General features: G+C 55.1%; 199 protein-coding genes, 5 tRNA genes, 1 other RNA gene, 7 pseudogenes, 1 CRISPR repeat array and 1 other annotated feature (1 of these 214 cut by a window edge). Of the genes and pseudogenes, 118 read left to right on the top strand and 94 right to left on the bottom strand.

Going from position 1 to position 230,686, the window contains the following annotated elements:
- From cysJ to CSE01S_RS12235, 12 genes are all read left to right on the top strand, one after another.
- A protein-coding gene (gene cysJ, locus CSE01S_RS12290) for an NADPH-dependent assimilatory sulfite reductase flavoprotein subunit (protein WP_042288768.1) crosses the window boundary here: on the top strand, positions 1 to 1,724 show its 3' portion. The gene continues 76 nt to the left of window position 1, outside the view; only the last 1,724 of its 1,800 coding nucleotides appear in the window; its start codon lies off the left edge, out of view; its stop codon occupies positions 1,722 to 1,724.
- Positions 1,724 to 3,436: an assimilatory sulfite reductase (NADPH) hemoprotein subunit gene (cysI, locus tag CSE01S_RS12285; RefSeq protein ID WP_042288765.1), complete on the top strand. Its 1,713-nt coding sequence runs from the start codon at positions 1,724 to 1,726 to the stop codon at positions 3,434 to 3,436. The genes cysJ and cysI overlap by 1 nt, the downstream gene beginning before the upstream one ends.
- 99 nt (positions 3,437 to 3,535) lie before the next feature.
- The gene (cysH, locus tag CSE01S_RS12280; RefSeq protein WP_042288763.1) at positions 3,536 to 4,270 is read left to right on the top strand and encodes a phosphoadenosine phosphosulfate reductase; all 735 of its coding nucleotides are present in this window, start codon (positions 3,536 to 3,538) and stop codon (positions 4,268 to 4,270) included.
- Between the two features lie 280 nt (positions 4,271 to 4,550).
- Positions 4,551 to 7,214 carry a CRISPR-associated helicase/endonuclease Cas3 gene (locus CSE01S_RS12275; protein WP_042288760.1) on the top strand — a complete coding sequence of 888 codons (2,664 nt, stop codon included), beginning with the start codon at positions 4,551 to 4,553 and terminating at the stop codon, positions 7,212 to 7,214.
- Positions 7,215 to 7,224: 10 nt separating this feature from the next.
- Positions 7,225 to 8,781 (top strand): type I-E CRISPR-associated protein Cse1/CasA, encoded by a 1,557-nt coding sequence (gene casA / locus CSE01S_RS12270; RefSeq protein WP_042288758.1) that lies wholly within the window; start codon positions 7,225 to 7,227, stop codon positions 8,779 to 8,781.
- Positions 8,778 to 9,338: a type I-E CRISPR-associated protein Cse2/CasB gene (gene casB, locus CSE01S_RS12265; protein WP_042288753.1), complete on the top strand. Its 561-nt coding sequence runs from the start codon at positions 8,778 to 8,780 to the stop codon at positions 9,336 to 9,338. The genes casA and casB overlap by 4 nt, the downstream gene beginning before the upstream one ends.
- A 3-nt stretch (positions 9,339 to 9,341) precedes the next feature.
- Positions 9,342 to 10,400 carry a type I-E CRISPR-associated protein Cas7/Cse4/CasC gene (gene cas7e, locus CSE01S_RS12260; protein ID WP_042288751.1) on the top strand — a complete coding sequence of 353 codons (1,059 nt, stop codon included), beginning with the start codon at positions 9,342 to 9,344 and terminating at the stop codon, positions 10,398 to 10,400.
- Between the two features lie 9 nt (positions 10,401 to 10,409).
- On the top strand, positions 10,410 to 11,156 hold the full coding sequence (gene cas5e / locus CSE01S_RS12255) for a type I-E CRISPR-associated protein Cas5/CasD (protein WP_042288749.1): 747 nt from the start codon (positions 10,410 to 10,412) through the stop codon (positions 11,154 to 11,156).
- A complete protein-coding gene (gene cas6e, locus CSE01S_RS12250; RefSeq protein WP_042288744.1) occupies positions 11,138 to 11,788 on the top strand; it encodes a type I-E CRISPR-associated protein Cas6/Cse3/CasE in 651 nt (216 codons plus the stop codon). Before cas5e ends, cas6e begins: the two co-directional genes overlap by 19 nt.
- The gene (gene cas1e, locus CSE01S_RS12245) at positions 11,785 to 12,702 is read left to right on the top strand and encodes a type I-E CRISPR-associated endonuclease Cas1e (RefSeq protein WP_042288741.1); all 918 of its coding nucleotides are present in this window, start codon (positions 11,785 to 11,787) and stop codon (positions 12,700 to 12,702) included. The genes cas6e and cas1e overlap by 4 nt, the downstream gene beginning before the upstream one ends.
- A gap of 3 nt (positions 12,703 to 12,705) precedes the next feature.
- The gene (gene cas2e, locus CSE01S_RS12240) at positions 12,706 to 12,990 is read left to right on the top strand and encodes a type I-E CRISPR-associated endoribonuclease Cas2e (protein WP_042288738.1); all 285 of its coding nucleotides are present in this window, start codon (positions 12,706 to 12,708) and stop codon (positions 12,988 to 12,990) included.
- A 105-nt stretch (positions 12,991 to 13,095) separates the two neighbouring features.
- Positions 13,096 to 14,528: a CRISPR direct-repeat array (repeat unit 29 nt; unit sequence GTGTTCCCCGCGTCAGCGGGGATAAACCG).
- Between the two features lie 1,076 nt (positions 14,529 to 15,604).
- Complete coding sequence (locus CSE01S_RS12235; RefSeq protein WP_084589012.1) at positions 15,605 to 18,217, top strand: autotransporter outer membrane beta-barrel domain-containing protein; 2,613 nt, start codon at positions 15,605 to 15,607, stop codon at positions 18,215 to 18,217.
- A gap of 52 nt (positions 18,218 to 18,269) precedes the next feature.
- Here CSE01S_RS12235 and CSE01S_RS23100 read toward each other — a convergent pair whose 3' ends face one another.
- Complete coding sequence (locus CSE01S_RS23100) at positions 18,270 to 18,905, bottom strand: helix-turn-helix transcriptional regulator (protein WP_060569388.1); 636 nt, start codon at positions 18,903 to 18,905, stop codon at positions 18,270 to 18,272.
- Between the two features lie 500 nt (positions 18,906 to 19,405).
- On the opposite strand from CSE01S_RS23100, the gene CSE01S_RS12225 reads away from it, so the two are divergent.
- Positions 19,406 to 20,038: a helix-turn-helix transcriptional regulator gene (locus CSE01S_RS12225; RefSeq protein WP_084589011.1), complete on the top strand. Its 633-nt coding sequence runs from the start codon at positions 19,406 to 19,408 to the stop codon at positions 20,036 to 20,038.
- Positions 20,039 to 20,244: 206 nt separating this feature from the next.
- The gene (locus CSE01S_RS12220) at positions 20,245 to 20,526 is read left to right on the top strand and encodes a DUF5339 domain-containing protein (RefSeq protein ID WP_042288726.1); all 282 of its coding nucleotides are present in this window, start codon (positions 20,245 to 20,247) and stop codon (positions 20,524 to 20,526) included.
- A gap of 379 nt (positions 20,527 to 20,905) precedes the next feature.
- Here CSE01S_RS12220 and CSE01S_RS12215 read toward each other — a convergent pair whose 3' ends face one another.
- Positions 20,906 to 21,943, bottom strand: coding sequence for an aminopeptidase (locus CSE01S_RS12215; protein ID WP_042288723.1), 1,038 nt, complete (start codon positions 21,941 to 21,943; stop codon positions 20,906 to 20,908).
- A gap of 278 nt (positions 21,944 to 22,221) precedes the next feature.
- Between CSE01S_RS12215 and cysD the strand changes: the two genes are divergently transcribed.
- The 10 genes from cysD (at position 22,222) to CSE01S_RS12165 (ending at position 29,652) form a co-directional block, all read left to right on the top strand.
- Positions 22,222 to 23,130 (top strand): sulfate adenylyltransferase subunit CysD, encoded by a 909-nt coding sequence (cysD, locus tag CSE01S_RS12210; RefSeq protein WP_042288720.1) that lies wholly within the window; start codon positions 22,222 to 22,224, stop codon positions 23,128 to 23,130.
- A gap of 9 nt (positions 23,131 to 23,139) precedes the next feature.
- Entirely contained in the window at positions 23,140 to 24,567 is a 1,428-nt protein-coding gene (cysN, locus tag CSE01S_RS12205) for a sulfate adenylyltransferase subunit CysN (RefSeq protein ID WP_042288716.1), read from the top strand.
- A complete protein-coding gene (cysC, locus tag CSE01S_RS12200; protein ID WP_042288712.1) occupies positions 24,567 to 25,172 on the top strand; it encodes an adenylyl-sulfate kinase in 606 nt (201 codons plus the stop codon). The genes cysN and cysC overlap by 1 nt, the downstream gene beginning before the upstream one ends.
- Positions 25,173 to 25,218: 46 nt before the next feature.
- Positions 25,219 to 25,542, top strand: a complete 324-nt coding sequence (locus CSE01S_RS12195; protein WP_042288710.1) for a DUF3561 family protein — start codon at positions 25,219 to 25,221, stop codon at positions 25,540 to 25,542.
- A gap of 182 nt (positions 25,543 to 25,724) precedes the next feature.
- A complete protein-coding gene (gene ftsB / locus CSE01S_RS12190) occupies positions 25,725 to 26,036 on the top strand; it encodes a cell division protein FtsB (protein ID WP_042288707.1) in 312 nt (103 codons plus the stop codon).
- Positions 26,037 to 26,054: 18 nt separating this feature from the next.
- Entirely contained in the window at positions 26,055 to 26,765 is a 711-nt protein-coding gene (ispD, locus tag CSE01S_RS12185; protein WP_042288703.1) for a 2-C-methyl-D-erythritol 4-phosphate cytidylyltransferase, read from the top strand.
- Positions 26,765 to 27,244, top strand: coding sequence for a 2-C-methyl-D-erythritol 2,4-cyclodiphosphate synthase (gene ispF / locus CSE01S_RS12180; protein WP_042288702.1), 480 nt, complete (start codon positions 26,765 to 26,767; stop codon positions 27,242 to 27,244). Before ispD ends, ispF begins: the two co-directional genes overlap by 1 nt.
- Entirely contained in the window at positions 27,241 to 28,290 is a 1,050-nt protein-coding gene (gene truD, locus CSE01S_RS12175) for a tRNA pseudouridine(13) synthase TruD (protein WP_042288699.1), read from the top strand. Before ispF ends, truD begins: the two co-directional genes overlap by 4 nt.
- Complete coding sequence (gene surE / locus CSE01S_RS12170) at positions 28,271 to 29,032, top strand: 5'/3'-nucleotidase SurE (RefSeq protein ID WP_042288698.1); 762 nt, start codon at positions 28,271 to 28,273, stop codon at positions 29,030 to 29,032. Before truD ends, surE begins: the two co-directional genes overlap by 20 nt.
- Positions 29,026 to 29,652 (top strand): protein-L-isoaspartate(D-aspartate) O-methyltransferase, encoded by a 627-nt coding sequence (locus CSE01S_RS12165; protein WP_042288697.1) that lies wholly within the window; start codon positions 29,026 to 29,028, stop codon positions 29,650 to 29,652. The genes surE and CSE01S_RS12165 overlap by 7 nt, the downstream gene beginning before the upstream one ends.
- A 46-nt stretch (positions 29,653 to 29,698) precedes the next feature.
- Here CSE01S_RS12165 and CSE01S_RS23380 read toward each other — a convergent pair whose 3' ends face one another.
- On the bottom strand, positions 29,699 to 29,920 hold the full coding sequence (locus tag CSE01S_RS23380; protein WP_229264090.1) for a hypothetical protein: 222 nt from the start codon (positions 29,918 to 29,920) through the stop codon (positions 29,699 to 29,701).
- On the opposite strand from CSE01S_RS23380, the gene nlpD reads away from it, so the two are divergent.
- Together nlpD and rpoS are read left to right on the top strand one after the other, a co-directional pair.
- Positions 29,826 to 30,911: a murein hydrolase activator NlpD gene (nlpD, locus tag CSE01S_RS12160; protein ID WP_233422702.1), complete on the top strand. Its 1,086-nt coding sequence runs from the start codon at positions 29,826 to 29,828 to the stop codon at positions 30,909 to 30,911. The genes CSE01S_RS23380 and nlpD overlap by 95 nt on opposite strands.
- A 62-nt stretch (positions 30,912 to 30,973) precedes the next feature.
- Complete coding sequence (gene rpoS / locus CSE01S_RS12155) at positions 30,974 to 31,966, top strand: RNA polymerase sigma factor RpoS (RefSeq protein WP_042288692.1); 993 nt, start codon at positions 30,974 to 30,976, stop codon at positions 31,964 to 31,966.
- A 118-nt stretch (positions 31,967 to 32,084) separates the two neighbouring features.
- On the opposite strand, the gene CSE01S_RS12150 is transcribed toward rpoS, so the two are convergent.
- Positions 32,085 to 32,489 carry a MarR family winged helix-turn-helix transcriptional regulator gene (locus tag CSE01S_RS12150; protein WP_042288688.1) on the bottom strand — a complete coding sequence of 135 codons (405 nt, stop codon included), beginning with the start codon at positions 32,487 to 32,489 and terminating at the stop codon, positions 32,085 to 32,087.
- A 168-nt stretch (positions 32,490 to 32,657) separates the two neighbouring features.
- Between CSE01S_RS12150 and CSE01S_RS12145 the strand changes: the two genes are divergently transcribed.
- From CSE01S_RS12145 to CSE01S_RS12135, 3 genes are read left to right on the top strand one after another with little or no spacing between them, the layout of a single operon-like run.
- Complete coding sequence (locus CSE01S_RS12145; protein WP_042288685.1) at positions 32,658 to 33,251, top strand: non-oxidative hydroxyarylic acid decarboxylases subunit B; 594 nt, start codon at positions 32,658 to 32,660, stop codon at positions 33,249 to 33,251.
- Entirely contained in the window at positions 33,251 to 34,678 is a 1,428-nt protein-coding gene (locus CSE01S_RS12140) for a non-oxidative hydroxyarylic acid decarboxylases subunit C (RefSeq protein ID WP_042288682.1), read from the top strand. The genes CSE01S_RS12145 and CSE01S_RS12140 overlap by 1 nt, the downstream gene beginning before the upstream one ends.
- A gap of 10 nt (positions 34,679 to 34,688) precedes the next feature.
- A complete protein-coding gene (locus CSE01S_RS12135; RefSeq protein ID WP_042288680.1) occupies positions 34,689 to 34,925 on the top strand; it encodes a non-oxidative hydroxyarylic acid decarboxylases subunit D in 237 nt (78 codons plus the stop codon).
- A 90-nt stretch (positions 34,926 to 35,015) separates the two neighbouring features.
- Here the strand turns inward: CSE01S_RS12135 and mutS are convergent, their stop codons facing one another.
- Positions 35,016 to 37,583 (bottom strand): DNA mismatch repair protein MutS, encoded by a 2,568-nt coding sequence (gene mutS, locus CSE01S_RS12130; RefSeq protein ID WP_042288677.1) that lies wholly within the window; start codon positions 37,581 to 37,583, stop codon positions 35,016 to 35,018.
- Between the two features lie 147 nt (positions 37,584 to 37,730).
- Between mutS and CSE01S_RS23525 the strand changes: the two are divergent.
- A pseudogene (locus CSE01S_RS23525) lies at positions 37,731 to 38,077 on the top strand (integrase); the annotation flags it as partial.
- Between the two features lie 164 nt (positions 38,078 to 38,241).
- Positions 38,242 to 38,406, top strand: a complete 165-nt coding sequence (locus CSE01S_RS23250; RefSeq protein WP_167333860.1) for a hypothetical protein — start codon at positions 38,242 to 38,244, stop codon at positions 38,404 to 38,406.
- Here the strand turns inward: CSE01S_RS23250 and CSE01S_RS12125 are convergent.
- The 8 genes from CSE01S_RS12125 to sitA form a co-directional block, all read right to left on the bottom strand.
- The gene (locus CSE01S_RS12125; protein WP_042288675.1) at positions 38,403 to 39,020 is read right to left on the bottom strand and encodes a Fic/DOC family protein; all 618 of its coding nucleotides are present in this window, start codon (positions 39,018 to 39,020) and stop codon (positions 38,403 to 38,405) included. The two genes, CSE01S_RS23250 and CSE01S_RS12125, sit on opposite strands and share 4 nt — an antisense overlap.
- A 354-nt stretch (positions 39,021 to 39,374) precedes the next feature.
- Positions 39,375 to 40,622 carry a low affinity tryptophan permease TnaB gene (tnaB, locus tag CSE01S_RS12120; protein ID WP_042288673.1) on the bottom strand — a complete coding sequence of 416 codons (1,248 nt, stop codon included), beginning with the start codon at positions 40,620 to 40,622 and terminating at the stop codon, positions 39,375 to 39,377.
- Positions 40,623 to 40,739: 117 nt separating this feature from the next.
- Positions 40,740 to 42,155 (bottom strand): tryptophanase, encoded by a 1,416-nt coding sequence (tnaA, locus tag CSE01S_RS12115; RefSeq protein WP_042288670.1) that lies wholly within the window; start codon positions 42,153 to 42,155, stop codon positions 40,740 to 40,742.
- 257 nt (positions 42,156 to 42,412) lie between these two features.
- Positions 42,413 to 42,490 carry a tryptophanase leader peptide gene (gene tnaC / locus CSE01S_RS23520; protein ID WP_072014995.1) on the bottom strand — a complete coding sequence of 26 codons (78 nt, stop codon included), beginning with the start codon at positions 42,488 to 42,490 and terminating at the stop codon, positions 42,413 to 42,415.
- 162 nt (positions 42,491 to 42,652) lie between these two features.
- Positions 42,653 to 43,501, bottom strand: a complete 849-nt coding sequence (gene sitD / locus CSE01S_RS12110) for an iron/manganese ABC transporter permease subunit SitD (RefSeq protein ID WP_042288667.1) — start codon at positions 43,499 to 43,501, stop codon at positions 42,653 to 42,655.
- A complete protein-coding gene (gene sitC, locus CSE01S_RS12105; RefSeq protein WP_042289053.1) occupies positions 43,492 to 44,349 on the bottom strand; it encodes an iron/manganese ABC transporter permease subunit SitC in 858 nt (285 codons plus the stop codon). The genes sitD and sitC overlap by 10 nt, the downstream gene beginning before the upstream one ends.
- Positions 44,349 to 45,164 (bottom strand): iron/manganese ABC transporter ATP-binding protein SitB, encoded by an 816-nt coding sequence (gene sitB / locus CSE01S_RS12100; RefSeq protein ID WP_042288665.1) that lies wholly within the window; start codon positions 45,162 to 45,164, stop codon positions 44,349 to 44,351. The genes sitC and sitB overlap by 1 nt, the downstream gene beginning before the upstream one ends.
- Complete coding sequence (gene sitA, locus CSE01S_RS12095; protein ID WP_042288663.1) at positions 45,161 to 46,078, bottom strand: iron/manganese ABC transporter substrate-binding protein SitA; 918 nt, start codon at positions 46,076 to 46,078, stop codon at positions 45,161 to 45,163. The genes sitB and sitA overlap by 4 nt, the downstream gene beginning before the upstream one ends.
- A gap of 203 nt (positions 46,079 to 46,281) precedes the next feature.
- Between sitA and CSE01S_RS12090 the strand changes: the two genes are divergently transcribed.
- Positions 46,282 to 46,641 carry a nitrous oxide-stimulated promoter family protein gene (locus tag CSE01S_RS12090; protein ID WP_042288659.1) on the top strand — a complete coding sequence of 120 codons (360 nt, stop codon included), beginning with the start codon at positions 46,282 to 46,284 and terminating at the stop codon, positions 46,639 to 46,641.
- A gap of 47 nt (positions 46,642 to 46,688) precedes the next feature.
- Here CSE01S_RS12090 and flhA read toward each other — a convergent pair whose 3' ends face one another.
- The 6 genes from flhA to hypA form a co-directional block, all read right to left on the bottom strand.
- Entirely contained in the window at positions 46,689 to 48,767 is a 2,079-nt protein-coding gene (gene flhA / locus CSE01S_RS12085) for a formate hydrogenlyase transcriptional activator FlhA (protein WP_042288657.1), read from the bottom strand.
- A gap of 144 nt (positions 48,768 to 48,911) precedes the next feature.
- Positions 48,912 to 49,922, bottom strand: a complete 1,011-nt coding sequence (hypE, locus tag CSE01S_RS12080; protein WP_042288653.1) for a hydrogenase maturation carbamoyl dehydratase HypE — start codon at positions 49,920 to 49,922, stop codon at positions 48,912 to 48,914.
- Positions 49,919 to 51,040 (bottom strand): hydrogenase formation protein HypD, encoded by a 1,122-nt coding sequence (gene hypD / locus CSE01S_RS12075; protein WP_042288651.1) that lies wholly within the window; start codon positions 51,038 to 51,040, stop codon positions 49,919 to 49,921. Before hypD ends, hypE begins: the two co-directional genes overlap by 4 nt.
- Complete coding sequence (gene hypC / locus CSE01S_RS12070) at positions 51,040 to 51,312, bottom strand: hydrogenase 3 maturation protein HypC (protein WP_042288645.1); 273 nt, start codon at positions 51,310 to 51,312, stop codon at positions 51,040 to 51,042. Before hypC ends, hypD begins: the two co-directional genes overlap by 1 nt.
- Positions 51,303 to 52,175, bottom strand: a complete 873-nt coding sequence (gene hypB, locus CSE01S_RS12065) for a hydrogenase nickel incorporation protein HypB (protein ID WP_042288643.1) — start codon at positions 52,173 to 52,175, stop codon at positions 51,303 to 51,305. Before hypB ends, hypC begins: the two co-directional genes overlap by 10 nt.
- A gap of 65 nt (positions 52,176 to 52,240) precedes the next feature.
- Positions 52,241 to 52,597, bottom strand: coding sequence for a hydrogenase maturation nickel metallochaperone HypA (hypA, locus tag CSE01S_RS12060; protein WP_042288638.1), 357 nt, complete (start codon positions 52,595 to 52,597; stop codon positions 52,241 to 52,243).
- A gap of 210 nt (positions 52,598 to 52,807) precedes the next feature.
- Between hypA and hycA the strand changes: the two genes are divergently transcribed.
- The 9 genes from hycA to hycI all read left to right on the top strand — a co-directional run bounded on the left by hycA (position 52,808) and on the right by hycI (position 60,692).
- Positions 52,808 to 53,269 carry a formate hydrogenlyase regulator HycA gene (gene hycA / locus CSE01S_RS12055; protein ID WP_042288635.1) on the top strand — a complete coding sequence of 154 codons (462 nt, stop codon included), beginning with the start codon at positions 52,808 to 52,810 and terminating at the stop codon, positions 53,267 to 53,269.
- A 146-nt stretch (positions 53,270 to 53,415) separates the two neighbouring features.
- Positions 53,416 to 54,027, top strand: coding sequence for a formate hydrogenlyase subunit HycB (hycB, locus tag CSE01S_RS12050; RefSeq protein ID WP_042288631.1), 612 nt, complete (start codon positions 53,416 to 53,418; stop codon positions 54,025 to 54,027).
- Positions 54,024 to 55,850, top strand: a complete 1,827-nt coding sequence (hycC, locus tag CSE01S_RS12045; RefSeq protein ID WP_042288628.1) for a formate hydrogenlyase subunit 3 — start codon at positions 54,024 to 54,026, stop codon at positions 55,848 to 55,850. Before hycB ends, hycC begins: the two co-directional genes overlap by 4 nt.
- 2 nt (positions 55,851 to 55,852) lie before the next feature.
- Positions 55,853 to 56,776: a respiratory chain complex I subunit 1 family protein gene (locus CSE01S_RS12040; protein WP_042288625.1), complete on the top strand. Its 924-nt coding sequence runs from the start codon at positions 55,853 to 55,855 to the stop codon at positions 56,774 to 56,776.
- Between the two features lie 17 nt (positions 56,777 to 56,793).
- Positions 56,794 to 58,503: a formate hydrogenlyase subunit HycE gene (gene hycE / locus CSE01S_RS12035; RefSeq protein WP_042288622.1), complete on the top strand. Its 1,710-nt coding sequence runs from the start codon at positions 56,794 to 56,796 to the stop codon at positions 58,501 to 58,503.
- Positions 58,504 to 58,512: 9 nt separating this feature from the next.
- Positions 58,513 to 59,055: a formate hydrogenlyase subunit HycF gene (gene hycF / locus CSE01S_RS12030; protein ID WP_042288620.1), complete on the top strand. Its 543-nt coding sequence runs from the start codon at positions 58,513 to 58,515 to the stop codon at positions 59,053 to 59,055.
- The gene (gene hycG / locus CSE01S_RS12025) at positions 59,055 to 59,822 is read left to right on the top strand and encodes a formate hydrogenlyase subunit HycG (protein WP_042288616.1); all 768 of its coding nucleotides are present in this window, start codon (positions 59,055 to 59,057) and stop codon (positions 59,820 to 59,822) included. Before hycF ends, hycG begins: the two co-directional genes overlap by 1 nt.
- Positions 59,819 to 60,229, top strand: a complete 411-nt coding sequence (locus CSE01S_RS12020; RefSeq protein ID WP_042288612.1) for a formate hydrogenlyase maturation HycH family protein — start codon at positions 59,819 to 59,821, stop codon at positions 60,227 to 60,229. The genes hycG and CSE01S_RS12020 overlap by 4 nt, the downstream gene beginning before the upstream one ends.
- Positions 60,222 to 60,692 carry a hydrogenase maturation peptidase HycI gene (hycI, locus tag CSE01S_RS12015; protein ID WP_042288610.1) on the top strand — a complete coding sequence of 157 codons (471 nt, stop codon included), beginning with the start codon at positions 60,222 to 60,224 and terminating at the stop codon, positions 60,690 to 60,692. The genes CSE01S_RS12020 and hycI overlap by 8 nt, the downstream gene beginning before the upstream one ends.
- Positions 60,693 to 60,842: 150 nt before the next feature.
- On the opposite strand, the gene CSE01S_RS12010 is transcribed toward hycI, so the two are convergent.
- The 3 genes from CSE01S_RS12010 to ascF form a co-directional block, all read right to left on the bottom strand.
- Positions 60,843 to 61,082, bottom strand: coding sequence for a SymE family type I addiction module toxin (locus CSE01S_RS12010; protein ID WP_042288608.1), 240 nt, complete (start codon positions 61,080 to 61,082; stop codon positions 60,843 to 60,845).
- A gap of 161 nt (positions 61,083 to 61,243) precedes the next feature.
- Positions 61,244 to 62,668 (bottom strand): 6-phospho-beta-glucosidase, encoded by a 1,425-nt coding sequence (locus CSE01S_RS12005; RefSeq protein ID WP_042288604.1) that lies wholly within the window; start codon positions 62,666 to 62,668, stop codon positions 61,244 to 61,246.
- 22 nt (positions 62,669 to 62,690) lie between these two features.
- Positions 62,691 to 64,145 (bottom strand): PTS cellobiose/arbutin/salicin transporter subunit IIBC, encoded by a 1,455-nt coding sequence (gene ascF / locus CSE01S_RS12000; protein ID WP_042288601.1) that lies wholly within the window; start codon positions 64,143 to 64,145, stop codon positions 62,691 to 62,693.
- Between the two features lie 265 nt (positions 64,146 to 64,410).
- On the opposite strand from ascF, the gene CSE01S_RS11995 reads away from it, so the two are divergent.
- The 3 genes from CSE01S_RS11995 (at position 64,411) to hypF (ending at position 68,499) form a co-directional block, all read left to right on the top strand.
- Positions 64,411 to 65,424, top strand: a complete 1,014-nt coding sequence (locus tag CSE01S_RS11995; protein WP_042288597.1) for a LacI family DNA-binding transcriptional regulator — start codon at positions 64,411 to 64,413, stop codon at positions 65,422 to 65,424.
- A gap of 145 nt (positions 65,425 to 65,569) precedes the next feature.
- Positions 65,570 to 66,115, top strand: coding sequence for an electron transport protein HydN (hydN, locus tag CSE01S_RS11990; protein WP_042288595.1), 546 nt, complete (start codon positions 65,570 to 65,572; stop codon positions 66,113 to 66,115).
- 140 nt (positions 66,116 to 66,255) lie between these two features.
- Positions 66,256 to 68,499: a carbamoyltransferase HypF gene (gene hypF, locus CSE01S_RS11985; RefSeq protein WP_042288593.1), complete on the top strand. Its 2,244-nt coding sequence runs from the start codon at positions 66,256 to 66,258 to the stop codon at positions 68,497 to 68,499.
- Between the two features lie 103 nt (positions 68,500 to 68,602).
- On the opposite strand, the gene norW is transcribed toward hypF, so the two are convergent.
- Positions 68,603 to 69,736 carry an NADH:flavorubredoxin reductase NorW gene (gene norW / locus CSE01S_RS11980; protein ID WP_042288590.1) on the bottom strand — a complete coding sequence of 378 codons (1,134 nt, stop codon included), beginning with the start codon at positions 69,734 to 69,736 and terminating at the stop codon, positions 68,603 to 68,605.
- Positions 69,733 to 71,178 carry an anaerobic nitric oxide reductase flavorubredoxin gene (gene norV / locus CSE01S_RS11975; protein WP_042289052.1) on the bottom strand — a complete coding sequence of 482 codons (1,446 nt, stop codon included), beginning with the start codon at positions 71,176 to 71,178 and terminating at the stop codon, positions 69,733 to 69,735. The genes norW and norV overlap by 4 nt, the downstream gene beginning before the upstream one ends.
- 187 nt (positions 71,179 to 71,365) lie before the next feature.
- On the opposite strand from norV, the gene norR reads away from it, so the two are divergent.
- Positions 71,366 to 72,883 (top strand): nitric oxide reductase transcriptional regulator NorR, encoded by a 1,518-nt coding sequence (norR, locus tag CSE01S_RS11970; RefSeq protein ID WP_042288588.1) that lies wholly within the window; start codon positions 71,366 to 71,368, stop codon positions 72,881 to 72,883.
- Here the strand turns inward: norR and gutQ are convergent.
- From gutQ to srlA (CSE01S_RS11935), 7 genes are all read right to left on the bottom strand, one after another.
- Complete coding sequence (gene gutQ / locus CSE01S_RS11965) at positions 72,880 to 73,845, bottom strand: arabinose-5-phosphate isomerase GutQ (RefSeq protein WP_042288584.1); 966 nt, start codon at positions 73,843 to 73,845, stop codon at positions 72,880 to 72,882. The genes norR and gutQ overlap by 4 nt on opposite strands.
- On the bottom strand, positions 73,838 to 74,611 hold the full coding sequence (gene srlR / locus CSE01S_RS11960; protein ID WP_042288582.1) for a glucitol operon DNA-binding transcriptional repressor SrlR: 774 nt from the start codon (positions 74,609 to 74,611) through the stop codon (positions 73,838 to 73,840). The genes gutQ and srlR overlap by 8 nt, the downstream gene beginning before the upstream one ends.
- Before the next feature lie 68 nt (positions 74,612 to 74,679).
- Positions 74,680 to 75,039 (bottom strand): transcriptional regulator GutM, encoded by a 360-nt coding sequence (gene gutM / locus CSE01S_RS11955; protein ID WP_042288578.1) that lies wholly within the window; start codon positions 75,037 to 75,039, stop codon positions 74,680 to 74,682.
- Between the two features lie 105 nt (positions 75,040 to 75,144).
- Entirely contained in the window at positions 75,145 to 75,924 is a 780-nt protein-coding gene (srlD, locus tag CSE01S_RS11950) for a sorbitol-6-phosphate dehydrogenase (RefSeq protein ID WP_042288575.1), read from the bottom strand.
- Positions 75,925 to 75,934: 10 nt separating this feature from the next.
- Positions 75,935 to 76,297: a PTS glucitol/sorbitol transporter subunit IIA gene (gene srlB, locus CSE01S_RS11945; protein ID WP_042288572.1), complete on the bottom strand. Its 363-nt coding sequence runs from the start codon at positions 76,295 to 76,297 to the stop codon at positions 75,935 to 75,937.
- Between the two features lie 11 nt (positions 76,298 to 76,308).
- The gene (gene srlE / locus CSE01S_RS11940; RefSeq protein WP_042288569.1) at positions 76,309 to 77,283 is read right to left on the bottom strand and encodes a PTS glucitol/sorbitol transporter subunit IIB; all 975 of its coding nucleotides are present in this window, start codon (positions 77,281 to 77,283) and stop codon (positions 76,309 to 76,311) included.
- Positions 77,280 to 77,843, bottom strand: a complete 564-nt coding sequence (gene srlA / locus CSE01S_RS11935) for a PTS glucitol/sorbitol transporter subunit IIC (RefSeq protein WP_042288566.1) — start codon at positions 77,841 to 77,843, stop codon at positions 77,280 to 77,282. Before srlA (CSE01S_RS11935) ends, srlE (CSE01S_RS11940) begins: the two co-directional genes overlap by 4 nt.
- Positions 77,844 to 78,108: 265 nt before the next feature.
- Between srlA (CSE01S_RS11935) and mltB the strand changes: the two genes are divergently transcribed.
- From mltB to luxS, 15 genes are all read left to right on the top strand, one after another.
- The gene (gene mltB / locus CSE01S_RS11930) at positions 78,109 to 79,188 is read left to right on the top strand and encodes a lytic murein transglycosylase B (protein ID WP_042289048.1); all 1,080 of its coding nucleotides are present in this window, start codon (positions 78,109 to 78,111) and stop codon (positions 79,186 to 79,188) included.
- A 201-nt stretch (positions 79,189 to 79,389) separates the two neighbouring features.
- Complete coding sequence (gene pncC, locus CSE01S_RS11925) at positions 79,390 to 79,887, top strand: nicotinamide-nucleotide amidase (protein ID WP_042288563.1); 498 nt, start codon at positions 79,390 to 79,392, stop codon at positions 79,885 to 79,887.
- 92 nt (positions 79,888 to 79,979) lie between these two features.
- Positions 79,980 to 81,041, top strand: a complete 1,062-nt coding sequence (recA, locus tag CSE01S_RS11920; RefSeq protein ID WP_042288561.1) for a recombinase RecA — start codon at positions 79,980 to 79,982, stop codon at positions 81,039 to 81,041.
- A gap of 114 nt (positions 81,042 to 81,155) precedes the next feature.
- A complete protein-coding gene (gene recX / locus CSE01S_RS11915) occupies positions 81,156 to 81,656 on the top strand; it encodes a recombination regulator RecX (protein WP_042288556.1) in 501 nt (166 codons plus the stop codon).
- Between the two features lie 215 nt (positions 81,657 to 81,871).
- Positions 81,872 to 84,499: an alanine--tRNA ligase gene (gene alaS / locus CSE01S_RS11910; protein WP_042288550.1), complete on the top strand. Its 2,628-nt coding sequence runs from the start codon at positions 81,872 to 81,874 to the stop codon at positions 84,497 to 84,499.
- Positions 84,500 to 84,862: 363 nt separating this feature from the next.
- A complete protein-coding gene (gene csrA / locus CSE01S_RS11905; protein ID WP_000906486.1) occupies positions 84,863 to 85,048 on the top strand; it encodes a carbon storage regulator CsrA in 186 nt (61 codons plus the stop codon).
- A 304-nt stretch (positions 85,049 to 85,352) separates the two neighbouring features.
- A tRNA-Ser gene (locus CSE01S_RS11900) sits at positions 85,353 to 85,445 on the top strand.
- 3 nt (positions 85,446 to 85,448) lie between these two features.
- Positions 85,449 to 85,525 (top strand) — tRNA-Arg (locus CSE01S_RS11895).
- A gap of 194 nt (positions 85,526 to 85,719) precedes the next feature.
- A tRNA-Arg gene (locus tag CSE01S_RS11890) sits at positions 85,720 to 85,796 on the top strand.
- 199 nt (positions 85,797 to 85,995) lie between these two features.
- Positions 85,996 to 86,072 (top strand) — tRNA-Arg (locus tag CSE01S_RS11885).
- Positions 86,073 to 86,266: 194 nt separating this feature from the next.
- Positions 86,267 to 86,343: transfer RNA gene (locus CSE01S_RS11880), tRNA-Arg, on the top strand.
- A 269-nt stretch (positions 86,344 to 86,612) separates the two neighbouring features.
- Positions 86,613 to 87,179: a fructose-1-phosphate/6-phosphogluconate phosphatase gene (gene yqaB, locus CSE01S_RS11875; RefSeq protein ID WP_042288544.1), complete on the top strand. Its 567-nt coding sequence runs from the start codon at positions 86,613 to 86,615 to the stop codon at positions 87,177 to 87,179.
- Positions 87,176 to 87,604: a YqaA family protein gene (locus CSE01S_RS11870; protein WP_042288542.1), complete on the top strand. Its 429-nt coding sequence runs from the start codon at positions 87,176 to 87,178 to the stop codon at positions 87,602 to 87,604. Before yqaB ends, CSE01S_RS11870 begins: the two co-directional genes overlap by 4 nt.
- A 76-nt stretch (positions 87,605 to 87,680) precedes the next feature.
- Positions 87,681 to 89,237 carry a glutamate--cysteine ligase gene (gene gshA / locus CSE01S_RS11865; RefSeq protein WP_042288539.1) on the top strand — a complete coding sequence of 519 codons (1,557 nt, stop codon included), beginning with the start codon at positions 87,681 to 87,683 and terminating at the stop codon, positions 89,235 to 89,237.
- A gap of 149 nt (positions 89,238 to 89,386) precedes the next feature.
- On the top strand, positions 89,387 to 89,902 hold the full coding sequence (gene luxS, locus CSE01S_RS11860) for an S-ribosylhomocysteine lyase (protein ID WP_042288535.1): 516 nt from the start codon (positions 89,387 to 89,389) through the stop codon (positions 89,900 to 89,902).
- A gap of 100 nt (positions 89,903 to 90,002) precedes the next feature.
- On the opposite strand, the gene emrB is transcribed toward luxS, so the two are convergent.
- The 4 genes from emrB to CSE01S_RS11840 form a co-directional block, all read right to left on the bottom strand.
- Complete coding sequence (emrB, locus tag CSE01S_RS11855) at positions 90,003 to 91,541, bottom strand: multidrug efflux MFS transporter permease subunit EmrB (RefSeq protein WP_042288532.1); 1,539 nt, start codon at positions 91,539 to 91,541, stop codon at positions 90,003 to 90,005.
- A gap of 16 nt (positions 91,542 to 91,557) precedes the next feature.
- Positions 91,558 to 92,730 carry a multidrug efflux MFS transporter periplasmic adaptor subunit EmrA gene (gene emrA / locus CSE01S_RS11850; protein WP_042289046.1) on the bottom strand — a complete coding sequence of 391 codons (1,173 nt, stop codon included), beginning with the start codon at positions 92,728 to 92,730 and terminating at the stop codon, positions 91,558 to 91,560.
- 123 nt (positions 92,731 to 92,853) lie between these two features.
- Positions 92,854 to 93,384 carry a transcriptional repressor MprA gene (gene mprA / locus CSE01S_RS11845; protein ID WP_042288528.1) on the bottom strand — a complete coding sequence of 177 codons (531 nt, stop codon included), beginning with the start codon at positions 93,382 to 93,384 and terminating at the stop codon, positions 92,854 to 92,856.
- Positions 93,385 to 93,765: 381 nt separating this feature from the next.
- Positions 93,766 to 94,950: an MFS transporter gene (locus CSE01S_RS11840; RefSeq protein ID WP_042288525.1), complete on the bottom strand. Its 1,185-nt coding sequence runs from the start codon at positions 94,948 to 94,950 to the stop codon at positions 93,766 to 93,768.
- A 211-nt stretch (positions 94,951 to 95,161) separates the two neighbouring features.
- On the opposite strand from CSE01S_RS11840, the gene CSE01S_RS11835 reads away from it, so the two are divergent.
- Complete coding sequence (locus CSE01S_RS11835; protein WP_042288523.1) at positions 95,162 to 96,562, top strand: DUF1996 domain-containing protein; 1,401 nt, start codon at positions 95,162 to 95,164, stop codon at positions 96,560 to 96,562.
- 52 nt (positions 96,563 to 96,614) lie between these two features.
- Here the strand turns inward: CSE01S_RS11835 and proX are convergent, their stop codons facing one another.
- From proX to CSE01S_RS11795, 8 genes are all read right to left on the bottom strand, one after another.
- Entirely contained in the window at positions 96,615 to 97,610 is a 996-nt protein-coding gene (gene proX, locus CSE01S_RS11830) for a glycine betaine/L-proline ABC transporter substrate-binding protein ProX (RefSeq protein WP_042288521.1), read from the bottom strand.
- A 9-nt stretch (positions 97,611 to 97,619) separates the two neighbouring features.
- Entirely contained in the window at positions 97,620 to 98,684 is a 1,065-nt protein-coding gene (gene proW, locus CSE01S_RS11825; protein WP_042288519.1) for a glycine betaine/L-proline ABC transporter permease ProW, read from the bottom strand.
- Positions 98,677 to 99,879, bottom strand: a complete 1,203-nt coding sequence (proV, locus tag CSE01S_RS11820) for a glycine betaine/L-proline ABC transporter ATP-binding protein ProV (RefSeq protein ID WP_042288517.1) — start codon at positions 99,877 to 99,879, stop codon at positions 98,677 to 98,679. Before proV ends, proW begins: the two co-directional genes overlap by 8 nt.
- 354 nt (positions 99,880 to 100,233) lie before the next feature.
- The gene (gene nrdF, locus CSE01S_RS11815; RefSeq protein WP_042288515.1) at positions 100,234 to 101,193 is read right to left on the bottom strand and encodes a class 1b ribonucleoside-diphosphate reductase subunit beta; all 960 of its coding nucleotides are present in this window, start codon (positions 101,191 to 101,193) and stop codon (positions 100,234 to 100,236) included.
- Positions 101,194 to 101,203: 10 nt separating this feature from the next.
- Positions 101,204 to 103,348, bottom strand: coding sequence for a class 1b ribonucleoside-diphosphate reductase subunit alpha (gene nrdE, locus CSE01S_RS11810; protein ID WP_042288513.1), 2,145 nt, complete (start codon positions 103,346 to 103,348; stop codon positions 101,204 to 101,206).
- Positions 103,321 to 103,731 (bottom strand): class Ib ribonucleoside-diphosphate reductase assembly flavoprotein NrdI, encoded by a 411-nt coding sequence (gene nrdI, locus CSE01S_RS11805; RefSeq protein WP_042288511.1) that lies wholly within the window; start codon positions 103,729 to 103,731, stop codon positions 103,321 to 103,323. The genes nrdE and nrdI overlap by 28 nt, the downstream gene beginning before the upstream one ends.
- Positions 103,728 to 103,973 (bottom strand): glutaredoxin-like protein NrdH, encoded by a 246-nt coding sequence (gene nrdH / locus CSE01S_RS11800; protein ID WP_042288508.1) that lies wholly within the window; start codon positions 103,971 to 103,973, stop codon positions 103,728 to 103,730. The genes nrdI and nrdH overlap by 4 nt, the downstream gene beginning before the upstream one ends.
- Before the next feature lie 338 nt (positions 103,974 to 104,311).
- Positions 104,312 to 104,638 carry an ElaB/YgaM/YqjD family protein gene (locus tag CSE01S_RS11795; RefSeq protein WP_042288505.1) on the bottom strand — a complete coding sequence of 109 codons (327 nt, stop codon included), beginning with the start codon at positions 104,636 to 104,638 and terminating at the stop codon, positions 104,312 to 104,314.
- Between the two features lie 162 nt (positions 104,639 to 104,800).
- Between CSE01S_RS11795 and CSE01S_RS11790 the strand changes: the two genes are divergently transcribed.
- Positions 104,801 to 105,145 carry a DUF2002 family protein gene (locus CSE01S_RS11790; protein WP_042288502.1) on the top strand — a complete coding sequence of 115 codons (345 nt, stop codon included), beginning with the start codon at positions 104,801 to 104,803 and terminating at the stop codon, positions 105,143 to 105,145.
- A gap of 32 nt (positions 105,146 to 105,177) precedes the next feature.
- Here the strand turns inward: CSE01S_RS11790 and alaE are convergent, their stop codons facing one another.
- A complete protein-coding gene (alaE, locus tag CSE01S_RS11785; protein ID WP_042288498.1) occupies positions 105,178 to 105,627 on the bottom strand; it encodes an L-alanine exporter AlaE in 450 nt (149 codons plus the stop codon).
- Positions 105,628 to 106,125: 498 nt separating this feature from the next.
- Between alaE and stpA the strand changes: the two genes are divergently transcribed.
- Entirely contained in the window at positions 106,126 to 106,527 is a 402-nt protein-coding gene (stpA, locus tag CSE01S_RS11780; protein ID WP_042288495.1) for a DNA-binding protein StpA, read from the top strand.
- 35 nt (positions 106,528 to 106,562) lie between these two features.
- Here the strand turns inward: stpA and CSE01S_RS11775 are convergent, their stop codons facing one another.
- The gene (locus CSE01S_RS11775; protein WP_042288493.1) at positions 106,563 to 107,099 is read right to left on the bottom strand and encodes a rhodanese family protein; all 537 of its coding nucleotides are present in this window, start codon (positions 107,097 to 107,099) and stop codon (positions 106,563 to 106,565) included.
- Between the two features lie 9 nt (positions 107,100 to 107,108).
- Positions 107,109 to 107,408 (bottom strand): ArsR/SmtB family transcription factor, encoded by a 300-nt coding sequence (locus CSE01S_RS11770; protein WP_042288489.1) that lies wholly within the window; start codon positions 107,406 to 107,408, stop codon positions 107,109 to 107,111.
- 181 nt (positions 107,409 to 107,589) lie between these two features.
- Here CSE01S_RS11770 and CSE01S_RS11765 point away from each other — a divergent pair, with 181 nt between their 5' ends.
- A complete protein-coding gene (locus CSE01S_RS11765) occupies positions 107,590 to 107,748 on the top strand; it encodes a YqaE/Pmp3 family membrane protein (RefSeq protein WP_042288486.1) in 159 nt (52 codons plus the stop codon).
- 131 nt (positions 107,749 to 107,879) lie between these two features.
- Complete coding sequence (gene lysM, locus CSE01S_RS11760; RefSeq protein ID WP_042288484.1) at positions 107,880 to 108,329, top strand: peptidoglycan-binding protein LysM; 450 nt, start codon at positions 107,880 to 107,882, stop codon at positions 108,327 to 108,329.
- A 6-nt stretch (positions 108,330 to 108,335) separates the two neighbouring features.
- Here lysM and csiR read toward each other — a convergent pair whose 3' ends face one another.
- The 5 genes from csiR to glaH all read right to left on the bottom strand — a co-directional run bounded on the left by csiR (position 108,336) and on the right by glaH (position 114,317).
- On the bottom strand, positions 108,336 to 109,028 hold the full coding sequence (gene csiR / locus CSE01S_RS11755) for a DNA-binding transcriptional regulator CsiR (protein ID WP_042288480.1): 693 nt from the start codon (positions 109,026 to 109,028) through the stop codon (positions 108,336 to 108,338).
- 45 nt (positions 109,029 to 109,073) lie between these two features.
- On the bottom strand, positions 109,074 to 110,474 hold the full coding sequence (gabP, locus tag CSE01S_RS11750; RefSeq protein WP_042288477.1) for a GABA permease: 1,401 nt from the start codon (positions 110,472 to 110,474) through the stop codon (positions 109,074 to 109,076).
- 103 nt (positions 110,475 to 110,577) lie between these two features.
- The gene (gene gabD / locus CSE01S_RS11745) at positions 110,578 to 112,029 is read right to left on the bottom strand and encodes an NADP-dependent succinate-semialdehyde dehydrogenase (protein ID WP_042288474.1); all 1,452 of its coding nucleotides are present in this window, start codon (positions 112,027 to 112,029) and stop codon (positions 110,578 to 110,580) included.
- A gap of 24 nt (positions 112,030 to 112,053) precedes the next feature.
- Positions 112,054 to 113,322: an L-2-hydroxyglutarate dehydrogenase gene (lhgD, locus tag CSE01S_RS11740; protein ID WP_042288470.1), complete on the bottom strand. Its 1,269-nt coding sequence runs from the start codon at positions 113,320 to 113,322 to the stop codon at positions 112,054 to 112,056.
- A gap of 17 nt (positions 113,323 to 113,339) precedes the next feature.
- Entirely contained in the window at positions 113,340 to 114,317 is a 978-nt protein-coding gene (glaH, locus tag CSE01S_RS11735) for a glutarate dioxygenase GlaH (RefSeq protein WP_042288468.1), read from the bottom strand.
- 279 nt (positions 114,318 to 114,596) lie between these two features.
- Between glaH and CSE01S_RS11730 the strand changes: the two genes are divergently transcribed.
- Positions 114,597 to 116,084: an alpha/beta hydrolase gene (locus CSE01S_RS11730; RefSeq protein WP_233422704.1), complete on the top strand. Its 1,488-nt coding sequence runs from the start codon at positions 114,597 to 114,599 to the stop codon at positions 116,082 to 116,084.
- On the opposite strand, the gene CSE01S_RS11725 is transcribed toward CSE01S_RS11730, so the two are convergent.
- The 3 genes from CSE01S_RS11725 to CSE01S_RS11715 are packed head-to-tail and all read right to left on the bottom strand — an operon-like array spanning position 116,081 to position 119,029.
- Positions 116,081 to 117,595 (bottom strand): tripartite tricarboxylate transporter permease, encoded by a 1,515-nt coding sequence (locus tag CSE01S_RS11725; RefSeq protein ID WP_042288462.1) that lies wholly within the window; start codon positions 117,593 to 117,595, stop codon positions 116,081 to 116,083. The genes CSE01S_RS11730 and CSE01S_RS11725 overlap by 4 nt on opposite strands.
- Before the next feature lie 10 nt (positions 117,596 to 117,605).
- The gene (locus CSE01S_RS11720; protein ID WP_042288459.1) at positions 117,606 to 118,037 is read right to left on the bottom strand and encodes a tripartite tricarboxylate transporter TctB family protein; all 432 of its coding nucleotides are present in this window, start codon (positions 118,035 to 118,037) and stop codon (positions 117,606 to 117,608) included.
- Positions 118,038 to 118,051: 14 nt separating this feature from the next.
- Complete coding sequence (locus CSE01S_RS11715; protein WP_042288456.1) at positions 118,052 to 119,029, bottom strand: Bug family tripartite tricarboxylate transporter substrate binding protein; 978 nt, start codon at positions 119,027 to 119,029, stop codon at positions 118,052 to 118,054.
- Positions 119,030 to 119,182: 153 nt separating this feature from the next.
- Here CSE01S_RS11715 and tctD point away from each other — a divergent pair, with 153 nt between their 5' ends.
- Positions 119,183 to 119,857 (top strand): transcriptional regulator TctD, encoded by a 675-nt coding sequence (tctD, locus tag CSE01S_RS11705; protein WP_042288453.1) that lies wholly within the window; start codon positions 119,183 to 119,185, stop codon positions 119,855 to 119,857.
- Positions 119,844 to 120,419: a sensor histidine kinase N-terminal domain-containing protein gene (locus CSE01S_RS22320; protein WP_233422703.1), complete on the top strand. Its 576-nt coding sequence runs from the start codon at positions 119,844 to 119,846 to the stop codon at positions 120,417 to 120,419. Before tctD ends, CSE01S_RS22320 begins: the two co-directional genes overlap by 14 nt.
- Here the strand turns inward: CSE01S_RS22320 and CSE01S_RS11700 are convergent.
- A pseudogene (locus CSE01S_RS11700) lies at positions 120,318 to 120,992 on the bottom strand (MurR/RpiR family transcriptional regulator); the annotation flags it as partial. The gene CSE01S_RS22320 and the pseudogene CSE01S_RS11700 overlap by 102 nt on opposite strands.
- A gap of 291 nt (positions 120,993 to 121,283) precedes the next feature.
- Between CSE01S_RS11700 and CSE01S_RS11695 the strand changes: the two are divergent.
- The 10 genes from CSE01S_RS11695 (at position 121,284) to iolB (ending at position 134,356) form a co-directional block, all read left to right on the top strand.
- Positions 121,284 to 122,789: a CoA-acylating methylmalonate-semialdehyde dehydrogenase gene (locus CSE01S_RS11695; protein WP_042288449.1), complete on the top strand. Its 1,506-nt coding sequence runs from the start codon at positions 121,284 to 121,286 to the stop codon at positions 122,787 to 122,789.
- An 11-nt stretch (positions 122,790 to 122,800) separates the two neighbouring features.
- Positions 122,801 to 124,726 carry a 3D-(3,5/4)-trihydroxycyclohexane-1,2-dione acylhydrolase (decyclizing) gene (gene iolD / locus CSE01S_RS11690; RefSeq protein ID WP_042288446.1) on the top strand — a complete coding sequence of 642 codons (1,926 nt, stop codon included), beginning with the start codon at positions 122,801 to 122,803 and terminating at the stop codon, positions 124,724 to 124,726.
- A gap of 254 nt (positions 124,727 to 124,980) precedes the next feature.
- Complete coding sequence (gene iolG / locus CSE01S_RS11685; protein ID WP_042288443.1) at positions 124,981 to 125,967, top strand: inositol 2-dehydrogenase; 987 nt, start codon at positions 124,981 to 124,983, stop codon at positions 125,965 to 125,967.
- Positions 125,968 to 125,998: 31 nt separating this feature from the next.
- Complete coding sequence (locus tag CSE01S_RS11680; protein ID WP_042288441.1) at positions 125,999 to 126,928, top strand: sugar ABC transporter substrate-binding protein; 930 nt, start codon at positions 125,999 to 126,001, stop codon at positions 126,926 to 126,928.
- A gap of 54 nt (positions 126,929 to 126,982) precedes the next feature.
- Complete coding sequence (locus CSE01S_RS11675) at positions 126,983 to 128,530, top strand: sugar ABC transporter ATP-binding protein (RefSeq protein ID WP_042288438.1); 1,548 nt, start codon at positions 126,983 to 126,985, stop codon at positions 128,528 to 128,530.
- Between the two features lie 11 nt (positions 128,531 to 128,541).
- Positions 128,542 to 129,570 (top strand): ABC transporter permease, encoded by a 1,029-nt coding sequence (locus CSE01S_RS11670; RefSeq protein WP_042288434.1) that lies wholly within the window; start codon positions 128,542 to 128,544, stop codon positions 129,568 to 129,570.
- Between the two features lie 8 nt (positions 129,571 to 129,578).
- The gene (locus tag CSE01S_RS11665) at positions 129,579 to 130,712 is read left to right on the top strand and encodes a Gfo/Idh/MocA family protein (RefSeq protein ID WP_042288431.1); all 1,134 of its coding nucleotides are present in this window, start codon (positions 129,579 to 129,581) and stop codon (positions 130,710 to 130,712) included.
- 12 nt (positions 130,713 to 130,724) lie between these two features.
- A complete protein-coding gene (locus CSE01S_RS11660) occupies positions 130,725 to 132,629 on the top strand; it encodes a bifunctional 5-dehydro-2-deoxygluconokinase/5-dehydro-2-deoxyphosphogluconate aldolase (RefSeq protein ID WP_042288428.1) in 1,905 nt (634 codons plus the stop codon).
- A gap of 11 nt (positions 132,630 to 132,640) precedes the next feature.
- Positions 132,641 to 133,531 (top strand): myo-inosose-2 dehydratase, encoded by an 891-nt coding sequence (gene iolE, locus CSE01S_RS11655; RefSeq protein ID WP_042288424.1) that lies wholly within the window; start codon positions 132,641 to 132,643, stop codon positions 133,529 to 133,531.
- 9 nt (positions 133,532 to 133,540) lie between these two features.
- A complete protein-coding gene (iolB, locus tag CSE01S_RS11650; RefSeq protein ID WP_042288421.1) occupies positions 133,541 to 134,356 on the top strand; it encodes a 5-deoxy-glucuronate isomerase in 816 nt (271 codons plus the stop codon).
- Between the two features lie 9 nt (positions 134,357 to 134,365).
- On the opposite strand, the gene CSE01S_RS11645 is transcribed toward iolB, so the two are convergent.
- Genes CSE01S_RS11645 through CSE01S_RS11620 form a run of 6 tightly spaced genes read right to left on the bottom strand, consistent with a single transcriptional unit; the run spans position 134,366 to position 141,675 of the window.
- Positions 134,366 to 134,758, bottom strand: coding sequence for a DUF4280 domain-containing protein (locus CSE01S_RS11645; RefSeq protein ID WP_042288418.1), 393 nt, complete (start codon positions 134,756 to 134,758; stop codon positions 134,366 to 134,368).
- Positions 134,755 to 135,675: a type VI secretion system ImpA family N-terminal domain-containing protein gene (locus CSE01S_RS11640; RefSeq protein ID WP_042288414.1), complete on the bottom strand. Its 921-nt coding sequence runs from the start codon at positions 135,673 to 135,675 to the stop codon at positions 134,755 to 134,757. Before CSE01S_RS11640 ends, CSE01S_RS11645 begins: the two co-directional genes overlap by 4 nt.
- Positions 135,675 to 139,229, bottom strand: coding sequence for a type VI secretion system protein (locus tag CSE01S_RS11635; protein WP_042288412.1), 3,555 nt, complete (start codon positions 139,227 to 139,229; stop codon positions 135,675 to 135,677). Before CSE01S_RS11635 ends, CSE01S_RS11640 begins: the two co-directional genes overlap by 1 nt.
- Positions 139,226 to 139,972 (bottom strand): DotU family type IV/VI secretion system protein, encoded by a 747-nt coding sequence (locus CSE01S_RS11630; protein ID WP_042288408.1) that lies wholly within the window; start codon positions 139,970 to 139,972, stop codon positions 139,226 to 139,228. The genes CSE01S_RS11635 and CSE01S_RS11630 overlap by 4 nt, the downstream gene beginning before the upstream one ends.
- Entirely contained in the window at positions 139,956 to 141,293 is a 1,338-nt protein-coding gene (gene tssK, locus CSE01S_RS11625; protein WP_042288406.1) for a type VI secretion system baseplate subunit TssK, read from the bottom strand. Before tssK ends, CSE01S_RS11630 begins: the two co-directional genes overlap by 17 nt.
- Before the next feature lies 1 nt (position 141,294).
- Positions 141,295 to 141,675, bottom strand: coding sequence for a T6SS protein Cts2N (locus CSE01S_RS11620; RefSeq protein ID WP_229264093.1), 381 nt, complete (start codon positions 141,673 to 141,675; stop codon positions 141,295 to 141,297).
- 462 nt (positions 141,676 to 142,137) lie between these two features.
- Between CSE01S_RS11620 and tssB the strand changes: the two genes are divergently transcribed.
- The 10 genes from tssB (at position 142,138) to CSE01S_RS11575 (ending at position 153,426) form a co-directional block, all read left to right on the top strand.
- Entirely contained in the window at positions 142,138 to 142,650 is a 513-nt protein-coding gene (tssB, locus tag CSE01S_RS11615) for a type VI secretion system contractile sheath small subunit (RefSeq protein ID WP_042289041.1), read from the top strand.
- Between the two features lie 18 nt (positions 142,651 to 142,668).
- The gene (gene tssC / locus CSE01S_RS11610) at positions 142,669 to 144,150 is read left to right on the top strand and encodes a type VI secretion system contractile sheath large subunit (protein WP_042288401.1); all 1,482 of its coding nucleotides are present in this window, start codon (positions 142,669 to 142,671) and stop codon (positions 144,148 to 144,150) included.
- 18 nt (positions 144,151 to 144,168) lie between these two features.
- Entirely contained in the window at positions 144,169 to 144,654 is a 486-nt protein-coding gene (locus CSE01S_RS11605) for an Hcp family type VI secretion system effector (protein ID WP_042288398.1), read from the top strand.
- On the top strand, positions 144,654 to 145,034 hold the full coding sequence (gene tssE, locus CSE01S_RS11600) for a type VI secretion system baseplate subunit TssE (protein WP_042289038.1): 381 nt from the start codon (positions 144,654 to 144,656) through the stop codon (positions 145,032 to 145,034). The genes CSE01S_RS11605 and tssE overlap by 1 nt, the downstream gene beginning before the upstream one ends.
- 19 nt (positions 145,035 to 145,053) lie before the next feature.
- Positions 145,054 to 146,775 carry a type VI secretion system baseplate subunit TssF gene (gene tssF, locus CSE01S_RS11595; protein WP_042288393.1) on the top strand — a complete coding sequence of 574 codons (1,722 nt, stop codon included), beginning with the start codon at positions 145,054 to 145,056 and terminating at the stop codon, positions 146,773 to 146,775.
- Positions 146,739 to 147,662 carry a type VI secretion system baseplate subunit TssG gene (locus tag CSE01S_RS11590; RefSeq protein ID WP_148365406.1) on the top strand — a complete coding sequence of 308 codons (924 nt, stop codon included), beginning with the start codon at positions 146,739 to 146,741 and terminating at the stop codon, positions 147,660 to 147,662. Before tssF ends, CSE01S_RS11590 begins: the two co-directional genes overlap by 37 nt.
- Positions 147,663 to 147,674: 12 nt before the next feature.
- Positions 147,675 to 150,173: a type VI secretion system ATPase TssH gene (tssH, locus tag CSE01S_RS11585; RefSeq protein WP_042288389.1), complete on the top strand. Its 2,499-nt coding sequence runs from the start codon at positions 147,675 to 147,677 to the stop codon at positions 150,171 to 150,173.
- 23 nt (positions 150,174 to 150,196) lie between these two features.
- The gene (locus CSE01S_RS23090; RefSeq protein WP_148365405.1) at positions 150,197 to 150,787 is read left to right on the top strand and encodes a hypothetical protein; all 591 of its coding nucleotides are present in this window, start codon (positions 150,197 to 150,199) and stop codon (positions 150,785 to 150,787) included.
- Between the two features lie 133 nt (positions 150,788 to 150,920).
- Positions 150,921 to 152,894 (top strand): type VI secretion system Vgr family protein, encoded by a 1,974-nt coding sequence (locus CSE01S_RS11580; protein ID WP_052406290.1) that lies wholly within the window; start codon positions 150,921 to 150,923, stop codon positions 152,892 to 152,894.
- Positions 152,895 to 152,904: 10 nt separating this feature from the next.
- Entirely contained in the window at positions 152,905 to 153,426 is a 522-nt protein-coding gene (locus tag CSE01S_RS11575) for a toxin-antitoxin system YwqK family antitoxin (RefSeq protein WP_042288386.1), read from the top strand.
- 410 nt (positions 153,427 to 153,836) lie between these two features.
- Here the strand turns inward: CSE01S_RS11575 and CSE01S_RS11570 are convergent, their stop codons facing one another.
- Both CSE01S_RS11570 and CSE01S_RS11565 read right to left on the bottom strand, forming a co-directional pair.
- A complete protein-coding gene (locus CSE01S_RS11570) occupies positions 153,837 to 154,694 on the bottom strand; it encodes a DUF4365 domain-containing protein (RefSeq protein WP_042288384.1) in 858 nt (285 codons plus the stop codon).
- A 236-nt stretch (positions 154,695 to 154,930) separates the two neighbouring features.
- The gene (locus CSE01S_RS11565; protein ID WP_042289034.1) at positions 154,931 to 155,233 is read right to left on the bottom strand and encodes a hypothetical protein; all 303 of its coding nucleotides are present in this window, start codon (positions 155,231 to 155,233) and stop codon (positions 154,931 to 154,933) included.
- A gap of 272 nt (positions 155,234 to 155,505) precedes the next feature.
- Here CSE01S_RS11565 and CSE01S_RS11560 point away from each other — a divergent pair.
- The 5 genes and pseudogenes from CSE01S_RS11560 to CSE01S_RS22315 all read left to right on the top strand — a co-directional run.
- Positions 155,506 to 156,075, top strand: a pseudogene (locus CSE01S_RS11560) (tyrosine-type recombinase/integrase).
- Positions 156,076 to 156,242: 167 nt separating this feature from the next.
- Positions 156,243 to 157,019, top strand: coding sequence for an isocitrate lyase/PEP mutase family protein (locus tag CSE01S_RS11555; RefSeq protein WP_042288381.1), 777 nt, complete (start codon positions 156,243 to 156,245; stop codon positions 157,017 to 157,019).
- Entirely contained in the window at positions 157,003 to 158,049 is a 1,047-nt protein-coding gene (locus tag CSE01S_RS11550; RefSeq protein WP_042288378.1) for a bifunctional transcriptional activator/DNA repair enzyme AdaA, read from the top strand. Before CSE01S_RS11555 ends, CSE01S_RS11550 begins: the two co-directional genes overlap by 17 nt.
- 199 nt (positions 158,050 to 158,248) lie before the next feature.
- On the top strand, positions 158,249 to 158,785 hold the full coding sequence (locus tag CSE01S_RS11545) for a dihydrofolate reductase family protein (RefSeq protein ID WP_042288374.1): 537 nt from the start codon (positions 158,249 to 158,251) through the stop codon (positions 158,783 to 158,785).
- An 86-nt stretch (positions 158,786 to 158,871) separates the two neighbouring features.
- Positions 158,872 to 158,985 (top strand): annotated as a pseudogene (locus CSE01S_RS22315) (IS3 family transposase); the annotation flags it as partial.
- Positions 158,986 to 159,010: 25 nt separating this feature from the next.
- Here the strand turns inward: CSE01S_RS22315 and CSE01S_RS23085 are convergent.
- Positions 159,011 to 159,121 (bottom strand): annotated as a pseudogene (locus CSE01S_RS23085) (hypothetical protein); the annotation flags it as partial.
- A 615-nt stretch (positions 159,122 to 159,736) separates the two neighbouring features.
- Between CSE01S_RS23085 and CSE01S_RS11540 the strand changes: the two are divergent.
- On the top strand, positions 159,737 to 163,513 hold the full coding sequence (locus tag CSE01S_RS11540) for a hypothetical protein (protein WP_042288369.1): 3,777 nt from the start codon (positions 159,737 to 159,739) through the stop codon (positions 163,511 to 163,513).
- A 657-nt stretch (positions 163,514 to 164,170) separates the two neighbouring features.
- Here CSE01S_RS11540 and CSE01S_RS11535 read toward each other — a convergent pair.
- Positions 164,171 to 165,850, bottom strand: a complete 1,680-nt coding sequence (locus CSE01S_RS11535; RefSeq protein WP_042288366.1) for an SgrR family transcriptional regulator — start codon at positions 165,848 to 165,850, stop codon at positions 164,171 to 164,173.
- Between the two features lie 222 nt (positions 165,851 to 166,072).
- Here CSE01S_RS11535 and ptsG point away from each other — a divergent pair, with 222 nt between their 5' ends.
- The 5 genes from ptsG to CSE01S_RS11510 all read left to right on the top strand — a co-directional run bounded on the left by ptsG (position 166,073) and on the right by CSE01S_RS11510 (position 170,673).
- A complete protein-coding gene (gene ptsG / locus CSE01S_RS11530) occupies positions 166,073 to 167,599 on the top strand; it encodes a glucose-specific PTS transporter subunit IIBC (protein WP_042288362.1) in 1,527 nt (508 codons plus the stop codon).
- A complete protein-coding gene (locus CSE01S_RS11525; protein WP_042288358.1) occupies positions 167,596 to 168,438 on the top strand; it encodes a glucose-6-phosphate isomerase family protein in 843 nt (280 codons plus the stop codon). The genes ptsG and CSE01S_RS11525 overlap by 4 nt, the downstream gene beginning before the upstream one ends.
- Positions 168,438 to 169,001, top strand: coding sequence for a 6-phospho-3-hexuloisomerase (gene hxlB / locus CSE01S_RS11520; RefSeq protein ID WP_042289031.1), 564 nt, complete (start codon positions 168,438 to 168,440; stop codon positions 168,999 to 169,001). Before CSE01S_RS11525 ends, hxlB begins: the two co-directional genes overlap by 1 nt.
- Before the next feature lie 24 nt (positions 169,002 to 169,025).
- The gene (hxlA, locus tag CSE01S_RS11515; protein WP_042288356.1) at positions 169,026 to 169,661 is read left to right on the top strand and encodes a 3-hexulose-6-phosphate synthase; all 636 of its coding nucleotides are present in this window, start codon (positions 169,026 to 169,028) and stop codon (positions 169,659 to 169,661) included.
- A gap of 262 nt (positions 169,662 to 169,923) precedes the next feature.
- Entirely contained in the window at positions 169,924 to 170,673 is a 750-nt protein-coding gene (locus CSE01S_RS11510) for a HipA family kinase (protein WP_148365403.1), read from the top strand.
- Between the two features lie 135 nt (positions 170,674 to 170,808).
- Here the strand turns inward: CSE01S_RS11510 and CSE01S_RS11505 are convergent, their stop codons facing one another.
- The 5 genes from CSE01S_RS11505 to CSE01S_RS11485 all read right to left on the bottom strand — a co-directional run bounded on the left by CSE01S_RS11505 (position 170,809) and on the right by CSE01S_RS11485 (position 174,099).
- Positions 170,809 to 171,831, bottom strand: a complete 1,023-nt coding sequence (locus CSE01S_RS11505; RefSeq protein ID WP_042288348.1) for a Gfo/Idh/MocA family protein — start codon at positions 171,829 to 171,831, stop codon at positions 170,809 to 170,811.
- Between the two features lie 10 nt (positions 171,832 to 171,841).
- Positions 171,842 to 172,822: a PTS glucitol/sorbitol transporter subunit IIB gene (srlE, locus tag CSE01S_RS11500; RefSeq protein ID WP_042288345.1), complete on the bottom strand. Its 981-nt coding sequence runs from the start codon at positions 172,820 to 172,822 to the stop codon at positions 171,842 to 171,844.
- Positions 172,819 to 173,193, bottom strand: coding sequence for a PTS glucitol/sorbitol transporter subunit IIA (locus tag CSE01S_RS11495; protein WP_032724041.1), 375 nt, complete (start codon positions 173,191 to 173,193; stop codon positions 172,819 to 172,821). Before CSE01S_RS11495 ends, srlE (CSE01S_RS11500) begins: the two co-directional genes overlap by 4 nt.
- Positions 173,190 to 173,711, bottom strand: a complete 522-nt coding sequence (gene srlA / locus CSE01S_RS11490; RefSeq protein ID WP_042288340.1) for a PTS glucitol/sorbitol transporter subunit IIC — start codon at positions 173,709 to 173,711, stop codon at positions 173,190 to 173,192. The genes CSE01S_RS11495 and srlA (CSE01S_RS11490) overlap by 4 nt, the downstream gene beginning before the upstream one ends.
- Before the next feature lie 112 nt (positions 173,712 to 173,823).
- Entirely contained in the window at positions 173,824 to 174,099 is a 276-nt protein-coding gene (locus CSE01S_RS11485; protein ID WP_042288337.1) for a helix-turn-helix domain-containing protein, read from the bottom strand.
- A 130-nt stretch (positions 174,100 to 174,229) separates the two neighbouring features.
- Between CSE01S_RS11485 and CSE01S_RS11480 the strand changes: the two genes are divergently transcribed.
- From CSE01S_RS11480 to CSE01S_RS11470, 3 genes are all read left to right on the top strand, one after another.
- Complete coding sequence (locus CSE01S_RS11480) at positions 174,230 to 174,508, top strand: helix-turn-helix domain-containing protein (RefSeq protein ID WP_042288334.1); 279 nt, start codon at positions 174,230 to 174,232, stop codon at positions 174,506 to 174,508.
- Between the two features lie 115 nt (positions 174,509 to 174,623).
- Positions 174,624 to 174,890 (top strand): helix-turn-helix domain-containing protein, encoded by a 267-nt coding sequence (locus tag CSE01S_RS11475; protein ID WP_042288332.1) that lies wholly within the window; start codon positions 174,624 to 174,626, stop codon positions 174,888 to 174,890.
- A 38-nt stretch (positions 174,891 to 174,928) separates the two neighbouring features.
- The gene (locus CSE01S_RS11470) at positions 174,929 to 176,485 is read left to right on the top strand and encodes a hypothetical protein (RefSeq protein WP_042288330.1); all 1,557 of its coding nucleotides are present in this window, start codon (positions 174,929 to 174,931) and stop codon (positions 176,483 to 176,485) included.
- A 373-nt stretch (positions 176,486 to 176,858) separates the two neighbouring features.
- Here CSE01S_RS11470 and CSE01S_RS11460 read toward each other — a convergent pair.
- The 12 genes and pseudogenes from CSE01S_RS11460 to smpB form a co-directional block, all read right to left on the bottom strand.
- Positions 176,859 to 178,928: pseudogene (locus tag CSE01S_RS11460) on the bottom strand (DUF927 domain-containing protein).
- Between the two features lie 35 nt (positions 178,929 to 178,963).
- On the bottom strand, positions 178,964 to 179,179 hold the full coding sequence (locus CSE01S_RS11455; RefSeq protein ID WP_006687292.1) for an AlpA family transcriptional regulator: 216 nt from the start codon (positions 179,177 to 179,179) through the stop codon (positions 178,964 to 178,966).
- A gap of 385 nt (positions 179,180 to 179,564) precedes the next feature.
- Positions 179,565 to 182,192, bottom strand: coding sequence for a DEAD/DEAH box helicase (locus CSE01S_RS11450; RefSeq protein WP_042288322.1), 2,628 nt, complete (start codon positions 182,190 to 182,192; stop codon positions 179,565 to 179,567).
- A gap of 14 nt (positions 182,193 to 182,206) precedes the next feature.
- On the bottom strand, positions 182,207 to 183,151 hold the full coding sequence (locus CSE01S_RS11445) for a HamA C-terminal domain-containing protein (protein WP_042288319.1): 945 nt from the start codon (positions 183,149 to 183,151) through the stop codon (positions 182,207 to 182,209).
- A 171-nt stretch (positions 183,152 to 183,322) separates the two neighbouring features.
- Positions 183,323 to 183,967 (bottom strand): hypothetical protein, encoded by a 645-nt coding sequence (locus tag CSE01S_RS11440; RefSeq protein ID WP_042288316.1) that lies wholly within the window; start codon positions 183,965 to 183,967, stop codon positions 183,323 to 183,325.
- A 1-nt stretch (position 183,968) separates the two neighbouring features.
- Positions 183,969 to 185,216, bottom strand: a complete 1,248-nt coding sequence (locus CSE01S_RS11435; RefSeq protein ID WP_042288313.1) for an integrase domain-containing protein — start codon at positions 185,214 to 185,216, stop codon at positions 183,969 to 183,971.
- 166 nt (positions 185,217 to 185,382) lie between these two features.
- Positions 185,383 to 185,746: a transfer-messenger RNA gene (gene ssrA / locus CSE01S_RS22310) on the bottom strand.
- Positions 185,747 to 185,818: 72 nt separating this feature from the next.
- Positions 185,819 to 187,009 (bottom strand): beta-barrel domain-containing protein, encoded by a 1,191-nt coding sequence (locus CSE01S_RS11430; RefSeq protein ID WP_042288310.1) that lies wholly within the window; start codon positions 187,007 to 187,009, stop codon positions 185,819 to 185,821.
- Positions 186,990 to 189,176 (bottom strand): type I secretion system permease/ATPase, encoded by a 2,187-nt coding sequence (locus CSE01S_RS11425; RefSeq protein ID WP_042288308.1) that lies wholly within the window; start codon positions 189,174 to 189,176, stop codon positions 186,990 to 186,992. The genes CSE01S_RS11430 and CSE01S_RS11425 overlap by 20 nt, the downstream gene beginning before the upstream one ends.
- Positions 189,173 to 190,579, bottom strand: coding sequence for a TolC family outer membrane protein (locus tag CSE01S_RS11420; RefSeq protein ID WP_042288305.1), 1,407 nt, complete (start codon positions 190,577 to 190,579; stop codon positions 189,173 to 189,175). Before CSE01S_RS11420 ends, CSE01S_RS11425 begins: the two co-directional genes overlap by 4 nt.
- Before the next feature lie 78 nt (positions 190,580 to 190,657).
- On the bottom strand, positions 190,658 to 203,563 hold the full coding sequence (locus CSE01S_RS23080; protein WP_042288303.1) for a BapA/Bap/LapF family large adhesin: 12,906 nt from the start codon (positions 203,561 to 203,563) through the stop codon (positions 190,658 to 190,660).
- Positions 203,564 to 204,177: 614 nt separating this feature from the next.
- Positions 204,178 to 204,660: an SsrA-binding protein SmpB gene (gene smpB, locus CSE01S_RS11410; RefSeq protein WP_042289030.1), complete on the bottom strand. Its 483-nt coding sequence runs from the start codon at positions 204,658 to 204,660 to the stop codon at positions 204,178 to 204,180.
- Positions 204,661 to 204,829: 169 nt separating this feature from the next.
- On the opposite strand from smpB, the gene ratA reads away from it, so the two are divergent.
- Together ratA and CSE01S_RS11400 are read left to right on the top strand one after the other, a co-directional pair.
- A complete protein-coding gene (gene ratA / locus CSE01S_RS11405; protein WP_042288300.1) occupies positions 204,830 to 205,267 on the top strand; it encodes a type II toxin-antitoxin system toxin RatA in 438 nt (145 codons plus the stop codon).
- The gene (locus tag CSE01S_RS11400; protein ID WP_042288298.1) at positions 205,257 to 205,547 is read left to right on the top strand and encodes an RnfH family protein; all 291 of its coding nucleotides are present in this window, start codon (positions 205,257 to 205,259) and stop codon (positions 205,545 to 205,547) included. Before ratA ends, CSE01S_RS11400 begins: the two co-directional genes overlap by 11 nt.
- A 108-nt stretch (positions 205,548 to 205,655) precedes the next feature.
- Here CSE01S_RS11400 and bamE read toward each other — a convergent pair whose 3' ends face one another.
- The 3 genes from bamE to nadK all read right to left on the bottom strand — a co-directional run bounded on the left by bamE (position 205,656) and on the right by nadK (position 208,775).
- Entirely contained in the window at positions 205,656 to 206,000 is a 345-nt protein-coding gene (bamE, locus tag CSE01S_RS11395) for an outer membrane protein assembly factor BamE (RefSeq protein WP_042288296.1), read from the bottom strand.
- 149 nt (positions 206,001 to 206,149) lie between these two features.
- The gene (recN, locus tag CSE01S_RS11390) at positions 206,150 to 207,811 is read right to left on the bottom strand and encodes a DNA repair protein RecN (RefSeq protein ID WP_042288295.1); all 1,662 of its coding nucleotides are present in this window, start codon (positions 207,809 to 207,811) and stop codon (positions 206,150 to 206,152) included.
- 85 nt (positions 207,812 to 207,896) lie between these two features.
- A complete protein-coding gene (gene nadK, locus CSE01S_RS11385; protein WP_042288294.1) occupies positions 207,897 to 208,775 on the bottom strand; it encodes an NAD(+) kinase in 879 nt (292 codons plus the stop codon).
- Positions 208,776 to 208,896: 121 nt separating this feature from the next.
- Between nadK and grpE the strand changes: the two genes are divergently transcribed.
- Positions 208,897 to 209,490, top strand: a complete 594-nt coding sequence (gene grpE / locus CSE01S_RS11380; protein WP_042288292.1) for a nucleotide exchange factor GrpE — start codon at positions 208,897 to 208,899, stop codon at positions 209,488 to 209,490.
- Positions 209,491 to 209,550: 60 nt separating this feature from the next.
- Here the strand turns inward: grpE and CSE01S_RS11375 are convergent, their stop codons facing one another.
- On the bottom strand, positions 209,551 to 210,837 hold the full coding sequence (locus tag CSE01S_RS11375) for an HlyC/CorC family transporter (RefSeq protein ID WP_131729031.1): 1,287 nt from the start codon (positions 210,835 to 210,837) through the stop codon (positions 209,551 to 209,553).
- 19 nt (positions 210,838 to 210,856) lie between these two features.
- Entirely contained in the window at positions 210,857 to 211,648 is a 792-nt protein-coding gene (locus CSE01S_RS11370; RefSeq protein WP_042288288.1) for a cytochrome C assembly family protein, read from the bottom strand.
- A 165-nt stretch (positions 211,649 to 211,813) separates the two neighbouring features.
- Here CSE01S_RS11370 and ffh point away from each other — a divergent pair, with 165 nt between their 5' ends.
- The 7 genes and pseudogenes from ffh to CSE01S_RS11335 all read left to right on the top strand — a co-directional run bounded on the left by ffh (position 211,814) and on the right by CSE01S_RS11335 (position 217,411).
- A complete protein-coding gene (gene ffh / locus CSE01S_RS11365; protein ID WP_042288286.1) occupies positions 211,814 to 213,175 on the top strand; it encodes a signal recognition particle protein in 1,362 nt (453 codons plus the stop codon).
- Between the two features lie 254 nt (positions 213,176 to 213,429).
- The gene (gene rpsP, locus CSE01S_RS11360) at positions 213,430 to 213,678 is read left to right on the top strand and encodes a 30S ribosomal protein S16 (protein WP_012134698.1); all 249 of its coding nucleotides are present in this window, start codon (positions 213,430 to 213,432) and stop codon (positions 213,676 to 213,678) included.
- Between the two features lie 18 nt (positions 213,679 to 213,696).
- On the top strand, positions 213,697 to 214,245 hold the full coding sequence (gene rimM, locus CSE01S_RS11355) for a ribosome maturation factor RimM (protein ID WP_042288279.1): 549 nt from the start codon (positions 213,697 to 213,699) through the stop codon (positions 214,243 to 214,245).
- A 43-nt stretch (positions 214,246 to 214,288) separates the two neighbouring features.
- Positions 214,289 to 215,054 (top strand): annotated as a pseudogene (gene trmD, locus CSE01S_RS11350) (tRNA (guanosine(37)-N1)-methyltransferase TrmD).
- A 40-nt stretch (positions 215,055 to 215,094) separates the two neighbouring features.
- A complete protein-coding gene (gene rplS, locus CSE01S_RS11345; RefSeq protein WP_000065254.1) occupies positions 215,095 to 215,442 on the top strand; it encodes a 50S ribosomal protein L19 in 348 nt (115 codons plus the stop codon).
- A 141-nt stretch (positions 215,443 to 215,583) separates the two neighbouring features.
- Positions 215,584 to 215,988, top strand: a complete 405-nt coding sequence (locus CSE01S_RS11340) for a DUF2946 domain-containing protein (RefSeq protein WP_042289027.1) — start codon at positions 215,584 to 215,586, stop codon at positions 215,986 to 215,988.
- Between the two features lie 64 nt (positions 215,989 to 216,052).
- A complete protein-coding gene (locus tag CSE01S_RS11335; protein ID WP_042288276.1) occupies positions 216,053 to 217,411 on the top strand; it encodes a PepSY-associated TM helix domain-containing protein in 1,359 nt (452 codons plus the stop codon).
- 3 nt (positions 217,412 to 217,414) lie between these two features.
- Here CSE01S_RS11335 and CSE01S_RS11330 read toward each other — a convergent pair whose 3' ends face one another.
- From CSE01S_RS11330 to yfiR, 3 genes are read right to left on the bottom strand one after another with little or no spacing between them, the layout of a single operon-like run.
- Positions 217,415 to 217,894, bottom strand: a complete 480-nt coding sequence (locus CSE01S_RS11330; protein ID WP_042288272.1) for an OmpA family protein — start codon at positions 217,892 to 217,894, stop codon at positions 217,415 to 217,417.
- Between the two features lie 13 nt (positions 217,895 to 217,907).
- Positions 217,908 to 219,131: a diguanylate cyclase DgcN/YfiN gene (dgcN, locus tag CSE01S_RS11325; RefSeq protein ID WP_042288268.1), complete on the bottom strand. Its 1,224-nt coding sequence runs from the start codon at positions 219,129 to 219,131 to the stop codon at positions 217,908 to 217,910.
- On the bottom strand, positions 219,124 to 219,642 hold the full coding sequence (gene yfiR, locus CSE01S_RS11320; RefSeq protein ID WP_042288265.1) for a regulatory sequestration protein YfiR: 519 nt from the start codon (positions 219,640 to 219,642) through the stop codon (positions 219,124 to 219,126). Before yfiR ends, dgcN begins: the two co-directional genes overlap by 8 nt.
- Positions 219,643 to 220,027: 385 nt before the next feature.
- Here yfiR and aroF point away from each other — a divergent pair, with 385 nt between their 5' ends.
- From aroF to CSE01S_RS11305, 3 genes are all read left to right on the top strand, one after another.
- Positions 220,028 to 221,098 (top strand): 3-deoxy-7-phosphoheptulonate synthase AroF, encoded by a 1,071-nt coding sequence (aroF, locus tag CSE01S_RS11315; RefSeq protein WP_042288262.1) that lies wholly within the window; start codon positions 220,028 to 220,030, stop codon positions 221,096 to 221,098.
- 10 nt (positions 221,099 to 221,108) lie between these two features.
- Positions 221,109 to 222,230 carry a bifunctional chorismate mutase/prephenate dehydrogenase gene (gene tyrA, locus CSE01S_RS11310; RefSeq protein WP_042288259.1) on the top strand — a complete coding sequence of 374 codons (1,122 nt, stop codon included), beginning with the start codon at positions 221,109 to 221,111 and terminating at the stop codon, positions 222,228 to 222,230.
- 145 nt (positions 222,231 to 222,375) lie between these two features.
- The gene (locus tag CSE01S_RS11305; RefSeq protein ID WP_042288257.1) at positions 222,376 to 223,248 is read left to right on the top strand and encodes an SMP-30/gluconolactonase/LRE family protein; all 873 of its coding nucleotides are present in this window, start codon (positions 222,376 to 222,378) and stop codon (positions 223,246 to 223,248) included.
- Here CSE01S_RS11305 and pheA read toward each other — a convergent pair.
- The 4 genes from pheA to bamD form a co-directional block, all read right to left on the bottom strand.
- Entirely contained in the window at positions 223,245 to 224,405 is a 1,161-nt protein-coding gene (gene pheA / locus CSE01S_RS11300; RefSeq protein WP_042288254.1) for a bifunctional chorismate mutase/prephenate dehydratase, read from the bottom strand. The genes CSE01S_RS11305 and pheA overlap by 4 nt on opposite strands.
- A 22-nt stretch (positions 224,406 to 224,427) precedes the next feature.
- Positions 224,428 to 224,552 (bottom strand) — a sequence feature (Phe leader region).
- Positions 224,504 to 224,551: a pheA operon leader peptide PheL gene (pheL, locus tag CSE01S_RS23310; RefSeq protein WP_187375663.1), complete on the bottom strand. Its 48-nt coding sequence runs from the start codon at positions 224,549 to 224,551 to the stop codon at positions 224,504 to 224,506. It overlaps the preceding feature by 48 nt.
- A gap of 102 nt (positions 224,553 to 224,654) precedes the next feature.
- The gene (raiA, locus tag CSE01S_RS11295) at positions 224,655 to 224,993 is read right to left on the bottom strand and encodes a ribosome-associated translation inhibitor RaiA (RefSeq protein WP_042288251.1); all 339 of its coding nucleotides are present in this window, start codon (positions 224,991 to 224,993) and stop codon (positions 224,655 to 224,657) included.
- A gap of 272 nt (positions 224,994 to 225,265) precedes the next feature.
- Positions 225,266 to 226,003, bottom strand: a complete 738-nt coding sequence (gene bamD, locus CSE01S_RS11290) for an outer membrane protein assembly factor BamD (RefSeq protein ID WP_012906713.1) — start codon at positions 226,001 to 226,003, stop codon at positions 225,266 to 225,268.
- A gap of 132 nt (positions 226,004 to 226,135) precedes the next feature.
- Between bamD and rluD the strand changes: the two genes are divergently transcribed.
- From rluD to clpB, 3 genes are all read left to right on the top strand, one after another.
- On the top strand, positions 226,136 to 227,116 hold the full coding sequence (rluD, locus tag CSE01S_RS11285) for a 23S rRNA pseudouridine(1911/1915/1917) synthase RluD (protein WP_042288245.1): 981 nt from the start codon (positions 226,136 to 226,138) through the stop codon (positions 227,114 to 227,116).
- Positions 227,113 to 227,844: a purine nucleoside phosphorylase YfiH gene (yfiH, locus tag CSE01S_RS11280; protein ID WP_042288241.1), complete on the top strand. Its 732-nt coding sequence runs from the start codon at positions 227,113 to 227,115 to the stop codon at positions 227,842 to 227,844. Before rluD ends, yfiH begins: the two co-directional genes overlap by 4 nt.
- A gap of 129 nt (positions 227,845 to 227,973) precedes the next feature.
- A complete protein-coding gene (gene clpB, locus CSE01S_RS11275) occupies positions 227,974 to 230,547 on the top strand; it encodes an ATP-dependent chaperone ClpB (protein WP_042288239.1) in 2,574 nt (857 codons plus the stop codon).
- Positions 230,548 to 230,686 lie beyond the last annotated feature (139 nt).

The following is a 230,686-nucleotide window of genomic DNA, read 5'->3' as shown; positions in this document are numbered from 1 at the left end:
CCGATCTCTCGCCCACGCAGCTTGCCTGGGTCTCTGGCTATTTCTGGGGCATGCTGAATCAGCAGCCGGGCGCAGCCGTGTCACCGCCTGCGCCGGTCGCTGAAATGCCGGGCATCACGCTGATTTCCGCTTCCCAGACCGGCAACGCGCGCCGTGTCGCGGAAGCGCTGCGTGATGATTTGCTGGCGGCTAAACTCAGCGTCACGCTGGTCAACGCAGGCGACTACAAATTCAAACAGATCGGCAATGAAAAGCTGCTGGTTGTTGTGGCTTCCACGCAGGGAGAAGGGGAACCGCCGGAAGAAGCCGTCGCGCTGCACAAGTTCTTGTTTTCGAAAAAAGCGCCGAAGCTGGAAAATACCGCCTTTGCCGTGTTCGGTCTTGGCGATACGTCGTATGAATTCTTCTGCCAGGCCGGGAAAGATTTCGACAGCAGGCTGGCGGAACTGGGCGGTGAGCGTTTACTGGATCGCGTGGATGCCGACGTCGAATACCAGCCCGCCGCCGCAGAATGGCGTGCGCGCGTGGTTGACGTGTTGAAATCCCGTGCGCCGGTCGCTGCCCCTTCGCAGGTCATTGCCAGTGGTGCGGTTAACGAAATTCACTCCAGCCCCTACACCAAAGAAGCGCCGCTCAGCGCATCGCTTTCGGTCAATCAAAAGATTACCGGGCGTAATTCAGAAAAAGACGTGCGCCATATCGAGATCGATCTTGGCGATTCCGGCCTGCGTTACCAGCCTGGCGATGCGCTGGGCGTCTGGTATCAGAACGATCCGGCGCTGGTTAAAGAGATTGTCGAGCTGGTATGGCTGAAAGGCGATGAACCCGTAACGGTTGACGGGAAAAACCTCCCGCTGTCGGAGGCGTTGCAGTGGCATTTTGAGTTAACGGTCAACACCGCCAATATCGTTGAAAACTACGCCACGCTAACGCGCAGTGAATCCCTGTTGCCGCTGGTGGGCGATAAAGCGCAGTTGCAGCACTATGCGGCGACGACGCCGATTGTCGACATGCTGCGCTTCTCACCGGCACAACTGGATGCAGACGCGCTGATCGGCCTGCTGCGTCCGCTTACGCCGCGCCTGTATTCCATTGCCTCATCGCAGGCGGAAGTGGAAAGCGAAGTGCATATTACCGTCGGCGCGGTACGTTATGAGGTGGAAGGCCGTGCCCGTGCCGGTGGTGCGTCCAGTTTCCTCGCCGATCGTGTCGAAGAAGAAGGCGAAGTGCGCGTGTTCATCGAACACAATGATAATTTCCGTCTGCCGGAAAACCCACAAACGCCAGTCATTATGATCGGTCCTGGTACCGGCATCGCCCCCTTCCGCGCCTTTATGCAGCAGCGCGCGGCGGATGAAGCGCCGGGGAAAAACTGGCTGTTTTTTGGCAATCCGCACTTTACCGAAGATTTTCTCTACCAGGTGGAATGGCAGCGCTACGTTAAAGAGGGCGTGCTCTCGCGCATCGATCTGGCCTGGTCACGCGATCAAAAAGAAAAAGTCTACGTACAAGACAAACTGCGCGAACAGGGCGCAGAACTATGGCGCTGGATTAACGACGGCGCGCACATTTATGTCTGCGGCGACGCCAATCGCATGGCGAAGGACGTTGAGCAGGCACTGCTGGACGTGATTGCTGAATTCGGCGGGATGGACGCCGAAGCAGCGGATGAATTTTTAAGTGAGCTGCGCGTAGAGCGCCGTTATCAGCGAGATGTCTACTAATGAGCGAAAAACATCCAGGACCACTGGTGGTCGAAGGTAAACTGTCAGACGCCGAGCGCATGAAGCTGGAAAGCAACTACCTGCGCGGCACCATTGCTGAAGATCTGAATGACGGTCTCACCGGCGGGTTTAAAGGCGACAACTTCCTGCTGATCCGCTTTCACGGTATGTATCAGCAGGACGATCGCGATATCCGCGCCGAGCGCGCCGAGCAGAAGCTGGAGCCGCGTCACGCGATGCTGCTGCGCTGCCGTTTGCCGGGCGGCGTCATCACCACGAAACAGTGGCAGGCGATCGACAAGTTCGCGGCTGAAAACACGATTTACGGCAGCATCCGTCTGACCAACCGTCAGACCTTCCAGTTCCACGGCATTCTGAAGAAAAACGTGAAGCCGGTGCACCAGATGCTGCACTCCGTTGGACTGGATGCGCTGGCGACCGCCAACGACATGAACCGCAACGTGCTCTGCACCTCGAACCCTTATGAGTCTGAGTTGCACGCTGAAGCCTACGCGTGGGCGAAGAAAATCTCTGAGCATCTGCTGCCGCGCACCCGCGCTTATGCGGAGATCTGGCTGGATCAGGAAAAGGTCGCGACCACCGATGAAGAACCGATTCTCGGTCAGACCTATCTGCCGCGTAAGTTCAAAACCACGGTGGTGATCCCGCCGCAGAATGATATCGATCTGCATGCCAACGACATGAACTTTGTCGCCGTGGCGGAAAACGGCAAGCTGGTGGGCTTTAACCTGCTGGTGGGCGGCGGATTGTCCATCGAACACGGTAACAAGAAAACCTATGCCCGCACCGCGAGCGAGTTCGGCTTCCTGCCGCTGGAGCACACGCTGGCTGTGGCGGAAGCGGTGGTCACCACCCAGCGCGACTGGGGTAACCGCACCGACCGTAAAAACGCGAAAACCAAATACACCCTGGAGCGCGTGGGCGTTGAGACATTTAAAGCGGAAGTTGAACGTCGCGCGGGGATCACATTTGCGCCGATTCGCCCGTATGAATTCACCGGTCGTGGCGATCGTATCGGCTGGGTAAAAGGCATCGACAATAACTGGCACCTGACGCTGTTTATTGAAAATGGCCGTATTCTGGATTATCCGGGCCGTCCGCTGAAAACGGGTCTGCTTGAGATTTCGAAGATCCATAAAGGTGAATTCCGCATTACCGCTAACCAGAACCTGATTATTGCCGGCGTGCCGGAGAGCGAAAAAGCGAAAATAGAGAAGATCGCGCAGGAGAGCGGCTTAATGAATGCCGTAACGCCGCAGCGGGAAAACTCAATGGCTTGCGTCTCGTTCCCGACCTGTCCGCTGGCAATGGCAGAGGCTGAACGCTTCCTGCCGACCTTTATTGATAAGGTCGATACGCTGATGGCGAAGCATGGGGTGAGCGATGAGCATATTGTTATGCGCGTGACCGGTTGCCCGAACGGCTGTGGCCGCGCCATGCTGGCGGAAGTGGGGCTGGTCGGGAAAGCGCCGGGGCGTTACAACCTGCATCTGGGCGGCAACCGCATCGGAACGCGTATTCCCCGCATGTTTAAAGAGAATATCACCGAGCCGGAGATTCTGGCCTCGCTGGATGAACTGATCGGGCGCTGGGTGAAAGAGCGCGAAGCGGGTGAAGGCTTCGGCGACTTTACGGTGCGTGCGGGCATTATTCGCCCGGTGCGCGATCCTGCGCGGGATTTTTGGGAATAACCACGCCTTTGCCCGGAGGCGCTTCGCTTACCGGGCCTTTAGGTTTTCAGGCCGGGCAAACGTCATTGCCGCCCGGCAATGCAGGCAAACGAGGTTCTTATGTCCATACTCGATCTAAACGCCCTGAACGATCTGCCAAAAGTTGAACGTGTTATGGCGTTGGCAGAAATCAACAGCCAGCTGGAAAAACGGGATGCAGAAGGCCGCGTGGTCTGGGCGCTGGAAAATCTGCCCGGTGAATACGTGCTGTCGTCCAGCTTTGGCATTCAGGCGGCGGTCAGTTTGCATCTGGTCAATCAGATCCGCCCGGACATTCCGGTGATCCTCACTGATACCGGTTATTTGTTTCCGGAAACCTACCGCTTTATTGATGAGTTAACGGACAAGCTCAAGCTGAACCTGAAGGTGTACCGCGCGACTGAAAGCGCCGCCTGGCAAGAAGCGCGCTACGGCAAACTCTGGGAACAGGGCGTTGAGGGCATTGAGAAGTACAATGAGATCAACAAAGTCGAGCCAATGAACCGTGCGCTGAAAGAGCTGAACGCGCAGACCTGGTTTGCCGGTTTGCGTCGCGAGCAGTCCGGGAGTCGGGCCCATCTGCCGGTGCTGGCCATTCAGCGTGGGGTGTTTAAGGTGTTGCCTATCATCGACTGGGACAACCGCACGGTGTACCAGTACCTGCAAAAACACGGCCTGAAATACCACCCGCTGTGGGATGAAGGCTATCTCTCGGTGGGCGACACGCACACTACCCGCAAGTGGGAGCCGGGGATGGCAGAAGAAGAAACCCGCTTCTTTGGCCTGAAACGCGAATGCGGTTTGCACGAGGGGTAATTTCTTCAGAAAACAAAAAAAGCCTCTGCCATCTTAATGTCAGAAGCTTTTTTCTTATGTTAATAAAAAGAGTAACAAGTTATTCCTGAAAAAATTATAGATATAATTAATGCTATTTTCTTAACGATAAATATTAAAAATATTTTTCCGTACGTGTTGTGTAATAAATACTGATAATGTGTGTGAAAATATTTAGAGCGAAAAAAGCATGCGCTACATCAAAAAAAACACGACCAATAGCGAGGAAGATTAAACACCTTGCACGAAGTTCGGAGTGTGTGTGGCGATATTTGACTACTGGGGTAAAACCCGTAACGGCGATAAATCCGACGGTGATGATTACCATTTATTGTGTTGGCATTCTCTGGATGTGGCCGCTGTTGGTTATTGGATGGTAAAAAATAATATTTATTCTATCGATAACTATCTTCGTAAATTAGGATTAATTAGCACTGAACAGGCCGCACAATTTTTTGCCTGGCTGCTTTGTTGGCATGATATCGGTAAGTTTGCCCGTTCGTTTCAACAGCTTTATTGCCACCCGGATCTGACCTCCTCAAACGATCTGCCGAGAGAGTATGAAAAGATCCCTCATGCAACGCTTGGTTTCTGGCTGTGGACGCATTTTCTAAGCGGATGCGCAGAGCTTCTCCCACCGTCTACGCTGACATTGCGCAAACTGAAGCGCGCGGTGGCGCTGTGGATGCCATTAACGACCGGGCACCACGGGCGGCCTCCTGCTGCGGTTCAGGAACTGAATCACTTCCGTCCGTCAGATAAAGAGGCCGCTCACGACTTTCTTCTGGCGGTAAAACCATTATTCCCGCTCATTAACGTTCCTGCATTCTGGGATGATGATGAAGGAATTGATCTATTTAAGCATCTCTCATGGTTTATTTCAGCAGCAATTGTTCTTGCTGACTGGACGGGATCTTCCACTCGCTATTTCCCACGCATTGCAAGGCGAATGTCGATAGAGGAGTACTGGCATCAGACATTAATTAACGCGGAAAAAGCGATCTCTGTTTTTCCATCTTCTCCCGCTGTTGCCTCCTTCTCAGGAATGAATACCCTATTTCCTTTTATTCAGCATCCCACGCCGTTACAACAAAAGGCGCTTGAACTGGATATCGATAAATCCGATGCCCAGTTGTTTATCCTTGAAGATGTTACGGGAGCAGGGAAAACCGAAGCTGCGTTAATTCTGGCGCATCGGCTCATGGCGGAGGGGAAAGCGAACGGAATTTATTTCGGATTGCCAACAATGGCGACCGCCAATGCCATGTACGGACGAATGGAAAAAACGTGGCTGTCGCTTTATCAGCCTGGCTCGCGCCCCAGTCTGGTGCTGGCGCACAGCGCTCGCGCGTTGATGGAACATTTTAATCAGTCTGTCTGGTCCTGTGATATGTCGGGTTCTGAGGAAAGGGATGACTTGCAACCCTTTGCGCAGGGCTGCGCCGCCTGGTTCGCTGACAGCAGTAAAAAGGCCTTGCTGGCTGACGTAGGCGTAGGCACGTTGGATCAGGCATTGATGGCGGTTATGCCATTTAAACACAACAATCTCCGCCTGTTGGGACTGAGAAATAAGGTCTTAATCGCCGACGAAATCCATGCTTATGATGCCTGGATGTCGAAACTCCTCGAAAGCCTGATTGAAAAGCAAGCTCGGGATGGCAACCCCACCATTTTACTCTCTGCAACGTTATCCCAGCGCCAGCGTGACAGGCTGGTCTCGGCTTTTTCGCGAGGGGGGAAATGTCAAACACAAGCGCCGTTATTGGGATTCAACGATTATCCCTGGCTGACTCAAGTGGCGGGAAACGAGATTATCTCTCAGCACGTTAATACCCGTAAAGAGGTTGAGCGTAGCGTCAATATCGCCTGGTTGCATGATGAACTCGCCTGCATTGATCACATTAAAGATGTCGTCAGTGAAGGGCGGTGCATTGCATGGATTCGAAATTCCGTTGATGACGCCATCCGTTCATACCGGCAACTGCTCGGCAACAGCGTGGTGAGTGCAGAAAGGCTGATGCTTTTTCATAGTCGCTTTGCATTCCACGATCGTCAGAAAATCGAAGATCGCACGCTGAGCGTGTTTGGCAAAAAAAGCCATTCGTTACGTGCTGGAAGCGTCATTATCGCGACGCAAGTTATAGAGCAGTCGCTCGATATTGATGTCGACGAGATGATCTCCGATCTGGCTCCTGTCGATCTTTTAATCCAGCGGGCAGGCCGACTACAGCGCCATATTCGCGACTGTAACGGTTTGCTCAAAATGCCCGGTCAGGACGAACGCCCCTCACCGGTACTGCATATCCTCGCCCCCGAATGGGACGACGAACCAGCAGAAGAGTGGTTCTCTGCCGCCATGCGAAACAGCGCTTATGTCTACCCCGAGCATGGCCGCCTGTGGCTGACGCAACGCGTATTGCGAATGCAAGGCAAGATTCAGATGCCGCAGTCCGCCCGTTTGTTGATCGAATCGGTTTATGGCGAAGAGGTTGTCATACCTGCGGGGTTTGCGAAAGCAGAGCAGGCGCAGGAAGGTAAATTTTACTGCGATCGTGCGTCTGCGATGCAGCATACCCTCAATTTTGCGCCTGGCTACAGTCCGGATAGCAGCGAATTTCTGCCTGAAAAACTCTCCACTCGTTTGTCTGAGGAATCTATTGCTCTATGGCTGGCGAGGATCGTCGAGGATACGGTTATTCCTTATGCTCCTGGAGAAAAGGGCTGGGAGATGAGCCTGTTGCGCGTACGCGAAGGCTGGTGGAAGAAACATGCGCAGGATTTCTGTTTGCTGGAAGGTGAACAGCTTCAGCAGTGGTGCGTTAAGCAGCATCAGAACAAGGCGTTCGTCAATGTGATTGTGGTGTCTGACGACGCATCATGCGGCTATTCCGTAAGGGAAGGTTTAATTGGCAAGACGGAGGTTTGAGTATACCCCAATGAATAATTTTTCACTGATTACTACCCCATGGTTGCCAGTGCGGTTTAAAGACGGTACCCAGGGCAAGCTGGCGCCAGCCTGTCTGGCGAATGAGAATGTTATCGATATCGCGGCGTCAAGGGCGGATTTACAAGGTGCGGCGTGGCAGTTTTTGTTGGGACTGCTGCAAACCAGTTTTGCACCAAATAGCCGCCAACGCTGGGATGACATCTGGGACGAAGGCTTACCAGAAGAAAAATTCCGTTCCGCACTGGCACATATCGAACCGGCTTTTCAGTTTGGACCACAAACGCCCTCATTTATGCAGGATTTTGAGCCGCTAACGGGCGAGAACGTATTGATAGCGTCTTTGCTTCCCGAAACGCCTGGCGTGCAAGCCATTAAATTACATAAAGACCACTTTATCAAACGCGGCGTAACAGAACGTTTTTGCCCACACTGCGCGGCGCTGGCCTTATTTTCGCTGCAACTGAATGCGCCAGCGGGCGGCAAAGGTTATCGCACCGGGCTGCGTGGTGGCGGACCAATGACCACGCTTATCGAACTGCACGAATACGAGCATAACCGTCAGACGCCACTCTGGCGCAAACTGTGGTTGAATGTTATGCCGCAGGATGCGGCCAATCTTCCGCTGCCGGAGATCTATGATGCTTCCGTCTTCCCCTGGCTTGCCGCCACGCGAACCAGTGAGGGCAAAAATGACGTCACGACGCCAGAACAGGTGCATAAATTGCAGGCGTACTGGGGAATGCCGCGGCGTATCCGGCTGGATTTCACCATTACGGAGATCGGTACATGCGATATCTGTCAATCTGAGAGCGACGCGTTGCTGAGCTTAATGACGACCAAAAACTACGGCGTCAACTACGAAGGCTGGCGGCATCCGTTGACACCGTATCGGAAGCCTTTAAAAGGGGGCGACGGTTTCTTTTCCGTTAAACCGCAGCCTGGTGGTCTGGTTTGGCGTGACTGGTTGGGACTAAATCAGAGCAACCAATCGGAAAGCAATGACGAATCACCCGCGCAGGTGGTGAGAGTGTTTAATGGGCATTTGGACACTGGCGCCAGGGTTGGCTTATGGGGCTTTGGCTATGACTTCGAAAATATGAAAGCCCGTTGCTGGTATGAACATCACCTGCCACTTCTGTTGACGGAAAACCTTATCCCCGATCTGCAAAAGACCGTGCAAATGGCCAATAAAACGCTCATTCAGCTTCGTAGCGCACTGAAAGAAGCCTGGTTTTCAGATGCCAAAGGCGCACGTGGCGATTTTAGTTTCATTGATATCGATTTTTGGCACTGCACGCAGGGCGATTTTCTGACGCTGGTACGAGAACTTGTAGACGGGCAAAACCCGGAAGAAAAACTCCGTAAATGCGAGAAAAAGATCAAGCGTTTCGCCCGCCATTATTTTGATGAACATGTTTTTATCAGTCCCTACGAGAACAAGGATCTAAAACAAAGTATGTGGGCACGTAAGAAATTAATCACCAGCCTGGCGGGGAAGCATGGGGCAAAAGCTGCCAGTTCAAAAAAGCAGGAGGCTGCTGAATGAATTTTTTGAGGGATGAGCATAAGACCGTGCTGCGTCAGTGGCATGGCACATTGCAGGAAAAAAGAGGGCTACGTGCCAGCCTACGGCGCAGTAAAACCCTCTCGGACGCTTACCTGTCTGAAGGATTTCGTGACCTGCTGATGCAGACGCATACGCTCTGGAAGATGGGGGGAAAGGAATGGCGTTTTATCGCTTTAGCCCTGACGGCGGCGCTGGCGGCACAGGTTAAATCTCTTGATGAGCGCCAGAGTTTTGCGGAGCAACTTGGACATAAAGACGGGAATCGCGCTGTTATGTCTGAGCTGCGCTTTGCACGGCTCTCGGCGGTAAAAACGCCAGATGAGTTACTGCGTCAACTTCGCCGCGCGGTTCAGCTACTGAAGGGAACCGTGAACCTCATTTCGCTGGCAGAAGATGTTTTCCGCTGGTGTCAGGAGAACGACGATTTGCTGAACCACCATCGCCGCCAACAGCGGCCAACCGAATTCATCCGAATCCGCTGGGCGCTGGAGTACTACCAGGCTGGCGACAATGATAAAAACGATCAACAGGGATAAAAAATGACTACCTTTATACAACTTCACATCCTTACCGCTTATCCGGCCGCTAACCTGAACCGTGATGACACCGGCTCGCCAAAGACGGTTGTGCTGGGCGGGGCGACGCGTCTGCGCATTTCCTCACAAAGTCTGAAACGCACCTGGCGTACCTCTGCTTTGTTTGAACAGGCGCTGGTGGGACATATCGGCATTCGTAGTAGTCGTATTGGACGCGAAGCCGCGAAGATCATGATTGAAAAGGGTGCAGGAGAGAAACATGCGATCGAGTGGGCCGCCAAAATCGCAGATTACCTTGGGAAAGTGAAAACCGATAAAAAAGCGAAAGATCAATTAAGCAACGCTGAAACCGAACAACTTATTCATATCAGCCCGGTGGAATTTGATGCGGTTAAGGCATTGGCTGCCCGACTGGCAGAAGAAAATCGCGCACCGACGGACGACGAGCTGGCATTGCTGCGTCGCGATCGAATGGCGGTGGACATCGCCATGTTTGGCCGTATGTTGGCCAATAAACCTGAATTCAATATCGAAGCAGCCTGTCAGGTTGCACACGCGTTTGGCGTAAGTGAAACGCTGGTGGAAGATGATTTTTTCACTGCGGTTGATGACTTCCGTCAGGCCTCTCAGGAGGATGCGGGGGCTGGACATCTTGGTGAGACAGGCTTCGGATCCGCGCTGTTCTATACCTATATCTGTATCGACAAAGATCTGCTGATAAAAAATCTGGACGGTAATGAAGAACTGGCGAATCAAACACTGTGTGCCTTTACGGAAGCTGCGCTGAAGGTCTCTCCGACCGGTAAGCAAAACAGTTTTGCCAGCCGCGCGTATGCCAACTGGGCGTTGGCGGAAAAAGGCTTTGATCAGCCTCGTTCACTGGCGGCGGCATTCTACAAACCTATTGTCGGTTCGGACCAACTGAACGTGTCGGTACAGCGCATCACTGCGCTACGTGAAAACATGAACGCTGTTTACGCGCAGCAAACTGAATCCGTAGGTTTCAACGTTATGAATAAAGAAGGGAGCATGAAAGACGTGCTGGACTTTATCTGCGCGTAAGGACCCTTAATGAACCAATATCTGCTTTTTCAGCTTCATGGACCGATGGCCTCCTGGGGTGTGGATGCTCCTGGTGAGGTTCGTCATACCCATGAACTGCCGTCGCGTTCTGCACTGTTGGGACTGCTGGCTGCGGCGCTTGGCATCCATCGTGACGACGAAACGCAACTGAACGCGCTTAATTCGCACTATCAATTTTTGTTGTGCGCCAGCGACTCGCCTCGCTGGGCGAGGGATTATCACACCGTCCAGATGCCGAAAGAGGTCCGTAAAGTGCGGTATTTCAGTCGCCGCGAAGAATTGCAGGACCCGGACTTGCTCAGTGCGCTGATCTCACGACGTGATTACTACAGCGATGCGTGGTGGATGGTCGCGGTGGTTACAACGCCAGGGGCGCCTTTTACGCTGGAATGTCTCCAGAACGCACTAAAGCACCCGACCTTTTCACTGTATCTGGGACGGAAAAGCCATCCGTTATCGTTACCGCTGATGCCAATGCTCCTGCGGGGAAATGTCCCGGATGTGTTAAGCACTGCCCGGTTACAATACCAGGAAAAACTCCAGGGGCTCAACATTCGGTTACCCAAACTGCAACCGACCTGCTGGTGGGAAGGCGAGCATGACGGGTTGGTGGCAAATAAAATCCTGCGTCGTCGGGACGTGCCGTTAAGCCGTCAGCAATGGTTATTTGCCGAGCGTACCGTATACCAGGGTTCACTGATCTTCAAGGAGGAAATGTGTACCTCTCAAGAATAACGCTCTCTACCGGTCAACTGTCGCCTTCTCAATTACTTCATATGGTGGAACGCGGCGAATATGTCATGCATCAGTGGTTATGGGCGCTTTTTCCCGACGAGCAGGAACGGCAGTTTTTATACCGTCGGGAGGAAGTGCAAGGGGCATTTCGCTTTTTTGTTTTGTCGGTGAATCCGCCTGCGTCAAGAGAATTATTTCATACCGAATGCCGCCCGTTTTTCCCTGACTTACATACAGCGCAGCGCTTGCGCTTCACTCTGCGAGCGAATCCAACGATTTGCAAAGCAGGAAAACGTCACGATCTGCTGATGGATGCTAAGCGGCAAATGAAAGCTGACCCGGACACACAGGATATCTGGCTTCATCAGCAGCAGGTTGCGCTAGCGTGGTTAGCTCGTCAGGGGGAGCGTAATGGATTTTCATTACAGGGGGCGAGCGTTGACGCGTATCGACAGCAGCAGGTCATACGCGGCAAATCCCGGCAGGCGATTCAGTTTAGCAGCGTGGATTATTCAGGCACGCTGGAGATCAATGACCCGGGCTTATTCCTGCAACGTTTGATACAGGGATACGGTAAAAGCCGCGCATTTGGCTGTGGGTTGATGCTGATAAAGCCCGGAGACAGTGAGTGACGTTCGTACCGTTAAGTCCGATCCCATTAAAGGATCGGACCTCTATGATCTTTCTGCAATATGGTCAGATTGATGTGCTGGATGGCGCTTTTGTCTTGATCGATAAGACAGGCATACGCACACATATTCCAGTAGGCTCCGTCGCCTGCATTATGCTGGAGCCTGGAACGCGCGTTTCTCACGCAGCCGTAAGGCTGGCGTCAACGGTCGGTACGCTATTGGTCTGGATGGGAGAAGCGGGGGTTCGTCTTTATGCTTCGGGTCAGCCCGGCGGCGCGCGTGCCGATAAACTGCTTTACCAGGCGAAGCTGGCGCTTGACGATGATTTACGATTGAAAGTTGTGCGTAAAATGTACGAACTCCGTTTTCGCGAGCCGCCGCCTGCACGCCGCTCTGTTGAGCAATTACGAGGAATTGAAGGATCTCGCGTTCGGCAGACATACGCATTGCTGGCGAAACACTATGGCGTGAAATGGAATGGACGTCGTTATGATCCCAAAGATTGGGAGAAAGGCGATGTGGTGAATCAGTGCATCAGCGCAGCGACATCTTGTCTTTATGGCATTACTGAAGCAGCCGTTTTAGCCGCAGGATATGCGCCTGCGATTGGCTTTATTCATAGCGGTAAGCCTCTCTCATTTGTTTACGATATTGCTGACATCATTAAGTTTGAAACGGTTGTACCGAAAGCGTTTGAAATTGCAGCGCGTCATCCAGCTGAGCCTGACAGGGTGGTAAGGCTAGCCTGTCGGGATATTTTTCGCAGCGACAAGCTAACCGGGAAACTGATCCCTCTGATTGAAGAGGTACTCATGGCTGGAGAAATTGCACCACCGCAGCCAGCGCCGGATATGTTGCCCCCGGCGATAGCAGAACCGAAAACGTTAGGTGACAGCGGTCATCGTGGAGCGTAGCGGATGAGCATGGTTGTGGTTGTGACGGAAAATGTCCCGCCGCGCTTACGGGGGCGGCTTGCCGTCTGGATGCTGGAAATCCGAGCGGGTGTATATGTTGGCGATGTTTCGAAACGTATTCGGGAAATGATATGGCAACAAATCATACAGCTAGGCGGTGAGGGAAATGTTGTAATGGCATGGGCAACCAATACGGAGTCTGGATTTGAATTTCAGACATGGGGGGAGAATCGTCGTATCCCGGTAGATCTTGATGGGCTTCGGTTGGTTTCATTTATTCCCGTTTAGATTCAAATGGTTATTTTTTCTTTTAGAATACGGAAATGTTTATTTTACGTTGGTAGATTGTTGCTGTAGATAAAAAACATTTAAAATCAGATGGATACATTTAGTGTGTTCCCCGCGTCAGCGGGGATAAACCGCGCGCTGCCTGCATCATAGATACACGGTCAGAGTGTTCCCCGCGTCAGCGGGGATAAACCGGGATATTCTGATCTGACATATATTCCCCTTAAGTGTTCCCCGCGTCAGCGGGGATAAACCGATTATGCGCCCAATAATTAAACGCAGTGTGATGTGTTCCCCGCGTCAGCGGGGATAAACCGCTCGTCACTGAGTTTGCAAATGAATCCTTCGCGTGTTCCCCGCGTCAGCGGGGATAAACCACCCTTTGGCACTCCCGGCAAACCAACACACTCGTGTTCCCCGCGTCAGCGGGGATAAACCGTCCCTCAAATGTCCCAACATCCTCTTGAGTAAGTGTTCCCCGCGTCAGCGGGGATAAACCGCCTCTTGAAAACGCAACATACATCACCGAGTTGTGTTCCCCGCGTCAGCGGGGATAAACCGCCTCTTGAAAACGCAACATACATCACCGAGTTGTGTTCCCCGCGTCAGCGGGGATAAACCGATTGTGAATGACCAGTGCGCGAAGGTGCTGGTGTGTTCCCCGCGTCAGCGGGGATAAACCGAATTCAAGTTAGCAATTAGGTTGTATACTGGACGTGTTCCCCGCGTCAGCGGGGATAAACCGGAAATTCTTTTACAAAATGCCGCGCTAATTGAGTGTTCCCCGCGTCAGCGGGGATAAACCTGCTGACTGTAGAGGTCTACCGCCACGCGGCCCGTGTTCCCCGCGTCAGCGGGGATAAACCGAATAGATAAAATCTCAAAACCCCCTTTTGCTCGTGTTCCCCGCATCAGCGGGGATAAACCGCAAAATAAACCGAGTTTGTTGGGGCGTAGTTCGTGTTCCCCGCGTCAGCGGGGATAAACCGCTTTCGACGTGGCGCTGAAATGGAGTCAACGGGTGTTCCCCGCGTCAGCGGGGATAAACCGGGTCAGCGTGTTATGTATGTGTGGGTTGATGAGTGTTCCCCGCGTCAGCGGGGATAAACCGCACCACCTGACGACGCAGCGGCAGAGCTTCTCGTGTTCCCCGCGTCAGCGGGGATAAACCGGCGGCATCCAATTTACCAGTCGGTTGATATAAGTGTTCCCCGCGTCAGCGGGGATAAACCGCCGTCGTAAAAGTTGAGTGATATGTCAGGAATGTGTTCCCCGCGTCAGCGGGGATAAACCGGAGGTTTTGACCCCCGAGCAGTGGGATCAGGTGTGTTCCCCGCGTCAGCGGGGATAAACCGGTAATGGAAGAGGTTTCCCGGCCTGACGATCCGTGTTCCCCGCGTCAGCGGGGATAAACCGATTAGCATTCTTTCCGAAACGGTAGCCGTTTAGTGTTCCCCGCGTCAGCGGGGATAAACCGGCATTGCTGGCATCAGCATTAAATCCGGCGTCGTGTTCCCCGCGTCAGCGGGGATAAACCGTCAGATGTCACGGGCATTTACAACGCCGCCAGCGTGTTCCTCACGCCTGCGGGGATAAAACCAAAGCGCTCACTTTTTTCATCGTGGAAATTCTGCCCTATCTGTATTCTTCTGCTGTATAGCTTCATGATTTTCCGGGCGTCAGATTCATCCATACTGCTGAATATTAACCACGGCTCTTTAGCCGCCTCTATGCATGCATTTTCCTGAAAATAACGTGAGATCCGGCAGCGAGCATGCTGGTTCTTGTTGTCTTTTTGACTCTTTTATGGAAATAAGTAACCCTAGCCACGCCATATTCAGCTCTGACCAGCGTTCCTCCCCCCCTGGAATTTTGCTTTACTGTTGGCTTGCAGCATCTTTAGTTTTAGCCATCTTTCCGGAAGACAGTCCAGACGGAACCGGACATTCCCCTGTATGCGCCCAATAAAATCTCAGTCCAGTGAGCGTACATGAAGGAACCAGGTGTTCTGAAAGCCGGCATCAGTGATAATGGTAATTTTTTACCTACAGATTACAGGGGATTCGTAAGTAATGTGTGGGGATTCAATGACGATAACCATGTTGTTACAGGGCTAAAATTCTGGGACTTTCGTCACGGTATCCCGCCATCATGCGCGCGCTTATTTTCCCGAAAATGTCTGACCTCTTCCAGCCTGTCACGATACTTTAGCAAAAAGTGCTGAAAGTGAAATTTCGTTATCTCATAAAAAGAGAGCAATATTCCTGGAGTGGTTAAGAAAAATCAGCCAAAAAAAGCATCGGCAATTTTATCTAACTGTTTTTGCAATATGTAAAATTTATATTTATTGGCGATAACTCATTTTGGTTAGGATTTTTCCATTAAAAATCACGTTTCGTAATTATATCACCATCTTGCTTAGTTTTATTCTTTTCCATACCATAGCAATTAAGGGACGGTATATATAGGAAGGAACTCCAACCTGCTGATTTTTTTAATGTATCAGTCGCATCATTTTATTTCCCTCCCGCTATCACCCGCTAAAAATCCCCAAGTATTTTACGCAAGAGGGGCGTTTTTTTTATTTTTATCTGTATCACACGCATGGTATTAAATGATGAAGCTTAAAACACAACTGACGACACTTGCATTTCTGACGGCGATATCATTATCGCAATCTTCCTTTGCCGCGACATTTTGCGGTAGCCGCACCAGCGTATCGTATGGCGGCTCTGCAACGGTGACTGGCGATCTTGACGCAAATCGCTGCATCGAAATTGGCGCATATAACTATGGAGGGGTTAATGGCTACGCTGGCACGGCAATGAACGTCAATATGTTGAGCGGTAGCCTGATGAGTGTGCTCGGTTTTATGGAAGATTCTATCGTCAACTCGGGCGCCGAAGTTTACATCACGCAGGTCTCAAAAATAGCGAATGGTGGTTTTGATAGTACAGTACCCGCTACCGCATCCAATATAAAAATTAAAAGTGGCGGCTTAGTACGCGTATATGATGGTGGCACGCTGCAAAATTCTCATCTGGAAGGGGGGACCGCTTATGTTTCTAACAGTGGAAACACCGGGAGTACTGGTAAAGCCATAGATAATAACGTCAGTGATGGCGGGAAATTATTTGTCTACGAAGGTGGCAGCAGCAGCGGTACCGTTATTGATCAAGGCGGCTACGAATATGCTCAGCAGTCTGGAGTCTCCAGTAATGCGCAGATTAACGGCGGCATCCAGTATGTGACCTTATCGGGTATCGCAAATAGCGCGACCATCAATGAAGATGGACGTCAATATGTCTATAACAGCGGCGTAGTGAATGATACAACCATCAAAAGCGGTGGCATTCAGTACTTGTTTATCAACGGTTCGGATACATCAGCCATTGCCGGCGTCGCCAATAATACGACGTTGTTTGGTACCGGGGCGCAGGTATTACAACAGGGCGGTACGGCTAACATCGTTACCCTGAATGATAATGCCGTACAGACTATTTACGCTGGCTCTGCAGCGAATAATGTGACGCTGAACGATGCGGCGATACAGACGGTGTATGGTAATGCGACCACGGAAAATGTCACCATTAACGGCAGCGCGAAATCCTGGTTGGCGAATAGCGCAACAATGACAGGAGCAACGCAGGTTAATGACCGGGGGCAATTGCAGCTTTCGACATCCGCTGATGGCGGGGCGAGGGCAGATAACGTAGCGCTGAATGGCAGCGATTCAACATTGTTGATTATTGCCAACAGCAGTGACAGTGACGCGGCAACCGTAGGTGCCTTGTCTGGACAAGGTAATGTCAGGTATTACACTGGCAGCGATGCCACCAGCGGTGCGGCTATTTACTCCAGACTGAATGTTGACTCACTGTCTGGCAATTTACATTTTTACTTCAATACCTCTTTAGAAGGCGGCAAAGGGGACTACCTGAACATCACCACGGGTACCGGCAACCATAACGTTACCGTAGCCGATTCAGGTGCGGAGATCACAGAGCCGGATAGACGCAGCCTTGATATTATTTCCGATGCAAGCGGTGGAGCGAGTTTTAGCCTTGCCACGCTCGCCGGTACCAATATTAATGCCATTGACGGCGGTACTTACATGTATTCGCTTTATGAAAGAGATGAAGACACCGGTAAAATTTGGTATCTGGCAGCAGAAAAAGAGCCTGTAGTCGAAATTCCGGAGCCAGAACCGGGAGAAGAAACTCCGACTCCTGAACCGGGCGAAGAAACCCCGACACCTGTCGAACCTACACCTGATCCGGGTCAGGAAATTCCGTCCATCACGGACAAGCCGAAAACCACGCCCGCGACGGATGCTGTGCTTTCTATGTCAGCGGCGCCCGTTATCATGTTTAAAAACGAGATGCAGAATTTACGCTTCCGGCAAGGCCTGGCGGAGAAAACGGAAGGTGACAATGGCGCATGGATGCGTTTCACGGGTGGAAACTCAAATATCGACAGCGGGCATACTGACTTTAAACTTGAACAATCAGGAATAGAGTTAGGCGTTGACCAAATAATGGCAACCGAAGGCGCCAAAACACGTGTTGGTCTGTTTACAAGCTATAACAGCGGTAAGGTGAAGCATGCGCGAGGGGGCGTAAGCCGTATTGATAGCCTTAGCATTGGCGCACAGGCCACCTGGTTTCACAACGAGGGATGGTATGTTGATGGCATACTGAAGTACAACCATTTTGATAACGCTTTAAATGCAGTATCGACAAATGGAAGCGGTATTTCGGCCGATTACAGTCAACATGCTCTGGGCGCAGCGATCGAAGTGGGTAAGAGCATCCATTTCCAGAACCATTTTTGGTTTGAGCCGTATGCAAAGGTTGCCGCAATTCAGGTTAAAGGTCAGGATATCAAACTGAATAATGGCATGAAAGGCAGCATTGACGATCAGGATTCGCTGACCACAGAAGCTGGTTTTAATCTTGGACGCACTTTCTTGCTAAACAAAGGGACATCTATTACACCGTATTTCAAAGCGGCGTGGGTGCATGAATATGTCGACAACAACAGTACGACAATTAACCAGCGCAATACGTTTACCACCAATCTTTCCGGTGACCTGGGAAAAGCGGGTATCGGGGTAAGTGCGTCCTTCAACAAGGAGCTTTCACTGTTTGCCGAACTTGATTATGCAAAAGGGAATAAGCAAGAAGACCCTGTTCAGGCGAATCTTGGATTCCGTTACAGCTTCTAATCATCCATGTTCTCTCTTCTGAACAACAAACCGGTACGTTGTGCCGGTTTGTTTACCAGCTGACCCGATGTTTCAGACGTAACTGCTCTAAGCGTTTTAAATTACCCAGTTTCTTACACAGCGAGTATTGGTAATTATAAACACTCTTAACAGAACAGTTGAGTTTTTGTGCGATGAAAGACGTTGAGTGCCCACTTCCAAACATCCTTAAAACTTGCATTTCATTTTCTGTTATTTCAACAATACCTTTAGGTTTGACCTTTTTTCCGCGTAAGATATCTTCTGCGTCCTTCATAAAGGAGGCGCGTTCGTTGCCTGCCACCAGTATAGCAATAATCTCTTTTCTTCTGTTGAACCAGTACCTGGCCATTGACTTCATTGACCGGTCGGTGACCAGTACAATGCTCATCTCAAAATTTTTAAGTTTTTCCAGCCAGGCAATGTCGATGAACAATGGCAGATTCTCAATGCAAAAATCAACAAAGATAACGCCCCTTGGTAATTTGCACGCGTATTTTCTGAAGACTAAATGATGCAGTGATGCCGAGAAAAAATAGTTGTCCTCAGGCCATATGATTATTTTTTTATTTTCACAAAGTACAGCCCAAATGGTTTTTTGATCGCTGGTTGGACAATGTAACCCACAACCTACACAGTGAGTGATATCGGGTATTTCTTTTATTTTCAAAATGTACCTTCACAATTAATTTATTATCGAAGAGAACCATAATGAAGCGAGCATGAACAAACAGTAAACATATTTCTTTATCGAAATATATTTACGTTGACATACAGAAAATAGCGGAAATTTAAGAAAAGCCCGTTTCCCGTTAAGCACCCGATCGCCTAAAAGTTAAAAAAGTGGAAACGAAAAAGCAATGATACTTTGTGATGCCAGGTGTTTTTCCCCACACAGAGCGAGAGCTGCTTTCATTTTCGAAGCATTTTGTGAAACACATTTAACATTTTGTGCTATTTACCTTTACATAAACCCGCGCCATCGCAAGCAATAATCCTAAAATTGTCTGGAAAGAATCCTGGTAAACAGGATAAAAAGCAATATCAGTATCGCATAACCTCGAGATACTTTTCTGCGAAGCATCAGAATAATCCATCTTTTTCATAATAATAGAGAAATGAAATATATCTAGAATAGCAACAAATAAAACAATAATATTTAGATAAGGAATGTTATTTCTCCATAATGGACGCATTGTGAACTACCATAAAGATTACCCCATTAAATGCCAAAGCTGTGCCTGGCAATGTAATATGACCGATACTTTTAACGTGCGCATGCTCAATTGCATGGAGAGTCAATATATTATCTGGCCTATAGGGAATTTTCTACTGGAAAAAGGAATAACTCTCTTGCTGAAGGATAATTATTACAATATTCATTCGGGTGGGATGATTTTTGTTGATTTTTCCCATTATTATCTTTCTCTATTTGCTGACGATGCATGGCTGAATCATTTGAAAAAAGTGCCGATGAAGATAATTTTGCTTAGCGATCAAACGATGGAGCCTCTTGCCGGTTACTGGAAACATAAGGAAACGTGTATCGTTGATGTATTGACTGTACGAACCTACAAGCCGTTAGCATTGCGCAAGTCCGGACGTATGGTTTCAATGAATCAGAGCCAAAAGATAACGAGGGCGACGGGCCTTGAAGTAAAGATCCTGCATTTACTCCTTTCCGGTTACAGCACCCAGGAAGTGGCGGAAATAGTCAGAATAAGCAACAAAAGTGTTTTTAACCTAAAGTACTCCTTAGAGCGGAAGATGGGTAAGAAGTTGAAAGAATTGATTATTTTATAAATGTCAGTCTTTCTTATCAGCCTCTTCTCATCTGAGGGGCAGGGTTAAAAATTTCGTCAGGCGTCGAACTGTGATCTGTTTGTCGAAAACTAAAATGAATAATCTGAAAATAATGTCTGAAGCTGTTTTACCCTCTGGTTTGCATTACTCTTGATGACGTTATTGCCGGAGGCAGTAACGTCATTTTAACACTGAGGGAAAAACAGATGAAAAAAATCATTTTTGCTACGGCACTGACGCTGGTGTCCGGCGCTTCTTTTGCAGCAATCACCGAAACCTGTCAGCAATATTTTAACGATGTTGATACATTAATTGTTGAAGCGTCAAAATCCAGCGAACAAGCTAAACAACAAATGGAGGCCATGAAACCGCAGTTGGAACAGGCTAAAAAACAACTTGCGGAATTACCGGCGGAAAACCAGGATGCTGGCTGTAAGCAAGGTGCGGCGGCGCTGGTTCAAATGAAACAGTCCATGGGTCTCAAATAACGCCCTGGTTATACCGCGTACCGCAATTACTTCCGGGCCGGATAAATCGTTGACGTTATCCGGCTTTTTGCAGTTTGCTATTCCCGTAGGCAAAATGTACCCTTCACATCACATTACTCGTCATCGATTTACTTTGCGTTAAATTGCTTGTTTTATAACGATTCTTCAAGGTGATTATTGGGTTTTCTCTTCTCTCATTTTACAGCGCTGACTATTTCGGTAGAAATTTTCAAATAATAATTCCGTATTCCTGCTACTTAATAACAGTTTTATTTCCTGAAAAATTAGTGTGGCGCCAGAGAATTGCGTGAAGGCGATCTGTGGTCATGGAGACTGGCAACTGGCCCTGCGTGCGTCAGGGCCAGGCGATATGGGAAACTTAAGACGCTTTCGCCAGCTCTTTCACCAGCGGCAGCATGATACGCATCACGTCCCGGTTGCGGCGCTCAATGCGTCCGGGAAGCGCTTTATCGATATGCTGCTGGTTATCCAGGCGAACGTCGTGCCAGCTGTTGCCTGCCGGGAAGGACGCCGTTTTCGCGCGCTGCTGATACCCGTCTTTTTTACCGAGGTTCCAGTTCGTGGCCTCAACGGAAAGCACCGCAATTCCGGCTCTGTCGAACACTTCCGCATCGTTACAACAGCCGGTGCCTTTCGGGTAATCCTTATTCATCCCCGGATTGGTGGTCGCGGCAATGCCGTGACTGCGGGCAATGGCGAGCGCCCGGTCGCGGGTTAATTTGCGCACGGCTTCCGGAGTGCGCTGTCCGCTATTAAAGTACAGCTTATCGCCAGTAATCAGGTTATCGAGATTAATCACCAGCAGGGTGTTTTTCTTCTCCGCTGCGCTCATACGCTTAAGGAGATTTTCCGCGCCGAGTTTGCCTTCTTCCTCGCCGCTGGTGGCGATAAAACGAATGCCGTATTCGGTGGGGACATCTTTCAGACGTTCGGCCAGCTCGAGCATCACGCCCAGACCCGCGGCGTTATCGTCCACGCCCTGTAGGGTCAACCCGCCCAGATTCGCGTCGATGTCGGCGTCGCTTTGCGGGGCGTAGGTATCCAGGTGCGCCATGATAATAATTTGCTGCGGCGCTTTGCCTTCATGGGCGGCAATCACGGTGCTACCGGTCACGTTATGCCAGTTCTTGCGGTTATCTTTCGCGGTATAAATATAACGGCTGTTAAAGGTACGAATATCGCTGCGATACCCCATTTGCGCAAACTGCTGACGTAAATAGTCAGCGGAAAGCATTTCAGCCGGGGAACCCGTCATTCGACCGGGAAAGACGGTCGCAATATGCCGGGTTTGTAATGTCGCAAAATCGCCAGGTGACGATGCTGACGCCTGTGCGGGAGCCATAAAGCAGACGCCGAGGGCCAGGATGGCGACAAAACGGCGCGTTGCGGAAAACATAGTGAGTCCTTAAATAGCCTGCCAGGGAGACGCCCTGAATACAAAGCAAAAATTTTAACCCGCCTAGTATGAAACCGCGGCCCGACTAACACAATTTCATTTGCTCTGAAATGCCCGAAAAACCGCTGGCTTAAGCACTTTTTGATATGTGCTTTCCCAGATCGTTATTCCTTTGAGGAACTACTCATTCCAATTCGTAATTTCATTCGTTCTGCTGCGCTCCCTATAGTCGGGTTATCTGACGCGCTCGACAGTAGCGGTATTGTAAAGGAACGGCTATGGACCAAAAACGACTCACCCACCTGCGACAGCTGGAAGCGGAAAGCATCCATATTATTCGCGAGGTGGCGGCAGAATTCTCCAACCCGGTAATGCTCTATTCTATTGGTAAAGACTCCAGCGTCATGCTGCATTTGGCGCGTAAGGCGTTTTACCCGGGAACGCTGCCGTTTCCGCTGCTGCACGTCGACACCGGTTGGAAGTTCCGCGAAATGTACGAATTCCGCGACCGTACCGCGAAAGCTTACGGTTGCGAGTTGCTGGTGCATAAAAACCCGGAAGGGGTAGCGATGGGCATTAACCCGTTTGTCCACGGCAGCGCCAAACATACCGACATCATGAAAACCGAAGGCTTGAAGCAGGCATTGAACAAGTACGGGTTTGACGCTGCGTTCGGCGGCGCGCGTCGTGACGAAGAAAAGTCTCGCGCTAAAGAGCGCATTTACTCTTTCCGCGACCGTTTTCATCGCTGGGATCCCAAAAACCAACGCCCGGAACTGTGGCACAACTATAACGGACAGATTAACAAAGGCGAGAGCATCCGCGTCTTCCCGCTTTCTAACTGGACGGAACAGGATATCTGGCAGTACATCTGGCTGGAAAACATCGAGATTGTCCCGCTGTATCTGGCGGCTGAGCGTCCGGTGCTGGAGCGCGACGGCATGCTGATGATGATCGACGACGATCGCATTGACCTGCAACCGGGGGAAATGATCAAAAAACGGATGGTGCGCTTCCGCACCCTCGGCTGCTGGCCGCTGACCGGCGCGGTTGAATCGAACGCCCGGACATTACCGGAAATTATTGAAGAGATGCTGGTTTCGACCACCAGCGAACGTCAGGGGCGGGTCATCGACCGCGACCAGGCAGGCTCTATGGAGCTGAAGAAACGTCAGGGGTATTTCTAAGGAGCCGCCATGAACACCACACTTGCACAACAAATCGCCAATGAAGGCGGCGTCGAAGCCTGGATGGTCGCCCAACAGCATAAAAGCCTGCTGCGTTTCTTAACCTGCGGCAGCGTGGATGATGGCAAAAGTACCCTGATTGGTCGTTTGCTGCATGACACTCGCCAGATTTACGAAGATCAGCTCTCATCGCTGCATAATGACAGCAAACGTCACGGGACGCAGGGCGAGAAACTGGATCTGGCGCTGTTGGTGGATGGCCTACAGGCTGAACGCGAGCAGGGGATCACCATTGACGTCGCGTACCGCTATTTCTCCACCGAGAAGCGCAAATTTATCATCGCCGATACGCCTGGGCACGAGCAGTATACCCGTAACATGGCGACCGGCGCGTCCACCTGCGATCTGGCGATCCTGCTGATCGATGCGCGAAAAGGCGTGCTGGATCAAACCCGCCGCCATAGCTTTATTTCCACGCTGCTGGGGATCAAGCACCTGGTCGTGGCGATCAACAAAATGGATCTGGTCGGTTTCAGCGAAGAGACTTTTGCGCGTATTCGGGAAGATTACCTGAACTTTGCCGGGCAGTTGCCGGGGGATCTGGATATCCGCTTTGTGCCGCTGTCTGCGCTGGAAGGCGACAACGTGGCTTCCCGAAGCGAGAGCATGCCGTGGTACAGCGGCCCGACGCTGCTGGAAGTGCTGGAAACCGTTGAGATCCAGCGGGTGGTGGACAACCAGCCAATGCGCTTCCCGGTGCAGTACGTTAACCGTCCGAACCTTGATTTTCGCGGTTACTCCGGCACTCTGGCCTCCGGGAACGTCCACGTGGGTCAACGCGTTCGGGTGCTGCCGTCCGGCGTGGAGTCCAGTGTGGCCCGCATCGTCACCTTTGACGGCGATTTGGAGCAGGCGTTTGCCGGTAAGGCGATCACCCTCGTTTTAAAAGATGAAATCGATATTAGCCGCGGCGATTTGCTGCTGGATGCGGGCGACACGTTACCTGCCGTACAACGCGCCGCTGTAGATGTGGTGTGGATGGCAGAACAGCCGTTGGCGGCGGGTCAGAGCTACGAAGTCAAAATTGCCGGCAAAAAGACCCGCGCGCGCATTGACGGCGTGCAGTATCAGGTGGATATCAACAACCTGACCCAGCGTGAGGTGGAAAACCTGCCGCTGAACGGCATTGGCCTGGTTAATCTGACCTTTGACGAACCGCTGGTGCTGGACACCTATTCGCAGAATCCGGTGACCGGCGGACTGATCTTTATCGACCGTCTCAGCAACGTTACCGTCGGGGCGGGCATGGTGCGTGAGCCCATTGCGCAGGCAGCGACAGTCCCAACTGGTTATAGCGACTTTGAGCTGGAACTGAATGCGCTGGTGCGCCGTCACTTCCCCCACTGGGGCGCGCGCGATCTGCTGGAGGGCAAATAATGGCGCAGCATGACGAAAATGTCGTCTGGCATGCGCATTCCGTTACGCCGCACCAGCGTGAGCAACGCCATGGTCATCGTGGGGTTGTGCTGTGGTTTACCGGGCTTTCTGGGTCGGGAAAATCGACGGTGGCCGGCGCGCTGGAAGAAGCGCTGCACGCGCTCGGCGTCAGCACATATTTGCTTGATGGCGATAACGTGCGCCACGGCCTGTGCAGCGACCTGGGCTTTAGCGATGCCGACCGCAAAGAGAACATTCGTCGGGTCGGCGAGGTAGCGAATCTGATGGTGGATGCCGGGCTGGTGGTGCTGACAGCGTTTATCTCGCCGCACCGGGCGGAGCGGCGGATGGTGCGTGAGCGGGTAGGCGAAGGGCGTTTTATTGAGGTGTTTGTCGATACGCCGCTGGAAACCTGTGAAGCGCGCGATCCAAAGGGGTTATATAAAAAGGCGCGCGCCGGTGAGTTGCGCAACTTTACCGGTATTGATGCGGTTTACGAAGCCCCTGAATCGCCAGAGATTCATCTGAATGGTGAACAATTAGTAACAAATTTGGTGAGTCAATTGTTAGACCTGCTGAGACAGGACGATATTATCAGATCCTGAGACACCTGACCTGTTTGCCCGGTCAGTCAAGGTTACAGGATTCGATATGCGTAATAGCCAGAACATCACCCTCCCGGCGTCCGAAACGTTTTCTGCCGATGACGAAACCACCTGGTCGCTGCCCGGCGCCGTGGTGGGATTCGCGTCATGGCTGCTGGCGCTGGGGATCCCTTTTTTGGTGTATGGTCCTAACACCTTGTTTTTCTTCATTTATACCTGGCCATTCTTTCTGGCGCTAATGCCCGTCGCGGTTGTCGTGGGCATCGCCCAACATTCCCTCTTCAACGGAAAATTGCGCTACAGCATTGTCGCCACGCTGCTGACGGTGTGCGCGATGTTCGGCGCGCTGTTTTTGTGGCTGCTGGGCTAAAGCGCGACCGCTGTCCATAATTCAAACCGTAACCAACAATGAGATGATGTTCCCGGGGTGCCGGGTATACGTTATGCAGGGCAAATGTGGTACATTTGCCCGCGTTGTCGCGGCATTCCCGCCCACAGCATAGAGTCGTTTGTGGAAGTATGGGATGATAGTGCCGTTTTTCAGGGGGCAGGATGGGTAAACTAACGCTGCTGTTGCTGGCTTTACTGGTCTGGCTGCAGTATTCGCTGTGGTTCGGTAAGAACGGTATACATGACTACAGTCGCGTCAACGATGACGTGGCGGCGCAGCAGGCGACGAACGCCAAACTTAAAGCGCGTAACGATCAGCTTTTCGCCGAAATTGACGATCTCAATGGCGGTCAGGAAGCTATCGAAGAACGCGCACGCAACGAACTCAGCATGACGAAACCGGGCGAAACGTTTTATCGCCTGGTGCCCGACGCGTCTAAACGCGCGCAAACTGCGGGGCAAAATACTCGATAAACCATCCAGGGATTTAACATGGCAGCCACTTATTTGGATGTTTGCGCCGTGGTGCCGGCGGCCGGCTTTGGCCGCCGTATGCAAACTGAATGTCCTAAGCAGTACCTCTCGATCGGCAATAAAACCATTCTCGAACACTCGGTCCATGCGCTGCTGGCGCACCCCCAGGTCACCCGCGTGATCATTGCCATCAGTCCAGGCGACAGCCGCTTTGCACAACTTCCGCTGGCGCAACATCCGCACATCACCGTGGTGGACGGCGGCAATGAGCGTGCCGATTCCGTTCTGGCCGGGCTTCGCGCCGCAGGCGACGCTGAATGGGTGCTGGTGCACGACGCGGCGCGCCCCTGTCTGCATCAGGATGATCTCGCCCGCCTGCTGGCGATCCGCGAAACCAGCCGCACCGGCGGGATCCTTGCCGCCCCGGTGCGCGACACGATGAAGCGCGCCGAACCGGGCGTTGCGGCCATCGCCCATACCGTCGAACGCACCGATCTATGGCATGCGCTGACGCCGCAATTTTTCCCGCGTGAACTGCTGCATGACTGTCTGATCCGCGCGCTGAACGAAGGCGCGACCATTACCGACGAAGCCTCGGCGCTGGAGTACTGCGGCTTCCATCCACAGCTTGTTGAAGGGCGGGCTGATAATATCAAAGTAACGCGTCCGGAAGATTTAGCGCTGGCTGAATTTTATCTGACCCGAAAAAACCATGAGGAGATAGCGTAATGCGAATTGGACACGGTTTCGACGTACATGCCTTTGGCGGCGAAGGCCCGGTTATCATTGGCGGCGTGCGCATCCCGTATGAGACGGGCCTGTTAGCGCATTCTGACGGCGACGTCGCGCTCCACGCGCTGACCGATGCGCTGCTCGGCGCAGCCGCGCTGGGGGATATCGGCAAGCTGTTTCCGGATACCGATCCGGCATTTAAAGGCGCGGACAGCCGTGAATTGCTGCGTGAAGCCTGGCGTCGCATTCGGGCCAAAGGCTATACCCTCGGAAACGTTGATGTGACGATTATTGCCCAGGCGCCAAAAATGCTGCCGCACATTCCGCAGATGCGCGTGTTTATCGCGGAGGATCTCGGCTGCCACATGGATGACGTTAACGTGAAAGCCACCACCACGGAAAAACTCGGCTTTACCGGACGGGGGGAAGGGATCGCCTGTGAGGCGGTCGCGTTACTGATAAAGGCGGTGAAATGACAGCGTTTGACGATCTCACCTGGCTCCACGGCAAACCGCAGAGCACCGGGCTGCTGAAAGCCAACCCGGAAGATTTTGTGGTTGTGGAAGATTTAGGTTTTGAGCCCGACGGTGAAGGTGAGCATGTCCTGGTGCGGATCCTCAAAAACGGCTGCAATACCCGTTTTGTCGCGGACGCGCTGGCGAAATTTCTGAAAATTCACGCCCGGGAAGTCAGCTTTGCCGGGCAAAAAGATAAGCATGCCGTCACCGAACAGTGGCTGTGCGCGCGTGTGCCGGGCAAAGCGATGCCGGACCTGAGCGCCTTCCAGTTGGAAGGTTGCAAGGTGCTGGAGTATGCGCGCCACAAGCGTAAGCTGCGTTTAGGCGCCCTGAAGGGTAACGCGTTTACGCTGGTGCTGCGCGACATCAGTCAGCGTGATGAGGTGGAATCCCGTCTGAAGGCGATTAATGAGGCGGGGGTGCCCAACTATTTTGGCGCGCAGCGCTTCGGCATTGGCGGCAGTAACTTACAGGGCGCGCTGCGCTGGGCGCAAAGCGATGCGCCGGTGCGCGATCGCAATAAACGCAGTTTTTGGTTGTCGGCGGCCCGTAGTGCGTTGTTTAATCAAATTGTCAGCGAGCGTTTGAAAAAACCAGACTTTAATCAAGTTGTTGACGGCGATGCGCTACAATTAGCGGGACGCGGAAGCTGGTTCGTGGCGACGTTGGAAGAGAGGGCGGAATTACAGGCTCGCGTCGACGCTAAAGCGCTGTTGATTACGGCTTCGCTTCCCGGTCGCGGTGAATGGGGAACCCAGCGTGATGCGCTGGCGTTTGAACAGGCCGCTATCGCGGAAGAAACGCAGTTACAGTCATTACTGGTGCGTGAAAAAGTAGACGCGGCGCGCCGGGCGATGCTGCTTTATCCGCAACAGATGCGCTGGAACTGGTGGGACGACGTCACCGTCGAACTGCGTTTCTGGTTACCTGCGGGGAGCTTCGCCACCAGCGTAGTGAGGGAACTGATTAACACAATGGGTGATTATGCGCATATTGCTGAGTAACGATGACGGGGTCCACGCACCCGGTATACAAACGCTGGCGAAAGCGCTGCGGGAGTTTGCCGACGTACAGGTCGTCGCCCCGGATCGTAACCGCAGCGGCGCGTCGAACTCATTAACGCTGGAATCTTCGCTTCGCACCTTCACCTTTGATAACGGCGACATTGCGGTCCAAATGGGTACGCCCACTGACTGCGTTTATCTGGGCGTAAATGCGCTGATGCGTCCGCGTCCGGACATCGTGGTGTCCGGGATTAACGCCGGGCCGAATCTCGGCGATGATGTGATTTACTCGGGGACCGTCGCCGCGGCGATGGAAGGACGGCATCTTGGTTTTCCGGCGCTGGCCGTTTCGCTGGACGGCTATCAGCATTACGAGACCGCCGCCGCCATCACCTGCCGTATCCTGCGCGCGTTAAGCCGTGAGCCGCTGCGTACAGGACGGATCCTGAACATCAACGTCCCGGACCTGCCGTTGGATCAGATCAAAGGGATCCGCGTAACCCGCTGCGGCAGCCGCCATCCGGCGGATAAAGTGATCCCGCAGGAAGATCCGCGTGGCAATACGCTGTACTGGATTGGCCCGCCGGGCGACAAGCATGACGCCGGGCCTGACACCGATTTTGCCGCGGTGGAGGACGGTTATGTCTCCATTACGCCGCTGCATGTGGATTTAACCGCGCACAGCGCGCATGATGTGGTTTCTGACTGGTTAGACAGCGTGGGAGTTGACACGCAATGGTAAGCAGACGCGTACAGACGCTTCTTGATCAACTTCGCGGGCAGGGGATCCGCGATGAGCATGTGCTTGAGGCGCTAGCCGCCGTGCCGCGCGAAAAATTCATCGATGAAGCGTTTGAACATAAAGCCTGGGATAACATCGCGCTACCGATAGGACAGGGGCAGACGATCTCGCAGCCCTATATGGTCGCGCGTATGACCGAATTGCTGGAGCTGACGCCGCAGTCGCGGGTGCTGGAGATCGGCACGGGTTCCGGGTATCAGACGGCGATACTGGCGCATCTGGTGCACCATGTCTGCTCGGTCGAACGCATCAAAGGGCTGCAATGGCAGGCGCGCCGTCGCCTGAAACAGCTTGATTTACACAATGTTTCAACTCGTCACGGCGATGGATGGCAAGGTTGGCAAGCACGTGCGCCGTTTGACGCTATCATTGTGACGGCAGCACCGCCGGAGATCCCGACTGCGTTAATGACGCAGCTGGACGAGGGCGGCATTCTCGTTTTGCCCGTGGGCGATGAGCATCAGTTTCTGAAACGGGTGCGTCGTCGGGGCGGCGAATTTATTATCGACACCGTGGAAGCCGTGCGTTTTGTTCCCCTGGTCAAGGGCGAACTGGCATAGAAAACGGCCTGAATACCTGGAGTTTTCCTGGTTATTTTGCAACAGGTCAGCGTATTGTGAAGACGTTTTCCAGTGCTTTCATGGTTATTATGTCACTGGTTGTTAACCAATTTTTTCCTGGGGGATAAATGAGCGCGGGAAGCCCAAAATTCACCGTCAGCCGCATCGCGGCATTGTCACTGGTTTCGTTATGGCTGGCAGGCTGTTCAAATTCCTCTAATCCGCCAGCGCCAGTCAGTTCCGTTAATGGCAGCGCCCCTGCGAACACGAATTCTGGGATGCTGATTACGCCTCCGCCGACAATGGGGAGCGCGAATACCGCACAGCAGCAAACGCCGCAAATTCAGCCGGTCCAGCGTCCGGCGAGTCAACCGACGCAAATCCAGCCCGTTGCGGAGCAACCCGTTCAGATGGAAAACGGTCGTATTGTGTACAATCGTCAGTATGGGAACATTCCGAAAGGTAGCTATACCGGCGGCAGTACCTACACCGTTAAAAAGGGCGATACGCTATTTTATATCGCGTGGATCACCGGCAACGACTTCCGCGATCTTGCGCAACGGAATAACATTCCGGCCCCGTATGGCCTGAATGTTGGGCAGACCCTCCAGGTCGGCAACGCGTCCGGTGCGCCAATCACGGGCGGAAATGCGATCACCCAGGCCGATGCGGCCGCGCAAGGAGTTGTGACCAACCCTGCACAAAATTCCGCCGTCGCTGTTGCGTCGAAACCGACAATTACGTATTCTGAGAATTCAGGTGAACAAAGTGCTAACAAAATGTTGCCTAACAACAAGCCTGCTGGGACAGTTGTCACAGCGCCTGTAACGGCTCCGGCGGTTAGCACAACCGAATCGACTGCAAGCAGTACGTCTACCAGTTCGCCAATTTCAACATGGCGCTGGCCGACGGAAGGCAAAGTGATCGAAAACTTTGGCGCTACCGAAGGGGGCAATAAAGGGATCGATATTGCAGGCAGCAAAGGACAGGCAATTGTCGCGACCGCAGATGGCCGCGTCGTGTATGCCGGTAACGCGCTGCGCGGTTACGGTAATCTTATTATCATCAAACATAACGATGATTACCTGAGTGCCTACGCCCATAACGATACAATGCTGGTCCGGGAACAACAGGAAGTGAAGGCGGGGCAAAAAATAGCGACCATGGGTAGCACCGGAACCAGTTCTACACGCTTGCATTTTGAAATTCGTTACAAGGGGAAATCCGTAAACCCGCTGCGTTATTTACCGCAGCGATAAATCGACGGAACCTGGCTGACACTTGCTAGTTCCGTCAAGGGATCACGGGTAGGAGCCACCTTATGAGTCAGAATACGCTGAAAGTTCATGATTTAAATGAAGACGCGGAATTTGATGAGAACGGAGTTGAGGTTTTTGACGAAAAAGCCTTAGTTGAAGAGGAACCCAGTGATAACGAGTTGGCTGAAGAGGAGCTGTTATCGCAGGGGGCCACACAGCGTGTGTTGGACGCGACTCAGCTTTACCTTGGTGAAATCGGATATTCGCCACTGCTAACAGCCGAAGAAGAAGTGTATTTCGCGCGTCGCGCACTGCGCGGAGATGTTGCCTCACGCCGTCGGATGATTGAAAGTAACCTGCGTCTGGTGGTGAAAATTGCCCGCCGATACGGCAATCGTGGTCTGGCGTTGCTGGACCTGATCGAAGAGGGCAATCTGGGGCTTATCCGTGCCGTCGAGAAGTTTGACCCGGAACGCGGGTTCCGCTTCTCAACATACGCAACCTGGTGGATTCGCCAGACGATTGAACGGGCGATTATGAACCAAACCCGTACCATTCGACTGCCTATTCACATTGTAAAAGAGCTGAACGTTTACCTGCGTACCGCCCGTGAGTTGTCCCATAAGCTGGACCACGAACCGAGCGCGGAAGAAATCGCAGAGCAACTGGATAAACCGGTTGATGACGTTAGCCGTATGCTTCGTCTTAACGAGCGCATTACCTCGGTGGACACCCCGTTGGGTGGCGACTCCGAAAAAGCGTTGCTGGATATCCTGGCCGATGAAAAAGACAACGGTCCGGAAGACACCACGCAGGATGACGATATGAAGCAGAGTATCGTCAAATGGCTGTTCGAACTGAACGCCAAACAGCGTGAAGTGCTGGCACGTCGTTTCGGTCTGCTGGGTTATGAAGCTGCGACACTGGAAGATGTGGGCCGCGAAATTGGTCTCACGCGTGAACGTGTCCGTCAGATTCAGGTTGAAGGTCTGCGTCGTCTGCGGGAAATTTTGCAGACTCAGGGACTGAATATCGAAGCGCTGTTCCGCGAGTAAGCAAAGTTCCATCAAGAAAGACCAGTCTCTGTGAGGCTGGTCTTTTTTTTGGGGATTGTCCGGCAAGTCCAGGGGAACGGGCTTCAGGCCGGATAAGGCGTGAGCCGCGCCAGGAAAATCATTCCATCATTTTACGCACCAGGCGCGTGAACTGTTCGCGCTCTTCTTCGCTTAGTCGCCCCAGAAATTCCTCGTCCACGCGGTTGCCCAGCGGCATCGTCGTTGTCAGCAACGCTTCGCCCTGCGCAGTGAGAAAAACAAAGCGTCGACGTTTATCCAGCGGATCGTTGTCTCGCCTCACCAGCCCGCGTTTTTCCATTCGGCTTAGCATCTCCGCCAGCGTAGCTTTCGTACTTACCGCAGCCTCGGTGAGGTCGACCTGCTCAATGCCAGGGCGCTCGGCAATAGCGCGCATGACGGCGTACTGAGGTTTGGTCAGCTCCGGTAATTCATGCTGCCAGCGTGCGGTATGCTGCTGAAAAAGCTGCCGTAACAGGTGAAACGCTGTGTTTCGTAACGCCATGGGAACTCCGGTTTGCGTATCGGCTTCTATCATAGCGGTTTCTTACCGGTTTTTTAATGCAGCCGTTTTAAGCGATCCGTGCGGTGCAATTTTCAGGATCTTGTTGTTACTTCATCGCTGGCGTATTTTAATGAAAACGTTCGTATACGAACAATATTGAGGCGATGAATGAGACTGATTGTTGGGATGACTGGCGCAACAGGCGCGCCGCTTGGCGTGGCGCTGCTTCAGGTGTTGCGGCAGATGCCGGAGGTGGAAACGCATCTGGTGATGTCAAAGTGGGCCAAAACCACCATTGAGCTGGAAACGCCCTGGCGGGCGCGGGACGTTGCGGCACTGGCTGATTACTGTCATAGCCCGGCGGATCAGGCGGCCACGATCTCCTCGGGATCCTTTCGTACCTACGGCATGATCGTCATTCCGTGCAGTATGAAAACGTTGGCCGGTATTCGCGCAGGCTATGCCGAAGGCCTGGTGGGGCGCGCTGCCGACGTGGTGCTGAAAGAGGGGCGCAAACTGGTGCTGGTGCCGCGCGAAATGCCGCTTAGCACCCTGCATCTGGAGAACATGCTTGCCTTATCCCGCATGGGCGTGGCGATGGTGCCGCCGATGCCCGCGTTCTACAACCATCCACAAACCGTAGATGACATCACTCAGCATATCGTGGCGCGCGTACTCGACCAGTTCGCGCTTGAGCATCCCCACGCCCGCCGCTGGCAGGGGTTGCAGCAGGAGCGGAATTTTTCTCAGGAGAATGAATAATGGCATTTGATGATTTACGCAGCTTTTTACAGGCGCTGGACGAGCAGGGGCAACTGCTGAAGATCGGTGAAGAAGTGAGCGCCGAGCCGGATCTGGCGGCAGCCGCTAACGCCACCGGACGTATTGGCGACGGCGCGCCCGCGCTGTGGTTTGATAACATTCGTGGCTTCACCGACGCGCGCGTGGCGATGAACACCATCGGTTCGTGGCAAAACCACGCGATCTCACTGGGGTTGCCACCGAATACGCCGGTAAAAAAGCAAATAGATGAGTTTATTCGTCGCTGGGATCACTTTCCCGTTGCGCCGGAACGGCGGGCGAATCCGGCATGGGCGGAAAACACCGTTGACGGCGATGCGATCAACCTTTTCGACATCCTGCCGCTGTTTCGACTGAACGACGGTGACGGCGGTTTTTACCTCGATAAAGCCTGCGTGGTCTCCCGCGATCCGCTTGACCCGGACAACTTCGGCAAGCAAAACGTCGGGATTTACCGCATGGAAGTCAAAGGCAAGCGCAAACTTGGTCTGCAACCGGTGCCGATGCATGACATCGCGCTGCATCTGCATAAAGCGGAAGAGCGCGGTGAGGATCTGCCGATTGCGATTACCCTCGGTAATGATCCGATCATCACTCTGATGGGCGCCACACCGCTGAAGTACGATCAGTCGGAGTATGAAATGGCCGGCGCGCTGCGCGAAAGCCCGTATCCCATCGCCACCGCCCCGCTGACCGGCTTTGACGTACCCTGGGGCTCCGAAGTGATCCTCGAGGGCGTCATCGAAAGCCGTAAGCGCGAGATCGAAGGGCCGTTCGGGGAGTTTACCGGCCACTACTCCGGCGGACGCAATATGACGGTGGTGCGTATTGATAAGGTCTCTTACCGCAGCAAACCGATTTTTGAGTCGCTTTATCTCGGGATGCCATGGACTGAAATCGACTATCTGATGGGACCGGCGACCTGCGTACCGCTGTATCAGCAACTGAAAGCGGAATTCCCGGAGGTTCAGGCGGTAAACGCGATGTACACCCACGGCCTGCTGGCGATTATTTCGACCAAAAAGCGCTACGGCGGTTTTGCCCGCGCCGTGGGCCTGCGCGCGATGACCACGCCGCACGGTCTCGGCTACGTGAAGATGGTGATTATGGTTGACGAAGATGTCGATCCGTTCAATCTGCCGCAGGTGATGTGGGCGCTGTCGTCGAAGGTCAATCCAGCGGGAGATTTGGTGCAGTTGCCGAATATGTCGGTGCTGGAGCTGGATCCCGGTTCAAGTCCGGCGGGGATCACCGACAAGCTGATTATTGACGCCACCACGCCGGTTGCGCCGGACAACCGCGGACATTACAGCCAGCCGGTCTGCGATCTCCCGGAAACCAAAGCCTGGGCGGAGAAACTGACCGCCATGCTGGCTAACCGTAAATAAGGAGGAGCAGATGATTTGTCCACGTTGTGCCGATGAGCAGATTAAAGTGATGGCGACCTCGCCGGTGAAGGGGGTCTGGACGGTTTACCAGTGTCAGCATTGCCTGTATACCTGGCGCGATACCGAACCGCTACGCCGTACCCGCCGCGAGCATTATCCCGAGGCGTTTCGCATGACGCAGAAGGATATCGACGACGCGCCGATGGTGCCCGCTATCCCGCCGTTGCTGGCGGAAGATAAGCGTTAATACAGAACCGGATAGCAGCGACGCTTTATCGGGCCTACGAATTTTTAACGCCGTAGGCCCGATAAGCGCAACGCCACCGGGCGATAACGGTTACACCAGGCTCTTGAGCCGGTAAATCCACTCCAGCGCCTGGCGCGGCGTCAGCGAATCCGGATCGAGATTTTCCAGCGCTTCCACGGCAGGAGAGGTGTCCTCTGGCATCGACAGCAGCGACATCTGCGTGCCATCGACCTGCGTAGCGGCAGCGTTAGGCGAAATGCTTTCCAGCTCGCGCAACTTCTGGCGCGCGCGCTTAATCACCTCTTTCGGCACACCCGCCAGTGCCGCCACTGCCAGACCATAGCTTTTGCTGGCCGCGCCGTCCTGCACGCTGTGCATAAAGGCGATGGTATCGCCATGTTCCAGCGCATCCAGATGGACATTGGCTACCCCTTCCATTTTTTCCGGTAATTGGGTCAGCTCGAAGTAGTGTGTCGCAAACAGCGTCAGCGCCTTGATCTTATTCGCCAAGTTTTCCGCGCAGGCCCATGCCAGCGACAGGCCGTCGTAAGTGGAGGTGCCGCGTCCGATTTCATCCATCAGCACCAGGCTGTTCTCGGTGGCGTTATGCAAAATGTTGGCGGTTTCAGTCATCTCCACCATGAAGGTGGAACGGCCGGAAGCCAGATCGTCTGCCGCGCCGACGCGGGTGAAGATGCGATCAATCGGACCAATCTCCACTTTCTGGGCGGGCACATAGCTGCCAATGTATGCCAGCAGCGCGATCAACGCGGTCTGACGCATATAGGTGCTTTTACCCCCCATGTTCGGCCCGGTGATAATCAACATCCGCCGCTGCGGCGTGAGATCCAGCGGGTTGGCGATAAACGGCTCATTGAGCACCTGCTCAACCACCGGATGACGGCCTTCGGTAATGCGAATGCCCGGCTTATCGGTGAAGACAGGGCAGGTATAGTTGAGTGTGTAAGCGCGCTCTGCCAGGTTCACCAGCACGTCGAGTTCCGCCAGCGCATTAGCGCTTTGCTGCAGATCTGCCAGATGTGGCAGCAGCAGGTCGAACAGTTCGTCATAAAGCTGTTTTTCCAGCGCCAGCGCTTTGCCCTTAGAGGTGAGCACTTTATCTTCGTACTCTTTCAACTCCGGTATAATGTAGCGCTCGGCGTTTTTCAGCGTCTGACGGCGGACGTAGTTGATTGGCGCCAGGTGGCTCTGCCCGCGGCTAATCTGAATGTAGTAACCGTGTACGGCGTTAAAACCGACTTTGAGAGTGTCCAGTCCGGTACGTTCGCGCTCGCGGATCTCCAGCCGGTCGAGATAGTCGGTCGCGCCGTCAGCCAGCGCGCGCCATTCGTCCAGCTCTTCGTTGTAGCCCGGTGCGATAACGCCGCCGTCACGGACCAGCACCGGCGGCGCGTCGATGATGGCGCGCTCCAGCAGATCGCGCTGTTCAGCAAATTCGCCCATCTTTTCGCGCAGCCTCTGCACGGGGGCGCTGTTTACCGATTCCAGTTGCGCGCGCAGTTCCGGAAGCTGCTGGAAGGCGTGACGCATACGGGCGAGATCGCGAGGACGGGCGGTTCGCAGGGCCAGACGCGCGAGGATACGCTCCAGATCACCGACCTGACGCAGCACCGGTTGCAGGTCGCCAGTGGCATCCTGTAACGCGCCGATAGTTTGCTGACGTTCGGTGAGGATGTTGATGTCGCGCACCGGCATATGCAGCCAGCGTTTGAGCATACGACTGCCCATCGGGGTCACGGTGCAGTCGAGCACCGAGGCCAGCGTATTGTCCACGCCGCCCGCCAGATTCTGGGTGATTTCCAGATTACGACGCGTAGCGGCATCCATAATGATGCTGTCCTGCTGGCGCTCCATGGTGATGGAACGGATATGCGGCAGAGAGGTGCGTTGGGTATCTTTCACATACTGCAAAAGGCATCCTGCGGCGCAAAGCCCACGCGGCGCGTTTTCGACGCCGAAACCGATCAGATCCCGGGTGCCAAACTGCAAATTAAGCTGTTGCCGGGCGGTATCAATCTCGAATTCCCATAGTGGGCGACGACGCAACCCACGGCGCCCCTCAATCAGCGCCATCTCGGCGAAATCTTCCGCGTACAGTAATTCTGCCGGGTTGGTGCGTTGCAGCTCGGCAGCCATCGTTTCGCGGTCGGCGGGTTCGCTCAGACGAAAGCGCCCGGAGCTGATATCCAGCGTCGCGTAGCCGTAGCCTTTGCTGTCCTGCCAGATGGCGGCCAGCAGGTTGTCCTGGCGCTCCTGCAACAGCGCTTCATCGCTGATGGTGCCTGGCGTGACAATGCGAACCACCTTACGTTCAACCGGACCTTTGCTGGTGGCCGGGTCGCCAATCTGTTCGCAAATAGCGACTGATTCGCCCTGATTGACCAGCTTCGCGAGATAGTTTTCGACGGCATGGTGGGGGATGCCCGCCATCGGAATCGGTTCGCCCGCCGACGCGCCGCGTTTGGTCAGCGATATATCGAGCAACTGCGACGCACGTTTCGCATCGTCATAAAACAGTTCGTAAAAGTCACCCATGCGGTAAAAAAGCAGGATCTCAGGATGCTGGGCTTTCAGCTTGAGATACTGCTGCATCATGGGCGTGTGGTTAGAGAAATCCTTATCAAATGACTCATTCATATTGATTTTACTCGTTTTTTAAGTCTTTTACGTGCTCAAATGGCCCCAAGTGAAACCTCCTTGAACCCACATAAACCCATAAATTTGTATACCAGAAGTCTACCGGTTAGTTTCGGGTATATACTCTGGCTTGCTGGTATACATTAAATGAAAATGACACTCACTCAGTCGATTATAATCAATGAGTTATCTAGCGACGTCAAACCAGATATCGGCCAGCAAGAGCGAGGTGTCTACTTACCCAGTCCTGAACGAAAGCCGTATCTTATCACTGACAACCACAGGGATTCACCCGTAGGTTGTGGTGTCAAAATCAGTGCCGCCAAAAAGACCTGTATCCTTCAACGAGGTATGTCATCAGCAGACAAGCGACAGGTGGCAAGGCGTTAAAACAGGTTATCAGATCTACTATTAGTAATGTCTCAGATTCTGCCAGCATTGATCAGTCACGCGAGACTGCTCGCAAATTCATTGAAACTATGAAGTTGACCAGATGAAAACCGGATGCGGAGACGCGAGAAGCAAAGGCTTTATATTGCTAAAAAATCCTGGGCGCTGCGTGAACCTTTAAGGAGGGTTGATATGAATTTGCGTAGAAGTTTTGGTATACTGTTTGAACGATGTCTTTCAGCCCAGATTCTGCTTTTCAGGAGTGTTTATGAACAACAAAAAAACTCAGGCAAGCTACGCTAAGCCATCTCGCGCTGACATCGTTCGCTCGGTAGCAACATCTACGGCTGTTGAAACAGGGCAGTCCTCCGAGAAGATCGAAGCTTCCCTTGAAGCGATACGTAAAAAGTTCGCCCATCTTCGCCTTGCTTAATCCCTTCTTAATCCCTCACTGACCCAGTGTTTCATCGGTTCGTAGTCCATTGATATGCCAGCATGGATGGCCGAGATATACTGGGCTTTGTTTTGCTCCCAGCTTTGATAATCCAGCGGTTTGTACCCTCCCTGAACGGCCATCACGTCGGCCAGCAGCCGCGACAGGCGTCCGTTTCCCTCTCTGAATGGATGGATAAGTATTAGCTCGACATGGGTGATGGCGATAGCGGTGATGAGTTGTTCTTCGTCCATGCCGCTACATGGCGTGAAAGGAGCAAGATATTTGGTATCGAATTCGTTCAGTAGTTTTGGTAACTGTGCTGAGGGGGCAAACATAAAGCCGCCTTTGCTGATGTTAACCGTTCTTTCTTGTCCAGCCCACTCGTAGATGTTACCTAACCAGCGGTGGTGCCAGCGTTTTAGCATGGCGACGCTGAGCTGTCCTTCCGGAAACTGTTCTTCAAAAACGGACTGGTAGAGTTGTTCTAACAGGACAAGTTCAGCCTCATTCATCTCATCAGAAGTCGCGATCCCCAGCTTGTTAGCCAAAACCTGCTCGCCAGAGTCTTTCTCATACTGGCCTTCACTGCTGGATACATGGTATCGGCTCATGGAGATGCCCTGTGTTATTAGAGGGAGAAAAACAGAGGAAGTATAACGCCAGACGAGTATGGCAAACAATGTTCGTAAAATCAGTTAGTTAAATAAATGTAGGCTGAAATGCAGTTTTTGGTATTTTTATGAAAATAATCGTTATTTATCAATATCAACACACTAATGCATCATTGGGGTATGGGCGTCGAGATTATCGATTGTACTCATGAAGTTGTGTCCAGTTCCCTGAATTTAAACGGATTGCGATGCTTTTCGTTTTCGTTGTTATCACATAAGGGGCTTATGATAACGGAGATAAGCAACTCAGGGAAAGCGAGGATCGAGACTTCTCGATCCTCATTCCATTTCGGTTTAGCCAAACCGTGGCAGGAGGTTAAAGGTGCTGCCGAACCAGCAAAGAATGACCGTAATGCCGAAAAATATCACCACCATGGGGATCGCTCTGCCGCCCCATACGGTGAACATTTTATCCGGAAAGCGTTCACGCGATTTCAACGCAAGGAATGCCGGCACGATAACCGCCCAGATGGTGGCACACAGCCCGGCTCCGCCAATCGCGTAGATAAAACCGTTTGGGAACAGCAGGTACAACGCAGCCGGAGGTAAAAAGGTAAACAGCAGGGTTTTGAATCGCCCGAGGGGGGAATTGTCGATTTTGAACAGATCCGCCAGGTAGTCGAACAGCCCCAGCGTGACGCCAAAGAATGAACTGGCTACCGCAAGGTTAGAAAAGATCAGCAGAAAAAACTCGATAATGCCATGTTGGTTAGTGCCTAAAAATGACTTTACCAGCGAATCAACATTGCCGCCTGAGGCGATGATCTCCTTGAAGTTGCTGCGATGAATATTGCCCATCGTGCAGTACAGCCAGAACAGATAAATCACCAGCGCCAGCAGTGAACCAAAGACGATGCTTTTGATCAGCTTATCCTTTCTCTTGCCGTAACAGATAATCAGGCTGGGAATATTGCCGTGAAAACCGAACGAAGCCAGGCAGACCGGAACCGCCATCAAAATATAGGGCAGATAGGTGCGATTGGCCTGTGGCTCGGCGATGTCCCTGAGAATGGAATAGTCAACCTGAAAGAAGAATGAGCCGAACACCACGATAAAGGCAATGATCTTAATGCCGAGAAAAAAAGAGGTGATGCGACTGGCGGCGAGAGAACTGATCCACAAAATGCTGGCGACGAAGATTGCGCTACCTATGCCCACGATCCTCGGATTCACATGTGTGCCGGTGTTAATCGCAATGGTTTCGCTAATGATTGCCCCGTTCGCCGAAATATAGGCATAGGTCAAAATATATAACACGAAAGCGACGGTGATACCGCTGATGATGTTCCACTTCGCGCCTATTAAATCTTTCGTAATGGTGTTAAAGCTGGATCCTACGGGGTAATTAAGGTTGGCTTCTAATAACAATAACCCGGAATGCAACATGGAAAACCAGGAGATAATTAAAATAAACGCCCCCCAGAAAAACCACGCGCCAGCAAGGTCAACCGGTAAAGCAAACATCCCGCCACCAATAACGGTGCCGGCAATCACCATAATTCCCCAGAATGAGGAGTGTTTTTTATTTGCGTCTTCGTCCATGGCGTTCCCTTAATGATAACGGCTAAGTCGGTGTTGTCGTCAGGAATAACAATAATGCCAGGCTTGAATTCGCCAGCGGCGTTATCAAGGCGATAACGCCGCTGGCGTCAGGGTTAATTACACTTCCGCGAGTCGCGCGGTAAAGTGACGTAAGACTTTTGGCTCGTAGGTGAAGGTTAACCCTTTAATATTATGGGCATTCTCTTTGACGTGTCCGAAGGCTTCAATAATAAAGTCCATATGCGTTTGGGTGTACGTCGCGCGGGGGATGGTTAAGCGCAGCAGCTCGGCCGGACACGGTAGCTGCTTGCCGGTTTTCGGATCGCGGCCAAGCAGGAATGACCCAATCTCGACGGCGCGAATGCCCGCGACTTTATACAGTTCGCAGGCCAACGCCTGGGCCGGGAACTGCTCAGCAGGAATATGCGGCAGCAGCTTACCGGCGTCGACGAATGCCGCATGCCCGCCCGCTTGCTGACAGGTCACGCCGATGGCTTCCAGGCCGTCTACCAGGTACTGAACCTGCGCGATGCGGTAGGATAGCCAGTCCTGGTTCATCCCATCGTAGAGGCCCGCGGCCAGACGCTCCATTGCGCCGCCTTCCAGCCCGCCGTATGTCGGGAAGCCTTCCTGCACCACGCAAATCGTCCTGCATTCGGTATACACATCGAGGAAACTGTCGTCTTTAATGCACAGCAGCCCGCCCATTGGCACCATGGCATCCTTCTTCGCTGACATGGCGAGCATATCCGCATACTTATAGGTCTCGCGGGTGATCTCTTCAATGGTCCAGTCCTGATAACCCGGCTCTCGTTGCTGAATAAACCAGGCGTTTTCCGCAAAGCGCGCCGAGTCCATTACCACCGGAATATCGTACTTCTTCGCGATAGCGTACATCGCTTTCAGGTTCGCGAGCGAAACCGGCTGGCCACCCGCCGAGTTACAGGTAATGGTCGCCACGATATAAGGGACATTATTCGGGCCGACGGTTTCAATTTCATGCTCCAGACTCTGCAGATCAAAATCACCCTTAAAGTCATTGCGAACGGCAGTATCAAACGCTTCCTTAATGTAGACGTTGCGAACGGTACAGCCGTTAATCTGGCTATGACCCTGGGTGGTGTCGAAGAAATAGTTGGAGAAAGCCACCATTTTGCTGCGATCGAGGCCTTTTTCCTGCTCGCGTTTTTTGATTAGCACCGGAATGTAGATTTGTTCAGCGCCGCGCCCCTGGTGCGTTGGAATGGTGTACTGATAACCAAAAATATCGTTCACCGCTTTGCATAACGCATAATAGCTTCGGCTGCCGCTGTAAGCTTCATCGCCGCGCATCATTGCCGCCTGCATATTTTGCGTGACGGCGCCGGTGCCGCTGTCAGTCAGCAGATCAATAAAGACATCTTCGCTATCCAGCAGGAAGGGGTTCATCCCGGCGTTAATAATCGCATTGTCACGATGCTCCCGGGTGGTGCGTTTTACCGGTTCAATAACGCGAATACGAAAAGGTTCTGGCAGATGTTTAAAGTTATTCATGATGTCATCCTTTAATCTTTATTTTGGGCGCGCGATTCCCGGGGTTATTCATGAAATATGAAAACCACTTTTCTGACGCAATACGAATTCGTCTTTATGATTAACCGTAGATCGTCGAAACGACTGACCTTCGCCAATTTATCAGGGCGAGTCAAAACCGCTGCGGTGAAACAGAAATCATAAAAACAAGTATGGGATATCAGTTACTGGCTAAATAAATAGCCTGCAATGATATTGCGGTGGAGGCGTATGTGGCGTTAAGGACGGTGATTGACAATAACGGTGTCAATATTAAACCATTTGGACATTTTATAAGATGTGGTCAGGATGTTCATAATGTACGTTCTCCATTAGTCACGAATATACATTATGTTATTTTCTCTTTTTGTCTAATCTTTGTGCATTCAATTGTGAATTTGGTCACGAACGATGTCATTCAACGATTTTATCAGCGTAAAAGAGGAGCGCTACGTCGCGATCCTCTTTATGCCACGAAATCAGACGGGCTGGCGGCTCCGCATTTCAGATCGCCGATCGCGAAGGGATGAATAAATAAACGCGACGATAAAAATCACCGTAAACAGCACAACAATCGTTGGCGCAGGGGCGCTGTCTAAGAAAAAGGATAAATAGACCCCGAGAAACGCGCTGATCGTCGACAGCAACACCGCCAGCAACAGCGCGTGGCCAAAACGGCGGGTGAGCAGAATGGCAATCGCGCCAGGGGCGATCAGCAGAGAAATCGACAAAATAATGCCGACCGATTTTAACGTCGCGACAATGGTCAGGGCGATCATGCACAGCAGACCGTAATGCAGCAGCGTGGTGTTCAGCCCACAGGCTTTCGCCTGATGGGGATCGAAAGCGTGCAGCAGCAAATCTTTCCATTTTACGCCGATAATCAGCGCGATCCCCAGGGCAATAAGCGCGGTTTGCAGAATATCGACCAGCGATACCCCAAGCATGTCGCCGAACAGAATATGGTCCAGATGCACTTCAGACTGAATTGACACGTACAGCACCAGCCCTGCGCCAAACATACCAGAGAATACGATCCCCATGATGGTATCGCGTTTAATGCGGCTGTTATCGTCGAGAAAGCCCGTGGCGACAGCGCAAAACAGCCCGGCGATAAACGCGCCGATAGCCAGCGGAATACCGACGATATACGCCAGCACAATACCCGGAAACACCGCGTGACTCATGGCATCACCCATGAGCGCCCAGCCTTTCAGCACCAGAAAGACCGACAGCAGCGCGCAGGGAATAGCGACAATGACGGAAACGGCAAGGGCGTTCAGCATAAAGTCGAACTGAAAAGGCTCAAGCAGTGTGCTTAAGAACATGACGGCTCCTTAAGGCGTGCGCGACGTCGGTTAGCGAGCAGTCCGTGCTTCGGCGCAAATATAAACGTCAGCAAAAACAGTAATGTTTGCAGGACCACGATAATTCCTCCGGTGGCGCCGTCCAGCCAGTAGCTGAGCCAGGCGCCGAAGAAGCTGGTCAGGCTACCAATGGCGACAGCGAGAGTCAGTAAACGCGGAAAGCGGTCGGTTAACAGCCAGGCCGTTGCGCCGGGCGTGACCACAAGGCAGATCACCAGAAAGGCTCCAACGGTTTGCAGGGCGGCAACGGTCGACACCGACAGCAGGGTAAAAAACAGCAGCTTCAGACGACCCGGGTTCAGGCCAATTGAACGGGCGTGGTTTTCATCAAAGAAGGTGACCATCAGGTCTTTCCACTTTAACAACAGGATGAGCAAAGAAACCACGCCGATAATTGCTAACTGCAGAATGTCTTCCGGCGCGATAGCCAGCACGTTACCGAGGATTATCGTCTGAATATTCACCGACATCGGGTTTAGTGACACCATAAACAGTCCGATGCCAAAAAATGAGGAAAAAATCAGACCGATAATGGCGTCCTCTTTTAACCGGGAGCGCTGATTAAGAAACAACATACTGCCCGCCGCCAGGCCGCCGGAAAGAAACGCGCCGACAGAGAAGGGAAGACCCAGCATAAACGCCCCGGCGACGCCGGGCACGATCGAATGCGACAGCGCATCGCCAATCAGCGACCAACCCTTGAGCATCAAATAGCAGGAGAGAAATGCGCACAGGCCGCCGACCATCGCCGAGACCCACATTGCATTGAGCATGTACTGATAGCCAAACGGCTCGGTCAGCCAGTTCATCATTGACCTCCCTCAACCGTACGGCGGGCGATAAACGGGCGTTCATCATCAGTAATGATATGTTCTTCGCCGCCGCTGAGCGCGACGTGTCGCAAAACGCCGCTGAACGCCAGTTCCAGGTTTTCGGCGGTAAAGGTGGTATCGGTAGGGCCGCTAGCCAGCACCGTGCCTTTGATCATCACGGTGTAATCGCAAAACTCGGTTACCGAGCCGAGATTATGCGTCGATACCAGCATGGTGCGCCCCTCGTCGCGCAGTTCACGCAACAGCGCAATAATGCGGGCTTCGGTTTTAACGTCCACACCGGTGAAAGGTTCATCCAGCAGGATCACCTGACCCTCCTGGGCGATCGCTCTGGCAAGAAATACGCGTTTTTTTTGCCCGCCGGACAGTTCACCAATCTGGCGGTGGCGGTATGCCAGCATATCTACCCGTGCCAGCGCCGCGTCGACGCGCGCATGATCTTCCGCGCTCGCTCGGCGCAGCCAGCCCATGTGACCGTAGCGTCCCATCATCACCACATCTTCCACCAGCACCGGAAAAGACCAGTCCACTTCTTCGGACTGCGGCACATAAGCGATCAGATTGTGCTTCAGCGCCTTGCTCACCGGCTGTTGCAGAATGGCGATATTCCCTGCAGCCAGCCGGACAAAGCCCATTAGCGCCTTAAACAGCGTCGATTTTCCCGAGCCGTTCACCCCGACCAGCGCGGCGATGGAGCCGCCCGGCACCTGAAACGTGGCATCCCGCAGCGCGGTGTGACCGTTGCGATACGTCACCGTCAGCTGATTCACGGTAATCGCAGATGGACTCATGGTTGGCTCCTCAGACCGTCGTTAATCCCTTTGACGATGGTTTCAGTGGTGACGCGCAGCAGCTCGAGATAGGTCGGAACCGGACCGTCTGCCGCGCTCAGGGAGTCGACATACAGCACGCCGCCATAGTGTGCGCCGGATTCCCGCGCCACCTGGCGGGCAGGTTTATCCGGGACGGTGCTTTCACTGAATACCGCAGGGATGTGGTGCGCTTTGATGGCGTCGATCACTTTGCGCACCTGTTTCGGCGTGCCCTGCTGATCGGCGTTGATTGGCCAGAGATAAAGCTCTTTCAGCCCGTTATCGCGCGCAAGGTAAGAGAAAGCCCCTTCGCTGGTGACCAACCAGCGTTTGTCGGCGGGGATCTTCGCCAGTTCGGCCTGTAACGGAGCCAGCGCCTTGCGGATTTCCGCTTTATAGGTCTCGGCGTTTTTCTGGTAAACCGCGGCGTTGTCCGGATCGTATTTCACCAGTGCAGCGCGAATATTATCGACATAGATTAAGGCGTTTTCTGCCGACATCCACGCGTGCGGATTAGGCTTCCCGTTATAGGGACCTTCGCTGATGCCCATTGGCTTCACGCCGTTTGAGACCGTGACTTCTGGTACGCCGTCCAAATGCTGGTAAAAGCGGGCAAACCACAGTTCCAGATTCAGGCCATTAGAGAGGATCAACTGCGCGCCTTGTGCCCGTTTAATGTCGCCAGGCGTGGGTTGATACTCATGAATTTCTGCGCCGGGCTTGGTGATGGAGCTGACGTCTGCCGCATCGCCCGCGACATTTCGCGCCATGTCAGCGATCACCGTGAAGGTGGTAATGACTTTGAATTTCTCTTTTGCATACGCAGGCGACAGCGCAAAAACGGCAAGTGCGCCAGTGAACAGGAGCGATGTTAAACGGGGCAGGTGCGGCATAGTATCCCTCATAATAAAGTGGTTAATTATTCATCGAATATAGCCTTTGCTATGTTATATAGCACAAGGTATAGATAAGATACAGTTAAATGAAAATAATTCTTATTTGACTGACCGGTGAGGAACCTGTCACCTTCGGGGGATAGTGTCGTGAATAGTTAAGTTGTAGAATAAATGCATCTTAATGCCGCGGAGGGCACATCATGACCGGCAAGCGTATTGCTCGTGAAAAATTGACGATTAAAAAGATGATCGCGCTATACGAAAGCCAGTGTCCGCAGGCGTCTGACGAATCAGGGCACTATGACGCGCTGTTCGCCTATGCGCAAAAGCGGCTGGACAGATGCGTGTTTGGCGAGGAAAAACCGGCCTGTAAACAGTGTCCGGTGCACTGTTACCAGCCCGCTAAGCGCGAGGAAATGAAGCAGATCATGCGCTGGGCGGGGCCGAGAATGCTCTGGCGGCATCCGATCCTCACCGTTCAGCATTTGATTGACGATAAACGTCCCGTTCCGGCGCTGCCCGAAAAATTTCAGCGTAAGAAGCGCAGGGAAGAGGGCTGAACGGGTAGGACGAATAAGGCGCATGCGCCTTATTCGTCAATGGCCTCTTACACCAGCGCGTCCTTATCAATCCCCAGTCTTTTCATGCGCGACAGCAGGGTGGTGCGCTTCAGGCCCAGACGCTGGGCTGCGCCTTTCGGCCCCGCAACCACGCCGTTGGTCTCTTTTAATACGCGCATAATCAACTGGTACTCATCCTCGCCGTCCTGCGCCACTTCGGTCGCCACCGGCGGCGTGTGAGGCGTGAGCATTCCCATATCCGGTAGCGAGAGCTGGAGCACGTTGCCTCTGGTGAGCAGTACGGCGCGCTCAATAACGTTTTCCAGTTCACGTACGTTACCCGGCCACTCCATACTGCTAAGCGTACGCAGGGTTTCCGCCGGAATGCTGTCGATATTGCGTCCCAGACGGCGGGCGATCTTGAAGGTAAACGCTTTGACCAGCAGTGGAATATCTTCCGGGCGCTCGCGCAACGGCGGCAACTGGATCGGAAAAACATTCAGCCGGTAGTAAAGGTCGCTGCGAAACTCGCGGTCGAGAACCATTTTTTTCAGATCGCGGTTAGTGGCGGCAATCAGGCGTACATCGGTCTGGATCAGTTTGTTGCTGCCCAGCCGTTCAAATTCCTGCTCCTGTAACACGCGCAACAGTTTCGGCTGCAACTCCAGCGGCATATCGCCCACTTCATCCAGAAACAGGGAACTTTTATCCGCCAGCTCAAAACGGCCTATCCGCTGCGCGCTGGCGCCGGTAAACGCCCCGCGCTCATGACCGAACAGATCGCTTTCCAGCAGTCCGGCGGGCATTGCCGCGCAGTTCATTTTCACCATCCGGCGTGCGTTGCGGCCGCTCAGGTTATGAATCGCCCGGGCAATCAACTCCTTCCCGGTGCCGGTTTCACCGAGGATCAGCACCGTACTGTCGCTTTGCGCGACCATCTCTACCTGCTTCAGTACGCTGTACATTGCCTCGCTGCGACCGATGATCTCGCCGAACTCACTGTCGACGTTGTTGAGCTGTTCGGTCAGCGCCAGGTTCTCGTCCACCAGACGTTCTTTCAGACGGTGGATTTCCTGATACGCCCGCGCGTTATCAACAGCGATCGCCACACGTTCGGCAATCTGGCGCAGCAGCTTCAGGTTGGCGGTGGTAAACACTTTTTCTTCGCACTGCGCCAGTTTCAGCACCCCGACCATGCTATTGCCTGACATCAGCGGCAACAGGCACAGCGTCTGGATCTGATTACCCCAGGTTTCAAACAGCATCCGTTCATATGGCGCCAGCGCATCCCGTTCATTGAGGTTGATAAGCAGCATCTCTTTGCTTTTAAACACCCGTTCGGTCAGGGTACCGGCTTCATCGACTTCGCTCTGTTCGTGCGCGGGATGATTCTGATCGAGATAATGCGTGGAATAGATATTGAGTTTGTTTTTCCGGTGGCTGCGCAGAACGATGCTGATGTCGTCAATGTTGAAATAATGATGGATCTCTTTGGCGACTTCGCTCACCAGTTCGTCCATATCCAGACGCGAGAGCACAGCGTTGGTGATGGCGACCAGAATACGGAAGTTATCGCGCTCCCGGCACAGAAGTTCGTAATCGACGTTATTGGTTACCCGGCACTGGATCTGCTCTGCCACCACGCCGACGATCTGGGTGAAGGTTTGCAGGCGCTGGTACTCCTTTTCGCTCCAGGAACTTTCTTCACGGCGGGTAAACTCGCAGCCGCCGAAAATGCGTCCTTCCGCCGCCAGCGGCAGCAGGCAGTAATGCCCGAAGGGCTCATACAGACCGCCGGATGCCAGTTGCGGCCAGGTCTCGCTGAACTCGGTATAGTGACAGTGCAGGGCGTCAGGACGGGAGAGGATCCGACGAATCGGCCCGTGAGCCAGCACCGTCTCATCCTCATAAGCGACGGGTTTACCCTGTTCGCGCGTGGCGTAATACGATGCGCGCTGCGTTTCGGCTTGCCACAACACTATCGCCGCGCTGTCGGCAAGCGTAGAGCGCTTTACCAACTGCGAAAGCGCCTCACTCAGCGATTGCAGGTCGGGCTGCTGTAATAATGTACGAGTGATATCGAACAATCCTTGCTGCCCGAGATCGCTCATCGGTGTATACGACATGTTGCTTTTCCAGGAAAGTACCGCTGCGCGGTGAGAAAAGTGAGTTAAATTATAGGTATTCTTTTGCGTTTATTGCGGGCCACTGGGTCGACCCGCTTGTACTGACCGGACAAGCATTTAGCGTCATCCGGCAACATAACGAACTTAACAGATCCGCGGCAGCGGCTCGGCGTGCGGGAGATCGAGCGTTCGCTTCACGCCGTACAGACCCGCCAGCCGCACGCCTTTGCGCTCGACCACGTCACCAATCAGCGCGGCGTCGCGCCCCAGCGGATGCGCATGCAGCGCCGCCAACACCGCTTCTGCCGCATCACGTTCCACGGCAATCACCAGTTTGCCTTCGTTGGCAAAGTTGAGCGCGTCCAGCCCCAGCAGCTCGCATACTCCCCGAACGGCAGGCTTTACGGGAAGAGCGGATTCGGACAGCTCAATGCCATAACCGCAGGCGGCGGCAAATTCATGGACCACCGCGTTGACACCGCCGCGGGTGGCGTCGCGCAGCGCCTTCACGCCCGGAATATCCCGCAGGGCCTGAATCAGCGGCGTCAGCACCGCGCAGTCGCTGACCAGTTCGCCGTCCAGCCCGAGCTGTTCGCGCAGGTTGAGGATAGTGGCGCCGTGGTCGCCAAGGGTGCCGCTGACCAGCAGCACATCGCCCGCAGACAGGGTTTGCGCGCCCCAGTGGATGCTGGCAGGAATCGCCCCCATTCCGGCGGTGTTGATAAACAGCTTGTCCGCCGCGCCGCGCTGCACGACTTTGGTGTCGCCGGTGACGATGGCGATATTTGCTTCGCGCGCGGTCGCCGCCATGCTGCTCACCACGGCTTTCAACGTCTCCATCGGCAGACCTTCTTCAAGGATAAAGCCGCAGGAGAGATAGCGCGGAACAGCGCCGCTGACCGCCACGTCGTTGGCGGTGCCGCAGATCGCCAGCTTGCCGATATTGCCGCCGGGGAAAAACAGCGGGTCAATAACGTAGCTGTCGGTCGAAAAGGCCAGCCGATCGCCTTCGGCCACCAGTTGCGCCAGTTCCAGCCGCGCCTGGTCTTCCTGCTCGGCGAGCCACGGGTTGGCGAAGGCCTCCATAAACAGGCTGTTAATCAGCTGCTGCATGGCCTGTCCGCCGCTACCGTGGGCGAGTTGTACGCTGTTCATGCTTCACACTCCTGCTGACGATACTGATACCAGGCGGCACATGCGCCTTCTGAAGACACCATCAACGCGCCAAATGCGCTTTCCGGGTTACAGGTTTTGCCAAACAACGGACACTGATGCGGCTTACATTTGCCGGTCAGCACTTCGCCACAGCGCGCGCGCGGGTCGTCGTAAACCTGCTGCGGCGCTGGACGGAAGTGGGTTTCAGCATCAAAACGCTGATAATCAGGCGTCAAATGCACGCCGGACGATTCAATCACCCCCAGACCGCGCCACTCGCTGTCGCCGGTCACGCAAAACACCTCGGCGATCGCCTGCTGCGCCAGCAGATTTCCGGCGTCGGGCACCACGCGGCGGTACTGGTTTTCCACCTGGCTGTGGGCCGCTATTTTCTGCTCAACCAGCATCACTACGCCTTGCAGTAGATCAAGCGGTTCGAATCCGGCGACCACCAGCGGACGATCGAACTCACGTGCTATGAAATCATAGGCGTTGGTGCCAATCACCATGCTGACGTGGCCCGGCGCGAGGAACGCGTCGATGCCGTTGTCGGGCTGCTCAAGCAGGCTGCGCAGCGTCGGAATGAGGGTGATGTGCTGGCAGAAAAAGTAAAAGTTCTGCACATCGCGCTGTTTCGCCTGCTGTAAGGTAATGGCCGTGGTTGGCATGGTGGTTTCAAACCCCAGACCGAAGAACACCACTTTGCGCGTCGGGTTTTCCTGCGCCAGTTTAAGGGCATCCATCGGCGAATAAACGATGCGCACATCCGCGCCGCGGGCTTTCGCCTGTAACAGCGATCCCTGTTTGCCGGGTACGCGCATGGCGTCGCCAAAGGTACAAAAAATCACCTCCGGGTGGCTGGCGATTTCAACGCAGCTGTCGATGCGCCCCATGGGCAGTACGCAGACCGGGCAGCCCGGGCCGTGAATGAATTCCACGTTATCCGGCAGCAACTGGTCGAGACCAAACTTAAAGATTGCGTGGGTATGACCGCCGCAGACTTCCATAATGCGCAGCGGACGTTCAGGGGTGTAAGGCAGCAGCGCGGCGCGTTCGCGCAGGTGCTCAATCAACTGCATCACCTGTTCCGGCGCGCGGTATTCGTCAACAAAACGCATTATTTTTCCTCGCCGTACAGCAAAGCGCCGACGTCCGGCTCTACATCAAACATGTTTTGTAGCGCGTCGAGGGTGTCGCGCGCTTCGGCTTCGTTGATGACGCTCATCGCGAAACCAACGTGCACCAGTACCCATTGACCGAGACGCGGCGCGCCGTTTTCGTCATGGCTGCCGACCAGCGTCAGGTCGACGTCGCGCTGGATGCCGCAGACGTCGACTTTGGCCTGGTTACCGTCTATGGCGCGGATTTGGCCGGGAACGCCTATGCACATCGCTGTGCCTCCAGCCAGTTGAGCCATTTCTCCATCCCTTCGCCGCTGGTGGCGGAAATGAGGATGATCTCGATGTCCGGGTTGACTTCCCGGGCGCTGGCCATGCATTTCTCTACGTCAAAATTGAGGTACGGTAGCAGATCGACTTTGTTAAGCAGCATTAACGAGGCGGCGGCAAACATGTGCGGGTATTTCAGCGGTTTGTCTTCACCTTCGGTAACGGAAAGCACCGCGACCTTGTGGCGTTCGCCGAGATCGAAGCTGGCCGGACAGACAAGGTTGCCGACGTTTTCGATAAACAGGATGCCGTTATCGTCAAGCGGTAAGCGTGGCGCGGCGTCGGCAATCATCTGTGCGTCGAGATGGCAGCCTTTGCCAGTGTTGACCTGAATCGCTGGCGTGCCGGTCGCGCGAATGCGCGCGGCATCGTTGACCGTTTGCTGGTCGCCCTCAATGACCGCGCAGGGAACCCGGTCTTTCAGCTTCATCAGCGTTTCGGTGAGCAGGGTGGTTTTACCGGAACCAGGGCTGGAGACGAGGTTGAGCACCAGGTGTTGACGGGCGGCGAAGCGGGCGCGGTTGCGCTCGGCCAGACGGTTATTTTTATCCAGCACGTCGATTTCTACTTCCAGCATGCGGCGCTGGCTCATGCCCGGCGCGTGGGTGCCGGCTTCGCCGTGTCCGTAATGCAGATCGCCTTCTTCGCTCTGGCTCGGGGTGAAGGCAGACGTTTTAATACCGGTAATATTCAGCGCCGGGCGGGCTGCCGGGGCAAAAGGCGCGCTACGAAACGCCGAATGCGGGTTATGCTCATCACCCTCTATATAAAGGTTGCCTTCAGCGCAACCGCACGTTGTACACATTGCTCACTCCTGGTCTCTTTCTTGTTACAGGCTTTCTGCCGGATAAGGCGCAACCGCCGCCCGGCTTAATCTTCTGTTCCATCAATTTCAATTCGCCGAATCTGTAATCCGTCGTCTGCCACGATGCGTAGCGTATCGCTGTTGCATTGCGGACAACGGCGTACGCGGTGGGTCAGTAACGTGACGTATTCCTGACAGCACTCGCACCAGCATTCGGCTTCTTGCTGTTCGAGGTGCAGTTTACAACCTTCCGCAACAGTGCCACGGCATACCAGATCAAAACAAAAGGAGAGAGCGCTGCTTTCAACGCAAGAAAATGCGCCAATTTTGAGCCAGACCCCAGTTATGCGTTTTGCGCCATGCGCAGCGGCCTGCTGTTCGATCAATTCCAGCGCCCGCTGGCAAAGGGTGATTTCGTGCATGTTGCCTCCCGATGTGTTGGCCAGGGTTAAGCAATAAGCGTGCCAGCATGATTATTGTTAAGGCTCGCTGATGACGACGATGACGAAATGACATGTCATTCGCGCGACGAAAGCGATGTGTAAATTTTAAAAATTATTAAAAACAAATAGTTAAAAAGTGGCATGGAATATGCTTATGGCTGGCTATCTCAGTTAAACGGGTAACCTGTCATGACTATTTGGGAAATAAGCGAAAAAGCCGACTACATCGCGCAGCGGCATCGTCGCCTACAGGACCAGTGGCATATTTACTGCAATTCGTTGGTCCAGGGGATCACCCTGTCAAAAGCGCGGCTGCATCATGCGATGAGCTGCGCGCCGGATAAAGACCTGTGCTTCGTCCTGTTCGAACACTTTCGCATCTACGTGACGATGGCGGAGGGCTTTAACAGCCACACCATTGAATACTACGTCGAAACGAAAGACGGTGAAGATAAACAGTTGATTGCGCAAGCCCAGCTCAGCATTGAAGGCAGTGTGGACGGTCGGATCAGCAACCGCGACCGCGAGCAGGTGCTGGAACACTATCTCGACAAAATCGCCAGCGTTTATGACCGTCTGTATGCCGCCGTCGAGAGCGGTTCGCCGATCAATCTGAGCCAACTGGCGGCGGGTGAAAGCCCGGCAGCGTAAGACCGGGACACGACCCGTTTGACATCGTGACGTCGCCGTACGTGTCGTCACGGGAATTTTTAGGGACAGGTGTGTCGATAAGTGTCGAAAGTGACATTTCATCGCCATCTTTTCGTCAAAAATGACTATCACCTGAGGAATGCCTGGTGAATCGTTTTGTAATTGCTGACTCCACGCTCTGTATCGGCTGCCACACCTGTGAAGCCGCCTGTTCAGAGACGCATCGCCAGCACGGCCTGCAGTCTATGCCGCGCCTGAAAGTGATGCTTAACGAAAAAGAATCTGCGCCGCAGCTGTGCCACCATTGTGAAGACGCGCCCTGCGCCACCGTGTGTCCGGTTAACGCCATTAACCGGGTGGATGGCGCCGTACAGCTTAATGAAAGCCTGTGCGTCAGCTGCAAACTGTGCGGCATCGCCTGCCCGTTTGGCGCCATTGAATTTTCCGGCAGCCGACTGCTGCACATTCCGGCGAACGCCAATACACCAAAAGCGCCGCCCGCGCCACCCGCGCCGGCTCGCGTCAGCACGCTGCTGGACTGGGTGCCTGGCGTACGGGCTATCGCGGTGAAGTGCGATCTGTGCAGCTTCGACGAACAAGGCCCGGCCTGCGTGCGGATGTGTCCGACCAAAGCCCTGCATCTGGTAAATAACATGGATATCGCCCGCGCCAGCAAACGTAAGCGTGAGCTGACCTTTAACACCGATTTCGGCGATCTCACCTTGTTTCAGCAGGCTCAGAGTGGGGATGCAAAATGAGCGCAATTTCATTAGTCACCAGCGGCGTGGCCTGGTTCGCCGCCGCCGCGGTTCTGGCATTTCTGTTTTCGTTTCATAAAGCGCTGAGCGGCTGGATCGCCGGGGTTGGCGGCGCGGTTGGCAGCCTGTGTGCGGCTGGCGCGGGTTTTACGGTGCTCATCAGCGCAACCGCCGTCAGCGGCCTTATGCCGGCGATCGGTCATAGCGTACAAATTACCCCGCTGAATGCGATCTGGCTGATCACCCTCGGACTGTGCGGACTGTTCGTCAGCCTCTATAACATCGACTGGCATCGTCACCCGCAGGTTAACGCTAACGGCCTGTTGGTGAACCTGCTGATGGCGGCGGCAGTTTGCGCGGTGGTGGCCAGTAACCTCGGCACACTGGTGGTGATGGCGGAAATTATGGCGCTCTGCGCTGTGTTCCTGACCGGATGCACTAAAGAGGGCAAGCTGTGGTTTGCGCTGGGGCGTCTCGGTACGCTGCTGCTGGCGATCGCCTGCTGGCTGGTGTGGCAGCGCTACGGCACGCTGGAACTGCGTCTGCTGGACGTGCGCACCCAGACACTACCGCTGGGCTCGGATATCTGGCTGCTTGGCGTCGTCGGCTTTGGCCTGCTGGCAGGGATTATTCCGTTGCACGGCTGGGTGCCGCAGGCGCACGCAAACGCCAGCGCGCCAGCCGCGGCGCTGTTCTCTGGCGTGGTCATGAAGGTCGGACTGCTGGGCATCCTGTCGCTGTCGCTGATTGGCGGCAACGCGCCGCTGTGGTGGGGCGTTACGCTGCTGGTGCTTGGGATGATCACTGCTTTTGTCGGTGGCCTGTATGCGCTGATGGAACATAACATCCAGCGTCTGCTGGCTTACCACACGCTGGAAAACATCGGCATTATCCTGCTCGGTCTTGGCGCGGGCGTCACCGGCATTGCACTGAATCAACCGGCGTTAATTGCGCTGGGGCTGACCGGCGGGCTGTATCACCTGGTCAACCACAGCCTGTTTAAAAGCGTACTGTTTTTGGGGGCTGGCAGCATCTGGTTCCGTACCGGTCACCGCGACATTGAAAAGCTGGGCGGCATCGGTAAGCGTATGCCCGTCATTTCTGTCGCGATGCTGGTGGGGTTGATGGCGATGGCCGCGCTGCCGCCGCTGAACGGCTTCGCAGGTGAGTGGGTGATCTATCAATCCTTCTTCAAACTGGGTAACAGCGGGGCCTTTGTGGGGCGCCTGCTGGGGCCGCTGCTGGCGGTTGGCCTGGCGATTACCGGCGCGCTGGCGGTGATGTGTATGGCGAAAGTGTTTGGCGTCGCCTTCCTTGGCGCACCGCGCACTAAAGAAGCGGAAAACGCCTGCTGTGCGCCGATCCTGATGGGCGTAAGCGTGGTGGCGCTGGCGATTTGCTGCGTGCTGGGCGGCGTCGCCGCGCCGTGGCTGCTGCCGATGATCGCCACAGCCGTTCCGCTACCGCTGGAAACGGCGAACACCACGGTGTCACAACCCATGATCGCACTGCTGCTGATCGCCTGTCCGCTGCTGCCGTTCATCATCATGGCAATGTTTAAGGGCAACCGTCTGCCGTCACGTTCGCGCGGTGCGGCGTGGGTCTGCGGTTACGATCATGAGCAGTCGATGGTCATTACCGCGCACGGCTTTGCCATGCCGGTGAAGGAGGCTTTCGCGCCCGTCCTCCAACTGCGCAAATGGCTGAATCCGGTTTCGCTGGTGCCGGGCTGGCAGAACGCGGCGGCGCCGTTGCTGTTCCGTCGCCTGGCGCTGATTGAACTGGCGGTACTGGTGGTGATTGTGGTTTCACGAGGAGCCTGAGAATGAGTGTCTTATATCCGTTAATTCAGGCGCTGGTGTTATTTGCCGCTGCGCCGCTGTTGTCCGGCGTGACCCGCGTGGCGCGCGCCCGTCTGCACAATCGCCGCGGGCCGGGCGTTCTGCAGGAGTACCGCGACATTATCAAACTGCTCGGTCGACAAAGCATCGCCCCTGCCGATTCCGGCTGGGTGTTTCGTCTGACGCCGTTTGTGATGGTTGGCGTGATGCTGACTATCGCCACCGCGCTGCCGGTGGTGACCGTCGGTTCGCCGCTGCCGCAACTGGGCGATCTGATCACCCTGATTTACCTGTTCGCCATCGCCCGTTTCTTTTTCGCCATCGCCGGTCTGGATACCGGCAGTCCGTTCACCGCCATCGGTGCCAGCCGTGAAGCGATGCTCGGCGTGCTGGTGGAACCGATTCTGTTGCTGGGGCTGTGGGTCGCTGCGCAGGTGGCGGGTTCCACCCACATCAGCAATATCACCGACACGATTTACCACTGGCCTGCGGCCCGCAGTATCCCGCTGATCCTTGCGCTGTGCGCCTGCGCGTTCGCCACCTTTATCGAGATGGGCAAACTGCCGTTTGACCTGGCGGAAGCGGAGCAGGAGCTGCAGGAAGGCCCGCTGACGGAATATAGCGGTAGCGGCTTTGCGGTACTGAAATGGGGCATCAGCCTCAAGCAACTGGTGGTGTTGCAGATGTTCGTCGGCGTGTTCCTGCCGTGGGGGCAAATGGAAACGTTCAGCATGGGCGGTCTGCTGCTGGCGCTGGTGATTGCCGTCGCCAAGTTGTTCATCGGCGTGCTGGCGATCGCCCTGTTCGAAAACAGCATGGCGCGTTTGCGTTTTTGCGCCACTTCCCGCGTGACCTGGGCCGGTTTTGGGTTTGCGTTTTTAGCGTTCGTCTCCTTGCTGGTGGCGTGATTGAAGAGAGTTTGAGCATGTCTGAAGAAAAATTAGGTCAACACTACCTTGCGGCGCTGCACCAGGCTTTTCCTGGCGTGGTGCTGGACGAAGCCTGGCAGACCCGAGATCAGCTCACCCTTACCGTGAAGGTGAATTACCTGCCGGAAGTGGTTGAGTTTCTCTACTATAAACAGGGCGGCTGGCTCTCGGTCTTATTCGGTAATGACGAACGCCAGCTGTGCGGGCATTACGCGGTTTACTACGTGCTGTCGATGGAGCAGGGCCAGAAGTGCTGGATCACTGTGCGTGTGGAAGTGGACCCGAACAAACCGGAATATCCGTCTGTTACGCCGCGCGTGCCCGCTGCCGTCTGGGGCGAGCGCGAAGTGCGCGATATGTACGGGCTGATCCCGGTCGGTCTGCCGGATGAGCGCCGTCTGGTGCTGCCGGACGACTGGCCGGACGAACTCTACCCACTGCGTAAAGACAGTATGGACTATCGCCAGCGCCCCGCGCCGACGACCGACGCTGAAACCTACGAGTTTATCAACGAGTTGGGCGACAAGAAAAACAACGTGGTGCCGATCGGCCCACTGCATGTCACCTCTGACGAGCCGGGACACTTCCGCCTGTTCGTCGATGGCGAAAACATTATCGACGCCGACTACCGTCTGTTCTACGTCCACCGTGGGATGGAAAAGCTGGCGGAAACCCGCATGGGTTACAACGAGGTGACTTTCCTTTCGGATCGCGTGTGCGGTATCTGCGGTTTCGCTCACAGCACCGCCTACACCACTTCCGTTGAAAACGCGATGGGCATTCAGGTGCCGGAACGCGCGCAGATGATCCGCGCCATTCTGCTGGAGGTGGAGCGTCTGCACTCCCATCTTCTGAACCTCGGTCTGGCCTGTCACTTCACCGGGTTTGACTCCGGCTTTATGCAGTTTTTCCGCGTGCGTGAAACCTCCATGAAAATGGCGGAGATCCTCACTGGCGCGCGTAAAACTTACGGTCTTAATCTGATCGGCGGAATTCGTCGTGACCTGCTGAAGGACGACATGATCCAGACCCGTCAACTGGCCCAGCAGATGCGTCGCGACGTACAGGAACTGGTGGATATGCTGCTCAGCACGCCCAACATGGAGCAGCGCACCGTGGGTATCGGTCGTCTTGACCCGGAAATTGCCCGCGACTTCAGCAACGTCGGTCCGATGGTGCGCGCCAGCGGTCATGCCCGTGATACCCGCGCCGATCACCCGTTCGTTGGTTACGGTCTGCTGCCGATGGAAGTCCACAGTGAGCAAGGCTGCGACGTGATTTCTCGTCTGAAAGTGCGTATTAACGAGGTTTACACTTCGTTGAACATGATCGACTTCGGTCTGGACAACCTGCCGGGCGGCCCGCTGATGGTGGAAGGGTTCACCTACATTCCGCACCGCTTCGCGCTGGGCTTCTCGGAAGCGCCACGTGGGGATGATATCCACTGGAGCATGACCGGCGACAACCAGAAGTTGTACCGCTGGCGCTGCCGTGCGGCAACCTACGCCAACTGGCCGACCCTGCGTTACATGCTGCGCGGCAACACCGTTTCCGACGCGCCGCTGATTATCGGTAGCCTCGATCCTTGCTACTCCTGTACCGACCGCATGACCGTGGTTGATGTGCGCAAGAAGAAAAGCAAGGTCGTGCCGTACAAAGAACTTGAGCGCTACAGCATTGAGCGTAAAAACTCGCCGCTGAAATAAGGAGTCGCCATGTTTACCTTTATCAAAAAAGTGATTAAAACCGGCGCGCCGACGTCGTCTTATCCGCTGGAGCCGATTGCGGTTGATAAAAATTTCCGCGGCAAACCGGAGCACAACCCGCAGCAGTGCATTGGCTGCGCGGCCTGTGTTAACGCCTGTCCGTCGAATGCGCTGACCGTTGAAACCGATCTGGCCGCTAATGAACTGGCCTGGCAGTTCAATCTCGGACGCTGCATTTTCTGCGGGCGCTGTGAAGAAGTCTGCCCGACGGCGGCGATCCGGCTTTCTCAGGAATATGAACTGGCGGTGTGGAAAAAAGAGGATTTCCTGCAGCAGTCTCGCTTTGCGCTGTGCAACTGCCGCGTATGCAACCGTCCTTTCGCGGTGCAAAAGGAGATCGACTACGCCATCGCCCTGCTGAAGCATAACGGCGACAGCCGTGCGGAGCATCACCGTGAAAGTTTTGAGACCTGCCCGGACTGCAAGCGTCAGAAATGCTTGGTGCCGTCCGACCGTATTGAACTGACTCGCCATATGAAAGAGGCCAGCTGATGAGCACATTATTAGGCCCACGCGACGCCAACGGCATTCCGGTGCCGATGACGGTGGATGAATCCATCGCCAGCATGAAGGCGTCGTTACTGAAAAACATCAAGCGTTCGGCTTACGTTTACCGCGTGGACTGTGGCGGCTGTAACGGCTGCGAAATAGAAATTTTCGCCACCCTGTCACCGTTGTTTGACGCCGAACGCTTCGGCATCAAGGTAGTTCCGTCGCCGCGCCATGCGGACATACTGCTGTTTACCGGCGCGGTGACCCGCGCGATGCGTTCTCCAGCGCTGCGCGCATGGCAGTCCGCGCCGGACCCGAAGATTTGCATCTCTTATGGCGCTTGCGGCAACAGCGGCGGGATTTTCCACGACCTGTACTGCGTCTGGGGCGGTACCGATAAAATCGTGCCGGTCGATGTCTACATTCCGGGTTGTCCTCCCACCCCTGCGGCAACGCTGTACGGTTTTGCGATGGCGCTGGGGCTGCTGGAGCAAAAAATCCATGCGCGCGCGCCGGGGGAATGTGACGAACAGGCGGCGGAAATTTTGCATCCTGACATGGTGCAGCCGCTGCGTGTGAAGGTGGATCGCGCGGCGCGCCGACTGGCGGGTTACCGTTATGGGCGACAGATCGCCGACGATTATCTCAACCAGTTAGGTAAAGGAGAGCATCAGGTGGCGCGCTGGCTGGAGGCGGAAAACGATCCGCGCCTGACCGAGATCGTTACCCATCTGAACCAGGTTGTTGAGGAGGCTCGCATCCGATGAGTGAAACGGTGGTGTTCAGTCAACTGAGCCGTAAGTTTATTGATGAGAACGATGCAACGCCCGCCGAGGCGCAGCAGGTTGTCTATTACAGCCTGGCGATTGGTCACCACCTGGGGGTCATCGACTGCCTGGAGGCGGCGTTGACCTGCCCATGGGATGCGTATCTTGCATGGATTGCCACGCTGGAAGCAGGCAGCGAAGCTCGGCGGAAAATGGAAGGGGTGCCGAAGTACGGCGAGATCGTGATCGATTTTAATCATGTGCAAATGCTGGCGCGGGCGTTTGACAATGCGCTCGCGCGGCAAACTCCGCAGCAGCAGGCGTGGAGTAAACAAATGCTCGGCATGTTGCATGATATTCACCAGGAAAGCGCCATTTATCTGATGGTGAGGAGGCTGCGTGACTGATGTTTTATTGTGCGTCGGTAACAGTATGATGGGCGACGATGGCGCGGGTCCGCTGCTGGCGGAGAAATGCGCCGCCCAGCCACAGGGAGGTTGGGTCGTGATTGACGGCGGTAGCGCGCCAGAAAACGACATCGTGGCGATCCGCGAGCTGCGACCGGATCGGCTGCTGATCGTCGACGCGACCGATATGGGACTGAATCCCGGAGAGATCCGCGTTATCGATCCTGATGACATCGCCGAAATGTTCATGATGACCACCCACAATATGCCGCTGAACTATCTCATCGACCAGCTCAGAGACGATGTCGGCGAAGTGATATTCTTAGGCATTCAGCCGGATATCGTCGGTTTTTATTATCCGATGACCCAGCCGATCAAGGATGCGGTGGAAACCGTCTATCAACGCCTTGCCGGATGGGAAGGGCAGGGCGGTTTCGCTCAGCTTGAGACGCAGGAGGCGTGATTTCAGGCGACTGAAACCGCGAAAGCACATTGCCGGATAGCGCTGTCAGCGCCTTATCCGGCAAACGGTTCTCCATCAATTCAGTGCGTCAGGCGGATAAGCGAAACATCATCAGGCTTCTGTGGTTGTCTCCGCGCTATGCCGTGCTCTTTACTCTTTCGCCTGCTCAATAATCAGTTTTCCGTGCATTACCGCCACATTAACGATCGTTCCGGTGGGAAACCCCGCCTGTTCCAGCCAGTCTCCGTTGATGGTCAACGATGCGTGCCGACTGTAGCGCCGCGTATTACCGGTTTTACGATCTTCATGCCGCTTGCGGACATAGCTGACCTTTAGGCGACGAAACGGTTTACTGATTGCGGCATTATGCGTGTCAGTTTCAAACGTCATAAACGATTCCTTGTTACCACGGTGGATGTGATTACTGTATAAAATGCCAGTAAAAATGCGTCGGGGCAAACCTGAAACTGGAAGGCGGATTCCGTAATTTAAATGCAAGAGATGTAACGAAAGGGAAGGAACTGCCGGATAAGGGTCATCCGGCAATCTGGTTACGCCAGGTCTTCGCCGTTGCTGGCAATCACTTTTTTGTACCACCAGAACGACTTTTTACGGGTTCGTTCGAGGGTGCCGTTTCCGGCGTCGTCGCGCTCGACGTAGACAAAACCGTAGCGCTTGCTCATCTCACCGGTCGACGCAGACACCAGGTCAATGCAGCCCCAGGTGGTGTAGCCCATCAGCGGTACGCCATCCTCAATGGCGTCGGCCATGGCGCGGATATGTTCACGCAGGTAGCTGATACGGTAATCGTCGTTAATTTCACCGTTCACACCGATTTCATCTTTGGCGCCGAGGCCGTTTTCCACCAGGAATAGCGGCTTCTGATATCGGTCATACATCATGTTCATGGTGATGCGCAGACCGAGCGGGTCGATGCCCCATCCCCAGTCACTGACCTGAAGATAGGGGTTGCGTAGCGATTTAACCACGTTAGCCGCACGGGTGTTTTGCGTGTTCATCTCCGCCGACGCACAACGCGAGGCGTAGTAGCTGAACGACACGAAATCGACGGTATTTTTCAGGATCGCATCATCTTCCGGCGCTTTCTCAATCACCACGCCTTTCTCGCGAAACACGCGAGCGGAATAAGCCGGGTAGGCGCCGCGCGCCTGTACGTCGATAAAGAACAGGTTTTCGCGGTCTTTCTCCAGCGCCATCCATACGTCTTCCGGTTTGCAAGAGTAAGGATAAAAATTACCGCCCGCCAGCATACAGCCCACCTGGTTCTGCGGGTTAATGTCATGGGCGATTTGGGTCGCCAGCGCGCTGGCGATCAGCTCATGATGGGCGGCCTGATATTTCACCTGATCCGGATTCTCGCCTTCTTCAAACACCAGACCGGCCCCCGAAAAGGGACTGTGCAGCATGATGTTAATTTCATTGAAGGTCAGCCAGTATTTCACCAGACCGTCAAACGCTTCAAAGCAGGTGCGCGCGTAGCGGGTGAAGAAGTCCACCATTTTGCGGTTGCGCCACGAGCCGTATTGCGTGACCAAATGCATCGGCACGTCGAAGTGGCAGAGAGTGACCAGCGGTTCGATACCGTACTTTTTACATTCGGCAAAAACGGCGCGGTAAAAGGCAATTCCCTCTGCGTTGGGCGTCAGTTCGTCGCCGTTCGGGTAAATGCGGCTCCAGGCGATCGAGGTGCGAAAAACGGTGAAGCCCATTTCCGCCATGAGCGCAATATCCTCTTTGTAGCGATGGTAAAAGTCGATCGCCTCATGGCTTGGGTAAAACTCGTCATTCCGCAGTTCGAAACGCTTTTCCAGACCCAGCTTAACCGGCATGCGATGCTCGCCGTGCGGGATCATATCCACGGTGGCCAGCCCTTTGCCGCCTTCGCGATACGCCCCTTCAGACTGGTTAGCGGCGAGCGCGCCGCCCCATAAGAATCCTTGCGGAAATACAGACATAGTAAACCTCAGTTAATGCCAGTCAGACGCTGGCCTCTTTTGCAGTGTTCGGTTGGGCGCCGTGGTGTTTCCGCGCCTGCGCGGCAGCGTCTTCAACGGGGAGGTCTTCAAAGCCGAGCAGTAGCGTCAGCACGAATGACAGCACCACCGCCAGCGCCATAACACCAAACACCCAGACAATGGTCATCGGATTGGTGGGATCAAAGAACTGTACGCTGGTAAACAGGCCTGGCGCCGCCATGGAGTGGCTGGCGAGCCCCGCCATACCGGCGACCGCGCCGCAGATAAAGCCGCTAATGAGGCTTGCGATCAGCGGACGTTTCAAACGTACCGCCACGCCGTACAGCGCCGGTTCGGAAATGCCCGCCATGATGGCGGAGGCGGCAGCGGCCAGCGCGGTCTGGCGCAGCTCCGGGTTTTTAGTTTTCCATGCCACGGCAAGGGAGGAGCCGCCCAACGACAGATTCGCGCCGATTTCAGACGGCATCACCATGCCTTCTTTGCCCGTTTCGGCGATGGTCTGAATGATGGTCGGCGTGAAAACGCGGTGCATCCCGGTCATCACCAGCAGCGGCCAGAGCGCTCCCATAATGGCAACGGAGAGCCAGCCAAGATAGCCGTGAATGGTGTAGACCAGCGCAGAGATCGCGCTTCCGATCCAGATCCCAATCGGCCCGATCAGGACGATAGCGAGCGGGGCGGCAATCAGCACGATCAGCATCGGTTTAAGGAAGTTTTTGGTGACCGCAGGCGTAATGCGATCGACCCAGCGTTCGATGTACGACAAGCACCAGGTCATCACCAGCGCCGGGATGACCGTATAGGTATATTTCACCGCCGTGACCGGGATTAGGGCAAACTCCACATGCTCGCCCTGCGCCGCTTTCGCCATCAGGTCGATAAAGCTCGGATGCACCAGCACGCCCGCAATCGCGATGGCCAGCGACATATTGGTTTTGAATTTGATGGCGGCAGACGCGGCGACCATCAGCGGCAGGAAGAAGAACGCGCCGTCGCCAATCACCGTCAGAAGTGTCAGAGTGGAGGAGCCTTTCTCCAGTACGCCAGTCATCTCAAGGATCATGGCCAGCAGTTTCAGCATTGATCCGCCGATAATCGCCGGGATCAGCGGCGACATGGTGCCGATCAGCGCATCAAGGATCCCCGCGCCTATCCGCTTCAGCGTCAGTTTCGGTTTCCCTTCGGGTTCTGCGGGCTGCATTTCGCCCGGCAGCAGGCTGACGACGTCGCGATAAGCCTGGGACACGGTATTGCCGATGATCACCTGGCACTGGTTGTCACTGCGAACAACGCCGAGTACGCCGCTGATGGATTTCAACGTGGCGCCGTCAACCTGCGAATCATCTTTGATCACGAAACGCAGGCGCGTCATGCAGTGCGTCACTGCGCTGATATTGTCGACGCCGCCCAGAGCCGTCACCACGGCGCGCGCCAGCGCTGCATAGTTTTTTGACATAGGATTTTTATCCTGTTTTATCAGTAGGGTACGTTTAATTTATGCCGTACGGTCGGGTGAGCGAGCGTCGGTTACGAAACGCTTATGAGAAACCGGTTCCACAAAATCATGAATAGTTTGTCTTTGTTCGGCAATAGATAAAAATTACTATTTTTCATAAGTGTGATTTTTATCACTTATGTTTTTTGCCTCTGTTTTACCATCAGGGACAACCACGCAGCGGTGCAGTACACTGCGTCACATTGCGGGAAAAGGAAGATAAAATATGACGACGATGCTGGAGGTAGCGAAGCGGGCCGGGGTGTCGAAAGCGACGGTTTCGCGGGTGCTTTCAGGGAATGGCTACGTCAGCCAGGAGACAAAAGATCGCGTGTTTCAGGCGGTAGAAGAAAGCGGTTATCGTCCCAATCTTCTGGCGCGCAGTCTGGCGGCGAAATCCACCCAGACGCTCGGCCTGGTGGTGACCAATACCCTTTATTATGGCGTCTATTTTAGCGAGCTATTGTTTCATACCGCGCGGATGGCGGAGGACAAAGGACGTCAGTTGCTGTTGGCCGATGGTAAACACAGCGCCAGGGAAGAGCGCCAGGCGATTCAGTACCTGCTGGATTTGCGCTGCGACGCGATCATGATTTATCCGCGTTTTCTCAGCGTCGATGAGATCGATGAGATCATTGATAGCCATTCGCAACCGATTATGGTGCTGAACCGCCGGCTGCGTAAAAACAGCAGCCACTGCGTCTGGTGCGATCATAAGCAAACCAGTTTCAACGCGGTGGCGGAACTGATTGCTGCCGGGCACCGGCACATCGCCTTTATTACCGGCTCGATGGATTCGCCCACCGGGGTTGAGCGTTTGTCAGGCTATAAAGACGCGCTGACCCGACACGGTATCGCCGTCGACGAACGACTGATCGTCAAAGGCAAATGGACGCCAGCCTGCGGCGCGGCGGGGGTAAAAACGCTGCTCTCGCGCAATGCGGCCTTTACCGCGCTGGTCGCCAGTAATGACGACATGGCGATCGGCGCGATGAAGCAGTTACACGACAGCGGGCTGGCGGTACCGGCGCAGGTGTCGGTGATCGGTTTCGATGACATTGCGTTGGCGCCGTATACCCTTCCGGCGCTTTCCAGCGTGAAGATCCCGGTGACCGAGATGATTCAGGAAACCATGGGGCGTCTCATCTTTATGCTCGATGGCGGGGCGTTCACGCCGCCGAAGACCTTTACCGGTACGCTTATCCCACGTGATTCCCTGATTTCCCGCTCGGGTCAGTAAGGGTTGTCATCCGTCATCGTCATTCGTGACGATGACACCTTTCTGGTGGGCTATTTTTTTTAAATTGTTATATATAACAATAAGATAAAAACTGGCATGATTTGTGAATGCTCAGGCGCACGAACTGTCATTGCTGGAGAAATTGATGAACCGTTTCATCATTGCAGACGCCAATAAATGCATTGGTTGCCGTACCTGTGAAGTGGCCTGCGTGGTCTCCCATCAGGAAAACCAGGACTGCGCGTCCCTGACCCCTGAAACCTTTTTACCCCGCATTCATGTCATTAAAGGCGTAAATGTTTCTACCGCGACGCTGTGCCGCCAGTGCGAAGACGCACCCTGCGCCAATGTCTGCCCGAACGGCGCCATCAGCCGCGACAAAGGCTTTGTTCACGTGATGCAAGAGCGCTGCATTGGTTGTAAAACCTGCGTGGTGGCCTGTCCGTATGGCGCGATGGAAGTGGTCGTACGTCCGGTTGTTCGCAACAGCGGAGCAGGGCTGAATGTTCGTGCGGAAAAAGCGGAAGCCAACAAGTGCGACCTGTGCCATCACCGCGAAGCGGGACCGGCGTGTATGGAAGCCTGCCCGACCCATGCGCTGATTTGCGTTGACCGCAATAAGCTTGAGCAGCTCAGTGCGGAAAAACGTCGCCGCGCCGCGCTGGATTCCTCTGCGTCTTTGCTGTTCTGATCGCTGAAAATCCGCGTAAAATAGTTCAGCTTTTATGCCTGATGGCGCTGCGTTTATCAGGCCCGCAAGCGCGACAATTGGTAGGCCGGAGGAGGCGAAGCCGCCTTCCGGTACAGTGCGGATCACGGTGAGAGAAGACGATGGAAACAATCAACCATGCTGGCGTAGCGCTGCGCATTCGGGGCAAAGTGCAGGGCGTTGGATTTCGCCCTTTTGTCTGGCAACTGGCGCAGCATCTGCAGTTGCATGGCGATGTCTGCAACGATGGCGACGGCGTGGTGGTGCGTTTGCTGGAAGACCCCGCAGTGTTTATCACCGCGCTTCACAAACATTGTCCCCCCCTGGCGCGGATTGACAGCGTAGAGAGAGAGCCGTTTACCTGGTCGCTGCCTCCTGCGGAATTTACCATCCGACAAAGCGCAGGCGGCGCCATGAACACGCAGATCGTGCCCGATGCGGCGACCTGCCCGGAATGTCTGGCGGAAATGAACGCGCCTGGCGAACGGCGCTACCGTTATCCCTTCATCAACTGTACGCACTGCGGTCCGCGCTTTACGATTATTCGCGCGATGCCCTACGACCGTCCTTACACCGTCATGGCGGCCTTTCCGCTGTGTCCAGCATGTGAAAAAGAGTACCGCGATCCCCATGACCGTCGCTTTCACGCCCAGCCGGTGGCGTGTCCGGCCTGCGGTCCGCACCTTGAATGGCGGAGCGGCGAAGAACGTGCAGAAAAAGACGCCGCGCTGATGACGGCGGTCAACGTGCTGAAAGCGGGGGGAATCGTTGCCGTTAAGGGCATTGGCGGATTTCATCTGGCTTGCGACGCACGAAATTCCCGGGCGGTGGCCACGCTACGCATGCGTAAGCGTCGTCCGGCGAAACCGCTGGCGGTGATGTTGCCTGACGATCGCGGCTTGCCGGAAGCGGCGCGCAACGTGTTGCGCACGCCCGCCGCACCGATTGTGCTGATCGACAAACGACACGTGGCTGCATTATGCGAGGCCATAGCCCCCGGCCTCAACGAAGTGGGAGTCATGCTGCCAGCCAATCCGTTGCAACATCTGCTGTTACAGGAACTGGGTTTTCCGCTGGTCATGACCTCCGGCAACCTTAGCGGCAAGCCGCCAGCCATCACCAATACGCAGGCGCTGGACGATTTGCAGGCCATCGCCGACGGATTCCTGCTGCATAACCGCGACATTGTGCAGCGAATGGACGATTCGGTGGTACGCGAAAGCGGTGAAATGCTGCGGCGTTCGCGCGGGTATGTGCCGGACGCGCTGACGCTGCCGCCGGGATTTCGCGACCTGCCGCCGATGTTGTGCCTGGGGGCGGATCTGAAAAATACCTTCTGTCTGGTGCGTGGCGGACAGGCGGTTCTCAGCCAACATCTGGGCGATCTGAGCGATGATGGCATCCAGAGCCAGTGGCGCGAGGCGCTGCGCTTGATCCAGAACATCTACGACTTTACGCCCCAGAGGCTGGTTTGCGATGCCCATCCGGGTTATGTCTCCAGCCAGTGGGCTGGCGAGATGGCGTTGCCGACGGAAACGGTGCTTCATCATCACGCCCATGCGGCGGCCTGTCTGGCCGAACACGGCTGGCCGCTGGACGGCGGCGATGTTATCGCCCTGACCCTGGACGGTATCGGCATGGGAGAGGCGGGCGCGCTGTGGGGCGGCGAATGTCTGCGGGTAAATTACCAGGACTGTGAACATCTCGGCGGGCTGCCAGCCGTGGCGCTGCCGGGGGGCGATCTCGCCGCGATTCAACCCTGGCGCAATCTGCTCGCCCAGTGCCTGCAGTTTGTTCCTGACTGGCAGCAGTCGCCAGAAACCGCTGCGGCGCAGCAGCAGAACTGGCCCGTGCTGGCCCGCGCCATTGAGCGTGGGATCAACGCGCCGCTGGCCTCTTCCTGTGGTCGCTTATTTGACGCTGTGGCGGCGGCGTTGGGCTGCGCGCCCACGTCGCTCAGCTATGAAGGCGAAGCCGCCTGTGCGCTGGAAGCGCTGGCCGTTCAGTGCGACGATGTTCCACATCCGGTGACGTTACCGTTGAGCGGAAACCTGTTGGATTTGGCGACCTTCTGGCGGCAATGGCTGGACTGGCAAGCCCCGCTGGCAGAACGCGCATGGGCATTCCATGACGCGCTGGCGCAAGGGTTTGCCACGATGATGCGCAAGCAGGCCACTGCGCGGGGGATCTCCACGTTGGTCTTTAGCGGCGGCGTGATGCACAACCGTTTGTTGCGGGCGCGACTGACGGTTCACCTGTCTGATTTTAATCTGCTCTTTCCGCAGCAGCTCCCGGCGGGCGACGGCGGACTTTCGTTTGGGCAGGGCGTAATTGCGGCGGCGCGCTGGCTGGCGCGGCATAAATAAAAAAGCCCCGGGACTGCCGGGGCAAAGCAACAAGCAATAATGAACGTCCGTGTTCGTGAGGTTAATAAAGCAGGGGCATTGTGGCCGGAGGGCGCGGCAGGCGTTACGCCGGCAACGATTTCAGCAGGGCGAAGGCCTCTTTCATGCGGTCTTCGCTCACGACAAAGGCGCAAAGTTGCCCTTCCTTGTTCATCCCCTTTGCCACCATTCCGTCGGATTCCGCGCTGATCTGCCAGGCGAGATCGCGTCGCTGGGTTTCTCCGGCAAGATGCAGCGGCAGTTCCGGGGTTTTGACTTTTACCAGCATGGCGGGCAGTTTCAGCGGCGCGTTGCCGCCGAGCAGGTTTTTCGCCAGGTACATTGCGCTAAGCTGTATCGGTTGCAGGAATGGCAGTACCTGACCGTTGATTTCTGCGCAGTCGCCAATGGCATAAATATCCGCGTTGCTGGTTTGCAGACAGGTATCCACGCAGACGCCGCGATTCACGTTCACACCGGCGCGGCGCGCCAGTGCGGTTTCCGGTCGCAGGCCGGTGGCGGCAATCACGGCATCCACTTCAATGCTGCGTTCGCGATCCAGCGCGGCGCGAATACCGGTGGCGGTTTTTTCCAGACGCTGTAACTGTGACTTCAGCAGCAGATGCACGCCCATATCGGTAAGCCGGTGCTGTAAGCGACTGCTCACTTCCGGCGGCATCAGCGAGGCGAGAAGGCTGGCGGCGTTGTCGATCAGCGTGACCGCCTTGCCCGCACGGCAAAAATCCATCGCTAATTCGCTGCCGATAAGACCGCCCCCGACAATCAGCACCCGCTGGGCGTCGCGCAACTGCGTTTCACAGGCGCGGTATTCTTGCTGGCTGTTTAACGTGAGCATTAACTCACGTCCCGGGACGGGCGGAACAAAGGCTGCCGCGCCCGTGGCAAGAACCAGCTTTTCATACTGCCATTGCGTATCCTGACTTTTCACCACGTGGGCGTCGGCATCGATGTCGGTCACCCAGGTATGCGGGAACAGGCGCAGGTTGAACTGTTCGGCAAACTCGCCCGCCGACTGGCGGGTGAGATCGTCGGCGCGTTGCGACTGGCTTATCACATGGCTGAGATCGGGTTTGTTGTACTCGTCCATGCTATCGGCAGCAATCAGGGTTAACGGGATTTCCGCGTCCTGTTTACGGATGTTTTTCACTAACTGGCGGGCGGCAAAGCCCGAACCAATGATAACGATTCCCCGGTTCATTTTGCCTCCGTCGCCAGCTCGTCGAACACGTCCTTACCTAATGAGCATTCCGGGCACAGGAAGTTGTCCGGAACCTCACTCCACGGCGTACCCGGTGCGACGTCCTGCAGCGGCTCACCTTTTTCCGGGTCGTAGATCCACTGGCAGACGCTGCACTGCATGCAGGGGCCGAGATCGGCGGTCGCAGGGGCTTCAACTGGCGCGCTTTCTGCTGCTACCGCTTTCGGCGCGGCTTCCGGCAGCGGTGCGAGCGCCCACTGACGGGCAATGTCGCGCCCGTGCTGACGGCACAGTTCCAGCGCGTCCAGATCCGGACGCCATTTCGCCTTCAGGCTCAGGGACATCTCAAAGCCGGCATCCTGCAGGCGGGTAGAGAGACGATCAACCGCGCCGCCGCTCCAGCCGTGAGAACCAAAAGCGCTGGCGCGCTTGTTACGAAAGCGCAAGCCGGTCATCTCTTCCACCAGTCCGGCGATTTTTGGCATCATCACATTATTCATCGTCGAGGTACCGACCAGTACGCCTTTGGATCGGAAGACGTTGGTCAGGATTTCGTTTTTGTCGCTGCGGGCGACGTTAAAGATTTTTACCGCCACGTTTGGGTCAACTTCGTTAATCCCCTGGGCGATGGCATCCGCCATCATGCGGGTATTGTTGGACATGGTGTCATAGAAGATAGTGATGCGATCTTCCTGGTAGTCCGCCGCCCATTTCAGATACAGCTCAACGATTTGCGTGGGATTATCGCGCCAGACCACGCCGTGGGAGGTGGCGATCATATCGACCGGCAGGTTAAAGCCGAGGATTTCAGTGATCTTGGGCGTCACCAGGCGGCTGAACGGCGTCAGGATGTTAGCGTAGTAGCGTTGGCACTGTTCAAACAGTTCGGTTTGATCCACTTCATCATTGAACAGACGTTCGTCGCAGTAGTGCTGGCCGAAGGCGTCGTTACTGAACAACACCGCATCGCCGGTCATGTAGGTCATCATACTGTCCGGCCAATGCAGCATCGGGGTTTCGACGAAGATCAGCTGTTTGCCGTTGCCGATATCCAGTGTGTCGCCAGTTTTCACTACCTTAAAGTTCCATTCCGGATGATGGTGATGGCCGGTGATCGAATCGATGGCGTTGGCGGTGCAGTAGATGGGCGTGTCCGGGATCTGAGTCATTAGCTCCGTCAACGCCCCGGCATGATCTTCTTCCGCGTGGTTAATGATGATGTAATCGATATCCGCAAGGTCAATTTCACCCCGTAAATTCTGTACGAATACGCGGCTGAATTTATGATCAACGGTGTCGATCAGTACGTTTTTTTCTTCGCGAATCAGATAGCTGTTATAGCTGCTGCCGCGCAGCGTTTTGTATTCGGTGCCGTGAAAATCGCGTACTTCCCAGTCACGTTGGCCAACCCAATGAATGTTATTTTTAACCAGAATAGACATAGCAACCTCAATTAATTCAGCGTTGTTCAAAAGTGTTGCTTTGCTTATTGCAGGTTACGTGCCAACTATTTATCTCTTTGATTTTTAATGATTTGTTATTTTTTATATTTATAGTGATAGTCAAAAAGACTATGATTAATGATGTCAATATGACATTATGTATTGTCAAAATGACAATGAGGTAGCCATGAGTTTTTCCGTTGACGTACTGGCGGGGATCGCCATCGAATTACAGCGCGGCGTCGGGCATCAGGATCGCTTTCAGCGCCTGATAACCACGCTACGCCAGGTGCTGGAGTGCGATGCTTCCGCGCTGCTGCGTTATGAGGCGCGCCAGTTTATTCCGCTGGCGATCGACGGTCTGGCGCAGGACGTGTTGGGCAGGCGCTTTACCCTTGAAGGTCACCCGCGTCTGGAAGCCATCGCCCGCGCCGGGGACGTGGTGCGTTTTCCCGCAGACAGCGATCTGCCTGACCCCTACGATGGGCTGATTCCCGGTCAGGAGAGTTTAAAAGTGCATGCCTGCATCGGCCTGCCGCTGTTTGCCGGGCAAAACCTGATCGGCGCGCTGACTCTTGATGGTATGGAGCCCGACCAGTTTGACGTTTTCAGCGATGAGGAGCTCCGCCTTATCGCCGCGCTGGCCGCTGGCGCGCTCAGCAATGCGCTGCTGATAGAACAGCTGGAAAGCCAGAATATGCTGCCCGGTTCGACGACCGATTTCGGCCAGGTAAAAGAGACGCAGATGATTGGCCTGTCGCCCGGCATGATGCAGCTGAAAAAAGAGATTGAGATTGTGGCGGCCTCCGATCTCAACGTCCTTATCAGCGGCGAAACCGGCACCGGGAAAGAGCTGGTGGCGAAAGCGATTCATGAGGGATCGCCGCGCGCGGTAAATCCGCTGGTGTATCTCAACTGCGCCGCGCTGCCGGAAAGCGTGGCGGAGAGCGAACTGTTTGGTCATGTCAAAGGCGCGTTTACCGGGGCCATCAGCAACCGTAGCGGGAAATTTGAAATGGCCGATAACGGCACGCTGTTTCTGGATGAAATCGGCGAGCTGTCATTGGCCTTGCAGGCCAAACTTTTGCGCGTCTTACAGTACGGCGATATTCAGCGGGTTGGCGACGATCGCAGTCTGCGGGTGGACGTACGCGTACTGGCGGCCACCAACCGCGACCTGCGCGAAGAGGTGATGGCAGGGCGCTTTCGTGCTGACTTGTTCCACCGTCTGAGCGTTTTTCCGCTGTCCGTTCCCCCGCTGCGCGAGCGCGGGGAGGATGCGGTGCTGCTGGCGGGCTATTTCTGCGAGCAGTGCCGGTTGCGGCTGGGACTTTCCCGGGTGGCGCTGAGCCCGGGGGCGCGAAATTATCTGCTGAACTATGCCTGGCCGGGTAACGTCCGCGAGCTGGAGCATGCGATTCACCGCGCAGTGGTGCTGGCGCGGGCGACACGGGCTGGGGATGAAGTGGTGCTGGAAGCGCAGCATTTCGCTCGCCTGGACGATGCCCCCGCTTCGCAAACAGACGTTGCGCCGGAGATGCCGCAGGCGGTTAATCTGCGTGATGCTACCGAGTCGTTTCAGCGCGAGACGATCCGCCGTGCGCTGGCGCAGCATCATCACAACTGGGCGGCCAGCGCCCGGGCGTTAGAAATGGACGTCGCCAACCTGCACCGGCTGGCGAAGCGTCTGGGGTTGAAAAGTTAGAGGATCCCGGCCTGGTAGAAATCCTGCAGGTTGATGGCGCCGGTGAGCTTGCCGTTTTCATCAACCACCGGCGCGGCGGTGATTTTGCGTTTCATCAGGATTTCTTTGGCGTCGATAGCGCGACTGTCGGCCTGGAGCGTAATGCCATTGTGGGTCATCGCTTCGCTGACTGGCGTGGTCAGCGCGCCGCCGCCCACTAACCAGCGGCGCAGGTCGCCGTCGGTAAAGACGCCTTTGACCTGCATTTGCGCGTCACAGACGGCGACCAGGCCGAGTCCGGTACGGCTTAATTCGAGCATGGCATCCATCACGCTGGTGGACAACTGAACCTGCGGCACCGCGTCGTCGCGCCGCATCAAATGATGCACCTTATTCAGCAGACGCGCCCCGAGCGCTCCCGCCGGATGCGAGCGGGCAAAATCCTCTTCATTGAAGCCGCGCGCCTGCATCACCGCCATTGCCAGCGCGTCGCCCATCATCAGGGTGTTCACCGTGCTGGACGTGGGGGCCAGGTGCATCGGGCAGGCTTCCCGTTCGACTGAAATGTCCAGAACGGCTTTGGCCGCCAGACCCAGCGGTGAGTTCGGCTTGCCGGTCATCGCCAGCAGGGTAATGGATTTGTCTTCCAGGCGCGGGATGATCAGATCCAGCTCTTTAGCGCCGCCCGAATAGGAGATAAACAGCATCACGTCCCGGCTTTCTATCATCCCGAGATCGCCGTGTAGCGCTTCCGCCGGATGAACGAAAAAGGCAGGGGTGCCGGTGCTGGCGAGGGTTGCGGCGATTTTTTTGCCGATATGCCCGGACTTGCCAATACCCGAGACAATCACTTTGCCTTCACAGTGGATAATGGTGTTGGCAGCGCGAACAAAATCGTCACCCAGGCGTTCCGGCAGGCGGCTGGCTTCCTGCAGTTCCAGCAGCAGTGTTTGACGGCCAGCGTTCAGTAGTGCATCACTCATTGGTTTCTCCGGTTATGATCACGTCTATCCCTTTTTCTTCCAGCGCCTGACGAAACGCCGGATCGATACCGGCATCGGTAATCAGCTTATCGACGCTCTCCAGACTGCAAACAACGTTGGGACTTTTGCGGCCAAACTTCGACGAGTCGGCCATCAGTATGACTTCGCGCGCGGCGTTACACATCGCTTTGCTGACGGTGTAGACCTCGTTAAAGGTGGTGACGCCTGCGTCGAGGTCAATGCCGTCGGTGCCCATAAAGAGTTTATCAAAACTGAACTGCTCAAAGGCGTTCTCTGCCAACTGACCGTGAAATGACGCAGATTTTTTACGAAAGGTGCCGCCGGGCATCAGGATGGTTTGTTCATTGTCCAGCTCTGACAAGGCGTTAACAATATGGAGGCTGTTGGTCATGACGGTGATATTGCTGAAGCGGGTGAGCATTGGCACCATCTGTAATACGGTGCTTCCGGCATCCAGAATGATCGAATCGCCATCATGGATAAACCTGACAGCCGCTTCGGCGATGCGTTCTTTTTTATGCGTATTGATCAACGTCTTGTGATCGATAGGCGGATCGGATTCTTCTTTGTTTAACACTACGCCGCCATAGGTGCGAATGACGGTACCGGCATTTTCCAGAATGACCAAATCCTTGCGAATGGTGGTGCCCGTGGTGTCAAAGTACTGGGCCAGTTCCTCAACCGAGCATTTCCCCTGCTTTTGCAAATGCTCCAGAATGGCAGCCTGACGCTGACGAGGTTTCATAGGCGTGATTACCCTGAATTGAAGTTTCGAAATGATAATTTCGCAAGCTATTAGCATTCACAACGAAATTATCCATGTTTCAGTTTAAGCGCCAATGATAGTGCATTCTGCGACAGCGGATCATGGGGAAAGATCACATCAGGCTGTAATTCATTAAGATGTTTACCCTGCAGGGCAGGAATTTTTATTGGTCTGGCGAATACTGTCAGTCCTTTCATAAACAACGTATCGGTTACGCGCTGATTTTTGTCGAGCGCGATGGCGACCACGACGCGGGGCTTAAAACGTCCGCCTGAACGTCCTACGCCAACCCGGCCTTGCAGGCATAGCTGGTCAAACGCGCGGTTGAAACGGGCGATTTGCCAGCCGCCCAGTAGCAGTTGAACGCACCAGGCGATAACGGCGACGGTAATCAGTGCGGAAACCATCGTGTGCTCCTTACGTGAATGCCGGATGGCGGTGACGCCTTATCCGGCTAACAGACCCGGGATTTGCAGGCCCGGTAAGCGTAGCGCCACCGGGCTATGTGACTATCAGAACATCACCTGACCGCCAGTGACGTTGATTGATTGTCCGGTACAGTATGACGCTTTCGCGCTGGCATAGAACAGCAGCATGTTCAGGACATCCTGATAATCGCAGCCGCGTTTGAGCGGGACTTTATCGATATAATACTGTTCCACCTCGTCCGGCTTAATGCCAAGCTTGGTGGCGTACTGCGGCAGTAGCGACTGAAACATTGGCGACTTCAGCAGGTTGCCCAGCATCAGCGAATGTACGGTAATGCCGTATTCCGCCAGATCCAGCGCCAGCGACTGGGTTAATCCGACGCCGCCGAACTTCGCCGCGCTGTAGCCGGAATTATGCTTACTACCGACTTTACCGGACTTAGAGTTGATCTGAATAATGCGTCCCTGAATACCGTCACGAATCATCAGACGGGAAAATTCACGCGCACAGAGGAAATATCCGACCAGATTCACCTGTAATGAGCGGTCAAAATCGCCCAGTTGGAAGTCACTGATAAACGCCGCTTTCGCGATCCCCGCGCTGTAGACGAGCAGATCCACGCGCCCAAAGATTTCATCCACGCCGCGAGAGAGCGCAAGAACGCTCTGTTCGCTGGTGGCGTCGGCGCCGAAGCCGTAAGCCATACCTTCACCATATTCGGCGTTGATCTCCTGCGCGACGTTGGCGGCCTTATCACTTTGAATATCGACAACCGCCACGCGATACCCTTCTGCTGCAAGCCCATGGCACAGGAACGCCCCCAGGGTTTGTCCTCCGCCAATGACAACGGCAACCTGATTCATTTTTCTCTCCTTAAGCGACAAACTTCAAAATACAGCCCGGCGCGATATCGTCCGGTACGGGCCCCGCGACGTGCACGGTGCCGGGAAATTCCGCTTCGTTCAGTCCGTCGAAGCGCAGGGTGATATGCCCCAGTTCACGTAAATTCTGTTCCGCCACGCTGCCGACGGCGGTGACCGGATAGCGATGCTGACCCAGCTCACATTGCGCGCCGGGTTGCAGCGTGCCGTTCAGTTCGCCATGGCAATGGATAAAGCAAAACTCTTCGATATCCGCCGGCGCGCCTTCGCGGAAGGTAATCAGCATCTGGTCGCACAGCGCATCCGGCGCGCTCTGGCCAATGCGGGTTATCGTGGTCTGGTAAATGACGGTCATCTCAACACCTCTTATTGATAAATAAAGCCGGATACAAACCAGGCGATCAGTACCGTTGGCGCGCCGGTCAGAAAGCGACTGACCAGTACCGACGGCACGCCGACGCGCACCGTATCCTGACGGGCTTCCGCCAGCGACAGGCCAACCGGAATAAAGTCGCAGGCCGCCTGGGCGTTAATGGCGAACAGCGCTGGCAGCGCCAGGTGCGGCGGAATATTGCCCAGACCAATTTGCACGCCGATCAGCACGCCGATCACCTGGGCGATCACTGCGCCCGGGCCGAGGAACGGCGACAACAGCGGGAAGGAGCAGATCAGCGCCAGTGTCACCAGCCCCAGCGGATGGCTGGCTAGCGGCGCCAGACCGTGGGCGATCCAGTCGCCAAGTCCCGACGCCATGATGATGCCGATGAGGGCGGAGACGAACGCCATAAACGGCAGAATGGTTTTCAGTACTGTGTCGATGGTGTCGCGACCAGACTGAAACAGAACGGCTACCGCTGAGCCCATTCCCATGCCGACTTTCGCCAGCAGGCCGTCGCTCTGTTCGGTGATCTTTTTATGGGGGTCGTAATCACGTCCCGGAGGCGTGGCGCTTGTCGGTTGCGGCGCAGCTTCTGCATCGCCAATCGCGCTAATGTTTTCTTCTTTCACGCCGGAGACGTAAATGTCTTCGACGATGTACTGGGCCAGCGGCCCCGATTTCCCCGTGGAGTGAATGTTTACCGTCGGAATACGGCGTTTCGGGTAAATTCCGCAGCGCAGGGTGCCGCCGCAGTCAATGATCGCCACGCCAATCTCCGCTTCCGGCGGTTCGCCCTCTTTAAAGCCATCGACCGCCTGCCAGCCGGTCAGGCTTGCCAGTTTGTCGACAATCGCCGGGCGCGTGCCCGCGGTGATATAGACGATTTTTTTACCTGCGACGACATCCAGTTCAAGCGGGCCGCCCCAGCCGCCGGTGCCTTTTTCGATACGAATACGCGTCATGATGTTGCTCCTGAAAGATGCACTTTCTGCTCAAGCTGGATACCCATTTTTTTCTCGAAAATCGCGGTGGTGAGATCGGTGACCCAGCCGCGGAAGAAGTTAGTCACCAGGCCAACCAGCAGATAGCTCACCGCAAGCGGGCCGAGGGGCAGGCCAAGCGTGGTTAAACCGCTGGCGATGCCCAGATAAACGAACAGTTCGCCGGGGTTGATATGCGGAAACAGGCCGTTCATGGAGTGGCAACTGTAGGATGCCGCCGCGTAATAGCTGGGCTTGTATTTCTCTGGCATAAAACGACCAAGACTCAGGGTCATAGGGTTACAGAACACAAACGTACCGATGAACGGCAGAATCAGGTAACGGGACAGCGGATTTCCGGCGCAGCGTTGGGCAAAACGTTCTATACGCTGCTGGCCGATAAAGTTGATCAGCGCGTTCATGATGACCAGCAGGCTTATTAGCAGCGGAAGAATGCCGGTCACCATGCCGGTAAACACTTCTCCGCCTTTCTGGAACAGCCCGATGAACCACTCTGCTCCATGTGTAATGGTGTCGATCATTGTTCTCTCCTGTAGGGATTGTTGTTATCTTGCCAATTGGTGATTTATTTTAATCAGATTGAAAGATTTAAAAGTGTTATTTTGATCTCAAAATGAAAGTAAAATATTTTAAATTGAAAGTTTATGTGCGAATAGGAACAGAAAAAGAAGGAGTAAAGGGGGCGAACAGGTAAATTATGTGAAGGAGCGCGTCTCGCGCTTCCTTGTGGGACGGAGGATGCTTTACCATACTTCCCTCTGGCTGAATCTGGTTAATGGATGTCACATGTTCAAGCGTCGTTATGTAGCGTTACTTCCCCTTTTTGTGTTACTGGCTGCCTGTAGCAGCAAACCGAAACCGCAAGAGACTCAAACGACCACCGGGACGCCGTCTGGCGGCTTCCTGCTTAAGCCTCAGCACAATGTCATGCAGATGGGCGGCGATTTTGCTAATAACCCCAATGCGCAGCAGTTCATCGATAAGATGGTCAGCAAACATGGCTTTGATCGCCAACAGTTGCAGGAGATCCTGTCGCAGGCGAAACGCCTGGATTATGTGCTGCGCCTGATGGACAGGCAGGCGCCGACCACGCAGCCGCCAGCCGGCCCTAACGGCGCATGGCTGCGTTATCGCAAACAGTTCATAACGCCGGATAACGTGCAAAACGGCGTGGCATTCTGGAATCAGTATGAAGATGCGCTCAACCGCGCCTGGCAGGTGTATGGCGTGCCTCCGGAAATCATCGTCGGCATTATCGGCGTAGAAACCCGCTGGGGCCGCGTAATGGGGAAAACGCGCATTCTTGACGCGCTGGCGACGCTCTCCTTCAACTATCCGCGCCGCGCGGCGTATTTCTCTGGCGAGCTGGAAACCTTCCTGTTGATGGCGCGCAACGAACAAGACGATCCGCTGGATCTGAAAGGGTCTTTCGCCGGGGCCATGGGTTACGGTCAGTTTATGCCGTCGTCCTATAAAGAGTACGCGGTGGACTTTAACGGCGACGGCCATATCAATCTTTGGGATCCGGTCGATGCCATCGGCAGCGTAGCGAACTACTTTAAAGCACACGGCTGGGTGAAAGGCGATACGGTGGCGGTGATGGCCAACGGTCAGGCGCCGGGACTGGCCAATGGCTTCAAAACAAAATACAGCGTGTCGCAGCTTGCCGCCGTGGGCTTAACGCCGCAGCAGCCGTTGGGTAACCATCGCGAAGCAAGCTTGTTACGTCTGGATATTGGCACCGGGTATCAGTACTGGTACGGCCTGCCAAACTTCTACGCGATTACCCGTTACAACCATAGTACCCATTATGCGATGGCGGTCTGGCAGTTAGGACAGGCGGTAGCGCTGGCGCGGGTCCAGTAATCGTCCTGGCTGCCGGATGGCGGCCCTGACAACTTATCCGGCTCACCCGGCTTGCTGTTGGCCGGATAAGGCAATGCTGTCTCCGCCTGTTAAACCTGGACGTTTTTTCTGAATCCCCCTCGTAAAATCATCACCTCGTCCCCATCTCGGGTGGGAAAGTGCTATCTTGTCCGGCAGGATTTTTAACTGGCAGAGGCCGAAATGACTGACAGTGAACTGATGCAGTTAAGCGAACAGGTCGGAATGGCGTTAAACGCGCGCGGCGCGACGGTGACAACAGCGGAATCCTGTACGGGCGGCTGGGTGGCGAAGGCCATTACGGATATTGCTGGCAGCTCCGCCTGGTTTGAACGCGGTTTTGTCACTTACAGTAATGAAGCGAAAGCGCAAATGATCGGCGTACGGGAAGAGACGCTTGCCCAACATGGCGCGGTCAGTGAACCAGTGGTAGTGGAAATGGCGATAGGCGCGCTGAAAGCCGCCCGCGCTGATTATGCGGTTTCAATCAGCGGCATTGCCGGGCCGGATGGCGGCAGTGAAGCGAAGCCCGTCGGCACTGTCTGGTTCGCTTTCGCCAGCGCGCGCGGAGAGGGGATTACCCGGCGGGAATGCTTCAGTGGCGACCGCGATGCCGTGCGGCGACAGGCGACCCTCTATGCGTTACGTACGCTGTGGCAACAATTTCTACAAAACACTTGATACTGTATGAGCATACAGTATAATTGTTTCAACAGTACAGAATTCACTATCCGGTTAAGCGCAAGCGGAACCCGGCATGACAGGAGTAGTTAATGGCTATCGACGAAAACAAACAGAAAGCGTTGGCGGCAGCACTGGGCCAAATTGAAAAGCAATTTGGTAAAGGCTCCATCATGCGTCTGGGTGAAGACCGCTCTATGGATGTGGAAACCATCCCGACCGGATCGCTTTCTCTGGATATCGCACTCGGCGCGGGCGGTCTGCCAATGGGCCGTATCGTCGAAATCTACGGGCCGGAATCTTCCGGTAAAACCACCCTGACGCTGCAGGTGATTGCCGCTGCGCAGCGTGAAGGGAAAACCTGTGCGTTTATCGATGCGGAACATGCGCTGGATCCAATCTATGCGCGCAAGCTGGGCGTTGATATTGACAACCTGCTGTGTTCTCAGCCGGACACTGGCGAACAGGCGCTGGAAATCTGTGATGCGCTGGCGCGCTCTGGCGCTGTAGACGTTATCGTTGTCGACTCCGTCGCGGCCCTGACGCCGAAAGCGGAAATCGAAGGTGAAATCGGCGACTCTCACATGGGCCTCGCGGCGCGTATGATGAGCCAGGCGATGCGTAAGCTGGCGGGTAACCTGAAGCAGTCCAACACGCTGCTGATCTTCATCAACCAGATCCGTATGAAAATTGGCGTTATGTTCGGTAACCCGGAAACCACTACCGGGGGGAACGCGCTGAAATTCTACGCCTCTGTTCGTCTGGACATCCGCCGTATCGGCGCGGTGAAAGAGGGCGATAACGTGGTGGGTAGCGAAACCCGCGTGAAAGTGGTGAAGAACAAAATCGCCGCACCGTTCAAACAGGCAGAGTTCCAGATCCTCTACGGTGAAGGCATCAACTTCTATGGCGAACTGGTTGACCTGGGCGTCAAAGAGAAGCTGATTGAGAAAGCCGGTGCTTGGTACAGCTACAACGGTGAGAAAATCGGGCAGGGTAAAGCGAATGCGACCGCCTGGTTGAAAGAAAACCCGGCTACCGCGAAAGAGATCGAGAAAAAGGTTCGCGAGCTGCTGCTCAACAACCAGGACTCGACGCCAGATTTCTCCGTTGATGACGGTGAAGGTGTTGCAGAAACCAACGAAGATTTTTAATCTTCAGGCGACCGTAAGCCGGATCGCGCGAAACCGCCATTCGGCAAAAGGTTAAGTTACACTCAAGGGCTGCATTTATGCGGCCCTTTTGCATTGCTGAATCTGAAGGGAGTTATGAGCGAACCGACACCACGCCGACCCGTTTATGCCCGCCTGCTCGATCGCGCTGTCCGCATTCTGGCTGTGCGCGATCACAGCGAACAGGAGTTACGCCGCAAACTGGCCGCGCCGGTCATGGGGAAAAACGGCCCCGAGGAGATTGAGGCCACGGCAGAGGATTACGAACGGGTGGTAGCCTGGTGCCATGAGCACGGGTATCTGGATGACAGCCGCTTCGTTTCGCGCTTTATCGCCAGCCGTAGCCGGAAAGGGTATGGCCCGGCGCGCATCCGCCAGGAACTCAACCAGAAAGGCATTGCCCGGGAAGCTATCGAAAAGGCGCTGCGCGAATGTGAAATTGACTGGTGTACCCTCGCGCGCGATCAGGCTACCCGCAAATACGGCGAACCGCTGCCCGCGGCATTTTCAGAAAAGGTAAAAATACAGCGCTTTCTACTCTATCGCGGCTATCTGATGGAGGATATCCAGGAGATATGGCGAAATTTTGACGATTGAGCGCATACGGGATTTTACTTCCCACTAAAGAAAACTTATCTTATTCCCACTTTTTCCGTTCGGGCGTGGGTTGCTTTGCGGTAACCTGCGTTCGCGACGAATATTCCTTAAATACACAACGTCATTCAAGCCGCATCAGGGCGGCAGGCGAGGAAGCTCGCAGCCAGTACAGAGGCGGTTTGAAAGATGACGTGTAGCTTGATTTCAGGATAATTATGAGCAAGAGCACCGCTGAGATCCGTCAGGCGTTTCTCGACTTTTTCCATAGTAAGGGACATCAGGTAGTTGCCAGCAGCTCCCTGGTACCAAACAATGACCCCACTTTGTTGTTTACCAACGCCGGGATGAATCAGTTCAAGGATGTTTTCCTTGGCCTCGACAAGCGTAATTATTCCCGCGCGACCACTTCCCAGCGCTGCGTGCGCGCGGGCGGTAAGCACAATGACCTGGAAAACGTCGGTTACACTGCGCGTCACCACACCTTCTTCGAAATGCTGGGCAACTTCAGCTTCGGCGACTATTTCAAACACGATGCCATCCAGTATGCATGGGAACTGCTGACCGGTGAAAACTGGTTCGCCCTGCCGAAAGAGCGTCTGTGGGTGACCGTCTATGAAACAGACGACGAAGCCTATGAAATCTGGGAAAAAGAAGTCGGTATTCCACGCGAACGCATTATTCGCATTGGCGACAATAAAGGTGCGGCCTATGCGTCCGACAACTTCTGGCAGATGGGTGATACCGGTCCATGCGGTCCGTGCACCGAGATCTTCTACGACCACGGCGATCACATTTGGGGGGGGCCTCCGGGCAGCCCGGAAGAAGACGGCGATCGCTACATTGAGATCTGGAATATCGTCTTTATGCAGTTTAACCGCCAGGCTGACGGCACAATGGAGCCGCTGCCGAAGCCGTCAGTCGATACCGGTATGGGGCTGGAACGTATTGCCGCAGTTCTGCAACACGTTAACTCGAACTATGAAATCGACCTGTTCCGCACGCTGATTGAGGCGGTGGCGAAAGTGACCGGCGCCGCCGACCTGAGCAACAAGTCGCTGCGCGTTATCGCCGACCACATTCGTTCCTGCGCATTCCTGATCGCCGATGGCGTGATGCCGTCGAACGAAAACCGCGGCTACGTGCTGCGCCGCATCATTCGTCGTGCGGTGCGCCATGGCAACATGCTTGGCGCGAAAGAGACGTTCTTCTACAAGCTGGTCGGTCCGCTGATTGACGTCATGGGATCGGCGGGTGAAGAATTGAAGCGCCAGCAGGCTCAGGTTGAGCAGGTGCTGAAAACCGAAGAAGAGCAATTTGCCCGTACTCTGGAGCGCGGTCTGGCACTGTTGGACGAAGAACTGGCGAAGTTGACGGGCGACACGCTGGACGGTGAAACGGCTTTCCGTCTGTACGATACCTACGGCTTCCCGGTTGACCTGACGGCAGACGTTTGCCGCGAGCGCAACATCAAAGTGGATGAAGCGGGTTTTGAAGCGGCGATGGAAGAACAACGGCGTCGCGCCCGTGAAGCCAGCGGCTTTGGCGCTGACTATAACGCGATGATCCGCGTAGACAGCGCGTCTGAGTTTAAAGGCTACGACCATCTGGAACTGAACGGCAAGGTCACCGCACTGTTTGTGGATGGCAAAGCGGTTGACGTAATCAACGCCGGTCAGGACGCGGTTGTGGTTCTGGACCAGACGCCATTCTATGCCGAGTCCGGCGGTCAGGTTGGTGATAAAGGCGAACTGAAAGGCGCAGGCTTTGCCTTTGCTGTCAGCGACACGCAAAAATATGGTCAGGCGATCGGTCATCTCGGCACGTTGTCTGCGGGTTCTCTGAAAGTGGGCGATGCAGTACAGGCTGACGTGGACGAAGCGCGTCGCGATCGTATTCGTCTGAATCACTCGGCGACGCACTTGATGCACGCCGCGCTGCGCCAGGTTTTGGGCACGCACGTTGCGCAGAAAGGTTCGCTGGTGAACGATAAACTGCTGCGTTTTGATTTTTCTCATAACGAAGCGATGAAACCGTCGGAGATTCGTGCGGTCGAAGATCTGGTGAATGCGCAGATCCGCCGTAACCTGCCGGTGGAAACAAATGTGATGGATCTGGACGCCGCTAAAGCGAAAGGCGCGATGGCGCTGTTTGGTGAGAAATATGACGAGCGTGTTCGCGTGCTGAGCATGGGCGATTTCTCTACCGAGCTTTGCGGTGGTACGCACGCCAGTCGCACCGGTGACATTGGCTTGTTCCGTATTGTTTCCGAGTCGGGTACCGCAGCGGGCGTTCGTCGTATCGAAGCGGTAACGGGTGAAGGCGCCATTGCTTCCGTTCACGCTCAAAGCGATCGTTTAAGCGAAATTGCGCATCTGCTGAAGGGCGACAGCCAGAATCTGGGCGATAAAGTTCGTTCCGTACTGGAACGTACCCGTCAACTGGAGAAAGAGCTTCAGCAGCTGAAAGAACAGGCTGCCGCGCAGGAAAGTGCGAATCTTTCCAGCAAGGCGGTTGATATCAATGGCGTTAAGCTGTTGGTGAGTGAGCTTGCCGGCGTCGAGCCGAAAATGCTGCGTACCATGGTTGATGATCTGAAAAATCAGCTGGGTTCCACCATTATCGTGCTGGCTACGGCGGCAGAAGGTAAGGTTTCTCTGATTGCTGGCGTGTCTAAGGACGTGACCGACCGTGTCAAAGCAGGGGAACTGGTAGGTATGGTCGCTCAGCAGGTGGGCGGTAAGGGTGGTGGTCGTCCGGACATGGCGCAAGCCGGTGGTACGGACGCGGCTGCTCTGCCTGCAGCGTTAGCCAGTGTGCAAGCCTGGGTCAGCGCAAAACTATAAAATATATACACAAAATCATTCATGCTACGTCAAGGCGGCAAGTGAATGCGTCCCGGGAGCGAACAGCGAGTAGGCGACCGGGGGAAATGCGCGCTGCCAACGCAGAGGCAGCTTGAAGGATGAGGTGTATAAGCGTTAGCCGATGCCGCGGACAGGTACTCCGCGGCGTTTGCATCAACGTTGTCGACAACGATAAAGTCAGGTTGAAGTTGTGTATATCGGCTAAACTTAGGTTTAACAGAATGTGATGCCGTGACTGCTTACATGTAATGTGTTTGTCATCGCTTACTTTTTGGCGTTATATGATGGATAATGCCGGGATACAGAGAGACCCGACTCTTTTAATCTTTCAAGGAGCAAAGAATGCTGATTCTGACTCGTCGAGTTGGTGAGACCCTCATGATTGGCGATGAGGTCACCGTGACAGTTTTAGGGGTGAAGGGCAACCAGGTACGCATCGGCGTAAACGCCCCGAAAGAAGTTTCTGTCCATCGTGAAGAGATCTACCAGCGTATCCAGGCTGAAAAATCCCAGCAGTCCAGTTACTAAGGTTTCCGCGTCTCATCTGGATGGGTGAGACGCAACCTGTCCTTCCTGTGTTTTCCTTGTTTTCTATCTCTATCATCTGAGCGTGTTCCTGGGGTTGTCGGGGCAGCCAGAGTCCATATAAACCGATTTGTTTGTTGATAAAACACCCTTTTTGCCGTTTTTGCAGACTAATTGAGCGTGAAGTGTGCAAACGATAAAAGCGCAGGAAAAATTGTTTGACTTATAAGTCCCAGAAAGTAATATGTGCGCCACGCAGCGACGATGAGCAGAAACATGTTCTTCGACGCACTCGTAAGAGGCGTGTGGTGAGGTGGCCGAGAGGCTGAAGGCGCTCCCCTGCTAAGGGAGTATGCGGTCAAAAGCTGCATCCGGGGTTCGAATCCCCGCCTCACCGCCATTTGCATCCGTAGCTCAGCTGGATAGAGTACTCGGCTACGAACCGAGCGGTCGGAGGTTCGAATCCTCCCGGATGCACCATCTTCTCCGAGACAATAGTCACGCTGTTGTTTCAGGGGCTGCGGATTTACCGCAAGCACCAGGGAGGATAACGTTGCCCAGGCAACGGCCCGAAGGGCGAGGTGAAGCCGAGTCATCCTTCCGGATGCACCATCTCTTACTGGATACAACGTCAGTTGTCGTATCAGTATCGGCAGTAAAGCAAGTTTTCCGATGCATCCGTAGCTCAGCTGGATAGAGTACTCGGCTACGAACCGAGCGGTCGGAGGTTCGAATCCTCCCGGATGCACCATCTTCTCCGAAACAATAGCCACGCTGTTGTTTCAGGGACTGCGGATTTACCGCAAGCACCAGAGAGGATAACGTTGCCCAGGCAACGGCCCGAAAGGCGAGGCGAAGCGAAGCCGAGTCATCCTCCCGGATGCACCATTCCTTGCTTGATATAACGCCAGCCGTCATATCAATATTGGCAGTAAAATAAGTTTTCCGATGCATCCGTAGCTCAGCTGGATAGAGTACTCGGCTACGAACCGAGCGGTCGGAGGTTCGAATCCTCCCGGATGCACCATCTTCTCCGAAACAATAGCCACGCTGTTGTTTCAGGGGCTGCGGATTTATCGCAAGCACCAGGGAGGATAACGTTGCCTAAGCAACGGCCCGAAGGGCGAGGCGAAGCCGAGTCATCCTCCCGGATGCACCATTCCTTGCTTGATATAACGCCAGCCGTCATATCAGTATCGGCAGTAAAGCAAGTTTTCCGATGCATCCGTAGCTCAGCTGGATAGAGTACTCGGCTACGAACCGAGCGGTCGGAGGTTCGAATCCTCCCGGATGCACCATCTTCTCCGAAACAATAACCACGCTGTTGTTTCAGGGGCTGCGGATTTACAGTAAGCACCAGGGAGGATAACGTTGCCTAAGCAACGGCCCGAAGGGCGAGGCGCAGCCGAGTCATCCTCCCGGATGCACCATCTTCTCTGAGATAATCCCCATACTTCCCGTTTTAATTGTTTCTTCTTCCCTGAACAATCCTCACTTTCGCCGTCAGCGACAAAATCCCGCCATTACGATAAAATAACGTCTGGTTTCTACGGTTTGCGAGAACACAATGTACGAACGTTATGCGGGTCTGATTTTCGATATGGATGGCACCATCCTGGATACTGAGCCGACACACCGTAAGGCGTGGGACGAAGTATTAGGCCGTTACGGTATGCATTTCGATCTTCAGGCGATGATCGCGCTTAACGGTTCACCGACCTGGCGTATCGCGCAGGCGATCATTGAACTGAACCAGGCGGACCTCAATCCGCACGCATTGGCGCAAGAAAAAACCGCGGCGGTAAAACGCATGTTGCTCGACAGCGTCGAACCCTTGCCGTTGGTCGAGGTTGTGAAGGCATGGCATGGTCGTCGTCCGATGGCGGTTGGCACCGGCAGTGAAAGCGCCGTTGCCGAAGCGTTGCTGGCGCACCTGGGCCTGCGTCGTTATTTTGACGCCGTGATTGCCGCTGACCACGTACTGCACCATAAACCGGCGCCGGATACCTTTCTTCTCTGCGCAGAACGCATGGGCGTGCCTCCGGCTCGCTGTGTGGTATTTGAAGACGCTGATTTTGGCGTGCAGGCAGCACGCGCCGCAGGCATGGATGTCGTGGATGTGCGTTTGCTGTGAGTGACGTACTGTCGCTCTTCTCTTTGTTCGCCAGCAGTTTTCTCAGTGCGACGCTGTTGCCTGGCAACTCTGAGGTCGTTCTGGTTGCCATGCTGCTTTCCGGGATTTCTCATCCCTGGGTCTTAGTCATAACAGCAACAATGGGTAATAGCCTTGGAGGGCTAACTAACGTTATCCTTGGGCGTTTCTTTCCGCTACGCAAAACATCGCGCTGGCAGGAGAAAGCAACAGGCTGGCTTAATCGCTATGGCGCGGTGGCGCTATTATTAAGCTGGATGCCGGTAGTGGGCGATTTACTGTGCCTGTTAGCGGGGTGGATGCGCCTCCCGTGGGGACCAGTGCTCTTTTTTTTATGCCTTGGCAAAGCGCTGCGCTATATTGTCGTCGCGGCTGCAACCATTCAGGGCTCTTTATGGTGGCACTAATTGTGCCTGGAATAGCCTTCAGGGCAACCACTACAATTATGCTAATTAAAACGATTTTGACAGGCGGGAGGTCAATTTGATCCCGGACGTATCACAGGCTCTGACCTGGCTGGAAAGACATCCACAGGCTCTAAAAGGCATACAGCGCGGGCTGGAGCGCGAAACGCTGCGCGTGAATGCTGACGGTACCCTGGCGACAACGGGGCATCCGGAAGCGCTGGGCTCGGCGCTGACGCATAAATGGATCACCACGGATTTTGCCGAAGCGCTGCTGGAATTCATTACGCCGGTGGACGGTGACATTCAGCATATGCTGACGTTCATGCGCGATCTGCACCGCTACACCGCCAGAAAACTGGGCGATGAGCGCATGTGGCCGCTGAGTATGCCCTGTTACATCGCGGAAGGGCAGGATATCGAACTGGCGCAATACGGCACCTCGAATGTCGGGCGGATGAAAACACTGTACCGCGAAGGGTTGAAAAACCGTTACGGCGCGCTAATGCAGACGATCTCCGGCGTGCATTATAACTTTTCCCTGCCGATGGCGTTCTGGCAGGCGAAGTGCGGCGAGATGGACGGCGAAGCGGCAAAAGAGAAAATCTCGGCTGGCTATTTTCGCCTGATCCGCAACTACTATCGCTTCGGCTGGGTCATTCCGTACCTGTTTGGCGCGTCGCCGGCGATCTGTTCTTCCTTCCTGCAGGGGAAACCGACCACGCTGCCCTTCGAGAAAACCGACTGCGGCATGTACTACCTGCCGTACGCGACCTCGCTGCGCCTGAGCGATCTCGGCTATACCAATAAATCGCAAAGTAATCTCGGTATTACGTTTAACGATCTGCACGACTATGTGGCAGGATTGAAACGCGCGATCAAAACGCCGTCAGAAGAATACGCGGCCATTGGTATCGAGAAAGACGGTAAGCGACTGCAGATCAACAGCAACGTGCTGCAAATCGAAAATGAGCTGTATGCGCCAATCCGTCCCAAACGCGTGACCCGTAGCGGAGAGTCGCCTTCAGACGCACTGCTGCGCGGCGGCATTGAATACATTGAAGTTCGCTCGCTGGATATCAATCCCTTCTCGCCAATTGGCGTTGACGAGCAACAGGTGCGTTTCCTCGATCTGTTCATGGTCTGGTGCGTGCTGGCCGACGCGCCGGAAATGAGCAGCGGCGAGCTGCAGTGTACGCGTACCAACTGGAATCTGGTGATTCTGGAAGGGCGCAAGCCGGGGCTGACGCTGGGGATTGGCTGCGAAACCGCGCAGTTCCCGCTGACGAAAGTCGGAAAAGATCTGTTCCGCGATCTCAAACGCGTAGCGCAAACGCTGGACAGCATTCACGGTGGAGAGGATTATCAGAAAGTGTGCGACGAACTGGTCGCCTGTTTTGATAACCCGGAACTGACGTTTTCGGCGCGGATCCTGCGTTCGATGATCGACAACGGGATTGGCGGCACCGGTAAAGCGCTGGGCGAAGCCTGGCGTAATGTGCTGCGCGAAGAGCCGCTGGAGATCTTGCAGGAAGAAGAGTTTATCGCTGAACGCGAGGCATCTTTACGGCGTCAACGTGAGGTGGAAGCGGCGGACAGCGAACCCTTTGAACGCTGGCTGGAAAAACAGGCCTGACAGACAAGAAAAAGGCCACTCGTGAGTGGCCAAAATTTCATCTCTGAAATCAGGGATGATGATAACAAATGCGCGTCTTTCATATACTCAGACTCGCCCCGAAACGAAGAGTTCAGTTTATTTTAAAAAATAATATCGGAGGTGGCTAAATGCCGTTGTTAGATAGCTTCACTGTCGATCATACCCGGATGGAAGCACCTGCCGTCCGCGTTGCGAAAACGATGAACACCCCGCACGGCGACGCAATTACCGTGTTTGACCTGCGTTTCTGCATCCCCAACAAAGAGGTGATGCCGGAGAAAGGGATCCACACGCTGGAGCATCTGTTTGCAGGCTTTATGCGTAATCACCTCAACGGTAACGGCGTTGAGATTATCGACATCTCGCCGATGGGCTGCCGCACCGGGTTTTACATGAGTCTGATCGGTACGCCAGAGGAGCAGCGCGTGGCGGATGCGTGGAAAGCGGCGATGGCTGACGTACTGAAAGTGCAGGATCAGAATCAGATCCCGGAACTGAACGTCTATCAATGCGGCACGTACCAGATGCATTCGCTGAGCGAAGCGCAGGAGATTGCCCGCCACATTCTGGAGCGCGACGTTCGCGTCAACAGCAACGAAGAACTGGCGCTGCCGAAAGAAAAATTGCAGGAACTGCATATCTAGTTGCGTTGCCGGATAGCAAGGCTACGCGCCTTACCGGTCGACCACGGATAAACGCCGCCCGGCATAAAAAAGGCCAGTTCATCTGAACTGGCCTTTTTAATCAGTGCGCGCCGCCGCCGCCGCCACCTGCGCCGAAGGGCGGTTTGGCGAACCAGACCAGGCCAAGCAATATCAGGAAGATGCCTGCCGACATCCAGAAAATCTCGTTGGCCGAGATGATCAGTCCCTGGTTAGTGATCTGCTGGGCGATCCAGCCCGACGCCTGCTGCTGCGTCATCCCCATGCCCTGAAGCTGATCGTACATTGCCTGGGCGTTCGGGTTATACGGGTTCACCGACTCGGTCAACTGCGCATGGTGCATTGATTCCCGATTGGTCCACAGGGTTGTGGTGATCGAGGTGCCAATGGAGCCTGCCAGCGTTCGCGTAAAGTTCGACAAACTTGATGCCGCCGCCAGGCGTTCAGGCGGCAGTCCCGACAGCGTGATGGTGGTCAGCGGCATAAAGAAGCAGGCCACCGCGAAGCCCTGGATAAACTGCGGCCAGGCCGAAGCGCCAAAGTCCATTCCCGGCTCAAACGTGTAGGCGCGCCAGTAGAAGCAGACGGCGTACATAATGAAGCTGAACGTCACCAGTCTGCGCATATCCAGCTTATGCGCGAAGCGGCCAATAATCGGCGACAGGATCACCGGGATTATCCCAACGGGCGCCGAGGCCAGACCCGCCCACGTCGCAGTATAGCCGTAGACCTCCTGCAAAAGCTGCGGTAGCAACACAATCGCCCCGAAGTAAAGCATGTAGGCAAGGCTGATACACAAACAGCCGATAGTGAAGTTGCGCGACTTAAAGAGCGAGAGATCGACAATGGGGTTATCGTCGGTCAGCTCCCAGACAATCAGGAAGCTAATGGCGACCACCGCCACCACCGTCAGAATGATGATCTCCTGCGAGGCGAACCAGTCCAGCTCTTTGCCCCGGTCGAGCATAATCTGCAAGCTCCCGATACCCACCACCAACAGCGCCAGACCGATGGCGTCAATCCGTCGTTGCTCAGTACGGGTTTCGCGACCGCGCAGGGTTTGCAGCGTCATCAGCACCACCGCGATCCCGATGGGGACGTTGATGAAGAAGATCCAGCCCCAATGGTAGTTGTCACTGATGTAGCCACCCAGAATCGGGCCGCAGATCGGTGCGACGATGACGGTCATCGACCACAGCGCCAGCGCGATAGAACGTTTGGCGGGCGGGTAGTTATTCAGCAGTAAGCTCTGGGAGAGTGGGATCAGCGGCCCGGCGACGATCCCCTGAACCACGCGGAAGAAGATCAGCATGTTCAGGCTGCTGGAGACGCCGCATGCCCACGAGGCGATGGCAAACGCCACCGTAGACCACATGAACAGTTTCACTTCCCCGACGCGCTTCGCCAGCCAGCCCGTAATAGGAATCGAGATGGCGTTCGCCACCCCGAAGGAGGTGATCACCCACGTTCCCTGGCTCAGGGAGGAGCCGAGGTTCCCGGCGATGGTGGGGATCGCCACGTTAGCAATGGTGGAGTCCAGCACCTGCATGAATGTCGCCAGCGACAGCGCAATCGTCATGATGACGAGCTGCGCGCCCTCCAGCGGTTTTTGCTGTTGCATAACACGCACCTCGGAATTAGCCGGCGTTGGCCTGCACAATCTCTTCGATCAGTTTATTCACCGGCGCAAGGTCGATCTCGCGAGCGTTACTTTCCGCAACCGGTGTGCTGCGCACGGTACTTGCCAGTACCTGTCCGTCACGGTTAGCCGTATCGACGGTCACCAGCGTAGATAAACCAATGCGCAGCGGGTGCTGGGCTAACTGCTGCTCGTCCAGTTCGATACGAACCGGTAGACGCTGTACCACTTTGATCCAGTTGCCGGTCGCGTTCTGCGCGGGCAGCAGGGAGAAAGCGCTGCCTGTCCCCATATCGAGACCGACGACCTTACCCGTGTATTTAACGTCATCGCCGTAGATGTCGCTGACCACCGTTGCCGGTTGGCCGATACGCATATGCGCCAGTTGGGTTTCTTTAAAGTTGGCGTCGACCCACAGATTTGTGGCCGGAACAACGGCCATCAACGGCGTTGTCGGGCTGATCTGAGCGCCGGGCTGTACGGCGCGTCGAGAGACATAACCGGTGATCGGGCTAACGATCCGCGTACGTTCAAGCGCCAGCCAGGCATTACGCACTTCGGTCGCCGCCTGCTGAACAGCAGGCTGATCTTCGAGCTTGCTGTTCAGGATCATCGCCTGATTCGCGTTATATTGCTGTATGGCGACGTCAAGCTGCGCCTGGGCGCTGGCAACCGCGTCGCGGGCATGTTGCAGTTCTTCGCGACCAATCAGGTTGGCGTTACCCAGCGGCACGCGACGTTTAAAGTCGCTTTGCGCCTGGGCGAGGGCGGTTTTTTGTACGTCAATGTTCGCCTGCAACTGTTTGCTGTTGATCATCAACTGATGCGTCTGACGAACGCTGGAGGCCAGCGCGGTCTTCGCCTTTTCGAACGCCTGCTTCGCATCCGTCTGGTCGAGGGTGACGAGGACATCGCCCTGTTTGATAAAGTCCGTGTTATCCGCCCAGACTTTTGTCACGCTGCCGGATACCTGCGCCATGATTTGAACCTGGTTCCCTGCCACGTACGCATCATCCGTTTCTTCGAAATGACGCAATACTAAAAACCAATAGATCCCATATGCCACGGCAATAACGATAAAGAGCAAGGTCAGCAGAATCAGCGTACTTTTACGTTTGCTTTTCTTTTTGACCGGTTGCTGCGGGGTTTGCATCTCCGCATTTGCGCTCATGTTGTTCTCCACGATCTTATTTTTTGTCGGCTTGGCCGAACTGTTTATCAGAAAGGCCAGCACGCACGGGTGCTGGCCAGTCAGTTTTCTTTCTTAATCTGGATTATTGAGCGAGTCGACGCGTTAGCTCAGCGCCTCAAGAATGGCGCCATCCTGGTCCATCTGATCGAGACGCGTCAGAAGCTTACGGGTGATGTGCTCAAGCTGATCTTTTTCTGCGGTGCTAAGGGAGGACCACAGCTGGTGCAGGCAGTGATGCTGCGGCGGTAACACCTCGCGCAGAAATTCGTGGCCTTTTTCGGTCAACTGCAGGTGCAGGCAACGGCGATCGTTGTCGCTTTCGCGGCGTTCGATCCAGCCGCGCTTTTCCAGTTCATCCGCGATACGCGTTGCGTTAGTACGGGACGAACCCAGTGCACAACTCAGTTCAGAAGGCTGAATGCTGTGGTTTTCCTGAGACTCCAGCGTAATCAACGCCATAAACAACGTCTCGTTAATCCCCTGAGCCTTCAGCATTTTATTGCGGTTTTCCAGCAGCTTGCCCTGCATGTGCATGCAAAGACGGGTGAGCAACACTTCCTGATACGGAAAGTCTTCGTGGCGGCTGGCGCGAAACTTTAGCATTTGTTCAATGGGCGTAAACGAACTATCCATTTGGGCATGACCTCATTAATTTCAGCCGATATAGTAACGACAGTGACAAATAAAGTAAATGTATTATTAAAGCAAAATGATTCTTACGGGTTATAAAATCGCCAGCGCCTCAGAGGCTAATCCGTAGCTCAGGGCACCCGACAATGGGGATAGGAAAACGCGGCGGGCAGGTTACTCATGACGGTGGATAAGCTTTCGGTGAATCCTTCCATGCATGGCGCCGGGTTGGGTTCGGAAAGGGGAGTGGGGCTTTCCATAGAAATTTATGCGATATCACCAATGTTAAAATAACCAGGGTAAATGATTGCTATAACCTTAACAGACTGGGGGGCTCCTTAACACCCTAAGGAGCCGAAACAGAGGTAAACGCTCGCTAACCGATTAATTTGCGGCTTCCTGTCGATGAAATCCTCGCCACCAGACCAACAAGTTGAGTACGGCAACGGTGGTTCCCGCCAGGCACACGCCTGCCCATCCGGCATGTTGCCAGGCAGAGGCTGAAATTAACGAACCGGCGGCGCCGCCGATAAAATAGCTGGTCATATAGCCTGCGGTAAGTCGGTTACGGGCATCCGGGTAGAGCCGGTAAATCACCGTCTGGTTGGTAATGTGTACGCCCTGCACCGTGAGATCCAGCACCAGAATCCCGACGATCAATGCCAGTACCGAGGCGTGCCCCAGCCAGATAGCGAGCCAGGAAAGCAGCAGCAACAGCAAACCGTAGGTGGTGGTGAGATGAGAATGTCCCTTATCGGCGAAGCCGCCCGCCGGACGCGCGCCCAGCGCCCCCGCGGCGCCCGCCAGCCCAAACAGGCCTATCATCCCTTCGGAATAGCTGAACGGCGGCGCCGCCAATAAAAAGGCCATTGATGTCCAGAGGATGCTGAAGTTGGCGAAGGTCAGACAACCCAGCAGCGCGCGCGTGCGCAGCAATTTATCGCGGGTAAACAGGCTGAATACCGAACCGAGCAATTGCGGATAATTGAGATGCGTCTCTGACTTCATTTTTGGCAAGCCGCGCCACAGGGCGACAGCCATCAGCGCCATAAGCGCAGAGGCTACCCAGAATACGGTGCGCCAGCCGCCGAGACTGGCAAGTAAGCCCGCCACCGTCCGCGCCAGCAGGATACCGAGCAACAATCCGCTCATAATCGTGCCGACCACCTTACCACGCTTGTCCGGTGTGGCGAGGGTCGCCGCCAACGGCACCAGAATCTGGGCGACCACCGAAAACAGTCCGGTTAGCGCGGTGCCGAGGATCATCATCGTCAGCGACTGGCTACTGGCGGTAATGAGCATTCCGCCTGCGGCCAGAAGCGTCATCGAGACAATCAGCGTCCGGCGCTCAAACATATCGCCAAGCGGCACCAAAAACAGCAGGCCAGCGGCATAGCCCAACTGTGCGGCGGTGACAATAAATCCCGCAGAGCTGGCAGATAGAGAGAAATTGTTGGCGATGGTGTCGAGCAGCGGCTGCGCATAATAATTGCTGGCAACCGCCAGGCCCGTCGCTACCGACATAAGCACGATCAGCGCCGGGCTAAGCGGGTGAGTATTTTTTGTCATTATGTTTGTTATCGTCAGTCAGGTGATGATTTCCAGGGGAATCAATCATAGCGGAAGTCAATGATTGTTGGCACATCGCGAGGTGATCGATTGTGCGGTTTTCACGAAGCGTAGGGGGAAACCGGCAAACTGAAGAAAATCGGTCGCGAAAGCGTTCGGTGGCGGCGCGTCGCTCTGTTACCAATGTTCTTTTTCATCACAGGAGATGACGATGAAACTGAGCACGACGTTGACAGGACTTTCCCTATTGATGACCGCCGCAATAGCGCCCGCGTATGGCGCACCGCAGGCGCATGTGGTATGCGGCTACAGCCACACGCTGGGCGATGACGCCATCATGATGTTTGGCATGCCGAACCAGGCGATGTGGCATGACTTCTTCGGTAATACCCATACCGATGCGGTATCCACTTACCCGACGCTGCGGGCGAAGGAAGAAACCACTTGCGATAATAAAGCGGACAGCTCCGCGTACTGGGCCCCGTCGCTGAAATTGCCGAACGGGACGGTAGTGCCGCCTGCCTATCAAAAAACCTACTATCAGGCCAAAAATACGACAGAGTATCCGCTACATCCGTTTCCGGCGGGACTTTCACTGCTGGCGGGCGATCACCACGGCGCGGCGCCAAATCCCCGCATTACTTTTTTGTGCGCCAACGGGAAAGGCTATACAACCAAAGCCGGAGAAGTATGCGGTCTGCGTAAAGCGGGGGACGCGGTACAGTTCAACATTGGCATCCAGTTTCCAGACTGCTGGGACGGTATTCACCTGAAACCCGGTCATGGTATGCCAAACGCCGCCTATGACAGCAACGGTCAGTGTCCGTCCGGCTATCCGGTGAAAATCCCGACGGTAAACATGAACGTGGCGTATGTGATCCCGGGAATTACGTCGCTGGACACCGCAAAAGCGCAGCTTTCTCTCGACCCGATCATGAACGGCGACGAGCGTGAAGAACGCTGGGGAAGCATCTACACCGCACATGCCGACTTTATGAACGGCTGGACGGAGGACGGCGCGCGCTTTATGACGGAACTGTGCATGAACAACGGTATGGACTGCGGGCTGAACGTACCGTATCGCTATGAAAAGGCAGTGGCGACGTGGATCAGCAGCGAGCAGCCGGAGACAGTAACCAATGCGGCGGAAAAGCTGCTGATTCAGGATAACTGGCAAAACGGCGGGCGCACGCATAACCCGGAAACCATGACGCTGGTGAAATTCGCGATCCCGGCGCTACCGGCGGGGCAGGATCCGTCATTGTTTAAATATCGCATCCGTATTTATGGCGGCAAGGTCGAGAGCAACGGCGCGGATCAAATCTTCTTCTATCCGACCAGCAGCGACTGGGATCCGCACAGTGTCACCTGGCAAAATCGCCCGGCCTGTCACTATCGTTCAGATGCCGTGTTGTATCTTAATAACGCGAAAGAATACCGGATGGTGGACGTGGACAAAGCCGTGCGCAAGGCGCTGGCCGAGGGGAAAACGGAAATCGCGTGGTATATCGGCGGCGATCGCCAGGGGAATCATTATCAGTTCAACAATGCAGACACACGGGAAAGCCTGGTGCTCATGCTGACGGGCTATAAAAAGACGCCGGAGAGATAATTGCCTGTGCCGGATAAGGGGCCTGAGCACCTTATCCGGCAAGAGGTAAACCTTACTTCTGTGCGGCCAGCGCGTCGTTCACCCAGCCATCAAACTGCTGCTGGTGGGCTTTGATCCAGCCGTCCACATGACCCTGAACGTCGGCTTCTGAGGCTTTACCCGCATGCATCATCGCGTTTTGCGCGTTGATGTCCGCCAGCGGCAGCTTCATGATCGCGAACAGTTTCGCCGCCGCCGGGTTTTTCTCGGCCCAGGCTTTGTTGGCGACGATGTGCATGGTGTTCACCGGGAAGCCATAGTTCGCACCATTAGGCAATTTGGTATCAATGTCCTTCTGCTCGCCTGGCAGGGAAGAGAACGGCACCTGCAGCCAGACCACATCTTTGCCCGGTTTCATAACGTCGCTCACCCAGTATGGCGTCCAGGTATAATACAGAATCGGTTTGCCCTCTTTAAATCGGGTGATGGTGTCGGCCATCATCGCCGCATAGTTACCGTGGCTGACCTCAACGGTTTTTTCCAGATCGAACGCTGTGTTCTGGTGATTAATTACTGCTTCACAGCCCCAGCCCGGCGAGCAGCCCATCATGTTCGCTTTTCCGTCGCCGTTGGTGTCAAAAATCTTTGCAATCTTCGGATCTTTTAACTGGGCGATATTGGTGATGTTGTACTGCTCGGCGGTTTTCTTATCGATCAGATACCCTTGCGCCGCGCCGGTAACAAAGACTCCCTCGCGATAAAACTTCTTGTCGCCGCCTGCTGCGGCATACATATCATCATGCAGCGGCTGCCAGTTCACGGCGGTAAAGGTGGCATCGCCAGAGGCGATGGAGGTGTAGCCGACGTTATAGTCGACCTCGCTCGGCTTGCTGACGGTGTAACCCAGTTTTTCCAGCGCGCGGCTCACCAGCAGCGTCTGGAAGGTTTCTTCGGTGATGGTGCTCTGTACCGGTTGAACGGTAATGCCTTTGCCCGGCAGGTCAGCCGCGAACGTGCTGGTAGAGACAAGGGTGGCAAACGCTGTGGCAAAAAGTACGCTATGTCGCATCGTTGTTCCTTATTTTGTAAATGGGCGGGTAAGTAACCCGACAGGGCCGGTGGTATACCAGCGACGGTTGCCGCGACTGCGGGAATCGCGACCGACGGCCTGAGTCAGGCGGTCAAGAATAATGGCGAGGATCACAATCCCCACCCCGCCGACGGTCGCCAGCCCCATATCGAGACGGCCAATACCGCGCAGCACCATCTGACCCAGACCGCCGACGGCAATCATCGAGGCGATAACCACCATCGACAGCGCCAGCATCAGCGTCTGGTTGACGCCAGCCATAATGGTCGGCATCGCCAGCGGTAACTGAACCTTAAACAGCATCTGCCGCGGGCTGGCGCCGAACGAACGTGATGCCTCGATCAGGTCCGCCGGCACCTGGTTGATCCCAAGAATGGTCAGACGGACAATAGGCGGCAGCGCAAAGATAATGGTCACTACCACGCCTGGCACGTTGCCGATACCGAACAGCATCACAATCGGCACCAGGTACACGAACGCCGGCGTGGTCTGCATGGCGTCGAGCAGTGGCCGGACAATCTTCGCCGCGCGCGGACTGCGCGCCAGCCAGATCCCCATCGGCAGGCCAATCGCCACGCAGAACAGCAGGGCGGTCAGTACCAACGCGAGGGTAATCATCGCCTGCGACCAGGCGCCGATCGCGCCGATCGCGATCAGCGAGATCAGCGTCGCCACGCCCATCCCAACGCCGGAGATCTGCCAGGCGAGCAGGGCGAAAATAACAATCGCTACCGGCGCGGGCATACCCAGCAGCAGTTGCTGAAAGCCGTTAAGAATGTAATCCACCGGGACACGTATGCCCTGGAAAACGGGACGGAAATGGGTTACGACCCAGTCGATCCCGTGCGTGACCCAGCTGTCGAGCGGGATCAGGGTTTTATGGAACGGATCCAGAATAGAAAAATGCTCTGGCGCCGGTGCGGGCGCGCTGGTCAGCCAGTCTGCGCCACCGCCGTCGGTCGGCGTGCTGGCCGCCGAGCCCCAGGCGTCGGCGGACTGAGCGGCGCTATCAGCCGCCGGTGCGGTATCCCACGGATTCGATTGATCAGCCATTATTTGCCCCCTCGCGATCTAAAGCCTGTAGCAGCATGCGTTTTGAAATGATGCCGACATACTGTTGTTCTTCATCGACAACCGGCACCGCGCACGGCGCCTGTCCAACATGAGAGAGCAACTCGCTAAGCGGAGTTTGCGCATCAACGGCCAGCGGTTCGTCAATTAACGCGCCTTCGATCCCCTGAGTCTGGTTTAATGCGCTTTTTAATGAGTCGATGGAAACCACGCCCACATATTTATTTCCGCGCTCAATTACGTAGCCAAATTCCCGGTCTTCATCCTGCAATAATTTCAGTGCCGAACGCGGGCCGAAACCTGGCGTTTTACGAATCAGCCCCACCGGACTGCGACGGGCAATATCTTTCGCGCTAAACACCTGGCTAATATCAACGCCACGGAAGAATGTGCGCACATAATCATTGGCCGGATTATTGAGAATTTCGTCCGGCGTACCGACCTGGACCACTTCGCCATTTTGCATAATGGCGATACGGTCGCCAATGCGCATCGCTTCGTCGAGATCGTGGGAAATAAACACAATTGTGCGCTGATGTTTTGCCTGCAGTTTTACCAGTTCATCCTGCATTTCGGTACGAATTAACGGGTCGAGGGCTGAGAAGGCCTCGTCCATTAATAAAATATCAGGGTTAATGGCTAAGGCGCGGGCCAGACCAACACGCTGACGCATGCCGCCGGAAAGTTCGTCCGGCCAGGCGTGCGCGTAATTCTCCAGACCGACCTGGCGTAAGGCGTCCAGCGCTTTTTCCCGGCGTTCCTCGGCGGAGACGCCGGCTAATTCCATGCCGAAAGCCGTATTATCCAGCACGGTCATATGCGGCATCAGCGCAAATGACTGGAAGACCATCGCAATCTTTTTTCTGCGCACCTCGCGAAGTTCAGCTTCGGATATTTTTGCAATATCCACGCCGTCGATCAGTACCTGTCCGCGGGTGGGTTCAATCAGGCGATTGAGAAGGCGTACCATTGTGGATTTACCCGAACCGGATAATCCCATGATGACAAATATCTCGCCTTCTTCAATGGCCAGACTGGCGTCTTTTACGCCAAGCGATAGCCCTGTTTTTTCCAGAATTTGCTCTTTCGAAAGTCCTTTTTCAATATACTTGAAGGCGCGTTGCGGATGCTCTCCAAATACCTTGTATAGATTCTTAACTTCTAATTTAATTGCCATGCAATAGAAAGATTCCCGTTATTTATTTATGTCGATATGTTACCCGATAGAAATAGTCACTTTTTTCTACCCTAACATACTGAGAATCTGAGACAACCCTGAATGTGTGAATTGGTGAAATAGCCCCAGGGGGAATTTGCCGGAATTCCCCGTGATATAAGGGCTGATCGCAAGTGTAAAAAAATGATATTTGTGGACACGGACAGGCAAAATTCGCCTGGATGAGGAAGCATTCAGGCGAATAAGGCATCAGTGAATGAGTGTAGTTCACTCAACGATATTTGTGTGATAAAAACGCGATCCGTAAAAAATATTTACCCGAAAACTGTCGGGCTATTTTTAAGATAATTTGCGTTAAAAATTCCAGTCTTCATCTTCGGTTTCGACGGCTTTGCCCATGACGTAGGACGAGCCTGAACCGGAGAAAAAATCATGGTTTTCATCCGCGTTTGGCGACAGCGCCGCGAGAATCGCCGGGTTAACCTCCGCCATCTCTGCCGGAAACAGCGCGTCATAGCCGAGGTTCATCAGCGCCTTATTGGCGTTGTAGCAGAGAAACGCTTTCACGTCCTCCGCCCAGCCGGTGTCGGCATACAGTTCTTCGGTATAGCGGACTTCGTTGTCGTACAGATCCATCAGTAAATCCAGCGCGAAGTTCTTCAGTTCTTCACGCGTCGGTTCCGGCAGTTTCTCCAGCCCTTTCTGGTACTTATAGCCTATGTAATAGCCATGCACCGCCTCGTCGCGGATGATGAGGCGGATCAGATCGGCGGTGTTGGTCAGTTTGCCGCGGCTGGAGAAATACATTGGCAGCCAGAAGCCGGAATAGAACAGAAAAGACTCAAGAAAAACACTGGCAATCTTCTTTTTCAGCGGTTCGCCGTGGGCGTAATGCGCCAGAATAATCTGCGCTTTGCGCTGGAGCGGCGCGTTTTCTTCACTCCACGCGTAGGCGGCATCGACATCTTTCGTCTGACAGAGCGTCGAGAAGATTGAGCTGTAGGAGCGGGCATGCACGGCTTCCATAAAGCTGATGTTCGACAGCACCGCCTCCTCGTGTGGAGTGAGGGAATCGGCCATCAGCGACGGCGCGCCAGCGATATTCTGAATGGTGTCGAGCAGCGTCAGCCCGGTAAAGACGCGGATAGTGAGCTGTTGCTCCGCCGGGCTTAAACTTTGCCATGCCGGAATATCGTTCGACAGCGGCACCTTTTCCGGCAACCAGAAGTTGCTGGTCAGGCGATTCCACACCTCCAGATCTTTGTCATCCTGAATCTTGTTCCAGTTAATGGCGCTCACGCGTGTTAATGTCATTTCGCTCTCCTTACAGTGCGCACGAGACGCAGCCTTCAATTTCAGTGCCTTCCAGCGCCAGCTGGCGCAGCCGGATGTAATACAGCGACTTAATGCCTTTTCGCCAGGCGTAAATCTGCGCTTTGTTAATGTCGCGAGTGGTCGCAGTGTCCGGGAAAAACAGGGTCAGCGACAGCCCCTGATCCACATGGCGCGTCGCTTCGGCATAGGTGTCGATGATTTTTTCCGGGCCGATCTCATACGCATCCTGATACATCGCCAGGTTTTCATTGGTCATAAACGGGGCAGGGTAGTACACGCGCCCGGTCTTGCCCTCTTTGCGGATCTCCACTTTCGAGACAATCGGATGAATGCTGGAAGTCGCATGATTAATGTACGAAATCGAGCCGGTGGGCGGCACCGCTTGTAAATTCTGGTTGTAAATGCCGTAGCGCATCACGTCGTCGCACAATTGTTGCCACATTTCGCGCGTCGGCAGGGTAATGCCGCTGCGGGCGAACAGCGCGCGAACTTTTTCTGTTTTCGGCTGCCAGTTGCCCTGCAAATACTGGGTGAAATATTCACCGCTGGCGTAACGCGATTGTGAGAATCCGGCAAAGGTCTGACCGCGCTCTCGCGCCAGCAGCATCGAGGTGTTTAGCGCATGCCAGGTGATGGTGTAGAAGTAAAGATTGGTGAAATCCAGCCCTTCCGGTGAGCCGTAGGCAATGCCTTCGCGCGCCAGATACCCGTGCAGGTTCATTTGCCCAAGCCCGATCGCATGTGACGCGGCGTTGCCCGCCTCTATCGACGGCACGCTACGGATGTGGCTCATATCGGATACCGCTGTCAGGCCGCGGATAGCCGTTTCCACGGTGCGCCCGAAGTCTGGCGAATCCATAGTATGAGCGATATTCAGTGAGCCAAGATTGCAGGAAATGTCGTGGCCGACCTGCGCGTAGTCGAGATTTTCATCATAGGTGGAAGCGCTGTTAACCTGCAAAATTTCCGAGCACAGGTTGCTCATATTAATACGGCCAGCAATGGGGTTCGCGCGGTTTACCGTATCCTCAAACATGATGTACGGATAGCCGGATTCGAACTGAATTTCCGCAAGCGTCTGGAAGAAGTCGCGGGCGTTAATGTATGTTTTGCGCACCCGCGCGTCGGCGACCAGCTCATCGTAAAGCTCGCTAACTGCGATATCGCCGAACGGTTTGCCGTAGATGCGCTCCACGTCATAAGGAGAAAACAGCGCCATTTGCGCGTTCTCTTTTGCCAGCCGAAAGGTCACGTCCGGGATCACCACCCCGAGTGAGAGCGTTTTGATGCGAATTTTTTCATCGGCGTTTTCGCGTTTGGTATCAAGAAAGCGCAGGATATCCGGGTGATGCGCATGCAAATATACTGCCCCCGCCCCCTGACGCGCGCCGAGCTGGTTGGCATAAGAAAACGCGTCTTCCAGCATCTTCATGACCGGGATCACCCCGGAGGACTGATTCTCAATGCGCTTAATCGGCGCGCCCGCTTCCCGCAGGTTGGAGAGCAGAAACGCCACGCCGCCGCCGCGTTTTGATAGCTGGAGCGCGGCGTTCACCGCCCGGCCAATCGATTCCATATTGTCTTCGATGCGCAACAGGAAGCAGGAAACCAGTTCGCCACGCTGCTGTTTTCCGCAGTTTAAAAAGGTCGGCGTGGCGGGCTGAAAGCGCCCCGAGAGCATTTCGTCGGTTAGCCGCGTGGCCAGCGTTTCATCCCCCTGAGCGAGCGTCAACGCCACCATCACCACCCGGTCTTCAAAGTCTTCCAGATAGCGTTTGCCATCGAAGGTTTTCAGCGTATAGCTGGTGTAAAACTTCCACGCCCCGAGAAAGGTTTGAAAGCGAAAACCGCTGGCGTGGGCGTGGGCAAACAAATCCAGCACGAACCGGCGATCGTAGCGGCTCAACACGCCGCTATCGTAATAGCCTTCGTTAACGAGCGTGTCGAGTCGTTCCTGCTGGCTGCTGAACGTCACGGCGTTAGGGCGAACGTGGGCGGCGAAAAAAGCATCCACCGCCTCGCTGTCTTTTTCGAACTGAATACGGCCTGCTTTATCGTACAGATTGAGCATCGCGTTCAGCGCGTGGTAGTCCCGTTTTTCCTGCATTACGCGTTCTGCGGTTGTCGTTGCCAAAATTCGCTTACTCCTTTTCGGACGTTCTCAATGTCGGCTGGCGTACCCATTAGCTCAAAGCGATAAAGCCAGGGAACGGCGCATTTTTGGGCGATCACGTCGCCTGCGCGACCGTAGGCTTCACCAAAGTTGCGGTTGCCCGAGGCAATGACGCCGCGAATGAGCGCCCGGTTGTGTTCATCGTTTAAAAAGCGGATCACCTGCCGGGGGACCGCCCCCGCCGTACCGCCGCCCCCGTAGGAGGGCACTACCAGAATGTACGGCTCGTCTACCCGGATACGCTCGCGTTCATTCAGCGGAATGCGAATGGCGGGCAGCCCCAGACGCAGGATAAAACGGTGCGTATTTTCGGAGCTGCTGGAGAAGTAGACGAGCGGGTTCATGCGCTGGCCACGCGCGGTTCCGGATGCAGGCGGTTGATCATGTCCGGGCGGAATCCCGACCAACTGATGTCTCCTGCAATGACGACTGGCAGTTGGCGAAAGCCCTGCGCGCGTAGCGTATCCGCAGCGTCGGGTTCCAGGTCGACATTTACCATCTCAAAGTCAAAGCCCCGGCTTTCCATCGCCCGTTTCGTGGCGTGGCATTGAACACAGTCATTGCGAGTGTAAATAGTAATGCGCATGATTCGTATTTCCATTTAGAATGAAAAGAACGGCGCGATGTGACGCGTCGGTTGAGTGTGAGTTGATAAAGGGAATACTAGATGTAGTTGAAATAAGTTTCAACCATACAAGATATGGGAAATTCCGATTGATGGTGGTCCTGATGATGAGCTCAGCGGGAATGGGCTGCTATGGGCGCAAGTGAGTGGAATGGCGGTATCCAGTGGGTCATTGACGTTTAAGGCGCCCGGTCGCTGGCGTCGATGTTAAAGGGGCAAAAGGGGAGGAGGGCGGTAGAGCAACGGGGGGAAATCTTATCCGGCCCACTGTGCAGGCAGGCCGGACAAGCGTCACGCGGTTAGCGACGCAGGCTTAACAGCGCGCCAACAAAGATCCCAATGGCCGCCGCCGTTCCGACGCTGCACCACGGTTTCTCACGTACAAAGGTATCGGCGCAGCCAACGGCGTCACGTGCCGCTTGCGAAACGCGGGTACGACCCTGCATCCGCGCGCGGGTCTCTTTCAGCAGCGCCTGCGCTTTACGCCGCGCGGCTTCCGCTTCGTCCTTCGCATCGCTACCCCATGACTTCAGCACGGCTTCCAGGCTATCCGCTAACTGGTTGACGTCATTATGAATATCCTGCACGCCTTCATCTACATCGTTGCGGTTCGGTCTGTTAAACATATGATCCTCCAGTGATTTCGATGTCGCTTTTCAGTTTAGTTCATATTTTTAACTTCTGAGACGCATCACGGCGTTATCGCGTGTTTATGGACTTTTCTGAAAGCGTTGCTAATGCTGAATCAGGTAAGGTAAGCCCGCAGTAAAAGATAACGAGGAAAATATATGTATTTACGACCTGACGAGGTGGCGCGCGTACTTGAAAAAGTGGGGTTTACCGTCGATGTGGTGACACAGAAAGCGTACGGTTATCGACGTGGCGAAAATTATGTTTATGTGAATCGTGAAGCGCGCATGGGACGCACGGCGCTGGTGATTCATCCTACCCTGAAAGAGCGCAGTTCATCGCTGGCGGAACCTGCGTCGGAAATAAAAACCTGCGATCATTACCAGCATTTTCCGCTTTATTTAGCCGGCGAGACCCATGAACATTACGGTATTCCGCACGGCTTTAGTTCGCGTATTGCGCTTGAGCGATATTTAAATGGGCTGTTTGGCGAGGCTAAATAATTGAGCGACTGGCAAGGCCAGTCGCTCACGCTTCAGGCTTTGATCTGTTGGTAACGGCTAACCCGAAACAGCCGGCGGCAGTAATCGAGAAAATAGCCATACACCGCCCCCATCATCATCGATACCACGATATTCGAACTCACCGCTGCCGTAATCTGGTGCCAGTCTGCACCCACTGTCAGCAGGATCGCTACGTATACCGGCGACTGAAAGGTTACATACGCCAGCACATCCGCCAGATTTTTCATCCAGCCCGCGGTGCTTAAACGGCGCGCGCCTTTCATAAACAGATCGCGATACATACCGTACGGCCAGGCGATCAGAATATTAACCGGAATAGCGACCAGTCGCGATGACAGAGACTGTTCAAAGGTCATCCCGGAAAGAAAGATCTCAATCAACATGTTCACAACAGAACAATAAACAACCATCGCAAACGTGTCAGCGACGGCATGACGTAAGCGTGACTGCGGTGAGAACATGCTAATGCTCCTGTCAAAAGAGGATAAAATCGATAGCAAACAAGCTTTGCGTAGTGGTTTTGGGCGGTGTTTTCGCTTGATGATAGATTATATGGCTGCCTTGTAACTATCAACTAGAGAAATCTTTTTATTTTGTGGCTTTTTGTCGATAAAATACTCTGCGGCGGCGCGTTTAGCGCGTTGCGTGGAGTTTTCGTTGTTCATAGAGTGGAAATCATTAAAAATCAGTGGGTTATTATAAAATGCCTGACGGCAAAGTTTGTTATAAGCGAAAATTTGACAAAGGTAGCGCCTGAGTTTATTCCGCTAGCGCATACGGCGCGCTAAAAATTAGCCTGAATATAATTCAGAAAGCATTAAAGAATAGGGTGATGGGCACGCCAGAGAATAAGAACGGAATAATACCCGTGGTATTATTACCTCTGGAAAATGATTTTATGATCGAATACACTACCCGGCGTAATACATATGTTTTAGCGTTATAAGGTTTTAATTATTATGAATGTGATGTTACATAACTTAAATAATATTCGCACATTACGTGCAATGGCCCGCGAATTCTCCATTGACGTCCTTGAAGAAATGCTCGAGAAATTCAGGGTGGTCACTAAAGAAAGACGCGAAGAAGAAGAACAGTTACAGCGTGAACGTCAGGAACAGCAGGAGAAAATTAAGACGTGGCTGGAACTGCTGAAAGCCGAGGGAATTAACCCGGAGGAGTTATTTGCCGGTGAAAAAGCGAACGTGCGCGTGACCAAAAAACGTCAACCGCGCCCGGCGAAATATCGCTTTACCGATGTAAATGGCGAAAGCAAAACCTGGACCGGCCAGGGGCGTACGCCGAAACCGATCGCCAAAGCGCTGGCGGAAGGAAAATCCCTCGACGATTTCCTGATCTAATCACAACGGCGGTGAGACAATGCTCACCGCTTATTTCACTCAGGCGCGTGCGCGCGACGATTCCACGGCATTTTATCAAGCAGGCGCGCCATGCCGCAAAAGCCGGTTAATCCGGCAAAGACTAATCCCGCGCCGACAAAGCCGCTCAGCAGAAAAAAGCCGCTGCTCAGGGTATAGCCCAGCACCACGCCTGCCAGTGTCAGCCCGCCTGCGGCGATCTGCACCTGACGCATCAAAGGCAACGGCTGCGATTTATCTTCCACTGTCGGTAATCCGGCGTTTTTCCAGCCCTCGATCCCCCCCTCAAGCAGCCAGGCTTCTGCCGGCGCGGCGACAGCTTCCAGCCTTGCCGCGTTGTTTTGCGTGCGCTTGCCCGACTGGCAGTGAAAGATAATCTGCTCGCTTCGCAGCTGCGCCGGTAAACCGTGTTGCTCCAGCGTGGGCAACGGGGCGAGCGCCGCCTGCGGTATGTGTTCACGCAGATACTCGTCGGCGTCGCGAACGTCAATCAGTTTTGCGCCTGTGGCGATACGCGCCTGCGCTTCACGCGCGGTAAGTGTCCCGATAGCCATGTTCACTCCTTATGGACAATAAAGGTTTTTTAGTGTGGCAATGAGCGCATTCACCGCCGTGTTCTTAATGGAATAGAGAATACGCTGGGCGTTGCGCTGACTGTCGATAAGCCCTTCATCGCGCATTCGCGCCAGATGCTGAGAGGTGGCTGACGCGCTAAGCCCTGTGATGCGCGCCAGCTCGCCCGCGCTGGTGCCAGGTGAACCGCAGAGCATGCACAGGATCAGCAAACGTTTAGGGTTGCTCATTGCTTTAAGCAGGGCCGCCGCCTGTTCAGCGCTGGCCTGAAGCTGTTCAAGATCGTTCATGGTTAATTTAGTTTTTGCTAAGTTAAGTAGATTCTAAAGTAATGGTAAAAAGAGCGCCAGTGTAAAGAGCGTAAAAGAGGGTAAAAGCGAAAGGCGAAACTGGCGGGTTGGCGTAAAATTACTATGCTTAGAGATAAAATCTCTTTTTAAACAAAGATTAATTTGCATGTATGGAGTGTGTATGGGTTTCTGGAGAATTGTATTTACCATTATTTTACCGCCGCTTGGCGTTCTGTTAGGTAAGGGGTTTGGCTGGGCCTTTATTCTGAATATTGTGCTGACCCTGCTGGGCTATATCCCGGGTCTGATCCACGCCTTCTGGGTGCAAACCCGTAGCTAAGGTCTTTCTTAACCTGTTACCCGCCCGGGGCATTCTGCCAGCCGGGCTTCGTTTCTTAATGGCTTTCGGAATTTTAAGCGAAACTTTCTGCTACACTTCGGGTGTATTTATTGCAAACAATCGAGGTGAATATGGGACTTTTCAACTTTGTAAAAGACGCTGGCGAGAAACTTTGGGATGCCGTAACCGGTAATCACGATAAAGACGATTTAGCGAAAAAAGTACAGGATCACCTGAACAAAACCGGTATTCCGGATGCCGATAAAGTGAATGTGCAAATTGCCGACGGTAAAGCGACGGTAACCGGCGACGGCCTGAGTCAGGAAGCGAAAGAAAAAATCCTGATTGCGGTCGGGAATATTTCCGGTATTGGTAGCGTAGAAGATCAGGTGAAAACCGCCGCGCCCGCTGCGGAAAGTCAGTTCTATACGGTGAAATCCGGCGACACCTTAAGCGCTATTTCTAAACAGGTATATGGTAACGCTAATCTGTATAATAAAATCTTCGAAGCGAATAAGCCGATGCTGAGCAGTCCGGATAAAATTTATCCCGGACAGGTTCTGCGTATTCCGGAAGAATAAAAGCAGTCACGGCTTTTCCATTCGCAGCTTGCCGGACATGGCTTGCTGAATAACGGGAATAGGCGTCAGCATATGCTGGCGCATTAATTCACTGGCGCGCCCGGCATCGCGCGCCAGAATCGCCTCTGTCAACGCCTGATGTTGCTCGTGTTTATCCTCAAGCATCTCTACCGACAGTACCGTGGTGCGCAGCCAGATAAAGCGATACCGTGCTGCCAGATCGAACAGCCGCTCGCGCATTTGCAACAGATAGCGCGAACCGCATCCGGCAACAATGGCGGTATGGAACGCCTGATGACGTAAATCCCACTCGTCAAGCAGTTGTTCGCTGGCGTGGCTGGCTTCCAGTTTGCTCAGCATATGCGCCCGCGCCAGGATCTCTGCTTCCCATTCATCATCGCCACGCGCAATGGCCAGCCCGACCAGCATCGCCTCCATATTGGCGCGGGCGTCGAAGATATCGAGCAGTTCCTGCTCGGACATCGACGCGACCCGATAGCCTTTCTGATTTACCACTGTAACCAGTCGCTCAGCCACCAGTTGAGACAGCGCCTCTCTGAGCGGGCCGACGCCCAGCGCATAACGTGACGTGAGTAAGCTCATGCGCAGCTTTTCATCCGGCTGGTACACACCGCGAATAATGTCATTCTTGAGCCAGCGGTATCCATCAATGGCCGTCGGATGCGAAATGGCGGTCATGGTCTTACTCCTGAACAGAACGCCCGGTCTGCGCAGGGATCAGCGTTACCGGGTAGGGTGCATGGGTGACTTATGCCACAATACCAGCTTTTTCCAGCGCGACATAATCGGTACGGTACAAACGATACCGATACCTAACAGACAGGTGGAAATCACCTCCAGCTGCTGCGCGGGCCGAAACAACATCACCACAAGCACAAAGCAGATAAAACCGATCACCAGCCAGGTGAGCCACGGATACAGCCACATTTTAAGGGTGAGTTCGCCGCCTTCCGCCAGCAGGATTTTACGCATCCGCAGTTGCGACACGGCGATCACCAGATAAACCAGCAGGGCGATGGCGCCGGAACTGTCGATCAGAAATTTAAACACTTTCGCGGGCGCGTAATAATTCACAACCACCGTCAGAAACGCTGCGCCGGTCGACAGCAGCACCGCCACGTAAGGCGTTTTGCTGCGGTTGGTTTTCCCCATTATCGCCGGTGCATCGCCGCGGCGGCTCAGGGAATAGAGCATACGGGAAGCGGTATACAGCGCGGAGTTCAGACAGCTGGTCACCGACAGCAGGATCACTGCGTCCATAATCAGTTTGGCGTGCGGAATATTCAGTAACTCCAGCACCGAGCGATACGATCCCGTCTCCTTCAGCCCTGGCGTATTCCACGGGATCAGCGCCACGACCACAAAGATAGAGCAGAGATAAAAGAGTGAGATCCGCCAGATCACCGAGTTAGTGGCGCGAACGATGTGCTTATCCGGCGTGTCCGATTCGGCGGCGGCAATGGTCACGATTTCCGCCCCCATAAAGGAAAACATGGTGATCAGCATTGCGCTCAGCACCGCGCCAAAACCGTTGGGCATAAAGCCGCCGTGATCCCACAGGCGCGAAATGCCGCCAACCTCGGCCCAGGGATAAAAGCCGCTTATCGCCGCCGCGCCCAGCGCGATAAAGGCCAGAATGGCAATCACTTTGCACAGCGCCAGCCAGAACTCAAACTCACCGTAGTTTTTGACGCTCAGCAAATTACTGCCGGTTAATGCCAGCGTGATGACCAGCGAGAACAGCCAGATGGGGATCCCCGGTATCCACGAATGAAGAATGATCGCCGCAATATTGGCTTCAAGCGGAATAACCAGCACCCAGAACCACCAGTACAGCCAGCCGATGGTGTAGCCTGCCCAACGTCCGATGGCCTTGTCGGCATAGGTGGAAAAGGACCCCGTGTCCGGCGTGGCGACGGCCATTTCCGCCAGCATTCGCATTATCATCACCACCAGCAGTCCGGCAAACAGATAGGCCAGTAGCACCGCAGGACCGGCCTGGGCGATGGCGACGCTGGAGCCGACAAACAGACTGGCGCCAATAACCCCGGCGATAGACAGCATGGTGACGTGGCGTGATTTCAGCCCGCCCCCTAAATCATGTGATTGCGACAGTTGCCCCATACTTTTACCCCGTTATTGTTATGTTGCCCGCTTGCCGGATGGCGTGTTGCTGATACAGACTGGGCATCCGGCTTTCAACGATGCCCGTTCCGGACAAAAAAGATCATGACAGACCGATGCACATATATTTGATTTCTAAGTAATCTTCGATGCCATATTTCGATCCTTCACGGCCAAGACCGGAAGCTTTGATCCCGCCAAACGGCGCGACTTCGTTGGAGATAATGCCGGTGTTAATTCCCACAATGCCGTACTCCAGCGCTTCACCGACGCGAAAAACGCGGCTTAAATCGCGAGCGTAGAAGTAAGCGGCAAGGCCAAATTCGGTGTCATTCGCCTGGCGGATGACGTCGGCTTCGTCGCGAAAGCGGAACAGCGGCGCCAGCGGACCGAACGTCTCTTCTTTAGCGACCTTCGCGCTGGCCGGTACGTCTACCAGAATCGTGGGCTGGAAGAAATTGCCTCCCAGCGCGTGCGCCTCGCCGCCGGTGAGCACCCGCGCCCCTTTCGCCAGCGCGTCGGCAATGTGCTCCTGGACTTTACGGACCGCTTTGTCGTCAATCAGCGGCCCGGTGGTCACCTCCGGATCCAGGCCGTCACCGAGGCGCAAGGTTTGCACCGCCTGATGCAATTTTTCTGCAAAGCGTTCATATACCCCCTCCTGCACGTACAGACGGTTGGCGCAGACACAGGTTTGTCCGGCGTTACGAAACTTCGACGCCAGCGCGCCTTCGACGGCTTTATCGAGATCGGCATCGTCAAAAACGATAAACGGCGCATTGCCGCCCAACTCCAGCGACACTTTCTTAATGTCTCTGGCGCACTGCTGCATGAGCTGTCGACCAATTTCCGTCGAGCCGGTAAACGACAGTTTGCGCACCAGTGGATTGCCGGTGAGTTCGTTGCCTACCGCGCTTGCCGACCCGGTCACCACGCTGAACACGCCCGCTGGAATCCCCGCCCGGTTCGCCAGTTCGGCCAGCGCCAGCGCGGAAAAGGGGGTCTGGCTGGCGGGCTTCAGCACCATCGTGCAGCCTGCCGCCAGCGCCGGACCGGCTTTTCGGGTGATCATTGCCGAAGGAAAATTCCACGGGGTGATCGCGGCCGTCACGCCAATCGGCTGCTTGATGACAATCAGACGTTTGTCGGCCTGATGTCCCGGAATCGTGTCGCCGTAGATCCGCTTGCCCTCTTCGGCAAACCATTCAATAAACGATGCCGCATAGCTGATTTCCCCTTTGGCCTCCGCCAGCGGTTTTCCCTGTTCCAGGGTCATCAGACGGGCGAGATCGTCCTGGTGCTCCAGCATCAAATTGAACCAGCGACGTAAAAATGTCGCCCGCTCTTTGGCGGTGAGCGCGCGCCAGGCGGGCAGGGCACGGTTTGCGGCGTCAATGGCTTCGCGGGTTTCCGCTGCGCCCATCTTTGGCACGCTACCCAGCGTCTGGCCGTTTGCGGGATTGACAACGCTAATCACTTCGCCGCTGCTGGCGTCGCGCCAGCGACCGTCGATAAACGCCTGCTGGCGGAACAAACCAGAATCATTAAGTTGCATAGGGGCTTCCTGTCGTAAAAAGGGTTAACGGGTAAAGGCGGCGTGTAAGGTGTCCACGCTGCGCGCCGCACGCAGTGTGCGCCCGGGGTTGCTTTGGCTGGCCAGCAGGGTTTGCACTTTGCTGACGATGTGCGCGCCGATAGGCATGGCCGACGTCGCTGCCGGCGAAGGCGCGTTGCAGGTGTGAACAGAACGCGGTGTGGTCACAAACAGAAAATCGTCGATCAGCTTGCCGTCCGGCGATACCGCCTGCGCCCTGACGCCCGCAGGCCACGGGTGCAGATCGGCGAGGGTCAGGCTCGGACAATATTTCTGCACCAGCCGCAAATAGCCGCTTTTGCACAGCGAATTTTTCATTTCGCCAAGCCCGGAACGAAGGTTTTTTTGCAGCACGCGGCGAACGCCGGCGGAGCCGAAGATCTCCAGCGTATCGGCCAGCGAAAAGTCGCGCTTGCGATAGCCTTCACGCTTAAAGGCCAGCACCGCGTTTGGCCCAACGGTGACGCTGCCGTCGATCATGCGGGTAAGATGAACGCCCAGAAACGGCATCGCCGGATCGGGGATCGGGTAGATGAGATGATTGACGATCTGATTATGCTCTGGCGCCAGGCGAAAATATTCGCCACGGAACGGGCAAATGATAAAACCCGGATCGACGCCCAGCATTTTCACCAGCCGATCAGCCATCAGCCCCGCGCAGCTTATCAGCGTGGCGGCGTGATACTCTTTACCCTGCCGCGTTCGCACCACCACCCCTGCCGCATGCTCGTTCAGGGCGCTGACCTCCGCGTGATAGATCACCTCGCCGCCTCTGGCCTGGAAAATTTTCGCCATTGCCGCCGCGACGTCGCGATAGCTGACGATCCCGCTCGACGGCACGAAAATGCCGCCCAGACCGGTGATGTTGGGTTCACGCTCGCGAAGCGCATCGGCGTTCAGCCATTCGCGTTCCAGACCGTTGGCGGCGGTGCGCTCCCACAGCGCGCGCATCCGTTCCATTTCCCGTTCCGAGGTCGCGACCAGCATTTTTCCGCAAGTGTTGTAACGGATGCCATTTTGATCGCAAAAGGCTTTGGTGGCGCGGTTTCCGGCAAAGCAAAACTGCGCCTTCAGACTGCCAGGCGTGTAGTAAACGCCAGCATGGATCACGCCACTGTTATGGCCCGTTTGGTGGCTGGCCGGGCCGGACTCTTTTTCCAGCAGCGCAATGCGGGCGTCGGGGTAGACGTCAATCAACTGCATGGCGGTCGACATGCCGATAATGCCGCCGCCGATAATCACAAAATCATACATCCGCTCTTCCTTCCCACTTAGTGATGCGTCTGGTAACGGTGGGCGGAATACGCGAAATAGCCGCGCTGGCGCATTAACTCACGGCGCAGATCCGGGTGCGGGGTAAAACGATCGCGCCCGTGTAGCCAGAACAGGTTATTGATCAGCAGGAACTTGCCTACCGGAACCGGGACGGAAAGAATATTTTTGCTGGTTTCCAGCGCATCAGAAAGGTCGCTCAGCCAGACGCCTTCCTCAAAATCTTTCGGCTGGACGAACTGGTCAATGTAGCGCATCACCGGGCGACCCTGCGGGTCCACGTCAAACACCGGATGGAACACGTCCTGGCTGACGTTTTTGCTCGGCGGCGCGGCAAAGCGCATTGGGCGACGCGCCAGCGGATGGCGGAAGTATTCTTCCAGATGCTCCCAGTCGTCGAGATGCAGCAGCAGCGAGTTGCCGCCGGTCATATTCTGCTCGTCGATTTTCATCATCAGCACAAAATCGGTGATCTCCTCAACGTAAGTCCCGTCGTTGTGCAGCTCCATCACCCGGTGCGGCTGGCGCAGATAGCTGTCAGAGTTGTCCACGTTTTTGACCACAAAGCGCGCATAGTACTGGCCGCTCATCGCATCGAAATTCGAGCGCCCGATGAGATGCGCCACTGCCGTCGCCAGCTTGACCATGTCGTCGGCCTGACTAACGTTATCGATCCCTTCAGCATTGATCAGTAACGCCCCTTCGGCGCGATCCAGCAATGTTTTCAGCAGCAGCGGTTGCAACTGATTGCCGCACAGATCGTCGAGGATCTTCGCGACCTTAAAGCGCAGGAAGGATTTATACTCCAGCGCCTGCACCGGCCACTGCGCTACCTGCGTGAGGAACGCGTTTGTGGTCGGGGCGGAAAAAGTCAGCTCCAGCAGTCGCGAAGACTGGGCTGAAGGCGTCAGGGTGAACCCGCTATAGCGTTGATCGGTGTCTTCAGGGGTCGGTTTTACGGCGGTCAGTGCGTTCATCGGAAACATTCCTCTCTGTGAGTCGTCGGGGAGTCAGGGTGATGCTCATTTCGTAGCCATAAATTAAAAATATCTACATTTTTAATAAACGCGCACAAAATAATCGCTAATGTGTATTTTTTGTGATCTAAAGCTACAAATATTTAACATTGCGGGTTTCTGATTGACGCCGACGACAGGACAGAGTGTGGAAGAAAAGATTGAGGAATCCGTGAGTTAGCCTAAACTAACGCCGTTTATCGCGCGTCAGGTACGCAGCACAACGGGATTAACGTCATGATTAAACACGGCTTTCGTCGGCTGAAATGGGTAAGCGCCGGACTGATCGCGCTGATTAAGCACGTCTCCCTGACGTTGCTGGCGGTACTGATTCTCTTTCTCAGCGTGCGGGTTTATCAGACCGAACGCGGTCCCGACCTTCAGCTCTGGCATACCTGGCATGGCGAGGAAATGTCCGCGAAGACGCTGGAGAGCGCCACCTTCGCGCAATATCAGGCGCACGAGGCGCGCTTATTCGACGCGCTGAAAGTCGAGATCAGCGACAAGCTCGGCGCCGAACAGCGAACGCCGATCAACCGCTACTGGGCCGGAAGCCAGGTTTATCCTCAGCAGTTTACGCCGAACGGAAATCGTTCATTCGTCCTGCTGCCGCAGGGGGCGCCGCGTGGCGCGGTGGTCATGTTGCATGGTTTAACCGACTCGCCGTACAGCCTGAAGCACGTGGCGCAGCGCTACCGGCAGTGGGGGTATATCGTCGTCGTACCGCGTTTGCCCGGACACGGCACCGCCCCCGGAGCGCTGACTGACGTGGCATGGCAGGACTGGCTGGCAGCGACGCGGCTGGCGATACGGGAAGCGACGCGGCTTGGGGGGCGTGACCTGCCGTTGCATCTGGTGGGTTACTCCAACGGCGGTGCGCTGGCAATGAAATACACGCTCGACAGCCTGGAGGACGCGTCTTTGCGTCGTCCCAGCCAGATAGTGCTGCTGTCGCCGATGATTGGCGTCACCGCTTTCGCCCGTTTTGCCGGACTGGCCGGTCTTCCGGCATGGTTTCCGGCGTTTGCCAAAGCGGCGTGGCTCAACGTGACGCCTGAATATAATCCTTTCAAATACAATTCGTTTCCGGTTAATGCCGCGCGCCAGTCGTATCTGCTGACCCGCGCGCTGCAAACGCAGCTCGTCGACGACGCGAAGCGCCGCCGCTTAACGGCGTTGCCGCCGGTGCTGACCTTTCAGTCAGTGATGGACTCCACCGTCAGCACCCACGCGGTAGTGGACTCGCTGTATCGTTATCTTCCGGCAAACGGCAGCGAACTGGTGCTGTTCGATATCAACCAGGCTGCCAGTCTTCGCCCGCTGTTGCGAACGTCTTCTTACACCGCTGCCGCCACGCTGTTGCCGCCAGCGCCGCGCGCTTACCGCGCCACGGTCATCGCTAACGCCGCGGCAGACACGCTGGCGGTTGTGGCGCGCGACACGGCAGCCGGGAATCAGGAAGAAAAGATTCAGCCTTTGCATGAAGTCTGGCCGCAGGAGATGTATTCCCTGTCGCACGTAGCGGTGCCATTTCCCGTGACCGACTCCCTGTATGGCCTGAAACCGGAGCAGATAAACCGCTATGGGCTGAGTATGGGGACGATTGCGTTGCGTGGTGAGACTGGCACACTGCTGGTGGGAGCAGACAAACTGATACGCGTCACCTCGAATCCGTTCTTCGGTTATCTTGAAGAACGGATCGAGACAGTTGCCGCGCCGCAGGATTAGCCAACTTCAATCTGCGGCTTTGCCTGACGTTTACGGATGATGCGTAACACGGGAGGGACGATAATCACTGCCACCGCCATCACCAGCAGGGTTTTGGTCACGCCGCTTTCCCACAGAATAGCCATATTGCCGTTGCTGATGGACAGCGCGCGGCGCAGGTTCTGTTCGAGCATTTCGCCGAGGACGAAGCCTAAGATCAGCGGTGACATCGGGAAATGCATCTTGCGCAAAATATAGCCCAGCACCCCAAGCGCCACCATCAGCACCAGATCGAAGGTGGTGCTGTGGACCGCGTACACGCCAACCGCTGAAACAGCGGCGATCGCCGGGACCAGAAACCACAGCGGAATGGTCAGCATGCGAGTAAACAGGCCGATCAGCGGGATATTCATGACCAGCAGCATCACGTTGGCGATCAGTAGCGCGGCGATCAGCCCCCAGACGATGTCCGGTTGTTCAGTAAACATCGCCGGGCCGGGTGTGATGTTGTACAACGTTAGCGCGCCCATCATCACCGCGGTAGTGCCGGAACCGGGAACCCCCAGCGTTAACATCGGGATAAACGAGCCACAGGCCGACGCGTTGTTTGCCGCTTCCGGCGCCGCCACCCCGCGAATATCGCCTTTGCCGAAGCTGTCGCTGTTGCCGCTGATTTTCTTCTCGGTCATGTAGGTGATGGCGCTGGCAATCGTCGCGCCCGCGCCGGGCAGCACGCCGACAAAGAAACCTATCACCGACGAGCGCAGCGTCGTGCCGGCACACTGAACGCCTTCTTTCAGATTAAACATCATCCGTCCGGTTTTACGGACCAGCGTTTGCCCGCTGCTGGTGTGCTCCAGCATCAACAGGATTTCAGACACAGAGAACAGGCCGATCACCACGACAATAAACTGAACGCCGTCGGAAAGGTGAACGCTGTCAAAGGTAAAGCGATACACCCCGGTATTAGCGTCCACGCCGACGGTAGCAAGACCCAGTCCGATCAACGCGGCGAGAAACGATTTCAGCGGGTTTTGCGCCATCATGCTGCCGAGGCAGGCGATGGCAAACACCATCAGCGCGAAATATTCCGCCGGACCAAACGCCAGCGACCATTGCGCCAACAGCGGCGCGAACAGGATGATCCCGCCGATGGCGATCAACGAGCCAAAGAATGAGCTGACCGCGGAAATCGACAGCGCGACGCCGCCGCGCCCCTGTTGCGCCATCGGGTAACCGTCAAGGGCGGTCATGATCGCCGCCGCATCGCCGGGTACGTTGAGTAAAATCGACGAGATGCGCCCGCCATATTCACAGCCGATGTACACGGTCGCCAGCAGGATCAGCGCCGACTCGGCGGGCAGGTGCAGGGCAAAAGCCAGCGGCAGCAAAATCGCCACGCCGTTGATTGGCCCAAGTCCGGGCAGCAATCCGACAATGGTGCCGACAAAGCAGCCAATCAGCGCGATCAGCAGATTTTCCGGGGTCATCGCCACCGCGAAACCCTGAGAAAGATATATCCAGGTATCCATCGTTTCTCCGTTAACTCAGCCAGGCGCCGAGCGGTAAGGTGACGTCGAGCAGGCGGTCGAAGGCGTACCAGAGGGCCACACCGAGGATCACGCCGGAGATCCCCGCTGCAGGTAACGTGGCGCCGAACAGCAGGCCAATGACCAGCGTCAGGATCGCGGTGGCGACGGGAAAGCCCAGCCATTCAAAGCCCCAGGCGTACATCAACAGGATGATGACCATCGTCAACAGCTTTTGCAGCACGTGACGGCGTGGCCAGTCCACCACATCCGGATGGCGCAGCAGTAGCGCCAGCGCGCACAGCGCCATCAGGCCAATGATCCCCAGAGGAAACGGGCGTGGACCGACCGGCTCGTAGCTGTATTCACTCTGGATCTGCCAGGCGATAAACAGCCCGGCGATACAGAGCAGCAGCCAGATCCCGGCGAAAATACGATCGCTCATGGAGGCCTCCGCGTTTATTTAGCCAGGCCGAAGGCTTTGGCCTGATCCCGGTAACCGGTAACTTGTTTTTTGACATACTCGTCAAGGGCTTTGCCGGTCAAGTTGAATTCAAACAGGCCGCGCAGATCGCGCTGCTTTTTAAATTCTTCGGTCTGCTGCAGCTTTTCGAACGTCTGCACCCACCACTGGTATTCGGCGTCGCTCACTTTCGGGCCAACATAGAAACCGCGAATGATCGGCCAGACCAGATCGTAGCCCTGCTCTTTGGCGGTCGGGACGTTAGCCAACTGCCCCGGCAGGCGATTTTCTGAGAACACCGCGAGCACGCGAATTTTGTCGCCGTTCAGGTATGGCACCATTTCGCTGAGATCGCCGGAGACAACCTGCACGTGGTTGCCCATCAGCGCGGTCACCGGCTCGCCGCCGCCCTCAAAGGCGACATAGCGCATCTTGTGCGGATCGACCTTCGCCTGTTGCGCCAGCAGCGCCGACTTCATCCAGTCCTGGCTGCCGATAGACGCGCCTGCGCCAATTACCACGCTGTTGGGATCTTTTTCCATGGCGGTGAGCAGATCCTTCAGCGACGTCCACGGCGAGTCGGCGCGTACGGCGATCATGCCGTAGTCGGTGCCCACACTCGCCAGCCAGCGCACATCATCCACGCCGTAGCGGCCAAATTTCCCCTGTGACAGGTTTAACAGCGAGCCGCCGGAGAAGGCGACCACTGTCCCGGGCTCGGCCGGACGCTGCGCCACGATGGCGTTATAGGCCACCGCGCCGACGCCGCCGGGCATATAAGTGACGCGCATCGGTTTTTCGATAGCGCCGGTTTCCATCATGCTTACCTGGATCAGTTTGCAGGTAAGATCAAAGCCGCCGCCGGGCTTCGCCGGGGCGATACATTCGGTACGTGACGGCGCGTCCTGCGCCAGTACAGAGGTGCTCATCAGTAAAACGCTTGCAGTAAGAGTACGAAGTAATTGTTTTTTCATTGTTTATCCTCACGCCGGATGCCCGGATAGTAGGGTTCGGAACAACATTTTTTTGATTATGTGAACCTGCATGTAGCAGTTCGGTTGCGTGATTGTTAAAACATTAACCTTTCATTTCCCTTTCAATGCGGCAGAAACTTTACAGGATGTGATATGCGTCTCTTATTGGCGGAAGATAACCGTGAGCTGGCTCACTGGCTGGAAAAAGCGCTGGTGCAGAACGGGTTCGCCGTGGACTGCGTGTTCGACGGACTGGCTGCCGACCATCTGTTGCACCGCGAAAGCTATGCGCTGGCGGTGCTGGACATCAATATGCCCGGTATTGACGGGCTGGAAGTGGTGCAGCGTCTGCGCAAACGTGGGCAGACGCTGCCCGTCCTGTTGTTAACAGCACGCAGCGCGGTGGCGGATCGGGTAAAGGGGCTGAACGTCGGCGCAGATGACTACCTGCCCAAGCCGTTTGAGCTGGAGGAGCTTGACGCGCGGCTGCGCGCCCTGCTGCGGCGCAGTGCGGGCCAGGTGCAGGAGCTCCAGCAACTGGGCGATCTGGCGTTTCACGACGAGGGGTATTTTTTGCTTCAGCAGCAGCCGCTGGCGCTCACCCCGCGAGAGCTGGCGCTACTGACGGTGCTGATGTACCGGCGAACGCGCCCGGTGTCGCGTCAGCAGTTGTTTGAACAGGTATTCAGTCTGAACGATGAAGTCAGCCCGGAAAGCATCGAACTGTATATTCATCGCCTGCGCAAAAAACTACACGGCAGCAACGTGCGAATCACAACCCTGCGCGGGTTGGGCTACGTGCTGGAGTGCGGCGATGAGGTGGGTTAAACCGCAGTCGCTGTACCTGCAACTGCTGCTGTTTCTGGGGCTACCGTTGCTCCTGCTGTGGGGACTGTCGGCATTTAACAGCTATGTCAGCGCGCTACAGGCCGCGACCCAGGCCTATGATCGCACGCTGCTTTCTTCTGCACGCACGGTGGCGGAACGGCTGGAAGTGCGTAACGGCAGGCTGGAGGTCAACGTTCCGTGGGTGGTGCTGGACAGCTTTGAGCTCAACATGAACGATCGGTTGTATTACAAAGTGGTGGATCCGGCGGGGCGGGTGATCTCCGGCTATGACGATATGCCCGTGATGCCGCCTGCGACCTCGCGAACCCGGCTTTATCCGGCGCTGGCGTGGTTTTATCACACCCAATATCGCGGGCAGGCGATACGCGTCAACCTGCGCCTCCTTCACCACAAAGCAGAGTTCACTGAACGTGGCCAGTGGACTTATCTGACTGTCGGTGATGACAATCTGACGCGCGCCGGCCTTCGCCGCGGTTTCGCTCACCATCACCGTCTCTTCCGCATAGGGCGAGAAACTGACGGAAACCACGATATCGCGTGAGCTAATACGGTTGATCTGTTCGCGCAGCATCCCACCCATCCCGTCGAGCAGTATGGGACGGCAGGCCAGATGGCTCAGGGCGTAGGTGAGATAAGCGGCAACGCTGAACGAGCGACGTAAGCCGGCGACATAGATAGTGTCGGCTTCCGCCAGCAGTTGCACCGCTTGTTCCAGCATTGCCGGTTCGGCACGGGCGGCAAGCTGCTGTAGCGCCTGCGCATTTGAGCGGGCGAATTCCTGCAAAATATCCAGCGGCGTTTCCGGCACCGCTTCGCTTTCCATTTCACGAAACAGGCGGGCGCGGTCGCTGTAGCTGGCGGTCTCTTCAACCAGATTCATGCGAAACAGTTGTTTCATTTCATTGAAACCGGTGAAGTCAAAGGCGTTGGCGAAGCGGATGAGCGTGGAGGGCGGCACCCCGGCGCGCTCGGCAATGACAGCGACCGTATCAAAGGCCACGCTATTAGTGTTATCCAGCACATAGCGGGACACCTGCTGCAACCTTTTGCTCAGGCTGTCGTAGCGATCGCGGATTTGCTGTTGCAGTTCGTTCAGGTTGGTTGCGGTACTCATTGATCCCCCTGGGTTAGTTTTCTGATTCTAAACGTAAAGCCGCTTCTTTTAAATGTCGGACGTCCGATTCGCGGCAAAAATGAAACAGAAGATTCACGCTTTTCCCTCTCTGAAATCCCCGAAAGATCGGCTTATCCTGCGTATTGCGGCTGTTAACATAAAAATCCATCCTTGATCACAATAATCACTATTTGTTTTATTTCAACTTAAAATGGAATATTTATTTCATATATAGTGATTTCATAGAGAGCGTTCAGGTAACAATCACGAACCCACAGCGAGAGGTTAAGGATGGAGACGGTAGCGAATTTTATTCACGGCGAATGTGTCACCGGTTCAGGCCAGCGCGTTCAGGCGATCTTCAACCCGGCCATCGGCGAGCAGATCCGCCAGGTGGTGATGAGTACGGCGAAGGAGGCTGAGCAGGCGGTTGCCGCCGCGCAGCAGGCCTTTCCCGCGTGGGCACGTCAGGCTCCGCTTAAGCGTGCGCGGGTGATGTTCCGTTTCAAGGCGCTGCTCGAAGAGCACATGGAAACGCTGGCCCGCATCATCAGCGAAGAGCACGGCAAGGTCTTCTCCGACGCGGTGGGCGAGCTGACTCGCGGCCTGGAAGTGGTGGAATTCGCCTGCGGCATCCCGCACCTGCAAAAGGGTGAGCATTCCGCCAACGTGGGGACCGGCGTCGACAGCCATTCGCTGATGCAACCGCTCGGGGTCTGCGTCGGCATCACGCCGTTTAACTTCCCGGCGATGGTGCCGATGTGGATGTTCCCGATTGCGCTGGCGACCGGCAACACCTTTGTGCTGAAACCGTCGGAAAAAGATCCCTCCCTGGCGCTCGCGCTGGCGCAACTGCTGAAAGAGGCCGGCCTGCCGGACGGCGTGTTTAACGTGGTACAGGGGGATAAGGAGTCCGTTGACGTGCTCCTGACCGACCCGCGCGTGCAGGCAGTGAGCTTTGTCGGCTCCACGCCGATTGCGGAATACATTTACCAGACCGCCTCCGCCCACGGCAAACGCTGTCAGGCGCTGGGCGGTGCGAAAAATCACTGTATTTTAATGCCGGATGCCGACATGGAGATGGCGGCCAACGCCATTATGGGGGCGGCCTACGGCGCGGCGGGCGAGCGCTGCATGGCGCTCTCGGTGGTGCTGGCGGTGGGCGATAAAACCGCTGATGACCTTTGCGCCCGGCTGGAAAAACAGATTGCCGCACTGCGCGTTGGGCCGGGTCTGGACCAGACGCCGGAAAACGAAATGGGGCCGCTCATCTCCGCCGCCCACCGCAGCAAGGTGCTGGGCTACATCGACAGCGGGGAAGCGCAAGGGGCGAGACTGTGCGTGGACGGTCGCGGCTTTAGCGTGCAGGGCCACGAGCAGGGCTACTTCGTCGGGCCGACGCTGTTCGATAACGTCACCCCGGAGATGACCATCTATAAAGAAGAAATTTTCGGTCCGGTGCTTTCTGTGGTGCGCGTAGCAGATTACGCCAGCGCGGTGGACCTGATTAACCGCCATGAATATGGTAATGGCTCGGCCATTTTCACCCGCGACGGCGGCTGCGCGCGCCGCTTCTGCGAAGAGGTGCTGGCGGGCATGGTGGGCGTCAACGTGCCGATCCCGGTGCCGATGGCGTTCCACAGCTTCGGCGGCTGGAAGCGCTCGATTTTTGGCGCGCTCAACGTCCACGGCAATGACGGCGTGCGTTTCTACACCCGCATGAAAACCATTACCGCGCGCTGGCCGGAAATGCAGCAGGACAGCGGCGCGGCGTTCTCCATGCCGACGCTGGGCTGACAGGAGGTGTTATGCAAACCGAACGTATGACCATGGCCCAGGCGCTGGTCCGGTTCCTTAATCAACAGTACGTCAGCGTTGACGGCAACGAAACGCCCTTCGTGGAGGGCGTGGCGACCATTTTTGGTCATGGCAACGTGCTGGGTATCGGCCAGGCGCTGGAGCAGGATCCGGGCCATCTGCAGGTGATGCAGGGCTGCAACGAGCAGGGCATCGCCCATATGGCGACGGGATTCGCCAAACAGCATCGCCGTCAGCGCATTTTCGCCGTCACCTCCTCCGTCGGGCCGGGCGCCGCCAATATGGTGACCGCTGCAGCTACTGCCACCGCGAACCGCATCCCGCTGCTGCTGCTGCCGGGAGATATCTACGCCAGCCGCCAGCCGGACCCGGTCTTGCAACAAATTGAGCAGTATCACGATCTCAGCATCAGCACCAACGACTGCTTCCGTCCTGTCTCCCGCTACTGGGACCGCATCAACCGCCCCGAGCAGCTGATGAGCGCCATGCTCAATGCGATGCGAGCACTCACTGACCCCGCAAATACGGGGACGGTGACCATTTGCCTGCCGCAGGACGTGCAGGGCGAAGCCTGGGATTACCCGCTGAGCTTCTTCGCGCGCCGCGTACATCACATTGAACGTCGACCGCCCGACTCCCAGCGGCTTGAACACGCGCGGGCACTGATTGCCCGTAAGCGTCGCCCGCTGGTGGTATGCGGCGGTGGGGTACGTTATTCCGGCGCGCATGAGGCGTTGCGCGAATTTGTCGAGACGCTGCATCTGCCGTTTGCCGAAACCCAGGCCGGAAAGGGGGCGCTGGTCAGTGACCACTCGCTTAATCTGGGCGGGGTCGGCGTCACCGGCGGGCTGGCGGCCAACAAGCTTGCGCCGCAGGCGGACCTGGTAATTGGCGTCGGCACACGCCTCACGGACTTTACCACCGGCTCCAAGGCACTGTTTGCCCATCCGGACGTCGAGTTTCTGCTGCTGAACGTGGCCGAATTTGACGCCCTGAAGCTCGACGCCACCGCGTTGATTGCCGATGCCCGGACAGGGCTGCAGGCCTTGACTCATGCGCTGAAGGATTACCGCAGCGGCTGGGGAGAGGAGATTGCTCAGGCGAAAGCTGACTGGCGCAACGAGTGCCGCCGCCTGTGGGATCGCCAGTGGCACCCGGATGAGGCGCCGGAAGTGGCGGGACACCTGGACGCGCAGCTGGCGGAATACGGCGAGGCGCTCAACACCCGGCTGACCCAGACGCGGGTGCTGGGGCTGATTAATCAGCATGTTGAAGACAACGCCATCGTGGTGGGGGCAGCCGGATCGCTGCCGGGAGATTTGCAGCGTCTCTGGCAGGTTAAAACGCCCGACACCTATCATCTGGAGTACGGCTACTCCTGCATGGGCTACGAGATAGCGGCCGCGATTGGCGCGAAGATTGCGAGACCCGAACAGCCGGTATACGCCATGGTGGGGGATGGCTCCTACATGATGCTGCACTCCGAGCTGCAAACCGCGGTGCAGGAGGGGATTAAGGTCACCGTTCTGCTGTTTGATAACGCCAGCTTCGGCTGCATTAACAACCTGCAAATGGGGCACGGTATGGGAAGCTTTGGCACCGAAAATCGCCGACGCAACCCGGAAACCGGGCAACTTGACGGACCGCTGGTGAAGGTCGATTTCGCGCAAAACGCGGAAAGTTACGGCTGCCGCGCGTGGCGGGTACACGATGAACCAGGCCTGCTGGCGGCGCTGGCGGCGTCCCGCGCCCATCCTGGCCCGACGCTGCTGGATATTAAGGTGCTGCCGAAGACCATGACCCACGATTACGCCTCGTGGTGGCGAACCGGCGATGCGCAGGTGGCAGACTCGCCCGCAGTGTGCGAAGCCGCCGCGTTGACGCAAGCGCAGGTAAAAAAAGCGCGTCAGTATTAGTTTTCCCGCCGTAACGAAATTTTCATTTCATTTTCTCTTCCTGTGTTTTCCGCGCCCTCCCCATCCGGGAGAGGGCGATGTTCTTTCCGTATATCGCCGCTCATGTTGTGAGATTGATAACAAAAATTATCTCGTTCATCTCAAAACTGTTAACTCGCACTCAAAAACATAATTTTCACTATTTATAAAAATGAAATAAATGTTTTATTTAAAGGGTCGTTAGTTCATTGCATTCACCAACACCGGGAGCCGTTATGTTTAACATTGCTTTACTGGGCGCTGGCCGAATCGGCCAGGTACATGCAGCTAACATCGCCAGCCACAGTGCGACCACGCTGTGGTCGGTGGTCGACCCGAATCAGGCATTTGCCACCCGTCTCGCCATGCAGTATCAGGCCCGTCAGCAGAGCCTGGAGGAGGCGATGACCGACCCTGACGTTCATGCCGTACTGATTGCTTCGGCAACGGATACCCACGCGGATCTGATTGAACTGGCCGCCCGTCACGGCAAGGCCATCTTCTGCGAAAAGCCGGTACACCTCGACCTCGCCCGCGTGCGCGACTGCCTGAAGGTGGTCAAAGAGTACGACGTGCCGCTGTTCATCGGCTTTAACCGCCGCTTCGACCCGCAGTTCCGCCGCGTGAAAACCGAGGCCCAGGCCGGGCGCATCGGCAAACCGGAATCGCTGCTGATTATTTCCCGCGATCCGTCTCCGCCGCCTGCGGAGTACGTGCGCGTCTCCGGCGGCATGTTCCGCGACATGACCATTCACGACTTTGACATGGCGCGCTTCATCATGGGCGAAGAGCCGGTGTCGGTGTATGCCCAGGGCAGCAACCTGGTGGATCCGGCGATTGGCGAGGCGGGGGATATCGATACCGCGTTTATCGTTCTCAAATACGCCTCCGGCGCGATGGCGACCATCGTCAACAGCCGCCGCTCCTCGTACGGCTACGACCAGCGCCTGGAGCTGCACGGCTCTGAAGGGCTGCTGTGCGCGGGCAATATCCTTGAAAACCAGGTGCAGCACTACGGAAAACAGGGCTGCACCAGCGCGCTGCCGGAACACTTCTTCCTCCAGCGCTACAAATCCGCTTACGCCGCGGAATGGGAACACTTTGTTGCGGTCCTGCGCGGCGAAGCGGTGCCGGATTGTAGCGGCGATGACGGCGAACGAGCGCTGTACCTCGCGGATAAAGCGCTGGAATCACTGCGCAGCCAGCGCGAGATCGTCCTCTAAACACACCCACCCTACACAGAGAGACATAATAATGAAAAAACTGATCGTAGCCGCCCTCATCGCCGTAACGTCCGGGGCCGCCCTCGCCGAAAACGAGCAAATTGTTTTCAGTACGCCAAATCTGGCGATGCCGTTTGAAGTTCACATGCAGCGCACGGCGGTGAAGGCCGCAAAAGAGATGGGCGTGCAGCTTCAGGTGCTGGACGGGCAGGGCAGCTCGCCGAAACAGGTGGCTGACCTGGAAAACGCCATCACCCGCGGGGCGCAGGGCTTTATCGTCTCCCCGAACGACGTGAACGCGGTCTCCAGCGCGGTGGATGAAATTCAGGAGGCGAAGCTGCCGGTCGTCACCCTTGACCGCTCCGTCGACAGCCAGAAGAAGGTGCCGCACTTTGGCGCCAACAATTACAAAGGCGGCCAGGCGATTGGCGACTTCGTGAAAAGCAAATTCCCCAACGGGGCGGAGATCATACTGCTCACCGGTCAGCCCGGCTCCTCCTCCAATATTGAACGCACCAAAGGGATCCGCGACAGCCTGAAGGCGGGCGGGGACAAATACAAGATCGTCGCCGATCAGACCGGCAACTGGATGCGTTCAGAAGGGATGCGCATCGTTGAAAGCGTCCTGCCTTCTCTGCCGAAACGCCCGCAGGTGATCCTCTCCGCCAACGACGATATGGCGCTGGGGGCGATTGAAGCCCTGCAAAGCCAGGGCGTGAAGCCGGGCGAAATACTGGTGACCGGCTTTGATGCGGTACCGGAAGCGCTGGCCCGCGTGCGCGAGGGCTGGCTGGCGGTGACGGCGGATCAGCGTCCGGGCTTTGCGGTCAAAACGGCGATGAGCCAGCTGGTGGCCAACGTGCGCGACAAAACCGCCATCACCGGGGCTGACTACCCGCCGACGCTGATCACCAAAGAGAACCTGCAGCAGGCTGAGCGCATCGGCGAGGCCGGTAACTGATCTATCCGCAGCCGCCGCGCGAGCGGCGGCGCACTCTGAAGGAGGAGCAGACCGATGTCGCAACCCTTACTGAAAGTGACCGACCTGGCGAAAAGCTTTTCCGGCGTCTGGGCCTTAAGCAGTGCACAACTGACCGTCGGCAGCGGAGAAATACACGCCCTGCTGGGGGAAAACGGGGCGGGAAAATCCACGCTGCTGAAGGCGCTCGCGGGGGCGCAGCCGCAAACGCGCGGGGAGATCTGGTTTAACGGCGAAACGCTGCCGCTGGACGATTCCCCGGTGGAGCGGCAGAACAAGGGGATTATCACCATCTATCAGGAGTTCAACCTGCTGCCCAACATGACCGTCGCGGAGAACATGTTTCTCGGGCGCGAGCCGCGCAGGCGTAACCTGATCGTTGATGAGAAAGCGGTGAATCAGGAGGCGCAGGTCATCCTCGATTACCTGCAGCTGAACGTCGCCCCGACCACGCCCGTCGCCCGCCTGAGCGTCGCGCAGCAGCAGATGGTGGAGATCGCCCGCGCATTAACCCTGAACGCGAAGCTGATCGTTATGGACGAACCGTCCGCCGCGCTGAGCGACAGCGAAGTGGAAAGTTTGCACCGCGTGGTGCGGGAACTAAAGGGGCGTGGGGTCAGCATTATTTACGTTACCCACCGTCTGCACGAAGTGTTTCAACTTTGCGATCGCTTCACCGTGTTTCAGGACGGTCGTTTCACCGGTACCGGCGCGGTGGCGGAGACCACCGTCGAACAACTGATTCGCCTGATGGTCGGGCGCGACGTGGCGTTTAACCGTCGTCCCGCCAGCGAAACCCACCATGAAGATAAACCTGTCCGCCTGGCGGTGAAGGGGCTGAGCCGCGAAAAGCCGCCGCTGGATCCGCACGGCATCGCCCTGCACGACATCAGCTTCCACGTCCACGCCGGGGAAGTGTTAGGCATTGCCGGGCTGGTGGGCGCGGGACGCACCGAGGTGGCGCGCTGCCTGTTTGGCGCGGACGCGTTTACCTCGGGCAGCTTTGAGCTGGACGGCGTGCCGTACCAGCCGCGCGATCCGCTGTATGCCCTCGATCAGGGCGTGGCGCTGGTTCCGGAAGATCGCAAAAAAGAGGGAGCGGTGCTGGGGCTGTCGATTCGCGACAACCTGTCGCTCTCCTGCCTTTCGTCACTGCTGCAGTGGCGCTGGTTCGTGAACACCCGCAAAGAGGACGACCTGATTGAGTCCTACCGCCAGGCGCTGCAGATCAAAATGGTCAACAGCGAGCAGGAGGTACGCAAGCTCTCCGGCGGTAACCAGCAAAAAGTGATCCTCGCGCGCTGCATGGCGCTCAATCCTCGGGTGCTGATCGTCGACGAGCCGACGCGCGGCATCGACGTGGGGACCAAATCGGAAGTGCACCAGGTGCTGTTTGACATGGCGAAAAAGGGCGTGGCGGTGATCGTGATCTCCTCCGATCTGCCTGAAGTGATGGCGGTGTCTGACCGGATCATCACCCTCAGCGAAGGCCGGGTGACCGGCGAGATCCACGGCGACGACGCTAACGAAGAACGGCTGATGACGATGATGGCCATCAACCACAACGCCCTGAACGCGGCATAACGGAGTTTCTCATGACGCAGATGATTTCTAAAACGCAGGCCCCGGTCAAACGCGCCGGACGCATCGAACCCATCGCCTTCTTCGAGCGCTTCGGGGTGCTGATTTTCATGATCCTGCTGCTGATCTTCTTCCAGTCGCAGAACAGCAACTTTTTCTCTGAACGCAATATTTTCAACATCCTGACCGAGGTCTCCATCTACGGGATCATGGCCGTGGGGATGACCTTCGTCATCCTGACCGCCGGGATCGACCTCTCCGTCGGCTCCATTCTGGCGGTGTGCGCCATGACCGCAGCGTACGTGATTAAAGGCGACAACTTTACCACCGTTGACCCGAACGCCTGGGGCGGCATGAGCTGGCTGATTGGGCTGGGGATTTGCCTGGCGATGGGCACGGCGATTGGCTTTCTGCACGGTCTGGGCGTCACCCGCCTGCGCCTGCCGCCGTTCATCGTCACTCTCGGGGGGATGACCATCTGGCGCGGCCTGACGCTGGTGATTAACGACGGCGCGCCGATCGCCGGTTTCGATCAGGGCTACCGCTGGTGGGGGCGCGGGGAGCTGCTCGGCATCTCCATTCCGATCTGGATCTTCGCCATCGTCGCCGTTGGCGGTTATCTGGCGCTGCACAAAACCCGCTGGGGCCGCTTCGTCTACGCCATCGGCGGCAACCCGGAGGCGGCGCGTCTGGCGGGTGTGAACGTGAAGCGCGTGCTGGTCAGCGTCTACGTGCTGATTGGCTGCCTGGCGGGGCTGGCGGGCTTCATCCTCAGCGCGCGTCTGGGGAGCGCCGAGGCGGTCGCCGGGATCTCCTTTGAGCTGCGCGTCATCGCCTCGGTGGTGATTGGCGGTACCTCGCTGATGGGCGGCTACGGGCGCATCGGCGGCACCATCATCGGCTCCATCATCATGGGTATTCTGATTAACGGCCTGGTGCTGATGAACGTCTCGGCCTACTACCAGCAGATTATCACCGGATTAATTATCGTTCTGGCGGTGGCGTTCGACACCTACGCCAAGAGCCGTCGCGGCGCACTGTGAGGATCGTGATGAAAGAGGTACGTATTGGATTAATCGGCACCGGGTATATCGGCAAGGCGCACGCCATCGCCTATGCCCAGGCCCCGACGGTGTTCAACCTGCGCGGCAGGCTGGTGCGCGAGATGGTGGCCGAGGTAAACCCGACGCTGGCGGCAGAGCGCGCCCGGGCGTTTGGCTTCAACCGTTCAACGGGAGACTGGCGGGCGCTGGTGGCCGACCCGGCTATTGACGTGGTGGATATTTGCTCGCCCAACCATCTGCATAAAGAGATGGCGCTGGAGGCGATCCGCCACGGCAAGCACGTTTACTCGGAAAAACCGCTGGCGCTGAACGCCCACGACGCGCGTGAGATGGTCGAGGCCGCGAAGCGGGCAGGGGTGAAAACCCTGGTGGGGTTCAACTACATGAAAAACCCGACGGCGCAGCTGGCGAAAGAGATTATCGCCCGCGGCGAAATAGGCGAGGTGATCCACTTCTACGGCACCCACAACGAAGACTATATGGCTGACCCGCTTTCGCCCATTCACTGGCACTGCTTCAAAGAGACTGCCGGGCTGGGGGCGCTGGGCGATCTGGCGGCGCATATCGTCAATATGGCGCAGTACCTGGTGGGGGAGATTGAGCAGGTTTGCGGCGACCTGAAGATTGTGGTCCCGGAACGTCCGGCGAAGGCCGGGTCGTCGGACATGATTGCCGTCGAAAACGAGGACCAGGCCCACGCGATGGTACGTTTCGCGGGCGGGGCGCAGGGTGTGATTGAAACCTCCCGCGTCGCCTGTGGCCGCAAGATGGGGTTGTCGTACGTCATCACCGGGACGAAAGGCGCCATCAGCTTTACCCAGGAGCGCATGGCCGAGCTGAAGCTCTATCTGCATGACGATCCGGTCAACCGCCAGGGGTTCCGCACGTTGCTGGTCGGCCCGGCACACCCGGAGTACGCCGCGTTCTGCATGGGCGCGGGCCACGGGATCGGCTTTAACGATCAAAAAACGGTGGAGGTGCGCGACCTGGTGGACGGCATTGCCGCCGACGCCCCGATGTGGCCGGACTTCGAAGAGGGCTGGAAGGTGTCGCGCGTGCTGGACGCCATCGCACTCTCGCACCAGCAGGGCCGCTGGCTGAACGTGAACGACATTGTCTGATGAGGTATCAACGTGGAAAAGCAGTTTGATGTGATATGCATGGGCCGCGTGGCGGTAGACCTCTACAGCCAGCAGATTGGCGCCCGTCTGGAGGATGCGTCGAGCTTCGCCAAATATCTCGGCGGATCGTCCGGCAACGTGGCGTACGGCACCGCGCGCCAGGGCCTGCGCTCGTCGATGCTGGCGCGCGTGGGCGATGAACATATGGGCCGCTTCCTGCGGGAAGAGTTAAGCCAGGTGGGCTGCGACACCAGCCATCTGATCACCGATAAAGAACGTCTCACGGCGCTGGTGCTGCTCGGCATTAAAGACCGGGACACCTTTCCTCTGATTTTTTACCGCGATAACTGCGCGGATATGGCGATTACCGCCAGCGATGTGGACGAAAGCTACATCGCTTCCGCACGGTGTCTTGCCATCACCGGGACTCACCTTTCTCACCCTCAGACCCGCGAGGCGGTGCTGACGGCGCTGGGCTATGCCCGCCGTCACGGCGTGCGCACGGTGCTGGACATCGATTACCGCCCGGTGCTGTGGGGGCTGACCGCCCTGGGCGACGGCGAAACGCGCTTTATCGCTGCCGATAAGGTCACCCGCGAACTGCAGGAGGTGCTGCACCTCTTCGACGTCATTGTCGGCACCGAAGAAGAGTTCCACATTGCGGGCGGCAGCACGGATACCTTACAGGCGCTGGAAAGGGTGCGCGACGTGAGTCAGGCCACGCTGGTCTGCAAGCGCGGCGCGCTCGGCTGTTCGGTCTATACCGACGCCATTCCGCCACGGCTGGACGACGGCCTGACGGTGACCGGCGTGCGCGTGGAGGTGCTGAACGTTCTCGGCGCGGGGGACGCGTTTATGTCCGGCCTGCTGCGCGGCTACCTGAACGACGAGGGCTGGGAGCAGGCGTGCCGCTACGCCAACGCCTGCGGCGCGCTGGTGGTCTCGCGCCACGGCTGCGCCCCGGCGATGCCGAGCAAAATCGAGCTGGACGATTATCTCTCCCGCGCCGCGAATGTGCCGCGTCCGGATCTCGATCCGCGCCTGAACCATCTTCATCGCGTCACCACCCGCCGCCGGGAATGGCCGGAGCTGTGCGTGATGGCCTTCGATCACCGCAGCCAGCTTGAGGATATGGCTATACAGTGCGGCGCGTCGCTCGGGCGCATTCCGGCCCTGAAGCAGCTGATCCTGCAGGCCAGCCGCGAAGCGGCGAGCCGCGCCGGGCTGGAGGGCAAAGCCGGTCTGCTGTGCGACGGCACCTTTGGCCAGGACGCGCTGAACGCCATAACCGGTGAAGGGTGGTGGATCGGGCGGCCCATTGAGCTGCCGGGCTCGCGTCCGCTGGAAATGGAGCACGGCAATATCGGCACCCAGCTCATCAGCTGGCCGCAGGAGCACGTGGTGAAGTGCCTGGTCTTTTTCCATCCGGAAGATGCTCACGGCCTGCGCCTGGAGCAGGAGCAGAAAATTGCCGAAGTCTACCGCGCCTGCTGCCGGTCCGGGCATGAGCTGCTGCTGGAGGTGATCCTGCCCGCGACCATGCCGCGCAGCGACGAGCTCTACCTGCGCGCCATCTCCCGCTTCTACAACCTCGGCATTTACCCGGACTGGTGGAAGCTGCCGCCGCTCTCAGCCGACGGCTGGGCGGCGCTCGGCGAAATTATCGAACGCCGGGATCCGCACTGCCGCGGAGTGGTGATCCTCGGGCTGGACGCGCCGGCCGAACAGCTACGCGCCGGGTTTAACGCCGCGGCGGGGCACGATCTGGTGAAGGGGTTTGCCGTGGGGCGCACACTGTTCGGCGACGCTTCCCGCGCATGGCTGAAGCACGATATCGACGATGCGCAGCTGGTGGCGCGCATCCGGGACAACTACCTGCAGCTTATCGCCTGGTGGCGCGAGCGCGGGCACGCATAATGGAGACGACAATGAGTGTACAACTGGGCATCAACCCGCTGACGTGGACGAACGACGATCTGCCTTCGCTCGGCGCGGAGACGCCGCTGGAGACCTGCCTGAGCGAAGGCAAAGAGGCCGGTTTTGCCGGCTTCGAGCTGGGCAATAAGTTCCCGCGCGAAGCGCGCCTGCTTGGCCCCATTCTGCAGCGCCACGATCTGCAGCTGGTTTCCGGCTGGTACTCCGGCCGCCTGCTGGAGCGCAGCGTGGAGGAGGAGATTGCCGCCGTGCAGCCGCACCTGACGCTGCTGCGCGAGCTGGGGGCGAAGGTGCTGGTCTTTGCGGAGGTGAGCGGCTGCATTCACGGCGAGCAGCAGACGCCGGTGCACCTGCGCCCGCGCTTCCCGCAGGATCGCTGGAAGGAGTACGGCGAGAAGCTCACCGAGTTTGCGCGCTATACGCAGCGGCAGGGGGTGCAGATTGCCTACCATCACCATATGGGCACGGTGATTGAGTCTGCCGACGACGTGGACAACCTGATGACCCATACCGGCGAAGAGGTGGGACTGCTGCTGGATACCGGGCATCTGACCTTTGCCGGGGCCGATCCGCTGGCGGTGGCGCAGCGCTGGGCGACGCGCATCAACCACGTCCACTGCAAAGACGTGCGCGCCGACGTGCTGGCGGACGTCAAAAACCGCAAAACCAGCTTCCTCGACGCGGTGCTGAGCGGCGTATTTACCGTGCCGGGCGACGGCTGCGTGGATTACCCGCCAATCATGCAACTGCTGAAAGCGCAGGACTATCACGGCTGGCTGGTGGTGGAAGCTGAGCAGGATCCGGCGATTGCTCACCCGCTGACCTACGCCCGTCTGGGCTATAACAACCTGAGCCGCCTGGCGCGCGACGCTGGGCTTTTCTGAGGAGGTGTCATGTCACGTCTGTTATCACGCTGGCAACAGCCGAACGCTGAGGGGCGCACCCAGTCCGTGACGCCGCAAAGCGCGGGGTGGGGATATGTTGGCTTTGAGGCCTATGAACTCCAGGAGGGGCAGGAGCTGACGCTGCCCGCGGTCAGCGAAGAGCGCTGTCTGGTGCTGGTCGCCGGGCGCGCCTCCATCAGCACGCCATCCGCACGGTTTAACGATATTGGCGAGCGGATGAGCCCGTTCGAGCGCATCAAGCCGTGGGCGGTTTACGTCACCCCGCAGGAGGCGGTGCAGGTGAAGGCGCTGACGAAGCTCGAACTGGCGGTCTGCGCCGCTCCCGGCAAAGGCTCTTATCCGACGCGGCTGATTGCCCCGCAGGATATCGACGGTGAGGCGCGCGGCAAGGGGCACAATCAGCGCTACGTGCACAACATTCTGCCGGAAGACAAGCCCGCCGACAGCCTGCTGGTGGTGGAAGTCTGGACCAGTGAGGGCTGCACCAGCTCGTACCCGAGCCATAAGCACGATACGGATAACCCGCCGCAGGAGACCTACCTGGAGGAGACCTACTACCATCGCCTCAACCCGGAGCAGGGGTTCTGCATGCAGCGGGTTTACACCGACGACAGAACGCTGGATGAGTGCATGGCGGTCTACAACCGCGACGTGGTCATGGTGCCGAAGGGCTACCATCCGGTGGCGACGATGGCCGGGTATGACAGCTATTACCTCAACGTGATGGCCGGGCCGGTGCGCAAATGGATGTTCACCTGGGAAGACGATCACGCGTGGATTAATCGCGATTATCCCGCCAGGTGAACAGGAGAATTACGTCACGATGGTCGTCACCTGTCCCGGAAACACAATCTGAATCACGCCGCCCCAGTTGCACATCAGCTTCGACTGCGCGGTCAGGGCGGGCATGCCGCCCACCAGTATTGTCGGCGAACCGGGCATCCAGGGAGCTATGGTCACGGGAATGCAGGGCATCGGCGTCAGCACCCCGAGTGCCGCGGCGGTCGCGGCGGCCACGGTCGGGTTAGCCATACTGCTGCACATCCCGAACGGCAAAATGTTCACGAACGATTTGTTGTCCATGATATTCGCCATCGGCACGCTGTTTACCAGAGTACGGCTGATGGGCACTACGCACAGCGGGGAAGGCGCGAGGCCAAACGAGCATTGCAGCGTCGCGCCATTACATACTCCTGGACAACTCATGGTAAGACTCCCAGTTGCCGCCACAGTCGGCGGGCGGCCTCATCGCCGCTGATCAGTTCATTAAGCAACTCCGGTAGCGGCGTATTTCCCCACACACAGGCGCGCTGCAACAGGTAGGGCACCGGGCTGTGCGGCTCGGTGCCCTGCAAATAATCCGCGATCTGCCTGAGCATCTGATAGGCTTCTTCGCGGCTGCCGAAAGCCGCTCCATGGACAGGTATCGGTGCGGCTGGTTGCGCGGCTGGCAGTATCTGTTCAGGCAGTGCGCTGCCCAGTGCCTGTTGACAGGTTTTAATCTTTTGCTCCAGGTGGGTAAATGAGGGGGCAGAAGCCTCTGGCCAGTGCTGGCAGACGGCATTCAGGCGTTGCAGCCATTCCAGGCTTGTCGCCAGCGCCTGCACAATCGGCGCCTGCTTCTCGGGGGAGAGAAATCTGGCAACGTTGCCCTGCTGCCACCCCGTCAACGACACGCTCTCATCCTCGGATAAAAACAGCGGCGCGTCAGCCACCAGCAGCGCGTAGCGCTGCGCCAGCCAGCTAAGCGGCGCGGCGCGATAGTCGTAATCACCCGCTTTAATTTGTGGATGCAACTCTGTCGGATAACGCTCCAGCGCCAGTACGGGCAGCGCCAGCGCATCGGGCAGGGCGAGCAGCCCGCGCAGACGCAGCCACGCCTCGCCGAGCCAGCCCATGATCACCAGATCTTTACTGCCCGTGACGGTCAGTTCGCTGGCAATGCGGGCGACCGCTTCCCAGTCAGCGCGCCGGGGCGTGCTTTGCCAGACGCCGGTAGGCAGCGTCTCGTCATCCTGCTGGCGTGCGGCGACCAGTTGGTCAAACTCTGGCGAGTAGCGTATCGACTCGCCGCAGGGGCAGTCGGCGCGGACAGGGGCCAGCAGTGCTTCAATATGCTCCATTAATCCTCTCCTGATAATCCTTGTTCGGTGAGCCTTACCCAGGGCAACGGCGCTTTACCTTCCGCATCCAGTAACGCCACCTGTAAATACACGGTGGTCGTTGCGCGCAGTTGACCGTCGCCCACGGGAAGGGTGAAGCGCAGCGGCAGCGGCTGGGCCAGTGCGCCGCCGACGCGCTGTTGTGCAATCATTCGCAACAGCGACCACGCGCCTTGCCAGCGCCAGCGCCCCGTATCGCCGACAACGGTTATGCCTGGCTGTGATGCGCCCGGCAATGGCCGCCATGCGGAGTTTTTCGCCCAGCGCAGGCTTACGCTCAGAGCGTCGCCGCTGCGCCAGTGCAGATCCACCTCTGCGCCGCCGGGGTAGCTGAGAGTCTGTTGATTTCCGCTCAGCCGCCAGTCGGCTATTTGATCTGCGCCGGACTCGTTATTGCGCGAAGTGCGCCAGAGGACGCGTACCGCAACGCCCTTCGGTGAGACGAGAGCCGCCAGCAGCGGTTTTGCCGCTGCCAGTTGTTGGATCAGCGGCGGCTGTCCGGTCAGAGATTCCGGCGGCAGCGTATCAAGCAGTACGGTAAGTTCGCGGACCCGATCGACATCTGCGTCCGGCGCGTGCGGCACGGCGGTAAACGGGAAATGCCCCGCCAGCCAGACGTTATACAGGTTGAAGATCTTCTGCGTCGTGCTGACGCTGGCCTGCTGGCGCAACTGACGGCAGTTTTGCTGCGCGGCGCCGACCAGCGCTGTCAGCGACTGGCTGTAAAAATCATTGCCGCCGGAGGCGGTGAACTGCGCCAGTTCGCTCTGGCAGTTTTGCGCGGTCAGGGTCGGCAGCGCGGTTGCGAGGGTGGTCATTTGCGCCGGGGGACTGGTCGGGTCCTGCTGTAGCAGACGCTGCATGGCGTTCAGGGAATTAACCCAGCGGACGATTTGCTGATTCTCCGCCGCAGACAGCCATGGGCGTTGTCCGTCAAGCCAGGTGACGTCCTGTTGATAGCGGGTGAGCGTGGCGGAGATCTGTTCCGCCTGGGCCGTCGACCAGGCGGCGATCCGTTCGCCACTGGCCTGCGCCTGCTCCGGCGTGGCGTAGGCGATCGCGGGAGGCGCCATGTTTGGCAGCAGCGCGCCGCCCTGCTGGCTCACCCTCGCCATGACCTGCGCTGCGATTTGCTGGCGCAGCCGGGCGGCGAGCTGTGGTCGGGCGAGTTGACTAAAGGCGTCGATTACCCGGTCCGCATCGGCAATGCTGACAGCGCTTCCTTGCGCCGAATCTGGCGCGTCCGCATACAGCGCCAGGTTCATGGCGTTCTCCACCGCGTTCTGCGCCAGCGCGACCAGCTTTGGCCGCCACAGACTGTCAGGCAATTGCTGGACATAGCGCTGGTAACCGCTGAACAACTGCTGTGCCTGCTGCAACTGAAGTACGCCAGGATAGCCCGTGCTGGCTATCGGCGTCAGGTCCACGCCACGCTGCCAGAAAGGGTGGTTGAGCAGATCGCGCAGACTTTTTTGCAGGGCGAGAATATCCGGCGAAACGCTGAAATTGCCATCTGGTGACTGTTCGGTTAACGAAGAGAAATGCAGCCGCGAATCATCCACTTGCGCCATGAAGCGCTGGCGTAGCAGCGCTTCATGGCGTAGCAATTGCGGAATGACGCGATTGTCGATAAGCCGCAGACCGCGCGCCTGGGTCAGTAGCTCATCAAGGGGAAGCCGGACAGGGGAGTGCGCCGCGTCGCGACTCAGGTTGTTGATGGTCGCCAGCGTTGCCTGTAGACGACCAATCTGGCGCACCAGCGAGCGGACAAACAGTGGCGTGATCCGCGTATCGTTACTGAACAGCGCCAGGAGTTTCTCCAGCCGTTCTTCGCTGTCATCGAGACTGGTGTCCCCGTAGTTCTGTTCCAGCCAGCGCATCGTTTCACGAGAAAACAGCTCGCTGTTTCGCCGGGTCAGTTCGCTGGCGTCCGGCAGATGCAGACGGGCGATGTTGAGAGTGGCGAACAACGCATTCAGGCTGTCTTGCGCGGGCAAAGAATCAACGTCAACGGTGACCCCCCAGATGGAGGACGAGACGTTCGCCAGCGTCGTGACTGTCGGCTGTTTTACCTGCAATAGCTGAAGTAGCGGCAGATAGCGGGTCTCCATCTGCTTTGTTTCTCCCAGCAGCGTCTCAATCTGCCGGTAGCGTTCGTCCGGCAGCAGATCTTCCCGCGCGTCCTCTTCGTTGCGCAGGACGTTCAGGTTTTGCTGACAGACGCCGTTAGCGGCGGGCAGCAGCAGGCTGGTCAGAGTGGCGCTATGCAGGGTCTCGCGCAGCTTGCCGTCCGTACGGCTGAACAGCGAACCCGGCCAGACAACGGAGCTGAACTGCCACTGCGGAATGGCATTGAGAATGCGCCAGTAAAAAGCGGCTGTACGCTCGCCGGGCGCGCCGGGTTCTGCGGTCTGGCTGGCGAGCAGTTGCAGGCGATCCTGCAGCAGCAGGGCGTTGGTGTGCTGATACTGCCAGCGCCAGGTCATCACGGCCAGCCACAGCACGCACAGGCAACTGTAGCAGGTGAGGGTAACAAACTGCCGTCGCAGGTTCAGACGCAGCAGTCGGCGAACCGGCATCGCCAGTCCGCGTTCGGCGGCGATTTTCCCGTCCAGCAGGTTCTGGCAAAACTGCATCTGCGGCTTATCGTCCGTTATGCTGCGGGCAACGAACCAGATGCCGCGCAGCAACGGCGGCTCGTCACGGGCATTGTTGCTGAGTAGCGAATCAAAATAATCATGCAGCGGCGTGGCGAGGGGCAGAAAAGACGCCGGCAGGCGAAACAACGACGGGGGAGTCTGCCCATTCAGGGCGCCGAGTTCGCAAATTACCTGACGCAGGGCGTGACGGGTGTTGTCCAGCGCATCGTCGATCCACTGCGGCTTCCAGACAGCCTCCCGGGCCACCGGAATGGGGCTGCCAATAGCACTGCGTCGCGCCTGCTCCGGCAGCATTTCCAGCAGCGCCTGCATGCCGTCCAGGCTCTCAAGACCGCCGATCAGCAGATAAATCGGCAGGCTTAGCCCGCACACCTGTTGGATCTGTTGGCAGTTATTGAGCAACTGAACGCGGGTGTTATCGCCGCCGATCAGCGATTCCAGCGGCAGAGTGACGATCAGCGCATCGAGCGGGCGCTGGGGGCGGCTTCTTACCAACGCTGCAAGGGTTTTTTGCCATTCGTTCTGGCGGATAAGATGTTTCTTGCCGGGGTTTTGCAGGGCCTGGGGCACACAGAGCAGGCTGCACTGCGGATTAAACCACCACTGTCCAAACCAGTGCTCCAGCCCGTCGGTGAGTGACCAACTGCGACAGAGCAGGCGATTCATTTCTTCGTCGCCCAGCATCAAAATACGCGTACTGTCATAGCGATCCTGCCCGCCACAGGCTCGCTGTATCTCCTTCTGCGCGCGGTTAAAGGCGTTATTACGGTAGTCCCATTGCCACCAGACGACCCAGCAGGTCAGCGCCAGTAAAACCAGTACGATAATCACCAGCGTCAGCCAGGGCTGCGTCATGGTTTATCCCCTCCGCAGATCTGGCCGATCGAAAAGGTCGGCAGCGTAGTGGCGCCAATGGCGTCTTCAATGCTCAGCCAAAGCCGCTGGCTTAACAGCAATAGCGCCAGCAGGACGATGATGCCAATCAGGTGCAGGCGCGAGTTGTCGGGTAAGCGTCGGCGGAGCGGGAGCTGTAGCGGCGAACCCAGTGAGTTGGCGTCAAGCCGTGCTGCGATCCCGTCAGCCGCCGCGTCCTGTTGGAAGGCGAAGCGCCAGAGTAGCCGGCAGGTCTCCTGATGCGCCTGAGCATCAAAATCGCTGCGTCTGACGCCAAAGCCGAGCGTCAGGCAGCGCAGGTAGAGGGCGGCCAGATCGCGCTCGGCTGGGTTGCGCGCTTCAAGCAGAGTTTGCACACGCAGAGGAAAACGATCGCCCGCGCTGTGGCTCTGCCACAGGTGATATTCCAGCGGGCATGTCTGCCAGAAGCTCAGCGCGGGCCAGTCGCTGTAGAGTACGGTTTCATCAATCAGCGCCACCAGGGCATAAACCGCGGCATCGATATGCGCATGGAACGGTGCGCCCAGCTCAAGGTTCAAACGTCGGCCATATTCCGCCACCGTCTGGCAACTGTAGTCAAACGCCTCGCGGTGCAGTTCTGGCGGGGGAAGCGTGGTGCTTTTCCAGTGTTCAAACTGTGCCAGCCAGCGGGAAAATACGTCGTCAAACAGGCGACAGGCGGGCATATCAGGCGCGATCGGCATCGTCGTGATCCTCCTGGCGGTAAAGCACAATCCGTTCCGGTATGACGTCGGTTTCATGTAGCGGCGCGATAACCAGCGGCGTCTCTTTTTCAAACCACTGCGTGGTGAGGGTCAGCGAGAACAGGGCGAGGGCGGGGTCGGTTTCCCATTCTCCGCGCTTCTCTGCCGCCAGTGGCGTAATGCCCATGCCGTGCATCCGCTGGCGTCGCAGGATCGCCAGAAACGGCTGGCTGGCAATCAGGCTTTGCCGGAGCCAGGACTCCGCCGACAGCGTGCTGCTGTGCGGCATCAGCACGCCGAGGGTTATCCGTTCCCCGGCGTTAATCCCCGTCGGCAACATCAACGCGAAGTGGTTCTCCTGGTGGCTGAAGTGCAGCCGCAGCAGGCGACGGCGGATACGGGCAAGCTGAGTGTTCAGTTGGGTAAAGAGTGTGGCGAAGCCGGGCAGCATGTCTTGATAGTCAAACCTGGGCAGCAGCGGCAGGGTTTTCTCGTCGCTGAGGATTGCCGTCTGGCCGGTAAACAGACAGAGCGCGCGCCAGAGGTCGAGCGGGTGCGGCTTGCCGCTGTTCAACAGGCACTCCAGCAGCGGCAATGCTCCCTGCAGGCTTTGCAGCGACAGGGCCAGCCTGAGCCAGTCGGTGGTCTGCTGATTCTGCTGCGCTAACTGCATCTCCCGGCTAAGAAAAAGGATTTTTTCCCGCGCCTGTAGACAGAGGTGACGGGTATGGCGAATCAGGTAGCTGCTTTCGCTCAGCGCCGGCGTGGGCGCGAACCAGTCGTTTTGCCGGAAGCCGCCTTCGGTATAAACAACCTGAAGCAGCGGCAGACAGACGGAGTCGGTACGTTCGTGCTGGCTGATTAGCCGCGGCGCGGGCTGCCAGAGCGGAATGCTTTCGGGAAACTCGCCGCTGGCGAGATCGGGCAGCGGCGCGCTGTTAATGGAGCGATAGCGGGTATTCATGAGTTGCCAGATCCCCGCGCGGTTTGCCGGAGCAACGGCCAGCCAAAGCGCGTGCGCGCTGTCGGGAGAGGCTGGCAGCAGGGCGGCGCAGTCAAATTCCAGCGGCGGATCGCGGCTGATATCGTAGTCCACCGGCAGACCGTCGGGCATGATCGCTTCCAGGCGCAGCAGTCGCAGCGTTCCTGCGCACAGCGCCGCGTCATCCACTTCCATCCGGATGACGCCCCAGAAACAGGGGTTGGCGCAGTGGGCGAGGGCGGCAGCGAGGGCGTCGTTACGCAGCGACTGTAACTGAAAATGCTGGGGCAGCATCGCCATCCCTTCATACCAGCAAACCATTTCGGGAATTGCGTTCATATTACTTTCCTTGAGCAGACGCGATAACCGCCTCATCCGTCATCAACAGCAAATGCAGAGAATCCCGTTTGTCCAGCCGTAACCGGTGATCGCCTTCACTGCGGTAGCGGGCGAACAGCACCAGCGCTTCCGCCGGCGCGCCGCGAAGCGGGTTATCTTCGGCGACAAAGCGCGAACCGGGCACCAGTTCCAGAGACCAGACGCGGAGTCCGCCGGGGGCGTCGCGCAGCAACTGCGATCTGGCGTTAAACCATTGTGCCGCCGAAAGCGCCTGAATGGTGGGAACCAGCGAGGCGTCGGCAATAGCGACAATATCCACGGCGACAGGCGCGTTATCATTGGCATCGGGCGCCGTATCAATGGTGACTGCATTTAATTGCACTTGGGATTGCCACAATGAACAGGCGCAAATTTGCATGCAGAATAAACTGAATAAAATAATGTACAGCGAACGGCACAGGCTGGAAGTCATATAAAATCCTTTTATATCCCCGCTAAGAAAATAGTTAATGCAGGGAAAAGGTTTTTTGATTTAAATCATTATTTGGCACGGCATACAAAAGATAAATGTTAAATTTAACATATTCAAAGAGCGAATGTTTTCATCCCAAAATATTTTTTTGATTTTTGTTTCTTTGTAATTTATTGATTTTTATATATTAATTTTTTGTTGATTGATTTTAATCAAATGGGAATGTCATGATGAATAAGTAAGAATTAGGTTGAAATTTATTTGTTGTTGTGTTTTTTATAACAGAAAGCGTTATTCAGGAGTCGTGCTCGCGAATTAAAAGGTGTCATATCTTTGACATCAGGAATATTTTTGCATAAAAAAGGATTGATCATGGCAGAAAGCATTCAGCATAAACTCAACAGAATAAGGCCGCCGCGCGTTCAAATTACTTATGATGTTGAAACCGGTGGTGCCATCGAGAAAAAAGAATTGCCTCTGGTTGTGGGTATTCTGGCTGATTTATCCGGCCAGCCCATTTCTCCGCCGGAAAAACTCCGCGAGCGTCGGTTCGTTGAAATCGACCGGGATAACTTTGATGACGTGCTCGCGTCCATCTCTCCCCGGTTGGCGATGCAGGTGAATAACCGTCTGGCGAACGATGGCAGCAAATTCAACGTCGAGCTGAATTTCAAAACCTTCGAAGACTTCACGCCCCTCAACATTATCAACCAGATTAAGCCCCTCCAGCGCCTGCTTCTTGCCCGCCAGCGTCTGCGCGATCTGCTGACCAAGCTGGACGGCAATGACGATCTGGACATGTTGTTGCAGAAGGTGATCACCGACAACGCCGAGCTACAGGCGCTGCGCCCGGCAACGGAAGACACTCCGGTGGATAACGCGTAACCGAAAAGGAGACGGACAATGGATAATGTTCAGGAACAGGTTGAAACCGGCGGGCAGACGGTCACGCTAAGCGTACTGGATCGTATCATTCAGGAAGGCCGCATGGCGCGCGACGAGCTACAGCAGACCTACGCGCGCGACATGCTGGAAGAGTTGGCGACGCAAATTCTTGACGAAGGCATGGTCGTGGAAAGCGACACCATCGCCATGATCAACTATCGCATTGCGCAAATTGACGAACTGATCAGCGCTCAGCTTAACGAAGTCCTGCACCACCCCGATATGCAGAAGCTGGAAGCCAGTTGGCGCGGCCTGCATCAGTTTGTGATGAATACCGAAACCAGTTCTCGCCTGAAACTGCGCCTGTTGAACGTCTCGCGTAAAGCGCTACAGGACGATCTGGAAAAAGCGGTTGAATTCGACCAGAGCACCTTGTTCAGGAAGCTGTATGAAGAGGAGTACGGCACTTTCGGCGGCAACCCCTACAGCGTGCTGGTTGGCGACTTTGAATTTGGCCGCCACCCGCAGGACGTGGCGCTGCTGGAGAAGATTTCGCAGGTGGCCGCTGCCGCTCACGCGCCGTTTATCGCCGCCGCCAGCCCGCGTTTGTTCGACATGGGATCGTTCGCCGAGCTGAGCGTGCCGCGCGATCTGGCGAAGATCTTCGAGAGCAGCGAGCTGATCAAATGGCGCTCCTTCCGCGAAAGCGAAGATTCCCGCTATGTGTCGCTGGTGTTGCCGCACGTGTTGCAGCGTCTGCCGTATGGGCCGGACACCGTGCCAGTGGAAGGGGTTAACTTTGTTGAGGACGTTGACGGGCTGGACGCCAGCAAATACCTGTGGGGCAACGCCGCCTGGGTGCTGGCTAACCGGATCACCGAGGCGTTCGCGCTCTACGGCTGGTGCGCGGCGATCCGCGGCGCGGAAGGCGGCGGACTGGTAGAACATCTTCCGGCGCACACGTTCTCCACCCCTTCCGGCGACATCAGCCTGCGCTGCCCGACGGAAATCGCCATTACCGATCGCCGTGAGAAGGAGCTTAACGATCTCGGCTTTATCGCCCTGTGCCACAAAAAGAATACCGATACCGCCGCCTTCTTTGGCGGGCAGACCACCAACCAGGCGAAGATCTACAACACCCCGGAAGCCAACGCCAACGCGCGCATTTCGGCGATGCTGCCCTATATCCTCGCCGCCTCCCGCTTTGCTCACTATCTGAAGGTGATCATGCGCGACAAGATCGGCAGCTTTATGAGCCGCGACGAGGTGGAAAGCTATCTCAACAACTGGATTGCCGACTATGTGCTGCTGCGCGACACCGCCCCGCAGGAGATCAAGGCGCGTTATCCGCTGCGCGAGGCGCGCATCGACGTCAGCGAAGTGCCCGGCAAGCCGGGGGTTTATCGCGCCGTAGTGTTTCTGCGCCCGCACTTCCAGCTCGAAGAGCTGACTACCTCGATTCGCCTGGTGGCGGAACTGCCGCCGCCGGCCGCGGCCTGATCGTTAAGGAGATAAACCATGGATGCGATTTTTTTAAAGCTGGACAACATTACCGGCGAAAGTCAGGTGAAAGGGTTTGAGAAGCAGATCGAGATCATGTCCTACAGCCATAACGTGGCGATGCAGGTCACCAACGACGTCAGCAATACCGAGCGCACTTCCGGGCGCGCTCACGTCGGCGAATTCTCGCTGACCAAGTTTGTCGACCTCGCCACCCCGGTGCTTAACGAATACTGCTGCAGCGGGAAGGTCATTCCCACGGCGTTGCTGACGCTGTGCCGTAACGACAACGGCAATATGCTGCCGTTTATTGTCTACACCTTAAGCAACGTCATTATTTCGCACCTGAGCGTCAGCGGCGGATCCGGCGGCAAGCCGGTGGAGACCATGTCACTGAACTTCACGAAAATTAAATGGGAAATCACCGCCCAGAAATCGGCAGGGCAGAAAGAGGGGAACTCCTCCTCCGTCTGGGATATGGCGATGAACCAGAAAGATAAATGATGATGTCGTCGTCCGTTCCGGTTGCGCTGCTCGACAGGCTGGGAGAGGAGAATGTCCCGCCGCGTGAGTCGGTGCGCCGCGAACTGATCCGCCTGTTCAACGCCCGCGCCCCGCAGGAGACCGAAGAGCTGCCGCCGCTGCTTGTATGGGGCATGCCCGAATGGCACGGACTGAATGCGGACGACGAACGGGCGCTCAGCCAGTTCTGTCGCCAGCTGCGCAGCGCGATTTTGCGCCTTGAGCCGCGGATCGTGGCGCTGACGGTGAGCGTGAAGGATGCGCGCCAGCAGACGCTGGCGCTGCATATCGACGCGCAGCTATGGAACGACGACGCGCCGCTGCTACTGGAGTTGTGCTGGCGCAACGGCAACTGGCAATAGGCGATACAAGGGAAGATCAATGGACGATCGGTTGCTTGATGTTTACCTGCAAGAACTGCGGTGGCTGCGTGCGGCCAGCGGCGAGTTTGCCCGTCGCCATCCGCAGGTGGCGGCCCGCCTGCGTTTAAGCGAGTTTGACTGCCCGGACCCTCACGTTGAGCGGTTGCTGGAGGGCTTCGCGCTACAAAGCGCCCGCTTGCACCAGCGGCTGGACGACGGCTTTGGCGAGCTGAGCGAGTCGCTGCTGGAGCAGCTTTCTCCGCACCTGATGCGTCCTTTTCCCTCGACCGCGACCGCCTGTTTTACCCCCGATCCGCTGGCGGGCGACCTGACGCGCGGCTATGTCCTGTCCGCCGGAACGCCGCTCTATGCGCTGACCGCGGAGGGGAAAACGGTCTGGTGGCGCACCGCCCTGGAGCAGACCCTGTGGCCGGTGGCGATTGACTCGCTTGAATGGTGCGATGCCGCGACCGCGCAGCATTACTGCGGGCAGCCCCACGCGCGCGGCGCGTTGCGCATTCGCCTGCGCTGCCTGGCGCCGCACCGCTTTTTGCAGCTGGCGATGACCTCGCTGCGCGTACATCTTTGCGCTTCGCCGCAGGTTAACGCTGTGCTTTTTGATTTGTTCTACGCTCACGTTATCGGGCCGCGGCGCCCGCAGCCGGTGGGCGTGCAGAACGCGGCGCGCATTTTGCCGTTTGATGCCGCCGCCCCCGCCAGCGGGCTGGCGCTGAGCGCGTGGATGCACTGTCCGCAGGCGCTGATGTATTTCGATTTGCCGTTGCCGCCGGGGCCGGATGACGACGCGATGACCCTGTGGATCCCCTTTGACCGCGCCCCGCAAACGGCGCTGCCTTTGCAACTGGGCGATATTCGTACCGGCTGTGCGCCGCTGGTCAACTTATTTACCCGTACCTCAGAACCGCTGATCGCCGAACATACCCGCAGCGAACAGCGGCTGGTGGCGGATCACAACGACAGCGCCATGCAGATCTATCGTATCCAGGATCTGTGGATGAGCAGCCGCGACGCGGCGTGGCGCGTGCCGCCTTATTATTCAGCGCAGGGGCATAGCGACGCCCGCTGGTTCTGGCATGCGCGGCGCCATCGCGCGCAGGGCAATACGCTGTGGCTCACCCTGGTGGACAGCCGCTTCGACCCGGCGGAACCGCCGGAAGAGGCCAGCCTGACGGCCAGGCTATGGTGCAGCAACGGCGAGACGCCCCTGACGCTGGCGGCTGGCACGTCGCTCACTTTCGAACAGCCCGGCCCGGTGGCGCAGGTGCGTCTGCTGGGTACGCCGACAACGCCTTCCGCCCCCGCTGCGCAGGGCGACGCGCGCTGGCGGCTGGTCTCTTCGCTGGCGCTCAACCACCTGTCGCTCACCGAAGGCGAAATGGCACGGGCGTCGCTGAAGGAGATGCTGGCGCTCTATGCTCCGTCCGGCGCGTCGCCTGCCTTCTGGCAACAGATTAACGGCATCAGCGCCCTGCGCTGCGAGCGGGTAAGCGAACATCGCGGCGGCGAGGCCTGGCGCGGCTGGCGCAACGGTATTCGGGTGACGCTGACGCTTGATCCACAGGCCTTTACCGCCAGCAGTCGCCTGTTGTTTGCCGCGATTATCGCCCGCTATCTGGCGCAGAACGCGACGGCGAACTGCTTTGTACAGTGTGTCTTACAGGATGAAGGGGAGGCGCTGCCGCTATGGCGCGATACCGGAGAAACGGCGCTGACAGTATAGCTGAGCGACTGCGGCGCGAGCCGTGGCGTTTTTCGCTCGAGCAGTACGTCAGGCTGGCTGAACTGCGCGGAGAGATCCCCAAGCTGTGCGGCGACTATAGGCTGGCCTTTGCGCCTGCGGAGATCGGCGTGCAGCGCGATGGCCGCCTGCGGGTATGCAGCCTCGGACCGGGCGGCGCCGACGGCGTGCTGCCCTACGGCTGGCTGGAGTGGCTGCAACAGGCGACCCAGGACAAAAACGCCGCGCCGCAGGATTTTCTCAACCTGTTTCAGCGGCGGCTGATGGAACATCACTGCCGCAGCCTGAGCCTCTGGCGGCTGGCGACGCCCTATGCCGCGCGGGAGCATGCGCCGGGCTTCGCCATCATGCGCGCGCTGTGTGGCTTTGACTCGACGACCATGCAGGGGCGCGGGTCGCCCCGCCTGCTGGCGCAGAGCGGGCTGCTGGCGAACCGCAGGCGATCGACGGAGGGCTTTATCGCCCTTGCGGCGGCGATGCTTAACGTCACGCTGCGCACAGAAGCGTTTATCGGACGCTGGCAGACGCTGCCGCCCGCGTCGCAGGGGCGCACCGGCAGCCGCCTGGGCCGCGACAGCGTGGCGGGCAGACGTGCCTGGAACCAGCATGCGGCGCTGCGGGTATATCTGGATATTGCTGACGCCACGCAGTGGCGGGCATTTTTGCCCGGCGGCGAGGGGTTTCAGGCCCTCTGCCAGTTGGGGCAAATCTGGTTTGGCGCAGGCGTGTCGCTGGAACTGATGATGCGCGGCGCGCTGACGCTGGACACCACGTTAACCCGCGACCACCCGCCGCTTCTCGGGCGCACCGCGCAGCTCAGGGGGCGCGGAACGTCATCGTTCTGCAACCGACAACATCTTAAGGATTAAGGAGAACGCCACATGGATTTAAAAACGCTGGTACAACGACTGAACCCGATCTGCTTTCGCGCGCTGGAACAGGCCGCGGAGCGTAGCCGGGCGCAGGGACACTGGTTTGTGGAGCCTGAGCATCTGCTGCTGGCCCTGCTGGACGACGAGCACAGCGATCTGGCCTGCTGCCTCAGCGGCGCGGGGATTGCCGCCGACGCGCTGCGCGACGAAATCCGACGCGCCCTGGCGCAGTTCAAAACTGGCTGTACGCGGATGCCGATCTTTTCCATACAACTGGCAGAACTGCTGGAAGGGACGCTGCTGTTGGCCTCCCTCCGCCAGATGAAGAACGTACGTTCCGCGCTGCTGCTGCTGACGCTACTTACCCGAGAGCGCCTGCGCGCCCAGCTGGCGCTGGGGATGCCGCTGCTGCTGAAGATCCCCGCCGAAACGCTGGAAGAACAGTGGCAGATCTGGTGTCGCGGCTCCGCTGAAACGGTGTGCAATGCGCCAGGCGAAGCCCCGGCGGTTGGCGATGAGAACGTGCTGGAACAGTACACCTATGATCTCACCCACGCCGCCAGAGAGGGGCGGATCGATCCGATTATCGGGCGCGACGCCGAGATCCGCCAGTGCATTGATATTCTGCTGCGCCGTCGGCAGAACAACCCGATTCTGGTGGGCGCGCCCGGCGTCGGTAAAACCGCCGTCGCCGAAGGGCTGGCGCTGCGCATCGCTGAAGGCAGCGTGCCGCCGCCGTTGCGCGACGTGGCGCTGCTGGCGCTCGATCTCGGCCTGTTGCAGGCGGGCGCAGGGGTGAAGGGGGAATTTGAGCAGCGGCTGAAAAGGGTGATCGAGGCGGTAAAAAAATCCCCGCAGCCGATCATTTTATTTATCGACGAGGCCCACACGCTGATTGGCGCGGGCGGCGCCGAGGGCGGCAGCGACGCCGCCAACCTGCTGAAACCCGCATTAGCGCGCGGCGAGCTGCGCACCATCGCCGCCACGACGTGGCAGGAGTACAAAAAGTATTTCGAGAAGGACCCGGCGCTGGACCGCCGTTTTCAGCGTATTCAGATCGAAGAGCCGGACGAGGAGAGCGCGGTGGTGATGCTGCGGGCGGTGGCCGACAAGCTGGAGGCGCATCACGGGGTGCAAATCCTGGATACCGCCATCCGTGAGGCGGTGCGCCTGTCGCAGCGCTACATCTCCGGACGTCAGCTGCCGGACAAGGCCATCAGCGTGCTCGACACCGCCTGCGCGCGGGTGGCGCTGGCGCAGCATGACGTACCGCCCGCGCTGGAAGAGATCCGTCAGCAGCAGGCGGCCATCGAAGAAGAGAGCGCGCGCCTGAACCGCGAGCTGCTGGTGGGCGTCGATCATCACGACCGGCTGTGCGAGCTGGAGGCGCAGGCGCAGAAGTTAAAGCAGCAGGCGCGGGAGGTGGAAGAGCGCTGGCAGGATGAGCGTCAGCGGGTCGGCGAGTTACTGGCCGCCCGCCAACGGATGCTGGATCTCAGCGCGCAGCCGGAAGACGACGAGCTGGAGCAGGCGCTGGTGGAGTGCGCGGCGCTGATCGGCAAGCTGGAAACCGCCGCCGCCCAGCTGCGCGACGAAGTGCCGCTGGTGCCGGACTGCGTGGATGCCGCCACCGTTGCGGCGGTGATTGGCGGCTGGACGGGTATTCCGCTCGGGCAGATGCTCACCGACGAAGCCCACGCCCTGCGCACGCTGGTCGAACGGGTGAGCGAGCGGGTGATGGGGCAACAGGCAGCGCTGGAAACCATCGCCCAACGGCTGCGCGCCTATCGCAGCGGCCTGACCGATCCGCAAAAGCCGGTCGGCGTGTTTTTGCTGGTGGGACCCACCGGCGTCGGCAAAACTGAAACCGCGTATGCGCTGGCCGACGCCCTGTACGGCGGCGAACGCAATCTCATCACGATAAATCTTTCTGAATATCAGGAAGCGCACACCGTCAGCCAGCTCAAAGGCGCGCCGCCGGGCTACGTCGGCTATGGCAGCGGTGGGGCGTTAACCGAAGCGGTACGCCGCCGTCCTTACTCCGTGGTGCTGCTCGACGAAATCGAAAAAGCGCACCCGGACGTGCTGGAGGCGTTTTATAACGTCTTCGATAAAGGGGTGATGGAAGACGGCACCGGATTAATTGTCGATTTCAAAAACACGGTGATGCTGGCGACCAGCAACGTCGGCGCGGAATTAATTCTCGACACGCCAGCTTCTGAAATAAATAGCGAGCGGTTTAACGAGGCGTTGCGCGAGGAGTTGTTAAAGCATTTTCGTCCGGCGTTTTTGGCGCGGATGACCACGGTGGCGTATCGGGCTCTGGATGAGGAGATATTAAAAGGGATTGTGCTGGCGAAACTGGAGAAATTAGCGCAGCGGTATTTTGTGGCGACGGGGGAGAAATTGAATATGGATGAGGGGTTGGTTGAGAGGGTAATGGAGAAATGTAAGGGAGTCGGGGCCAGAGATGTGGAGAACCTGGTGGTTGGGGAAGTGATGGGGTAGGCATTGTTATATGTGGGGTTTATATGCCAATTATTTTTCATGAGTTAATTCCAGGAAATGCTGGAAACGCAGGATATGCCATTGCAAAGGAATTGGCATGTCAAACAGCTATCCATTTTAACGCAGTGGCTAATTTAGGTTTAGGAATTGCTAATGCTTCATGTAGAGCCGCTGTTGCTGTGCAAGCAAATCCAGGATTGGGCTTACCAAATGCAAATGATATTTTCGGTGCGGTAATGCCATTTGCTATTATTTATGGTAATTCACAATTTGCAGCAGGCGGTTTAGCTATGGGTATGGGGAATGGTGCTTTAGGGGGACATGCTGAACGAGCAGCACTTACAGCAGCCAATGGACTGCCACTATATATCATACCTGACACGACAAATGCTGTGCTATTTGTTGAATTAAGTCCATGTCAAGGCTGCTTTCATTGGCTCAACGGTATAAATGGAGTTGGGGTACCTAACCCCTATAATAATGTAATTAACAATGGCGGTGCGACCACCTTAAATGTTTGGTATGCCTGGTCACATCCAAACGATGTTGATCTGATGATTGCTTTTCATGGGATGTTACTTGCTCACCAACTCGCTAATATTATTCTGTGGTGATGTTGATATCTATATATAATTATCATTCATCATATTATAAATTGGTTTTTATTTATTAATGTGTAATTGTTTAGGTTTCGTTTCGATATTAAAGTTTGTGAGTCATAATGATTTTGATAACAAGGAGGTCCCCATGCCCGACACCACAATCATCAAACTCACTGCCCCAACCCTGACCGGCCTGACCGGCCTGACCGCCGCGACCGCGTACACCGACTCCCGGCTTAACGGCCTGACTACCGCCACCGTCGTGGGAACCACCGCCGCGCCGTTAACCCTCGATGCCGCGCTAGCGACCCATCTGACCGCCACCCTCAACAACGCCGACTATGACGGACTGATTGCCGAAGCGCACCAGCTTCCGGCGACCGGTAACGCCGATCGCTATCAGTTTGTGCTACGCCCGTGGCTGTGGTGGCTGACGCTCGCCAGCAATAACCGCGTCTTTCAGAACCTCAGTGCGCAGGAGATTGTCGAGAAGGTGTTTAAGGACGCCGGGTTTACCGACTACAAATTTCAGCTCAAGACCACACCAATAAAACGGGAATATTGCCTGCAATACAACGAAAGCGATTTTAATTTTGTCTCGCGACTGCTGGAGCAGGAGGGGATCTTCTGGTTCTTCACTCATGCGCAAGGTAAGCACACGCTGATGCTGGCGGATGATAACAGCGCCTTCCCGCCGATACCTGGCGAGAAAAAAGTGAAGTATCAGGCGGCACAGAGCGGCGCACGGGAAACCGGCATGATTCGTTCGGCGCAGCTGCGTTTGCAGGCCACCGCGCAGGGCTTCCAGAGTAGCGACTATAACTACGAGCAGCCAAAAGCGGCGCTGTTTGCGCAGGCGGGCGAGAAGAAGGGCGGCATGCAGTATCAGCACCCCGGCAGGTTTAGTGAAAAAGCGCAGGGCGACGCGCTGGCAGCGTGGAAGGTCAACGCCCTGAAGGCGCAGGCCAAACAGCTGGTGGGCGAAAGCGACTGCGCGGCGCTGATGGCCGGACACTGGTTTACGCTTACCGATCATGACGATAAATCCCTGAACATCGACTGGCTGGTCACTGCTGTCAGTCATGAATACGACGGTGAACGCTATCGCAACCGCTTTACCGCCATTCCAAAGGCCACGCCGTATCGCCCGCTCGCCGTGACGCCGCAGCCCTTTATGCATACCCAAACGGCGGTGGTGGTCGGCAAAAGTGGCGAGGAGATCTGGACCGATAAACTCGGGCGGGTAAAAGTGCAGTTCTCGTGGGACAGAGAAGGCAAAAGCGACGAAACCAGCTCCTGCTGGTTGCGGGTGGCTACCGCCTGGAGCGGCAACGGCTTTGGCGCGCAGTTTATCCCGCGCATTGGCCAGGAAGTGGTGGTGAGCTTTATCGACGGCGACCCGGATAAGCCGCTCATTACCGGCTGCGTGTACAACGGCGCGAATGCATTGCCGTATGCCCTTCCGGCGAACCAGACCCAGTCCGGCATTAAAACCCACAGCGCAAAAGGTTTTAACGAACTGCGCTTTGACGATAAAAAAGACGCCGAGCTGCTGGCGATGCAGGCGCAGAAAGATTTCCAGCTTACGGTACTCAACGACAGCAAAACGACTATCAGCCATGACGACATTCAGAGCGTCAAAAACGATCGCACCCGCACAGTTGAAGAGGGCAACGAAACCGTCACCCTAAAAAAAGGCAATCGTGCGGTGAAAATTGAGAAGGGCAGCGACACCCTGGAGGTGAAGGACAAGCGTAGCGTGACGGTGAAGGGCGATCAGGAACATGCCATCGACGGCAACGACACACATAAGGTGAAGGGCGACTACACGCTTAACGTCGACGGCAATTTGACCATCAAGGTCAGCGGCATGCTAACCCTGGAGAGCGGCAAAACCCTGAAAGTGAAAAGCGGGGCGGATCTTAACGCCAGCGCCTCTGGCAGCCTGAAGCTGGACGCGACCAACATCGCCAGTGAAGCAAAAGCCTCGTTGACCCAGAAAGCGGCAACCATTAGTCAGGAAGCAAAAGCGACCCTGACCAGCAAAGCCAGCGCCACCCAGACCGTGGACGGTGGCGGCATGCTGATTATTAAAGGCGGGATGGTGAAGATCAACTGACGGAGACGTGATGAACGAAACGCTGGAGCTTCAGCAGGATCGTACCCGCATTCAGGCCGGGCTGAGCGGCGGCCTGCTTAACGGCGAGACGCGCATTGAAGAGCGCGGTCGACTGCTGGCGATCCTGCGTTATCAGCAGGGGTTACTGCACGGCAAAATGGAGAACTGGCACCCTAACGGACACCTGGCGCTGGAACAGGTGTTTCAGTACGGCAGGCTTCACGGCGTCGCACGCTATTATTCGCCAGAAGGAATGCTGGTGCGTGAAGAACACTGGCATGACGGCGAACTGCATGGCGAATGTCGCAGCTTTTACCCCTCCGGCGCGCTGCACCTGCGCGAGCAGTGGCAACATGGTCTGAGACATCAGTGCAGCGAACAGTTTTATCCCGACGGCGCACGGGCGCTGCGGCAATATTATGATTGCGGGAAGCTGACAAAAGAGACTGAGCGCTGGCTGCCGGATGGTCGTGCAGTGAGTGCCGACGGCAAGCCCCAGTCGCGCTTGAGTAAATGGACCGAGCGGCTGTAATCTGACGTCCTTGTAATGGGTGGACGAGGCGGTTGAGTTTGTTGGGGATTTTGATTTTTTGTGCGAAGGGGAAGGCGCAAAAAGAGTAGCGATGATGTTGATATGGAAGGTTTTTTGTATCTATTTGATTTTTAAGTTGGTTGTTGGAAGTGGGATTTTGCGTGTTGGTTGAGGCTCTGATGGACGTTGAAGGCTTGTCGCTTATAACAGATCTGACTGGTCTTACAAACAGGCCGCCCTGTGCCAGGAACAGACGTTACTTACCTCGCGATATATTAATTTATGGTGAGCTGGTCACATGTTTGGTAAACATGTGTCAAATATTTAGTGGTGTAAGTGAATATCGACATCAGATTGCTGAAATAATGATGCAGAACGCGGCCTAATTAATTAGGGCTCAACTGCGCCCTTTAATAACCCGTCATGTGATAAACCCAATCTTTTGTCTGCCGTCTAATTTCACGACTCAATGTTTGGGGCAGTATTTCATTTGGAGTTCGGTCGCCCTTAATCCAATTAAAAGCATGATTGAACATATAAAGCAATATCGCCTCGTTATTCTCAAAGTAATCGATAGCTTCTTCTATAAGGGGAGCTCTTAGCACCAGCCTTCTATCATGAGATACAGCATCTTTCAGCTTTTCATAATCGATAAAATGATGGTTGAATATGTCAATTTCGCTATTAAAAGTTATATAGTCCTTGTGTTCATCTTGGAGGTAATAGTCTTCCTCTACAAAATTATCTAAGTCATGTTGTTCTAAATCATCTAATAATGATTTGGCGAGCCTTATCAGATCTTTGTCGGATTCTGAAAGCATTGCCATCCTCCAGGAATTTTTGGATTCAACACATAATTTATCTGAATCTGTGAAGGTGACTTTTTTGGACTGGTGTCCTTTTGAGGTTGTTTCTTGAACTATTTCATCCAGACATTCTTTTGAAAATGGCTTCCAGAACATCTCAGGATCATTATGGCTATCCGCCATTACGATGGAGACCAAAACAACTTGAGTTTCTAACTGTTGCCAGTACATAAAGTCAGATAGATCGATCTGTATATCAGGGGTGTTTCCAACCGTTGATTTAATTTGAACCGCAAAAAAGTCCCCAGTTGATATTTCATCTTCAAAAATTTCAACTTGAGCATCTATGCCAACATCAATATCAAGCAATCGGCAAGGCCAATTAAAATAGCGAACTATCCAATAAGCAAAATATAGCTCACCTGCTCTTCCTGTTACTCCGGTGCTTTTGTATTTTTTCATAGCTTAGCTCATAACTCTTCCTTTTCGCTGAGTTAGACAGGTTACACCCTAGCTAATTGTCTGCCAACTGAATGGTTAATATGAATTGCAACTGTTCCTGTAGTCACTTTCGTGAGAGCAGACCACAAAAGTGACTACTTCCGCTCTTCGCTCAAAGCTGCCTTTCAGGAAAGCTTAACGCGAGATTTTACCCGGCCCAAGAGCGCTACTTTACGAAATAAAGCAAAACAAAGCGTTCATTTTTTGTTAGCATCGGTTTTCCTACGGATATCAATCATCCTGACATACATCTCTCTAAATTCCTTATTCTGCTTGATTACCATTTCCTTGGGCAAGGATGCACGCTCATTATTCCATTGATTAATAATATCCTCGCATTCCTGATAAGCATTATTAACAATATTCTCAGCAGGAATCGTCGTGTTAATATATGGAATAGTATGTTTGTTCAAGCATCTGGAGATGGGAGGACCATAATCATGGTCTTCGGCATGGAGGGGTAGAGGGAAAAGCAATGTAAACAATGTTATAAATCTCATTTTCAGTTTCCCCTTGTAGACACAATGTGACCAGAAACGTCTGTCCTCTGCGATAATATCGATTTTATGATGAATAATTAGTCGCTGAAGAAAGATATTATGCATATGCTATGACGGCTTACACAATACCAGCCAAGTGAAAGCCATTCTGTCTCAAAATCAGTATGCGAAAGTTACAATATCCGCTCCTCGCTCATATGGGACAACCATAATCACATCTCCTAACCCAAAGGAGATTGAACATGACAACATCCCCCTGAAACAAGGGCCGTATTATTGGCCAGAAACGGCCTCTTCAGATCTCTCATATCTGGGGAATCCGTATCAGATTTGAGCTGGAAGGAAAAGTACGCGATTTAGCTCTGTTTAACATGGCTCTGGACTGTAAACTTCGGGGCTGCTGGTTAAGCTAAAAGTTTCTGATGTGGCCTATGGGCATTCTGTTTCGGGCAGAGCGACAATGCTGCAGCAAAAAACGGGAAGCCCCGTTCAGTTTGAACTGACTAAGGGAACCAGAGAGGCTGTAGCAGCGTGGATCAAAATGGCTCATCTACGTAGTAGCGCCTATCTGTTCCAGTCCCGCGTCGGTCCTTCACGACATATCTCAACCAGGCAATATAACCGTATTTTTCATGGATGGGATTAATAAGCTGGGTCTCGACGAGACTCTGTACAGTACGCATTCTATGCGAAGAACCAAGCCATATCTGATCTTTAAAAAAATGAAGAATCTTCGATTGCTCCAGCTACTGTCAGGTCACAAAAAACTCGAAAGTACAGTCCGTTATCTCGATATTGAAGTGGATGATGCCCTGGAGATATCTGAGTCTATTGAAGTTTAATTTGTCAGGGCTGCAACAGTAGCCCTGTGCCATGAGCAGACCTTGAAAGGTTACGCCCAGCTCCGAAGAACAGACTCACTTTGCTTAAAAATGGTCGTCTGAATTTCGGTTGTGAGGTTTTTACTGAATGCTTAGATTCATTTTCAATCTATTGAGAGGAAATGAATATGAATTTTGCAGAACTCCACAACCAGCACCAACCTCTTCTTATCGCTAACGTTTGGGACGCCGCCAGCGCTGTCGCAGCGCAAAGAGCAGGTTATCAGGCTCTGGGAACGTCCAGTGCAGCAATAGCGGCTACACTGGGATATGAAGACGGGCAGGGCATGTCGTTTAATGAATTATTTTATGTGGTCACACGTATCCGGGCTGTCAGCAACCTGCCATTGAGCGTTGACATGGAAGCAGGATATGGTGATTCAGCCGAAGAGATAACAGCCAATCTCAAGCGCCTCGCACAGATAGGCGTATCAGGCGTAAACCTTGAAGACAGCAGAGTCGTTAATGGGGTTCGTCAGCTTGACGATGCATCTGATTTTTCCCGTAATCTGAGAGCAGTATGCAATGTGCTGAGAAGCGAAAATTATAACCTGTTTCTGAACATCCGGACCGATACGTACCTGCTCGGTCATGAAAGCGCGTTGCAGGAAACGTTATTACGGGGTCAGAGCTATAAAGCTGCAGGTGCTGACGGCCTTTTTGTTCCCTGCCTGACGTCAGAGAAAGACATCAGCCTCATTGCAGAGGCAACGGGTCTGCCTCTGAATGTCATGTGTATGCCTGATCTTCCGTCGTTCGGCAGGCTGAAACTGGCCGGGGTAAGCCGCATTTCAATGGGCAATTTTGTTCATTCGGCCATTCAGTCAACGCTGACTGATGTAATGCATACGATCCGGTCGAGTCAGACGTTTGAAGGACTTTTTGGTGATGAAAATAACCGATAAGAATTTGTGTGATACCTGGTATCAGGCATTGCTTGAACGTGCTTCAGAATATACCGGCGTGTTTTTTGTTGGCGTCAAAACCACTGGCGTATTCTGCATTTCTGTATGCCGGGCACGAAAGCCCAAACGCGAAAATGTCGAATTTTATAAAGATGCCAAATCTGCCCTGGCGGCAGGCTTTCGTCCCTGTAAGGTCTGCAGACCTGCTGAAAATGCGCACAGCGCGCCATTATTTGTTGAACAGGCGCTTGCGCTTGTCAGGCGCGATATGAAATCCCGTGTGGCTGACGCGGAGCTTCGTCAGCATGGAATCAGTCCGGAGCGGGTAAGACGCTGGTTCCTGCAACATCACGGCATCACTTTTCAGGCTTTCCAGCGAATGCAGCGGGTGAACATTGCCCTGCAGGAGCTGAAAAGCGGACGAGCGGCGACTGACGTTGCTCTGGACAATGGCTATGAATCCCTGAGCGGGTTTGGTTATACCTACAAGCGGCTTACTGGAGCAGCTCCAACTCATGCAACCCAGGTGATTGTCATTCACAGGTTTACCACGACGCTGGGGCCTATGTTTGTCTGTGCGACAGAGCGGGGAGTCTGCCTGCTGGAATTTACCGATCGCCGGATGTTAGAAACGGAATTTCGCGATATCCAGCGTTTATTTAACGCCAGAATTGTCACGGGAGAAAACAGCCATACGCGGCAGACAGTCAAAGAAATGAGCGAGTATTTTGCCGGAACTCGCCGACAGTTTGAACTCTCTATAGATGCCCCGGGCAGTGATTTTCAACAATCCGTCTGGCATGAGTTGCGTGCTGTTCCCTATGGGGAGACCTCACACTATCAGGCGATTTCACTACGGATTCATAAGCCAAATGCCGTACGTGCAGTCGCTGCTGCTAATGGTGCAAACCGGATTGCGATTGTGATCCCTTGTCATAGAATAATTGGAAAAGATGGAAAGATGACCGGTTATGGTGGTGGCATTTCTCGTAAAGAATGGCTCATTGATCATGAGAGAAGCAACATTTGATGATCTGATGGTCCCATTTAGCCAGAAACGTATGCTCTGTTTGAGGGCTTGGTTCTTGTGCCTTTCGAAGGTTTTTGCAACTAAAGGTCCGCTTTTCGCTCACAGTGGACCTTCAGCTTAGGTAACTTGCTCGCTTCGTGCCTGGAGCGGACATTGCTAAACTCAACGAGATATATGCAACCTGAATACGGAGCTCTTAATGGTCACCACACATGTTTTCATCGCGGTCAGTCTTGATGGTTATATCGCTCGACAGGATGGCGATATCGACTGGCTGTTGAAGCGCGATGACCCGACAGAAGATCATGGCTATGCCGCATTCATTGCGGACAAAGATTGGATCATTATGGGGCGAGGCAGCTATGAGAAGGTGCTGACCTTTGACGAATGGCCTTATGATCGGCCCGTGCTGGTGCTTTCCCGGCAGCTAACCGATACCCCCGTGCCCGAGGCGCTGAAGGGAAAAGTGCAGTTTTCATGCCGCACGCCAAGGGAGGCTCTTGCTGACCTGATGGAGAAGAACGTGCACCGGGTCTATATCGATGGTGGGCAATTAATACAGTCGTTCCTGCGCGAAGGTCTGGTCGCCGATATCGTTATCACTACCGTTCCTGTCCTGCTTGGTTCGGGAAAACCGCTGTTTGGAGAACTGCCCCATGATATCGGTTTGACGCTATTATCCAGCCGCAGCTTCCCTTCGGGTCTGGTGCAGTCGCACTATCGGCTGACGTCATAAGCTGAATATAAGCACAGTGGCGACCTTCGCTAAAGCGAGAAAATGCCCCAGTTGCCAGCGGTACTGTTTTACTTCTACGACCTTGCTTCAGTTCGCTGAAAAAGCAGTGCATCAGAAAACGGATCTACAAAACCCGGGATCTGGTTTGTGCAGATATCTTCGATGACATTGACGTGTTCAACAATCGGCGCTGGCGGTAAGCCATATTGGGGCGTCAGTGACCCTGGACTTGATTAACAGAGTAAACCCGTCACCATCATACAGCTGATAATCGGCATCTTTAGGTTTGGCGGCTTTGATTTCCGTATCGGTTAACGGCTTGGTTTTTCTTGCCATGGGGAGTCTCCATGCGTTTAGGCCCAGCGAAAACAATAGAGCTTTTCGTTGGGCCTATCAATGGGCCTAAAAGGTTCGGATTTAATTAGTTGGCATCAGACTTCGCGGGACAAATTCAAGGCACAAAAAAGCCCGCTGGACTTGCGCCATGCGGGCTCTTAGGACTTCATCGGATGACTCTGGTAATCACCGATGGAGAATTTTGGTGCTGGCGTCCTTGTAATTGGTGGGGGAGGTGGTTGAGTTTTTTGGGGATTTTGGTTTTTTGCGAGAAAGGGAAGGCGCAAAAAGAGTGGCGATGGTGTTGATATGGAAGGGTTTTTTATAATTTATTGATTTTTAGTGTGATTGTTAGGGGGAAGGAGTTTGTGTGTTGGTCGAGGTTTGTGGGTGGACGTCATAGGTTTGTCGCTTCTAGCTGATCTGGTAGCCTTTCGTTCAGACCTCTATCTACTTGGAGTAGACGTTTAATATTCTGATGGGGATTTCAGGAACTGTCAGGCTATAAGCTAGGGGCATTTCACAACCATAATCACCTTGAGGGACTACAGTAAGTGAGAAAATAAGTATTCATTTTAAGTTAGGGTACAATCAGCAAAAGGCAAGAATCCTGAGATGATGAACAAAATGAATAATTACTCCCCAAATTGGTATCTTTTGCATAAATTATTGGTTGATGAACCACCTGTGTTCACTCGGGATAGACTCTGGACTTACAAAGAGCATCAGCATGCCAGAGCGCTCGCGATCTATCTTGCACACGCCACTTTGGCAACCCCTGCACTTAACAAAACAACTATAGCTGAACTATTATCTGGATCGAGAGGCTGGCCATGTAAAGATGGTAAGCACCATTTTATACAAACTAACTGTTCGCTTGATTTCCTCGAGGATGCGGGATTTTTGTCATTTTACGCTGACTGGTGTGGTGTACATTGTCAACATCCTTGGCAAACAGAAGTGCTCGATGACAGTATTATCGATATTTTGAACACAACGGAACAGCTTAAACAGATACGGCTTGGCCTGAATGGTTTTATTGAACCACACTTTTGCATAAATGTTAGCGAACTTACAGCACTATTAATTGAAGAATTTGGCAATGTTTCTCTGGAAACATTACTACCACTATGTATGGGGATAAACGACTCTGTCAGTGTTGCACCTGAGACCTCAAAATTTACACCTCTTCATAGTACATATCTCTGGCAAACTCTACTTGAGATGTATCCTGCGGAGGAGGCGTTTAGACGCTGGATGCTCTGTATACAAGTACAGGGAAGAGCCATTGTTCCTGTACTATTTAGCCTTCTGGAAAAGAAGCAAGAAGAAATTTTTCTTGAAGAAATTGAAAGGTTCTTATCATCAGAACTCTCGTCGTCATATTCATTGAAAACCATATTCAAACAAGTTACAAATTCTCGATATTTCAGGCAACTTGTTGAGCCTCGAACTATACAATTTAATGTATCCATGAATAAGGATATGCCTGAAATTGGAATGAAGTCAGAAATATCAGCTACTGGAAATATAACGGCTCAGGATTTAGATGAGCTATATATGTATCCTGCAGGAGACGACCCCGATGAAATGGAGGCTTTTGAAAAATGGGAGCAACGCGGGTATGAACTTGTACTGTCGATGCCCTTAACATGGTTGATCCAAGAGTGTTTGATTCATTCAATCTACATTGACAGACAATGCCTCAGAGGTTCGTCTTTTTCATTAAATCTGCTTGTAATGGCTAAAATCAATCCGGTTTTAAGGCACATCCTATTTAATATCCTACCACAACGATTTGCCTGGACGTATATGCTATTTCTGTTGTCCCGCGTCGATACTTGTGATACAGCCTTAGTTCATTTGACTAGTAGGGAAACGCTTCATACGCTCTTGAGCAGTTATTCTGGGGCTGCGGGTATTGAGAAAACCTACAGGGAAGCGCTTTTAAAAGAGTATTTACGAACAATTGAGAGTTGTGATGCCAATGGACAACGTTTACTGAAGATTGCATATCATATCGCTGATTTATGTAGTTTCTATAATGATAATTATATTGATTCGCCAGAATACAGAATGTTAACTTGCCTACTGCAACGTCTTGACGATGCGAGTGTGCTGCAATTGGTCAGTTCTTTCATTAAGCAATTAGAAGAGCAACTACCTCGACGAGTTTTGAGGCTTAGAGAAAGAAGCATTTATTATATTGGGTTTTGGCTCGCTGAGCGTATTGAAAAATTGGAGGGAAACCATAAAAAACAGATTCAGCATGAATTGTGTACCTGTTTGTATACCTTCTATCAAACAGCCTTTGAAGAATGTTTTAGTGGAAAGCGCCGAGATCTTGAACCTGGTACTTTTTTTGCCTCCTTACCATGGGCAAGTCTGATTGCAGTAAAAGGAGCTAGTCCTTTGCTTTCTATGTCAGTGAGGATATTAGATTGGAGAGATTCACTGACATATAAAAATGAAAACTGGTCGGCAGTTGCTTCTGCTATAAGACATTACATGCAGACTTTGATGTGTGTTGTTAAGTGCAAAATTGATGTCATTGAGCAGAAAAGGGTTTGGCGAAAAGTAACAGAAATAGTGTGTTCGTATGGGTTTGGAAAACAGGAAGGTAGGGTATATATATTTGATAGATATATTACTGATAATACTAGGGATTTATGGGTAGCCTTTAGTGTTTTTTTGAATAGTATCCCCGATGATCTCTATGTTGATTTTATTGAACAGTGTAAAGAGAGAATTCCAGTTAGCTCTTTGTACATCATGCTTGACCATTGTCATATCTTGGCTAGAGAGCAGGTTTTGCAGGATATTATTTTAGCTCGTCGAGACCTGGATAAAGAAAATTTAGGTCTCAATGATCTTGAATTAGCATTCATATCGGCATGTGATAATAATCATTTAAAATTAGCTTGGGGGGTCTTGCAGGCAGCAAAACCTATTCTTAGTCGACTGAGAGGTATGAAAAATCTTGATTTACTAGAGCGTATTTGTCGATGGGAAGGATATGCTTATAAGTATGAACATTTAAGATTGTTTATGGAATTAAAAGATAACCCTGATGAATATATTAGAGCCTCGAAGTTAATAACTTTCAATAAACCTAATATAGATTTATCTGAGAATAACATCCACTTTAAGAATTTGTGTTGTGAATGTGACCAGTTTAGTCGTTACATTTGTGCAATAGCCTTGTATAAAAGCGATCCGGAGAAAAGTGTAAGTATAATGGAGTCCCTTTGTAGGACTAGTAAGAGTCTTCACCATTCCTTTGCCCTTTTTGTGGCAAGAGTTGAATATGGCGAGAAAGTGGGGGATCTTTCACTTCTATCTCTCGCTCTTGATAAATTTCTCATATCTATTAAAGAGACGAAACCAGAAGATATTGGAACTCAGTGGGCAAGCCAAATACTGGATGTTATGCGGAAACTGAATTTTCAACATCAGGCTGATATTTTCTGGCGAAAATTAACACCTGAGCAGCGTAACACTAAAGAAATAATGCTGCCATATTGCCTGACTCTTGTAGAACGAAACGAAGTCTGGACAGCACAGCAGATCATTGATAATTATCGAAAATTAAATGCTGATATCGGCGACGATACTAGTCTAATGCCACTTCTTGAGAAGTTAAATAAGGCTCTTCCTGAAGAACCTGTTGTTACTGGTATTTTCAGGGCTATGGTTGAGTCACAGAAGAATAGTACATTTCAACTTGCCCAACAATACGGTTTGATCGTTAGCCGTAAATTTAACGAATATGTCGAAATTATTGGGAATGGCCAAACCACTGAGATTTTCTTGAAAGATGTGGTTATCAGCATTGGTCGTGAACTTTTGATGCGCAAAAAAAATCTTCAGCTTCAAGCTAGTAGGAGAGCAAAAGGTACAATAACCAACCAGATTACTAATGAGGATCTGATTAATGATTGGTTTACGTCGTTGTTTGATATGCGCATGTCTGAAGCCAGGATTGGTTTTGGTGACCAGAAAAGGATGGGGCGATCAGCATCGGGTCAAAGTATCGGAGAAATAGATGGTGTTATTAAGCACAGTGATAATACTCGAATTGCTATTTTTGAGGCTTTTCGCCTTTTCTCTCTTGAAAAAAGGACTATTAGTGGGCATTTGGATAAGATTTCATCTTATGATAATGAGGGGCTAAGTCCGGTATTTATTATTGTTTACTGTGATACCGACGATTTTACAAAACTGACAAAAGATTATAAAAAATATGTTTCAGATATTAGTTATGCTGGTTTTACTGATAAAAATAAACGTGTTGAAACGGTAGAGATAACTGACCAATTATGGCTTGGAAGGGAAGTTCGATACCGTGTGAAAGATATAGTTTTCTATCATCTCCTTCTGAATATGAGATAAAATTTAGCACCTGTGGGGATAAAAATTGGATTTACCACGAAGTTAGTATTTTTGAGGTTTATATGTTTGGATATTAATCTTATTCCTTAAGGACTAATTCTTCTTAGGGGGTGAGAGAAAATGAGCGAGGCATTAGTAACCTGTACCCTTTGGTAAACACATACAGGTGTAAGTGCTGCCTTCATCTGCAACGTGTGAACCTATCCGGGGGTATTCTAGGACTAACCATGTTTAAAACTATGCCTCAGCTTTGAATGTACAAGTAAACAGAAAGGGAGCAGTAGTTTGAAACAACTTCTTCCAAGGGTTCACCCACACGCTAGAACCCACCCTAGTGATGCTAGTGTGAACATAAGCCAGATGCAGGCTGGAGTTCCTGACGCAGCCTTTCAAATACTCACGGTCATTCGCAGGCAAGAAAATAACCAGGATGGGCTGCAAGGGCTTGGCCGCTTCCACGATTAGCGCGGGTATTTTAGTGACGACTACAGGACATTCTGAATGTAGGTATCGGTAGACAGTAAAGGATGTTGCGGATGGATTTGATGGAATTGCCCATACAGATGACCAAACGTTGCCCGAACCCAAATCCCGCACTTCTCTCCCTTACCCTTAAAGGCCTTTAAAGGCCCTTTAGCGAGCTTTTGCGGGCGTGCATTATTCGAGCCAAAGTTGGCTGAAATCCGGCCATCCCAGCGTATTTAAATCCCGCCAGGTAAATGACTTCTCGGTCGCAAATTCCATCCAGTGATGCAGCAAAGGAATGACATATCGCTGGTGGGTAATTTCATGGAAAAAGGCGGCAATGGTGGCGAATGCCTGTTCATCATCGCTGTTCAGAATGGTCGGCAACAGGGCGTTCAGGTTTTGTCGCTGGGCTTCAGGCAGTCGCGTAAACAGAGTGGTGGAAGCCAGCCATTCCAGAAACGCCGGAACCGAAAGGGTATCGAGCATAAAGTTGCTGAGCCAGATATCCGCGGGAGGGCGCGGCTGGCTGTTAAAGCGGTCAAATGCGTCGATCCGTATTTCGGCGCGAATATGCCAGCGCTCAAGCAGGATGCGAATCGCCCCGGCAAGCTCCACCAGTTCCGGCTGCTGAAAGGTGCTGATGATAACCGGCTGACGCAGGTTAAACGGCGCGGTGATCCCGCCAAAATCCACCGGGCGGTGATTCCACTGCGGCAGCATGCCCTGAGCAACGGAGAGGATGCGCGCGTATTCGTCGGGAAGCTGCGTCTGGCTGAGAAGTTCGACAGGTTGCAGCAGGTAATTGATAAACCGTCTTCCGGCCTCATCCGCAAAGGCTCCGTCGCTGTCGAGCAGCACAAAACAGCACCCCTGCTCCAGACTACGCTCGTTGAGCGGGCGGTCATCCTGCGCCTCCTCACCCCGCAGCAGGGGAATAAAGCTCATGCTGATATGTTCCGGAGCCCAGGTGAAAATGGTGATCTCATCCAGTCCGGGGCGCGCCTGATGCCAGTGTTGATTGCGCCGCAAAACCATAAAGTTGTCGCTGTGCTCCTGCAGGTGGAAAGCGCCGGTACAGCGGATGTGTCCGTGCTGGTAATCAAACAGCATCGTCGGCTGGGTGGCGAGCAGGCAGTCGAGCCGTTTGACCGGATGGTGCGTTTCAATCACCAGATGCCAGGGGGCGTCAGCGGTGATGCTTTTTATTGGGCTGAAAAGCGGGGAGAACTGCGGGCTTTGGCTGGCGGCGAGCAGGCAGCGCTGAACGGCACTGGCATCCAGTTCGCTGCCATCGGCAAAGCGGGCGGTGGATTTCAGCCAGAACTCCCAGCGGGTAAAGTCGTCGTTGTGGGTCCAGTAGTGGGCGATATCGGGAACGATCCTGCCCTGAACGGCGTCATAGCGCGTCAGCCCGCTCAGGCACTGGCGCAGGAGATGGCGTTCGGTCCGCCGTAGGGGAACGAGCGGATTAAGCGGATCCAGATTGCGATAGTAGGGGATGCGTACCCGCGTTTCGCTGCTTTTATCCTGTACCCCAAAGCGCCACAGGCTCAGGCGATCCAGCAGATACTTGTCGTTACCGATAAACCGCAGCACGTTGCCGTAATCCTGCTTCTCCAGCAGCTTATTGACGTTCTGGCTGAACAGCTTTTCCGGCGAGGTTAACAGGTGGAGCCGTGAGCGCTTGCCACGTCCGCGCTGAGGCTGCCAGTCGAGCCATTTTTCCTGATGCATCTTTTTCAGCGCAATCCGGCAATTACGCACTGAACAGCCGAAGATGGCGGCGATCTCCTGCATCTGTAATTCGTGCGTCTGACCTGCGCCGTAGCGGGCGTGCAGCCTGCGAAAATGCGCCTCGAAGATACTCATATGATGGCCTCCCACCGAACGCGATTTCCTCTTTTATCCCTTTCTGACGGTTTCCGGCGTGATTGCCCTCATAAATTTTCCGGTTTTAAGCGAAAACCGGAAATAACTTTCGTCGTCGGTTGCTGTTTTTTTAATCATCTCCGGTTCGGATACTGAAGGTGTTCGGAGCAGAACCTGCTGTTGAGCGAATCCCTGTCATAAAGACGCGCTCAGGAGATCGAGATGAAAAGATTCAACCTTCTGCAAATGTTACAAAGCATCGGGCGATCGCTCATGATCCCCATTGCCATGCTGCCTGCCGCCGGTATTTTGCTGGCCTTCGGCGTCAGCTTTCAGGATCCCAATATTGTCGCCAGCCTGCCGTTTCTCGGCGCTGACTGGCTGGTTCACGTGCTGAAGCTGATGGCGGAAGCGGGCAGCGCGATTTTCGCTAACCTGCCGCTGCTGTTTGCGGTCGGCGTGGCGGTGGGACTCAGTGACGACCAGGGGATTGCCGGGTTGTCGGCGATCGCCGGGTTTCTGATTATGAACGTCACCATCGGCCAGTTTCTGGGGATCACGCCCGAGTCGGTGGCGCAGGTGCGTGACTACACGATGGTGCTGGGCATCCCTTCGCTGCAGACCGGCGTGTTTGGTGGCATCATTATCGGGATTATCGCTGCCTGGCTGTATAAACGCTATTACCGCATCCAGCTTCCGTCATGGCTGGAGTTCTTTTCCGGCAAGCGCTTTGTGCCGATAGTGACCTCCTTCGCCGCGCTGTTTGTCGGGCTGGTGATGGCGGTGGTCTGGCCGCCGGTTCAGCATCTGATTAATGGCCTGTCGAATACCATGACGGTGCAGGGGACGGGCGTGTCCGCCTTCCTGTTCGGTTTTGTCGAGCGACTGCTGATCCCGTTTGGTCTTAACCATGTCTGGTGGCCGACGTTCTGGCTGCAGTTTGGCGAGTATGTGAACAAGGCCGGGCAGGTGGTGCATGGCGACCAGCTCATCTTCTTTGCCCAGCTGAAAGACCAGGTGCCGATTACCGCCGGAACCTTTATGGCCGGGCTGACGCCCATCAAGATGTTCTGTATTCCGGCGATTGCGCTGGCGATCTACCGCTGCGCCAGCCCGGAAAACAGAGCGCGGGTGAAGGGCATTATGCTCTCTGGCGCGATCACTTCCATCGTCTGCGGCATCACCGAGCCGATTGAGTTCTCCTTCCTGTTTGTTGCGCCCGTGCTGTATGGCATTCACGCCGTCCTGGCGGGGCTGGTGTTCCTGCTGATGGAGTGGTTCAGCGTGCATATCGGGCTCTCTTTCTCTGGCGGGCTTATTGACTATCTGTTCTTTGGCGTCCTGCCGCGCGCGCCTCACTGGTACATGGTGTTCCCAGTCGGGCTGGTGATGGGAGCGGTGTACTACGCCCTGTTTACCTTTGCCATCCGCCGCTGGAATTTGCTGACGCCGGGGCGTGAAGTCGAAGAAAGCGCGGTGACGCAGGAAAGCGAACATAACGACCTGGTGAGCGGCATCATTCTGGCCTATGGCGGGCTGGGGAATATGACCAGCATCGAAGCCTGCATGTCACGTCTGCGCATTGACGTGATGGATAAGACGCTGGTGGACAAAGCGCTGCTGAAACAGCTGGGCGCGGCGGGCGTCGTTGAGGTCGGGAACAACATTCAGAGCGTCTTTGGCATGAAATCCGATCGGCTGAAAGAGGCGATCCGCGCAGCTAACGCGTATACACAGGAGGCAAAATGAAACAGCTACACCACAGCGGCCTGCCGCTGTATCTCGATGACGACGGCGTGATGGCGCTGAAACCGCCGCTGAACTATCTCGGTTTTGGTCGCAAAAGCGCCGGGCAGATGGCGGTGGTTTTACCGGAGTTCACCGAGGCGCTGCGTGATGAACCGGCTTATGATGTCTATCGCGGGCTGAGCTTTGCGGAGGATCAGGAGCGGCTTTCTGCCGACCAGTATCAGTACGACATCACCATCATCATGCCGGGAACGATCGGCAAGGAGCGCAAGAAAACCAGCGGCCATTATCACGGCTATAACGACACGCGGCGCAACACCCATCCGGAAGTGTATGAGGTGATTAAGGGCACTGCGGCATATATCCTGCAAAAGTCGCCGGATTTTGCCGTTGAGCCAAAAGATCTGCTGGTGGACGATCTTATCGTGGCGGTGGTGAAGGAGGGGCAGAGCATTATCGTGCCGCCGAATTACGGCCACTGCTCCATCAATATCGGCGACGGGCCGCTGGTGTTCAGCAACCTGGCGTATAAACCCTGCGCGGTTCACTACGACACGGTGCAGTTTTATCACGGTATGGCCTGCTACATCGTGGAGGAGAACGGGCAACTCTGCGTGCGCAAGAATCACTACTACCCGCATATTCCGCGCATCAAATTCGCCACCGTCAAAGAGAACCCGCATCTTGGCATCACCTTCGATACGCCGCTTTACCAACGCTACCGCGCCGCGCCGGAACGTTTCCACTTTCTGGGGCATGTCGATAACTATGTCCGGGAAATCATGGGGATGCTCCAGTATCAGGATGATTTATTCCCGCTCTGTCAGGAGGACGCATGATGGAAACGCAATCTGTTGCAGGCGTAGCCTGTAGCGACCTGCATCAGGCGATGGCGCGGATTGATGACGCTGCGCTGGCGCGTCTGGAGCAGACCATCGCTGAAGCGAACGCTGTATTTGTTTTTGGCGCAGGGCGTTCGCTGTTAATGCTGAAAGCTTTTGCTATGCGCCTGATGCATATCGGCCTGAAGGTGCATGTTGTCGGCGATGTGGTTACGCCTGCGCTGCAAAAAGGTGACCTGCTGCTGCTGGCCAGCGCATCGGGTGAAACGGCTTCGCTGGTGAATGTGGCAACGAAAGCGAAGCAACTGGGTGGCACAGTGGCCCTGCTGACCATTTTCCCCGAGTCCACGCTGGGGAATCTGGCGGAGGTGGTGGTCAGGATCCCGGCCTATACCGACAAACTGCCGGATGGACCCGATAACGTGAAAGGCATTCTGCCCGGCGGCAGTCTGTTTGAAGAGGCGGTCATGGTGCTGGGGGATGCCATGATTGTGAATCTGGCGCAGTCGACGGGATATCGCTTAACCAAAGGTTTTGCGCTGCACGCCAACCTCGAATAAGTCATTCGATACAAGGAAACCAACATGAAATTACAGCTTGCCCTGGACGAGTTAACCCTGCCTGAAGCGCTGGTATTTATCGATAAGGTGGTTGATGACGTTGATATTATTGAAGTGGGCACGCCTTTTCTTATTCGGGAAGGCGTGAAGGCGATTAAAGCTATTAAAGAAAAATATCCGCATAAGGAAGTGCTGGCGGATGCGAAAATTATGGATGGCGGCCATTTTGAGTCGCAGCTGCTTTTCGACGCCGGGGCAGACTATGTCACGGTGTTAGGCGTGACCGACGTGCTGACGATCCAGTCGTGCATCCGCGCGGCAAAAGAGGCCGGAAAGCAGGTGGTGGTGGATATGATCTGCGTCGACGATCTGCCCACGCGGGTCCGATTGCTGGAGGAGGCGGGGGCGGATATGCTGGCGGTACATACCGGCACCGACCAGCAGGCAGCGGGGCGTAAGCCGATAGATGATTTGATAACGATGCTGAAGGCGCGCCGGAAAGCCCGGATTGCCGTGGCAGGCGGTATAAGCAGCCAGACTGTGAAGGACTACGCACTGTTAGGCCCGGATGTGGTGATTGTGGGATCAGCGATCACGCATTCGGCGGATCCGGCAGGTGAAGCGAGGAAGATTTCACAGGTGTTGTTGCAGTATCATTGAGATTAGACGAAAAGGACGGCATCTGGTGCGACTGTGTGCCAGATGTCGGAATAATCAAAGATTATGCCTTCAGTCTGGTTGATACATGTTTAATGATCTTACCCACCAATAGTGGACATGCGGTTAAGTGAGTAAACTCTTCACCAGAGGTAGCTCACGTGGAAAAATTAATAACTCAGGAGTCTCTCGAAAATGTTTGTGCTCCATTTGGTTATACAATTATACTTCGCACCATATTTTATTGTTTCTATTGAAGGTTACCGTGATTATAATTAATTCCATTAAAGATAAACTGGAAAAATCCACAAATCACTCCAATCCTTTTATTGGTGTTGATGAGTTAGGCAATGATTGGTTTGTAAAAACATATTTCAGCAAGTCCGGTCATGAAACAAATGCGTTATTTAATGAATTAGTAGCTTTTAAATTAGCTGAGAAGATAGGTTTACCTTGGCCAAAGGGCCATCTAGTTCAGTTTTCAGAAAGTGTAAAGAGTGAACTAAATGTATCAACTTCTCATTTTATTGCATATGAGTTCATGCATAATCTAGAAGAGTTGCCTGAGGGTTATCAATTCAGTAATAACCAAATAAAAAATCTCTATGGCAAATCAATATTTGATAATTGGCTATCAATAGGTGATGTAAAAAATGATACTTGCAAATTGTTAAATGGCGAACTGCTATTCATGGATGCTGGAATAGCCTTTGAGGATGATAATTGTGAGGCATGGGGGGAAGATGGTCTTATATGGACAGAAAATAAATTGTTCATTGAATCATCGCCATATCATCGCGGAATTTTGCATTCTGCAGAAGAGTATAAATCATGGATGGATAAAATTTGTGAAATACCTGTTGAGTTTTATCAATCCATCGCAGATAGCATCCCTCAAGATTGGTATGTTCCGGAAAGTTACAAATTAAAATTTGTTGAGGTGTTTTCATCATCTTGTGAGAGGTTTATTCCTATGATGAAATCATGTATTGAGTGGGAATTAAATCACCAATAATATAAATAACTAAGCAGAAACTTCTGCTTCTCGCTCAAAGCTGACCATGCTTTCAAATCATTCCTGTGCTTTGACTGGTTTGCTGGGTTAAGGGCTTTACCAGTCTGGCATAGCAGACAGGTACAGCCCTTGAAGTTATGGCTTTATCGGGCGTTCAGGTTTGCCGCTTTCCAGGCTGCGGTGCACTGCCTCACAAACCCGGCTGACCGCCAGTCCGTCCATCGCGGTGACCGGGTACGGTGCTTTATGTCTGACGGAGTGAACAAAGTCATTGATCGGGTCGATACCGAAACCGCTGGCAACGCCGTTGCGGTAGTTGATGAAATAGCTGTTGGGCGTGAGCGTCATGCCCGGTGTGATGATTTCCAGTCCGCGATGCTGCGAGGTGCTGCGGATATAGGTTGCCTCGCAGAGAATATCGATGCGCCCGTCGTTGTCTTTTGGAAAGCCTTCCGGCAGCACCCACGAGTTTTCCACCACCCATGAACTGCCGTCGGCCATTGTCAGCAGGCTCTGCACGCTGTCAAAGGTGTCGAGGCCACTTTCGACCATGAGCCGCTTCTGCCCGACGGCGTACACCGACACCACTTCCTGACCGGAAAAATGGCGCACAAGGTCAAAGCAGTGTGAGCCGAGAAACCACACCGGGGAGCTTGCGCCCGCCCAGTCCAGCCACTCCGTCGGTACGCTGATTACGTCGTCCATGCTGATATGCCCGCGCAGGATGCGCCCGGTCTCGGGCCTCTCAAGCTCGGTTTTGATGCGCATCACCGCCGGGTCCCAGCGCTTGTGGAAATCGACGCCGACCAGCAGGCCACGCTGCTGCGCCATCTCCACGATAAGCTCGCACTCGCGTACCGAGGTGGCGAGCGGCTTTTCCGCCAGCACATGTTTGCCGTGGCGCAGGGCGGTGAGGATGGATTCGGTGTGGTACGGGTCGGGTGTCGCGACAGAGACCACATCGACGGCTTCCTCCTGCAGCAGGACATCCAGCCGGGTATAGCCGATTACGCCGCAGGCCATGGCAAGGTCATCGCAGCGCTCTGTGTCGGTGTCGCAGATGGCGACCAGTACCGTGTCTGGGTTATGGCGGTACGCGTTCATGTGGTGTTTGCCGTAGATACCCGCGCCGACCACGGCGGCTCTGATTTTGTTCATTAGTGAGTCCTCAGAATAAGCCCAGGGAAAACAGCCAGCCGATGATGACGGCCAGCGGTCCGGTTAACTGACGCGAGAGCAGAAAGGCGGGTACACCTTTTGCGATGGTCTCCGGTTTCGCCTCCTGCATGGAAAGTCCCACCGGGACAAAGTCGCAGCCGACCTGCACGTTGATGGCGAACAGGGCAGGCAGGGCGAAGGCCGGAGATATCGCCCCTGCGCCAATCTGTGTGCCTATCATCACGCCAATCACCTGCGAGATGGCCGCGCCCGGCCCGAGTACCGGGGAGAGGAACGGAATGCCGCAGATGAGCGACAGCAGCACCAGTCCCCACAGCGAGTTCGCCAGCGGCGTCAGGGCGTGGGCAATCAGGCTGCCGAGTGCGGTTTCCTGCACCAGGGCAATCAGCAGTGAGACAAAGGCCATAAACGGGATAACGTTGCGCAGCGACACGTCCACCGCTTCACGGCTGGCGGCGAACAGCAGGGCGATAACGTGGCCGACGGCAGTGCCGGTCTGTTCGACCATGTGCACCAGTTTCTCCGCGCCACGCGGAGGTGGCGGTGTGGTGATGACCCGTGGCGCAGGCTCTGTGGTTACCTCTGACCTGCCGTCCGGGGCCTCGACAGTATCCACCAGAACCAGCTGTTCCATCGTCACGCCGGAGACGTAGTTCTCTTCGGTAATAAAGTGCGCCAGCGGTCCTGCCCGCCAGGTGGGGAGTACGTTGATGGTCGGGATGCTCTTCTGCGGATACAGGCCGCAGCGCAGGGACCCGGCACAGTTAATCACCACGCACAGGATGTCGTTATCCGGCGGAATGTCTGAGAAGCCGTTGACGATTTCCGATTCGGTGAGTGCGCCAATTTCTATCGCAACCGGATGGATTTCCCGCCCGGTCAGCGACAGCACCTTTTTGCCACTGCCAACAGGCAGCCACAGCCCTTTACCGTATCCGCCGGGGCCGGGGGGAATAAGTACCGTGTTCATGGCCGCCCCTCCTCAATCACCAGATTGCCGTGCAGGTCACGCAGGTTTGGCACCGGGCCGGAGAGATGAACCGCGCCGACGTGGCAGGGATTCAGGTCACCATTGAACACCAGCGTCAGGTGGCCGAGTTCAAACAGCGCCTGCTGTGCCCCCTTGCCGACGGCAGTCACCAGATAGTCGTGACCCGCCAGCAGCAGGCGGTCGCCGGGGAGTATCATCAGGCTCTCTTCCCGGAACGACGGCTCCAGCGACAGGGAGTAATCGAGGCAGTCCTTCGGCCCGTTGCTGTCGAAGGTGATGAGCATTTTGTCGGTGAGGCCGTCGGCGACAAACAGCCCGATGGCAGTAATACGTGCGCAGTAAATCATCATGGCGCATTCCCCCGCTTGCTGAGCCGCAGGAACAGGTACTCGGTGATAATCCCGCGGATTAAACCAATCAACATGGCGGCAGCGATATAACGCAGCGCCAGCGAGGTGACGGGCAGGCCGAGCGCCTTAACCCCGGCGGCGACGCCGAGCCAGACGAACAGCTCCGAGGGCACCACGTGGGGAAACAGGCTGGTGAGCGGATGGGCGGTGGTGCCGAGCGCATCCTCATAGCCGGGCTTGCTCTTTTCGGGCAGGAGTTTGCCTAAAGTGAGCGCGCCGGGGCTGCTCATAAAAAACCAGCCGAGCACCGGCAGCACGCCGTAGGTGAGGATGCGTGAGCGGCCGAGCAGGACGGCGACTTTCTCCATTCTGACGGTGCCGACCAGCTTCATCAGGAAGTTGATGGCCAGCAGCAGGCAGATGAGCATCGGGATTAGCCCGGTCATCATGTCGAGGAAGATTTTGCCTGCGGCCTGGAACAGGTGGATAAAGCCTTCAGCCAGGGAGACCAGAAACATGGCGGCCTCCTGTACTCAATGCGATGGTGCATGGTTGTGGTTCGGTGTGCATAAACAACTCTCCTGTCAGGTATCGTTGGTTAATGCGTCCTGCCACTCACAGCGCGGGTCGTTATGTCCCGGAGTTGTCGGTTGTTGTCATGGGGTAAAGCGGTTTTCTGGGTTCGCGTTTGTTTCCAGTGTTGAGGTAACGGCTCGGCCAGATCTCTGACGGGTGTACCTTCAGCGCGATGGCAATCAGCCATTCACCTTTAGGCCACGGGCGCGTCAGGGTATTCGACAGCGTTGACGAGGCCAGTCCCGCTTCCCGCGACAGTTTCGCCAGACTGGTGCCGCGCTTGTGTAAGGCAGCAATGATGTCGGCGGGGTGCCAGTCTTTTTTAGTCATTCTGTTTGCCTCTCTCAGGTCTGAAAACCAGTTAAGACAATCCGTTATATATCCTTTAGGAAGTCTAAAGATAACTCATCTTAAGGAATGCTAAAGATGCTGTCAATATAACCACTAACAGGACAGGGTTATGGTTCCGAAGCGTCTTAGGATTGCGAGAGAGTTAGCCGATATGTCGCAAGAGGAATTGGCTATTGCAGCAGGCATTTCAGAAGAAACGGGCTATTCGCGAATGTCACATTACGAAAGTGGCAGGCATAAACCTAAATTCGAACTGGTTTGTCGATTTGCTGAAGTGCTCAATGTCCCTGAAGGCTACTTCTACACTCGGGATGACAGCTTCGCTGATGCAATGCTGAAACTTTACGGTGGAAAACGAGTTCAGTGGAAAAAGGTGCGCTTAAGTTAATTGGTCTTGTTAACGCTCCCTTTGATGTTATGGTTATCTATCTTTATGAAGTCTAAAGATAAAAGAACTTGAGCAATGCTAAAGATTACCGTGAAATCCTTACAGGACACACGGTATGATCCCCAAAAGACTAAAAGAAGCTCGTTTGCGAGCAAAGCTAACCCAGGAAAAGCTTGGTGTACTCGCTGGTATAGAAGAGGCTACGGCTTATTCGCGTTTGTCTCATTATGAAAATGGTACGCATAAGCCGACGTTTGAGCTGGTGTGTGAGTTTGCCAGAGTGCTGAATGTGCCGGAGTGTTATTTTTATACTGTAGACGATGGATTTGCTGAAGAAATTTTAAAACTTTACAATGAGTTATGTACCAAAAAAAATTGTTGATTTTATAACGGATTTATTCTTTTATTGATGAGGGATATATGGAAAAAATAGAAAAACTATTCTCAGATGATGAGTTTTCGTATATTTACATATTACCAGTTGAGTACCTTGATATTAACGATGTCTTTTTTTTGGGGAATGTTTCTATTTATCCAAAGGGATATTTTAAATTGTCAAAAGGATTTGATAATGTGTACTATGACTCCAATGAGCAAAAAGAAGAAGTAGAGGGTTACTTATCTGAGATTTCAAATTGTGTTACTATTGTCATAAAAGATTGTTCGTATTCTGAGTATCCCGGCAATATTGGTTCAGATAAAGAAATTCTACGTAAAGCAATAAATAAAACACGGGGGATTGTAGACTTTATAAGGTTGAGGTTTTGTGATGTTAATGATAAAAAGACGATGATAGGTCGTGTAGGACAATTGAAAAATGGAAATACTCTTTTAGCAATGGTATCCCAGCATGGACTATTTTCGAGAATTGTTAAATCTGATATTTATGGAAATGTACTAAGTTCTACGAAAGGAGTAACGATTGATGATATGACATTTTTACGCGATTTATCTATTTTTAAACCAGATATTAATATAACTGGGAATGTGGCGATGCGGTCGTTACATTTATTTTCCAATGCATTGGAAAATACTGGGAACACAGATAAATTTATAGAGTTTATGAGGTTGTTTGAATTTATTGCATATCCGCTAACTTATGAACAATTTAAAAAAGTACGTACAAAGATAGCCCAGCATCTTGTAGTTAATAGTTATGATGAAACGAGACTGGCAGAAGAGTTCAAACTTTACACAAGTGGTGACAATAATGATGGTTATCGTACGCAAATTATTCATGTAGGTAAGCAGTTAGAGGACATCCTTACTGATGATGAAATAAGTTCATTGCTAGGGCGGTTGCAATATTACATTATTAAATGCATCGATGATTTACTGACTAATTATAATAAAACATGGGATGAGTTGGACTCTTTTCGCGAAAATAAGATGCAACTTGCGCGAAAAAACAAATCAAACGAAATATTTTATTTACCATCTCGTTCAATTGTTTTAGTTGATTATGATTTCATTATTAATGAAATAGAGGAAAGTAAAGTATCGTACAGGGAGATTTATAAGGATAAAGAGTTTAAAAATCCTGGTATATATGAGATTGTATATAGATGTCATGAAAATTTACGAATTTTAAATGGAGGTTTTGAACACGATTTTATTATTTATTCATATGGTTTTACTTGTGAAAAAAGAGAGATTCAGTTTGAATCTGGGGGGCATAAATTTTCTGGTTTTATTAAGGCTTTTACTTCAGAGGATGAGAAATACAAAGTAATAAATCATGATTCTTCTGTTTTTTTCAAAGATACTCAGTCGGAGAAATCATTGATTAAAAATCAGATTGGTTTCGTTATGAATGATGAGATATTATCGTCAGCAATACAAGATGAAATATCATCAGAAAGAAGAACTGTCAGTTTTATTAAAAATCACAATCATTCGAATATAACTAGAGTATCTTATGTTAATTCTGGTCTGGTAAGTGGGGTTTTAATAGGTTTAAAAATCTCAGAGCTTTAATTAGTTGACATATTTGATGTGATTTATAGTTAGGGATGTATTTCATGTTCATTTAAGGGCAAGCCCGTTCCCCTTATTCTCCCTTCCTTTTAGCCTTAGCCTTTGCAGTCCCTTTTCGCCATTTTCATTCCTTCTGTTTTTGAGGTGGTACAGGTGGGACAAGTGGTACAACCGCACCAGCCGTGGCTTTGCGCTGTACCACCTGAAAAATGCCAGTCTGAAAAGTGGGACAGATTCAGCAACGGCTGTCCCACCCTGTACCACTTTTTTTAAACCAAATTCTCTAAGATGGGACGCTGTAACCCGCGCCAGCTCTGCGTGTACCACTTGTCCCACCCTGTACCACCTTTTTTTAAGACACTCGAGACTGCACTCAGATACTGAGGATGCGGGAGGTAAGACGGTAGACTCTGGCTTTGCCGATCTCCGGCAGGCGAACCTGCGACTGGTATTTCCCGTCGCTGCCGGACAGCAGGCATTCTGCTTCCTGACATAACCTAGCCGCTCTGGCGGGACTGAAGCCCCGGCACATTTCCCGCCAGCCTTCCGGCAGGATAAAGAACAACGTGTGTTCCTCGCCCGTCAGTGGATCTTTTTCCACCCGGCGAAAGCCCACCATATTAAGCGGGCGGTCCGGGCCATCCCACGAGGCAAAGCGGCTGTACTGGTGCGCGGTGATGAACCGCTTGATCTGCGCCAGCACGCCTTCATCCTCCTGGTTGGCGATATGTCCGCGCTCGTTCAGCCAGGCGTGCAGGCAGATCCGGACCGCCTCATACGCCGTGCCTTCCTCCCAGCCCGTGATGCCGTGCAACGTTGCCATCTCTCCGGCCACCGCCAGCAGGGCAAAACGGGCCACGATGCGCTGCACCTGGTTTCCTGCGTTGTCCGGCATCAGGGCGGTCTGGTAGTGGCGAAGTAGCTCTCTTGCCAGCGTGGTGCTGGCGTCCAGGTCGCTGGTGAGGAAAGCCAGCCAGGCACGAAAGGCGGTGCCGTGGAAGCGGGCGACACGGTCGCATAGGGCATCGGCGAACTGCTGGCCGCTGGCAAAGCCATGTAGCTGCTCAAACGCCCCATGCTGCCCGGTGTCGCTGGGGATTTGTACCATGCGCACGTCCATTCCGGCGTAGAGGCGCTCCCCGGCGCGTTCGGTATGTTCCGCCAGCGACAGTTCCCCGGTGGAGAACAGCAGCAGCGTCCAGTGCCTGCGGTTACGTACTTCACCGTCGGTGCGGGCACGCCCCTTGCCCTGGCCGTTCGCCAGCATATAGGCAATTATCCCGGCTTCACGCGGGTCCACTTCGCGCAGTTCATCGAGCGGCAGCAGGGCATCGTTGTGGCGACTGGCAATTCCTTCCAGCGCATTCCCGGTGGCCCGCCAGGAGAGCCAGTAATCCGTCCCGCCACAGACGGAAGCGGCCACTTTCATCACCGTGGTTTTACCGTCGGTGGACTCACCGCGTAGGTGAAAGCCTCCGCCACCCGTGCCGATCAGGCGCAGTAGCGGGGCGGCCAGCGCACAGCAGACGGCAAAGACCAGCCGTGAATTGTCTGCACAGAGTGCGGCGACCTGCTCCTGCCATTCCGCCAGCGTACCGGCCTGCGCAAAGCCGCCAGTCAGGTAGTGGCTGCCCTGAAGAATGACATTGTCGCCACCGGGACCGATAACTTCATCCGGCAACACGTACACCCCGCAGTGCCAGCCGGTTTTCTCCACGCAGGTGACCCGGCGTCCGGGGAGTGACCGCGAGATGTACTCGCACAGCAGGCTGCGCAGGGCGGGGCGGGTGGAGATATAGGTCAGGCCGTTCTCCAGCAGGATGCGCCGCAGCTCCTCGCCGTTACCGCTGAGCATCGCCATCGGCATGGCCCAGCGCCGCAACTGCCCGGTGGTGGTGTGCCATTCCAGCAGGCGGCCATAGCTGCCGTCATGGCTGTCGCAGGTGATGGCGGTGACACGCAGAGGGGAACAGATGCGCTGGGGCTGGACGTCGCTTTCACCGTCGCGCCGTTCGGTGAGCTTGTCAAACCACAGCGCTTCTTCATCGAGGCGGAAGTGATCCGGCAGGATGTCAGAAGGCCTTTCCTGCCGCAGGCGTGCGAGCTGTCCGGTCCAGTTCTCCAGCAACTCACCGTCAGGGCTCATCAGCCGGGCCATCTGCACACCCGCGTGCGCCAGTTTTACGGCGATTTTCAGCAACTCCTCTTCGCGGATATCGCCGGTTCGAAATACCCGGACGTAGAGCGTGTCGGGCCTGATTATGGTCAGGTTGTCCAGATCGGCCAGTTCATCCGGGCCGAGTACCACCGGGGGAACATCATCTTCCCGGTCGGGATCTTTTCGCCATACGCGTGAGGTCTCCCATGCCTAGCTTCCGGCAAGGATTACCACTTCGAGCGTGCGGTCCGGAGACTGCTTACAGAGAAAGGGCGCGCGTTTCATGATGGGGTATCGGTCGGCTCATCCCTGAGCGTGGATTAACGGATGGCGGTGCGGCGCTGTTGCCACTGACGAATTTCAGCGGCATCGAAAACCACCAGTCGGGAAGAGAGGTGGACGGGGCGGGGAAAGTCGGTGTTTTTAATCAGGCGGTAAACCGACGATTCGCTCATCGCCAGAAACTGGACCACCTGCCGCATACGCACGTTGCCGCTTTCGGGAAAAGCATCGTTACTGTCAGCACGGGTTTTCATGATTGCACCTCACGGGAACAGAGTGTCGGAGCGGTTATAGCGCGGAAAGGGAAGGGGAGGTATAGGTCCGGGTGAAAAAGTGGAGTCCGGATAGAAAGTAATGAGTCCGGAAGTAAATTCATTGTCGTCAAAACCATTTAATTCATTGAAAATGATTGAAGTTATTGCTTTAAAATCTTAGATGAGCAAGAGAGGATTAAGTTAATGGATGGCAACGTACGACTACAAACATATTAGCGCACAAAGTATAGGCAATTCTTTCACAGCTATGCTTCGCTCATTGTCGGTTCTCAAAAAATATTAGGGATTTTCACATTAAATGGGATTATGGATGAAGAAATCACTGCTTAAAAGAATGTGGCAGGAGTTATATCCTGCCGGGGAATTATTTAATTGAGCCAAATCCTGCTTTTTCTAAATACTTCCTATGAAGGCTTGACAACTTGGCTATATTGTAAGTTCTCAAATATAATTCAACTGATTGACCCTCTTTTATTCTCTGTTTTTTTGTTAATTCAATTGCTGTAGATCTATTAATGCCAAAACTCATAATTTCAAGAACTAAAGGATCATAACTTCCCATTTCCAGCATGGAAGGTAGGTTCAGGAAAAATTTGTTTTTTTCTTTTTCTTCTTCTGACATCAAATGTCCAACAACATCAGTCCAAAGTGATAAATATTTAACTAATATAAAGTTCAAATTAGTGTTGATGTGAGTTGTAACAAAATTAGTTATTTTATCAATATTTTTATTTGTTATTTCTAAACCTTTTTTTGTTAACTTATCTTTAACCATGTTATCAATGAAGAATTTATAGTTATGGCCTTTCATCCAATTATGAGAGTCATAGGCTAATTTGTTGATGCTTACGAAATACCTATAACGCCGAGATTTTCCATCATCTTTATAATTCACCTCTTGTTCAATATTAAATATCTCATTCATACGAGAGATAATGCTTTTATATTGATTGTAGTAGTTCATGTTTTTGAATTCATCATCCAGTGATTTAGCCTCTCTCTTGCCTCCAGGATATTTTGAAATCATCCATTCACCAACTCCCTGAGATTTTATTAGTTCAAAGAACTCACTTAATAGTAAGGGATCAACAAAAGGATTCCTTGCCAATAAATCTTCAGGGATAGATATTTTTTTAGAAAAAATGTCTAGTTTATTTTCTAAGTCTTCAGTTTGTTTCTTATTTAACTTTGAGTTTTTTATAATTTTCGAGTAATGATTTTTATCGACAAGATATTGGCTTCTTAAATATAAAACCAGCGGGTAGAGTTTATAATCACCATCGCTGTTGAGTATTTCCTTGCCACTCAATCCTATATAGTCAATAACTGATTCAATATTTCCATTTAATTTATTTAAAACAGAAGATACAATTTCCTTTTTATCTTCATTTTTTATGCGTTCTTCTGCCCACTCCTCATCGCTAAGTTCGATACAAAATATCTCACCATACAAAGAAGTGTTAATGCGACCAGCACGACCTATGAGGTTTAAAAATTCAAATTGAGAGAGTTCGTAGTTTCCTATTTTGGGTGAGATAACAACAATTCTGTCGGCAGGTAAATTCACCCCTTGTAGCAAGGTTGAAGTGCAAACGAGGTTTTTAATTACACCAGATGAAAATAAATCTTCTATTTCCAGTCTGGCCACATCTAATAATCCTCCATGATGAAAAGCCACTCCTTTTTTAATGCATCTAACTAGTGAGTATAATGGATGTATTTCACTTTCTAAAAATGAACAAAGATTTTTGATTTTTTCATTATCAATAACCTTATGATTATCTTGATCATCGTTTGCTACGGATAGAGCCCATCCCTCTGCCATATTTTTTTTGGGAGAAAAAATTATATTTTGTTCATCTTCATGAAATACTGAGGTTAAGTATTTTAATGCCTGTCCTCTTGAACTTGATAGTTTACTATATAAAGCTTTGCCTATATCGTAATCACCCTGAACAATGCTTCCCGTGGGGGTGATAATTTTATACTTAACACTTTGTGATTTTTTAAATACCGTCAGGACGGTCTTGAGTTGAAGTACTGGTGTAGCTAATGTTTTATGCTCAAGTAAATCTATGTCTATTACCTCACGCAAGGAAAGGTGGAGATTCTCTATATAAGGGCCAGCCATTATAAATTGTGAATCCTTCCAGCTTGTTGTCATTCTATAAATCACATTCTCATATACGCTTCCTCGTGTACCATCTTCAATATTCTGTATTTCATCGAAGAAAACTAATAAAGGAGAACAATCTTTTTGCTCTTGCAGTAATCTCATGCATCGTTCTGGAGTAAGCACATAAACTATATTTTTATCAAAACATTCTACTTCCCTGTACGTAGTTAGCACTAAAGCGCTTTCTTTTAACTCTTTAGAAAGTTCATTGCTTACCTGATTGATTAATGCTTTCGAGGGAACGACATACACGAAAAATTTTGATTTGTTTTTTTGAATTCTATCAAATATAAATTTTTTAATTATAAACGATTTTCCTGAAGAGGTTGGTGCAGAAACCGCAATGTTTACACCAGATTCCAACTTCTCCCATAATGATTTCTGATAATGAGTGAAAAATATAGTTTTACCATCAAAATCTTTACCTAATTCAAATCTATGAGTTGCAAGCTCAAAGTCAAGAGTTGTACCAAAATTATGCAATTTTTGATTTTCTTTATACAAACCATTTAAGTGCTTTGATGATACAAGATTACCTGAGCGAGATTGCAGGATATAACATGTTTTCAAATATAGCTCGTTGCTCGGGTCATATAAATAGAGGAGGCTACCAAATGCATTTGCAATACTTTTTTGACTTTCATCTCCTAAAGAACCTAATGAGGCCAGCCATGTTGCTCTTCTAATGCTTTCTATATCTATAGTAACATCAGTGTCACTGTCTCTATTTTTTAAGAATAAATTCCTAATCAACGCATCAAAAACGCGCTTGAAATCAATGTGATCTAATGCCTCTGCTGCAATCCCGCTACTCATTAGCACTCCTGAAGTTACGGCTTATAATCAATGCCATGGATAGAACGATATAATGATTTCTTAAAATTACCAACGTCACTCATAGGAATAAGAAAGAAATCTAAGAAACATGGCTTAACATCCGGATACTTAGTTAGTTTATCCTTGATCGCAATTTTTATTTCTTCTTTTTTGTTAGATAACCATTTTTCAAATAAATTTTCAGCCTCTGATTTTGTTAAAGCGTTGTTCTCTATTTCCTTTATATCGCTATCTTCAAATATTAATAATACAGGGTGAGTTTTGATACATTCTGAATATATTTCAGAGCCAGGAGTGAAAGCTTGGTAGATTAATTCCATTGTTTCAAAATCGAAATTATTACTTATGTTTTTTCTTGCAATAAACAATTCATGGGAAAGAGCTCCGCTTGAGTAATTTTTTGAGAAACGGTCTAAAGAATTAAATGCACTATCTAAAGCACCGCTGAAGTTTTGATATATTTTTGATTCGCCAATAAGAATGGATATATTATCTCTGTATTTACCAAAAAAAACACCATCACCACCTTTAACTTGGTCATTTAAATTAGTAAGGGTTGTTATTTTATGAGAAATCATAGGGGTGTTTAAGATAGCTTCTGAAAGAATATAAAGAAGCAATTCACCATATTTCCCATCTTTTATGGGGTTGGTATCACCGAAAAATTGAGCCGCTTTTCTAAATGGTATTTGTCCCTTTTGTCGCATAATATCAATCGCCGTTTTATCAAAAACATAATGTTCTATTGAGTCAGCTAATGATTCAATGAATGAATTGGCTTCTTGTATTACGCCACTAAATGGTATGGTGAATAATCGAGAGGTTATTTTTCTCTCTACTGATGGCGCTCTCTCGACTAATTGGCTCTGAATCCAAGAATGGTCAGTGATCACCAATTTTTTCCAATCTATCTTCATCAGTTTATCAAGATTATCCATATACCATTAAATCCAAGTTAATCAGATACATCCTATTGTGCTTAAAATAGTAGTATTCGACAACTGATCATAAACCCATACTTTGCGATAAGTTAACGAGAGTAGGAAATACTTTCCCTACAAAGCTTACCAGCTTTAGGATTGGCTGGCTCAAAAAATGAGCGTCTATCCCTACGTTTCACTCTCCCGCCCCATCTTCAACACCTCATAAAACGTCCCCCGCCCCAGCCCATCAGACGGCAATTTCCGCTCCTGAGCCAGCGTCTTCAGCTTACGAAGTATCCGATCCGAAGCTGGTTTATCAGACGTCCCATACCGTCCGTCAGTCTCCTCAACCAGAAGCTGAACCAGCAGCCAGCAGAGTCGGGCTGTATTCTCCCGAGCCTTGTCGCGCTTATGCATTCCACGCAGGGAAGGTTGTGCTGAAGCAGTGATGTCCGGTAGTGCATCATCACCGAGCGTTTTCAGCCACTTGCGGCCACGACTGTTACGCGACAGTTTCATCACCGCCTTCAGGCTGCGGGCCTTAATTTCTGGCGGCGTGAGTTCGTCATCAATAAGCCGCCAGGCCAGCGCGAACATTTCATCGGCATAGAACATGCGTTTGTTAGCCGGGGCGCTGACCATGCCCGTTGCTTTGATGGTGCGGCTGATGGCGTCGTGTAGGATACGGTAATTTACCTGATGTTCTTCCGGCAGGGCGTTTGCCGGTTGGGAAGCATCAAGGCCGAGAAGCAGAAGGGCGAGATGCCGCGCTTCCAGCAGCGGCATATCGCATTCCCGTTCAAACAGATTCTGACGAATGGGACTGGTCACATTACTCTCCTTCCACGATCCGCAGCGGTTCTTCTTCACCGAGCAATGCCTGCCGTCTGGCAGCATCAACGTAGTTTCCCCACCACTGCATCAGCGGTCGCCTTTGTTCCAGATAGTCGCTGCGGTTGTAGGCCGCTTCGATCTCGTCTTCTTTCTGGTGCGCCAGCGCAGACTCCAGGACTTCACGGGGGAAATGACCTGCGCCCGCCGTTCTGGCGATGCTGCGCATGCCGTGGGCGACCAGCTCGCCGCCGAACCCCATACGAATAAGCGCGGCGTTCGCGGTCTGCTGGTGCATGTGCTCCAGCGGTTTGCGTATGCTGGGGAAGACCCACGGGCGATGGCGGCTGACGGGCTCCATGATCTGAAGAACACGCAGCGCCTGTTTGCTGAGCGGCACCGTGTGCGAACGGCTCATCTTCATAAAGATGTCGGGGATACGCCATTCCGCTTTTTTCATATCGATGTCGCACCAGCGGGCGCTGACGGCCTCGCCGGGGCGAACCCAGGTCAGTAGCTCCCATTCGATAAGGCAGCGGGTTTCCTTGCGGATAGAGGCGTTCTGTAGCGCCAGCATTAGCCTGCCCAGTTCGCTGGGGTGAAGGGCGGGCATATTCTGCTTTTTCGGTTTCTTGAAGCGGGCGACCAGGTTGTCAGCCGGATTGAACTCGATGAGCTCTTCGGAGATGGCGAAGCGGAAGATTTCATTGAGTCGTGAGATAACTCGCCGCAGCGTTTCGAGGATGCCCTGTTCTTCCAGCGGTGTGAGATGTTCCTTGAGCATCTTCGGGCGGATCTCGGTGACGGGCGTACTGCCCAGAGAGGGGAAGACGTGCATCTCCAGCGAACGCCAGACATCTTTGGCGTGATCTTCGCTAAGATCGCTGGTCCGTTTTTTCTCTTTAAGCCACTGTTCCGCAACTTTTTCCAGCGTGCATTCATTCTGGAGTCGTTGCTCCTCTGCAACCTGCTCCAGATGGGCCTGCGGGTCGATGCCCTGCACGAGTAAACGCCGGTATTGCAACCTGAAATCTCGCGCCATGGCGAGGGTGACTACTGGGTAGGGGCCAATGCTGATTTTGGTCCGTTTTTTCAGCGCCGGGGGAATGTATTCGAAGTACCAGATCTTTCTGCCGGATGGCTTAATCAACAACGCCAGTCCGTCGCCATCGCGCAGCATATACTCGGTCTTCTGCGGCTTGGCGGCAGCGATCTCGGTATTGGTTAGTGATTTCAATACCTTAGGCATGTTTTTGCACCTTGTTTTTTTAGCGTTCAGGCAACGCGGTGCAAAACAAGATACATAATGCTCAAGATTCATACAGAGATCATGACCACACATGCAACAAAAAAGCCTGCAACTCGTTGAAGTTACAGGCTTTTTTAAGGTTCATGATGCATCATGAATGAATGTTTGGTGGAGCTGGCGGGAGTTGAACCCGCGTCCGAAATTCCTACATCCTCGGTACTACATGCTTAGTCAGTCTTTACATTCGCCTGGCACCTGCGGACGGACACGCCACTACCAGACTAGCCTGATTAGTTTTAACGTTTCAACCCCAGGCAGGGCCTCCACGCGATCTCTTTTGGGTTTGACCTCTCTTTGATCCCCGTCTTAAGAGCGGAAGCTAGGGAGAGAGGGCTCTGAGCAGGTTATTAAGCTGCTAAAGCGTAGTTTTCGTCGTTTGCGACTATTTTTTTGCGGCTTTTTACGAGGCCAACCGCCCCTCGGCATGCACCTTGGGTTTCGCGAATCCCGTCGAATCCAGAATCAGCCCCAATGTGTGAAGATAAGTATAACAGACTTGTGACAGTCGTGACCAGCCCCTCATTTTGCTGTCCGTCAGGCAGTTAGCGTTCGCGCAGCGCTTCTTTGGCCCGGTTGAACGGTTTGATTAAATAGTCGACGATGGTTTTTTCACCCGTTTTAATGTCTACGGTGGCGATCATCCCGGGAACGATGGAAAAACGTCGACCCAACTTGTTCTGCAAATAGTCCTGTTCGGTGCGGATAAAGACGCGATAGTAGAAGATCTCCGGTTTGACCTCATCCTGAATGGTGTCCGGCGAAATGGTTTCTACAACGCCCTCCAGCCCGCCGTAAATGGCGTAATCGTAGGCGGTAATTTTCACCAGCGCGCGTTGTCCTGGGTGAATAAACGCGATATCGCGCGGCGACAGGCGGGTTTCAATCAACAGGTGATCGTCGACCGGCACAATCTCCATCATCTCGCCGTTTGGTGGGATAACCCCGCCAATGGTGGTGACCTGGATGTTCTTCACGATACCGCGAACCGGCGAGCGCACGGTCAGGCGCGTTACCGAATCTTCCCGCCCTTTGATGATCGCGGCGAGCATCGCGACCTCCGCGTTGGCTTTGGAAAGCGCCTCGCGCGCCTGGACGTAATATTGTGAGCGCAAGTCGGTCAGCTTCAGCCCGATATCGCTTTTTTGCCGCTGCAGGCGCAGTACTTCAACGTGGCTGGCGGCGCCGCTTTTTGCCAACCGTTCGGTAATCGCCAGCTCTTTATTCACCAGCGCCAGCGCCTCTTTCAGGTCTGACTGCGCATCGGCAAGCTGGGCGCGGCGGCTGTTATAAAGCCGCGTTTCCGAGGCGAGCAGTTCCGGCCAGTCTTTCAGCTCGTCGGAAAAGACCAGCGGTTTGTCGCTCACCTCTGCGGTCAGACGCTGGCTGGAGGCCAGCGACGCGCGATAGCGGGCGGCACTTTCGCCGACGTTGGATTCGGAACGTGTCGGGTCAAGGCGCGCCAGCACCTGACCGGCCTGCACCTGATCGCCCTCATGCACAACCAGTTCCGCGAGGATGCCGCCGTCGAGCGACTGCAATACCTGTTCACGGGAACTGGGGATCACTTTCCCGGTGCCGGTCGATACTTCATCCAGCACGCCAAACCATCCCCAAATCGCCAACAGCAGGCACAAAATGCCGGTTAGCCAGATGATCCGGCTGGCCCCTGAAAATTCTCGCTCGCGGCTGTCGTCGAGTGCGTCAAGCGTAGGATCAGGCTGACTGGTTTTCATTTTTCCACTCCCGTGCGTTAGCCTGTGCGGCCATTCGACTCTGTCCCAGCGCCTGAGCTTTAGGCGCATCCATGACCAGTTGCCCTTCTTTGAGCACGATCACCCGCTCCACCAGTTCCAGCACCGGTACGCGATGGGTGGCAACAACCAGCGTGCGATTGCCGAGCCACTGCCCCAGACGTTGAATAAACTCGCGCTCGGCATGCTCGTCCAGCGAGGCGGTGGGTTCATCAAGCAGGACGATATTTGGCGAACGCAGTAGCATCCGTGCGAGCAAAATCGACTGGCGTTGCCCGCCGGAAAGGCCCGTCCCCCCTTCCATAATCGGATGATCCAGTCCTTTTGGCAGACGTTTTACGAAGTTCGCCGCGCCGCAGATCGCCAGCGCGGAAAAAATCTCGTCATCGCTGGCGTGCGGCGCGCCCAGCGTCAGGTTCTCGCGCAGGGTGCCAAAGAACAGGCGGGCGTTCTGACTGAGCAGGCCAACGTTGCGGCGCAAGTCCGACATATCAATGTGCGGCAGGCTGATGTTGTCGAGACGGGCATCGCCCTCGACCAGATCCACGCCGCCCGCCAGCGCCTGTAGCAGCGTCGACTTCCCCGCGCCGTTGCGCCCCAGCACGGCTATGCGCTCACCGGCGGCAATCTCCAGCCGGTTGATGCGCAGCGGTACCCGCTGATCTTCGCTGTGATAGCGAAACTGCGCGTTCTCAAACAGATAATGGCCGTGGAAGATATCCTGATGTACCAGCGTCTCGTCACGCTGGGTCTCGGTGGGCAGCTCCATAATGCTGTCCAGCCCCTTTTTGGCGGCCTTAACCTGCTGCCAGCGAGCCAGCACCCCACACAGATTGCCCATCGGGGCGATCATTCTGGAGGCGAGCATCGAGGCGGCCACGACCGAGCCGGTGGTCAGCGTGCCGTCGATCACCAGCGGCGCGCCGAACATGACCACCGCCGCGTACACCAGCCCCTGCACCGTCACCCCCCAGTTGATCAGCCCCTGCGACAGTTCACGGGTACGCAGGCCCGACTCGGCGGTGATGCGGATGTAGCTGTTCCACTGCTGCAGAAAACGGTTCTCTGCCTGCATCAGCTTAATGTCTTCCAGCCCCTGCACGCTCTCCACCAGTACGGCGTTGCGCAACGTAGCTTCGTGCGCCGACTGGTTCGCCAGCACCGCGAGCTTTTTTTGCAGCAGCAGGCCGGGAAGTATCATCAGTAGCGCCGCCACCGGGGCGATCCATGCCAGTGGCGGGGCGATGATCGCCAGTACCACAATAAACAGAAAGAAGAAGGGCAGATCGACGATCGTGGAAAGGGTAGAGGAGGTGACCATTTCACGGATCTGTTCCAGCTCGCGCAGTTGAGAAATAAAGCTGCCGGTCGAACGGGGGATCGCGCTGTTGCGCAGGCGCAGCGCGTGGCTGAACACGCGATCGGAAACCCGCATGTCGGCGCGTTTGCCCAGCAGATCCATCACATGTCCACGCGCGAGTCGCAGCAAAAAACCGAACAGCATTGCGATCAGCACGCCTACCGCCAGCACGTACAGCGATGGCCACGACTGCGCCGGGATCACCCGGTCATAAACCTGCATGGAAAAAACGATCCCGGACAGGGACAAGATGTTGATCAACAGCGCCGCCAGCATCACCGGGCCGTAAGGACGCAGATCTTTCAGCACCAGGCTTTTCAGCCAGTCGGGACGGAAACGTGAGACATAGGCGTCTACCCGGCTGTCCTTCACTGCCGAAAGCGGACGTAGCGCGATGATAAAGCGGATGGTCGGCAGCAGTTCGCTCAGGGCGAGCCGGTTACGTTGCAGGTCGCCATTAACAAAGCAGACATCGAGCTGGTTATCGCCATCAAACTGTTCCACCAGCACCAGTTCGCCATCCTGAAGCTGAATGACTACCGGCAGTCGCCAGCGGCTGAGGGATTGCCCGGTTGGCGTCAGCGGCTGAAAAGAAAGGCCGGCCTGGCGGGCTAACTGGGTAAGCGCTTGTGGCATCGCTTTATCTTTAAACCACGGCGCGCTGGCCTGCAACGCGCCAGGAGAACAGGCGATCCGATAATGGGCGGCGATATGGCTCATCGCTCGCGCCCAGTTGGCCAGCGCCTCTGCGCTAATCGGCTCATTGGCCGGAATGTCGGCATGGATCATGGCTGGATCTCCACGGACTGAATGGTGCGGTTTTCCAGGCCAAACGCCCGGCGCATCTGTCCGCTGTTGTACAGGCAGTTAAGCTGGAGCTGATGCAGTTGGCTTTCGGTCTGGATCTGCGCAAAGCGGGCCTGATACACCTCCTGTTCGGCATTCAGCACATCGAGCAGGGGGCGTGAACCGAGATCGAGATATTGTTGTTGATACAGTTCCCGCGTCCGCTCGCTCAGCGTCTGTTGGCGCTTTTGGATCTGTAACGATGTCGCCAGATTCATTGCCTCGCTGCGATCGGAAAGCAATTTCTGGCGGACATCCAGTCGGGTACGCTGAATGGCGGACTGGGCGGATTCCACTGCATGGCTGGCGGCGTTGCGACGCGCGGTTAAGCCCCCGCCCTGATAAATCGGCATCTCCACTTTCACCCATGCCGAATATTGGGTGCGGTCGATGGAGGCGCTGCCCGAATAGTTATCGTTCAGGTAATGACGCACTTCCGGCTCCAGCGAGACTGTCGGCGTCATTTGCGCGTTGGCGTAGTCCAGATTCGCCTGAGCGACGTTGGCCTGCGCCCACGCGGCGAGCACTGAGGGCACAAGTTTGTCATCCGGCGTGGCCTGCTCGCAGCTGCGGTTGAGCATCGCCGGGAATTCATTGCTAATGGCGTTGAGGTTTTTCCAGCCCAGCCAGGTTTTCAGCGTCTCCTGCGAACTTTCGAGGTTGGCCTGATACTGGACAAGCTGGGCGCGCGCGCCTTCAATGCGCGCGTCGGTCTGCACCACATCGGAAAGCGAGCTGGCGCCTTCGTCGTTACGCTGGTTCGCCAGTCTGCCGATGCTGCTCAGGGCGTCGAGTTGCTCTTTAGCCACTTCCACCATTTGTTGCCAGGTTTGCACTTGCACGAGGGTGGAGGCGGTCTCAAGGCCGACGTTATCAATGCTCACCAGTACGTTCGCCTGCTCCTGCGCGACGCCTGCGTTTTCCGCCCGCACCTGGCTGGCGACTTTGCCGAAGTCGTAGAGCATTTGCGAGAGGGAAAGTACCAGCGACGGGCTGAATCCACTGTCGGAGTAGCTGTTGGTGTACCCGTTATTCATCCCGGCATTAATCTGCGGATAATATTTGGCTTTGGCGACGTCCACCTGCTGGATTTGGGCATACAGTTTGCCGATCACTTCGGCGATCGACGGATGCCAGGAGACGGCGCGATTGACCGCCTGAGAAAGGGTAAGTTCGCCGGGCGCGGCGCTGTCGCCGGTGAGCGGCATTGGTCCATTCAGCGAGGGCAGTTCCTGCTGCTCAACCCATTGCTGTGGGGCGATGCGGGGCGGTTCCTCGACGGCAATCGCCGGGAACGCGCACAGATGTCCCGCCAGCCACCAACCTGTTAGCTGTCGTTTTCCCATTTTTTTACTTCCCTAAGCTGCTTTTTGCCCCGGGCGGGCGTGCGCCCGGGGTCGTTGTGTTGTCGTTTTTTGTACTTATCAGGTCACAATATGGTTCTGTTCAATCAGCTCATTGAGCGTGGTCTGTACGTTCTCCAGGGTGACGAGTGCCGTTGACTGATACGTGCTCCCCGCGCCGTCGCGGTCGATGGATATCGTGGTGTTGCCGCCGCTGGTGCTGACGTTGAGATAACTGCCGAGCGTGGCGTTATCTCCGTTCCAGCCCACCAACAGGTCGCCAATGTCGATTTTGTCGCTCTGCGTCAGCGAGAAGTTTCTCCACGTATCCGTACCGTTTCCGCCCGTCGCGCTGCTGGCGTTAAGCAGGTTGTAGATCAACGTGTCGCCGTAGGCCGATCCCACCAGGACATCGTTCTGCGTGGTGCTGACGACCTGTGGAGCAATATCTACCGTCAGGGTGGCGGTGTCGGTATGACCACGGGTGTCATCCAGTTTGTAGGTAAAGGTCTCCTTCGTGGACATAGATGAGAGTGCGACGCCGTTGTTCAGCGTGTAGGTATAAGAGCCGTCAGCGCGGATTTGCAGCGAGCCGTACTGCCCCTGAATGGTGGTCGTCCCGCTGGAATACGGATCCAGCGTCGCGGTACTGCCGTTAAAACCGGTTACCGTCAGACGCGTATCGACGGTGTTCAGTTGATCCAGCACGCCAGAGGCGTCGCTGCCGTCAAAGATATTGCCGTTGACGGTATGCGTACCGGAGGTTTCGAAATTATCCAGATCGACTGTGGTACCGGTGATGCGCGGCGTAATGGTCGCAGCCCCCACCAGAGTGTTGTTACCGGTGAAGTTCAGCGTATACGTGCCGCCGTCCAGCTCCAGCCCGGTGAGATTGACGGTTACCGTGGCGCCGCCGAGGGTGATATTGGAAACCGGTACGGTGCCGGTGCGAATCACTACGCCATTTTCCAGCACCGTCCAGGTGATGGTCAGGTTGCCGAGTGTGATCAGCGTGGAAACGTTAAAGACTATCGCTGCGCCTTTCAGAATTGTGCCAGCCGCGACGTCAAAGGTCCCGCTACCGCTGCCGGTTCTGCCAAACGCTCCCCAACTTGCTGTGCCGACAGAGCTGTCCAGATAGCTCACCGTATCCTGCACCGACGGCGCAATCAGGGTGTCGCTGACATCGTTCACGGCATCCAGCGCGCGGGCGGTTGGCTGGATATTGAGTGAAGCGGTGTCAGTATCGCCGTTTGGCGCCCTGACCGTATAAACGAAACTGTCCGGCGTGGAGGTGCTGTCGGCTCCGAGGCCGCTTTTCAGGGTGTAGGTATAGTTCCCCTGCGCATCAATGGTCAGCGTGCCCCAGGCACCCACAATCGTTGTGGTGCCGGTCTGTGCCACCGCGACGCCGTTCACCTGGGTCACCAGCGTTCCGTCTGGCGCGACGTCGTCGTTCAGCACGTTGCCCTGAGTGGTGGTGCTCAGGCTTTCTACGCTGTAAACATGATCCTCAAGGATGTTCAGCGTATAGCCAGTCAGCGCCGTGATGCCAAATGACGGGTTCAGCAGGAACAGGTATTCACCGCCCGGGAGGTTGAGGGTCAACGGATTGGACTGACCGCCCAGGAGCGGCGCGTTCAGCCAGTTTCGCTCTACCCGCCACTGTTCAAACTGCTGGGTGATATCATTAAAGCGATAGATATAGAGGTCAAAACTCGACGCCACCGCCACGCCGCCTATCGATGATTGCAGCGTCATGGTACGCGTCGTGCCTTCTTCAACGTCGAAGATTATCGGGTTACTCAGTCTGTCGAGCACCCCAACATCCAGCACGTTGCCGAGGCTAACGTTCACCACGGTAAAACCACCCTGCGAAGACGGACCATTGTTAACGGCGTCCACCAGCGTGTCATAGGGCAGGGTAGCGACGTTATCGACAGCCGTAACGCTGCTGGCCGGAGTCTCATTGCCCAGCGTGATCACCAGTTTCGCCGAGGTTGTATTACCGCCGCCGGTGATAGTGTAGGTGAAGCTTTCGGTTCGACCGACCACCGATGCCGGGCTGTTCGGGTTCAGCGCGTAGCTGTAGCTGCCGTCCGGATTGATGGTCAGTGTCCCGTAGACGCCCTGAAGGACGCTGCTGCCGGAGCCGAGCGTAACGCTGTTGCCGTTAGTGCTGGTAACCATTGTCACTACGGTGTCCTGCGGCGCGCTGTCGTTGTTCAGTACGTTACCGGTTTGCGTTTCCGCGCTGGTGATGGCGCCTGCGCTGGTCTGCTCGACGTTGACGTTCAGCGCAGTGTAAGAGCCCGTCGCCAGCAGAGCGGTGTTATAGGTCAGCACCCGATAGGTTCCGCCCTCTAATCCGGTGACGTTCACCGTTACGCCGCTGCTGCCCAGCGTCAGCAGGTTGGCGAACTGTGCCTGAGCGGTGTCGATGACCGTTGTCCACGAGTTAGTGGCCGCATCGTATTTCTGGATCGCCACTTCCTGGGTATTGAGCAGCGAGAGCACCACCCCGGTGGTACTGGCGTCGATCACCAGATTGGCGCTTCCGCCGTCCTGGACGGTGAACTCGACCGCCGCCGTATCGTTGCCCAGCACGTTCGCCACGTTGCCGAGCGCGCCTACCAGCAGCAAACCGTAGTCGCTGTAGTCATTGGTGGTCACGGTGGCGTCGGTGGTGATGGTCAGGTTCTCCACGTTATCGCTGGCGGCGATGGGGAGCGTTGGCGCCTGAACCTGGGTGGTGGTTGAAACGTTGCCAACCGCATCAGTGGCGCTGACGCTGATATTTTCCCCGCTGGTCTGTTTGCGGTCGAAAGTCAGGGTGTAATTACCGCTACTGTTGGCAGTGGTGGTGAGCGTCTCGCCGGTACTGAGGGTGATCGTGACCGTACTGCCCGCTTCGGCGGTCCCGCTGATGCTGGCGCCGTCAGCGCTGATGCTGCCGGTGGGCGCAGCCGTCACGGTGTCTATCGTGACGTTAAAGGTGGAAGAAAAGGTGCCGGTGCCGTTAGCGTTGGTTGCCGTGGCGGTCAGCGCGTGCGCCCCGTCAGCCATACCGGCAGGCGGGGTGAACGACCAGCTCCCCTGGGCGTTGGCAGTGGTGGTGCCAATCGCCACGCCGTCGCTGTAGATGGTGATGGTTGAGGATGGCTGTGCGGTGCCGTTGATCAGCGGTGTGGCGTCGTTAGTCGCCTGACCGTTGGCCACCAGCCCGGTGATTGAACCCACCTCATCGGTCAGTGAGACAATCACCGGTGCGCCTGGCAGACCGGTAAATGGCGCTTCGACGCTGCCTGCCGTTCCGATGTTGCCAGCCCGGTCCTGGGCAACCACCTGCAGGGTTTCTCCGCCAACCTGCGCCGGCGTGATGACAATGGAGAAATTGCCGGAGCCGTCTGCGACGCCGGTACCCAGCACCGTGCCGTTGCTGCCGGTGATGGTAATCGTGCTGCCCGCTTCCGCCGTACCGGTTACGCTGGTGCCGTTGGCGACCACCGCCAGGTTCGCTGGCGCGGCAGGCGGCGTGGTATCGACAACAATGGTGGAGATTGCCGAGGCCGGGCTGACGTTGCCCGCCGCGTCGGTGGCCTGGGCCGTAAAGCTATGCGACCCTTCGCCCAGCGCAGTCGTCGGCGTAAAGCTCCACGCCCCGTTCGCATCCGCCTGAATCGGCGTCGGCGTAAGCAGGGTTGCGCCATCGTAGATATTGATAAACGCCCCCGGCTCACTGGTGCCGCGCAGTTCCGGCAGCGTATCGTTGGTGCTTTGCCCGCTGCCTACTGCGCCGGTGTTGTTGCTGACGTCATCAAGGATCGTGGTGATGACCGGTGCGGCTGGCGTTTGGGTGTCCACCGTCAGGCTGAAGCTGCTGGATGGGCCGACGTTGCCCGCCGTATCAGTGGCGCTCACGGAAAGCGTGTGCGGCCCGTTGCCGAGTGCCGTGGTTGGCGTAAAGCTCCATGTCCCGTTGGCGCTCACGACGACGCTGCCGATGACCGTTCCGTTATCGCTGAAGGTGAGCGTGGTGCCTGCTTCTCCCGTTCCGTTAAGCGTCGGACGGGTGTCGTTAGTGCTCTGATTGGGCGACAGGTTGCCGGTCTGCGGTGCGCTGTCATCCACCACCGAGGTGATCGCTGGCGCCAGCGGAGCGACACTGTCTACTGCCAGGGTGAAACTGGCCGCCGGACCCGTATTGCCCGCAGCGTCCGTTGGGGTAAAGGTTAGCGGATGCGTGCCCTGACCGAGATCGCTGGTTGGGGTAAAGGTCCAGGCGCCGTTGCTGCCTACTGTCGCCGTGCCGATAGGCACGCCGTTATCCGCAACGCTGATGGTGGTACCGGGCTCGCCCGTCCCGGTAAAGGTGGGGCGCGTATCGTTGGTGGACTGACCGCTGGTCAGGCTGCCGGTCACCGGGCCTGCGTCATCGGTCACGCTGCTGATAACCGGAGCGACAGGCGCGGCGGTATCGACCGTCAGGGTAAAGTTTGCCGATGCCGGACCGGTATTGCCCGCGCTGTCGGTGGCTGTCACCCGTAGCGTGTGCGTCCCCTGCGCCAGCCCGTCTGGTCTGTAGCTCCAGCTACCACCTTCGTTGACTACCGCAGTGCCAAGCAGGACGCTGCCGTCGAAGACGTTAATGGTGCTACCCGGCTCGCCCGTCCCGGTGATGACGGGACGAGGATCGTTGGTGGTCTGGCCGTTAGTGAGATCGCCCGTACCCGGCGTGACGTTATCGGTCACGTTGACGATGGCGGGCGCCACGGGCGCGACGGTATCCACCACCAGGCTAAATCCCGCGCCGGGGCTGACGTTGCCTGCGGCATCGGTCGCGGTCACGTTAAAGGTATGCGAACCGCTGGCGAGTGCGGTAGGCGGCGTAAAGGTCCAGGCGCCTGTGCCGTCTGCCTGCACAGTGCCGAGCAGGGTCGTACCGTCAAAAATGTTGACGGTGCTGTTGGCTTCGGCAGTTCCGGACAACGTTGGGCGCGTATCGTTGGTACTTTGTCCGTTTGCCAGTGTGCCGCTGTTGGGGGCGACATCATCGGTGACCGCGCTGATGACCGGCGCCGATGGCGCCTGGGTATCGACGGTCAGAGTGAAGGATGCCGCCGGACCTTCGTTCCCTGCGGCATCCGTCGCCGTAACGGTCAGGTTATGCAGGCCGCTGCTTAACGGACTGTCCGGAGAAAGCGACCAACTGCCGTCTGTGCCAGCGACGACGCTGCCGATTTCGGTGGCGCCATCATAGAGGGTGACGGTTGCGCCTGGCTCCGCCGTCCCCTGGAAGGTCGGCTGGCTGTCGTTAGTGCTTTGCCCGTTCGCCAGTACGCCGGTGGCAGGAGCGGTATCGTCAGTGACGCTCTGGATCACCGGCGCACGCGGCGCGGCGGTGTCCACGGTAACGGTATACCCCGCAGACGGGGCGCTGACGTTACCGATCGCATCGGTAGCGGTGACGGTTATGGTGTGTGTTCCGGCGCTGAGCGCAGGCGGCGTGAAGCTCCAGCTACCGTTGGTCACGGTCGTAGTGCCGATGTTTACACCGTTGTCGTAGAACGTAATGGTACTGCCTTCTTCACCGCTACCGGTAAAGGCTGGCGTGGTGTCGTTTGTGCTGCCGCCGTTGGCGATGATGCCGGTTTGCGGATCGCTGTCATCGGTAGCCGACGTGATCGCTGGCGCCAGCGGCGCGGTGGTGTCCACAACCACTTCAAACGCTGCTGACGGCGCACTGACGTTGCCTGCGGCATCGGTGGCGGTAATGGTCAAACTGTGGTTGCCTTCGCCCAGCGCGGCAGTTGGGGTGAAGGTCCATGCGCCGTTGACCACCTGCGTTACCCCGAGCAGTGTGGCGCCATCGTAAATCGAAATCGTCTCGCCGTCGGTTCCGGTACCGTTGAGGGTCGGGCGCGCATCGTTAGTGGTGTCGCCACTGGTGAGCGTGCCGGTACCCGGCCCGACATCGTCCGTCACGCCGCCGATGACTGGCTGAGCGGGCGGGGTGAGGTCGAGGGTGATGGTAACCACCGCCGAGGCTTTGCTTGAGTCTGCACTGTCGACTACCTGGAAGGTATGCTCGCCTTCACCCAGCGCCGCGGTGGCTGTCCAGACCCAGTTGCCCGTGCCGTCGACAGTGACTGTGTCGACATTCACGCCGTCGACCAGAACATTGAGCGTTGAACCTGGCGTAGCGGAACCACGCAGGCCGGGCAACGTGTCATCGGTGGTCTCTCCGTCACGCACATCACCCTGCACGCCGCCTGCGTCGTCGACCACGGCGCTAATCACCGGCAGCCCCGTGCCGGATCCGGCAAAGTCAGCCGGAATACTGAGGTTACCTGCCGCATCCTGTGCGGTGGCTGTCAGGGTGTTGGTGCCGGTTTGCGCCGGGGTGACATCAATGCTGAAGTTGCCGCCCGTCGCCACGCCGGTGCCGATCACGTTGCCGTTATTGTCACGGATGATCACCGTGCTTCCTGCTTCCGCAGTGCCGGTTACCGTTCCGCCGTCGTCAGAAATCAGTACGTTCTGCGGTGTTGCCGGCGGGGTAAGGTCAACGTTTAAGGTGATCGGGGCGGAAGGCTGGCTCGCATTCCCTGCCGGATCGGTGGCGACTGCCGTGAGGGTATAGGAACCTTCGGTAAGCGGCGCGTCAGGGACAATTGTCCAGTTGCCGTCGCCATCAACTAGCGCCGTGCCGACCACGGTTGCGCCGCTGGAGAGGGTGACGGTGCTGCCCGGTTCGCCAGTGCCGCTGACGGGTTGTTCAGGCTGGTTAGTCGCCGCTGGGCTGGTCGGTGAGGTGATAAACGGCGCATCGGGCGCGCGGGTATCGACCGTTAAATCAAACTCAGCCGACGGCGGGCTGATGTTCCCGGCTGCATCGGACGCCGTGACGCTAAAGCTGTAGCTGCCCTCGGCAAGTGGAATGGTCGGCGTGAAGTTCCAGGCACCGCCAATGACTTCTGCCGTACCGATCGCCACGCCGTTATTCAGTATGGTGACGATACTCCCCGTTTCGCCCGTTCCGCTCAGGGTCGGGGTGGTATCGTTCGTCTGGCCGCCGTTGCTCAGCGGCCCGCCGTCCTCATTAACCGTGAGGGTTGGCGTGGTCGGCGCCTGGGCGTCCACGCGCACGATACGATCCGGCGATGTGGTGCTGTTTCCCGCTGGATCGGTGACGGTCAGCGAGATGATGTGGTCACCCGATGTCAGCGGCGTCGTCAGTTGATAGCTCCAGTTACCGGCGTTATCGATGATTAACGGCGGTAGCGCCACGCCGTCAAGGGTAATGATGATGGTGTCGCCTGCGGTGCCGCTTCCGCTCAGCAGCGGCAGCGTATCGTCGGTGAACTGCGCGTTATCCAGCGAGCCCGTCTGGCTGCCGACGTTATCAGTGATCGTCAGGTTCGGCGTTGCTGGCGCGGTTGTATCCACCACGATACCGGTTGGCGCGGAGGGAGCGCTGACGTTGCCTGCCGCATCGGTCACGGTGATGGTAAACACATGCTCACCCTCGCCCAGTACGGCGGAAGGATATTCCCAGGCGCCGTCGGCGATCGTGACGGTGGCCACCTCAACACCCTTGTCGTAAATGGTAACGCGCTCGCCGTTGACTCCCGTTCCGCTGAGAACCGGCTGTGTTTCGTTGGTCGCCTGGCCGTTGCTTAACGGCGCATCATCACCGTCGGCCACGGTCAGCGCCGGGGTGGCGGGGGCGGTGGTATCGACGGTAATGACGATTGCGGCGGAGTTCGTGCTGGTATTTCCCAGCGGATCGCTGGCGGTGACGCTGAGGGTATGGCTGCCTTCGCTGAGCGCTGGCGCCGGGGTAAAGCTCCACGTACCGGCGTTGGTGACTTCGGTTGTGCCAATCGCCGTTGTGCCGTCATACACCGTAATGATGTCTCCGGCGGTACCGATTCCGCTCAGCACTGGCTGCGTGGCGTCGGTGACGGCGTTATTGGTCAGCTCGCCCGTAATTTCCCCGGTATTGTCGGTAATGGTCAGAACCGGCGCCGTAGGCGCGGTGGTATCGACCGTAATGACGACGGCATCGGACGCGGGACTGGTCTGGTCCTGTCCGTCGGTTGCCGTGGCGGTGAAGGTGTACTCACCATCAGGGAGAACGTCTGTGGTCAGCGTCCAGTTGCCATCAGGGTCTACGATAGCCGTACCCGACAGCGGCACGCCGCCGTTCAAAATGGTGATGGTCGCTCCCGGTTCACCGGTACCGCTGAAGGTCAGTCGGTTGTCATCGGTGCTTTGCCCGGTATCCAGGTTACCGTTGACCCCGCCGAAGTCATCGGCAATCGATACCACCACCGGCGCTTCCGGCGCGGTGATATCGGGTGCCTGCACGCTGGTGGGCTGACTGGTGTTATTTGATCCATCGGTGGCGGTCACCGTGAGGGTTTCGCCATTAACCACGGCAGGAGTGAGCGAAACGGTAACGGTGCCGTTCGCCGGAACCGGATCAGATACCGCCAGAGTATTGCCTTCGCTGTCTTTAACGGTGATCCGACTGCCCGGCTCGGCGGTGGCGGTCAGGGAACTGCCATCCGCGGACACCTCCACGTTCGATGGCGGCTGCGGCGCGGTGGTGTCGGGCGCGGTAACAGAGGCTGGCGTGCTCTCCAGGTTCGCCGGATCGGTGACCACAGCGGTTAAGGTCTCGCCGTTGGTCTGCGGCGTGTCGAGGTCGACACTGAAATTCCCCTGATCGTCCGTAGTGCCCTGGCCCAGCGGATTGCCATCGGGATCGCGAATGGTGACGGTGCTGCCCGGTTCGGCAGTGCCGGTGACGGTGGCGCCGTCATCGGAAACATCAAGATTACCGGCTGGCTGCGGTGGAGTGATGTCCGGCGCGATGGTCGTCGACGGTGGGCTGGTCAGATTCACCGTGTCGGTGACGACAGCCGTTAAGATCTCGCCGTTAGTTTGCGGTGTGTCGAGCGTGACGGTAAAGGTACCGTCGGGCTGAACCAGCGCGGAACCGAGCGGCGTATTGTCGCTGGCGTAGATGGTCACGGTAGTACCGGCTTCGGCGGTCCCGGTGACCGTGACGCCATCATCGGAAACATCCAGATTACCCGCCGCCAGCGGCGCGGTGGTGTCAGGCGCAGTGGTGGTGGCCGGAGAGCTGGTCAGGTTTGCCGGATCGGTGACGATAGCGGTTAAAATCTCGCCGTTAGTCTGCGGTGTATTCAGGGTAACGGTGAAAGTACCGTCGGGCTGAACCAGCGCGGAACCGAGCGGCGTATTGTCGCTGGCGTAGATGGTCACGGTAGTACCGGCTTCGGCGGTCCCGGTGACCGTGACGCCATCATCGGAAACATCAAGATTACCGGCAGGCTGCGGCGGAGTGGTGTCGGGTGCGGTAACAGAGGCTGGCGTGCTCTCCTGGTTTGCCGGATCGGTGACAATTGCGGTCACAATCTGACCGTTGGTCTGCGGCGTGTTCAGGGTAACGGTGAACGTACCATCATCCTGAACCACTGCGCTACCCAGCGGTGCGCTGTCGCTGCCGTAGATGGTCACGGTGGCGCCTGCTTCGGCTGTACCGGTGACCGTGACGCCGTCATCGGAAACATCCAGGTTACCGGCAGGCAGTGGCGGAATCGTATCCACGGTGATGGTGTACGTCCCGGAAGGGGCGCTGATGTTACCTGTCGCGTCGGTAGCGGTGACGGTTATGGAGTGTGTTCCGTCGCTGAACGTGGAGGGGGTAAAGCTCCAGCTACCGTTGGTCACGGTGGCCGTGCCGATCCTGACGCCGTTGTCGAAGATAGTGACTATGCTGCCATTTTCACCGCTGCCGCTAAAAGTCGGTGTGGTGTCGTTGGTGCTGCCTCCGTCGCTGATGATGCTGGTCTGCGGATCGCTGTCATCGGTGGCGGAGGTAATGGTGGGTACGAGCGGCGCGGTGGTATCCACAACCACCTCAAACGCCGCTGACGGCGCGCTGACGTTGCCTGCGGCATCGGTGGCGGTAATGGTCAGGCTATGGCTGCTTTCACCCAGCGCTGTGGGCGGCGTAAAGTTCCACACGCCATTTTCCACCTGTACCTGCCCGAGCAGCGTGGCGCCATCGTAAATGGAGATCGTTTCGCCGTCGGTGCCGGTACCGCTCAGGGCCGGGCGTGAATCGTTGGTGGTATCGCCGCTGGCAAGCGTACCGGTGCCCGGCGCGACATCGTCCGTTACGCTGCCGATGACTGGCTGAACCGGTGCGGTGAGATCGACGGTGATATTCACCACCGCCGAGGCATTTTCCGCATTCGCACTGTCAACAACCTGGAAGGTATGTGTACCTTCACCCAGCGCCGCGGTTGCCGTCCAGACCCAGTTCCCGGTGCCATCAACGGTTACCGTGCCGACATTTACGCCGTCGACCAGTACATTGAGCGTTGAATCTGGCGTGGCGGTACCGCGCAAGCCGGGCAGGGTGTCATCGGTGGTTTGCCCGCTTCTCAGATCGCCCAGGACGCTACCCTCATCATCGACCACAGCGCTGATAACCGGCAGTCCGCTGCCGGAGCCGTTGAAGTTTGCCGCAGGGCTGGTATTGCCCGCCGTATCCTGGGCAGTGGCCGTCAGCCCGGCGTTGCCGGTTTGCGCAGGCGTGATCGCAATGGAGAACGTGCCGTCTGTCGCTACGCCGGAACCAATAATATTGCCATCGGCATCACGAATAATCACCGTGCTGCCGTTTTCCGCCGTACCGGTCACCGTGCCGCCATCCTGAGAAATGACCACGCTTTCGGGAGTCGCAGGTGGGGTGGTATCAACTTCCAGAACAATCGGCGCAGAAGGCTCACTCTGGTTACCCGCCGGATCGGTGGCGACCGCGGTCAGCGTGTACGAGCCTTCCGTTAGCGCCGGAGCAGGCGTTATTGTCCAGTTGCCGTCGCCATCAACCACCGCCGTGCCGACAACCGTATTACCATCAGACAACGTAACGGTGCTGCCCGGTTCGCCGGTGCCGATAATGGGTAATTCTGGCTGATTGGTTGCCGCCGGAGTGGTCGGCGAGGTGATAAACGGCGCATCGGGTGCGCTGGTATCTACCGTAAGCGTGACAGAAGGGGACGGTGTACTGGTCTGGTTATTCGCGTCGGTCGCCGTAACGGTAAAGTTATGGTTGCCGTCTTCAAGGACGGGTGTCGTGAGCGTCCATGTACCGTCGCTGCCGACAATAACGCTCCCCGGCAACGCCGTCCCTCCGTCCAGAATGGTAATAGTCGCGCCAGGCTCACCGGTCCCGCTGAAGGTTAATTGATTATCATCGGTGCTTTGCCCGGCGGTCAGATCCCCTTTCACATCGCCTGCATCATCAACAATCGATACCACTACCGGCGCTTGCGGCGCGGTGATATCGGGCGCCTGTACGTTGGCTGGTTGACTGGTGTTGTTTGAACCATCGGTGGCGGTCACCGCGAGCGTTTCGCCGTTTTTTTGTGGCGTGTTCAGATCGACGCTGAAGTTCCCTTGCTCATCCGTTACGCCCTCACCAACGGGATTGCCATCGGGATCGCGAATGGTGACGGTGCTGCCCGGCTCTGCGGTGCCGGTAACGGTGGTACCGTCATTGGAAACGTTAAGATTACCGGCAGGCTGCGGCGGGGTGGTGTCCGGCGCGACGGCGGTTGCCGGAGGGCTGGTCAGGTTTGCCGTGTCGGTGACGACAACGGTCACCGTTTCACCGTTGGTCTGCGGCGTATCCAGCACGACGTTGAAGTTCCCCTGGTCATCCGTTTTGCCCTGACCAATGGGATTACCCGCCGGATCGCGAATAGTGATCGTACTGCCCGGCTCTGCGGTGCCGGTGACGGTGGTGCCGTCGTCTGAAACGTCAAGATTACCGGCAGGCTGTGGCGGGGTAGAGTCCGGCGCAGTAACCGTGCCGGAAGGTCCGCTATTCCCTGCTTTATCCATCGCGATAGCCGTCAGCGCTTCTCCGTTCTGTAACGCTTGCGTGAGCGTTAAAGTAAATTTGCCATTGCTGTCTGCGGTTACCGTACCCAGCGCCGTACCATCGCTATTGGTAATGGTTACCGTACTGCCGGCCTCCGCGTTCCCTGAGATCACAAGCCCGTCTGCGGAGATCGCCAGATCTGTTATCGCGCCAGGAGCCAGGGTATCCACAACAAAAGTAAAATCGCCAGACACGATGCTGGTATTGCCCGCCTTGTCCGTTGCGGTAACCGTCAGTTCATGTTCGCCATCGGCGAGCGCAGACGGTGGTTTGAAGCTCCAGTTGCCCGAGGCGTCTACAGTTGTTGTACCGAGAACCTGACCATTGTCATAAACGGTAATAACGGCCCCAACTTCGCCAGTACCGGAGATCACAGGCTGGTTGTCGTTTGTGGTTTGGTCATTTTGAATGGAGCCGGTGATGCCAGCAACGGCATCCAGCGCGCTGGTGATCAGTGGCGATGCGGGCGGGGTGGTATCAACACTTCCCGGTGGAGGGTTGGTAATGCCTCCGCCGCCATTATCTGTACCGCCGCCCGGGTTACCGCTGCCATTGTCGTCATCATCGTCCCCTCCGCCGCCGCCCGATGCGGCGATTGCCGCGATCCCGCCAGCAGCGACTACGCCGCCGAGTACCCAGGGCCAAATAGCGGCGCCTTCATTTGCGCCGCCTGCGGTGATTAACAGCTCATCGATGGATGAGATCTGCTCAAACTGCAGTCCTGCTTCCGGGTTCTCTACCCACCACAAGGCTCCGTTGTCGTCTTCCAGCACCAGCTGGCTCGCGCCCTGATCGTTAGTGACGTAGAAATTTTTAATGGTCACCTTTTCACCGGAATGAAAAGTAATGACCAAATCCTGATTAACGCGAGCAAGCTGGCTGATTTCTTCACGTTGCGCGCTTAACTTCACTATGGAAGGGGTATTAAGTGTGACTTCAGAGGCTTCGACATTGGTGGAAACGCCCGTCAACTTGGATACAACGGCGAGAAGACGCATATATTCACTCCTGATAGCTTGCGCAGTGCGTTATTTTTTAAAATCACCCATCAGGAAAATACGCAGACGAGCGCCCTCGTTCATCGTTATGATGAATTCTCGCGGATGATTTCTGTTTACTGGTCGTTCGGATGGCGGCTTGTTGTGTGCTGAATAACCTTTTGTTTTTATGTACTGGTACTTTCGTATTAGATGATATAGCCAGAAAGATCTCTTTCTGCAACTTAAGTAATATTAACGATCTGCTTAGGTTCACTAAAATATATTCTCAGAGTTGGACTTTACTGGATGGAAAACGGTTAAAGCAAAGCGGCATGACAATTTATGTAATTGTAATATAAGGTTTTAAAGGGAGGGTTGTCGTGCAAGGGGAAGTCATTACAAGCATAAACTGTAATGTTATTCAGGCGATTAAGAAGAAGAAAAAATATTTATTTGAAGTATTGGGTTCTTCGGCTATGCAATAACTGTAAATATATCTAAAGATATATTCTTGTTATTTTAACGATTCAGCAAATATATTTATACGATCGGGGAGAATATATTTTTGTGATTTCAGGGAGTCATTAAAGGTGACCAGCCTAAAATGTCGGGCTGGTCACATTCTGCAGGCGTCAGCGCCCGGCATTTTTCATAATGCGGGCTTTATCAAGCTGCCATTCGCGCTCTTTCACATCTGAACGCTTATCGTGCTGTTTCTTACCTTTCGCCACGCCGATTTTGACTTTGCACCAGGCATTTTTCCAGTACAAAGAGAGCGCGACCACGGTATACCCTTCGCGGTTAACACGGCCATACAGCGAGTCGAGTTCGCGCTGATTAAGCAGCAGCTTACGGGTGCGGGTAGGATCGCAAACCACGTGGGTCGATGCGACAGCCATTGGCGTAAAGTTGGCGCCAAACAGGTACGCTTCGCCGTCGCGTAACAAGACATAGCTGTCGCCGATGTTAGCTTTACCGGCACGCAGGGATTTCACTTCCCATCCTTGCAGGGCGAGTCCCGCTTCGAATTCTTCTTCGATGAAGTATTCATGTCGCGCACGTTTGTTAAGCGCGATGGTGGCTGAGCCAGGTTTGTGTGCTTTTTTCTTCGTCATAGTGCCGCTCAGTATAGGTAAACTGGAATCGAAAAACACCCCATTTCGTCCTCAGGGGGTGAAGGGATTATCTTAGCATGAACCGGGTTATACCCTGTTGCGGGATAGCGTTTTTTTTACCGTAGGATAAATGCTATTATTTGTTCGATTTTTGTTGATGGAAATAGCTATGCCGCAGATTAGTCGAACCGCGTTAGTCCCTTACAGTGCGGAACAGATGTATCAGTTAGTGAATGACGTACAGTCCTATCCCCAGTTTTTACCGGGTTGCACCGGCAGCCGCGTTCTGGAGTCCACGCCGGGGCAGATGACGGCTGCAGTTGATGTCTCCAAAGCAGGGATCAGTAAAACGTTTACCACGCGCAATCAGTTAACCCGTAACCAGAGCATTCTGATGAATCTGGTCGACGGTCCGTTTAAGAAACTGATTGGCGGCTGGAAATTTACCCCACTGAGTCAGGAAGCCTGCCGGGTAGAATTTCATCTCGACTTTGAGTTTACCAATAAGCTCATTGAGCTGGCGTTTGGTCGTATCTTTAAAGAATTGGCCGCCAATATGGTGCAGGCATTCACTGTGCGCGCAAAAGAGGTTTACAGTGCCAGCTAAGATTGTTGTCGAGGTGGCTTATGCGTTACCAGAAAAACAGTATCTGCAGCGCGTCACGCTGCATGACGGGGCGACGGTGGAAGACGCCATTCGCGCTTCCGGTCTGCTCGAGCTACGCACCGATATTGATCTTGCGAAAAACAAAGTGGGTATATACAGCCGCCCGGTGAAGTTGAGCGATACGCTGCAGGAGGGTGATCGAGTTGAAATTTATCGCCCACTGATTGCCGACCCGAAAGAGTTGCGCAGACAGCGGGCGGAGAAGTCTGCCAATAAGTAGGCTATATACGGCGGGGCGCGATACTTTCAGTCGGCAAACGCTGCCAGTGACAAAAAAGGTGCTCATTGAGCACCTTTTAACATTTTGATTTACGTTCTCAAGCCTGGTTTAGGGGTTTTTGGTCAATGCCGGCTTGTTATCAATGTTGGTCAACACGCCGCTGCTGTTAAAGGTCAGCGTTAGCGTTTGTTGCGTTACGCCTTCATGTCCCGGCTGTTGGCGGAACACGTAGAACCAGGTATTTGTGCCAAACGGATCGGACATCATTGGCGTTCCCAGCGCATAGGCAACCTGTTGCTGAGTCATGCCGACGCGCACTTTCGATACGTCGTTAGCGGTCAGGTAGTTCCCCTGGTTGATATCAGGGCGGTAAACCACTCGCTCCAGAGTGGAACAGCCTGCGGTCAACATCAATAATACTGCTGCGGCAGCAGTCAGCGTTTTACAGCGCATAGTGATTTGATTCCTTTTCGGGCCCGAGCAGTACGTGGCTCATATGTAATATGCCGATGATAATAGACCTTTCACCACTTTAAAACCTTTTGCTTACGGGTCCGTCGGCGTTTTTGTTGTCTACTCTGACCGTTAAGGGGCCAAAAAGTTTATGCCGCCAGCAGTTCTTTCGCGTTTGCGAGGGTATTGCGGGTCACTTCGCTACCACCCAACAGTCGCGCCAGTTCCTGCAGACGCGCGCGTTTGTCCAGCGGCTGCATATGGGTTTCGGTCATTTCACCGTCAGTATCTTTGCTGACATAGAAATGCTGATGACCACAGCCGGCCACCTGTGGAAGGTGCGTTACGCACATCACCTGGGTGGATTCTCCCAACTGGCGCAGGAGCTTGCCGACGACGGCGGCGGTTGGTCCGCTGATCCCGACATCCACTTCATCAAAAATCAGCGCCGGGGTTTCCATCTTACGGGCGGTGATCACCTGGATCGCCAGCGCGATACGCGACAGTTCGCCGCCGGAGGCGACTTTTGCTATTGCCTGCATGGGCTGTCCGGGGTTCGTCGTGACCCTGAACTCCACGCGATCCGCGCCGTCAAGGCTCAGATGATGTTCGTCAAAATTCACGGCAATAGTGAACTGGCCATGCGGCATAGAGAGTGAGTGCATACTCTCGGTAATTAACGCGCTTAGCTCCTGTGCATAGTGCAAACGCTGTTGATGTAGCGCCTTCGCGGACTCAAGCGCCTGCTGATGATGCTTGTTAACGGCCAGCGTCAGCGTTTCCAGCGAGTCAGCCTGATCGTCAAGCTGCTGCTGTTCTTCCAGCAGAGACTGATAATACTGCGGTAGCGCCTCCGGACTGACGTGATGCTTACGCGCCAGCGAGATTTGTTTTGAAATACGCTGTTCAAGTTCAAACAGGCGATTAGGATCTAAATCCAGACGATCGCAGTAATGGCGTAGCTCGTCGCTGGCCTCGGTTAACTGAATGGTCGCTTCTTCCAGCATATCCAGCACGCCGGAAAGTTTGCTGTCCATGCTGACCAGTTCGCCGACCAGTTGCTTCGCGGTATACAGCTGGCTTTGCAGGTTAACATCATCGCCATCCGCCAGCAGCGCCAGCGCATTCTGGCTGGTAGAGAGAAGCTGGCCGCTGTTGGCCAGCCGTTTGTACTCTTCATCAATTTGCTCAAATTCACCCGCCTGCGGGTTAAATTCGTTAAGCTCTTTGAGTTGATATTGCAACAGCTCGGCGCGCGCGGCGCGTTCCTGGCTCTGCTGTTGATGATGCGCCAGATCGCGGCAGCTTTGATGCCACAACTGGTAGCGCGAAGCCATGTCCTGCACCAACTGGGATTCATTGGCATAGCCGTCGAGCAGCGATTTCTGGTGCTCAGGTTTGATCAGCAACTGATGGGCATGCTGGCCGTGAATCTGAATTAACAATTGGCCCAGCTCGCGAAGCTGAGAGAGGGGAACGGCAGTGCCATTGATAAAGCCGCGGGAGCGTCCGTCGCTGCTAATGACGCGGCGAAGTAAACACTCACGTCCGTCTTCGAGCTGGTTGGCCTCCAGCCAACGCAGGGCGGCAGGCGTATCTTTCAGAGAAAAGCGAGCGCAGAGGTCGGCACGTGCGGCGCCGGCTCGCACCATGTCGGCGTCAGCCCGGCCTCCGAGACACAGGCCGAGTGCATCAATCGCAATGGATTTACCCGCCCCGGTTTCCCCGGTAATGACGGTCATTCCGCTCTGGAAATCGATCTCAAGTTCACGAACGATTGCAAAATTGCTGATGGTCAGTTGTGCCAACATAGCCGTTTTCCTGTATGAAAAACCATAACTGTAATTAAATACAGTATAAACAGGTTTTTTATCCAGTAAAGAGGCTGGCGTGAAATTAAAATAATTTTTTTGACCAACCCAGCTTGGTGCTTAACGTATTGAAATAGCTATAATCTTTTGGGTGTATTAAGTTCAGGTGATAGTCGCAACGCCGAATCAGCACATCTTCACCTTCCTGGATAGGCAGGGCGATCTGGCTATCACAGCTAATCTCAAGGTCGTTACGACGATGGGAAAAACGCAGCCGAATGGTACTGCTGCTGTTAATCACCAGCGGACGAGCCGAAAGGGTGTGCGGGAACATCGGCACCAGAGTGATCGCATCTAAAGAAGGGGTCAGAATCGGGCCGCCTGCCGAAAGCGAGTAGGCGGTAGAACCGGTTGGGGTCGAGATGATTAGCCCGTCTGAACGCTGTGAAAAGGCGAAGTTCTCGTCAATATAGACTTCAAACTCAATCATGTGCGCGACTTTACCGGGGTGCAGCACCACTTCGTTGATCGCCGTGCTGATGCGCTTCTGGCAATCCTGCTGGCAGACCTGCGCTTCCAGCAAAAAGCGCTGTTCCGCAATGTAATGGCCTTCCAGCACGTCGGCGAGCTGCTGCTGGGCGTTGTCAGGATCGAGATCCGTTAAAAACCCGAGATTACCGCGGTTAATGCCAATCACTTTGATGTCATAACGCGCCAGGGTGCGCGCCGCGCCGAGCATGTTGCCGTCACCGCCAACCACTACCGCCAGATCCGCCTGCTGACCAATTTCGGCCAGGGTGCCGGTTTTAACGTTTTTCAACTGCAGCTCGTGCGCGATTTGCTGCTCAACAATGACTTCATAGCCCTTCGTGCATAACCATCGATAGAGCATTTCATGTGTTGTCAGAGCAGTGGGGTGACGTGGATGTCCCACTATGCCAATACACTTGAAATGATTATTCATTTTTCGAGGTCCTTGTAACGAAGATTGATGACAATGTGAGTGCTTCCCTTGAAACCCTGAATCCGATCCCCATAATAAGCGAAGTTAGCGAGATGAATGCGAAAAAAACGCGGAGAAATTCATGAGTAGTAAAGAACAGAAAACGCCTGAGGGGCAAGCCCCGGAAGAAATTATCATGGAACAGCACGAAGAAGTTGAGGCGGTTGAATCAGACGCTTCTGCTGAGCAGGTGGATCCGCGCGATGAAAAAATTGCGAATCTGGAAGCGCAGCTTGCTGAGGCCCAGACGCGTGAACGCGACAGTCTGTTGCGCATGAAAGCGGAAATGGAAAACCTGCGTCGCCGCACCGAGCTGGACGTTGAGAAGGCGCACAAGTTCGCGCTGGAAAAATTCGTCAACGAGCTGCTGCCGGTGATCGACAGCCTGGATCGTGCGCTGGAAGTGGCTGATAAAGCTAACCCGGACATGGCGGCGATGATCGAAGGCATTGAACTGACGCTCAAATCCATGCTGGATGTGGTGCGCAAGTTTGGTGTTGAAGTGATTGCCGAGACCAACGTCGCGCTGGACCCGAACGTGCATCAGGCCATTGCGATGGTCGAGTCGGAAGAGGTCGCGCCGGGCAACGTGCTGGGTATTATGCAGAAAGGTTATACGCTGAACGGTCGTACGATTCGTGCGGCAATGGTCACGGTAGCGAAAGCCAAAGCGTAATGCGTGATCTGTAGCGCCGGGTGGCGGCTTGCGCCTTACCCGGCCTATCTATCCTGCGTCTTATTCCGCCACGCTCTCCCGCAGGGGCTTCACTGGCACCACTTTGACCTGCTTAATCATATTCTCCTGAACGTCGAGAATATCGATATCATACTGACCGATGCGCACCCGGGTGCCGGCGATCGGGATCTCTTCCAGCGCTTCCAGAATCACGCCATTTACTGTCCGCGCGTCATCTTCCGGCAGATGCCAGTTAAAGGCTTTGTTGATTTCACGCACGTTGGCGCTGCCGTCAATGATGACCGAGCCGTCATTCTGCGGTGTGACCTCTTCGGCCAGCGTTGGCGACATGGAGGTCGTAAAGTCACCGACGATCTCCTCAAGAATGTCCTCCACCGTCACCAACCCCTGAATATCGCCATACTCGTTGACCACCAGACCGACTTTCTTTTTGTTGCGCTGAAATTTAATCAGTTGGGTACTCAGCGGTGTGCCTTCCGGGACGTAGTAAATCTCATCGGCGGCGCGCAGCATGGTTTCTTTAGTGAACTCTTTTTTCTCGGACATCAGCCGCCAGGCTTCGCGCACCCGCAGCATGCTGATGGTGTCGTCCAGCGAATCGCGATACAGCACGATGCGTCCGTGCGGCGAGTGCGACAGTTGACGCACAATCGATTTCCAGTCGTCGTTGATGTCAATACCGATAATTTCATTACGCGGGACCATGATGTCATCGACAGTCATTTTTTCCAGGTCGAGCACCGACAACAGCATATCCTGGTTGCGACGAGAAATTTGCGAGCGGGATTCATTCACAATGGTGCGCAGTTCGTCTTTGCTCAGCGAGCCGCTGACCACGATATCGGTTTTAATGCCCATCAGACGCATCAGTAACCGGGTAATGGTGTTCAGTAACCAGACCAGCGGCATCATTAATACTTGCAAGGGCGCAAGCAGGAAGCTGCTCGGATAAGCCACTTTTTCCGGATAGAGCGCGGCGATCGTTTTTGGCAGCACTTCGGCAAACACCAGCACGACAAAAGTCAACACGCCGGTGGCAATCGCCACGCCCGCATCGCCATACAACCGCATACCGACAATGGTCCCGAGGGCGGAGGCGAGAATATTGACCAGGTTGTTGCCGATAAGCACCAGGCTAATCAGGCGATCCGGCTTACGCAGCAGTTTTTCCACCCGCTTTGCCGCCCGGTTTCCCTGCTTGGCCATGTGGCGCAGCCGGTAACGGTTAAGGGTCATCATTCCGGTTTCAGAACCGGAAAAATAGGCTGAGATGACCACCATGATGAGTAACGTGATGATCAGCGTGGTGGTTGAGATGTGTTCCAGGGGAGACTCCTTTTAGGGCTTAACTTACGACCTGCTGCAAAATCCGGCTGCCGAAATAGGCCAGCGTCAGAATGCCTGCGCCTGCGACGTTAAACCACACCACGCGGCGGCCGCGCCAGCCCTCATGATAATGTCCCCATAACAAAACAATATAGACAAACCACGCCACAATAGAGAGAACGGCTTTGTCGATGTTTTCCATGCTGAACAGGTTGTGCATGTAAAACAGGCCGGTACACAGCGTGAGCGTCAACAACACCACGCCGATTTGCGTGATATGAAACATTTTGCGCTCAATGCTCATCAGCGGCGGCATTTCGTTACTGAACGCCAGCTTTTTGTTTTTCAACTGGTAGTCGATCCAGGCCAGTTGCAGCGCGTAAAGAGCGGCGATGATGAGCGTCGCGTAGGAAAACAGCGACAGCCCGATATGGATCATCATGCCCGGAGTGGCTTCAAGATGCGTTATGTATTCGTTTGGCATAAAGGTCGCGAAAGCCAGATTGATGAGCGCGAAAGCGTACACGATCGGCAGCAACAGCCAGCCGCGGTTGCGTGAGGCGACAATCGTCATCACCGTACAGATCATCAGGCTCACCAGCGACCCGACGTTAAGCAGGCTCAGATTTTGTCCGCCTTCACCTGCGGGAAGGATACGGGCTTCCAGCGCAAAAGCGTGGCACACCAGCGCGACGACCGCAGAAAGAATAGCCATACGCCGCCAGCCGCTGTTTTTTTGCAGCAGAGCGGGAACGATCAGCGCGAGGCTGACGGAATAGGCGACAAGGGCGAGCAAAGCAAAAACGGGCATAGTGATGTCGACAATTAGCCAGTGAGAAAGAGAAGCAGTATAACGTTACGTGACCGCTGCTCCAACCGTTGCATAACAACAAAGGCGGCTTCATGTTATACTGCGACAAAATTCTGTTCCTGTGTCGCATGAGCGACCAACCGTTTCCACCCCAGGCGAGAGACAATGTTTGATAATTTAACCGATCGTTTGTCGCGCACGCTGCGCAATATCAGTGGCCGTGGACGCCTTACTGAAGACAACGTTAAAGAGACGCTGCGCGAAGTGCGCATGGCGCTGCTGGAGGCTGACGTTGCGCTGCCGGTAGTGCGTGAGTTTATCAATCGCGTAAAAGAGAAAGCGGTTGGCCACGAAGTCAACAAGAGCCTGACGCCGGGGCAAGAGTTCGTCAAAATTGTTCGTAACGAACTCGTCGCGGCGATGGGCGAAGAAAACCAGTCCCTGAACCTGGCCGCGCAGCCGCCCGCCGTGGTGTTGATGGCGGGTTTGCAGGGGGCGGGTAAAACCACCAGCGTCGGCAAACTGGGTAAATTCCTGCGTGAAAAGCACAAAAAGAAAGTGCTGGTCGTTTCTGCGGACGTGTATCGTCCGGCGGCGATCAAACAGCTGGAAACGCTGGCCGAGCAGGTTGGCGTGGATTTCTTCCCGTCTGACGTCGGCCAGAAGCCCGTCGATATCGTTAACGGCGCGCTGAAGGAAGCGAAGCTGAAGTTCTACGACGTGCTGCTGGTGGATACCGCTGGTCGTCTGCACGTTGATGAAGCGATGATGGACGAAATCAAGCAGGTTCACGCCTCTATCAATCCGGTAGAGACCCTGTTTGTGGTCGACGCCATGACAGGTCAGGATGCGGCGAACACCGCGAAGGCGTTTAACGAAGCGCTGCCGCTGACCGGCGTGGTGCTGACTAAAGTCGACGGCGATGCCCGTGGCGGCGCCGCGCTCTCTATTCGTCATATCACCGGTAAGCCGATCAAGTTCCTCGGCGTGGGCGAGAAAACCGACGCGCTGGAGCCTTTCCACCCGGATCGTATTGCTTCACGTATTCTCGGTATGGGCGATGTGCTGTCGCTGATCGAAGATATCGAAAGCAAAGTTGACCGCGCGCAGGCCGAGAAGCTGGCGACCAAGCTGAAAAAAGGCGACGGTTTCGATCTCACCGACTTCCTAGAGCAGCTGCGCCAGATGAAAAATATGGGCGGCATGGCGAGCCTGATGGGCAAGCTGCCGGGCATGGGCCAGATTCCCGATAACGTTAAATCGCAGATGGATGACAAAGTGCTGGTGCGCATGGAGGCGATCATCAACTCGATGACGTTGAAAGAGCGCGCGAAGCCGGAAATCATCAAAGGCTCCCGCAAACGCCGTATCGCAGCCGGCTGCGGCATGCAGGTGCAGGACGTTAACCGCCTGTTGAAACAGTTCGACGACATGCAGCGCATGATGAAGAAGATGAAGAAGGGCGGGATGGCGAAGATGATGAGAAGTATGAAGGGCATGATGCCGCCAGGCTTCCCTGGCCGCTGATCTTTTCCGGCCTGGCTCATTTGCCATTTCGGCGCCGGGGTGTGCTCGCCATCCTCACGTACTGCGTGTACGCTCCGGTGGCTGCGCGCACGCCGGCGTCGAACTGGCTGCACCGCCGACGGCCTTTTGCAGCAGAGTGATTAACTGCTGATTGCAATTTCCCCAGAAATCAGTAAAATTTTCGGGCTTTTAATATGACGCCGGGCTCCGTTCCTCGATGGGGCCCGGTTGTTTTATTCACACAAGAGGATGTTATGGTAACTATTCGTTTAGCACGTCACGGCGCTAAAAAGCGTCCGTTCTACCAGGTTGTTGTTACTGACAGCCGTAACGCACGTAACGGTCGCTTCATTGAGCGCGTAGGTTTCTTCAACCCAATCGCCAGCGAAAAAGAAGAAGGCACTCGCCTGGATCTGGATCGCATCGCTCACTGGGTTGGCCAGGGCGCGACCATTTCCGATCGCGTAGCAGCGCTGATCAAAGCAGCAAACAAAGCAGCTTAATCTGTCACGGTGGTCATGATGAGCAAACAACTCACCGCGCAAGCGCCCGCAGACCCTATTGTTTTAGGGAAAATGGGGTCGTCTTACGGTATTCGTGGGTGGCTCAGAGTGTTTTCCTCCACTGAAGACGCTGAAAGCATTTTTGACTATCAGCCCTGGTTTATCCAGAAGGCGGGTCAGTGGCAGCAAGTCCAGCTGGAAAGCTGGAAGCACCACAATCAGGATTTGATCATCAAGCTGAAAGGCGTTGACGATCGCGATGCGGCGAACCTGCTGACCAATTGTGAAATTGTCGTGGATTCTTCGCAATTGCCTGCGCTGGAAGACGGTGACTATTACTGGAAAGACCTGATGGGCTGCCAGGTAGTGACCACCGAAGGCTACGATCTCGGTAAAGTCGTCGATATGATGGAAACCGGATCGAATGACGTCATCGTCATTAAGGCAAACCTGAAAGATGCGTTTGGTATCAAGGAACGCCTCGTGCCGTTCCTCGATGGGCAGGTTATCAAGAAAGTCGATCTCACTACGCGTACTATCGAAGTAGATTGGGATCCTGGTTTTTAAACCACCGGATAAGCGGTAAATGACGGCGTGATGGGGATTGGCTGTGTTTATAGGTATCGTTAGCCTGTTTCCAGAAATGTTTCGTGCAATTACCGATTACGGGGTAACTGGCCGGGCTGTAAAAAATGGCCTGCTGAACATCCAGAGCTGGAGTCCGCGTGACTTCACGCACGACCGGCACCGTACCGTGGACGATCGTCCTTACGGCGGCGGACCGGGGATGTTAATGATGGTGCAACCTTTGCGGGACGCCATTCATGCAGCAAAAAGCGCGGCGGGTGAAGGCGCTAAGGTGATATATCTGTCACCTCAGGGACGCAAGCTTGATCAAGCGGGCGTCAGCGAACTGGCAACGAATCAAAAGCTGATTCTGGTGTGTGGTCGCTACGAAGGCATAGACGAGCGCGTGATCCAAACCGAAATTGACGAAGAGTGGTCAATCGGCGATTACGTTCTCAGCGGTGGAGAGCTACCAGCGATGGTACTGATTGACTCCGTATCCCGGTTCATTCCGGGAGTTCTGGGTCATGAGGCATCGGCAACGGAAGATTCCTTTGCGGATGGATTGCTGGACTGCCCGCACTATACCCGGCCTGAAGTGTTAGAAGAGATGGAAGTACCGGCAGTATTGCTGTCAGGAAACCATGCTGAGATACGTCGCTGGCGTCTGAAGCAGTCGCTGGGCCGCACCTGGCTTAGAAGACCTGAACTTCTGGAAAACCTGGCTCTGACTGAAGAGCAAGCAAGGTTGCTGGCGGAGTTCAAAAAAGAGCACGCACAGGCAACATAAACATGATGGGATGGCATAAGCCCCCGAATATCAGTTTACCCAGGATAAGAGATTAAATTATGAGCAACATTATTAAGCAACTTGAACAAGAGCAGATGAAGCAGGACGTGCCTTCCTTCCGTCCGGGTGACACCGTGGAAGTGAAAGTATGGGTTGTTGAAGGTTCCAAAAAACGTCTGCAGGCATTCGAGGGCGTGGTTATCGCTATTCGTAACCGCGGTCTGCACTCTGCATTCACTGTTCGTAAAATTTCCAACGGCGAAGGCGTTGAGCGTGTCTTCCAGACTCACTCTCCGGTTGTTGACAGCATCACTGTCAAACGTCGTGGTGCCGTTCGTAAAGCTAAACTGTACTACCTGCGTGAGCGTACTGGTAAGGCTGCTCGTATCAAAGAGCGTCTTAACTAAGATATCGCTCAGGCGACATCCTGTTAGAAGGGGCTGGCCAGATGGCTGGCCCTTTTTTTATCCCCGAAAGCTCGTAGCGTTAACCATTAATTCATAAATCATTTACAATGCCTGCCGTGTCTTGCGGGAGGGATCGTGGTTATCGGGCAATTTCGTCAGCCAGGTGTTCAGCGCAACGCGGCATGGCTCGCGCTGTTTGCGATCCTGCTGATAATCATCTCGCCGCCGATCTCCATCGCGCTGCAAAAAGATCCGATGCGCGCTATGCCGGGCATGCATCATGAAATGGACATGACGGCGGACCACGCGCCGCATCACGATGTTTCGTCTTTCACCCCGCTTACTGTCGATCACGGTGAAGCGTGCGGTTACTGTGTGCTACTGGCGCATGTGCCGGGCCTGCTCCTGGCGCGGGTGATTCTGCCCGGTGACCTGTTGCTCAGGCAGATGAACCGACCAACACGCCCATCGGTAAACCACTGGCACTTTTTCCCCTGGCTGTATCCTGATACCCGCGCGCCTCCGTGCTGCTCTACTGCTTCCTGACCCTGAAAAATAAGATTGTGCGCGCAAGCGTCACGACACCTTTTTGCTTTTTCTGAGGAAAAGTATGACAACCTGCACACCGCGCGCGGCATGGCTTACCCTGCTGCGGCGTCTCCATTTCTACATTGGTCTGTTCGTTGGGCCTTTTATCTTTATTGCCGCGCTGACCGGCACGCTTTATGTCGCGACGCCACAGCTGGAAGCGTCGCTCTACGCGCAGGCGCTTACAGGGACTGCGCAAGGTCAGCCGCAGTCGCTGGCGGCGCAAATTGACGCCGCTCAACGGTTCGCCGGAAACGCACAACCCCTGCACGCCGTCCGTCCCGGACTCGAGCCGGGGAGGACGACACGGGTTATGTTTGCGGATCCGCGGCTTGCCGCCTCGGAGCATCGGGCTATTTTTATCGATCCCGTTACCCTGGCGATAAAAGGGGATATGACGGTTTATGGCACCAGCGGGATTTTACCGCTGCGTCAGTGGATAGATTACGCCCATCGATCATTGCTGCTGGGGGAGGTTGGACGTATTTACAGTGAGTTGGCCGCCTCATGGATGTGGGTGGCGGCACTGGGTGGGGCAATGCTCTGGTATCTCACGCGGCCAAAGCGTCGCCTGAACAATCCGCGTCAGAAATACCGTCGTCTGCACGTTTCGTTCGGATGGCTGCTGTTGGCTGGAATGCTGCTTTTTTCTGCCACTGGCCTGACGTGGTCGCAATGGGCGGGCGGTAACGTGGATCGGATGCGTACGGCGTTTGGCTGGCTGACGCCGCAGGTGAATACGCAGCTTCACGGGCACAGTCCGGCGCAGAATGAACATGCGGGACACCATGGCGCGATGAGCATGTCCGCCGGGCCTGTCGATATCCGCTTGTTTGATCCTGTGCTGCAGGCGGCGCAGGCGGCGGGAATTGACGCCAGCGAAGTGGAAATTCGTCCGGCGAAAGACACGCAGCATGGCTGGACGGTCAGCGAAATCGATCGTCGCTGGCCCACCCAGGTCGATGCCGTTTCCGTCAACCCGACCAAATTGCAGATTATCGACAGTATCGACTTCACGCAGTTTCCTCTGATGGCGAAACTGACCCGCTGGGGCGTGGATTTTCATATGGGCATTCTGTTTGGCCTGTCTAATCAACTGCTGCTGATAGGCTTTGGCGTGGGGCTTTGTGTGATGATTGCGCTGGGCTACCGGATGTGGTGGATACGTCGCCCTGCGCGCCCTGCGGTCAGTCCGGCGCAAACGTTGCTGGAAAGCTGGCTAATGCTGAACGGCGGGGGACGCGTCGGGTCAGTGTTGCTGGCGGTTACGTTGGGCATGGCGATGCCGGTTCTGGGGCTAAGTTTGATGCTGTTTATGCTGGTCGACTGGCTACGCTGGTATAGCGCCTCGCGCAGGGTTCTGGCGCAGTCAGCCGACTAAGACTTAAGGCGTGCTGATGACTACGGCGACGCGGCGGTTTTCAGCACGGCCTTTTGCGGTCTTGTTACTGGCGACAGGATATTTTTTGCCTAATCCCTGCGTTGTCAGATGACTACGCGGGATCTGCGCGCCTTCCGCCCATGCATCGGCCACAACGTTGGCGCGTTTCAGGGACAGGGCTTCGTTGTAGCTGTCCTCGCCATAATTATCAGTATGTCCGTCCATGCGCGCATGTTTCAGGCCAACGGAGGCCAGACGGGCAGCCATTGTCTGGATCTGTCGTTGACTTTCAGCACGCAGCTTATAGTCGTTTTTATCAAACAGGATGGTGTCCGACATACCCAAAGACCAGCTCCCCGCCGACTCGGTAAACCCGTATGACTGCATGGCAGCGACCTGCTGCGGGGTAAACGTTCCCTGCGGCGCCTGGCAGCCAGCCAGGAGGAGAGCAACAACAAAAGGCGATAAAAGACGTTTCAGCATGGGGGAATCCTTATTATTTGATCACGCGTTCGACACGCTGATGTTTGGCCAGATACATATTGCGGTCGGCCAGTTCTTGTAATTTTTCGGCTGAGGCGTGCTCCCACGTCAGGGCATAGCCCATACTCAGCGTCATGCTGGTCAGATGGCCGTTGTGCAGGTCAAAAGGCCGGTTAAATTCCTGCGCCAGCGCGGCGCATATGCGCTGCACTTCGTATTCGGAATGTACGCCGTAGAGGACCATCGCAAACTCGTCCCCGCCAAGACGATAGGGCTGGTGGCGGTTGCCGCCAAATTCCGCGAGTCGCTTAGCCACTTCGATCAAAACCCGGTCTCCCGCCGCATGGCCCCAGGTATCGTTAACGAATTTAAAGTTGTCGCCGTCAAGGAACAGCAGCGCTGAGCTACTGCGGGCGGCGTCATCATTCATGAGCGCGTTGATCGTGCTGCGAAAAGCAGCGCGGTTAGCCAGTCCGGTCAGCGGATCGTGCAGTGCCGTGCGTAGCAGTTGGGCGTTCCTCGCCTGGAGACGCAGTTGCCACTCTTCCATTTCATCCAGCAGGCTGTTGAAGTCCTGGGCAAAACGGTGAAACTCCTCAATTCGCTCCTCTGATACGCGACGGGAAAAATTCCGGTTGGTACGCACATCGTGCACGACGTCGGTGATATTTTGCAGCGCTACGACGACGCCGTTGTGCAGATGGCGCGTCAGGAGGATGGCGATACCGGACGCCAGCAGGATCGAGCCGGTGAGGACGGCCAGCGACAGCCAGAGAAAATGGCTGATTAAGCTGTCACGGGCGGTTATCCGCACTTCGCCAATGATTTCCCCGTTATGCCAGACAGGTTGCGCGACCGGCAATGGAAAAAGCCACTGGCTGATGTAACCACTGAGTTTGTCGTCAGTTTCCTGTGCGTTATAGCGCCAGCTGGCGATGACGTTCTCATTTTTATCGCGTACATCGGCGGCAGAAAACTGACCCTGCTGGCCGAGCGCCGCCAGCGTTTCGGTCGCTGCGGCATCGTCTGCGAACACGAGCGCGGCCTCCAGACTGTGGGTCATGGTGGCGGCGGTCAGTTCCAGATTTTTTTGCGCATACTGTTTCAGCGTCAGCACAGAGGCGACGCTAAGCAACAGCCAGATCAACGTCATGGTCACCACCACGCTGATCATGCTTATGCGTCTCAAGGCTCGCTTAAACGTTGGACGCGTCGTGCGGGAAAGATCCTTATCCATGCTTTTTATTCCGTGCGAGCATCAGTACATCCGGATTGACCCTGACGCCGCTGTGCGCCAGAGAATCCAGATTTACGGCGAATCTGACATCATTATTTTGAATAATAAGACAAAAGGCGCTGCCAATAATGCATTCGGCATTTTGTTCCGCAATTAATAACAAAGCCTTAGAGGGATATTTATTGGCTAATTCAACCTGAGCGGCCGGAGATTCATTGCCGAAATAAACGCCATCACAACGTGCGACCAGCGCCTCTTGTTCGTTACGAATAATAACAGGTTGATAGGGCAGGGAGGTATCGTCACTGTCACCCAATACGCTAACGAAACGGGATGAAGTGAAAATGCATAGCCTGGGCGGCGCGGAGAGCGCAGGCCAGCGCGTATAGCTCACAATGCCTGAGACAATTGCACGCACATTTTTGGCGTCATCGGGTAATTCCTGAGCATAAACCGGCGATCCTGCCAGCAATAGCATCAGCAGCACCAGAAGTCGGTGAGAATAGAACATGAGCGGCGTCCTCACCCGTATCTTTCGTAACGCATTAAATACATCCTTGATTGTTTGCAGCAAAATAACATTATTTTGCATAGGCGTCATTACGCCAAAGATATTTATGTTTTGTCCTTAAGTTAAATCTTATTAATCAATATTGCCGGGACGGTTTTTTTTATCTTTCTTGCCGTAATCGTACAATTTTATTTAAGTTTAAAATCCGCGACAGAATTGCGTGTAAAGTAAAGTGTACGAATCTGTGCGTGTCATAATCAGTATTATAGGTGCTTGTACAATAAACTTTACGTATTTTGGATTGATATCTTTACTCTTTGTGTTATCGTTACGTCATCCTCGCTGAGGACAACTATCGCAAACGAGCTAAAACAGGATCGCCATCATGCAAAAAGACGCGCTGAACAACGTACACATCACCGACGAACAGGTTTTGATGACCCCGGAACAACTCAAAGCGGCATTCCCGCTGAGTCAGGCGCAAGAGGCGCAGATCGCCCAGTCGCGCAAAACCATTTCTGACATTATCGCCGGGCGCGATCCGCGTCTGCTGGTGGTGTGTGGTCCATGTTCTATTCACGATCCTGATGCCGCTCTTGAATACGCCCGTCGATTTAAAGCCCTTGCCGCAGAGGTCAGCGATAGCCTCTACCTGGTGATGCGCGTCTATTTTGAAAAACCCCGTACCACCGTCGGCTGGAAAGGGTTAATTAACGATCCTCATATGGATGGCTCTTTCGACGTTGAAGCGGGTTTGAAGATTGCGCGTCAGTTGCTGCTTGAACTCGTTCATATGGGACTGCCGCTGGCGACAGAAGCCCTGGATCCAAACAGTCCGCAGTACCTCGGGGATTTGTTTAGCTGGTCGGCTATTGGCGCGCGCACCACGGAGTCGCAGACTCACCGTGAAATGGCGTCCGGCCTGTCGATGCCGGTCGGGTTTAAAAACGGCACTGACGGCAGTCTGGCGACGGCGATTAACGCCATGCGCGCCGCCGCCCAGTCGCACCGCTTTGTGGGGATCAACCAGGCCGGGCAGGTTGCGCTGCTGCAAACGCAGGGCAACCCGGACGGACATGTGATCCTGCGCGGTGGTAAAGCGCCGAACTACAGTCCGGCTGATGTCGAACAGTGCGAAAAAGAGATGGCGCAGGCGGGACTGCGGCCTTCACTGATGGTAGATTGCAGTCATGGTAACTCCAATAAAGATTACCGTCGTCAGCCTGCCGTGGCGGAGTCTGTGGTTGCGCAAATTAAAGATGGCAACCGTTCCATCATTGGCTTGATGATTGAAAGTAATATTCACGAAGGTAATCAGTCTTCTGAGCAACCGCGCAGCGATATGAAATACGGCGTGTCCGTTACCGATGCCTGCATTAGCTGGGAAACGACGGATGCGCTGCTGCGTGAAATTCACAAAGACCTGAACGGCCAGCTGGCGGCGCGCAAGGCTTAAGAGGTTTGTTATGGTGGCTGAATTGACCGCATTACGCGATCAAATTGATGAAGTGGATAAGGCGCTGCTGGACTTACTGGCGCGTCGCCTGGAACTGGTGGCGGAGGTCGGCGAAGTCAAAAGCCGCTTTGGGCTGCCTATTTATGTCCCCGAGCGCGAGGCCGCTATGCTGGCTTCGCGCCGTGCGGAAGCGGAAGCGCTGGGCGTACCGCCGGATCTGATTGAGGATGTGCTGCGCAGGGTGATGCGCGAGTCCTATTCCAGCGAAAACGACAAAGGGTTTAAAACGCTTTGTCCGACGCTGCGTCCGGTGGTCATTGTCGGCGGTGGCGGCCAGATGGGACGACTGTTTGAAAAAATGCTCACCCTGTCGGGCTACAAGGTGCGTATTCTGGAACAGCAGGACTGGGATCGCGCGCCGGAGATCGTCGCGGATGCCGGGATGGTGATTGTCAGCGTGCCTATCCATGTCACTGAACAAGTGATTGCTCGACTGCCGCGTTTACCGTCCGACTGTATTCTGGTGGATCTGGCCTCAGTGAAAAATGGGCCGTTGCAGGCAATGCTTGCCGCCCATGACGGGCCAGTGGTGGGTCTGCACCCGATGTTTGGTCCGGACAGCGGTAGCCTGGCGAAACAGGTGGTAGTCTGGTGTGACGGGCGAAACCCGGAGGCCTATCAATGGTTTCTTGAGCAGATTCAGGTCTGGGGAGCGCGACTGCACCGCATCAGTGCCGTGGAACATGACCAGAATATGGCGTTTATCCAGGCGTTACGCCACTTTGCGACCTTTGCTTACGGGCTGCATCTGGCGGAAGAAAACGTGCAGCTTGAACAACTCCTGGCGCTCTCTTCGCCGATTTATCGCCTCGAACTGGCAATGGTCGGGCGGCTGTTTGCGCAGGACCCGCAGCTGTACGCCGACATCATTATGTCGTCGGAAAGTAATCTGGCGCTGATTAAACGCTACTACAAACGCTTTGGCGAGGCGATCGGTCTGCTTGAACAGGGAGATAAACAGGCGTTTATTGACAGCTTCCGCAAAGTCGAGCACTGGTTCGGGGACTACGCGAAACGCTTCCAGCAGGAAAGCCGTACCTTACTGCGACAGGCCAACGATAGCCGACAATAATCCTCACGCTGGTCTGATTCGGGCCAGCGTGTAACGCCCTTTGGCCTACGAATGCGCTGGTGGTTTTTCCGCATCGTTAGCGTCAGGAGGGTTATACTGAAAAACCAGCGGGACTACCGCTGGTTTTTTTATTTGGGGATTCGTCATGGCTGAACCACGCGTGTTATTTGACTATACCGGACAGTTGCCGGAATGCCCGACCTGGAGTGCGGGCGAGAATGCGCTCTACTGGGCGGATATTCTGGAAGGAGAGATCCATCGCTACCATTTGACGACAGGAGAACACATCGTTCTGGCGTTCCCGGAAGAGGTTGGATGCTTTGCGCTGCGCGAGCGTGGCGGATTTATTGTTGCGTTGCGTAATGCTATCTGGCTGACCGATAAAAACGGTCTGCTTCAGCGAAAAGTGTGCGATAACCCGTCGAACCCGCAGCTGGCGCGTTTCAACGATGGCGGCACCGATCATGACGGACGTTTTTACGCCGGGACCTTCTGGGGCCCCGGAGACTATAACGGCGCGATGTTGATGCGCATCGATAACGACCTAACGCCAAAGGTGATTCAATGTGATATCCACGGGCATAACGGGCTGGCGTTCAGTCCGGATAAGCAATGGATGTATACCTCTGATACGCCAAACGGCGTGATCTGGCGTGCGCCGCTGGACGAGCAGGGCGAGCCGGGAAAACGTGAGGCGTTCCGTCGTTTTCAGGCCGGGGAGGGGATCCCGGACGGTGCGGCAATGGACGTGGAAGGCTGCTACTGGAGCGCGTTGTTCGACGGCTGGCGGATTGCCCGCTTTTCTCCCCTGGGCGAACAGCTTGAGGAATATCGGTTGCCGGTGCGTTGTCCGACAATGGTCTGCTTTGGCGGCGACGACATGAAAACGCTGTTTATCACCACCACGCGGGAAAACATGAGCGAAGAGGAGGTGGCGGAATATCCGCTTTCCGGGGCGATCTTCACCCTGCCGGCGAGGGTGGCAGGGATGAAGAAAAAGCCGTTTATCGAACGTTAAGAAGGATCGACCGGAACAACGTTTTCGCTCGGATAGCAGCCCAGCACCTTCATCGAGCGGGTAATTTCGCCCAGCTCTTTCAGCGCCTTTTGCATTTCTGGCGCTTCCAGGTTGGCCTGAATATCAAGATAAAACATCTCTTCCCATGGGTTGCCGTGGATAGGGCGGGACTCCAGGCGAGTCATAATCAGATGATGATTACGCAGAACCAGCAGCGCTTCCACCAGGGCGCCGGCCTGCTGGCCCGTCGCCATCAGGAGTGTGGTTTTCGCCGGAACCTGATCGGACACGTTAATTGCTTTACGTGCCAGTACGATAAAGCGGGTGATATTCTGCGTCTGGTTCGCCTCAATACGTTCCAGCACTTGCAGGCCATGCAGCACGCCGCCCGCCTCGCTGCCCAATGCCGCCACGCGCGGAGAATTCGCCTGCGCAACTTTTTCCATCGCTGCGGAAGTACTTTCGGTGTATTCGATTTTCCAGTGCGGGTAACGATTGAGGAATTTGCTGCACTGCTGGAACGGTTGCGGATGGCTGTACACCGTGTCGATGGTGTCGAGATCGGTGGTGCCGGAGACCAGCACACAATGGTCGATCACAATCGTCATCTCGCCCACAATGGAAAGGCTGGTATGCTGCAGGAGATCGTAGACATCGTTAATGCCGCCTGAACTGGTGTTTTCAATGGGCACCACCGCGTAGTCAGCCTGTCCTGTTTCGACCTGATTAAAGATATCGGCAAACTTCGCGCAACCACTTTCAATGAACTGTTCGAAATGACGCGCGGCGTACTGACGGGCGGCGAGATGGGAGTAAGAGCCTTTTGGTCCCAGAAACGCCACGCGGGCAGAATGGGGATTGATCTTATTCAGATGCTGCTGGAGCAGCGCCTGCTGGGTAAGAACCGAGTCTTCAATAATAAGCTGAAAAAGGCGGGTGATGTAATGGGCATCCAGATGGTGCGCTTTGCCAAGCTGAATCAACCGGTCCAGAAGGTCGCGCTCGCGGTCGATATCGCGTACCGGTCGATGGGATTCAAGCTTCGCTTTACCCACTTCGACCGCCAGCCCGCGCCGTTCGGCCAGTAACGCCAGCAGTTTTGCATCAAGCGCACTGATTTTGTCACGCAGCGCCAGTAATGGATTTTCCGATGTCATAGTGTTGCCTTTCTTGTTATCAATAAAAAAGGCCCCCCGGAGTGGGAGGCCTTGTTATTCGTCTTCGCATTCTTTTTCACACGACGAAAGCCTCCCGTTCAGGGGAAGGTAAAAAAGAAGGCGAAGAAGAACGGCGTAAGTTGCATATCAGTTTCCTTAAGTGACGCTAGTAAAGTACCCGCACTGTTTTCATGCTGTCAACAAAAAACGCGCCCGAAGGCGCGTTGGCGATACACTCAATGTAAGGGACTATTCTTCGTCTGCTTCAGCGAAGTTTGCGTCTTTAACTGACGCGGTTGCGCGACGCGCTTCGCCTTTGTGCTGCACTTTATTGAGCTGCCGTTCCAGCTTGTTGATCAAATCGTTAATCGCGGTATACATATCTTCATGTTTTGCGCTGGCGACCAGATGTCCGTTTGGTGTATTGATGGTGGCATCAGCGGTGAAACCCTGTGGCTCCTTGGACAGAATGATATGTGGGTTAATCAGGTGTGTTTGCCATTTTTCCAGTTTGGCGAGACGGTCTGCGACATGTTGGCGAATTGCCGGAGTAATTTCCATTTGTTTACTGGTAATGTTCATTGTCATAAATTTTACCTCTTGTCTTTCCCGTCTTGGTGATTTCAGCATACCGTTCCTAATGTCAAAATGTGTGATTTGAATCACATTATTTTGTCACTTTTTGTCAAGGAAGCCTTTTTGTGAGGCATCGCAGGAGAAGGTGATATTTCACTTGAGGAAAGGGGAAAAGCGGGCCATAGTTGATGAGTTAGGTTACCGGGAAAACGGGCCTGACGTGATGCGAAACGAATAAAAAAACGGCAGCCCTTGGGCTGCCGTTTTGCTTGCGAAATCGCGGTTCAGGTGTTGCTGCTGTTGGCGGCAATGATTTTTGCCACTTTCTCAGCCTGGGTCGTCATCTGCATTTCGCGGTAGGCGTTTTCCATCAGCGGCAGAGCGTCGCGTGTGGCCTGGGTATCCGGGAAATCACGCAGCATACCTTCCACACGATTCACCACGGCGACCCATGCGCCACGTTTGGTGTAGTATTCCGCCACGGAATATTCGTATTTCGCCAGACGATCTTTCAGGAACACGAGACGTTTAGTGGCGTCTGTGGTGTACTGGCTGTTCGGGTAGCCGCGCACCAGTTTGGAAAAGTCATTAAACGCAGCGCGTGCGTGCTGCGGGTCGCGGTCACTGCGATCGACGCCGAAGAAGCCCTGTAGCGCGCTGTCATCTAACGCCATATTGGTCAGGCCACGCATATACATGACATAATCAATATTGGGATGTGTCGGATTCAGGCGGATAAAGCGATCGATAGCGGCCTGAGCCAGCGGCAGATCGGCGTTTTTGTAGTAGGCGTAGATGAGATCCAACTGCACCTGCTGGGAATACGGGCCGAATGGATAGCGGTTATCCAACGCTTCTAATTGCGTTATTGCCTGTTTCCAGTTACCGTCCTGCAGCTTTTGCTGAGCAGTCGCGTAGATTTCATTAGGCGGATTATCGGGCACCTCTTCCTTTGAACCAGAGCAACCCGCCAAAAACAGGCTCAACGTGGCTGCTGCCACCAGATATTTCATGCGCGTCATGACGTTTTGACTTTCCTCAAAATGTTTTTGCGGGAGATTCTCTGTTCCTGCTCCCGGTTAAGACCAGCTACAATAGCACACTATATTAAACGGCAAAGCCGTAAAACCCAACGTTAAACGAAGAAGCTGTATATGGCACAACGAGTACAACTCACCGCAACGGTATCCGAAAATCAACTCGGTCAACGCTTAGATCAGGCTTTGGCCGAAATGTTCCCGGATTATTCACGTTCGCGCATAAAAGAATGGATTCTCGATCGGCGCGTGCTGGTCAACGGTAAAATTTGCGACAAACCGAAAGAAAAAGTCTTAGGCGGTGAACAGGTCGCTATCGACGCGGAGATCGATGAAGAAATCCGCTTTGAGCCTCAGGATATCCCACTGGATATCGTTTATGAAGACGATGACATCATTGTTATTAACAAACCTCGCGATCTGGTCGTGCATCCGGGGGCCGGGAATCCCGATGGCACCGTATTAAACGCCTTGCTGCATTACTACCCGCCGATTGCCGACGTGCCGCGCGCGGGTATTGTCCACCGTCTGGATAAAGACACTACCGGTCTGATGGTGGTGGCGAAAACCGTTCCGGCGCAGACGCGTCTGGTCGAGGCGCTTCAGCTGCGCGAGATCACCCGTGAATACGAAGCCGTCGCTATCGGTCATATGACCGCGGGCGGCACGGTGGAAGAGCCTATCAGCCGTCACCCGACCAAACGTACCCACATGGCGGTGCATCCGATGGGAAAACCGGCGGTCACGCACTATCGCATCATGGAACACTTCCGTGTGCACACGCGTCTTAGGTTGCGTCTGGAAACCGGGCGTACCCATCAGATCCGCGTGCACATGGCGCACATTACCCATCCGCTGGTGGGCGACCCGGTATACGGCGGTCGCCCGCGTCCGCCGAAAGGCGCCTCGGAGGCGTTTATCTCCACGTTGCGTAAGTTCGATCGCCAGGCGCTGCATGCCACTATGCTGCGCTTGTATCACCCGATCTCCGGTATCGAAATGGAATGGCATGCGCCAATTCCGCAGGATATGGTTGAGCTTATCGACGCCATGCGCGCGGATTTTGAAGAACATAAGGATGACGTGGCCTGGTTATGAGTATGCTCATTGTCCCGCAGTGGCCACTGCCGGAAGGCGTGGCGGCATGCAGTTCGACCCGTATCGGCGGGGTAAGTTTACCGCCTTATGATGCGATGAACCTGGGCGCCCACTGTGGCGACAACCCGACGCATGTTGAAGAGAACCGTAATCGGCTGTTTGCTGCGGGCAATTTGCCTTCAATCCCCGTCTGGCTGGAACAGGTTCATGGTAAGGATGTGCTGAAACTGACTGGTGGCCCTTACGCATCCAGACGTGCGGATGCCTCATACAGCAACACGCCGGGCGCGGTATGTGCGGTAATGACGGCAGATTGCCTGCCGGTACTGTTTTGCAACCGGGCAGGAACAGAAGTCGCGGCGGCCCACGCGGGCTGGCGCGGATTATGTGCAGGGGTGCTGGAAGAAACGCTCGCCTGCTTTGCGGATAAACCTGAAAATATTATGGCGTGGCTGGGTCCGGCCATCGGCCCGACAGCCTTTGAAGTGGGGGCTGAGGTGCGTGAGGCGTTTTGTATTAAGGACGCCCGTGCGCACGAAGCCTTTGCGCCGCATGGCGAAAAATATCTGGCGAATATTTATCAGCTTGCCCGTCAACGGCTGGCAAATGTCGGCGTTGAGCAAATATTCGGCGGCAATCGCTGTACTTTTAGTGAAAATGAGACTTTCTTCTCTTATCGTCGCGACAAGACCACGGGGCGTATGGCAAGTTTTATTTGGCTGATATAACCTAAAGAATCAAGACGATCCGGTACGTGTAATTTTCTTTTCACATAATTCAGGTCATTAACCTTGAATAATTGAGGGATGACCTCATTTAATCTCCAGTAGCAAATTTGACCTGTTATGGGAGGAGTTATGCGTCTGGATCGTCTTACCAACAAATTCCAGCTTGCTCTTGCCGATGCCCAGTCGCTCGCACTGGGGCACGACAACCAATTCATCGAACCTTTACATTTAATGAGCGCCTTGCTGAATCAGGAAGGGGGCTCGGTTCGTCCTTTATTAACGTCTGCGGGTATTAACGCAGGACAGTTACGCACCGCCATCGATGAAGCGCTGAGCCGTTTACCGCAGGTGGAAGGCACCGGCGGCGACGTGCAACCGTCGCAGGATCTGGTGCGCGTCCTTAACCTTTGCGACAAGCTGGCGCAAAAACGGGGCGATAACTTTATTTCGTCGGAACTGTTCGTTCTGGCGGCGCTTGAGTCTCGCGGCACACTGCCCGATTTATTGAAATCGGCTGGCGCAACAACCGCCAATATCACTCAGGCAATTGAACAGATGCGCGGAGGTGAAAGCGTGAACGATCAAGGGGCGGAAGACCAACGTCAGGCCTTGAAAAAATACACGGTCGATCTGACCGAGCGCGCCGAACAGGGCAAGCTCGATCCTGTGATCGGTCGTGATGAAGAAATTCGCCGTACCATCCAGGTACTGCAACGTCGTACCAAAAACAACCCGGTTTTGATTGGTGAGCCGGGCGTCGGTAAAACCGCAATTGTGGAAGGACTGGCGCAGCGGATCATTAACGGCGAAGTGCCGGAAGGATTAAAAGGTCGTCGCGTACTGGCGCTGGATATGGGCGCGCTGGTGGCAGGGGCGAAATACCGCGGTGAATTTGAAGAACGTTTAAAAGGCGTATTGAACGATCTCGCGAAACAGGAAGGCAACGTCATTCTGTTTATTGACGAACTACACACCATGGTTGGCGCGGGTAAGGCGGACGGCGCAATGGATGCCGGGAACATGCTGAAACCTGCGCTGGCGCGTGGTGAACTGCACTGCGTGGGGGCAACCACGCTTGATGAATACCGTCAGTACATTGAAAAAGATGCCGCGCTGGAGCGTCGTTTCCAGAAGGTGTTTGTTGCAGAGCCTAGCGTTGAAGACACCATCGCGATCCTCCGTGGTCTGAAAGAGCGTTATGAACTGCACCACCATGTGCAGATCACTGACCCGGCTATCGTGGCGGCGGCGACATTGTCACACCGTTATATTGCCGATCGTCAGTTACCGGATAAAGCCATCGACCTGATCGATGAAGCGGCTTCCAGCATTCGTATGCAAATTGACTCCAAACCGGAGGAACTCGACAGACTCGACCGCCGTATCATCCAGCTCAAACTGGAACAGCAGGCGCTGATGAAAGAGTCTGATGAAGCGAGCAAGAAACGCCTCGACATGCTTAATGAAGAACTGGAAGACAAAGAGCGCCAGTATTCTGAGCTGGAAGAGGAATGGAAGGCGGAAAAAGCCTCGCTTTCCGGAACCCAGACCATTAAAGCTGAGTTAGAGCAGGCGAAGATTGCGATTGAGCAGGCGCGTCGCGTGGGCGATCTGGCGCGGATGTCTGAACTGCAGTACGGCAAAATTCCGGAGCTGGAAAAACAGCTTGAGGCGGCCACCCAGTCTGAAGGCAAAACGATGCGTCTGCTGCGTAATAAAGTGACAGATGCGGAAATTGCCGAAGTGCTGGCGCGCTGGACCGGTATTCCTGTCGCGAGAATGCTGGAGGGCGAGCGTGAAAAACTGCTGAGAATGGAACAGGAGCTACACAGCCGCGTCATTGGTCAGAACGAAGCGGTAGAAGCGGTATCGAATGCTATTCGCCGTAGCCGCGCGGGGCTGGCGGATCCGAATCGTCCTATTGGCTCTTTCCTGTTCCTCGGGCCAACCGGGGTGGGTAAAACCGAACTTTGCAAAGCGCTGGCGAACTTTATGTTTGATAGCGACGACGCGATGGTGCGTATCGATATGTCCGAGTTTATGGAGAAACACTCAGTGTCTCGCCTGGTCGGTGCGCCTCCGGGATATGTCGGATATGAAGAGGGCGGGTATCTGACCGAAGCGGTTCGCCGTCGTCCTTACTCCGTCATCCTGTTAGATGAAGTGGAAAAAGCGCATCCGGATGTATTTAACATTCTGTTGCAGGTTCTGGACGATGGACGTCTGACTGACGGGCAGGGGAGAACGGTCGACTTCCGCAATACGGTTGTCATTATGACCTCTAATCTGGGTTCCGATCTGATTCAGGAACGCTTCGGCGATCTGGACTACAGCCATATGAAAGAAATGGTGCTGGGCGTGGTGAGCCATAACTTCCGTCCGGAATTTATTAACCGTATCGATGAGGTGGTCGTATTCCATCCGCTGGGTGAACAGCATATTGCCTCGATTGCTAAAATCCAGCTGCAGCGTCTGTATAAACGTCTGGAAGAGCGTGGATATGAAATCCATATCTCTGATGACGCCCTGAAGCTGCTTAGCGCAAATGGTTATGATCCGGTGTATGGCGCACGTCCGTTGAAACGCGCTATTCAGCAACAGATCGAAAACCCGCTGGCGCAGCAAATTCTGTCCGGCGAGTTAATTCCAGGCAAAACCATTCGTCTGGAAGCGAATGGCGATCGGATCGTGGCAGTGCAGTAAGTCACAAAATACAAAAACGGGCCGCTTGCGGCTCGTTTTTGTTTAAAAACCAGGCGAAAATTTAGGTTCGCGGAATGATTTGCCTGGAAAGTGAGCGGTTAGTAAATAATTTTCACTTTCTCCTTGCAGCTTCAGAATT

This window comes from Citrobacter sedlakii NBRC 105722, from assembly GCF_000759835.1.
Lineage (GTDB): Bacteria > Pseudomonadota > Gammaproteobacteria > Enterobacterales > Enterobacteriaceae > Citrobacter_A > Citrobacter_A sedlakii.
This window is presented reverse-complemented; position numbering and strand designations above follow the sequence as displayed.

Coding starts and splice junctions, on each gene's coding strand:
- cysI (WP_042288765.1), top strand. CDS start 1,724: ATGAGCGAAAAACATCCAGGACCACTGGTGGTCGAAGGTAAACTGTCA.
- cysH (WP_042288763.1), top strand. CDS start 3,536: ATGTCCATACTCGATCTAAACGCCCTGAACGATCTGCCAAAAGTTGAA.
- casA (WP_042288758.1), top strand. CDS start 7,225: ATGAATAATTTTTCACTGATTACTACCCCATGGTTGCCAGTGCGGTTT.
- casB (WP_042288753.1), top strand. CDS start 8,778: ATGAATTTTTTGAGGGATGAGCATAAGACCGTGCTGCGTCAGTGGCAT.
- cas7e (WP_042288751.1), top strand. CDS start 9,342: ATGACTACCTTTATACAACTTCACATCCTTACCGCTTATCCGGCCGCT.
- cas5e (WP_042288749.1), top strand. CDS start 10,410: ATGAACCAATATCTGCTTTTTCAGCTTCATGGACCGATGGCCTCCTGG.
- cas2e (WP_042288738.1), top strand. CDS start 12,706: ATGAGCATGGTTGTGGTTGTGACGGAAAATGTCCCGCCGCGCTTACGG.
- CSE01S_RS12235 (WP_084589012.1), top strand. CDS start 15,605: ATGATGAAGCTTAAAACACAACTGACGACACTTGCATTTCTGACGGCG.
- CSE01S_RS12225 (WP_084589011.1), top strand. CDS start 19,406: ATGTTATTTCTCCATAATGGACGCATTGTGAACTACCATAAAGATTAC.
- CSE01S_RS12220 (WP_042288726.1), top strand. CDS start 20,245: ATGAAAAAAATCATTTTTGCTACGGCACTGACGCTGGTGTCCGGCGCT.
- CSE01S_RS12215 (WP_042288723.1), bottom strand. CDS start 21,943: ATGTTTTCCGCAACGCGCCGTTTTGTCGCCATCCTGGCCCTCGGCGTC.
- cysD (WP_042288720.1), top strand. CDS start 22,222: ATGGACCAAAAACGACTCACCCACCTGCGACAGCTGGAAGCGGAAAGC.
- cysN (WP_042288716.1), top strand. CDS start 23,140: ATGAACACCACACTTGCACAACAAATCGCCAATGAAGGCGGCGTCGAA.
- cysC (WP_042288712.1), top strand. CDS start 24,567: ATGGCGCAGCATGACGAAAATGTCGTCTGGCATGCGCATTCCGTTACG.
- CSE01S_RS12195 (WP_042288710.1), top strand. CDS start 25,219: ATGCGTAATAGCCAGAACATCACCCTCCCGGCGTCCGAAACGTTTTCT.
- ftsB (WP_042288707.1), top strand. CDS start 25,725: ATGGGTAAACTAACGCTGCTGTTGCTGGCTTTACTGGTCTGGCTGCAG.
- ispD (WP_042288703.1), top strand. CDS start 26,055: ATGGCAGCCACTTATTTGGATGTTTGCGCCGTGGTGCCGGCGGCCGGC.
- ispF (WP_042288702.1), top strand. CDS start 26,765: ATGCGAATTGGACACGGTTTCGACGTACATGCCTTTGGCGGCGAAGGC.
- truD (WP_042288699.1), top strand. CDS start 27,241: ATGACAGCGTTTGACGATCTCACCTGGCTCCACGGCAAACCGCAGAGC.
- surE (WP_042288698.1), top strand. CDS start 28,271: ATGCGCATATTGCTGAGTAACGATGACGGGGTCCACGCACCCGGTATA.
- CSE01S_RS12165 (WP_042288697.1), top strand. CDS start 29,026: ATGGTAAGCAGACGCGTACAGACGCTTCTTGATCAACTTCGCGGGCAG.
- rpoS (WP_042288692.1), top strand. CDS start 30,974: ATGAGTCAGAATACGCTGAAAGTTCATGATTTAAATGAAGACGCGGAA.
- CSE01S_RS12150 (WP_042288688.1), bottom strand. CDS start 32,489: ATGGCGTTACGAAACACAGCGTTTCACCTGTTACGGCAGCTTTTTCAG.
- CSE01S_RS12145 (WP_042288685.1), top strand. CDS start 32,658: ATGAGACTGATTGTTGGGATGACTGGCGCAACAGGCGCGCCGCTTGGC.
- CSE01S_RS12140 (WP_042288682.1), top strand. CDS start 33,251: ATGGCATTTGATGATTTACGCAGCTTTTTACAGGCGCTGGACGAGCAG.
- CSE01S_RS12135 (WP_042288680.1), top strand. CDS start 34,689: ATGATTTGTCCACGTTGTGCCGATGAGCAGATTAAAGTGATGGCGACC.
- mutS (WP_042288677.1), bottom strand. CDS start 37,583: ATGAATGAGTCATTTGATAAGGATTTCTCTAACCACACGCCCATGATG.
- CSE01S_RS23250 (WP_167333860.1), top strand. CDS start 38,242: ATGAACAACAAAAAAACTCAGGCAAGCTACGCTAAGCCATCTCGCGCT.
- CSE01S_RS12125 (WP_042288675.1), bottom strand. CDS start 39,020: ATGAGCCGATACCATGTATCCAGCAGTGAAGGCCAGTATGAGAAAGAC.
- tnaB (WP_042288673.1), bottom strand. CDS start 40,622: ATGGACGAAGACGCAAATAAAAAACACTCCTCATTCTGGGGAATTATG.
- tnaA (WP_042288670.1), bottom strand. CDS start 42,155: ATGAATAACTTTAAACATCTGCCAGAACCTTTTCGTATTCGCGTTATT.
- tnaC (WP_072014995.1), bottom strand. CDS start 42,490: ATGAACATCCTGACCACATCTTATAAAATGTCCAAATGGTTTAATATT.
- sitD (WP_042288667.1), bottom strand. CDS start 43,501: ATGTTCTTAAGCACACTGCTTGAGCCTTTTCAGTTCGACTTTATGCTG.
- sitC (WP_042289053.1), bottom strand. CDS start 44,349: ATGAACTGGCTGACCGAGCCGTTTGGCTATCAGTACATGCTCAATGCA.
- sitB (WP_042288665.1), bottom strand. CDS start 45,164: ATGAGTCCATCTGCGATTACCGTGAATCAGCTGACGGTGACGTATCGC.
- sitA (WP_042288663.1), bottom strand. CDS start 46,078: ATGCCGCACCTGCCCCGTTTAACATCGCTCCTGTTCACTGGCGCACTT.
- CSE01S_RS12090 (WP_042288659.1), top strand. CDS start 46,282: ATGACCGGCAAGCGTATTGCTCGTGAAAAATTGACGATTAAAAAGATG.
- flhA (WP_042288657.1), bottom strand. CDS start 48,767: ATGTCGTATACACCGATGAGCGATCTCGGGCAGCAAGGATTGTTCGAT.
- hypE (WP_042288653.1), bottom strand. CDS start 49,922: ATGAACAGCGTACAACTCGCCCACGGTAGCGGCGGACAGGCCATGCAG.
- hypD (WP_042288651.1), bottom strand. CDS start 51,040: ATGCGTTTTGTTGACGAATACCGCGCGCCGGAACAGGTGATGCAGTTG.
- hypC (WP_042288645.1), bottom strand. CDS start 51,312: ATGTGCATAGGCGTTCCCGGCCAAATCCGCGCCATAGACGGTAACCAG.
- hypB (WP_042288643.1), bottom strand. CDS start 52,175: ATGTGTACAACGTGCGGTTGCGCTGAAGGCAACCTTTATATAGAGGGT.
- hypA (WP_042288638.1), bottom strand. CDS start 52,597: ATGCACGAAATCACCCTTTGCCAGCGGGCGCTGGAATTGATCGAACAG.
- hycA (WP_042288635.1), top strand. CDS start 52,808: ATGACTATTTGGGAAATAAGCGAAAAAGCCGACTACATCGCGCAGCGG.
- hycC (WP_042288628.1), top strand. CDS start 54,024: ATGAGCGCAATTTCATTAGTCACCAGCGGCGTGGCCTGGTTCGCCGCC.
- CSE01S_RS12040 (WP_042288625.1), top strand. CDS start 55,853: ATGAGTGTCTTATATCCGTTAATTCAGGCGCTGGTGTTATTTGCCGCT.
- hycE (WP_042288622.1), top strand. CDS start 56,794: ATGTCTGAAGAAAAATTAGGTCAACACTACCTTGCGGCGCTGCACCAG.
- hycF (WP_042288620.1), top strand. CDS start 58,513: ATGTTTACCTTTATCAAAAAAGTGATTAAAACCGGCGCGCCGACGTCG.
- hycG (WP_042288616.1), top strand. CDS start 59,055: ATGAGCACATTATTAGGCCCACGCGACGCCAACGGCATTCCGGTGCCG.
- CSE01S_RS12020 (WP_042288612.1), top strand. CDS start 59,819: ATGAGTGAAACGGTGGTGTTCAGTCAACTGAGCCGTAAGTTTATTGAT.
- CSE01S_RS12010 (WP_042288608.1), bottom strand. CDS start 61,082: ATGACGTTTGAAACTGACACGCATAATGCCGCAATCAGTAAACCGTTT.
- CSE01S_RS12005 (WP_042288604.1), bottom strand. CDS start 62,668: ATGTCTGTATTTCCGCAAGGATTCTTATGGGGCGGCGCGCTCGCCGCT.
- ascF (WP_042288601.1), bottom strand. CDS start 64,145: ATGTCAAAAAACTATGCAGCGCTGGCGCGCGCCGTGGTGACGGCTCTG.
- CSE01S_RS11995 (WP_042288597.1), top strand. CDS start 64,411: ATGACGACGATGCTGGAGGTAGCGAAGCGGGCCGGGGTGTCGAAAGCG.
- hydN (WP_042288595.1), top strand. CDS start 65,570: ATGAACCGTTTCATCATTGCAGACGCCAATAAATGCATTGGTTGCCGT.
- hypF (WP_042288593.1), top strand. CDS start 66,256: ATGGAAACAATCAACCATGCTGGCGTAGCGCTGCGCATTCGGGGCAAA.
- norW (WP_042288590.1), bottom strand. CDS start 69,736: ATGAACCGGGGAATCGTTATCATTGGTTCGGGCTTTGCCGCCCGCCAG.
- norV (WP_042289052.1), bottom strand. CDS start 71,178: ATGTCTATTCTGGTTAAAAATAACATTCATTGGGTTGGCCAACGTGAC.
- norR (WP_042288588.1), top strand. CDS start 71,366: ATGAGTTTTTCCGTTGACGTACTGGCGGGGATCGCCATCGAATTACAG.
- gutQ (WP_042288584.1), bottom strand. CDS start 73,845: ATGAGTGATGCACTACTGAACGCTGGCCGTCAAACACTGCTGCTGGAA.
- srlR (WP_042288582.1), bottom strand. CDS start 74,611: ATGAAACCTCGTCAGCGTCAGGCTGCCATTCTGGAGCATTTGCAAAAG.
- gutM (WP_042288578.1), bottom strand. CDS start 75,039: ATGGTTTCCGCACTGATTACCGTCGCCGTTATCGCCTGGTGCGTTCAA.
- srlD (WP_042288575.1), bottom strand. CDS start 75,924: ATGAATCAGGTTGCCGTTGTCATTGGCGGAGGACAAACCCTGGGGGCG.
- srlB (WP_042288572.1), bottom strand. CDS start 76,297: ATGACCGTCATTTACCAGACCACGATAACCCGCATTGGCCAGAGCGCG.
- srlE (WP_042288569.1), bottom strand. CDS start 77,283: ATGACGCGTATTCGTATCGAAAAAGGCACCGGCGGCTGGGGCGGCCCG.
- srlA (WP_042288566.1), bottom strand. CDS start 77,843: ATGATCGACACCATTACACATGGAGCAGAGTGGTTCATCGGGCTGTTC.
- mltB (WP_042289048.1), top strand. CDS start 78,109: ATGTTCAAGCGTCGTTATGTAGCGTTACTTCCCCTTTTTGTGTTACTG.
- pncC (WP_042288563.1), top strand. CDS start 79,390: ATGACTGACAGTGAACTGATGCAGTTAAGCGAACAGGTCGGAATGGCG.
- recA (WP_042288561.1), top strand. CDS start 79,980: ATGGCTATCGACGAAAACAAACAGAAAGCGTTGGCGGCAGCACTGGGC.
- recX (WP_042288556.1), top strand. CDS start 81,156: ATGAGCGAACCGACACCACGCCGACCCGTTTATGCCCGCCTGCTCGAT.
- alaS (WP_042288550.1), top strand. CDS start 81,872: ATGAGCAAGAGCACCGCTGAGATCCGTCAGGCGTTTCTCGACTTTTTC.
- csrA (WP_000906486.1), top strand. CDS start 84,863: ATGCTGATTCTGACTCGTCGAGTTGGTGAGACCCTCATGATTGGCGAT.
- yqaB (WP_042288544.1), top strand. CDS start 86,613: ATGTACGAACGTTATGCGGGTCTGATTTTCGATATGGATGGCACCATC.
- luxS (WP_042288535.1), top strand. CDS start 89,387: ATGCCGTTGTTAGATAGCTTCACTGTCGATCATACCCGGATGGAAGCA.
- emrB (WP_042288532.1), bottom strand. CDS start 91,541: ATGCAACAGCAAAAACCGCTGGAGGGCGCGCAGCTCGTCATCATGACG.
- emrA (WP_042289046.1), bottom strand. CDS start 92,730: ATGAGCGCAAATGCGGAGATGCAAACCCCGCAGCAACCGGTCAAAAAG.
- mprA (WP_042288528.1), bottom strand. CDS start 93,384: ATGGATAGTTCGTTTACGCCCATTGAACAAATGCTAAAGTTTCGCGCC.
- CSE01S_RS11840 (WP_042288525.1), bottom strand. CDS start 94,950: ATGACAAAAAATACTCACCCGCTTAGCCCGGCGCTGATCGTGCTTATG.
- CSE01S_RS11835 (WP_042288523.1), top strand. CDS start 95,162: ATGAAACTGAGCACGACGTTGACAGGACTTTCCCTATTGATGACCGCC.
- proX (WP_042288521.1), bottom strand. CDS start 97,610: ATGCGACATAGCGTACTTTTTGCCACAGCGTTTGCCACCCTTGTCTCT.
- proW (WP_042288519.1), bottom strand. CDS start 98,684: ATGGCTGATCAATCGAATCCGTGGGATACCGCACCGGCGGCTGATAGC.
- proV (WP_042288517.1), bottom strand. CDS start 99,879: ATGGCAATTAAATTAGAAGTTAAGAATCTATACAAGGTATTTGGAGAG.
- nrdF (WP_042288515.1), bottom strand. CDS start 101,193: ATGACATTAACACGCGTGAGCGCCATTAACTGGAACAAGATTCAGGAT.
- nrdI (WP_042288511.1), bottom strand. CDS start 103,731: ATGAACCCGCTCGTCTACTTCTCCAGCAGCTCCGAAAATACGCACCGT.
- nrdH (WP_042288508.1), bottom strand. CDS start 103,973: ATGCGCATTACTATTTACACTCGCAATGACTGTGTTCAATGCCACGCC.
- CSE01S_RS11795 (WP_042288505.1), bottom strand. CDS start 104,638: ATGTTTAACAGACCGAACCGCAACGATGTAGATGAAGGCGTGCAGGAT.
- CSE01S_RS11790 (WP_042288502.1), top strand. CDS start 104,801: ATGTATTTACGACCTGACGAGGTGGCGCGCGTACTTGAAAAAGTGGGG.
- alaE (WP_042288498.1), bottom strand. CDS start 105,627: ATGTTCTCACCGCAGTCACGCTTACGTCATGCCGTCGCTGACACGTTT.
- stpA (WP_042288495.1), top strand. CDS start 106,126: ATGAATGTGATGTTACATAACTTAAATAATATTCGCACATTACGTGCA.
- CSE01S_RS11775 (WP_042288493.1), bottom strand. CDS start 107,099: ATGGCTATCGGGACACTTACCGCGCGTGAAGCGCAGGCGCGTATCGCC.
- CSE01S_RS11770 (WP_042288489.1), bottom strand. CDS start 107,408: ATGAACGATCTTGAACAGCTTCAGGCCAGCGCTGAACAGGCGGCGGCC.
- CSE01S_RS11765 (WP_042288486.1), top strand. CDS start 107,590: ATGGGTTTCTGGAGAATTGTATTTACCATTATTTTACCGCCGCTTGGC.
- lysM (WP_042288484.1), top strand. CDS start 107,880: ATGGGACTTTTCAACTTTGTAAAAGACGCTGGCGAGAAACTTTGGGAT.
- csiR (WP_042288480.1), bottom strand. CDS start 109,028: ATGACCGCCATTTCGCATCCGACGGCCATTGATGGATACCGCTGGCTC.
- gabP (WP_042288477.1), bottom strand. CDS start 110,474: ATGGGGCAACTGTCGCAATCACATGATTTAGGGGGCGGGCTGAAATCA.
- gabD (WP_042288474.1), bottom strand. CDS start 112,029: ATGCAACTTAATGATTCTGGTTTGTTCCGCCAGCAGGCGTTTATCGAC.
- lhgD (WP_042288470.1), bottom strand. CDS start 113,322: ATGTATGATTTTGTGATTATCGGCGGCGGCATTATCGGCATGTCGACC.
- glaH (WP_042288468.1), bottom strand. CDS start 114,317: ATGAACGCACTGACCGCCGTAAAACCGACCCCTGAAGACACCGATCAA.
- CSE01S_RS11725 (WP_042288462.1), bottom strand. CDS start 117,595: ATGGATACCTGGATATATCTTTCTCAGGGTTTCGCGGTGGCGATGACC.
- CSE01S_RS11720 (WP_042288459.1), bottom strand. CDS start 118,037: ATGAGCGATCGTATTTTCGCCGGGATCTGGCTGCTGCTCTGTATCGCC.
- CSE01S_RS11715 (WP_042288456.1), bottom strand. CDS start 119,029: ATGAAAAAACAATTACTTCGTACTCTTACTGCAAGCGTTTTACTGATG.
- tctD (WP_042288453.1), top strand. CDS start 119,183: ATGCGTCTCTTATTGGCGGAAGATAACCGTGAGCTGGCTCACTGGCTG.
- CSE01S_RS22320 (WP_233422703.1), top strand. CDS start 119,844: ATGAGGTGGGTTAAACCGCAGTCGCTGTACCTGCAACTGCTGCTGTTT.
- CSE01S_RS11695 (WP_042288449.1), top strand. CDS start 121,284: ATGGAGACGGTAGCGAATTTTATTCACGGCGAATGTGTCACCGGTTCA.
- iolD (WP_042288446.1), top strand. CDS start 122,801: ATGCAAACCGAACGTATGACCATGGCCCAGGCGCTGGTCCGGTTCCTT.
- iolG (WP_042288443.1), top strand. CDS start 124,981: ATGTTTAACATTGCTTTACTGGGCGCTGGCCGAATCGGCCAGGTACAT.
- CSE01S_RS11680 (WP_042288441.1), top strand. CDS start 125,999: ATGAAAAAACTGATCGTAGCCGCCCTCATCGCCGTAACGTCCGGGGCC.
- CSE01S_RS11675 (WP_042288438.1), top strand. CDS start 126,983: ATGTCGCAACCCTTACTGAAAGTGACCGACCTGGCGAAAAGCTTTTCC.
- CSE01S_RS11670 (WP_042288434.1), top strand. CDS start 128,542: ATGACGCAGATGATTTCTAAAACGCAGGCCCCGGTCAAACGCGCCGGA.
- CSE01S_RS11665 (WP_042288431.1), top strand. CDS start 129,579: ATGAAAGAGGTACGTATTGGATTAATCGGCACCGGGTATATCGGCAAG.
- iolE (WP_042288424.1), top strand. CDS start 132,641: ATGAGTGTACAACTGGGCATCAACCCGCTGACGTGGACGAACGACGAT.
- iolB (WP_042288421.1), top strand. CDS start 133,541: ATGTCACGTCTGTTATCACGCTGGCAACAGCCGAACGCTGAGGGGCGC.
- CSE01S_RS11645 (WP_042288418.1), bottom strand. CDS start 134,758: ATGAGTTGTCCAGGAGTATGTAATGGCGCGACGCTGCAATGCTCGTTT.
- CSE01S_RS11640 (WP_042288414.1), bottom strand. CDS start 135,675: ATGGAGCATATTGAAGCACTGCTGGCCCCTGTCCGCGCCGACTGCCCC.
- CSE01S_RS11635 (WP_042288412.1), bottom strand. CDS start 139,229: ATGACGCAGCCCTGGCTGACGCTGGTGATTATCGTACTGGTTTTACTG.
- CSE01S_RS11630 (WP_042288408.1), bottom strand. CDS start 139,972: ATGCCGATCGCGCCTGATATGCCCGCCTGTCGCCTGTTTGACGACGTA.
- tssK (WP_042288406.1), bottom strand. CDS start 141,293: ATGAACGCAATTCCCGAAATGGTTTGCTGGTATGAAGGGATGGCGATG.
- tssB (WP_042289041.1), top strand. CDS start 142,138: ATGGCAGAAAGCATTCAGCATAAACTCAACAGAATAAGGCCGCCGCGC.
- tssC (WP_042288401.1), top strand. CDS start 142,669: ATGGATAATGTTCAGGAACAGGTTGAAACCGGCGGGCAGACGGTCACG.
- CSE01S_RS11605 (WP_042288398.1), top strand. CDS start 144,169: ATGGATGCGATTTTTTTAAAGCTGGACAACATTACCGGCGAAAGTCAG.
- tssE (WP_042289038.1), top strand. CDS start 144,654: ATGATGTCGTCGTCCGTTCCGGTTGCGCTGCTCGACAGGCTGGGAGAG.
- tssF (WP_042288393.1), top strand. CDS start 145,054: ATGGACGATCGGTTGCTTGATGTTTACCTGCAAGAACTGCGGTGGCTG.
- CSE01S_RS11590 (WP_148365406.1), top strand. CDS start 146,739: ATGGCGCGATACCGGAGAAACGGCGCTGACAGTATAGCTGAGCGACTG.
- tssH (WP_042288389.1), top strand. CDS start 147,675: ATGGATTTAAAAACGCTGGTACAACGACTGAACCCGATCTGCTTTCGC.
- CSE01S_RS23090 (WP_148365405.1), top strand. CDS start 150,197: ATGCCAATTATTTTTCATGAGTTAATTCCAGGAAATGCTGGAAACGCA.
- CSE01S_RS11580 (WP_052406290.1), top strand. CDS start 150,921: ATGCCCGACACCACAATCATCAAACTCACTGCCCCAACCCTGACCGGC.
- CSE01S_RS11575 (WP_042288386.1), top strand. CDS start 152,905: ATGAACGAAACGCTGGAGCTTCAGCAGGATCGTACCCGCATTCAGGCC.
- CSE01S_RS11570 (WP_042288384.1), bottom strand. CDS start 154,694: ATGAAAAAATACAAAAGCACCGGAGTAACAGGAAGAGCAGGTGAGCTA.
- CSE01S_RS11565 (WP_042289034.1), bottom strand. CDS start 155,233: ATGAGATTTATAACATTGTTTACATTGCTTTTCCCTCTACCCCTCCAT.
- CSE01S_RS11555 (WP_042288381.1), top strand. CDS start 156,243: ATGAATTTTGCAGAACTCCACAACCAGCACCAACCTCTTCTTATCGCT.
- CSE01S_RS11550 (WP_042288378.1), top strand. CDS start 157,003: ATGAAAATAACCGATAAGAATTTGTGTGATACCTGGTATCAGGCATTG.
- CSE01S_RS11545 (WP_042288374.1), top strand. CDS start 158,249: ATGGTCACCACACATGTTTTCATCGCGGTCAGTCTTGATGGTTATATC.
- CSE01S_RS11540 (WP_042288369.1), top strand. CDS start 159,737: ATGATGAACAAAATGAATAATTACTCCCCAAATTGGTATCTTTTGCAT.
- CSE01S_RS11535 (WP_042288366.1), bottom strand. CDS start 165,850: ATGAGTATCTTCGAGGCGCATTTTCGCAGGCTGCACGCCCGCTACGGC.
- ptsG (WP_042288362.1), top strand. CDS start 166,073: ATGAAAAGATTCAACCTTCTGCAAATGTTACAAAGCATCGGGCGATCG.
- CSE01S_RS11525 (WP_042288358.1), top strand. CDS start 167,596: ATGAAACAGCTACACCACAGCGGCCTGCCGCTGTATCTCGATGACGAC.
- hxlB (WP_042289031.1), top strand. CDS start 168,438: ATGGAAACGCAATCTGTTGCAGGCGTAGCCTGTAGCGACCTGCATCAG.
- hxlA (WP_042288356.1), top strand. CDS start 169,026: ATGAAATTACAGCTTGCCCTGGACGAGTTAACCCTGCCTGAAGCGCTG.
- CSE01S_RS11505 (WP_042288348.1), bottom strand. CDS start 171,831: ATGAACAAAATCAGAGCCGCCGTGGTCGGCGCGGGTATCTACGGCAAA.
- srlE (WP_042288345.1), bottom strand. CDS start 172,822: ATGAACACGGTACTTATTCCCCCCGGCCCCGGCGGATACGGTAAAGGG.
- CSE01S_RS11495 (WP_032724041.1), bottom strand. CDS start 173,193: ATGATGATTTACTGCGCACGTATTACTGCCATCGGGCTGTTTGTCGCC.
- srlA (WP_042288340.1), bottom strand. CDS start 173,711: ATGTTTCTGGTCTCCCTGGCTGAAGGCTTTATCCACCTGTTCCAGGCC.
- CSE01S_RS11485 (WP_042288337.1), bottom strand. CDS start 174,099: ATGACTAAAAAAGACTGGCACCCCGCCGACATCATTGCTGCCTTACAC.
- CSE01S_RS11480 (WP_042288334.1), top strand. CDS start 174,230: ATGGTTCCGAAGCGTCTTAGGATTGCGAGAGAGTTAGCCGATATGTCG.
- CSE01S_RS11475 (WP_042288332.1), top strand. CDS start 174,624: ATGATCCCCAAAAGACTAAAAGAAGCTCGTTTGCGAGCAAAGCTAACC.
- CSE01S_RS11470 (WP_042288330.1), top strand. CDS start 174,929: ATGGAAAAAATAGAAAAACTATTCTCAGATGATGAGTTTTCGTATATT.
- CSE01S_RS11455 (WP_006687292.1), bottom strand. CDS start 179,179: ATGAAAACCCGTGCTGACAGTAACGATGCTTTTCCCGAAAGCGGCAAC.
- CSE01S_RS11450 (WP_042288322.1), bottom strand. CDS start 182,192: ATGAGTAGCGGGATTGCAGCAGAGGCATTAGATCACATTGATTTCAAG.
- CSE01S_RS11445 (WP_042288319.1), bottom strand. CDS start 183,151: ATGGATAATCTTGATAAACTGATGAAGATAGATTGGAAAAAATTGGTG.
- CSE01S_RS11435 (WP_042288313.1), bottom strand. CDS start 185,216: ATGCCTAAGGTATTGAAATCACTAACCAATACCGAGATCGCTGCCGCC.
- CSE01S_RS11430 (WP_042288310.1), bottom strand. CDS start 187,009: ATGAAAACCAGTCAGCCTGATCCTACGCTTGACGCACTCGACGACAGC.
- CSE01S_RS11425 (WP_042288308.1), bottom strand. CDS start 189,176: ATGATCCATGCCGACATTCCGGCCAATGAGCCGATTAGCGCAGAGGCG.
- CSE01S_RS11420 (WP_042288305.1), bottom strand. CDS start 190,579: ATGGGAAAACGACAGCTAACAGGTTGGTGGCTGGCGGGACATCTGTGC.
- CSE01S_RS23080 (WP_042288303.1), bottom strand. CDS start 203,563: ATGCGTCTTCTCGCCGTTGTATCCAAGTTGACGGGCGTTTCCACCAAT.
- smpB (WP_042289030.1), bottom strand. CDS start 204,660: ATGACGAAGAAAAAAGCACACAAACCTGGCTCAGCCACCATCGCGCTT.
- ratA (WP_042288300.1), top strand. CDS start 204,830: ATGCCGCAGATTAGTCGAACCGCGTTAGTCCCTTACAGTGCGGAACAG.
- bamE (WP_042288296.1), bottom strand. CDS start 206,000: ATGCGCTGTAAAACGCTGACTGCTGCCGCAGCAGTATTATTGATGTTG.
- recN (WP_042288295.1), bottom strand. CDS start 207,811: ATGTTGGCACAACTGACCATCAGCAATTTTGCAATCGTTCGTGAACTT.
- nadK (WP_042288294.1), bottom strand. CDS start 208,775: ATGAATAATCATTTCAAGTGTATTGGCATAGTGGGACATCCACGTCAC.
- grpE (WP_042288292.1), top strand. CDS start 208,897: ATGAGTAGTAAAGAACAGAAAACGCCTGAGGGGCAAGCCCCGGAAGAA.
- CSE01S_RS11370 (WP_042288288.1), bottom strand. CDS start 211,648: ATGCCCGTTTTTGCTTTGCTCGCCCTTGTCGCCTATTCCGTCAGCCTC.
- ffh (WP_042288286.1), top strand. CDS start 211,814: ATGTTTGATAATTTAACCGATCGTTTGTCGCGCACGCTGCGCAATATC.
- rpsP (WP_012134698.1), top strand. CDS start 213,430: ATGGTAACTATTCGTTTAGCACGTCACGGCGCTAAAAAGCGTCCGTTC.
- rimM (WP_042288279.1), top strand. CDS start 213,697: ATGAGCAAACAACTCACCGCGCAAGCGCCCGCAGACCCTATTGTTTTA.
- rplS (WP_000065254.1), top strand. CDS start 215,095: ATGAGCAACATTATTAAGCAACTTGAACAAGAGCAGATGAAGCAGGAC.
- CSE01S_RS11335 (WP_042288276.1), top strand. CDS start 216,053: ATGACAACCTGCACACCGCGCGCGGCATGGCTTACCCTGCTGCGGCGT.
- CSE01S_RS11330 (WP_042288272.1), bottom strand. CDS start 217,894: ATGCTGAAACGTCTTTTATCGCCTTTTGTTGTTGCTCTCCTCCTGGCT.
- dgcN (WP_042288268.1), bottom strand. CDS start 219,131: ATGGATAAGGATCTTTCCCGCACGACGCGTCCAACGTTTAAGCGAGCC.
- yfiR (WP_042288265.1), bottom strand. CDS start 219,642: ATGTTCTATTCTCACCGACTTCTGGTGCTGCTGATGCTATTGCTGGCA.
- aroF (WP_042288262.1), top strand. CDS start 220,028: ATGCAAAAAGACGCGCTGAACAACGTACACATCACCGACGAACAGGTT.
- tyrA (WP_042288259.1), top strand. CDS start 221,109: ATGGTGGCTGAATTGACCGCATTACGCGATCAAATTGATGAAGTGGAT.
- CSE01S_RS11305 (WP_042288257.1), top strand. CDS start 222,376: ATGGCTGAACCACGCGTGTTATTTGACTATACCGGACAGTTGCCGGAA.
- pheA (WP_042288254.1), bottom strand. CDS start 224,405: ATGACATCGGAAAATCCATTACTGGCGCTGCGTGACAAAATCAGTGCG.
- raiA (WP_042288251.1), bottom strand. CDS start 224,993: ATGACAATGAACATTACCAGTAAACAAATGGAAATTACTCCGGCAATT.
- bamD (WP_012906713.1), bottom strand. CDS start 226,003: ATGACGCGCATGAAATATCTGGTGGCAGCAGCCACGTTGAGCCTGTTT.
- rluD (WP_042288245.1), top strand. CDS start 226,136: ATGGCACAACGAGTACAACTCACCGCAACGGTATCCGAAAATCAACTC.
- yfiH (WP_042288241.1), top strand. CDS start 227,113: ATGAGTATGCTCATTGTCCCGCAGTGGCCACTGCCGGAAGGCGTGGCG.
- clpB (WP_042288239.1), top strand. CDS start 227,974: ATGCGTCTGGATCGTCTTACCAACAAATTCCAGCTTGCTCTTGCCGAT.